Origin of the sequence: Mesorhizobium newzealandense (assembly GCF_042682145.1) — a bacterium.
GTDB classification, from domain to species: domain Bacteria; phylum Pseudomonadota; class Alphaproteobacteria; order Rhizobiales; family Rhizobiaceae; genus Mesorhizobium; species Mesorhizobium newzealandense.
Map to the genome: position 1 here is coordinate 112,432 of NZ_JBHUGZ010000030.1, position 226,703 is coordinate 339,134.

Annotated in this window: 207 protein-coding genes, 2 tRNA genes, 2 pseudogenes and 1 riboswitch (2 of these 212 only partly in view); of the genes and pseudogenes, 133 read left to right on the plus strand and 78 right to left on the minus strand. The window is 62.1% G+C overall.

Translation table 11 applies throughout. From position 1 onward, the window contains the following. The 5 genes from ACFSOZ_RS34620 to ACFSOZ_RS34640 all read left to right on the plus strand — a co-directional run. Positions 1-721, plus strand: the 3' portion of a protein-coding gene (locus ACFSOZ_RS34620; protein WP_379105662.1) for a polyprenyl synthetase family protein. Its footprint begins 296 nt before the window's first position; 721 of the gene's 1,017 nt are visible here — the last part of the coding sequence; its start codon lies beyond the left edge, outside the window; its stop codon occupies positions 719-721. A gap of 99 nt (positions 722-820) precedes the next feature. Further along, complete coding sequence (locus ACFSOZ_RS34625; RefSeq protein ID WP_379105664.1) at positions 821-1,489, plus strand: GntR family transcriptional regulator; 669 nt, start codon at positions 821-823, stop codon at positions 1,487-1,489. Positions 1,490-1,673: 184 nt separating this feature from the next. Further along, on the plus strand, positions 1,674-2,267 hold the full coding sequence (locus tag ACFSOZ_RS34630; RefSeq protein WP_379105666.1) for a biotin transporter BioY: 594 nt from the start codon (positions 1,674-1,676) through the stop codon (positions 2,265-2,267). Beyond that, on the plus strand, positions 2,264-2,707 hold the full coding sequence (locus ACFSOZ_RS34635; protein WP_379105668.1) for a DUF1284 domain-containing protein: 444 nt from the start codon (positions 2,264-2,266) through the stop codon (positions 2,705-2,707). The genes ACFSOZ_RS34630 and ACFSOZ_RS34635 overlap by 4 nt, the downstream gene beginning before the upstream one ends. Before the next feature lie 238 nt (positions 2,708-2,945). Continuing rightward, positions 2,946-4,721 (plus strand): tetratricopeptide repeat protein, encoded by a 1,776-nt coding sequence (locus ACFSOZ_RS34640; protein WP_379105670.1) that lies wholly within the window; start codon positions 2,946-2,948, stop codon positions 4,719-4,721. A 102-nt stretch (positions 4,722-4,823) separates the two neighbouring features. On the opposite strand, the gene ACFSOZ_RS34645 is transcribed toward ACFSOZ_RS34640, so the two are convergent. After that, a complete protein-coding gene (locus tag ACFSOZ_RS34645) occupies positions 4,824-5,285 on the minus strand; it encodes a GNAT family N-acetyltransferase (protein WP_379105673.1) in 462 nt (153 codons plus the stop codon). A gap of 237 nt (positions 5,286-5,522) precedes the next feature. Here ACFSOZ_RS34645 and ACFSOZ_RS34650 point away from each other — a divergent pair, with 237 nt between their 5' ends. Then, entirely contained in the window at positions 5,523-6,443 is a 921-nt protein-coding gene (locus tag ACFSOZ_RS34650; RefSeq protein ID WP_379106615.1) for a glycine--tRNA ligase subunit alpha, read from the plus strand. Between the two features lie 2 nt (positions 6,444-6,445). Here the strand turns inward: ACFSOZ_RS34650 and ACFSOZ_RS34655 are convergent, their stop codons facing one another. Continuing rightward, a complete protein-coding gene (locus tag ACFSOZ_RS34655) occupies positions 6,446-6,622 on the minus strand; it encodes a hypothetical protein (RefSeq protein ID WP_379105675.1) in 177 nt (58 codons plus the stop codon). 225 nt (positions 6,623-6,847) lie between these two features. On the opposite strand from ACFSOZ_RS34655, the gene glyS reads away from it, so the two are divergent. Both glyS and ACFSOZ_RS34665 read left to right on the plus strand, forming a co-directional pair. Beyond that, positions 6,848-9,145 carry a glycine--tRNA ligase subunit beta gene (gene glyS / locus ACFSOZ_RS34660; protein WP_379105677.1) on the plus strand — a complete coding sequence of 766 codons (2,298 nt, stop codon included), beginning with the start codon at positions 6,848-6,850 and terminating at the stop codon, positions 9,143-9,145. A gap of 197 nt (positions 9,146-9,342) precedes the next feature. Then, positions 9,343-9,672, plus strand: coding sequence for an ATPase (locus ACFSOZ_RS34665; RefSeq protein ID WP_379105679.1), 330 nt, complete (start codon positions 9,343-9,345; stop codon positions 9,670-9,672). Positions 9,673-9,745: 73 nt separating this feature from the next. On the opposite strand, the gene ACFSOZ_RS34670 is transcribed toward ACFSOZ_RS34665, so the two are convergent. Next, positions 9,746-10,135 (minus strand): hypothetical protein, encoded by a 390-nt coding sequence (locus ACFSOZ_RS34670; protein ID WP_379105681.1) that lies wholly within the window; start codon positions 10,133-10,135, stop codon positions 9,746-9,748. A gap of 152 nt (positions 10,136-10,287) precedes the next feature. Continuing rightward, complete coding sequence (locus tag ACFSOZ_RS34675) at positions 10,288-10,788, minus strand: hypothetical protein (protein ID WP_379105683.1); 501 nt, start codon at positions 10,786-10,788, stop codon at positions 10,288-10,290. Positions 10,789-10,966: 178 nt separating this feature from the next. On the opposite strand from ACFSOZ_RS34675, the gene ACFSOZ_RS34680 reads away from it, so the two are divergent. From ACFSOZ_RS34680 to ACFSOZ_RS34690, 3 genes are all read left to right on the plus strand, one after another. After that, positions 10,967-11,941: an L-threonylcarbamoyladenylate synthase gene (locus ACFSOZ_RS34680; protein ID WP_379105685.1), complete on the plus strand. Its 975-nt coding sequence runs from the start codon at positions 10,967-10,969 to the stop codon at positions 11,939-11,941. A gap of 9 nt (positions 11,942-11,950) precedes the next feature. Further along, entirely contained in the window at positions 11,951-13,381 is a 1,431-nt protein-coding gene (locus tag ACFSOZ_RS34685; RefSeq protein ID WP_379105687.1) for an FAD-binding oxidoreductase, read from the plus strand. A 185-nt stretch (positions 13,382-13,566) separates the two neighbouring features. Next, positions 13,567-14,133, plus strand: coding sequence for a DUF6101 family protein (locus ACFSOZ_RS34690; protein WP_379105689.1), 567 nt, complete (start codon positions 13,567-13,569; stop codon positions 14,131-14,133). A 37-nt stretch (positions 14,134-14,170) separates the two neighbouring features. Here the strand turns inward: ACFSOZ_RS34690 and ubiA are convergent, their stop codons facing one another. Then, entirely contained in the window at positions 14,171-15,154 is a 984-nt protein-coding gene (gene ubiA / locus ACFSOZ_RS34695; protein ID WP_379105691.1) for a 4-hydroxybenzoate octaprenyltransferase, read from the minus strand. 31 nt (positions 15,155-15,185) lie between these two features. After that, positions 15,186-16,112 carry a LysR family transcriptional regulator gene (locus ACFSOZ_RS34700; RefSeq protein ID WP_379105693.1) on the minus strand — a complete coding sequence of 309 codons (927 nt, stop codon included), beginning with the start codon at positions 16,110-16,112 and terminating at the stop codon, positions 15,186-15,188. A gap of 88 nt (positions 16,113-16,200) precedes the next feature. Here ACFSOZ_RS34700 and ACFSOZ_RS34705 point away from each other — a divergent pair, with 88 nt between their 5' ends. Continuing rightward, the gene (locus ACFSOZ_RS34705; protein ID WP_379105695.1) at positions 16,201-17,037 is read left to right on the plus strand and encodes a phytanoyl-CoA dioxygenase family protein; all 837 of its coding nucleotides are present in this window, start codon (positions 16,201-16,203) and stop codon (positions 17,035-17,037) included. 157 nt (positions 17,038-17,194) lie between these two features. Continuing rightward, positions 17,195-18,472, plus strand: a complete 1,278-nt coding sequence (gene purD, locus ACFSOZ_RS34710) for a phosphoribosylamine--glycine ligase (RefSeq protein ID WP_379105697.1) — start codon at positions 17,195-17,197, stop codon at positions 18,470-18,472. Between the two features lie 120 nt (positions 18,473-18,592). Here the strand turns inward: purD and ACFSOZ_RS34715 are convergent, their stop codons facing one another. Beyond that, on the minus strand, positions 18,593-19,759 hold the full coding sequence (locus ACFSOZ_RS34715; RefSeq protein WP_379105699.1) for a glycoside hydrolase family 25 protein: 1,167 nt from the start codon (positions 19,757-19,759) through the stop codon (positions 18,593-18,595). Positions 19,760-19,840: 81 nt separating this feature from the next. Further along, a complete protein-coding gene (locus ACFSOZ_RS34720; protein ID WP_379105701.1) occupies positions 19,841-20,077 on the minus strand; it encodes a hypothetical protein in 237 nt (78 codons plus the stop codon). A 214-nt stretch (positions 20,078-20,291) separates the two neighbouring features. On the opposite strand from ACFSOZ_RS34720, the gene ACFSOZ_RS34725 reads away from it, so the two are divergent. Beyond that, on the plus strand, positions 20,292-22,061 hold the full coding sequence (locus tag ACFSOZ_RS34725) for an acyl-CoA dehydrogenase (RefSeq protein WP_379105703.1): 1,770 nt from the start codon (positions 20,292-20,294) through the stop codon (positions 22,059-22,061). Between the two features lie 19 nt (positions 22,062-22,080). Beyond that, complete coding sequence (locus ACFSOZ_RS34730) at positions 22,081-22,833, plus strand: crotonase/enoyl-CoA hydratase family protein (RefSeq protein WP_379105705.1); 753 nt, start codon at positions 22,081-22,083, stop codon at positions 22,831-22,833. Between the two features lie 110 nt (positions 22,834-22,943). Here ACFSOZ_RS34730 and pdxH read toward each other — a convergent pair whose 3' ends face one another. After that, a complete protein-coding gene (gene pdxH, locus ACFSOZ_RS34735; protein WP_379105707.1) occupies positions 22,944-23,561 on the minus strand; it encodes a pyridoxamine 5'-phosphate oxidase in 618 nt (205 codons plus the stop codon). Positions 23,562-23,618: 57 nt separating this feature from the next. On the opposite strand from pdxH, the gene ACFSOZ_RS34740 reads away from it, so the two are divergent. The 4 genes from ACFSOZ_RS34740 to ACFSOZ_RS34755 all read left to right on the plus strand — a co-directional run bounded on the left by ACFSOZ_RS34740 (position 23,619) and on the right by ACFSOZ_RS34755 (position 26,667). Beyond that, on the plus strand, positions 23,619-24,080 hold the full coding sequence (locus tag ACFSOZ_RS34740; RefSeq protein ID WP_379105709.1) for an RT0821/Lpp0805 family surface protein: 462 nt from the start codon (positions 23,619-23,621) through the stop codon (positions 24,078-24,080). Between the two features lie 99 nt (positions 24,081-24,179). Next, on the plus strand, positions 24,180-25,109 hold the full coding sequence (locus tag ACFSOZ_RS34745; protein ID WP_379105711.1) for a DnaJ C-terminal domain-containing protein: 930 nt from the start codon (positions 24,180-24,182) through the stop codon (positions 25,107-25,109). Between the two features lie 105 nt (positions 25,110-25,214). After that, positions 25,215-26,033 carry an enoyl-ACP reductase FabI gene (gene fabI / locus ACFSOZ_RS34750; RefSeq protein WP_379105713.1) on the plus strand — a complete coding sequence of 273 codons (819 nt, stop codon included), beginning with the start codon at positions 25,215-25,217 and terminating at the stop codon, positions 26,031-26,033. Between the two features lie 46 nt (positions 26,034-26,079). After that, a complete protein-coding gene (locus tag ACFSOZ_RS34755) occupies positions 26,080-26,667 on the plus strand; it encodes a histidine phosphatase family protein (RefSeq protein ID WP_379105715.1) in 588 nt (195 codons plus the stop codon). Positions 26,668-26,794: 127 nt separating this feature from the next. On the opposite strand, the gene ACFSOZ_RS34760 is transcribed toward ACFSOZ_RS34755, so the two are convergent. Beyond that, positions 26,795-27,055: a DUF1344 domain-containing protein gene (locus ACFSOZ_RS34760; RefSeq protein ID WP_379105717.1), complete on the minus strand. Its 261-nt coding sequence runs from the start codon at positions 27,053-27,055 to the stop codon at positions 26,795-26,797. Between the two features lie 282 nt (positions 27,056-27,337). Between ACFSOZ_RS34760 and aroC the strand changes: the two genes are divergently transcribed. Both aroC and ribB read left to right on the plus strand, forming a co-directional pair. Beyond that, on the plus strand, positions 27,338-28,456 hold the full coding sequence (gene aroC, locus ACFSOZ_RS34765; protein WP_379105719.1) for a chorismate synthase: 1,119 nt from the start codon (positions 27,338-27,340) through the stop codon (positions 28,454-28,456). Positions 28,457-28,582: 126 nt separating this feature from the next. Continuing rightward, complete coding sequence (gene ribB, locus ACFSOZ_RS34770; RefSeq protein WP_379105720.1) at positions 28,583-29,683, plus strand: 3,4-dihydroxy-2-butanone-4-phosphate synthase; 1,101 nt, start codon at positions 28,583-28,585, stop codon at positions 29,681-29,683. A 53-nt stretch (positions 29,684-29,736) separates the two neighbouring features. Here ribB and ACFSOZ_RS34775 read toward each other — a convergent pair whose 3' ends face one another. Next, on the minus strand, positions 29,737-30,960 hold the full coding sequence (locus ACFSOZ_RS34775; protein WP_379105721.1) for an MFS transporter: 1,224 nt from the start codon (positions 30,958-30,960) through the stop codon (positions 29,737-29,739). A gap of 121 nt (positions 30,961-31,081) precedes the next feature. Between ACFSOZ_RS34775 and ACFSOZ_RS34780 the strand changes: the two genes are divergently transcribed. Together ACFSOZ_RS34780 and ACFSOZ_RS34785 are read left to right on the plus strand one after the other, a co-directional pair. Continuing rightward, a complete protein-coding gene (locus tag ACFSOZ_RS34780) occupies positions 31,082-31,690 on the plus strand; it encodes a TetR/AcrR family transcriptional regulator (protein ID WP_379106619.1) in 609 nt (202 codons plus the stop codon). A gap of 95 nt (positions 31,691-31,785) precedes the next feature. Continuing rightward, positions 31,786-32,769, plus strand: coding sequence for a hypothetical protein (locus tag ACFSOZ_RS34785; protein ID WP_379105722.1), 984 nt, complete (start codon positions 31,786-31,788; stop codon positions 32,767-32,769). 92 nt (positions 32,770-32,861) lie between these two features. Here ACFSOZ_RS34785 and bluB read toward each other — a convergent pair. Then, positions 32,862-33,521 (minus strand): annotated as a pseudogene (gene bluB / locus ACFSOZ_RS34790) (5,6-dimethylbenzimidazole synthase); the annotation flags it as partial. 100 nt (positions 33,522-33,621) lie between these two features. After that, a riboswitch (cobalamin riboswitch) is annotated at positions 33,622-33,801 on the minus strand. A 120-nt stretch (positions 33,802-33,921) separates the two neighbouring features. On the opposite strand from bluB, the gene ACFSOZ_RS34795 reads away from it, so the two are divergent. The 6 genes from ACFSOZ_RS34795 to ACFSOZ_RS34820 all read left to right on the plus strand — a co-directional run bounded on the left by ACFSOZ_RS34795 (position 33,922) and on the right by ACFSOZ_RS34820 (position 38,932). Beyond that, on the plus strand, positions 33,922-34,848 hold the full coding sequence (locus ACFSOZ_RS34795; RefSeq protein ID WP_379105723.1) for a histone deacetylase family protein: 927 nt from the start codon (positions 33,922-33,924) through the stop codon (positions 34,846-34,848). 3 nt (positions 34,849-34,851) lie between these two features. Beyond that, entirely contained in the window at positions 34,852-35,103 is a 252-nt protein-coding gene (locus tag ACFSOZ_RS34800) for an exodeoxyribonuclease VII small subunit (protein WP_379105724.1), read from the plus strand. Between the two features lie 111 nt (positions 35,104-35,214). Then, positions 35,215-35,481 carry a DUF2277 domain-containing protein gene (locus tag ACFSOZ_RS34805; RefSeq protein WP_379106621.1) on the plus strand — a complete coding sequence of 89 codons (267 nt, stop codon included), beginning with the start codon at positions 35,215-35,217 and terminating at the stop codon, positions 35,479-35,481. 34 nt (positions 35,482-35,515) lie between these two features. After that, a complete protein-coding gene (locus ACFSOZ_RS34810; protein ID WP_379105726.1) occupies positions 35,516-36,436 on the plus strand; it encodes a pirin family protein in 921 nt (306 codons plus the stop codon). A 142-nt stretch (positions 36,437-36,578) separates the two neighbouring features. Then, positions 36,579-38,492, plus strand: a complete 1,914-nt coding sequence (gene dxs / locus ACFSOZ_RS34815) for a 1-deoxy-D-xylulose-5-phosphate synthase (protein ID WP_379105728.1) — start codon at positions 36,579-36,581, stop codon at positions 38,490-38,492. A gap of 149 nt (positions 38,493-38,641) precedes the next feature. Then, on the plus strand, positions 38,642-38,932 hold the full coding sequence (locus ACFSOZ_RS34820; protein WP_379105730.1) for a hypothetical protein: 291 nt from the start codon (positions 38,642-38,644) through the stop codon (positions 38,930-38,932). A 28-nt stretch (positions 38,933-38,960) separates the two neighbouring features. Here the strand turns inward: ACFSOZ_RS34820 and ACFSOZ_RS34825 are convergent, their stop codons facing one another. Beyond that, positions 38,961-39,116, minus strand: a complete 156-nt coding sequence (locus ACFSOZ_RS34825) for a hypothetical protein (protein ID WP_379105732.1) — start codon at positions 39,114-39,116, stop codon at positions 38,961-38,963. A 57-nt stretch (positions 39,117-39,173) separates the two neighbouring features. Here ACFSOZ_RS34825 and ACFSOZ_RS34830 point away from each other — a divergent pair, with 57 nt between their 5' ends. After that, positions 39,174-39,938 carry a TlyA family RNA methyltransferase gene (locus tag ACFSOZ_RS34830; RefSeq protein ID WP_379105734.1) on the plus strand — a complete coding sequence of 255 codons (765 nt, stop codon included), beginning with the start codon at positions 39,174-39,176 and terminating at the stop codon, positions 39,936-39,938. Beyond that, positions 39,935-41,176, plus strand: a complete 1,242-nt coding sequence (locus tag ACFSOZ_RS34835; RefSeq protein WP_379105736.1) for a class I SAM-dependent RNA methyltransferase — start codon at positions 39,935-39,937, stop codon at positions 41,174-41,176. The genes ACFSOZ_RS34830 and ACFSOZ_RS34835 overlap by 4 nt, the downstream gene beginning before the upstream one ends. A gap of 19 nt (positions 41,177-41,195) precedes the next feature. Here ACFSOZ_RS34835 and ACFSOZ_RS34840 read toward each other — a convergent pair whose 3' ends face one another. The 5 genes from ACFSOZ_RS34840 to ACFSOZ_RS34860 all read right to left on the minus strand — a co-directional run bounded on the left by ACFSOZ_RS34840 (position 41,196) and on the right by ACFSOZ_RS34860 (position 45,066). Next, entirely contained in the window at positions 41,196-41,978 is a 783-nt protein-coding gene (locus tag ACFSOZ_RS34840; RefSeq protein WP_379105738.1) for a transglutaminase-like cysteine peptidase, read from the minus strand. 196 nt (positions 41,979-42,174) lie between these two features. Then, positions 42,175-43,587 carry a metalloprotease TldD gene (gene tldD, locus ACFSOZ_RS34845; protein ID WP_379105740.1) on the minus strand — a complete coding sequence of 471 codons (1,413 nt, stop codon included), beginning with the start codon at positions 43,585-43,587 and terminating at the stop codon, positions 42,175-42,177. 85 nt (positions 43,588-43,672) lie between these two features. Next, the gene (locus ACFSOZ_RS34850; RefSeq protein ID WP_379105743.1) at positions 43,673-44,164 is read right to left on the minus strand and encodes a GNAT family N-acetyltransferase; all 492 of its coding nucleotides are present in this window, start codon (positions 44,162-44,164) and stop codon (positions 43,673-43,675) included. A 9-nt stretch (positions 44,165-44,173) separates the two neighbouring features. Further along, entirely contained in the window at positions 44,174-44,743 is a 570-nt protein-coding gene (locus ACFSOZ_RS34855) for an invasion associated locus B family protein (RefSeq protein ID WP_379105746.1), read from the minus strand. Positions 44,744-44,760: 17 nt separating this feature from the next. Beyond that, positions 44,761-45,066 carry a hypothetical protein gene (locus ACFSOZ_RS34860; protein ID WP_379105748.1) on the minus strand — a complete coding sequence of 102 codons (306 nt, stop codon included), beginning with the start codon at positions 45,064-45,066 and terminating at the stop codon, positions 44,761-44,763. A 53-nt stretch (positions 45,067-45,119) separates the two neighbouring features. Here ACFSOZ_RS34860 and coxB point away from each other — a divergent pair, with 53 nt between their 5' ends. The 13 genes from coxB to ACFSOZ_RS34925 all read left to right on the plus strand — a co-directional run bounded on the left by coxB (position 45,120) and on the right by ACFSOZ_RS34925 (position 55,392). Further along, positions 45,120-45,986 carry a cytochrome c oxidase subunit II gene (coxB, locus tag ACFSOZ_RS34865; protein ID WP_379105751.1) on the plus strand — a complete coding sequence of 289 codons (867 nt, stop codon included), beginning with the start codon at positions 45,120-45,122 and terminating at the stop codon, positions 45,984-45,986. A gap of 37 nt (positions 45,987-46,023) precedes the next feature. Next, positions 46,024-47,676: a cytochrome c oxidase subunit I gene (ctaD, locus tag ACFSOZ_RS34870; protein ID WP_379105753.1), complete on the plus strand. Its 1,653-nt coding sequence runs from the start codon at positions 46,024-46,026 to the stop codon at positions 47,674-47,676. 77 nt (positions 47,677-47,753) lie between these two features. Further along, entirely contained in the window at positions 47,754-48,698 is a 945-nt protein-coding gene (locus ACFSOZ_RS34875) for a heme o synthase (protein WP_379105755.1), read from the plus strand. Between the two features lie 2 nt (positions 48,699-48,700). Further along, positions 48,701-48,862 carry a hypothetical protein gene (locus ACFSOZ_RS34880; RefSeq protein ID WP_379106651.1) on the plus strand — a complete coding sequence of 54 codons (162 nt, stop codon included), beginning with the start codon at positions 48,701-48,703 and terminating at the stop codon, positions 48,860-48,862. A gap of 8 nt (positions 48,863-48,870) precedes the next feature. Next, complete coding sequence (locus tag ACFSOZ_RS34885) at positions 48,871-49,503, plus strand: cytochrome c oxidase assembly protein (RefSeq protein WP_379105757.1); 633 nt, start codon at positions 48,871-48,873, stop codon at positions 49,501-49,503. A gap of 1 nt (position 49,504) precedes the next feature. Continuing rightward, positions 49,505-50,386 carry a cytochrome c oxidase subunit 3 gene (locus ACFSOZ_RS34890; protein ID WP_379105759.1) on the plus strand — a complete coding sequence of 294 codons (882 nt, stop codon included), beginning with the start codon at positions 49,505-49,507 and terminating at the stop codon, positions 50,384-50,386. An 86-nt stretch (positions 50,387-50,472) separates the two neighbouring features. After that, positions 50,473-50,964, plus strand: coding sequence for a L,D-transpeptidase family protein (locus ACFSOZ_RS34895; protein ID WP_379105760.1), 492 nt, complete (start codon positions 50,473-50,475; stop codon positions 50,962-50,964). 59 nt (positions 50,965-51,023) lie between these two features. Continuing rightward, entirely contained in the window at positions 51,024-51,410 is a 387-nt protein-coding gene (locus tag ACFSOZ_RS34900) for a DUF983 domain-containing protein (protein WP_379105762.1), read from the plus strand. Continuing rightward, positions 51,407-52,162, plus strand: a complete 756-nt coding sequence (locus ACFSOZ_RS34905; RefSeq protein WP_379105764.1) for an SURF1 family protein — start codon at positions 51,407-51,409, stop codon at positions 52,160-52,162. The genes ACFSOZ_RS34900 and ACFSOZ_RS34905 overlap by 4 nt, the downstream gene beginning before the upstream one ends. Positions 52,163-52,250: 88 nt before the next feature. Continuing rightward, positions 52,251-53,261, plus strand: a complete 1,011-nt coding sequence (gene ispH / locus ACFSOZ_RS34910) for a 4-hydroxy-3-methylbut-2-enyl diphosphate reductase (protein WP_379105766.1) — start codon at positions 52,251-52,253, stop codon at positions 53,259-53,261. 5 nt (positions 53,262-53,266) lie between these two features. Continuing rightward, a complete protein-coding gene (locus ACFSOZ_RS34915) occupies positions 53,267-54,229 on the plus strand; it encodes a homoserine kinase (protein WP_379105769.1) in 963 nt (320 codons plus the stop codon). Next, a complete protein-coding gene (gene rnhA / locus ACFSOZ_RS34920) occupies positions 54,226-54,756 on the plus strand; it encodes a ribonuclease HI (RefSeq protein ID WP_379105771.1) in 531 nt (176 codons plus the stop codon). Before ACFSOZ_RS34915 ends, rnhA begins: the two co-directional genes overlap by 4 nt. Positions 54,757-54,798: 42 nt before the next feature. After that, positions 54,799-55,392, plus strand: a complete 594-nt coding sequence (locus ACFSOZ_RS34925; RefSeq protein ID WP_379105773.1) for a histidine phosphatase family protein — start codon at positions 54,799-54,801, stop codon at positions 55,390-55,392. Between the two features lie 5 nt (positions 55,393-55,397). Here the strand turns inward: ACFSOZ_RS34925 and ACFSOZ_RS34930 are convergent, their stop codons facing one another. From ACFSOZ_RS34930 to ACFSOZ_RS34940, 3 genes are all read right to left on the minus strand, one after another. Beyond that, on the minus strand, positions 55,398-55,874 hold the full coding sequence (locus tag ACFSOZ_RS34930) for a DUF2938 domain-containing protein (protein WP_379105775.1): 477 nt from the start codon (positions 55,872-55,874) through the stop codon (positions 55,398-55,400). A 97-nt stretch (positions 55,875-55,971) separates the two neighbouring features. After that, positions 55,972-56,454: a peroxiredoxin gene (locus ACFSOZ_RS34935; protein ID WP_379105777.1), complete on the minus strand. Its 483-nt coding sequence runs from the start codon at positions 56,452-56,454 to the stop codon at positions 55,972-55,974. A 183-nt stretch (positions 56,455-56,637) separates the two neighbouring features. Then, the gene (locus ACFSOZ_RS34940) at positions 56,638-57,444 is read right to left on the minus strand and encodes a protein-disulfide reductase DsbD domain-containing protein (RefSeq protein WP_379105779.1); all 807 of its coding nucleotides are present in this window, start codon (positions 57,442-57,444) and stop codon (positions 56,638-56,640) included. 170 nt (positions 57,445-57,614) lie between these two features. Here ACFSOZ_RS34940 and ACFSOZ_RS34945 point away from each other — a divergent pair, with 170 nt between their 5' ends. Beyond that, positions 57,615-58,223: a YqgE/AlgH family protein gene (locus ACFSOZ_RS34945; RefSeq protein ID WP_091576862.1), complete on the plus strand. Its 609-nt coding sequence runs from the start codon at positions 57,615-57,617 to the stop codon at positions 58,221-58,223. Between the two features lie 18 nt (positions 58,224-58,241). Here the strand turns inward: ACFSOZ_RS34945 and ACFSOZ_RS34950 are convergent, their stop codons facing one another. The 4 genes from ACFSOZ_RS34950 to thrC are packed head-to-tail and all read right to left on the minus strand — an operon-like array spanning position 58,242 to position 64,450. Continuing rightward, positions 58,242-61,130 (minus strand): EAL domain-containing protein, encoded by a 2,889-nt coding sequence (locus tag ACFSOZ_RS34950; RefSeq protein ID WP_379105781.1) that lies wholly within the window; start codon positions 61,128-61,130, stop codon positions 58,242-58,244. Between the two features lie 3 nt (positions 61,131-61,133). Continuing rightward, a complete protein-coding gene (locus ACFSOZ_RS34955; protein ID WP_379105783.1) occupies positions 61,134-61,730 on the minus strand; it encodes a GNAT family N-acetyltransferase in 597 nt (198 codons plus the stop codon). Between the two features lie 15 nt (positions 61,731-61,745). Then, positions 61,746-63,038: a M16 family metallopeptidase gene (locus ACFSOZ_RS34960; protein ID WP_126068410.1), complete on the minus strand. Its 1,293-nt coding sequence runs from the start codon at positions 63,036-63,038 to the stop codon at positions 61,746-61,748. Between the two features lie 14 nt (positions 63,039-63,052). Continuing rightward, positions 63,053-64,450 carry a threonine synthase gene (gene thrC / locus ACFSOZ_RS34965; protein WP_379105785.1) on the minus strand — a complete coding sequence of 466 codons (1,398 nt, stop codon included), beginning with the start codon at positions 64,448-64,450 and terminating at the stop codon, positions 63,053-63,055. Positions 64,451-64,578: 128 nt separating this feature from the next. Here thrC and ACFSOZ_RS34970 point away from each other — a divergent pair, with 128 nt between their 5' ends. Further along, positions 64,579-65,286: a hypothetical protein gene (locus ACFSOZ_RS34970; protein ID WP_379105788.1), complete on the plus strand. Its 708-nt coding sequence runs from the start codon at positions 64,579-64,581 to the stop codon at positions 65,284-65,286. Positions 65,287-65,328: 42 nt separating this feature from the next. Here ACFSOZ_RS34970 and ACFSOZ_RS34975 read toward each other — a convergent pair whose 3' ends face one another. Continuing rightward, complete coding sequence (locus tag ACFSOZ_RS34975) at positions 65,329-66,018, minus strand: HAD family hydrolase (protein ID WP_379105790.1); 690 nt, start codon at positions 66,016-66,018, stop codon at positions 65,329-65,331. A gap of 177 nt (positions 66,019-66,195) precedes the next feature. Here ACFSOZ_RS34975 and ACFSOZ_RS34980 point away from each other — a divergent pair, with 177 nt between their 5' ends. Beyond that, positions 66,196-67,329, plus strand: coding sequence for a site-specific DNA-methyltransferase (locus ACFSOZ_RS34980; RefSeq protein ID WP_379105792.1), 1,134 nt, complete (start codon positions 66,196-66,198; stop codon positions 67,327-67,329). A gap of 67 nt (positions 67,330-67,396) precedes the next feature. Here the strand turns inward: ACFSOZ_RS34980 and ACFSOZ_RS34985 are convergent, their stop codons facing one another. Both ACFSOZ_RS34985 and mutY read right to left on the minus strand, forming a co-directional pair. Then, the gene (locus ACFSOZ_RS34985; RefSeq protein WP_379105794.1) at positions 67,397-68,008 is read right to left on the minus strand and encodes an HAD family hydrolase; all 612 of its coding nucleotides are present in this window, start codon (positions 68,006-68,008) and stop codon (positions 67,397-67,399) included. Further along, on the minus strand, positions 68,005-69,159 hold the full coding sequence (gene mutY / locus ACFSOZ_RS34990) for an A/G-specific adenine glycosylase (RefSeq protein ID WP_379105795.1): 1,155 nt from the start codon (positions 69,157-69,159) through the stop codon (positions 68,005-68,007). The genes ACFSOZ_RS34985 and mutY overlap by 4 nt, the downstream gene beginning before the upstream one ends. Positions 69,160-69,214: 55 nt before the next feature. On the opposite strand from mutY, the gene ACFSOZ_RS34995 reads away from it, so the two are divergent. From ACFSOZ_RS34995 to smc, 3 genes are all read left to right on the plus strand, one after another. Beyond that, positions 69,215-69,715: a DUF721 domain-containing protein gene (locus ACFSOZ_RS34995; RefSeq protein ID WP_379105797.1), complete on the plus strand. Its 501-nt coding sequence runs from the start codon at positions 69,215-69,217 to the stop codon at positions 69,713-69,715. Positions 69,716-69,877: 162 nt separating this feature from the next. Beyond that, positions 69,878-70,621 (plus strand): DsbA family protein, encoded by a 744-nt coding sequence (locus ACFSOZ_RS35000; RefSeq protein ID WP_379105799.1) that lies wholly within the window; start codon positions 69,878-69,880, stop codon positions 70,619-70,621. Between the two features lie 99 nt (positions 70,622-70,720). Next, entirely contained in the window at positions 70,721-74,179 is a 3,459-nt protein-coding gene (gene smc, locus ACFSOZ_RS35005) for a chromosome segregation protein SMC (protein WP_379105801.1), read from the plus strand. Positions 74,180-74,315: 136 nt separating this feature from the next. On the opposite strand, the gene ACFSOZ_RS35010 is transcribed toward smc, so the two are convergent. From ACFSOZ_RS35010 to ACFSOZ_RS35020, 3 genes are all read right to left on the minus strand, one after another. After that, the gene (locus ACFSOZ_RS35010) at positions 74,316-76,406 is read right to left on the minus strand and encodes an O-antigen ligase family protein (protein ID WP_379105803.1); all 2,091 of its coding nucleotides are present in this window, start codon (positions 76,404-76,406) and stop codon (positions 74,316-74,318) included. Positions 76,407-76,935: 529 nt separating this feature from the next. After that, a tRNA-Gln gene (locus ACFSOZ_RS35015) sits at positions 76,936-77,010 on the minus strand. A gap of 127 nt (positions 77,011-77,137) precedes the next feature. After that, positions 77,138-77,482 (minus strand): VOC family protein, encoded by a 345-nt coding sequence (locus tag ACFSOZ_RS35020; RefSeq protein WP_379105805.1) that lies wholly within the window; start codon positions 77,480-77,482, stop codon positions 77,138-77,140. A gap of 224 nt (positions 77,483-77,706) precedes the next feature. Between ACFSOZ_RS35020 and ppdK the strand changes: the two genes are divergently transcribed. From ppdK to ACFSOZ_RS35035, 3 genes are all read left to right on the plus strand, one after another. After that, entirely contained in the window at positions 77,707-80,391 is a 2,685-nt protein-coding gene (ppdK, locus tag ACFSOZ_RS35025; protein WP_379105807.1) for a pyruvate, phosphate dikinase, read from the plus strand. Between the two features lie 248 nt (positions 80,392-80,639). Beyond that, positions 80,640-81,740 carry a glycosyltransferase family 9 protein gene (locus tag ACFSOZ_RS35030; protein ID WP_379105808.1) on the plus strand — a complete coding sequence of 367 codons (1,101 nt, stop codon included), beginning with the start codon at positions 80,640-80,642 and terminating at the stop codon, positions 81,738-81,740. Between the two features lie 173 nt (positions 81,741-81,913). Next, positions 81,914-82,654: a polysaccharide deacetylase family protein gene (locus ACFSOZ_RS35035; protein WP_379105811.1), complete on the plus strand. Its 741-nt coding sequence runs from the start codon at positions 81,914-81,916 to the stop codon at positions 82,652-82,654. Between the two features lie 73 nt (positions 82,655-82,727). On the opposite strand, the gene ACFSOZ_RS35040 is transcribed toward ACFSOZ_RS35035, so the two are convergent. Beyond that, a complete protein-coding gene (locus ACFSOZ_RS35040) occupies positions 82,728-83,117 on the minus strand; it encodes a DUF427 domain-containing protein (protein WP_379105813.1) in 390 nt (129 codons plus the stop codon). 141 nt (positions 83,118-83,258) lie between these two features. Beyond that, the gene (locus tag ACFSOZ_RS35045) at positions 83,259-83,615 is read right to left on the minus strand and encodes a hypothetical protein (protein ID WP_379105815.1); all 357 of its coding nucleotides are present in this window, start codon (positions 83,613-83,615) and stop codon (positions 83,259-83,261) included. A gap of 192 nt (positions 83,616-83,807) precedes the next feature. On the opposite strand from ACFSOZ_RS35045, the gene ACFSOZ_RS35050 reads away from it, so the two are divergent. Both ACFSOZ_RS35050 and ACFSOZ_RS35055 read left to right on the plus strand, forming a co-directional pair. After that, positions 83,808-85,436: a fatty-acid--CoA ligase gene (locus ACFSOZ_RS35050; protein ID WP_379105817.1), complete on the plus strand. Its 1,629-nt coding sequence runs from the start codon at positions 83,808-83,810 to the stop codon at positions 85,434-85,436. 81 nt (positions 85,437-85,517) lie between these two features. Continuing rightward, entirely contained in the window at positions 85,518-86,303 is a 786-nt protein-coding gene (locus ACFSOZ_RS35055; RefSeq protein ID WP_379105819.1) for a DUF1499 domain-containing protein, read from the plus strand. A gap of 62 nt (positions 86,304-86,365) precedes the next feature. Here the strand turns inward: ACFSOZ_RS35055 and ACFSOZ_RS35060 are convergent, their stop codons facing one another. Then, a complete protein-coding gene (locus ACFSOZ_RS35060; RefSeq protein WP_379105821.1) occupies positions 86,366-87,364 on the minus strand; it encodes a LacI family DNA-binding transcriptional regulator in 999 nt (332 codons plus the stop codon). 206 nt (positions 87,365-87,570) lie between these two features. On the opposite strand from ACFSOZ_RS35060, the gene ACFSOZ_RS35065 reads away from it, so the two are divergent. Genes ACFSOZ_RS35065 through ACFSOZ_RS35085 form a run of 5 tightly spaced genes read left to right on the plus strand, consistent with a single transcriptional unit; the run spans position 87,571 to position 92,291 of the window. Continuing rightward, the gene (locus ACFSOZ_RS35065) at positions 87,571-88,614 is read left to right on the plus strand and encodes an ABC transporter substrate-binding protein (protein WP_379105823.1); all 1,044 of its coding nucleotides are present in this window, start codon (positions 87,571-87,573) and stop codon (positions 88,612-88,614) included. A gap of 36 nt (positions 88,615-88,650) precedes the next feature. Then, positions 88,651-89,688 (plus strand): ABC transporter ATP-binding protein, encoded by a 1,038-nt coding sequence (locus tag ACFSOZ_RS35070; protein ID WP_379106623.1) that lies wholly within the window; start codon positions 88,651-88,653, stop codon positions 89,686-89,688. Next, entirely contained in the window at positions 89,685-90,572 is an 888-nt protein-coding gene (locus ACFSOZ_RS35075; protein WP_379105825.1) for an ABC transporter permease, read from the plus strand. The genes ACFSOZ_RS35070 and ACFSOZ_RS35075 overlap by 4 nt, the downstream gene beginning before the upstream one ends. Continuing rightward, positions 90,565-91,356: an ABC transporter permease gene (locus ACFSOZ_RS35080; RefSeq protein WP_379105827.1), complete on the plus strand. Its 792-nt coding sequence runs from the start codon at positions 90,565-90,567 to the stop codon at positions 91,354-91,356. Before ACFSOZ_RS35075 ends, ACFSOZ_RS35080 begins: the two co-directional genes overlap by 8 nt. Before the next feature lie 14 nt (positions 91,357-91,370). Beyond that, the gene (locus ACFSOZ_RS35085; protein WP_379106625.1) at positions 91,371-92,291 is read left to right on the plus strand and encodes a phosphorylase family protein; all 921 of its coding nucleotides are present in this window, start codon (positions 91,371-91,373) and stop codon (positions 92,289-92,291) included. 35 nt (positions 92,292-92,326) lie between these two features. On the opposite strand, the gene ACFSOZ_RS35090 is transcribed toward ACFSOZ_RS35085, so the two are convergent. After that, the gene (locus ACFSOZ_RS35090) at positions 92,327-93,235 is read right to left on the minus strand and encodes an MBL fold metallo-hydrolase (protein ID WP_379105829.1); all 909 of its coding nucleotides are present in this window, start codon (positions 93,233-93,235) and stop codon (positions 92,327-92,329) included. Positions 93,236-93,358: 123 nt separating this feature from the next. Here ACFSOZ_RS35090 and ACFSOZ_RS35095 point away from each other — a divergent pair, with 123 nt between their 5' ends. From ACFSOZ_RS35095 to ACFSOZ_RS35145, 11 genes are all read left to right on the plus strand, one after another. After that, positions 93,359-93,949 carry a biotin transporter BioY gene (locus ACFSOZ_RS35095; RefSeq protein ID WP_379105830.1) on the plus strand — a complete coding sequence of 197 codons (591 nt, stop codon included), beginning with the start codon at positions 93,359-93,361 and terminating at the stop codon, positions 93,947-93,949. A 37-nt stretch (positions 93,950-93,986) separates the two neighbouring features. Then, positions 93,987-95,012 (plus strand): NAD-dependent epimerase, encoded by a 1,026-nt coding sequence (locus ACFSOZ_RS35100; RefSeq protein WP_379105832.1) that lies wholly within the window; start codon positions 93,987-93,989, stop codon positions 95,010-95,012. A gap of 131 nt (positions 95,013-95,143) precedes the next feature. Next, the gene (gene rfbA, locus ACFSOZ_RS35105) at positions 95,144-96,025 is read left to right on the plus strand and encodes a glucose-1-phosphate thymidylyltransferase RfbA (protein ID WP_379105834.1); all 882 of its coding nucleotides are present in this window, start codon (positions 95,144-95,146) and stop codon (positions 96,023-96,025) included. Then, a complete protein-coding gene (rfbC, locus tag ACFSOZ_RS35110; RefSeq protein WP_379105836.1) occupies positions 96,026-96,580 on the plus strand; it encodes a dTDP-4-dehydrorhamnose 3,5-epimerase in 555 nt (184 codons plus the stop codon). A 22-nt stretch (positions 96,581-96,602) separates the two neighbouring features. Beyond that, positions 96,603-97,673 carry a dTDP-glucose 4,6-dehydratase gene (gene rfbB, locus ACFSOZ_RS35115; RefSeq protein WP_379105838.1) on the plus strand — a complete coding sequence of 357 codons (1,071 nt, stop codon included), beginning with the start codon at positions 96,603-96,605 and terminating at the stop codon, positions 97,671-97,673. Beyond that, entirely contained in the window at positions 97,670-98,551 is an 882-nt protein-coding gene (gene rfbD, locus ACFSOZ_RS35120; RefSeq protein ID WP_379105840.1) for a dTDP-4-dehydrorhamnose reductase, read from the plus strand. Before rfbB ends, rfbD begins: the two co-directional genes overlap by 4 nt. Before the next feature lie 22 nt (positions 98,552-98,573). Next, positions 98,574-99,869, plus strand: a complete 1,296-nt coding sequence (locus tag ACFSOZ_RS35125; protein WP_379105841.1) for a class I SAM-dependent methyltransferase — start codon at positions 98,574-98,576, stop codon at positions 99,867-99,869. Positions 99,870-100,301: 432 nt separating this feature from the next. After that, on the plus strand, positions 100,302-101,321 hold the full coding sequence (locus ACFSOZ_RS35130; RefSeq protein ID WP_379105843.1) for a glycosyltransferase family 2 protein: 1,020 nt from the start codon (positions 100,302-100,304) through the stop codon (positions 101,319-101,321). After that, positions 101,322-101,945 (plus strand): class I SAM-dependent methyltransferase, encoded by a 624-nt coding sequence (locus tag ACFSOZ_RS35135; protein WP_379105845.1) that lies wholly within the window; start codon positions 101,322-101,324, stop codon positions 101,943-101,945. A 4-nt stretch (positions 101,946-101,949) separates the two neighbouring features. Further along, positions 101,950-102,882: a hypothetical protein gene (locus ACFSOZ_RS35140; protein WP_379105847.1), complete on the plus strand. Its 933-nt coding sequence runs from the start codon at positions 101,950-101,952 to the stop codon at positions 102,880-102,882. Next, the gene (locus tag ACFSOZ_RS35145; RefSeq protein WP_379105848.1) at positions 102,879-105,380 is read left to right on the plus strand and encodes a hypothetical protein; all 2,502 of its coding nucleotides are present in this window, start codon (positions 102,879-102,881) and stop codon (positions 105,378-105,380) included. The genes ACFSOZ_RS35140 and ACFSOZ_RS35145 overlap by 4 nt, the downstream gene beginning before the upstream one ends. A 51-nt stretch (positions 105,381-105,431) precedes the next feature. Here ACFSOZ_RS35145 and ACFSOZ_RS35150 read toward each other — a convergent pair whose 3' ends face one another. Then, positions 105,432-106,334, minus strand: coding sequence for a class I SAM-dependent methyltransferase (locus tag ACFSOZ_RS35150; protein WP_379105850.1), 903 nt, complete (start codon positions 106,332-106,334; stop codon positions 105,432-105,434). After that, complete coding sequence (locus tag ACFSOZ_RS35155; RefSeq protein WP_379105852.1) at positions 106,331-107,302, minus strand: fatty acid desaturase; 972 nt, start codon at positions 107,300-107,302, stop codon at positions 106,331-106,333. Before ACFSOZ_RS35155 ends, ACFSOZ_RS35150 begins: the two co-directional genes overlap by 4 nt. Before the next feature lie 332 nt (positions 107,303-107,634). Here ACFSOZ_RS35155 and ACFSOZ_RS35160 point away from each other — a divergent pair, with 332 nt between their 5' ends. The 4 genes from ACFSOZ_RS35160 to ACFSOZ_RS35175 all read left to right on the plus strand — a co-directional run bounded on the left by ACFSOZ_RS35160 (position 107,635) and on the right by ACFSOZ_RS35175 (position 113,599). Next, positions 107,635-108,678, plus strand: coding sequence for an NAD-dependent epimerase/dehydratase family protein (locus tag ACFSOZ_RS35160; protein ID WP_379105854.1), 1,044 nt, complete (start codon positions 107,635-107,637; stop codon positions 108,676-108,678). A gap of 56 nt (positions 108,679-108,734) precedes the next feature. Continuing rightward, positions 108,735-110,726 (plus strand): rhamnan synthesis F family protein, encoded by a 1,992-nt coding sequence (locus ACFSOZ_RS35165; protein WP_379105857.1) that lies wholly within the window; start codon positions 108,735-108,737, stop codon positions 110,724-110,726. Between the two features lie 41 nt (positions 110,727-110,767). Further along, positions 110,768-112,714: a rhamnan synthesis F family protein gene (locus ACFSOZ_RS35170; protein ID WP_379105859.1), complete on the plus strand. Its 1,947-nt coding sequence runs from the start codon at positions 110,768-110,770 to the stop codon at positions 112,712-112,714. A gap of 135 nt (positions 112,715-112,849) precedes the next feature. Continuing rightward, complete coding sequence (locus ACFSOZ_RS35175; protein ID WP_379105861.1) at positions 112,850-113,599, plus strand: class I SAM-dependent methyltransferase; 750 nt, start codon at positions 112,850-112,852, stop codon at positions 113,597-113,599. Positions 113,600-113,882: 283 nt separating this feature from the next. On the opposite strand, the gene ACFSOZ_RS35180 is transcribed toward ACFSOZ_RS35175, so the two are convergent. Further along, positions 113,883-114,905: an IS110 family RNA-guided transposase gene (locus tag ACFSOZ_RS35180; protein WP_379105863.1), complete on the minus strand. Its 1,023-nt coding sequence runs from the start codon at positions 114,903-114,905 to the stop codon at positions 113,883-113,885. 273 nt (positions 114,906-115,178) lie between these two features. Here ACFSOZ_RS35180 and ACFSOZ_RS35185 point away from each other — a divergent pair, with 273 nt between their 5' ends. Continuing rightward, a complete protein-coding gene (locus tag ACFSOZ_RS35185) occupies positions 115,179-116,318 on the plus strand; it encodes an acyltransferase family protein (RefSeq protein WP_379105865.1) in 1,140 nt (379 codons plus the stop codon). 408 nt (positions 116,319-116,726) lie between these two features. Next, complete coding sequence (locus ACFSOZ_RS35190; protein WP_379105867.1) at positions 116,727-118,568, plus strand: rhamnan synthesis F family protein; 1,842 nt, start codon at positions 116,727-116,729, stop codon at positions 118,566-118,568. Positions 118,569-118,790: 222 nt separating this feature from the next. Here ACFSOZ_RS35190 and ACFSOZ_RS35195 read toward each other — a convergent pair whose 3' ends face one another. Then, positions 118,791-119,363: an ABC transporter ATP-binding protein gene (locus tag ACFSOZ_RS35195; protein WP_379105869.1), complete on the minus strand. Its 573-nt coding sequence runs from the start codon at positions 119,361-119,363 to the stop codon at positions 118,791-118,793. 134 nt (positions 119,364-119,497) lie between these two features. Next, complete coding sequence (locus ACFSOZ_RS35200; RefSeq protein WP_379105871.1) at positions 119,498-120,373, minus strand: ABC transporter permease; 876 nt, start codon at positions 120,371-120,373, stop codon at positions 119,498-119,500. A gap of 259 nt (positions 120,374-120,632) precedes the next feature. On the opposite strand from ACFSOZ_RS35200, the gene ACFSOZ_RS35205 reads away from it, so the two are divergent. From ACFSOZ_RS35205 to ACFSOZ_RS35215, 3 genes are all read left to right on the plus strand, one after another. After that, entirely contained in the window at positions 120,633-122,621 is a 1,989-nt protein-coding gene (locus ACFSOZ_RS35205; protein ID WP_379105873.1) for a UDP-N-acetylglucosamine 4,6-dehydratase, read from the plus strand. 78 nt (positions 122,622-122,699) lie between these two features. Then, positions 122,700-123,632 (plus strand): glycosyltransferase family 2 protein, encoded by a 933-nt coding sequence (locus tag ACFSOZ_RS35210; protein WP_379105875.1) that lies wholly within the window; start codon positions 122,700-122,702, stop codon positions 123,630-123,632. Between the two features lie 121 nt (positions 123,633-123,753). Continuing rightward, complete coding sequence (locus ACFSOZ_RS35215) at positions 123,754-124,293, plus strand: sugar transferase (RefSeq protein WP_379105877.1); 540 nt, start codon at positions 123,754-123,756, stop codon at positions 124,291-124,293. 50 nt (positions 124,294-124,343) lie between these two features. On the opposite strand, the gene ACFSOZ_RS35220 is transcribed toward ACFSOZ_RS35215, so the two are convergent. Together ACFSOZ_RS35220 and ACFSOZ_RS35225 are read right to left on the minus strand one after the other, a co-directional pair. After that, positions 124,344-125,291: an NAD-dependent epimerase/dehydratase family protein gene (locus ACFSOZ_RS35220; protein ID WP_379105879.1), complete on the minus strand. Its 948-nt coding sequence runs from the start codon at positions 125,289-125,291 to the stop codon at positions 124,344-124,346. Further along, the gene (locus ACFSOZ_RS35225) at positions 125,288-126,640 is read right to left on the minus strand and encodes an O-antigen ligase family protein (RefSeq protein ID WP_379105881.1); all 1,353 of its coding nucleotides are present in this window, start codon (positions 126,638-126,640) and stop codon (positions 125,288-125,290) included. The genes ACFSOZ_RS35220 and ACFSOZ_RS35225 overlap by 4 nt, the downstream gene beginning before the upstream one ends. Between ACFSOZ_RS35225 and ACFSOZ_RS35230 the strand changes: the two genes are divergently transcribed. The 4 genes from ACFSOZ_RS35230 to cysQ are packed head-to-tail and all read left to right on the plus strand — an operon-like array spanning position 126,588 to position 130,783. Further along, complete coding sequence (locus ACFSOZ_RS35230; protein WP_379106653.1) at positions 126,588-127,070, plus strand: hypothetical protein; 483 nt, start codon at positions 126,588-126,590, stop codon at positions 127,068-127,070. The two genes, ACFSOZ_RS35225 and ACFSOZ_RS35230, sit on opposite strands and share 53 nt — an antisense overlap. Before the next feature lie 44 nt (positions 127,071-127,114). Continuing rightward, entirely contained in the window at positions 127,115-128,020 is a 906-nt protein-coding gene (cysD, locus tag ACFSOZ_RS35235) for a sulfate adenylyltransferase subunit CysD (RefSeq protein ID WP_379105883.1), read from the plus strand. 2 nt (positions 128,021-128,022) lie between these two features. Beyond that, positions 128,023-129,960, plus strand: a complete 1,938-nt coding sequence (gene cysN, locus ACFSOZ_RS35240; protein ID WP_379105885.1) for a sulfate adenylyltransferase subunit CysN — start codon at positions 128,023-128,025, stop codon at positions 129,958-129,960. A gap of 10 nt (positions 129,961-129,970) precedes the next feature. Beyond that, complete coding sequence (gene cysQ, locus ACFSOZ_RS35245; RefSeq protein ID WP_379106628.1) at positions 129,971-130,783, plus strand: 3'(2'),5'-bisphosphate nucleotidase CysQ; 813 nt, start codon at positions 129,971-129,973, stop codon at positions 130,781-130,783. Between the two features lie 13 nt (positions 130,784-130,796). Here the strand turns inward: cysQ and ACFSOZ_RS35250 are convergent, their stop codons facing one another. The 4 genes from ACFSOZ_RS35250 to ACFSOZ_RS35265 all read right to left on the minus strand — a co-directional run bounded on the left by ACFSOZ_RS35250 (position 130,797) and on the right by ACFSOZ_RS35265 (position 134,787). Next, a complete protein-coding gene (locus ACFSOZ_RS35250) occupies positions 130,797-131,939 on the minus strand; it encodes a DegT/DnrJ/EryC1/StrS family aminotransferase (protein ID WP_379105887.1) in 1,143 nt (380 codons plus the stop codon). 255 nt (positions 131,940-132,194) lie between these two features. Further along, entirely contained in the window at positions 132,195-133,118 is a 924-nt protein-coding gene (locus tag ACFSOZ_RS35255; protein WP_379105889.1) for a carbohydrate kinase family protein, read from the minus strand. Continuing rightward, the gene (locus ACFSOZ_RS35260; RefSeq protein WP_379105891.1) at positions 133,115-133,561 is read right to left on the minus strand and encodes an RbsD/FucU family protein; all 447 of its coding nucleotides are present in this window, start codon (positions 133,559-133,561) and stop codon (positions 133,115-133,117) included. Before ACFSOZ_RS35260 ends, ACFSOZ_RS35255 begins: the two co-directional genes overlap by 4 nt. Beyond that, positions 133,561-134,787: an ROK family transcriptional regulator gene (locus tag ACFSOZ_RS35265; RefSeq protein WP_379105892.1), complete on the minus strand. Its 1,227-nt coding sequence runs from the start codon at positions 134,785-134,787 to the stop codon at positions 133,561-133,563. The genes ACFSOZ_RS35260 and ACFSOZ_RS35265 overlap by 1 nt, the downstream gene beginning before the upstream one ends. A gap of 267 nt (positions 134,788-135,054) precedes the next feature. Between ACFSOZ_RS35265 and ACFSOZ_RS35270 the strand changes: the two genes are divergently transcribed. The 10 genes from ACFSOZ_RS35270 to bglA all read left to right on the plus strand — a co-directional run bounded on the left by ACFSOZ_RS35270 (position 135,055) and on the right by bglA (position 151,085). Further along, positions 135,055-136,032 carry a sugar ABC transporter substrate-binding protein gene (locus tag ACFSOZ_RS35270; protein ID WP_379106630.1) on the plus strand — a complete coding sequence of 326 codons (978 nt, stop codon included), beginning with the start codon at positions 135,055-135,057 and terminating at the stop codon, positions 136,030-136,032. Between the two features lie 158 nt (positions 136,033-136,190). Continuing rightward, complete coding sequence (locus tag ACFSOZ_RS35275) at positions 136,191-137,252, plus strand: ABC transporter permease (protein ID WP_379105894.1); 1,062 nt, start codon at positions 136,191-136,193, stop codon at positions 137,250-137,252. Between the two features lie 2 nt (positions 137,253-137,254). Further along, positions 137,255-138,037 (plus strand): ATP-binding cassette domain-containing protein, encoded by a 783-nt coding sequence (locus ACFSOZ_RS35280; RefSeq protein ID WP_379105896.1) that lies wholly within the window; start codon positions 137,255-137,257, stop codon positions 138,035-138,037. Positions 138,038-138,169: 132 nt separating this feature from the next. Further along, positions 138,170-140,638, plus strand: a complete 2,469-nt coding sequence (locus tag ACFSOZ_RS35285; protein WP_379105898.1) for a glycogen/starch/alpha-glucan phosphorylase — start codon at positions 138,170-138,172, stop codon at positions 140,636-140,638. Between the two features lie 121 nt (positions 140,639-140,759). Then, positions 140,760-142,973, plus strand: a complete 2,214-nt coding sequence (glgB, locus tag ACFSOZ_RS35290) for a 1,4-alpha-glucan branching protein GlgB (protein ID WP_379105900.1) — start codon at positions 140,760-140,762, stop codon at positions 142,971-142,973. Positions 142,974-142,992: 19 nt separating this feature from the next. Then, positions 142,993-144,258, plus strand: coding sequence for a glucose-1-phosphate adenylyltransferase (gene glgC / locus ACFSOZ_RS35295; protein ID WP_379105902.1), 1,266 nt, complete (start codon positions 142,993-142,995; stop codon positions 144,256-144,258). Between the two features lie 89 nt (positions 144,259-144,347). After that, complete coding sequence (glgA, locus tag ACFSOZ_RS35300; protein ID WP_379105904.1) at positions 144,348-145,793, plus strand: glycogen synthase GlgA; 1,446 nt, start codon at positions 144,348-144,350, stop codon at positions 145,791-145,793. 3 nt (positions 145,794-145,796) lie between these two features. After that, positions 145,797-147,425, plus strand: coding sequence for an alpha-D-glucose phosphate-specific phosphoglucomutase (locus tag ACFSOZ_RS35305; RefSeq protein WP_379105906.1), 1,629 nt, complete (start codon positions 145,797-145,799; stop codon positions 147,423-147,425). 11 nt (positions 147,426-147,436) lie between these two features. Further along, positions 147,437-149,473, plus strand: coding sequence for a glycogen debranching protein GlgX (gene glgX, locus ACFSOZ_RS35310; protein WP_379105908.1), 2,037 nt, complete (start codon positions 147,437-147,439; stop codon positions 149,471-149,473). After that, positions 149,460-151,085 carry a beta-galactosidase BglA gene (bglA, locus tag ACFSOZ_RS35315; RefSeq protein ID WP_379105910.1) on the plus strand — a complete coding sequence of 542 codons (1,626 nt, stop codon included), beginning with the start codon at positions 149,460-149,462 and terminating at the stop codon, positions 151,083-151,085. The genes glgX and bglA overlap by 14 nt, the downstream gene beginning before the upstream one ends. Positions 151,086-151,140: 55 nt before the next feature. Here the strand turns inward: bglA and ACFSOZ_RS35320 are convergent, their stop codons facing one another. Then, on the minus strand, positions 151,141-152,907 hold the full coding sequence (locus tag ACFSOZ_RS35320) for a hypothetical protein (protein ID WP_379105912.1): 1,767 nt from the start codon (positions 152,905-152,907) through the stop codon (positions 151,141-151,143). Further along, complete coding sequence (locus ACFSOZ_RS35325; protein ID WP_379105914.1) at positions 152,908-153,342, minus strand: TadE family protein; 435 nt, start codon at positions 153,340-153,342, stop codon at positions 152,908-152,910. Positions 153,343-153,732: 390 nt separating this feature from the next. Here ACFSOZ_RS35325 and ACFSOZ_RS35330 point away from each other — a divergent pair, with 390 nt between their 5' ends. The 4 genes from ACFSOZ_RS35330 (at position 153,733) to ACFSOZ_RS35345 (ending at position 159,162) form a co-directional block, all read left to right on the plus strand. Then, a complete protein-coding gene (locus tag ACFSOZ_RS35330) occupies positions 153,733-155,325 on the plus strand; it encodes a peptide ABC transporter substrate-binding protein (protein ID WP_379105916.1) in 1,593 nt (530 codons plus the stop codon). A 162-nt stretch (positions 155,326-155,487) separates the two neighbouring features. Further along, a complete protein-coding gene (locus tag ACFSOZ_RS35335) occupies positions 155,488-156,411 on the plus strand; it encodes an ABC transporter permease subunit (RefSeq protein WP_056580795.1) in 924 nt (307 codons plus the stop codon). After that, positions 156,404-157,525 (plus strand): ABC transporter permease, encoded by a 1,122-nt coding sequence (locus ACFSOZ_RS35340; protein ID WP_379105919.1) that lies wholly within the window; start codon positions 156,404-156,406, stop codon positions 157,523-157,525. Before ACFSOZ_RS35335 ends, ACFSOZ_RS35340 begins: the two co-directional genes overlap by 8 nt. A 17-nt stretch (positions 157,526-157,542) precedes the next feature. Further along, the gene (locus ACFSOZ_RS35345; RefSeq protein ID WP_379105921.1) at positions 157,543-159,162 is read left to right on the plus strand and encodes an ABC transporter ATP-binding protein; all 1,620 of its coding nucleotides are present in this window, start codon (positions 157,543-157,545) and stop codon (positions 159,160-159,162) included. A 26-nt stretch (positions 159,163-159,188) separates the two neighbouring features. On the opposite strand, the gene ACFSOZ_RS35350 is transcribed toward ACFSOZ_RS35345, so the two are convergent. The 4 genes from ACFSOZ_RS35350 to ACFSOZ_RS35365 form a co-directional block, all read right to left on the minus strand. Continuing rightward, on the minus strand, positions 159,189-159,533 hold the full coding sequence (locus tag ACFSOZ_RS35350) for a hypothetical protein (RefSeq protein ID WP_379105923.1): 345 nt from the start codon (positions 159,531-159,533) through the stop codon (positions 159,189-159,191). 356 nt (positions 159,534-159,889) lie between these two features. Next, a complete protein-coding gene (locus ACFSOZ_RS35355) occupies positions 159,890-160,210 on the minus strand; it encodes a hypothetical protein (RefSeq protein ID WP_379105925.1) in 321 nt (106 codons plus the stop codon). A 126-nt stretch (positions 160,211-160,336) separates the two neighbouring features. Continuing rightward, complete coding sequence (locus ACFSOZ_RS35360) at positions 160,337-160,645, minus strand: hypothetical protein (protein ID WP_379105927.1); 309 nt, start codon at positions 160,643-160,645, stop codon at positions 160,337-160,339. Between the two features lie 570 nt (positions 160,646-161,215). Further along, positions 161,216-161,292 (minus strand) — tRNA-Pro (locus tag ACFSOZ_RS35365). Positions 161,293-161,489: 197 nt separating this feature from the next. On the opposite strand from ACFSOZ_RS35365, the gene ACFSOZ_RS35370 reads away from it, so the two are divergent. Next, the gene (locus tag ACFSOZ_RS35370; RefSeq protein ID WP_379105929.1) at positions 161,490-163,010 is read left to right on the plus strand and encodes a phosphomannomutase/phosphoglucomutase; all 1,521 of its coding nucleotides are present in this window, start codon (positions 161,490-161,492) and stop codon (positions 163,008-163,010) included. 95 nt (positions 163,011-163,105) lie between these two features. Here ACFSOZ_RS35370 and ACFSOZ_RS35375 read toward each other — a convergent pair whose 3' ends face one another. After that, positions 163,106-163,999, minus strand: a complete 894-nt coding sequence (locus ACFSOZ_RS35375) for an NmrA/HSCARG family protein (RefSeq protein WP_379105931.1) — start codon at positions 163,997-163,999, stop codon at positions 163,106-163,108. A gap of 100 nt (positions 164,000-164,099) precedes the next feature. Here ACFSOZ_RS35375 and ACFSOZ_RS35380 point away from each other — a divergent pair, with 100 nt between their 5' ends. Both ACFSOZ_RS35380 and ACFSOZ_RS35385 read left to right on the plus strand, forming a co-directional pair. Next, positions 164,100-164,999, plus strand: coding sequence for a LysR family transcriptional regulator (locus ACFSOZ_RS35380; protein WP_379105933.1), 900 nt, complete (start codon positions 164,100-164,102; stop codon positions 164,997-164,999). Positions 165,000-165,047: 48 nt separating this feature from the next. Then, positions 165,048-167,303, plus strand: a complete 2,256-nt coding sequence (locus tag ACFSOZ_RS35385; protein ID WP_379105935.1) for a mannose-1-phosphate guanylyltransferase/mannose-6-phosphate isomerase — start codon at positions 165,048-165,050, stop codon at positions 167,301-167,303. Here ACFSOZ_RS35385 and betB read toward each other — a convergent pair. The 5 genes from betB to betI form a co-directional block, all read right to left on the minus strand. After that, positions 167,297-168,760, minus strand: a complete 1,464-nt coding sequence (gene betB / locus ACFSOZ_RS35390) for a betaine-aldehyde dehydrogenase (protein ID WP_379105937.1) — start codon at positions 168,758-168,760, stop codon at positions 167,297-167,299. The two genes, ACFSOZ_RS35385 and betB, sit on opposite strands and share 7 nt — an antisense overlap. Before the next feature lie 76 nt (positions 168,761-168,836). Beyond that, complete coding sequence (gene betA / locus ACFSOZ_RS35395) at positions 168,837-170,489, minus strand: choline dehydrogenase (RefSeq protein WP_379105939.1); 1,653 nt, start codon at positions 170,487-170,489, stop codon at positions 168,837-168,839. Beyond that, a complete protein-coding gene (locus ACFSOZ_RS35400; protein WP_379105941.1) occupies positions 170,482-171,483 on the minus strand; it encodes a threonine/serine dehydratase in 1,002 nt (333 codons plus the stop codon). Before ACFSOZ_RS35400 ends, betA begins: the two co-directional genes overlap by 8 nt. Next, the gene (gene betC, locus ACFSOZ_RS35405) at positions 171,480-173,009 is read right to left on the minus strand and encodes a choline-sulfatase (RefSeq protein ID WP_379105943.1); all 1,530 of its coding nucleotides are present in this window, start codon (positions 173,007-173,009) and stop codon (positions 171,480-171,482) included. The genes ACFSOZ_RS35400 and betC overlap by 4 nt, the downstream gene beginning before the upstream one ends. Next, a complete protein-coding gene (gene betI, locus ACFSOZ_RS35410) occupies positions 173,006-173,596 on the minus strand; it encodes a choline-binding transcriptional repressor BetI (RefSeq protein ID WP_379105945.1) in 591 nt (196 codons plus the stop codon). The genes betC and betI overlap by 4 nt, the downstream gene beginning before the upstream one ends. 200 nt (positions 173,597-173,796) lie before the next feature. Here betI and ACFSOZ_RS35415 point away from each other — a divergent pair, with 200 nt between their 5' ends. Together ACFSOZ_RS35415 and ACFSOZ_RS35420 are read left to right on the plus strand one after the other, a co-directional pair. Further along, positions 173,797-174,963: an acetyl-CoA acetyltransferase gene (locus tag ACFSOZ_RS35415; protein ID WP_379105947.1), complete on the plus strand. Its 1,167-nt coding sequence runs from the start codon at positions 173,797-173,799 to the stop codon at positions 174,961-174,963. 120 nt (positions 174,964-175,083) lie between these two features. Continuing rightward, on the plus strand, positions 175,084-176,088 hold the full coding sequence (locus tag ACFSOZ_RS35420) for an asparaginase (protein ID WP_379105949.1): 1,005 nt from the start codon (positions 175,084-175,086) through the stop codon (positions 176,086-176,088). A gap of 10 nt (positions 176,089-176,098) precedes the next feature. On the opposite strand, the gene ACFSOZ_RS35425 is transcribed toward ACFSOZ_RS35420, so the two are convergent. Genes ACFSOZ_RS35425 through ACFSOZ_RS35435 form a run of 3 tightly spaced genes read right to left on the minus strand, consistent with a single transcriptional unit; the run spans position 176,099 to position 178,208 of the window. Then, positions 176,099-176,722, minus strand: coding sequence for an HD domain-containing protein (locus ACFSOZ_RS35425; protein WP_379105951.1), 624 nt, complete (start codon positions 176,720-176,722; stop codon positions 176,099-176,101). A 26-nt stretch (positions 176,723-176,748) separates the two neighbouring features. Then, entirely contained in the window at positions 176,749-177,123 is a 375-nt protein-coding gene (locus tag ACFSOZ_RS35430) for a Rieske (2Fe-2S) protein (protein WP_379105953.1), read from the minus strand. Continuing rightward, positions 177,123-178,208 (minus strand): amidohydrolase family protein, encoded by a 1,086-nt coding sequence (locus tag ACFSOZ_RS35435; protein ID WP_379105954.1) that lies wholly within the window; start codon positions 178,206-178,208, stop codon positions 177,123-177,125. Before ACFSOZ_RS35435 ends, ACFSOZ_RS35430 begins: the two co-directional genes overlap by 1 nt. A gap of 173 nt (positions 178,209-178,381) precedes the next feature. Between ACFSOZ_RS35435 and ACFSOZ_RS35440 the strand changes: the two genes are divergently transcribed. Further along, positions 178,382-179,227 carry a LysR family transcriptional regulator gene (locus ACFSOZ_RS35440; RefSeq protein WP_379105956.1) on the plus strand — a complete coding sequence of 282 codons (846 nt, stop codon included), beginning with the start codon at positions 178,382-178,384 and terminating at the stop codon, positions 179,225-179,227. Between the two features lie 2 nt (positions 179,228-179,229). On the opposite strand, the gene ACFSOZ_RS35445 is transcribed toward ACFSOZ_RS35440, so the two are convergent. Together ACFSOZ_RS35445 and ACFSOZ_RS35450 are read right to left on the minus strand one after the other, a co-directional pair. Next, a complete protein-coding gene (locus tag ACFSOZ_RS35445) occupies positions 179,230-180,282 on the minus strand; it encodes a flavin reductase family protein (RefSeq protein ID WP_379105958.1) in 1,053 nt (350 codons plus the stop codon). A 99-nt stretch (positions 180,283-180,381) separates the two neighbouring features. Beyond that, on the minus strand, positions 180,382-181,758 hold the full coding sequence (locus ACFSOZ_RS35450) for a TIGR03808 family TAT-translocated repetitive protein (protein WP_379105960.1): 1,377 nt from the start codon (positions 181,756-181,758) through the stop codon (positions 180,382-180,384). 121 nt (positions 181,759-181,879) lie between these two features. Here ACFSOZ_RS35450 and greA point away from each other — a divergent pair, with 121 nt between their 5' ends. Beyond that, entirely contained in the window at positions 181,880-182,353 is a 474-nt protein-coding gene (gene greA, locus ACFSOZ_RS35455; protein WP_379105963.1) for a transcription elongation factor GreA, read from the plus strand. A 164-nt stretch (positions 182,354-182,517) separates the two neighbouring features. Here greA and scpA read toward each other — a convergent pair whose 3' ends face one another. Continuing rightward, the gene (scpA, locus tag ACFSOZ_RS35460; RefSeq protein ID WP_379105965.1) at positions 182,518-184,641 is read right to left on the minus strand and encodes a methylmalonyl-CoA mutase; all 2,124 of its coding nucleotides are present in this window, start codon (positions 184,639-184,641) and stop codon (positions 182,518-182,520) included. Continuing rightward, positions 184,638-186,080, minus strand: coding sequence for a methylmalonyl-CoA mutase subunit beta (locus tag ACFSOZ_RS35465; protein WP_379105967.1), 1,443 nt, complete (start codon positions 186,078-186,080; stop codon positions 184,638-184,640). The genes scpA and ACFSOZ_RS35465 overlap by 4 nt, the downstream gene beginning before the upstream one ends. Before the next feature lie 354 nt (positions 186,081-186,434). Between ACFSOZ_RS35465 and ACFSOZ_RS35470 the strand changes: the two genes are divergently transcribed. Beyond that, positions 186,435-187,982 carry a helicase HerA-like C-terminal domain-containing protein gene (locus tag ACFSOZ_RS35470; protein WP_379105969.1) on the plus strand — a complete coding sequence of 516 codons (1,548 nt, stop codon included), beginning with the start codon at positions 186,435-186,437 and terminating at the stop codon, positions 187,980-187,982. 35 nt (positions 187,983-188,017) lie between these two features. On the opposite strand, the gene ACFSOZ_RS35475 is transcribed toward ACFSOZ_RS35470, so the two are convergent. Both ACFSOZ_RS35475 and ACFSOZ_RS35480 read right to left on the minus strand, forming a co-directional pair. Continuing rightward, positions 188,018-188,845, minus strand: coding sequence for a L,D-transpeptidase (locus ACFSOZ_RS35475; RefSeq protein ID WP_379105971.1), 828 nt, complete (start codon positions 188,843-188,845; stop codon positions 188,018-188,020). 173 nt (positions 188,846-189,018) lie between these two features. Next, positions 189,019-189,681, minus strand: coding sequence for a haloacid dehalogenase type II (locus ACFSOZ_RS35480; RefSeq protein WP_379105973.1), 663 nt, complete (start codon positions 189,679-189,681; stop codon positions 189,019-189,021). A 155-nt stretch (positions 189,682-189,836) separates the two neighbouring features. Between ACFSOZ_RS35480 and ACFSOZ_RS35485 the strand changes: the two genes are divergently transcribed. The 4 genes from ACFSOZ_RS35485 to ACFSOZ_RS35500 all read left to right on the plus strand — a co-directional run bounded on the left by ACFSOZ_RS35485 (position 189,837) and on the right by ACFSOZ_RS35500 (position 193,174). Next, complete coding sequence (locus tag ACFSOZ_RS35485; protein ID WP_379105975.1) at positions 189,837-190,715, plus strand: branched-chain amino acid aminotransferase; 879 nt, start codon at positions 189,837-189,839, stop codon at positions 190,713-190,715. Between the two features lie 175 nt (positions 190,716-190,890). Beyond that, positions 190,891-191,487: a superoxide dismutase gene (locus tag ACFSOZ_RS35490; RefSeq protein WP_056563640.1), complete on the plus strand. Its 597-nt coding sequence runs from the start codon at positions 190,891-190,893 to the stop codon at positions 191,485-191,487. Positions 191,488-191,779: 292 nt separating this feature from the next. Next, on the plus strand, positions 191,780-192,217 hold the full coding sequence (locus ACFSOZ_RS35495) for a c-type cytochrome (RefSeq protein ID WP_379105977.1): 438 nt from the start codon (positions 191,780-191,782) through the stop codon (positions 192,215-192,217). Between the two features lie 9 nt (positions 192,218-192,226). Then, positions 192,227-193,174: a cytochrome c gene (locus ACFSOZ_RS35500; RefSeq protein WP_379105979.1), complete on the plus strand. Its 948-nt coding sequence runs from the start codon at positions 192,227-192,229 to the stop codon at positions 193,172-193,174. Positions 193,175-193,272: 98 nt separating this feature from the next. On the opposite strand, the gene ACFSOZ_RS35505 is transcribed toward ACFSOZ_RS35500, so the two are convergent. The 3 genes and pseudogenes from ACFSOZ_RS35505 to ACFSOZ_RS35515 all read right to left on the minus strand — a co-directional run bounded on the left by ACFSOZ_RS35505 (position 193,273) and on the right by ACFSOZ_RS35515 (position 196,615). Continuing rightward, positions 193,273-193,674, minus strand: coding sequence for an SET domain-containing protein (locus ACFSOZ_RS35505; protein ID WP_379105981.1), 402 nt, complete (start codon positions 193,672-193,674; stop codon positions 193,273-193,275). Between the two features lie 193 nt (positions 193,675-193,867). Further along, entirely contained in the window at positions 193,868-194,494 is a 627-nt protein-coding gene (locus tag ACFSOZ_RS35510) for a LysE family translocator (protein WP_379105983.1), read from the minus strand. After that, a pseudogene (locus ACFSOZ_RS35515) lies at positions 194,491-196,615 on the minus strand (S9 family peptidase). The gene ACFSOZ_RS35510 and the pseudogene ACFSOZ_RS35515 overlap by 4 nt, the downstream one beginning before the upstream one ends. Positions 196,616-196,747: 132 nt before the next feature. Here ACFSOZ_RS35515 and ACFSOZ_RS35520 point away from each other — a divergent pair. Beyond that, positions 196,748-197,116, plus strand: a complete 369-nt coding sequence (locus tag ACFSOZ_RS35520) for an SH3 domain-containing protein (RefSeq protein WP_379106633.1) — start codon at positions 196,748-196,750, stop codon at positions 197,114-197,116. Between the two features lie 448 nt (positions 197,117-197,564). Continuing rightward, positions 197,565-197,990, plus strand: a complete 426-nt coding sequence (locus ACFSOZ_RS35525) for a Ros/MucR family transcriptional regulator (RefSeq protein ID WP_379105985.1) — start codon at positions 197,565-197,567, stop codon at positions 197,988-197,990. A gap of 85 nt (positions 197,991-198,075) precedes the next feature. Here the strand turns inward: ACFSOZ_RS35525 and ACFSOZ_RS35530 are convergent, their stop codons facing one another. Then, positions 198,076-198,504: a SufE family protein gene (locus ACFSOZ_RS35530; protein WP_379105987.1), complete on the minus strand. Its 429-nt coding sequence runs from the start codon at positions 198,502-198,504 to the stop codon at positions 198,076-198,078. Positions 198,505-198,604: 100 nt separating this feature from the next. Further along, positions 198,605-198,958: a DUF5330 domain-containing protein gene (locus tag ACFSOZ_RS35535; RefSeq protein ID WP_379105989.1), complete on the minus strand. Its 354-nt coding sequence runs from the start codon at positions 198,956-198,958 to the stop codon at positions 198,605-198,607. A 536-nt stretch (positions 198,959-199,494) separates the two neighbouring features. Here ACFSOZ_RS35535 and ACFSOZ_RS35540 point away from each other — a divergent pair. From ACFSOZ_RS35540 to ACFSOZ_RS35550, 3 genes are all read left to right on the plus strand, one after another. Beyond that, positions 199,495-201,228, plus strand: a complete 1,734-nt coding sequence (locus ACFSOZ_RS35540) for a sensor histidine kinase (protein ID WP_379105991.1) — start codon at positions 199,495-199,497, stop codon at positions 201,226-201,228. Continuing rightward, a complete protein-coding gene (locus tag ACFSOZ_RS35545; RefSeq protein WP_379105994.1) occupies positions 201,203-202,000 on the plus strand; it encodes a peptidoglycan-binding domain-containing protein in 798 nt (265 codons plus the stop codon). The genes ACFSOZ_RS35540 and ACFSOZ_RS35545 overlap by 26 nt, the downstream gene beginning before the upstream one ends. 171 nt (positions 202,001-202,171) lie before the next feature. Continuing rightward, positions 202,172-202,519, plus strand: a complete 348-nt coding sequence (locus tag ACFSOZ_RS35550; RefSeq protein ID WP_379105996.1) for a DUF1491 family protein — start codon at positions 202,172-202,174, stop codon at positions 202,517-202,519. Here the strand turns inward: ACFSOZ_RS35550 and ACFSOZ_RS35555 are convergent. Beyond that, complete coding sequence (locus ACFSOZ_RS35555; protein WP_379105998.1) at positions 202,497-203,558, minus strand: hypothetical protein; 1,062 nt, start codon at positions 203,556-203,558, stop codon at positions 202,497-202,499. The two genes, ACFSOZ_RS35550 and ACFSOZ_RS35555, sit on opposite strands and share 23 nt — an antisense overlap. 209 nt (positions 203,559-203,767) lie before the next feature. On the opposite strand from ACFSOZ_RS35555, the gene ACFSOZ_RS35560 reads away from it, so the two are divergent. Continuing rightward, the gene (locus ACFSOZ_RS35560; RefSeq protein ID WP_379106000.1) at positions 203,768-203,956 is read left to right on the plus strand and encodes a hypothetical protein; all 189 of its coding nucleotides are present in this window, start codon (positions 203,768-203,770) and stop codon (positions 203,954-203,956) included. A 37-nt stretch (positions 203,957-203,993) separates the two neighbouring features. Here ACFSOZ_RS35560 and ACFSOZ_RS35565 read toward each other — a convergent pair whose 3' ends face one another. The 3 genes from ACFSOZ_RS35565 to ACFSOZ_RS35575 all read right to left on the minus strand — a co-directional run bounded on the left by ACFSOZ_RS35565 (position 203,994) and on the right by ACFSOZ_RS35575 (position 207,415). Beyond that, positions 203,994-204,563 (minus strand): DUF1254 domain-containing protein, encoded by a 570-nt coding sequence (locus tag ACFSOZ_RS35565; RefSeq protein WP_379106002.1) that lies wholly within the window; start codon positions 204,561-204,563, stop codon positions 203,994-203,996. Further along, the gene (locus tag ACFSOZ_RS35570; RefSeq protein ID WP_379106004.1) at positions 204,556-205,140 is read right to left on the minus strand and encodes a DUF1214 domain-containing protein; all 585 of its coding nucleotides are present in this window, start codon (positions 205,138-205,140) and stop codon (positions 204,556-204,558) included. The genes ACFSOZ_RS35565 and ACFSOZ_RS35570 overlap by 8 nt, the downstream gene beginning before the upstream one ends. Before the next feature lie 121 nt (positions 205,141-205,261). Continuing rightward, positions 205,262-207,415, minus strand: coding sequence for a transglycosylase domain-containing protein (locus ACFSOZ_RS35575; RefSeq protein WP_379106006.1), 2,154 nt, complete (start codon positions 207,413-207,415; stop codon positions 205,262-205,264). A 156-nt stretch (positions 207,416-207,571) separates the two neighbouring features. Between ACFSOZ_RS35575 and ACFSOZ_RS35580 the strand changes: the two genes are divergently transcribed. After that, positions 207,572-208,027, plus strand: a complete 456-nt coding sequence (locus ACFSOZ_RS35580) for a hypothetical protein (RefSeq protein WP_379106008.1) — start codon at positions 207,572-207,574, stop codon at positions 208,025-208,027. Positions 208,028-208,088: 61 nt separating this feature from the next. Here ACFSOZ_RS35580 and ACFSOZ_RS35585 read toward each other — a convergent pair whose 3' ends face one another. Both ACFSOZ_RS35585 and ACFSOZ_RS35590 read right to left on the minus strand, forming a co-directional pair. Then, a complete protein-coding gene (locus ACFSOZ_RS35585) occupies positions 208,089-209,021 on the minus strand; it encodes a dimethylarginine dimethylaminohydrolase family protein (RefSeq protein ID WP_379106010.1) in 933 nt (310 codons plus the stop codon). Positions 209,022-209,051: 30 nt separating this feature from the next. Further along, positions 209,052-210,650, minus strand: coding sequence for a zinc-binding metallopeptidase family protein (locus ACFSOZ_RS35590; protein ID WP_379106012.1), 1,599 nt, complete (start codon positions 210,648-210,650; stop codon positions 209,052-209,054). An 84-nt stretch (positions 210,651-210,734) separates the two neighbouring features. On the opposite strand from ACFSOZ_RS35590, the gene ACFSOZ_RS35595 reads away from it, so the two are divergent. The 16 genes from ACFSOZ_RS35595 to ACFSOZ_RS35670 all read left to right on the plus strand — a co-directional run. Next, on the plus strand, positions 210,735-211,661 hold the full coding sequence (locus tag ACFSOZ_RS35595; RefSeq protein WP_379106014.1) for a LysR substrate-binding domain-containing protein: 927 nt from the start codon (positions 210,735-210,737) through the stop codon (positions 211,659-211,661). A gap of 91 nt (positions 211,662-211,752) precedes the next feature. Further along, positions 211,753-212,847 (plus strand): ABC transporter ATP-binding protein, encoded by a 1,095-nt coding sequence (locus ACFSOZ_RS35600; protein WP_379106017.1) that lies wholly within the window; start codon positions 211,753-211,755, stop codon positions 212,845-212,847. Between the two features lie 67 nt (positions 212,848-212,914). Continuing rightward, positions 212,915-214,030: an ABC transporter substrate-binding protein gene (locus ACFSOZ_RS35605; protein WP_379106021.1), complete on the plus strand. Its 1,116-nt coding sequence runs from the start codon at positions 212,915-212,917 to the stop codon at positions 214,028-214,030. 24 nt (positions 214,031-214,054) lie between these two features. Then, positions 214,055-214,888: an ABC transporter permease gene (locus ACFSOZ_RS35610; RefSeq protein WP_379106023.1), complete on the plus strand. Its 834-nt coding sequence runs from the start codon at positions 214,055-214,057 to the stop codon at positions 214,886-214,888. Continuing rightward, positions 214,888-215,694 carry an ABC transporter permease gene (locus ACFSOZ_RS35615; RefSeq protein ID WP_379106025.1) on the plus strand — a complete coding sequence of 269 codons (807 nt, stop codon included), beginning with the start codon at positions 214,888-214,890 and terminating at the stop codon, positions 215,692-215,694. Before ACFSOZ_RS35610 ends, ACFSOZ_RS35615 begins: the two co-directional genes overlap by 1 nt. A 331-nt stretch (positions 215,695-216,025) precedes the next feature. Next, positions 216,026-216,745: an SDR family NAD(P)-dependent oxidoreductase gene (locus tag ACFSOZ_RS35620; protein WP_379106027.1), complete on the plus strand. Its 720-nt coding sequence runs from the start codon at positions 216,026-216,028 to the stop codon at positions 216,743-216,745. Positions 216,746-217,227: 482 nt separating this feature from the next. Then, positions 217,228-217,635 (plus strand): DUF3168 domain-containing protein, encoded by a 408-nt coding sequence (locus ACFSOZ_RS35625; protein WP_379106029.1) that lies wholly within the window; start codon positions 217,228-217,230, stop codon positions 217,633-217,635. A 168-nt stretch (positions 217,636-217,803) separates the two neighbouring features. Next, complete coding sequence (locus ACFSOZ_RS35630; protein ID WP_379106031.1) at positions 217,804-218,103, plus strand: hypothetical protein; 300 nt, start codon at positions 217,804-217,806, stop codon at positions 218,101-218,103. Positions 218,104-218,193: 90 nt separating this feature from the next. Next, positions 218,194-218,859 (plus strand): response regulator transcription factor, encoded by a 666-nt coding sequence (locus tag ACFSOZ_RS35635; RefSeq protein ID WP_023812809.1) that lies wholly within the window; start codon positions 218,194-218,196, stop codon positions 218,857-218,859. Then, the gene (locus tag ACFSOZ_RS35640) at positions 218,843-220,276 is read left to right on the plus strand and encodes an ATP-binding protein (RefSeq protein WP_379106033.1); all 1,434 of its coding nucleotides are present in this window, start codon (positions 218,843-218,845) and stop codon (positions 220,274-220,276) included. The genes ACFSOZ_RS35635 and ACFSOZ_RS35640 overlap by 17 nt, the downstream gene beginning before the upstream one ends. Before the next feature lie 188 nt (positions 220,277-220,464). Beyond that, positions 220,465-220,902 (plus strand): hypothetical protein, encoded by a 438-nt coding sequence (locus ACFSOZ_RS35645; RefSeq protein WP_379106035.1) that lies wholly within the window; start codon positions 220,465-220,467, stop codon positions 220,900-220,902. A gap of 127 nt (positions 220,903-221,029) precedes the next feature. Further along, a complete protein-coding gene (gene ccmI, locus ACFSOZ_RS35650) occupies positions 221,030-222,169 on the plus strand; it encodes a c-type cytochrome biogenesis protein CcmI (RefSeq protein ID WP_379106037.1) in 1,140 nt (379 codons plus the stop codon). A gap of 8 nt (positions 222,170-222,177) precedes the next feature. Beyond that, positions 222,178-222,621, plus strand: coding sequence for a cytochrome c maturation protein CcmE (ccmE, locus tag ACFSOZ_RS35655; protein ID WP_379106038.1), 444 nt, complete (start codon positions 222,178-222,180; stop codon positions 222,619-222,621). A 32-nt stretch (positions 222,622-222,653) separates the two neighbouring features. Further along, on the plus strand, positions 222,654-224,645 hold the full coding sequence (locus ACFSOZ_RS35660) for a heme lyase CcmF/NrfE family subunit (protein ID WP_379106040.1): 1,992 nt from the start codon (positions 222,654-222,656) through the stop codon (positions 224,643-224,645). Further along, positions 224,642-225,109, plus strand: coding sequence for a cytochrome c-type biogenesis protein (locus ACFSOZ_RS35665; protein WP_379106042.1), 468 nt, complete (start codon positions 224,642-224,644; stop codon positions 225,107-225,109). The genes ACFSOZ_RS35660 and ACFSOZ_RS35665 overlap by 4 nt, the downstream gene beginning before the upstream one ends. Before the next feature lie 130 nt (positions 225,110-225,239). After that, positions 225,240-226,703, plus strand: partial view of a Do family serine endopeptidase gene (locus tag ACFSOZ_RS35670; protein ID WP_379106043.1) — the 5' portion only. It continues 90 nt past the right edge of the window; the window shows 1,464 of its 1,554 coding nt (coding positions 1-1,464); the start codon lies at positions 225,240-225,242; its stop codon lies off the right edge, out of view.

Sequence of the window (226,703 nt, forward strand, 5' to 3'; positions counted from 1 at the left end):
TGTCGTCGACGAGAGCGGCATGCGGCGCGGCAAGAAAACCGCCCGCATGATCTGGGGCAACCAGGCGAGCGTGCTGGTCGGCGATTTCCTGCTCGGTCAGGCCTTCCGCATGATGGTCGATGTCGGTTCGCTGGAAGCGCTCGACATCCTGTCGAGTGCGGCCTCGATCATCGCCGAGGGCGAGGTGATGCAGCTCGCCGCCGCCAAGAACCTCGAAACCACCGAGGACGAGCATTTCGCCGTCATCAAGGCCAAGACCGCGGCGCTGTTTTCGGCCGCTGCCGAGGTCGGCCCGGTGATTGCCCAGGCGACCCGCAATGACCGTGCAGCACTGCGCTCCTACGGCATGAATCTCGGCCTTGCCTTCCAGCTGATCGACGATGCGCTGGACTATGGCGGCACCAGCAAGGATCTGGGCAAGAATGTCGGCGACGATTTCCGCGAGGGCAAGGTGACCTTGCCGGTCATTCTCGCCTACAGGCGCGGCACCAAGGCGGAGCGCACCTTCTGGAAGCGCGCCATCGAGGACAATGTCACCGATGACGCCGGCCTGGAAAAGGCGATCGGTCTGATGACCCGCCACGGCGCCATTGCCGACACGATCGGGCGCGCGCGCCATTTCGGCGAGATCGCCCGCGATGCGCTGGCGCCGCTGGAAGCGACGCCGCAGAAATCGGCGCTGATCGACGTCATCGATTTCTGCATCAGCCGGGTGAACTGAGCGGCTGGCGTTTCGCCGGCTCCCTCTGGCCGGAGGAAGGTCGCGAATCCCGGTCTTGCCGTCTCGACAAGCTGCCCCGCCGCAAATTATCTATAAAACATGGCAAAGGGCACAGACGACACCATCGCCGTCCGCATCAGCAAGGTACTGGCGGACCGCATCATCTCGGGCGCGATCGAGCCCGGGGCTCGGCTTCGGCAGGATCACATCGCCGAGGAATTCCAAACCAGCCATGTGCCGGTGCGCGAGGCCTTCCGCCGCCTCGAGGCGCAAGGGCTGGCCGTCGGTGAGCCGCGCCGTGGCGTGCGTGTCGCGTCTTTCGATCTGGGTGAGGTCAAGGAGGTCGCCGAAATGCGGGCGGCACTTGAAGTGCTGGCGCTGCGCCATGCCGCCCCGCACCTGACATCAGCCATTCTCCAACTGGCAGAGGAGGCGACCAAGGCCGGCGACAAGTCCCGCGATGTCAGGTCATGGGAAGAAGCCAACCGCGCCTTCCACCGGCTGATCCTGGCGCCATGCGGCATGCCGCGCCTGCTCGCCACCATCGACGATCTGCACGCGGCGAGTGCCCGCTTCCTGTTCGCGGCATGGCGCTCGGAGTGGGAAAAACGCACCGATCAGGACCACCGCGCGATATTGGCCGCCTTGCGGCAGGGAAATACCGAATCGGCAGCCGCGACACTGGGGCGGCATGTCCAATGGATCGGCCGCAAGCCGGTCAGGACCGCCTCCGGGACGACGCGAGAAGCCTTTGCCATCGTCGGCTGATGCATGCCACCCAAAAAGTGGCGCCGGTTTTTGGAACAACGACAAAAAACAACGTCCAAAGCACGTCGCGACGCGCTTTGGACGGTCTCTGCAGAGGGAGGACTTGCTATCTCACCGGAATTGTGGATTCGATAATAGATCGAAATCAGAAATTATCTATAATTTTTGGAGCGAAGGAATTCCAATGACAGACGTCGCATTCTCGTCCCACAACCCGTCGTTCAGCCCGCTCCGCCTTCAGGGTCGCTCTCTCGGCTGGCAGGTCGGAGCCGTTGTGCTCGGCACACTGTTCCTGGCGCTGTCGTCCTACATCGAGGTGCCGATGGTGCCGGTTCCTGTGACCATGCAGACTTTCGTCGTGACATTGATCGGCGCGCTCTATGGCTGGCGGCTTGGCGCCATCACCATCGCCGCCTGGCTGGTCGAGGGCGCGGTCGGCTTTCCGGTTCTGGCTGGAGGGGCAGCCGGCGTGCAGCATTTCGTCGGGCCGACGGGCGGCTATCTCTTTGCCTTCCCGATTGTCGGCGCGCTCGTCGGCTGGCTGGCTGAACGCGGCTGGAACGGCAACAGGGTGGTGCTCGCCTTCGCCGCCATGCTGCTCGGCAACCTTGCCTGTCTGGTGCTCGGAACAGCATGGCTCGCCATCATGATCGGCGCCGAAAAGGCCATCACCTTGGGCTTCCTGCCGTTCATCGTCGGCGGATTGCTGAAATCGGCGCTCGGTGCCGCGACGCTGATGGCTGTTCCCGGCGGCAAGGCGAAACCGGGCAATCCGTGACGATCAGGCTGCGCGCCCATCACCTCCTTTGCCTGCTCACCTATGTGGGCAAGGGATACAGCCCCGCCTTCACCGCTAATTACGACGGGATCGCGGAGCGTCTGAGCCGGGGCGAGGACATCCTCCTCGTTTCCGGCCCGGACGATGTCTGCGCCCCATTGCTCGACGAGCCGGAACCTCACTGCCTGCGCGAGAGCGCCGCCGAGCGGGACCAACTGGCGGCGCAGGATATGGCGGAGCTGCTGGCGCGGCCAATCCGGGCTGGTGACCGCCCCGATCTCGATGCGGCAATCCTGGCACGGATGCGGCAGGCATTTTCGGCCGGCCTTGTGCGAAAGGCCTGCGGCGGCTGCGAGTGGAACGGGCTGTGCAGCACGGTTGCGGCCGGCGGCTATCGTGACACGCAGGTGCAACGGCCTGCCTTGCCGGGCAAGCACTGATATCGGCGACGGAGTCTCGCGGTCGACTCTGTGATATGGTGGGCTCCGCGCAGGGCCATGGCCGGAACGCGAAACCGGAAAACTGTCCCTTGTCGCCATGGTTTGTTAATCGGGTGCCCGGATTGTGAATTCGAGGCGGATTGAAGCGCGACCCCAAAAAGGCCATGCTTTGCCCGGAAAGATCGAGTCTACGTCTATCCCGCTTACGCGGAGATGACGCCTGGCTGAAAGGGATACGATGCAGCAAGGACGTGCGCGCTGGCTGACAAGGCTGGCAATTGTGACGGGCATGGCGATCTCGGCCTTGCCGGCCTATGCCAAGCAAACCACCGAACCGGTCAAGATCACGTCGTTCTCGGGAGCCTATCTGGCCGCCCGCATCGCCGAAGGCGACAACGACCTCGACAATGCCATCGCCTATTACAAGCAGGCATTGGCCTTCGATCCGAGCGACACCGGCCTGCAGCAGAGCCTGATGCTGTCGCTGATCGCTCAAGGGCGCTTCGACGAATCCCTGGTCTATGCCGACAAGCTCAAGGAAGTTCCCGATGTCGAGCGCTTCTCGCGCCTGGCGCTGGCGGTCGATTCCTTCCACAAGAAGGATTTTACCAAGGCACAGTATTGGCTGAAGCTCTCACTGGAATCGGACCTCGACCGGCTGATCTCCGGGGTCATGTCCGGCTGGGCCGAACAAGGCGCCGGCCAGCCCAGCGATGCGATGGCTTCCGTCGACAAGCTCCAGGGCCCGGATTGGTTCGGCCTGTTCAAATCCTTTCATCGCGCGCTGATCGCCGACGCGTCTGGCATGCCTGAAAAGGCCGAGGCGATCTACGCCGCGACGATGCAGGATACGGCGGCTGGTGGTGCGGCTCCCGAAACCTGGATGCGCAACGCCCAGGCCTACGCGTCGTTCCTGGCCCGCAAGGGCGACAAGGCCAAGGCGCTGTCGGTGCTCGATCAGGCCGAGGCGTTTTCGCCCGGCAAGCTGGAAATCGTCGCCTTGCGCGACAAGATCAGCAAGGGCGACAAGATGGCGCCTTTTGCTGCCGGTCCGTCGGACGGTGCGTCGGAAATCCTGCTTGATCTCGCCACGGCGCTCAATCGCGGTGGCGGCGAGCCGTTCGTTCGCCTCTATCTGCAGTATGCCCTGGCCCTGAAGCCCGACAGCGACGCCGCCCTCGTGCAACTCGCCGCGGTGTCCGAGCAGTTGAAGGACGGCGAGGGCGCCATCGCGCTCTATCGGCGCATCCCCGACTCTTCGCCGCTGAAGGAACTTTCGGACCTGCAACTCGGCCTCAACCTTGCCGATCTCAATCGCCAGGACGAGGCGATCACCCATCTGAAGGCGTTTGTCGATGCGCATCCCGACGACATGCGCGCCTATCTGGCACTCGGTGGTGTCTATTCCTCGAAGGATGATTTCCGCTCCGCGGCCAATCTCTACGACAAGGCGGTCACGGTGCTGAAGACGCCGACGGCGGCCAACTGGAACATCTTCTACCAGCGCGGCATCGCCTATGAGCGGCTGAAGGAATGGCCGAAGGCCGAGCCGAACTTCCGCAAGGCGCTGGACCTGTTCCCCGACCAGCCGCAGGTGTTGAACTACCTCGGCTATTCCTGGGTCGACATGAACACGAACCTCAAGGAAGGCCTGGCGATGATCCAGAAGGCCGTCGATCTCAGGCCGAGCGACGGTTACATCGTCGATTCGCTGGGCTGGGCCTATTTCCGCCTCGGCAGGTTCGACGACGCGGTGCGCGAAATGGAACGCGCCGTGTCGCTGAAGCCGGAGGATCCGGTTCTCAACGACCATCTCGGCGATGCCTACTGGCGGGTCGGCCGCAAACTGGAAGCCACCTTCCAGTGGAACCAGGCGCGCGACCTGAAGCCGGATCCCGATGTGCTGGCCACCTTGCAGCAGAAGCTGATGAAGGGCTTGCCGCCGATCGAATCCAACACGGCGCAGGAAACCCCGAAGGTCAAGCCCGAGCCGGTGCCTGCCCCGAAGGGGTGAAATCGGTTTTTTTGAATGCAAACGGGGCTCTTTCGGAGCCCCGTTTTCGTTTGGACGTCCATTCGTCCAAAACTAAACACGCGCCAATGCGCTGGAACAGCCTCAGAACAGCTTCCGATAGACGACGAAGCCGGAGCGTTCGCCGACCTTGTCGTAAAGCTTCATCGCCGTGTGATTGGTCTCATGCGTCAGCCAGTACACCCGGCCCGAACCGGCAGATTGGGCACGCTGGTAGACGCCCTCTATCAGCGCCTGGCCGATGCCTTTGCCACGCGAGGCCTGCGTGGTGAAAAGATCCTGCAGATAGCAATTCGGCGCGATCGCCGTGGTGCTGCGGTGGAAGAGGTAGTGCACGAGCCCGATAAGCTGTCCCTCCCTTTCGGCAACCAGCGCATGCATCGGCTCATAGGCGTCGAAAAAACGCGACCATGTCATGGCGGTGATCTCGCCTGGCAGAGCCGTCTCGCCCGAGCGGCCATAAAATGCGTTGTAGCCGTCCCACAGTGGCAGCCACTGGTCGAAATCCTGGCGCGTGATCGGGCGGATGATGATCGGGCGGGGCATGGCTGAGCCTGTTGTTTGACACGGACGAGGCATGGAACTGATCCCAAGCTCTCTTAGGCGGCAATGGGCCAGCCACCTGCAATGCATTCAACATCTTCGGCACGGTCGCGGCGGTCCGCGTCGGCGCGCCTTGCTTGACGCTTCGCCGGCGGGTCTCTAGGACGTGCCGGCAAGCTAGCCTTTGCTGTCGAGGCCCCCGTGACGAATGAAATCCCGACGATTGAAATCCCCGCCCATATGCATCCCAGCCGCTCGTTCCAGGGGCTGATCCTGACCTTGCACAACTACTGGGCGGACTATGGTTGCGTCATCCTGCAGCCCTACGACATGGAGGTCGGCGCCGGCACCTTTCACCCGGCAACGACGTTGCGCGCACTCGGGCCAAAACGCTGGAACGCCGCCTACGTCCAGCCTTCGCGCCGCCCCAAGGATGGCCGCTACGGCGAGAACCCGAACCGGCTGCAGCATTATTACCAGTATCAGGTGATCCTGAAGCCGAACCCGCCGAACCTGCAGGAGCTCTACCTCGGCTCGCTGGCGGCGATCGGCGTCGATCCGTTGCTGCACGATATCCGCTTCGTCGAGGACGACTGGGAAAGCCCGACGCTGGGCGCCTGGGGCCTTGGCTGGGAATGCTGGTGCGACGGCATGGAAGTGTCGCAGTTCACCTACTTCCAGCAGGTCTGCGGCATCGAATGCGCGCCGGTGGCGGGCGAACTGACCTACGGGCTCGAGCGGCTGGCCATGTATGTGCAGGGCGTCGACAATGTCTACGACCTCAACTTCAACGGCCGCGAAGGCGCCGACAAGGTCACCTACGGCGATGTCTTCCTGCAGGCCGAGCAGGAATATTCGCGCCACAATTTCGAATACGCCAACACGGCGATGCTGCTGCGCCACTTCGAGGACGCCGAGGCCGAGTGCAAGGCGCTGCTCGATGCCGGTGCGCCGGCGTCGAACGACAATCTGCCGATGCACCGCATGGTTTTCCCGGCCTACGACCAGTGCATCAAGGCCAGCCATGTCTTCAATCTGCTCGACGCGCGCGGCGTGATTTCGGTCACCGAGCGGCAGAGCTACATCTTGCGGGTGCGCAATCTGGCGAAATCCTGCGGCGAGGCGTTTTTGAAGACGCAGGCCGGCGGACTGGCGGCCTGAGTTCAGGCACGCTTCGTCATGTCGAGGGAAGCGTTGATCGGCAGTGCGTTCTGACCGCTGGCACCGTCGATCGTGCGCAATGCCTGCCGAACGCCCGGCATCGAGAAGGCGCCGTGGGCCTGCGCGGTGAAGCAGGCGCTGAGCGCGAGGATCTGCAGTAGTCTTGATGCCGTTTTCATGGTCGTTCAGCCAATAGTTCCCTGCCTGAGCGTGGGTCGCTTCAGCGCAGCATTCGGTTCATGGAAATCTTTGATCCAAGGACGGGCGGGATCGCCTCGTCCCGACTGGGCCGCCAGAATTTCCAGAAATCAGTCGAAGTCGGCGATCGCCGCGCGGAAAGGGTGACAGCGGCCAGCCGAGTTGCTATGCCCCGCGCGGACCATTTTGCCGCGTGAGCCCCATCCATGCCTGACCTGCTTCTAGAACTTCGCTCGGAAGAGATTCCCGCCCGCATGCAGCGCAAGGCGGCGGGTGATCTCAGGAAGATGCTGACCGACGGTCTTGTCGAGGCGGGGCTGACCTATGAGGCGGCGCGCGAATACTGGACGCCGCGGCGGCTGGCGCTGGACATCCGTGGCCTCAACGCGCGCTCGAAGGATGTAAGCGAGGAGATCAAGGGGCCTTCGACGACCGCGCCTGAGCAGGCGGTCCTGGGTTTCCTGCGCAAAGCCGGGCTTTCGTCGATCGCCGAGGCGCATGTCCATTCCGACCCGAAGAAGGGCGATTTTTATGTCGCTCACATTTCGAAGCCGGGCAGGGCGGCGGAAGAGATCATCGCCGAACTGGTGCCGGGCATCATCCGCAGCTTTCCCTGGCCAAAATCAATGCGCTGGGGGCCGGCCTCGGCCAAGCCCGGCTCGCTGCGCTGGGTGCGGCCGCTGCAATCGATCCTGTGTACATTCGGCCCGGAGACCGAGGAGCCGGTGGTGGTCGATTTCGAGATCGACGGCATTCGCTCGGGCAACATCACCTACGGCCACCGCTTCCATGCGCCTGATGCCATCATGGTGCGCCGCTTTGACGACTATGTCTCCAAGCTGGAAGCGGCGAAGGTCGTGCTCGACGCCGACCGGCGCAAGGAAATCATCCTTGCCGATGCCCGCAATCTTGCCTTCGCCAATGGACTCGATCTGGTCGAGGACGACGGGCTGCTGGAGGAAGTGTCCGGCCTGGTCGAGTGGCCGGTGGTGCTGATGGGCGAGTTCGAGCAGGCTTTCCTGGCCATTCCGGCCGAGGTGATCCGGCTGACCATCCGCGCCAACCAGAAATGCTTTGTGACGCGGCCGCAGGGTGTTGCCGAATATCTTTCCAATCGCTTCATCCTCACCGCGAACATCGAGGCCAAGGATTGCGGCAAGGAGATCGCTCACGGCAACGGCAAGGTGGTGCGTGCCCGCCTGTCCGACGCGCTCTATTTCTGGACGACCGACCAGGGCGATTTGCCGGATCTCGGTGAGCTCGAGGCATCGGCGGAAAAATTCGGGCTCGATCTGAAGAAGCCGCTCGACCAGCGCATGGCCCGCCTCGATCATCTCGGCGTCACCTTCCACGCCAAGCTCGGCACGCAAGGTGAACGGGTGGAGCGGATTGCCAGGCTCGCCGAGGAATTGGCGCCGATCGTCGGCGCCGATCCCGCGCTGGCGCGCCGCGCCGCTGTCCTGGCGAAGGCCGATCTCACCACCGAAGTCGTCGGCGAATTTCCAGAACTGCAAGGCGCCATGGGCCGCAAATACGCGCTGCTGCAGGGTGAGCATCCATCTGTCGCCGCCGCCACTGAAGAACACTACAAGCCGCAAGGCCCTTCCGACCGCGTGGCGAGCGATCCGGTGTCGGTCGCTGTCGCTCTTGCCGACAAACTCGACATGCTGGTCGGTTTCTGGGCTATCGACGAAAAGCCGACAGGGTCAAAAGATCCCTATGCGCTGCGTCGGGCGGCGCTGGGTGTGGTTAGGATATTGGTCGAAAACGCCAAGTCCCTTTCTCTGCGACACCAGTTGGCGAATGCACTTTTCGGATTCACGTTCAGCGGGGGAAATCGTTTTTCGGCAGTGTGGAAGGCTGAGGACGGCGGTGAATTCACGACAGGCGTCGGCTCATCCAGCGATCTTCTCGACGAGCGTTTTGTCGGCCTTCATTCTGAACTGGCTGGACTGACCCATGAGCGCTCGGCTTCCGAGTTGATCCCAGATATCCTCGCCTTCTTCCACGACCGCTTGAAGGTCTACCTGCGCGACCAGGGTGCCCGGCACGATCTCATCGACGCCGTCATCACACCGCAGTCCGACGACCTCTTGCAGATCGTCCGCCGCGTCGAGGCACTTGGTTCGTTCCTCGACACGGAGGATGGCAGGAACCTGCTCGCCGGCACCAAGCGTGCGGCCAACATCCTGGCTGCCGAGGAGAAGAAGAAAACGGCGGTCGCTGACCATGTTGAGCCGGCGCTGTTTCGGGAAGGCGCCGAGAAATCACTGTTTGCGGCGGTGAATCAGGCTGAGAAGCAAGCCGGCGAAGCGATTCAAAACGATGATTTTTCCGGCGCTCTGCTGGCGCTTAGCGTGTTGCGCGAACCGGTTGATTCATTCTTTGAGCATGTTCTCGTAAATGATGAGGACCAGGCCGTGCGCGCCAACCGCCTGGCGCTGCTCGCCCGCATCCGCGCGGCCACCGGTCAGGTCGCGGATTTCTCCAAGATCGCTGGCTGAGAAGCATGATCCCGAACCGAAGGTCCGCGTCAGCGAAAAGCGGGCACCGGTTTTCGGACGAGATCATGCTCAGACAAAACAGGCCCTAGGGCCAAGAAAATTCGCTTTGCCGCCAGCCGTTCGCGCCGGCTTACAGTCATATGACGATGATCTCTCCGTGGCAAAAGGGACATGTTCCCCAACCCACGGAGGCTTCCATGAATTCTGATCACGCAATCGAAGTGACAGAAGAAACCCCGGCTCCCGCCGAGGCGCTTGAATCCGCTTCCGAAACCGCCCTCGACCATGCCGCTGCCGCCGCCACGGTCGAAGCGGCCGATCTGTCGGAAGACGACGAAGATGGCGACGATGAAGACGGCGAAGAGTCTGATAAGGACGACGCCGAAGCCGCCACGCTCTCGGATGACGACGACGATGAAGATGAGGACGAAGACGACGCCGACGACAGCGTGAAGGCTGAAGGCGACGACGAAAAATCCGAAGAAGACGAATCCGAAGAAGACGACGACAAGGAAGAAGCCGCCTGATTTTCCGCTGCTCGGTCTATCGATGGCAGGGCGGTGCTAGCGCGCCGCCCTTTTCTGTCAGATGCTAGTCTTCTCAGTTTTCCAGAATGCTGACGCGCACGCTGTTTTCGTAGACGTCGACCTGGATCAGCGGCTCGCCGTTGACGATGGCGCGCTTGGTCGAGGAACTCATCGCGCCGGAGCGCTGCAGCATGCGTTGCAAATCGGCGCGCTGGTCATTGGTCCTGAACCAGCCATCACCCTCGTCGTCGCTGTCGCGACGGTGGAATTTGTGCCAGTTGGCGCGATCCTGCCGCACCATCTGCGCCGCGCTGTCCAGCGCATAGCCGTCACTTGCTTGATGATCCCGATCGGAAATGCGCGCGACATAGGATCCCAGCATGTCATCGGCATGAGCCGCGCCGGGGCCAAGCAATGATGCCAGCAGAAGTCCAGCCGCGGTGACAGTTCTGAATGTTCTCATGATCAACCCCCTTTGAACGATGAAATCCCGTCTGCCAGAGCCGCTAGACGCATTTCAGGCGCTGGCGTTCCAGCGGCGACGACAAACTGGAGCGGAATTCGCCCGGCAATGGTGCGCCGGGCACCAGATCGCAGTCAAGCCGCGCCGTCGGGCTACTTGGCTTTGCCGGACGCGGGCATGTGTTGAACTGCTGACTGCGCGGGCGCGTTCGGTGGAGAGGCCGATTTTGTCCCGGCGTCTCCTGCAGGGGCGGCGGAGGCAGTGGCCGTTGCCGGCGCGGTGCCCGTTGCAGGCGCGGTGCCCGTCGCCGGCGCGGCGGCTTTCGCAGGTGCAGCGGTTGGCGTCGGCGCCGAGAAGGCGGGACCGACGACGCCGCCGCGAATGACCATGGGATTCTGCTCAAAGCCATGGCTGGCCTCGGGCTTGTCCGGGATCGCTGCCACCTTCTCATCGGTGACGTCGGGCGGTGTTTCGCCGAGCCCTACCACCGATTGCACGGCCTTGGCGGTGTCGGCGGTCTTCAGCGGTTTGGCGGCATCGAGCCTGATGATGGATGGTGTCGAGGACGGCGCACCGGGAAAAACCAGCGACGACGCCTGTGCCCCGCCGGTCACCACCGCAAGAACAGTCCCCAGCAGGATACGCACAGACACGATGATCGCTCCCCCTTGCCCAGAAGCCGCCCAGTAGCGGGCCGGAATTGATGCCGGCTTTCGCGGAAACATAGCATTTTAGGGATTGATAAATCGCCAATGCCCCAACTTGCCTAACAGCCGACTTGCCCAACAGCCGCCATCGTACTACGCAGCCGGCATCTGCGAGGTGACGAGAGTGGCTGAAATACTTGCCGTCGGCGAGGCGTTGGAGCGGGCGCTGGCGCTGCTCCGGGGCGGCGATGTCGTCGCCATCCCGACGGAAACCGTCTACGGGCTTGCCGGCGACGCCACCAACGGCATCGGTGTGGCACGCATTTTCGAAGCCAAGGGGCGGCCGCGCTTCAACCCCCTGATCGCCCATGTCGCCGACATGGCGATGGCCGAACGCATCGCACTGTTTGATCCGCTGTCGAAGAAACTGGCGCTGGCGTTCTGGCCTGGGCCGCTGACGCTGGTGCTGCCGCAGCGGCCCGGCAACGGCATCCATCCGCTGGTCACGGCCGGGCTTGATACGATTGCCTCGCGCATGCCAAGGGGCTTTGGCGGCGATCTCATCGCCAGGCTCGGCCGCCCGCTTGCCGCGCCCAGCGCCAATTCATCCGGCAAGATCAGCGCGACGACAGCACAGGCGGTGGCGGGGGATCTCGGCGCCAGGATCAAACTTGTGGTCGATGGGGGGGCGACACCGGTCGGACTGGAATCGACCATCGTCAAGGCCGAAGGGGAAAGATTGCGGCTGCTCCGGCCCGGCGGCATTGCCGCCGAAGACATCGAGGCGGCTATCGGCATGAAGCTCTTGCGTGGCGGTGCCACCGGCGTCGAGGCGCCGGGCATGCTTGCCTCGCACTATGCGCCGGGTGCTGCAATGCGGCTCAATGCGGGGACAGTCGGTGAGGGCGAAGCCTTGCTCGGCTTCGGCAGCCGGCGAGCCGAAGGCTGGCGTCGCGCCGCCGCTTTCCTCAACTTGTCCGAAGCCGCTGACCTGCGCGAAGCGGCGAGCAATCTTTTCGCCTATATGCAGGATCTCGATCGCAGCGGCGCGCGGACGATCGCCGTCGAGCCAGTTCCGTTCGACGGGCTTGGCGAGGCGATCAACGATCGGCTCTCGCGTGCTGCCGCACCTCGTGACAACACACAGCCCGCAACATAGTTTTCCCACATGACCGAAATCTCAGAAAAACTCGACCCCGCTCTCATCGATCGCTTTGCAGCGATCGTCGGCGACAAATATGCATTGCGCGACGAGCAGGATATCGCGCCTTACCTTACGGAGCGGCGCGGGCTCTGGCATGGCGCCACATCGCTGGTGCTGCGGCCGGGCAGCGTTGACGAGGTCAGCCAGATCATGCGGCTGGCGACCGGGACGGGAACGCCGATCGTGCCGCAGAGCGGCAACACCGGGCTGGTCGGCGCCCAGGTGCCGGACAGGTCCGGCCGCGAGATCGTGCTGTCGCTGTCGCGGCTGAACCGCATCCGCGAGATCGATGTCCTGTCCAACACGGTGACGGTCGAGGCCGGGGTCATCCTGCAGACGCTGCAGGAAGCGGCGGATGCCGCCGGCCGGCTGTTTCCGCTGTCGCTGGCCGCGCAAGGCTCCTGCCAGATCGGCGGCAATCTGTCGTCCAATGCAGGCGGCACCGGCGTGCTTGCCTATGGCAATGCGCGCGAACTCTGCCTCGGTGTCGAAGTTGTGCTGCCGACCGGCGAGGTGTTCGACGATTTGCGCAAGCTGAAGAAGGACAACACCGGCTACGACCTGAAGAACCTGTTCGTCGGCGCCGAGGGCACGCTCGGCGTCATTACCGCCGCCGTGCTCAAGCTGTTTCCGAAGCCGAAGGGTCGCGAGGTCGCGTTCGTCGGCCTGTCATCGCCTGAGGCCGCGCTTTCCCTGTTCAGCCTGGCAATGGACCGCGCCGGAGCGGCACTCACCGCCTTCGAGCTGATCGGCAGGCGGCCATACGACTTCACCCTGGCGCATGCCCAGGGAGTGGTGCGGCCGCTGATTGAGGATTGGCCGTGGTATGTGCTGATGCAGATTTCGTCCGGCCGTTCATCGGAGGATTCGAGAGCGTTGATCGAGGACGTGCTCTCGGCAGGCCTTGAACAGGAATTCGTCGGCGATGCCGTCATCGCGGCAAGCCTTGACCAAGGGGACGCCTTCTGGAATTTCCGCGAGGTGCTCCCCGAAGCGCAGAAACCGGAGGGCGCCTCGATCAAGCACGACATTTCCGTGCCGGTGGCAATGATCCCGCGCTTCATCGATGAGGCCGCCGGTGCCGTGGCGTCGGTGAGTGCCGGCGCCCGCGTGGTCTGCTTCGGCCATATGGGCGACGGCAATCTCCACTATAACATCTCGCGGCCTGTCGACGGCGACGACGAGGCGTTTCTCGCTCTCTATCACACCATGAACAAGGCGGTGCACGACGTGGTGCGCAGCCTGCACGGGTCGATCTCGGCCGAGCACGGCATCGGCCAGTTGAAGCGCGACGAACTGATCGCCACCGCGCCGCCGGTGGCGATCGACCTGATGCGCAGGGTGAAGGCTGCCTTCGACCCGGCCGGTATCATGAATCCCGGTAAGGTTATCTGATCCTTTCAACATCTTGTTGCTGGTGGCATTCCGATAACCATCCCTGAGATCAGCAAAATTTAACCGACTTTCTTAAGCGGGGCGGTAAGGAGCCCACGCTACTGTCTGCTCACAAGCGAGGCTGGAACAACCGGCCCGGAGAGAACCGGACACCGGCTCTCAGGAGACAGACAGGAAGGCACTCTATGAACACCGGACTGAAGCCAGTCTGGGCGGGACGCAACATGCGTCTCGACCCATTCCGCCTGCCGCAGGTGGTAAGCTACGCCACACGCGACAACTATGGCGACGTGACCTTCACCATCGACCAGCGTGGCGCTGTGATCCGCCGCATGCTCGAGATGAGCGGCTTGCCGGCGATCATCGCGCTGCCCGCCAATGCGTTTCGCGGCGTTGCCGCCCGTGCGATGGAGGATCCGGACGGCAACGTGACAGTGACCCTGGAACTCCTGCACAACGATCCGATGCTGTCGGTGCCGCTGCTGGTGGCCGATGATCTAGAAGACGTCGCCGCCGACTGGCGCGCCTGGGCCGACGCCTACCGTCTGCCGATGCTGCTGATCGAATCGGACGGCGTTGCCCGTACCCTGGAAGAATCGCTCGGCGCCGCCATCAAGACGCTGCCGCCGCAGGCTCGTCGCAAGGGCCGCGTTTCGAACATGCGCCGCCCGCGCTTCCTCGCTCGCCGCAGGGCCGGCGACCTTGGTCTCAGGCTGGTCATCGACGGCCAGGAGATCATTTCGCGAGACTGAGCATGATCCTTTGGGACATGCTCGAAAAGCGAAGCCGCTAAACCAGCGGCTTCAGCGCCACCCACACAGCACCGCCGATCAGGCCCAGGAAGATCAGCCAGCCGACCTGGTTGTTCGATCGGAACAGCCGCAGGCACTGGTCCGGATTGTCGATATCCAGCACGGCGATCTGCCGGGCCATATGAGCGCCGGCGGCGATCAGTCCGGCCAGCGCCGGCACCGGAGCCTGGGCTGACGCGAAGGCGATGGCGAAGCAGATCAGCGTGCCGCCATAAAGCCCTGCCAGCCATGATTTGGTGCTGTCGCCGAACAGGCGTGCCGTCGAGCGCACGCCGACAATGGCGTCATCTTCCTTGTCCTGGTGCGCATAGATCGTGTCGTAGCCGATCACCCACAGGATCGAACCGATATAGAGCATGATGGCCGGCCCATCGAGATCGCCGAACTCGACCGCCCATCCCATCAGCGCACCCCAGGAAAAAGCAAGCCCGAGTACCAGTTGCGGCCAGTTGGTTATCCGCTTCATGAACGGATAGACGGCGACGATGGCCAGCGAACAGATGCCGAGCAGAATGGCGAAGCTGTTGAACTGTATGAGCACCACCAGACCAACCAGCGCCTGCAGCACAAGAAACACCCATGCCCGCCGGCGCGTGGCCTTGCCCGATGGCAGCGGCCGCGAGCGCGTCCGCTCGACCTTGTTGTCGATGTCCTCGTCGACCAGATCGTTGTAGGTGCAGCCGGCGCCGCGCATGGCGATGGCGCCGATCAGGAACAGCACGAGATACAATGGCGCCGGCAGCAGCGATAGCAGCGGATCGCCGGGACGCGGATAGGCGCTCGCCGCAAGTGCCGCCGACCACCAGCATGGCCACAGGAGCAATTGCCAGCCGATCGGCCTGTCCCACCGCGCAAGCTGCGCATAGGGCCATATCGAGCGCGGCAGCACGCGGTAGACCCAATGGCCGTTCGGCGCATCGGCGACACGGCCCTGGGCCGCTTTCGACTGGATAGGTTCCATCGTGCTGGATTGGCAGCAGACTGGAAGGCCGTCAAGCAGTCTCGCTTGCGGACGCGAAGATGTCATGGGAGTCGAACCAACCCTTGGCCACGTCGATGAACGCCAGCGCCGCATTCGATACGCGCTGGTGCGTGTCATAGGTGAGCAGGATCCGCTGCTTGGGCAGCGGATCCGACAGCGGTTTGCAGATCAGCGGCAGGCCGTCATAGCTGCGGTCGCCATGCGGGCGGGTGTAGCTGACGGCGACGCCGAAGCCGTTTGCCACCATGCTACGCTGGAGTTCGAACGAACTCGTCGTTGTGTCGGCCACCGGAGAGAGGCCACGGCTGCGAAAAAGGTCGAGCATATGTTGCCAGCTGTGCGGCTGGTCTGTCGTAATCAGCGGATAGGCGGCTAGATCCGCAAGGCTGACCTCGGAACGATCCGCCAGGGCATGGCCGGCCGGCAACAGCGCGTGCGGCCGAAGTTCGCGCAGCAGGATGCGGGCGAAATGTGTAGGCAGGCTGAGATCATAGGTGAGGCCGAGATCGATGGCGGCATCGCTGAGCCGCCGCCCGAGCGTCTCGAACGTCTCGTCGCGAACGACGATTTTCACGGCCGGATAGCGTTCGGAGAAGGCGCGGATCAGGGCCGGTGCGAAGAACGGGGCCAGGTCCTCGAAACACCCCAGCACCAGTTCACCGCCGACAGCCGATTTGCTTGAGCCGAGGCCGACGAGTTCGTCCGTTTCGGTGAGAACCTGTCTTGCCTTCGCCACGACAGCGCGGCCGAAGGATGTCGGCGACACGCCGCTTCCCCGCTGGCGGACGAACAGTTTCTGGCCGAAATTCTTTTCGACAGCGTCGATCGCCACCGAAATCGAAGGCTGCGAGACGTTCAGCATCTTCGCGGCGCCAGTGACGCTGCCATGGCGCGCAACGGCGACCAGATAACGCAGTTGCGTGAGGGTTACATTCATAGGATAATCCTATGCACCAAATGAGAAGTTATTATTTTACTGAATGAAAGAGCGTTGCGATAGTCGGTTCTTCCAAGAGGAGAACGCCATGGCTTCCCAGATCGACACCCAGACAATCGACACCCAGACAATCGACACTCAGGTCATCGACGCAAGGACGATCGCCGACTATCAGCGCGACGGTGCCGTCTGCATCCGTGGCGCCTTCAAGGGCTGGGTCGACACGATTGCCGCCGGCATCGAGCGCAACATGCAGAACCGTAGCGCCACCGCGTCCGATATCGCCAATGGCCGCGGCAGCTTCTTCGATGACTATTGCAACTGGGAGCGCATTCCCGAATTCGTCAGCGTGGTGCGGGACTCGCCGGCCGCCGAACTGGCGGCAGCGGTGATGCAGTCGCGCACCGCGCAGTTCTTCCACGATCACGTGCTGGTCAAGGAACCCGGGACGCAGAAGCCGACGCCCTGGCATCAGGACATCCCCTACTACTTCGTCGATGGCCAGCAGACGGTAAGCTTCTGGATTCCCATCGATCCGGTGAAAGAGGCGACTCTGCGCCTGATCGCCGGCTCGCACAAATGGGACAAGATGATCCTGCCGGTACGCTGGCTCGACGACAGCAATTTCTATGCCGGCGAGGGCGACTATCTGCCGGTGCCCGATCCCGACAAGGACCCTGGGATGAAGGTTCTCGAATGGGAAATGGAGCCGGGCGACGCCATCCTGTTCGACTTCAGGACCGCGCATGGCGCGCGTGGCAACATGACCTCGGCACGGCGTCGGGCGCTGTCATTGCGCTGGGTCGGTGACGATGCGCGATATGTCGAGCGGCCGGGGCGCACGTCGCCACCCTACCATGGCCACGGCATGCAGCCGGGACAGAGGCTGCGCGAGGACTGGTTTCCGGTCGTCTTCCAGGGCTGAGCGACAGCCTGAACACCGGCGCCGATATCCGCCCCCGGTGTCCTGCAGGGGTAACGTTCCCGTGCGCAATTCCGATCAAAGCGCCCTGATGCCTTGACCCGTCGTCCAGAGAGCAATAGCGGGTGCTCTGCAGGATTATAGGCATCAAGAGGTGGCCATGAACGTTCTTCTTCTCGGCTCCGGTGGCCGCGAACATGCGCTGGCCTGGAAGATCGCCGCATCGCCGCTGCTGACCAGGCTCTATGCGGCTCCTGGTAATCCGGGTATCGGCGGCGAGGCCGAGCTGGTGAAGCTGGACATTGCCGATCACGCCGCAATTGCCGCCTTCTGCGGGGACAAGAAAATCGACATCGTCGTGGTCGGCCCGGAGGGGCCATTGGTCGCCGGCATTGCCGACGATCTGCGTGCGCAAGGCATTCGCGTCTTCGGACCCTCCAAGGCTGCCGCCCGGCTGGAAGGCTCAAAAGGGTTCACCAAGGATCTCTGCGCCAGATACGACATCCCGACCGCCGCCTATGGCCGTTTCGGTGATCTGGCGTCCGCCAAAGCCTATGTCGAAAAGACAGGCGCGCCGATCGTCATCAAGGCCGATGGCCTGGCCGCCGGCAAGGGAGTCACCGTCGCCATGACGCTCGGCGAGGCACAGGCAGCACTCGACGCCTGTTTCGACGGTTCCTTCGGCGCCGCCGGCGCGGAAGTGGTGGTCGAGGAATTCATGACCGGCGAGGAGGCAAGTTTCTTCTGCCTCTGCGACGGCACCACGGCGCTGGCCTTCGGTACTGCGCAGGACCACAAGCGCGTCGGCGATGGCGATGTCGGCCCCAACACCGGCGGCATGGGCGCCTATTCGCCGGCACCGGTGATGACGGCGGAAATGGTCGAGCGCACGATGCGCGAGATCATCGAGCCAACCATGCGTGGCATGGCCGAGTTGGGCGCGCCTTTTGCCGGCATTCTCTTCGCCGGACTGATGATCACCGACAAGGGGCCGAAGCTGATCGAGTACAACACCCGTTTCGGCGATCCGGAATGCCAGGTGCTGATGATGCGCCTGAAGGACGATCTGCTGGTCCTGCTCAATGCCGCCACCGACGGCCAGCTTGCGCACAGCTCGGTGCGCTGGCGCGACGAGGCGGCACTCACCGTGGTGATGGCGGCCAGGGGCTATCCCGGCACGCCGGAAAAGGGATCGGTCATCCGCGGCGTCGAAGACGCGGCGGGCGACGGCGTCCAGATCTTCCATGCCGGTACCGCCATCAATGGCGGCGCCCTGGTTGCCAATGGCGGCCGCGTCCTCAACGTCACGGCATCAGGTGCTACGGTCGGCGAGGCGCAGAGACGCGCCTATGACGCGCTCGACCTGATCGATTGGCCGGATGGATTCTGCCGCCGCGATATTGGCTGGCAGGCCGTGGCGCGCGAGCAGGCAAACTGAAAGTCCGGAACGCTAATGCATGTCGCCCAAAAGTGACCTCGGTTTTGGGAGAACGACATGCATGAAAACAAGGACCTAAAGCGCATCGCCTGAATCCGGTCAAACGGGATGCGCTTTGGTCTATCGCAAGCCGCGATCGATCTCGGTCGAAGCGGTGCTGAGCGGATCGGCCGCGGCAAAGGCGGCGTCGAGTTGTGCGGGCGAACGCTGGTCGGTCCGCTTCCAGGCGACATATTGGACAATACCGAAGCCCGGCCGTCGCGGCACCGTCTTCACGACAGGCATGCGGAAGCCGTCGCGGAATCTCGTCCAGCGTGTGCCCAGCGCCGCGACCATGTCCTCGAACGTCGGTGGCGCCGCCAACGAGGCGTAGGTGATGGTGAAGTTGCCGGCGAGGCCGGCTTCGCGTGAGACCGGCAGCGGTATCGAAGCGAGATAGTCAGGCGGCACGTCGATGAGCCCACCGAACGGCCATTGCGCGCGCAGCGTGGCGGCGTCCGTCGGAGCGACATTGACGTCGATGTCCTTGGGCGTGCCGGCGACCCTGTAAGGGCAGCGGAGCCGGCCGCAATTGGCTTGCGCCGAAAACTGCCACAGCGCGTAGCCCTGCCAGTTGCCCATCGGAAAATGCACGTCGATGTCGGACTTGTAGCGAGCATACCAGAGCGGCAGCCGCGACAGGAGCCGGTATCTGTAGCTGTTGTCGGCAATGTACTGGGCCGTCTTGCCATTGACGTAGAGCACCGGGAAGCGGCCGATGCGCCGATGCACCTGGCGCACGAACTCCTCGGCATCGTCGAGCGACATCCACTGTGTCGGGTCGTTGCCCTCGATATCGAGAGCCAGCAGATCGTCCGGCGCGGGTTCGGCGAAATCGAGGAAGTTGTTGGCCTGTTCGACCGGATTGCCGGGGCGGGCGAGGTGATAGGCGCCCCATTTCAGGCCGAGTGCCTTGGCGACCACCTTGCGCGTCTGGAACAGTTCGCGTGTCACCGCGTGGCGTTTCCAAAGCGCCTTGCAGAGTTTCACCTCGGTGTCGTCGCCGGAACAGAAATATGGCGGCGGCACGCCGTCGGATGCCTTGTTGATGAAGCCGACGATCCGCTTGTCGGTGGCGAGTTGGGCCCAGTCGATGGAATTGTATTCGTAGGCGTCGATGACCAGGGCGCGGTCAGCATTCTTCCAGGGCTCGGAGAAATCCGAGGACTTTGCCACCGTCGACAGCGTCATCGTCGCCGCAAAAGCGAGAAGCGCTGTGCGGCGAAGGAGGCGCGCCGTCCTTTTCAAACAGGGAATCCCCGTTGACCAAGGTAAAATCCTGGACCGTCATGGTTAAGGAATTGCTTATGCAGGCTGGCGCCGGCAAAGCTACCGCCGAATGAGCGGCCGAAACTCGAATGGGTCGGGCGCCGGCTCTTGCGGCAGCGTGCCTTCGGCTGCGCGTTTACGGTGGTGGGCGAGAGAGCATTGCGGCGAGCACAATATGCCGCGATCCGACCAATAGGCGGCGCCGTCTTCCAATCTGCCCTGATGGTAGCAGAACCCTGCCGCGCGATAGGGCAGGCCGCATTCGATGCAGCGATAGGCGTCGGGTCTGGCAAGCATGGGTGGTTCCGGTTCGCTGGTTCTGATCTGTCGTCGCTCGGCTTGATCCGGCGCTAACCCGAATCTAATACGCGCCGGCGCGATTGCAAAATCCGCGTGACAAAGTTTGACGTTTACGTAAAAAGAAGGTGGGAGACCGCTCAAAAGGCGGATGGTTTTGCGGCAGTGCGGGTCCTACGATCGATGGGCCGATGCACCAGGAGGAGCGAGCGGCATGTATCGGGCACCGGTCGAGGATATCGCTTTCACGCTCAAGCACGTGGCCGGCATGAAGTCGGCCCTTGATGCGGGCACCTTCGGCGATCTCGGCGAGGATCTGGTCGATGCCGTTCTCGGCGAGGCCGGCCGTTTCGCCACCGACGAGGTCGCGCCGCTCTACAAGATCGGCGATGAGCAGGGTGCGGTGCTGAAGGACGCTGCCGTCACCACGCCGCCCGGCTGGAAGGAACTCTATCGCCGCTGGATCGACGGCGGCTGGAACGCCCTGTCCGGGCCCGAGGCGTATGGCGGCCAAGCGTTGCCGACCATGCTCGGCGTTGCCGCGCTCGAAATGTGGAACTCCGCCGCCATGGCCTTCGGCATCGGCCCGACGCTGACCATGGGCGCGGTCGAGGCACTCGACAAACACGCCTCTGAAGAACTCAAGGCGAAATATCTCGAAAAGCTCGTCTCCGGCGAATGGATGGGCACGATGAACCTGACCGAGCCGCAGGCCGGCTCGGACCTCAATGCCTTGCGCGCCCGCGCCGAGCCAGCGGGTGACGGCACCTACCGCATCTTCGGCCAGAAGATCTTCATCACCTATGGCGAGCACGATTTCACCGACAACATCATCCATCTGGTTCTGGCGCGGCTGCCCGATGCGCCGGCCGGCACGCGCGGCATATCGCTGTTCCTGGTGCCGAAATTCCTGGTCGGCGACGATGGATCGCTGGGCGCGCGCAACGATGTCTTCTGCTCGGGCCTGGAGCACAAGCTCGGCATCCATGCCTCGCCGACCTGCACCATGATCTATGGCGACGGCTTCGGGGGCGCTGCGCCCGGCGCCATCGGCTGGCTGATCGGTGAGGAGAACAAGGGCCTCGCCTGCATGTTCACCATGATGAACAACGCCCGCCTTGCCGTCGGCATGCAGGGCGTCGCGGTCGCGGAAGCCGCGACGCAAAAGGCGATCGCCTATGCCAATGAGCGCCGCCAGGGCAAGGCGGCAAGCTACGCTGGCGCCGGCATGGCGCCGATCGTCCGTCATCCCGATGTGCAGCGCAATCTCCTGACCATGAAGGCGCTGACGCAAACGGCGCGCGCCATCAGCTATTGCTGCGCGCATGCCATCGACCTGGCGCGTGTATCTACCGGTGACGAGGCGGCCCATTGGCGCGATCGCGCCAATCTGTTGACGCCGCTGGCCAAGGCTTTTTCGACCGATGTCGGTGTCGAGGTTGCCTCGCTCGGCCTCCAGGTGCATGGCGGCATGGGCTTCATCGAGGAGACGGGCGCGGCCGCCCTCTATCGCGATGCGCGCATCGCCCCGATCTACGAGGGCACCAACGGCATCCAGGCCATCGATCTGGTGATGCGCAAGCTGCCGCTCGGCGGCGGCGAACATGTCTATGGCTACATCGTCGAACTTGCCGCGGTCGCCAATGCCGTGCGGATCTCCAATCTGCAGGGTTTCGGCCGCACCGCCGATGCCCTCGACGAGGCGCTTGCCGAGTTGACGCACGCGACCCGCTTCCTGCAAAAACTGTCGGCCGATGGCCAGTCGGACGAGGCGCTGGCCGGTGCTACGCCCTATCTCAGGCTGATCTCGCTTGCTGCCGGCGGCGCCTATCTGGCGCAGGGCGCTCTTGCCGATCCGGGCCGCATCGCGCTTTGCCGCTTCTTCGCCGAAAACCTGCTCGGTGAGGCACGTGCGCTGAAGGATCGCATCATCGGTGGCGCCGAAAGCCTGGCCGCTGCTGGCAAGGCGCTCATCTCTGCCTGACGTTCACAAGGAAGAAACCGTGACAGACCATATCCTCGTCGAGCGCCAGGGCGCCATCCAGATCATCCGCATGAACCGCCCGGACAAGAAGAACGCCTTGACGCGCGCCATGTATGCGAAGATGTCGCAGACCCTGGCCGAGGGTGACGCCGACCCCGCGATCCGCGTCCATGTCTTCCTCGGTGTGCCCGGCGCCTTCTCCTCCGGTAACGACCTTGCCGATTTCATGGTCGTCGCCACAGGCGGCGACGGGGGCACGGAGGTCTGGGACTTCCTGATGGCGCTGGCCAGGGTCGAGAAACCCATTGTCTCCGGCGTCGACGGCATCGCGGTCGGCATCGGTACGACGCTCAACCTGCATTGCGACCTGACCTTCGCCACGCCGCGGACCGTGTTCAGGACGCCTTTCGTCGACCTCGGCCTGGTGCCCGAGGCGGGATCGAGCCTGTTGGCGCCGCGGATCCTGGGGCAGCAAGCTGCTTTCGCGCTGCTCGGCCTTGGCGAGGGATTTTCGGCAGAGCGCGCGAAGGCCACTGGCCTGATCTACGAGGTTGTCGAGGAAGCGGCGCTGGAGGCCTCGGTGTTGGCGGCGGCCGGCCAGATTGCCGCCAAGCCGCCGCAGGCGCTGAAGATCGCGCGCGACCTGATGCGCGGCTCGCGTGACGACCTCGTCGCCCGCATCGGCGAGGAAAGCGAACATTTTCGCGCGCGGCTGAAATCGGATGAGGCGCGCGCCGCGCTCACCGCGTTCATGACCAGAAAGAAAGCCTGAGCCTCTCTTTAGAGCAATTCCAGGAAAAGTGTGAAACGGTTTTCCGTCCGGAATTGCGTCAAAACAAAGAGATAGAGCGGTTCGGCGTTCCCGTAAAACGATGAACCGCCCTAGGGATAAAGCCTCGTCTTGTCCCAACCGTCCCCGGCTTTGCGTGAAAAGACGACGCGGTCATGCAGCCGGAAGGGTCGATCGTGCCAGAACTCGATGGTCGTGGGCACGATGCGGAAGCCCGACCAATGCTTTGGCCGCGGAATTTCGCCGATCGCATAGCGCGCCGTGTATTCGGCCACCGCCTTTTCCAGCGCAAAGCGGCTTTCCAGCGGCCGCGATTGTTTCGAGGCCCAGGCGCCGATACGGCTGCCACGCGGCCGCGTCGCGTAGTAGGCGTCGGCTTCGGCCTCGCTGACGATCTCCACCGGGCCACGAATGCGCACTTGCCGGCGCAGCGATTTCCAATGGAAACACATCGCCGCCTTCATGCTGCCAAGAATTTCCTGGCCCTTGGCGCTCTCGAAATTCGTGTAGAACACAAACCCGCCTTCATCGAACCCCTTGAGCAGCACCATCCGCACATCCGGCATGCCGTCGGCATCGACGGTCGCCAGCGCCACGCCGTTGGGGTCGTTCATTTCGCTCTTGGTGGCGTCTTCCAGCCATGCGGCAAAGAGGCGAAACGGCTCCGCCGCCTCCGTAAAGTCACTGGTTGTTAACTCTGTGTCACTCATAGTTTTTCTCAAATTGCACGAAGCCAAGATTCTTATGGCGCGGGGGGAGGTTGCCGATTGTCGCGTATCGCGCAAGCTTTTGACAGCAGGCAAGGCAGCCTAATTGCTTCAGCCAGCGCCAAGGCCGCGATCGTGATGATCGTTCTGCCGCTTGCCGCCTGCGGCGCGGGTGGCTTCAGCCTGGAAAAAGCCGAAGTCGATCGCTCGATCCTGACCAGCAGCACCTCTGCCCCATCTGCGCCGGTCGGTTCGGATCGCGACTCCGACCAGACGACGATCGGCAATGCGGTGTCCTCGGCCGACATCGAGCAACTCGGCGGCCAGGCCGTGCCGTGGGCGAATGCCGGCACAGGGTCACGTGGTTCCATCACCGAACTGGCGGAATTGAAGGACAAGGGCCAGACATGCCGCCGTTTCAGGGCCTCACGCGAAAGCTTTGACGGCGTTGCCATGTTCGAAGGCGAACTCTGCCTGGCCAGTGCCGGCGGCTGGCACATGCAGGACTTCAAGGCGCTCTGACTTTCCGCTTTTGATATGCTGCTCGGCCACTGGAATTTCTTCCTATGCGAGCGCATATAGGAGGCAACCACAGTTTCACTCCTTTCCAGGGCAGTAAGCATGCGCGACCCCTATGAGGTGCTGGGCGTTGCCAAGAACGCATCGGCCAAGGACATAAAATCGGCATACCGGAAACTCGCCAAGAAGCATCATCCGGACCAGAATCCGAATGATCCCAAGGCGAAGGACCGTTTTGCCGCGGCCAACCAGGCCTATGAGATCGTCGGCGACGAGAAGAATCGCGCCGCGTTCGATCGCGGCGAGATCGACGCCGACGGCAAGCCGCGTTTCCAGGGTTTTGAGGGCGCCGCCGGTGGCGGTGATCCCTTCGGCGGGTTTCGCCGGCAGCAAGGGGCCGGTGGTTCGCGATTCGAATTCCGTTCGGGGCGTCCGGGCGGTGATCCGTTCGACGGCAACAGCGATATCTTCAGCCAGATTTTCGGCGACGCCTTTTCGGGCGCGCGCGGCGCCGGCACCGGCGATCGCCGGCAGCCGGCGACCGCCGCCGATCTGAACGTGACGCTCGACGTGACCATCGAGGAAGCGGCGACCGCCGAAAAGGTGACGGCGATGTTTCCCGACGGCCGCAAGGTGGCGGTCAAGCTGCCGGCCTATGTCGAGGACGGCCAGACCATCCGGCTGAAGGGGCAAGGCGAGCAAGGGCCGGGTCAGCCGGGCGATGCGCTTGTCAAGATCCATCTGCGCCGGCATCCACGCTACCGCATCGAGGGCCGCGACCTGCATGCCGATCTGCCGGTGGCGCTGGCGGATGCTGTGCTCGGTGCCAAGGTGCCCGTCGAGACCCCGACCGGCAAGCTCGCGGTCAACCTTCCCGCCTGGTCGAGTTCGGACAAGGTCCTGCGGCTCAAGGGCAGGGGCCTGCCGGAGAAGGCCGGTGGCCATGGCGATCTCTATGCCCATGTGCGGATCATGCTGCCGGAAGGCGGCGATAGCGCGCTCGAAGCGCTGTTGCGCAGCCAAAAAGGCTGATTGCGGCTTTTGTCCCCCGAACTGTCCGGTTTGAACGCTTGAAGGGGCCCTGTGCCTGTGCGATAGGGCACTCCACATTGCAGGAATCTTGCGGAGAGCGCTCACATGGCGGGTGGACAGGGCCTTATGGCCGGCAAGCGCGGCCTTATTCTTGGCGTCGCCAACAACAGATCGATCGCCTATGGCATCGCCAAGTCGTGCGTCGACCATGGCGCCGAGATCGCGCTCACCTATCAGGGCGAGGCGTTCAAGAAGCGTGTCGAGCCGCTGGCGGCGGAACTCGGCGCCTTTATCGCCGGCCATTGCGACGTCACCGATCCGGCGAGCCTGGACGAGGTTTTCGCCAATGTTGCCAAGCATTGGGGCAAGCTTGATTTTCTCGTCCACGCCATCGCTTTTTCCGACAAGGACGAGCTGACCGGCCGTTACGTCGAGACGACGCGCGATAATTTCCTGCGCACCATGGACATTTCGGTCTATTCCTTCACCACCATTGCCAAGCGCGCCGAAGCGCTGATGACCAATGGTGGCTCTCTGCTGACGCTGACCTATTATGGCGCCGAAAAGGTGATGCCGCACTACAACGTCATGGGTGTCGCCAAGGCGGCGCTCGAGGCCAGCGTGCGTTACCTGGCCGTCGATCTCGGCGCCAAGAAGATCCGCGTCAACGCCATCTCGGCCGGCCCGATCAAGACGCTCGCCGCATCCGGCATCGGCGATTTCCGCTATATCCTGAAGTGGAACGAATACAATTCGCCGCTGAAGCAGACGGTGACGCAGGAGGAAGTCGGTGATTCCGGCGTCTATTTCCTGTCCGATCTGTCGCGCGGCGTCACCGGTGAAGTGCATCACGTCGATTCGGGCTACCACGTCGTCGGCATGAAGGCGGTGGACGCGCCGGATATTTCGACGGTCAAGGAATAACACCCCACCAACCGTCGTCCATCCCGACCCTGCACCGGAAGACCTGATGTACCCGCTGGCTTACATCGTGCGCCACGGCCAGACCGCGTGGAACGCCGAGTTCCGGCTTCAGGGCCAGGCCGACACGGACATCAATGCGCTTGGCCGCGAACAGGCGACCGGCAACGGCGAACGGCTGGCCAAACTCGTCCACAACCCCCAGGATTTCGATTTCGTCGCAAGCCCGATGCGACGGACGCGCGAAACGATGCAGCGCATCCGTGCCGCGATGAAGCTCGATCCGGACGCCTATCGAACCGATCCTCGCCTGGTCGAAGTCAATTTCGGCGATTGGCAGGGGTTTACCTTTGCCGAGCTCAAGGCGCGGTATCCGGACGCGCGCCGGACGCGCGCGCTGGACAAATGGAACTTTCAGCCGCCCGGCGAGGGCGCGGAGAGTTACCAGATGCTGCTCGAACGGGTAAAGCCCTGGTTCGACGCGATGGAACGCCAGACGATTTGCGTGACCCATGGCGGGGTCATGCGGACCTTGTTTCGCTTCGTGCTTGGGATGGCAGAGGACGAGGCAGCGAACCTGGAAACCCCGCAGGACCGCGTGCTCAAACTCGAAGGCAAGAGCCTGGAGTGGCTATAGGCCACCCGGAGTAATCCAGGAAAAGTGCGTAGCGTTTTCCGTTCGGAATTACCCAAAACAAAAGGTTAGCGCGGCTCAGCGAAAAAAGCTGAACCGGCGCCACCGCATCCAATTCAGGTTGGAAGCTCTAATTCGCGGAACTGTCCGGCAGTTCCATGTCGGTGATGACGTTTTCGCCATTGGTCTCATCATAGGCGATGACGATGTCCATGCCCGGCTTCAGCGCGTCGAGATCTGTCTCGGCATTCAGCTTGTAGGATTTGCCGTCGTCGAGCGTCAGCGTCAGCGCATCCTTGTCGATCTTCTTGATCAGGCCTTCGGTCTGGCCGGCGAAAGCGGCGGTGGAAAGCAGCAGCGTGGCGGCGACGGCGCCAATCAGGGTACGCATTATCGTTCCTCGTTATCATTGCACCGGCATGGCGGCGGCAGGCGGTGGCTGGCGGATGGAAGAGAGCAGAAACCAACCGAATGTGTCAAAACTAAATCCGCCAGATCACAGTTTGACCCCTGTGAAAAACGCCAATAGAAGGCAGGCTGCAGCGCCGCTCGTCTTCCTGGACGCTCAAGGGACGCTGTAGCGCTTTTTGATTTGCGCGTGATCCTTTCCGAAATCGCGCCGATTTTCGGGATCATGCGCCAAGCCGGCTCCGACGCCGGGCAGGGTCGTTTTATGTCTCACAACACGTTCGGCCACCTTTTCCGCGTCACCACCTGGGGTGAAAGCCACGGCGCCGCACTCGGCTGCGTGGTCGACGGCTGTCCGCCCGGCATCCGCTTTACTCAGCGAGACATCCAGGCCGAACTCGACAAGCGCCGGCCGGGCCAGTCACGCTTCGTCACCCAGCGCCGCGAACCCGACGAGGTAAGGGTGCTGTCGGGCTTCATCCTCGACGAGGACGGCGAGACGATGATCACCACCGGCACGCCAGTCTCGATGCTGATCGAGAATGTCGACCAGCGCTCGAAGGACTATGGCGAGATCGCCCGCCAATACCGGCCCGGCCATGCCGACTACACCTATGACGTCAAATACGGCGTGCGCGATTATCGCGGTGGCGGCCGCTCTTCGGCTCGCGAGACGGCGGCGCGCGTGGCGGCCGGAGCCTTGGCCCGCAAGGTGGTGCCGGGCATGGTGGTGCGCGGCGCGCTGGTGTCGATGGGCGAAAAGTCGATCGATCGCGCCAACTGGAACTGGAATTTCATCGGCGACGCGGAAAATCCGTTCTTCACCCCCGATCCGGCTTCCGTTCCCGTCTTCACGCAGTATCTCGACGGCATCCGCAAGGCGGGTTCATCGGTCGGCGCGGTCATCGAGATCGTTGCCGATGGCGTTCCGGCAGGCCTCGGCGCACCGATCTACGCCAAGCTCGACCAGGACATTGCGTCCGGCCTGATGTCGATCAACGCCGTCAAGGGCGTCGAGATCGGCAACGGTTTTGAAGCCGCCCATATCACAGGCGAACAGAATGCCGACGAGATGCGCATGGGCAATGACGGCAAGCCGGTGTTCCTGTCGAACAATGCCGGCGGCATCCTCGGCGGCATCTCGACCGGCCAGGAAATCGTCGCCCGTTTCGCCGTCAAGCCGACCTCATCGATCCTGACGCCGCGAAAGTCGATCGACAAGGATGGTCACGACGTCGAGATCATGACCAAGGGCCGTCACGATCCATGCGTCGGCATCCGCGCCGTGCCGATCGGCGAGGCGATGGTTGCCTGCGCCATCGCCGATCACTATCTGCGTCATCGGGGACAGACAGGTAAGGGCAGTAGGGCAGTAGGGCAGTAGGGCAGTAGGGCAGTAGGGCAGTATGTTCACGCCGCCCGCCGAGACAGCCAAATTTTTCCTTTTCCCTACTGCCTTACTGCCGTACTCCCTTACTGCCCTATTCCCCTGCGAGTGAAACGAGCGCCTATGCCTTACGATCAGAAGAAAATCGTCGAAGCCCTGCGCGCTTTTGAACGCGGTGAGATCGTCGTCGTCATGGACGATGATGGGCGCGAGAACGAGGGCGACCTGATCGTCGCCGCCGTCCATTGCACGCCGGAGAAGATGGCGTTCATCATCCGTCACACCTCCGGCATCGTCTGCACGCCGATGCCGCGCGAGGAGGCCAAGCGGCTCAACCTGTCGCCGATGGTCGCCGACAATGATTCCGCCCACACCACCGCCTTCACCGTCAGCGTCGATTTCAAGCATGGCACGACGACCGGCATCTCGGCCGAGGACCGTACGCTGACCGTGCGCAATCTCGCCAACGGCAATGTCGGCGGCTCGGATTTCGTCCGTCCCGGCCACATCTTCCCGCTGATCGCGCGCGAGGGCGGAGTGCTGATGCGCTCGGGCCATACCGAAGCCGCGGTTGACTTGTGCAAGCTCGCCGGCCTGGCGCCGGTCGGCGTCATTTCGGAACTGGTCAATGACGACGGCACCGTCAAGCGCGGCCCGCAGGTTTCGGCCTTTGCCGAGGAGCATGGCCTCAAACAGGTTTCGGTCGCCGACCTCATCGCCTACCGCCAACGCAAGGAAACACTGGTCGAACGCGTGGCTTGCTCCGAAATCGACACGCTCGGCGGCAAGGCGCAGGTCTTCACCTACACGCTGCCCTGGGACTCCATGCATCACGTCGCCATTGTCTTCGGCGACATCCGCGACGGCGAGGAGGTGCCGGTGCGCCTGCACTCCGAGGATGTGGTGACCGATGTCTTCGGCACCACCCATCGGCTCGACGGCATCATGAAGGCGATGGGCGAGCGCAGGCGCGGCGTCATCGTCTATTTGCGGGAGGGCTCGGTTGGCGTCGCCCATCAGGAACGCAAGCGGCCGGCTTCGACCGATCGCGAGGATCACGAAGAGGCGCGCCGCCGTGAGAACGAGTGGCGCGAGATTGGTCTCGGCGCACAGATCCTCAAGGATCTCGGCATTTCGTCGATCAACCTGATCGCTTCGCGCGAACGCCACTATGTCGGTCTTGAGGGTTTTGGCATCCATATCGCCAAGACCGAGATTCTCTGAAGGGCAACCGCTGGGATAGCGCCCGGTCTGTTCGAAACCGGGCGCTTCAGGGATCATTCCGCCGGAACAGCAGCTGCTTCGCACCCGTCCAGGTCGCACTCTGGCGTGGCAAGGCTGCGCTGGCCAAGCAGTACGGTGGCCAGCGCGATCGTGCCTGAAGCCACCGACACCCAGAACCCGTTCTGCGCACCGAACGCGTCGACCACCGAGCCGGCCGCGAACGAGCCCAGCGCCATGCCGATGCCGATCCCTGTGGTCACCCAGGTGATGCCCTCGGTCAGCATCGCTTCCGGCACGTGCCGTTCGATCAGGCCGAAGGCCGTGATGAAGGTCGGCGAGATCGCCACGCCGCTGACGAAGACGGCCAGCGCCAGAAGCGGCACCGTGTCGGCGGCGAGCAACGGCAGCGCTGTGAGCGCGATGACGGCGACGGCGATAGCAAGTTGACGCTGCAGGGCCATTTTCAGGTTGAGCGCCCCGACGATGATGCCGAGCACGAACGACCCCAGCGCGTAGACACCGATGACCAGGCTTGCGGCGGCCGGCTGGCCAAGCTCCTTGGTGATCGCCACGGTGCTCACTTCCGTCGTCGCGAAGGTTGCGCCGATGAAGATCAGGGCGAAGGTGATGATCTGCACCGGCCGCAGGCGGATTGCCGAGCCGCGCGAACCCGGTTCCGCCGGCCGCACTTGCGGCTCGGTCGAACGCTGCAGGATGAAGGCCGCCGAACCGAGGGCAAGGAACAGCGTGCTCGCGAGCATTCCGGCTTCCGGGAACAGGGCGGCACTCAGGCCCACCGACAGCGATGCCCCGGCGATGTAGACCAGCTCGTCCGCCGCCGACTCGAAGGCAAACGCGGTGTTCATCTGGGGCCGCCCCCGGAAAATCTCGGTCCAGCGCGCGCGCACCATTGCCGGTATGCTGGGCATGGCCGCGGCCAGCAGTGCCGAGACGAACAGCGTCCATACCGGCCAGTCCTGATTGGCTGCCGCGATCAGGACCGCGAAAGCGAGCACGGAGATGATGGTGGTTGGCACGACGATCCGTGTTTGGCCAAGGCGATCCACGAGCCTTGATATTTGCGGCGCCACGAAAGCGTTGGCCAGCGCGAATGTCGCGGAAACGGCGCCGGCCAGCCAGTACTCGCCGCGCGTCTGCGACAGCATCGCCACGATGCCGATTGGCGCCATGGCGATCGGCAGGCGCGCCATGAAGCCCGCGCTTGCAAAGCCCTTGGCGCCGGGAGCGCGAAAGATTTCCGAATAGGGATTTTGCATGGTCCGGTTCCTCGACAAAGGCAGATTCGACAATTACATACGAAGCGTATGATTGTTAGATAGATCATACGCCGCGTATGTCAATTGGCATACGGTGCGTATGTTAATAGGTCCAGAAGCCATGCACAAACCTCGCAAGGAAATGATCGCCGAGACCCGCGCCAAGCTGATCGCGGCGGCCCGCCATGCCTTCGGTACGATCGGCTATGCCCAGGCCTCGATGGATGATTTCACTGCCTCGGCCGGGCTGACGCGCGGCGCACTCTATCATCACTTCGGCGACAAGAAGGGATTGCTGCAGGCGGTCATCGCCGAAATCGACGGCGAGATGGCGGCGCACGTGAACGAAGTGGCGTCGAGAGCGCCGACCCGCTGGCAGCATTTCGTCGACGAATGCACGACCTATATCGAGATGGCGTTGGAGCCGGAAATCCAGCGCATCATGTTCCGGGACGGCCCGGCCGTGCTGGGGGATCCGGCACAATGGCCGAATGCCAATGCGTGCATCGCTTCAATGACCGGCCATCTGACGACGTTGCAGGAGGAGGGGGTTGTCGTCCCCAGCCTCGACCCCGAAACCGCCTCGCGGCTGATCAACGGGGCGAGCAGTCAGGCGGCGCAACGGATCGCCAATTCGAGCGACCCCGAAGCGACGTCGAAGAAGGTGGTGACGGCGTTCAAGCAACTGCTCGAAGGCCTGCTCAAAAAGCCCGATCCGCAGCCGAACTGAAATCCACATAGGCGGTTCGGCGCCATTGCCCGCAATTGACAATAGCCGGTTTGAGCGCATCCTCTCGCGCCATCTCTGAAGCGGAGATTCGGGGCATGTGGGATTTCGATATCGGCAGGTCAGTGTCCATCATGACGCGGACCTGGCCCTTCATTCTCTTTCGCATGATCGTCTATTTCGGCATCACGCTGGCCTACATCATTGCGACCGGTACGGGCGCCTCCGTTGGCTATGGCGTCGGCCATATCTCCACCGATCCTGACGGCCCGCTGTCCTTTGCCTTTTGGGGCGGCGTGGTCGGTTTCGGCGTCGTCTCGATCGCCGTCTACTGGATCCGCGAATACATCCTCTACGTCGTCAAGGCCGGCCATATCGCCGTCATGGTCCATCTGATCGACGGCCGCGACATTCCCGACGGCCAGGACCAAATTGCCTACGCCAAGGACATCGTCACCCGGCGTTTTGCCGAGGCCAACATCCTTTTCGTCGTCGACCAGCTGGTCAAGGGTGCCATCCGCGCCATCACCGGCCTGATCGGCGGCATCGCCGCCTTCCTGCCAATTCCGGGCTTGGGCGGCCTGGTCTCCTTCATCAACACGGTGATCCGCCTGTCTCTGACCTATGTCGACGAGATCATCCTGGGCTACAACATCCGCATCAATTCAGCCTCGCCGTTCGAGACGGCGCGGCAAGGCGTCGTGCTCTACGCCCAGAACGGCCAGACCATGGTCAAGAACGCCGTCTGGCTGGCGGTCATCATGTGGGGGGTGTCCTTCGTCATCTTCCTGCTGATGCTGGCGCCTGCCGGCGCCATTCTTTTCCTCATGCCCGGGCAACTCGCCGGCTGGGCCTTCGTGCTCGCCATCGTCTTCGCCTGGGCCTTCAAGGCCGCCTTCATCGAACCCTTCGCCATCGCCTGCCTGATGCAGGTCTATTTCAGGACCATCGAGGGCCAGGTGCCCGATCCCGAGTGGGACGCCCGGCTGGCCGAGGCGTCGTCGAAGTTCAGCGAGCTCAAGGACAAGGCGCTGGCCTCCTTCGACGGCTCGCGCTGGGGTACGGCCGGCGCGACACACTGATCAGCGGCGGCCGCCGTCGCCGGTGCGGCGCCGACGGCGTTGAGGCGCGTTACGGTCGATTTGAGCGGCACTTCGCCTTGCCCGGAAAAAATCTCGCTCATGATCAGCTCCGGCAGCGGCAAGCGGCGTCCCCAGCCATGCGTTTCAAGGTCCGGTTTTGGCGCGAACTCCGAGACGCGGCCGACGCAGAGATAGGCGACCGGCGTCACATGCTCGGGAATTGACAGCAGGTCTTTCAACGCTTGCGCCTCGATGATGCTGACCCAGCCGACACCAACACCTTCGGCGCGCGCCGCCAGCCAGAAGTTCTGCACCGCGCAGACCGTGCTGTAGAGGTCCATCTCGGGATTGTGCCAGCGCCCCAGCGGCGAACCCTTCGAGCGCTGCCGGTCGCAGGTGATGCAGATGTTGAGCGCGCTTTCGCAGATGCCTTCCAGCTTGAGCTTGCGGTAGAGCGCCTGTCGCTCTTCCGCGATGGCTGGCAACTCCTGTTCGCGCGCCGCCAGGAACAGGTCGCGCACTTTCTGCCGTCGCTCGGCGTCGCGAATGACGATGAAGTTCCACGGCTGCATGAAGCCGACCGAGGGCGCGTGATGGGCCGCAAGCAGCAGCCGCGCCAGAACGTCATCGTCGAGCGCGGTCGGCAGGAAATGACTGCGGACGTCGCGCCGCGTGAACATGGCGTGGTAAACCGCATCGCGCGCACTCTGGTCAAATCCGTCGCCAACTGGAGCGGTCATGTGTTCCGGCATCGCGTGTCCCCTTGCGATTGCAGCAGTTCCAACTGTCAAAGCGTACTTTGTGCGTGCAAGTGGAGGCACATCGCTCTGATGCCGTCCGCCTGACCATGCGGATGACGATGTCTGCCAGGCCGGTCTTCTGGCTCGGGATCAACCCGCGTCCGGTGCCTTCCCGTCATCGACAGTGGCATTTACCGGCGCGGTCCCCCTCACAGCGTTGGGCACGCCACGGAATTTAACCGTGTTCCCGATTCTCCCGCTTGCGGCGGGCACCAGGCAGCGACACGACCTTACGCCGAAGCGCTGACGACGCCAATGCCTGCAGCGAAACCAAAGGACGCAGGCGTGATTTTCCCCAGTCATCAACCGCCTGCGCATGGCCTTTGTCGATCCGGGTCACTAGATTAGGGTGATGACCACCCGTCTCTACAGCCATCCGATCTTCCTCGAGCACATCACGCCGCCCGGCCATCCCGAGCGGCCCGACCGCTTGCGCGCCATCGAGCGGGTGCTCGACGACGAGGCTTTTGCCACGCTCGATCGTGTCCAGGCGCCGGAGGGCGACGAGGCCACCATCCTCTACGCGCATCCCGCCGATTTCGTCGCCCGCGTCCGCGCATCCATTCCCGACACTGGCATTGCCCGCATCGATGCCGACACCACCGCCAGCCCGAAGAGCTGGCAGGCGGCGATCACGGCGATTGGTGCTGCCAACGCTGCCGTGGACGACGTTTTCACAGGCCGCGCCGACAATGTCTTCGTCGCCGCCCGGCCGCCCGGCCACCATGCCGAAAAGACCACGGCCATGGGCTTCTGCCTCTTCAACACGGCGGCGATCGCGGCGCGCCATGCACAGAGGAAACATGGCGTCGAGCGCGTCGCCGTCGTCGACTGGGACGTGCATCACGGCAACGGCACGCAGGATATTTTCTGGGACGATCCGACGGTGCTCTATTGCTCGACGCACCAGATGCCGCTCTATCCCGGCACCGGGGCAAAGAGCGAGACCGGCGCCGGCAACATCGTCAACGCACCGTTGGCGCCGCAGACCGGCAGCGAGGTTTTCCGCGACGCCTTCCTGTCGCGGGTCCTGCCGGCGCTCGACAATTTCGCGCCGGACCTGATCATCATTTCGGCCGGGTTCGACGCGCATCACCGCGATCCATTGGCCGAAATCAACCTGACTGAGGATGATTTCGACTGGGCGACCGGCCAGCTGATGCAGCGCGCCACGCGCCACAGCGGCAACCGGCTCGTCAGCCTGCTCGAGGGTGGCTACGATCTGCAGGGACTGGCATTTTCGGTCGCCGCCCATGTCGGGCGACTGATGAAAGGATGAATGATGGCTGGTGAGACCAACGAAGACATCATGGCGATGAGCTTCGAACAGGCACTCGACGCGCTGGAGAAGATCGTCGATGATCTGGAGCGTGGCGACGTGCCGCTCGACCAATCGATCCGCATCTACGAGCGCGGCGAGGCGCTGAAGGCACATTGCGACCGGTTGCTGAAGGCCGCCGAGGACAAGGTCGAGAAGATCAGGCTGTCGCGCGACGGCAAGCCTGTTGGAACGGAGCCGCTCGACGCCGACTGAGGCATGCTCCCGAACGATGGTCTTTGCCTCACCGGTTTTTGGACATGATCATGATCGAGGATGGAATTCGTCTCGATTGAAACGGCTTCAGGAAGAGGAGGTTCGGAAACGATGTGCAGAAACATCAAGACCCTGTTCAATTTTGATCCGCCTGCAACCCATGACGAGGTGCGCGACGCCGCGCTTCAGTTTGTCCGCAAATTGAGCGGAACGACACGGCCCTCGAAACAGAACCAGCACGCGTTCGACCACGCCGTCGAGGCCATCGCGGCATCGGCGCGTGAGCTTCTCGATTCCCTCGAAACCCATCAGCATCCCCGCAATCGCGAAGAGGTGGCGGCCAAGGCGCGGGCAAAAGCCGCGGTCCGTTTTGCCTGACGCAAGTAGGCACGGCCGCTGACAAGGAGAGTGCATGAGCTTCTTCCCTGGGAAAGACCCTGAAGTCGGCGATGCCTTTGCCAGCGACCAGATCGAGCTGATGGTCATCCCGAACGCCAAGGACATTGGCGGTTTCCAGGTGCGCCGCGCGCTGCCGACCGCCAAAAGGCGGCTGGTCGGGCCCTTCATCTTCTTCGACCGCATGGGCCCGGCGATCCTGCGCGCCGGCCAGGCGCTCGATGTCCGTCCGCATCCGCATATCGGTCTGTCGACGGTGACCTACCTGTTCGACGGCAAGATCAGGCATCGCGATTCACTCGGCACCGAAATGGTCATCCAGCCCGGCGACGTGAATTTGATGACCGCCGGCCGCGGCATCGTTCATTCGGAACGCACGCCCGAAGAGTTGCGTGGCGCGCCGATGTCGGTCTCGGGCCTGCAGACATGGCTGGCATTGCCGGACGGCAAGGAAGAAGTGGCCCCGGTGTTCGAAAACACCGCGGCACTTCGACTTCCCGAGATCGATGCCGAAGGCGTCAGCGGGCGCATCGTCATCGGCGATTTCCAGGGGCTGCGGTCCCCGGTGAGGGCCGACTCCGAGACGCTTTATGCCGATCTGCGCCTGGCGCCCGGTGCCAGCGTAAAGATTCCCGCCGACGCGGAAGAGCGCGCCATCTACACGCTCGAAGGCGAGGTCTCGATTTCAGGCGACGTTTTCCCGGCCGAGCGCTTGCTGGTGTTCCGGCCGGGTGACGAGATCGTTGTGTCGTCGCAGACTGGCGCGCATTTCATGCTGTTCGGTGGCGCCTCGCTCGGCTCGAAGCGTTACATCTGGTGGAATTTCGTCTCGTCGTCGAAGGAGCGCATCGAGCAGGCCAAGCAGGAATGGAAGACGGGCCGCTTCGATATCGTTCCCGGCGATGAGGAAGAATTCATCCCGCTGCCGGAAAGCTAGGGCATGATCCCGAACCGGTTTTCGGAAGAGATCATGCCCAACAGCTAGAACCACAGCCTGATCCGCGTCACTGACACGCATTTACTTTCGCCGGCCGGCGGCCTATCCCGCCCATGAACAGAAAGCCCGAGCAGGCCTACCCGTGAACGCAACGCCACATACGCCGCTCCTCGACAAGGTCCGCATCCCGGCCGACCTGCGCACGCTTGCCGAGAGCGAACTGCCGCAACTGGCATCCGAGCTTCGCGCCGAGCTGATCGACGCGGTATCCCGCACCGGCGGCCATCTTGGCGCCGGTCTTGGCGTGGTCGAGCTGACGGTGGCGCTGCACTATGTCTTCAACACCCCGGATGACCGGCTGATCTGGGATGTCGGCCATCAGGCCTATCCGCACAAGATCCTGACCGGCCGCCGCGACCGTATCCGCACCTTGCGCCAGGAGGGCGGCCTGTCCGGCTTCACCCGCCGCGCCGAGAGCGAGTACGATCCCTTCGGCGCCGCTCATTCCTCGACATCGATATCGGCCGGCCTCGGCATGGCCGCCGCTCGCGACCTCTCCGGCGGCCGCAACAACGTCATCGCCGTCATCGGCGACGGCGCCATGTCGGCCGGCATGGCCTACGAGGCGATGAACAATGCCGGCGCGTTCGATGCCCGGCTCATCGTCATTCTCAACGACAACGACATGTCGATCGCGCCGCCGACCGGCGCGATGAGCGCCTATCTGGCGCGTCTGGCCTCGGGCAAGACCTATGTCGGCCTGCGCGACTTCGGCAAGAAACTGTCGTCTTATCTCGGCAAGCGCGCCGACCGCGCGATCACGCGGGCGGTCGAACACGCACGCGGCTACGTCACCGGCGGCACGCTGTTCGAGGAGCTCGGCTTCTATCACATCGGCCCGATCGACGGTCACAATCTGGAACATTTGATCCCGGTCCTGAAGAATGTCCGCGACAATGGCGAAGGCCCGGTGCTGATCCATGTCGTCACCCAGAAGGGCAAGGGCTATGCGCCGGCCGAGGCCGCCGCCGACAAGTATCACGGCGTCAACAAGTTCGACGTCATCACCGGCGCGCAGGCCAAGGCGCCGGCCAACGCACCGGCCTACACCAAGGTGTTCGCTGAAAGCCTGGTCCAGGAAGGGCGTGAGGATGACCGCATCGTCGCCGTCACCGCCGCCATGCCGAGCGGCACCGGCCTTGACCTGTTCGGCGAAGCGTTTCCGTCGCGGACCTTCGATGTCGGCATCGCCGAACAGCACGCGGTGACCTTCGCCGCCGGTCTCGCCACCGAAGGCTACAAGCCGTTCGCCGCGATCTATTCGACCTTCCTGCAGCGCGCCTACGACCAGGTCGTCCACGACGTTGCGATCCAGAAATTGCCGGTGCGTTTTCCCATCGACCGCGCCGGCTTCGTCGGCGCCGATGGCGCCACCCATTGCGGCGCCTTCGACACCACCTTCCTGGCAACCTTGCCGGGTTTCGTGGTGATGGCGGCGGCGGACGAGGCGGAGCTGCGCCACATGGTGCGCACCGCGGCGAGCTATGATGACGGCCCGATCGCCTTCCGCTATCCGCGCGGCAACGGTGTCGGCGTCGACATGCCGGAGCGTGGCTCGGTTCTCGAAATCGGCAAGGGCCGTATCGTTAGGGAAGGCAGCAAGGTCGCCCTCCTGTCCTTCGGCACCCGGCTGCAGGATTGCCTGATCGCCGCCGAGGAGCTTGGCGCGGCCGGGCTTTCCACCACGGTCGCCGATGCTCGTTTCGCCAAGCCGCTCGACGAGGATCTGATCCGCCGGCTGGCTCGCTCGCACGAGGTTCTGGTGACGGTGGAGGAGGGCGCCGTCGGCGGCTTCGCCAGCCACGTGCTGCAGTTTCTAGCCCATGAGGGCTTGCTGGAAAGTGGTTTGAAAGTGCGCCCCCTGGTGCTGCCCGATGCGTTCAGCGACCACGCCAAGCCGGAGAAGATGTACGCCGATGCGGGTCTAGATGCCGCCGGCATCGTGCGCACGGTGTTCGTCGCCCTCGGCCATACAGCCAGCGCCCAGCGCGCCTGAATCAAAATCTCAAGGGCTTGAATCAGTTTGCCGGCTTGACGTCTTAACGCCTTGTTAAGGCTGCCGTTTGGCGCTTTGCTTACCCTGTCTCTTGGCCGTTTTTCAACGGCGCCCTGCTAGACCGTGATCAGGCAGGGAGACAACCAACAATGAGAACGCTTCTGTGCGGCGTGGCGCTTTCAGCGGCCATCGTCGCGCCGGCCACCGCCGAAACGCGCTATGATCGCAGCCTTGAAAAGGCGGCCATGGGCATCATCGCCGGCAAGATGGGCGATATCCGCGGCGGCTTTTCCTATAAGCAGGTGCCGCAGCTGGTCGTGCCGGACCCTGGTCCGGCGCCTGCGGTTGCGCCCGAGCCTCCACGCGAGCAGGCTTCGGGGGATCGTGACGATGGCTTGTCTCCAGCCGTCGATCGCCAGGTTTCGCGAACCATTTTCTAGGGCATGTCGCCCGTTCAAGCGGCGCGCTTCAGAACCACATGGCGCGCACGCAGCGGCCATCGCGCGGCAGGTCGTCGTAAGTGTCGAGAGACCATCGAAATGGTCGATCGGCAAGCATTGTGCCGGGCTCGATGCGATGCTCGAGAAGCGGCGCAACGGCATGATGGGTTCGCACGGCTTCCAACGATGTTCCTTGCGCCAATGTCCTTGCCTTCGCGACCAGCTTTCGCCATGAAGGCCGATGAACTTGCCTTTGCCAGCCAGCGCCCGCCAGCGGCTCGACGACCTGCTCGTCCAGCGCGGGCTGTTTGCCAGCCGCTCGCGCGCTCGCGACGCGGTCGAACGCGGTACGGTGACCGTCGACGGCGTCATCGCGCGCAAGCCCGGCCAGAACGTTTTACCGCAATGCCTGATCGCCATCGATGATCCGGCGCAAGGCTATGTGTCGCGCGCGGCGCTCAAGCTAATCGGCGGGCTCGACCATTTCGGCCTCAATCCCGCCGGCCGCGAAGCACTCGACATCGGCGCTTCGACCGGTGGCTTCACCCAGGTCCTGCTCGAGCGCGGTGCGGCCCATGTCACCGCCATCGATGTCGGGCATGGCCAGATGCATCCCGATATCGGCAACGATCCGCGTGTGACTGTCATCGAGGGCCTGAACGCGCGCGATCTCACAGTCACCGATCTGGCCGGCCGGGTCCCGGATTTCATCGTTTCCGATGTCAGCTTCATTTCGCTGAAACTGGCGCTGCCGCCGGCGCTCGCCATCGCGAAGGCTGGTGCCGGCGCCATGTTTCTGGTCAAGCCGCAATTCGAGGCGGGCCGCGAAGCGATTGGCAAGGGCGGCCTGTTGAAAGATCCCTACGATGCCGCCCGTGTCGCCGGCCTGCTGCAGGATTGGCTGGACGCCGTTCCCGGCTGGCGCTCGCTGGGGATGCATTTGTCGCCGATCGAAGGCGGCGACGGCAACCGCGAATTCCTGCTCGGTGGGATCAAGGATCGATGAGCGCGCGCTTCAGCATCAGGAAACTCGGCGCCCAGGGCGACGGCATCGCCGAGACCGAGAGCGGTGATCTGTTCATTCCCTTCACACTGCCCGGCGAGGTCGTCAACGCCGCGCGCGAAAGAGATCGCGCCACGCTGATGGCGGTGCTGGAAGCCTCGCCGCTGCGCATCGATCCCGCCTGCCGCCATTTCACCGAATGCGGCGGTTGCGCCCTCCAGCATTTCGAAGCCGAAGCCTATCGCCAGTGGAAACGCGAAAAGGTGGTGCACGCCCTGAAGGGCAAGGGCATCGATTGCGACATCGGCGAACTGGTCGCCTGCGCGCCGCACACGCGCCGCCGTGTCGTGCTCGCCGCGCGGCGCACCGATACAGGCATGCTGCTCGGCTTCAATCGCCATCTGTCGCCGGAAATCATCTCGATATCGGAATGCCCGATCTCGCTGCCCGAGATCGTCAGCGCGCTCGATCGGCTGAAGGCGCTCGCCGAACTGGTCTGCGCCACCACCAAATCGTTCCGGCTGGCGGTCACCGTGACCGGTTCGGGCCTCGATGTCGCGCTTCACGAATCCGGCAAGCTCGGCGAAAACCAGCGTCGTGTCGCCTCCAACTTCGTCCTGGCTCAGGGATTTGCCAGGTTGTCGATCGATGACGAGATCATCATCGAGCCAAGGAAGCCTGTCGTCATGTTCGGCAGCGTCGCTGTCGCCGTGCCACCGGGCGCCTTTCTGCAGGCAACCGAGGCCGCCGAACAGACCATGGCCGATATCGTCGGCGGACATCTCAAACGTGCCAAGAAGGTCACCGATCTCTTCGCCGGCTGCGGCAGCTTTGCCTTGCGGCTGGCGGCGAAGTCGGAAGTCCATGCGGTGGAGGGCGATGCGGCAGCCCTTTCGGCGCTCGACCGGGGATCACGCTTCGCGACCGGGCTGAAGCGGGTGACGGGCGAACGCCGCGACCTGTTCCGCCGGCCGCTGACGTTCAAGGAATTGAATGCCTTCGATGGTCTAGTGTTCGATCCGCCACGCGCCGGCGCCGAGGATCAGTCGAAACAGATCGCACGCTCGGATGTTCCCTTTGTCGCGGCCGTATCCTGCAATCCAGTGACGCTGGCTCGCGACCTGCGCATCCTGCTCGACGGCGGCTACATCCTGAAAAGCGTGACGCCGATCGACCAGTTCCTGTGGTCGCCGCATGTCGAGGCGGTAGCGCTGCTGGAGAAGCCGAAAAAGAGGCGATAGCCGTAGGCTTCGGCTCCTATTAGCTTGGCGACAGTCGTTTCGACGTGCCGCCCCGTTGGTTGATCGACACCCATGTGTTTGGATTCTGCTGGGACTGGCGTTTGAGGAAGTAATAGCCCGTCGCATTCCAAGGTCTGATCTCATTGACCAGATTGTCCAGGACAAGATCGCCCTTGTCGGTTTTCACCGTCAGGATGGTGTGGCCTTCATTGTCGAGGTCGCGCACCACGGTCATCAGCAGCGCCTGCCGCGGGAATCCCGCCTCCTGAAGAAGCTTGCGCTTGTAGAGGGCGTAGATCTTGCAGTCGCCCTTGCCGTCCACGGGGTAATCCCAGTGGTCCGCCATCGTGCCCCAGTGATCGAAATTGCTGACGGGTTTGATGGAGCTGTTCGCCTTCTGATTTATCCGCTTGAGGATGCGTAGGTTCTGCGCCGTCAGCTTGACATTCGCGGCCGGCAGAGCGCGTACCTTGCACTCTTTTGGTCGACGATGGCAGAAATCGACCCAACCGTAGGGGACGCTGGTGCTTGCACCAACGGTGGCAGAGCGCAGCCCTTCCGTTGAAGATTGCGTCGATCGCGACTTGAACAATGTCGACTGTGCTGCCGCCGGGCTGGCTTGCAGCGATGTCGCACCAATCAACGAAACGAAGCCAAGGAGGAAGGACGAAGTCAGGACGCCGGGGAAATGCCGCATTGCCAAAACCACCACCGCAACGAGGAAGCTGGTGCTGCGTCCGTGCGCAAAAGGCAGCCCAGGCAGTTGAAGACTTAACAATTTCCTAATGTGGATTGTGTTCACTTCAAGGTGCCGACAGGGATTCAGCTGGAAAACGCCGTCTTTGGCCCAGACCTCGTCAGGATCGAGGAACGTTGCGACGCCGATGCCGCCGAAATGCCGGCGCCTGTCAGGATGACGACCTTGGATCTGGGCATGGTCGGCTGCATCCGGAAAACATTGTTTGGAAGGCGATTTTTACCGGAACATCCCGGCACGCTCAAACCCTGGTGCCACCCACCGTCATTTGGTTCATGCGCAAATGCGGCTGGCCGACGCCGACCGGGACGCCCTGTCCGGCCTTGCCGCACATGCCGATACCGGTGTCGAGCTTCATGTCATTGCCGATCATGGAAACGCGGTGCATGGCGTCCGGCCCGTTGCCGATCAGCATGGCGCCCTTGATCGGCTGCGTCACCTTGCCATTCTCGATCATGTAGGCCTCGGTGCAGCCGAACACGAATTTGCCCGAGGTGATGTCGACCTGGCCGCCGCCGAAGGACACGGCATAGATGCCGTTCTTGACCGAGGCGATGATTTCGTCCGGTTCCATGTCGCCCGCCGTCATAAAGGTGTTGGTCATGCGCGGCATCGGCTGGTGCGCATAGCCTTCGCGCCGACCGTTGCCGGTGGCCTTCATGCCCATCAGCCGGGCATTCTGGCGATCCTGCATGTAGCCGACCAGTTTGCCGTCCTCGATCAGCACGTTGCGGGCTGAAGGTGTCCCTTCGTCATCGACGGTGAGCGAGCCGCGCCGCTCCGGCATGGTGCCGTCATCGACGACCGTCACGCCCTTGGCGGCGACCTGCTGGCCCAGCAGGCCGGCGAAGGCTGAGGTCTTCTTGCGGTTGAAATCGCCTTCCAGCCCATGGCCGACGGCCTCGTGCAGCATGACGCCCGGCCAGCCGCTGGACAGGACGATGTCGAAGGTGCCAGCCGGCGCGGGTATGGCCTCCAGATTGACCAGTGCTTGCCTCAGCGCCTCCTTGGCGGCGTGCTTCCAGCTGTCCTCGACAAGGAAATCGCCAAAGGCCTTGCGTCCGCCCATGCCGTAGGAGCCGCTCTCCTGGCGGTCGCCGTCGCCGACGACGACCGAAACACTGACCCTGACCAGCGGGCGGATGTCGCGCACCACCTGGCCGTCGGCGCGCACGATCTCGACATGCTGCCAGGACGAGGTCAGCGACGCTGATACCTGGCGCACGCGCGGGTCCTCGGCGCGCAGCCAGGCATCGATTTCCTGCAGCAGCTTTGCCTTGGCCTCGAAGGAGGGCGAGGGGATCGGATTCTCGTCGCCATAGAGTTGGCGGTTGGTGCGGGTGGGCGCCGCGGCCAGCGTGCCGGAATAGCCGCCCTTGACGGTTGAAACGGCGTCGGCGGCGCGCAGAAGCGAGGCTTCGGAAAGGTCGCTGGAATGGGCATAGCCACTGGCTTCGCCGGCGACCGCACGCAGGCCAAACCCCTGGTCGGTGTTGAAGTTGGCGGTCTTCAGCCGGCCGTTGTCGAACATCAGCGCTTCGCTCTCGCTGTATTCGAGGAACAGCTCGCCGTCATCGGCGCCGTTTATGGTGTCGGCAACGATCTGCTTGATGCGATCGTCTGAAATGTCGAATTGGCCGATCAGGCTGTTCATGGCGCGGGCCCTTCAATAAGCGGTTTTACCGGATGTAGGCGCCAGGGCGCCGTTCGGCAATCCTCACGATGGTACACGGCAGATCCTATGTCAGGCGGCGCGCCATCACGATTTCGTCGATCTCCCGGCCCCCATGAAGAAAGCCCGCAGGTATGCAGCCAATTTCGTGAAAACCTTCGCGTTGATAAAATCGTATGGCGGCGGGATTTTCCGCGCTTACAGCCAGCTCGACCTGCCTTATGCCGGATGCGCGGGCATGATCGAGCAGCAGATTGAGCATCGCGGCGGCGTGTCCGCCGCCACGCTCGCTGTCGCGCAAATAGACCATGATGATGGTGGCGCGGTGCGCCATCTTGCTGCCCTGCTGCCGCGTCAGGCCCATTATGCCGACAGGCTCTTCGCCCCGGAAGCTGACGACGACCGGGTTGGTCGTCAGGCGCCGACGCCACTCCTCGTCAGGGAGACTTTCCCAATCCGATGCGCTGCTGGCGAAGGCTTCGGGAGAAGCACGCAAGGCCTCCAGGCGAATTCGCTTGAAGACCTCGAAATCGTCCGGATCGAGCAGTTTCAGGGCCAACAGTCAGGCTCAGGGCAGGGCGGCGAAACCGTCGGCGAAACCCTTGAGGTCGACCGGGATGCCGATGCCTTCTTCCGGGGTCTGGAAGACGATGAAGGTGGCCGACGTGCCGGTCTTCAGCGTGTCGAGCAGCGGCTTTTCGAGAATGACCTCGGCATAGCAGCCGTCCTGGAAGCAGCGCACGAAATAGGCGCGGCCGATGTCCTTGCCGTCGACATTGAGGCCGAGTCCGTTGGGCAAAAGCACGCCGAGCGGTGCCAGCACGCGCAGGATCTCGGCCTTGTTGTCGGCGGTGCGCAGCACGACGACCGATAGCCCCATCTCGGGCCGGTCCTCGGCGACGACGTTCTGCATCATCACGCATTGCTCGGAGGTGGCGCCGGCCGGCGTGTCGCAGATGATCGACCATGCACCATGCGTCGAGCGGACAGTCCCGCTCGGCTGCGCGGCATTGGCCTGGCTGGACAAGCCCATAAAAGACAGGCCGATAACGGACGGGCCGATTGCGGACAAGGCGGCGAGAAAGATGACCTTCGCCAGGATTCTCGAAAGCGCAAGTCTCGAAAGCCAGGGGTTCATGACGGCTCCATTGCGAATCACGGCACTTTAAGCCGCGCCAAAGCCAAGTAAAGGATGAGACCGCAACCGGTCTGCCCCGAAAAAGCCAATACGGCGCTTTTCCCTGCCAATTTCGCCCGAATTGCGACGGTCGGCACGCCCGGCCCGCAGGAATGGTGCGGTGGGCCGAACATACGCGATTCGGGGCCGTTGCCGTTGCCTTCAAAGGCACATCTGCGCTTGCGCGCAAAAATGCCGCACGGTTTCGCCCGCTCCTTTCTTGCGGAGGGAAAAAGAGTATGGTTTGAACCACCTTGAGACTGTCGGGATTCCCGTCCCGGCATTGTTCGTTATTCTCGTGGGGCACGCCGCGAGGAACTGGGAGACGATGAGGGCGATGAGAAGATTCCTAGCAGGCGCAATTGCCGCTGCCACGTTTTTCGCCGGCGCATCCGCCCATGCCGATCAGCCCAAGGACTGGGAGACCGGCTTCCAGGCGCCGGCGACCGACATGATGCGGCAGATCGAGTGGTTCGGGAACTACACGATGTGGTTCATCGTCCCGATCACCATACTGGTGCTGTGTCTGCTTGCTTATTGCATCTTCAAATTCCGTGCGAGCGTGAACCCGGTTCCCTCCAAGACCAGCCACAACACGCTGATCGAGGTGATCTGGACCGTTGGCCCGGTCGTCATTCTGCTCTGCATCGCCATTCCTTCGTTCCAGCTGCTGACCGCGCAATACACGCCGCCGGAAGACGCCAAGCTGACGATCAAGGCGACTGCCAACCAGTGGAACTGGGACTACGAATACCAGGTCGACAAGACGCTCTCCTTCAATTCCGCGATCCTGCAGGAAGCAGACCGGGCCAAGGCCGGCAAGGAAGACCGCGCGGCCTATCCGCGCCTGCTCGCCGTCGACAACGAGATGGTCGTGCCGGTCAACACCATGACCCGCGTGCTGGTGACCGCGGCGGACGTCATCCACTCCTTCGCCATGCCTGCCTTTGGCATCAAGATGGACGCGGTTCCCGGGCGGACCAACGAGACCTGGTTCAAGGCCGACAAGGAAGGCCTCTACTACGGCCAGTGCTCGCAGCTCTGCGGCAAGGACCATGCCTTCATGCCGATCGCCATCCGCGTCGTCTCCGACGCCCAGTACAACAGCTGGCTGGCAGCAGCCAAGACCGACCTGCCCGGCGCCAACAAGGCGCTGATGGCCGAGGTCGATGGCGTGAACAAGGTAGCGGCCGCCGGCAACTGATGCCGCGGCCAGAAAAGATCAGGGAACGGAGCGGAACATGGCAGGCGCTGCAGCTCACGACGACCACGACCACAAGCCGTATCACGGCTGGGTCCGGTGGGTGTATTCCACCAACCACAAGGACATCGGCACGCTCTATCTGATCTTCGCGATCTTCGCCGGCATCGTCGGCGGTGCCCTGTCGGTCGCCATTCGCATGGAGCTGCAGGAGCCGGGGATCCAGATTTTCAGCGGCCTCGCGCAGATGGTCTACGGCATGAACGGTGATGCCGCGATCGACGGCGGCAAGAGCATGTACAACGCCTTCGCCACCGCGCACGCGCTGATCATGATCTTCTTCATGGTCATGCCGGCCCTGATCGGCGGTTTCGCCAACTGGATGGTGCCGATCATGATCGGTGCGCCTGACATGGCCTTCCCGCGCATGAACAACATCTCCTTCTGGCTGCTGCCGCCGGCCTTCATCCTGCTGCTCGGCTCGATGTTCATGCCGAGCGCGCCTGGCGCCTATGGCGTCGGTGGCGGCTGGACACTCTATCCGCCGCTGTCGACCTCGGGCCAGCCCGGACCGGCGATGGATCTGGCGATCCTGTCGATCCACATTGCCGGCGCCTCGTCGATCCTTGGCGCCATCAACTTCATCACCACCATCTTCAACATGCGTGCGCCGGGCATGACGCTGCACAAGATGCCGCTGTTTGCCTGGTCGGTGCTGGTCACCGCCTTCCTGCTGCTGCTGTCGCTTCCGGTGCTGGCCGGCGCCATTACGATGCTGCTCACCGATCGCAATTTCGGCACGACGTTCTTTGCACCCGACGGCGGTGGCGATCCGATCCTGTTCCAGCACCTGTTCTGGTTCTTCGGTCACCCGGAAGTCTACATTCTGATCCTGCCGGGCTTCGGCATCATCAGCCACATCGTCTCGACCTTCTCGAAGAAGCCGGTGTTCGGCTATCTCGGCATGGCCTACGCGATGGTGGCGATCGGCGCGGTCGGCTTCATCGTCTGGGCGCACCACATGTATACGACCGGCCTGTCGCTCGACACGCAGCGCTATTTCGTCTTCGCCACGATGGTCATCGCGGTGCCGACGGGCGTGAAGATCTTCTCCTGGATCGCCACCATGTGGGGCGGGTCGATTTCGCTCAAGCCACCGATGCTGTGGGCCCTGGGCTTCATCTTCCTGTTCACCATCGGCGGCGTCACAGGCGTCCAACTGGCCAATGCCGGTCTCGACCGCTCGCTGCACGACACCTATTTCGTCATCGCGCACTTCCACTACGTGCTGTCGCTGGGCGCGGTCTTCGCCATCTTCGCAGGCTGGTACTACTGGTTCCCGAAGATGACCGGCTACATGTATTCCTTTGCCATCGCCAACACCCACTTCTGGGTCACCTTCATCGGCGTCAACCTGATCTTCTTCCCGCAGCATTTCCTCGGCCTTGCCGGCATGCCGCGTCGCACCATCGACTATCCGGACGCGTTTGCCGGCTGGAACATGGTGTCGTCCTACGGCTCGTATATCTCGGCCGTCGGCGTGGCGATCTTCCTCTATGGCGTGTTCGAGGCTTTCCAGAAGAAGCGCGTCGCCGGTGCCAATCCGTGGGGCGAAGGTGCCACGACACTGGAATGGCAGCTGCCTTCGCCGCCGCCTTTCCACCAGTGGGAGCAACTGCCGAAGATCAAATAAGGCGGCAGCCTCCATGGAATCGAAACCGCCGGCCTGCCGGCGGTTTTGGCCAAACGGAATGATGGACTTGAGTACGCATGGCCCTAGTCGACGAAACCAGCATTGACGAAGCGGGCTCCCGCATGTCGGAAGCGACGGCGGGCGATTTCTTCGCCCTGCTGAAGCCGCGCGTCATGTCGCTGGTGGTGTTCACGGCTTTCGTCGGGATGGTCGCCGCGCCGGTGACGATCAATCCGCTGCTGGCGGTGATCGCGATCCTGTCGATCGCCATCGGTGCCGGCGCCTCCGGTGCGCTCAACATGTGGTATGACGCCGACATCGATGCGGTGATGACGCGCACCGCCGGTCGTCCCGTACCGGCCGGCCGCATCCTTCCCGGTGAGGCGCTGGGCTTCGGGCTTGTGTTGTCTGTGCTGTCGGTGATGACGCTCGGCGTGCTCGCCAACTGGCTGGCGGCGACGCTTTTGGCCTTCACCATCTTCTTCTACGCTGTCGTCTATACGATGTGGCTGAAGCGCTGGACGCCGCAGAACATCGTCATAGGCGGCGCCGCCGGGGCCATTCCGCCGGTGATCGGCTGGGCTGCGATAACCGGGAGCGTCAGCCTGGAAAGCTTTGTCCTGTTCCTGATCATCTTCCTGTGGACGCCGCCGCATTTCTGGGCGTTGGCGCTGTTCAAGTCCGAGGATTATGCCCGCGCCGGCATTCCGATGATGCCGAACGTTGCCGGCCATGCCTCGACCCGCCGTCAGATTTTCGCCTACGCACTGGTGCTGGCGCCGGTCGGCGTGCTGCCGTGGCTGCTGGGCTACACCACACCGGTCTATGGCGTCGCCGCCGTGCTGCTCGGTTTGGGTTTTGTCTGGTACGCGTGGAAGGTGCTTGATATGGCCGACGACGATCGCGTGATGAAGCCGGCCAAGGCCTTGTTCGCCTATTCGCTGCTCTATCTCTTCGCCATCTTCGCCGCCTATCTCGCCGACAGCGTCGTCGAACGCGCGCTTGCCATGGGTGGAGCATGACCATGATCGAAGAAAAGCTCGAGCTGGTCACGCTGACCGAGCGGCAGAGGAAGGCCAGACGCAACCGTTCTGTCGCCATCGGCCTGGCACTGGCGGTGCTGGTCATCATTTTCTACATCGCGACGATCGTGAAGTTTGGCCATCACGTCTCCGGATCGATGTGAGGACGACGATGAGCCGCGCGACAGTCACCGACCCAACGAAGAGAAACACAAACCGCATCGTCGCGTTCGTCTGTGTGGCCTTCTTCGGCGGCATGATCGGCATGGCCTATGCCGCGGTGCCGCTCTACAAGATGTTTTGCCAGGCGACGGGCTATGGCGGCACGACGCAACGTGCCGAGAAGCAGTACGCCGGCCGCGTGCTCGACCGTGAGATCACCGTCCGTTTCGATGCCAACATCGCCGGCGTGCCGTGGGATTTCCAACCGGTCGATCGTTCGATGACGATGAAGATCGGCGAGACGGTGCAGGCGCACTATCAGGCCACCAACAAGTTCAATCGCCCTGTGACCGGCCGCGCCACCTTCAACGTGCAGCCGGAACTGGCGGGTCCCTACTTCAACAAGGTCGAGTGCTTCTGCTTCACCGATACGACGCTGAAGCCCGGCGAGACGCTGGACATGCCGGTCGTGTTCTACGTGGATCCCGATATCGTGAACGTACCGGAGCTGAAGGACGTGAAGACAATCACTCTGTCCTATACGATGTTCCCGGTCGAGAAGAGCAAGCCGGTCGCGTCGTCGGAGCCGGTCCAGGGCAATAGCAAGACAATTTCGAATACCGAAGCAAATCTCGGGGGTTGATATGGCAGACGCGCACGCAAAACCACACCATGACTACCATCTCGTCGACCCGAGCCCATGGCCTTTCCTGGGGTCCATCGGCGCGTTGGTGACCGCGATCGGCGGCGTCTGCCTGATGCAGTATCTCAAGGCCGGCGACTTCCCGATCTTTGGCTTCAACATTGCCAATCCGTGGCTGTTCTTCATCGGCCTGGCGATCGTCCTCTACACCATGTTCGCCTGGTGGTCGGACACGATCAAGGAAGCGCATGAAGGCCATCACACGCGTGTCGTGTCGCTGCACCTGCGCTACGGCATGATCATGTTCATCGCCTCCGAGGTGATGTTCTTCGTGGCCTGGTTCTGGGCATACTTCGACGCCAGCCTGTTTCCCAGCGAGGTTCAGCAATACGCCCGCACCGCGTTTACCGGTGGTGTCTGGCCGCCGAAGGGCATGGAAGTTCTCGACCCCTTCCACCTGCCGCTCTACAACACCGTCATCCTGCTCTTGTCGGGCACCACGGTCACCTGGGCGCACCATTCGCTCATCCATGGCGATCGCAAGGGGCTGATCAACGGCCTGGTGCTGACAGTCGGCCTCGGCATGCTGTTCACCATGGTGCAGGCCTACGAGTACATGCATGCTCCGTTCGCCTTCAAGGATTCCATCTATGGCGCCACCTTCTTCATGGCGACCGGCTTCCATGGCTTCCATGTCATCATCGGCACCATCTTCCTGCTGGTCTGCCTGATCCGGGCGATGAAGGGTGATTTCACCCCCAAACAGCATTTCGGCTTCGAGGCGGCCGCCTGGTATTGGCACTTCGTCGACGTGGTTTGGCTGTTCCTGTTCGCATCGATCTATGTCTGGGGATCGGTCGGCGCAGTGATCGAAGGTCACTGATACCGGTCTGAGGAGTTTTGATGAGGCGGCCGCGGCGACGTGGCCGCCTTCTTCTTTTCGGCGCAATAATCGCCGATCGATGGCCAATGCGGCCAACAATCCCTTCCGCCATTTTAGCATTCATGATCGCGATAGGTCCGGCCTTTGCCGGCGAGAGGGTCGATCTGGTGCGCGTGCACAAGGCGGAACGGCTGCTGGAACTGATCAGTGACGGCAAGGTGCTGCGAAGCTACAGCATTGCGCTCGGCGGCGATCCCATCGGCCACAAGCACCAGGAAGGCGATCAACGCACACCGAAGGGGCGCTATGTCCTCGATTGGCGCAACCCGAACAGCATCGCCCATAAGTCGATCCATATCTCCTATCCCAATGCCGACGATCTGGCGGCCGCCAAGGCACGCAATGTCGACGCGGGCGGCATGATCATGATCCACGGCCAGCCAAATGGTTTCGGCTGGTGGGGCTGGCTGCTTCAATTGGTCGACTGGACCGATGGCTGCATTGCGGTTACGGACTCCGACATGGACGAAATCTGGGCGATGGTGGCCGACGGGACACCGATCGAGATCGAACGGTAAGCAATGAGCGATGACACGGCGATCCGGCCGCCGATCGATCCGAGATCGAGCGGTAAGCAATGAGCGACGACAAGGCGATCTGGCCGCCGATCGATCCGATCTCGGCCGGCCTGCACGGACGCTGCCCGCGCTGCGGCGAGGGGCGGCTGTTCTCCGGCTTCCTCACCGTCGGCAAGCGCTGCACCAATTGCGGCCTCGACTATTCCTACGCCGATGCCGGCGATGGGCCGGCGGTCTTCGTCATCCTGATCATCGGCTTCATCATCGTCGGCCTGGCGCTCTGGGTTGAAGTCACGCTGAGCCCGCCGCTCTGGCTGCATCTGCTGGTCTGGATCCCGCTGGCTGTCGTGCTGTGCCTGACGGCGCTGCGGCTGATCAAGGGCGTGCTGCTGACGCTGCAATATCGCAACAAGGCGGCCGAGGGCCGGCTGGATCACGGCGAATGACCGAGGCATCCATTGGAACTGGCGGCCGTTCGCGGCCAAGGACGGCATTGCTGCTCGGCCTTGGCCTGGTTCTGATGCTGATCCTGCTGGCGCTCGGTACCTGGCAGGTCCAGCGCCTGCAGTGGAAGCAAGGCCTTCTGCAGACCATCGATCAGCGGACGCACTCGGTGCCGCGGCCGCTCGCCGAGGTCGAAAAAGAATTCGCCTCGACCGGCGACGTCGACTATACGCCGATCACCGTCAGCGGCACTTTCCTGCATTCCGGCGAACGGCATTTCTACGCCACTTGGGACGGCGACGCCGGCTTCAACGTCTACACGCCGCTGGCCCTCGACGATGGCCGCTTCGTCCTGGTCAATCGCGGCTTCGTGCCCTACGACCTGAAAGATGCCGCCAAGCGCGCGAAGGGGCAGGTGACGGGCAAGGTGACGATCACCGGCCTCGCCCGCAACCCGCTGCCGGCAAAGCCGTCGATGATGCTTCCCGACAACGACGTGGCCAAGAACATCTTCTACTGGAAGGACCGCGACGCCATGGCGGCGAGCGCCGGGCTGCCGGCGGGCGCCACGCTGGTGCCGATCTTCATCGATGCGGACAAGACGCCAAATCCGGGCGGGTTGCCTGTCGGCGGCGTCACCATCATCGACCTGCCGAACAGCCATCTGCAATATGCGATGACCTGGTATGGCCTTGCCGCCGCACTCGCCGCCGTGCTCATCCTGCGGCTTCGCCGTCCCGTGAAAGAGGAATGAAGGCTATCGCCGCCCCCCTTTCTCCCGATGCACTTGACAGGGCGGGGGTAGGCACCTCATTTCGGCTTTGATCAACCGGCCCGGATTCATGCTTCAGACAACCACCAAGCCCCCCCTGACGATCCGGCTCTGCCAGCCGCGCGGTTTTTGCGCCGGCGTCGACCGCGCCATCCAGATCGTCGTGCTGGCGCTGAAGAAATATGGCGCTCCGGTCTATGTCCGCCACGAGATCGTGCACAACCGCTACGTCGTCGAGGGACTGCAAAGCCTTGGCGCCGTGTTCATCGAAGAGCTCTCCGAGATTCCCCCTGAGCATCGGCAGTCGCCGGTCGTGTTCTCGGCGCATGGCGTGCCGAAATCGGTGCCGGCGGATGCCCAGGCGCGCAACCTCTTCTATCTGGACGCTACCTGTCCGCTGGTGTCGAAGGTCCACAAGCAGGCGATGCGCCATCAGCGGCTGGGCCGCCATGTGCTGCTGATCGGCCATGCCGGACACCCCGAGGTGATCGGCACCATGGGCCAGTTGCCGGACGGCGCGGTGACGCTGATCGAGACCGAGGCCGACGCGGCGAAGCTTGCGCCTGCCGATCCGCAGGCGCTCGGCTTCGTCACCCAGACCACGCTGTCGGTCGAGGACACCGCCGGCATCATCCGTGCCTTGCAGGATCGCTTTCCAGACCTGCATGCCCCGGCTGCGGAATCGATCTGCTACGCCACCACCAACCGCCAGGAGGCGGTCAAGGAAACCGCGGCCGGCGCCGATCTCTACCTGATCGTTGGCGCGCCCAATTCATCCAATTCGCGGCGTCTTGTCGAAGTGGCGGAGCGTGCCGGCGCCTCGATGTCGCTTCTCGTGCAGCGCGCCGCCGAGATTCCGTGGAATGACATCGCCGGCATCTCGACGCTCGGCCTGTCGGCAGGGGCATCGGCACCGGAGATCATCGTCGACGAGATCATCGATGCGTTCCGCCAGCGCTTCGATGTCACGATCGACCTGGCCATCACGGCCACGGAAACGGAGGATTTTCCGGTCATGCGGGTACTGCGCGATGTCGAACTGACGCGAGCCGACATGGCTTTCGTCAATGGAGCCGCGTAAGGCACATGGCGGTCTACACCGACGTTGCCGAAGGCGAACTCGGCGCATTCCTCAAACACTATCCGGTCGGCGATCTCCTGTCCTACAAGGGTATCGCCGAAGGCACGGAAAACTCGAACTTCCTGCTGCACACCTCCAGCGGCTCCTACATCCTGACGCTCTATGAAAAGCGCGTCGAGAAGGCGGATCTGCCGTTTTTCCTCGGACTTATGGGCCACCTCGCCAAGAAAGGCGTCTCTTGCCCACTGCCGGTGACCGCGCATGACGGCAGCGTCATCGGCACGCTCGCCGGCCGGCCGGCGGTCATCATCACCTTCCTCGAAGGGCTTTCGCTGCGGCGGCCGGCAGCAACGCATTGCGCCGAGGTTGGCAAGGCCCTGGCGGCCTTGCATCTGGCCGGAGCCGACTTTTCGATGACCCGTCCGAACGCGCTCGCCATCGACGGCTGGCGCAAGCTTTGGAACGCCTCCCGCGACCGCGCCGACGAGGTTGAGCCGGGCCTGGCCGCCGAGGTTGATGCCGACTTCGCCGACTTCGAGCGGAACTGGCCGAAGGATCTTCCCGAAGGCATCATCCATGCCGATCTTTTCCCGGACAATGTCTTCTTCCTCGGCGAGAAGCTTTCCGGTCTGATCGACTTCTATTTCGCCTGCGACGACCTCTACGCCTACGATGTCGCCACCTGCCTCAATGCCTGGTGCTTCGAGAAGGATTTCTCCTTCAACCTGACCAAGGGCAAGGCATTGCTGGCTGGCTATCAGAGCGTGCGTCCGCTGAGCGACCAGGAAAGTGCGGCGCTGCCGATGCTGGCGCGCGGATCGGCGCTGCGCTTCATGCTGACCCGGCTCTACGACTGGTTGACTGTTCCCAATGGCGGGCTGGTGATGAAACGCGATCCGACCGAGTATATCCGCAGGATGCGATTCCATCGGGCGATCAGATCTCCTTCGGAATATGGATTGGCATGAGCAAACAGGTTGAGATATTCACCGACGGCGCCTGTTCGGGCAATCCCGGCCCTGGCGGCTGGGGCGCGATCCTGCGCTTCAACGGCACCACCAGGGAGCTTTCCGGCGGCGAGGCCGAGACCACCAACAACCGCATGGAACTGCTCGCCGCCATCTCGGCGCTGAATGCGTTGAAGGAACCCTGCACGGTCGGCCTTCACACCGACAGCAAATACGTCATGGACGGCATTTCCAAGTGGATCCACGGTTGGAAGAAGAACGGCTGGAAGACCGCCGACAAAAAGCCGGTCAAGAATGGCGAACTCTGGCAGGCGCTGGATGAGGCCAACAGGCGCCACAAGGTGACCTGGAACTGGGTCAAGGGCCATGCGGGCCACGCCGAGAACGAACGCGCCGACGAACTCGCGCGCGAAGGCATGGCACCGTTCAAGAAAGGCCCGGTCAAGCCTGCTGCGGCGCCAAAGCCTGAGGCGCAGGCAACCCAGCCGGCAGTGGCGAAGGCGCGGCGCTCGACCCAGAGTTATTGAACTCCGGGAGCGGGGCAGCTCTCACGCAGGAAGACGTCTATCGTGCCGATCCTGTACTATGTCACCCATCCCCAGGTTCAGGTCGATGCCAACATTCCCGTCCCGGAATGGGGGCTATCCGACATTGGACGCGCGAGGGCGATTGCGATGCTCGATCAGCCCTGGGTCGGGTCGATCCGGCGTATCGTGTCGTCGGCCGAGCGCAAGGCGATGGAAACCGCCAAAATCCTCGCAACGCATCTCGGCCTTGCCATCGAAGTGAGGGCCCGGACGCATGAGAATGACCGATCGGCAACGGGCTTCCTGCCGCCGCCGGAGTTCGAAGCGGTCGCGGACCAGTTCTTCGCCAATCCGCACAAAAGCATTCGCGGATGGGAACGGGCCATCGATGCCCAGCATCGGATCGTGAGCGAGGTCGACGCCGTGCTCGGTACTGCCGACGCCGACGACATTGCTTTCGTGGGCCATGGCGGCGTCGGAACGCTCCTACTGCTGTCTCTCGGTGGCCGAAAGATCAGTCGCGAGGCCGATCAGCCGCCGGGCGGCGGCAACCACTTCGCGTACGACATTGCCGCACGCCGCGTTGTCCACGGCTGGCGGCCGATCGACGCGCCGGTGCAGCGCCACGGCGATTGACCGGGCTACCGGATCAGCAGCGCCGTGCCGTAGAGCCCGAGCGCGAACACCGTGTGCGACACCAGGTTAAGCGCCCGGATCTGCATCGGGTTGGGCCGCTTCGAGGCCGCCCAGCCGGCGCCCATGCCGGGCGCCAGCAGGAACCAGCCGGCACCGACGGTGACCATGCCGAGGATGAAGGCCGGCAGGAAGGTCGGCACCGCCAGCCAGGCCGCTCCCGCCACCGCCACCAGGATGACGCCATAGACGATGCCGACAAGATAGTGAAAGGCCCAGCCCAGCACCACTTCATGCGTGTAGGCCGCCGCGTCGCCAATATCGTCGTGAAAGACCTTGTCGCGGAGATGCCAGACCCATCGACCGACCGGACCCCAATTCGGCCGCGGTTGACCGAATGCCTTGTGGAGGAAGAAGGCCCAGATATCCATCAGCGCGGTGGCGCCGATGCCGATCGCGATGGTACGCCAGAAGATGTCAAACATCGTTGGACCTCCCCAAAATCCGACAGTTCAGAAATAAGCTCGGTCGTCGGGCGCAAGCGACCGTTGCGACGTCACGCCCGAAATTGTCGCCGGGGCGTCAGAGCTGTCCGAGAATATGGGCCGCGCCGGACTCGTCGACACCGGGCTTGGTCTCGACATTGAGTGCGGTGACCTTGCCGTCCTCGACGATCATCGAAAACCGCTTCGAGCGCAGTCCCATGCCTCCCGCGGAAAGGTCGTTATCAAGGCCGACTGCCTTGGCGAAATCCCCACTGCCGTCGGCGAGATAGAGGATCTTGCCTTCGCCGCCGGTGAAGCGCGCCCAGGCGCCCATGACGTGAGCGTCGTTGACCGAAACGACGGCGATGGTATCGACGCCGCGTGCCAGGATGGCGTCACGGTTCTCGAGATAGCCGGGCAAATGATTGTTGCTGCAGGTCGGCGTGAAGGCGCCGGGAACCCCAAACAGCACGACCTTCTTTCCCGAGAAAATCTCGGCCGACGTGATTGGCTTCGCGCCATCGGCGGTCATCGTCTTGAAGGTCGTTTCAGGCAGCTTGTCGCCAACGGAAATGGTCATGAATTTCTCGCTTGGAAAATGGGGAAGGGTGTGTGCTTGCGTAGCGAAATCGGCGGCCTTCTGCAACCATCGAGGCGGCTTGAGTACATGTCGCCCAAAGGTGCGCAGCGGTTATGGAGCAACGACATGGACAAAGAGTGGACCTTGAAGCGTGTCGTATGAATCCGTTTGATGCGGTGCGCTCTAAGGAAACGGCAAAAGCCCTTCGACCGCGCCGGTCGAACTCGTCAGTGTATAGTGAAGCCCACCATCCGTCGGCGTCGTCGAAGGGCGGTCGAGGATCGGCACGGTGAAGATCAGCTTGCCGTCCTTTTCGCTGCGGGCAGGGGTGCCGAACATGTAATCCCGCTCACCGGCGACAAAGAAATCAGCCGCCTCCGGATCGCCGGGAAAGCTTGCCTCGACAACCAGCGTCTCGTGGTCGCCCGGCAGCACATTGATGCCGAAGTCGGACCTTGCAGGTGTCGGCAATGCCGCGAAGCTCGCCTTCACCAGCGCCATGTCTTCGGCATTGTCCGGGTCGGAGCCGGGGTCGACGGTCAGCCGCGTCTGCACCGGAATGCAGATCGTTTCGCAAATGCCGAGAAAGATGTCGGCGTCGATCAAAGCGGGATCCTTCGCCGCCGACAGGGTGAACACCACCGGCAGCGAAACCGGATAGTCGTAGCCTGCCCATTTGCCATAGCCTTCGTCATGACGCTGCGGCGCCGGGAAGGAAAGCTGGGCGTCGGCGATGTTTGTGCTGCCTGAAATGTCGAGCTGCGGTGGCACGCCCGCGTCGCCCGGATCGCGCCAGTAGGTCTTCCAGCCGGGCTTGAGCGCAATGTCGAGAACGCCCTGGATGCGGCCGGCGGCATCGGCTTTGCCGCTCGTCACCAGCCGGACCTTGCCGCCTTCGCTGTTGTACCAAGCTGATGAGGAGGCGGCGGCGGGAAGAGCGGTCGCCGATCCGATGGCGGCGCCGAGCAGCAGGATTTTCAAGCTTTGCATGGCGGTGATTTGATCGTCCGTTCGTGGCCGCGCAATGATTTCGTAGCCTTGCCGGTATCATATTTGCGTGACCTTGAGGGAAGGAATGCTCGAGCCGGCGGTATGGGCTTTGGTCGAATCACGCACAGCGCATCTTTTCGGCGCTTTGGAAACGCGTTACGCTCGCCACCATGGACTTGTTGCGCCACAAGAAGACAGCCGCCAGCCGCGGCTTTCTCGACGATCAGTTCCTGATTGCCATGCCCGGCATGAAGGACGACCGTTTCACGCGCTCGGTCATCTACGTCTGCGCGCACAGCGATGAAGGCGCGATGGGGCTGATCATCAACCAGACACAGCAGATGCTGTTTCCGGACCTGCTCGTGCAACTGGGCATCATGAACGAACAGGAGGCGATCCGCTTGCCGGCGCAGGCGCGCGATTTCGTCGTGCGCAATGGCGGACCCGTCGACCGCAGCCGGGGCTTCGTCCTGCATTCGGGCGACTACCGGGTGGAATCGTCGCTGACCGTTTCGGACGACATCTGCCTGACCGCGACCGTCGACATATTGCGCGCCATTTCGTCTGGCCGTGGGCCCCGCCACGCGCTGATGGCGCTCGGCTATTCCGGCTGGGGCGCCGGCCAGCTGGAGACCGAGATCGCCGAGAATGGCTGGCTGACCTGTCCGGCAAACGCCGAGCTTCTATTCGACACCGACATCGAGCGCAAATACGACCGGATCCTCGCCTCGATCGGCATCGATCTCGCCCATCTCAGCCTCGCCGCCGGACACGCCTGAGCCTCATCACAGAGGCTCTCAGGCTTGTGTCAGCGGATACTGTTCCTTCAGCGTCTTCAGCACCTGGTCGCCCGGCATCGGTGCGCCGAACATGAAGCTCTGCACATACTCGCAGCCCATCTGGCGCAGCTCCAGCGCATCGCTTTCGTCCGAAATGCCCTCGGCAACGACGGACAGGCCGAGCTCATGCGCCATGTTGACCATGGATTTGAGCAGCACCGCGCGTTTGGGCGTGTTGTCGTCGACGAAGCTCTTGTCGATCTTGATGGTGTCGAACGGGAAACGCGTCAGATAGGCCAGCGAGGAATAGCCGGTGCCGAAATCGTCCAGCGACAGGCCGATACCGAGCTGCTTCAGCTTGGTCAGCACATGGGCGGTCTGCTCGGGATTGTCCATCACCAGCGATTCGGTGAGCTCGAGCCGGAAGCAGCGCGGCTTCAGATTGGCGCGTGCGATGACCGAGCGGACGTCGCTGACCAGATCGCGGCGGATGAGCTGGCGGCTGGACAGGTTGACCGAGACCGACAGCGGCGCGTCACCGATCTGCTTTTGCCATCCGGCGAGGTCTTCCGCCGCCTGCTGCATGGCGAACAGGCCGAGCTGCACGATCAGCCCGCAGCTTTCGGCGACCGGGATGAAGTCCGCCGGCGGGATCATGCCGCGGCGCGGATGATCCCAGCGCAGAAGGGCTTCGAAGCCGGCGACGCTGCCATCCTCCAGCCGTACGATCGGTTGGTAGGCGAGCGTGAATTCGCGCCGTTCGATGGCGCGCCGCAGGTCGGATTCGAACTGCAGCCTGTCGGTGCCGACGGTGCGGAAGGCCGGGCGGAACGGCTCGATCCTGTCGCCGCCGAAGCGCTTGGCCTGATGCATCGCAAGCTCGGCATCCTTGACCATGTCCTCGGCCGACATCTGCGGCGAATTCCAGGTGATCAGTCCGATCGACGCCGTCAGCACGATTTCGCGCTTGGCGAAGGTGATCGGGTTGTTGATGGCATGCTTGATGGCATCCGCCACCGCCGCGATGCGGGCCGGGTCCTGCTCGGACAACAGCATCAGCGCGAACTGGTCGCCGGCAAAGCGAGACAGCGAATCCTTCGGCTTGAGCAGCCGGTGCAGCCGGCGCGCAATGGTCAGAAGGATGGTGTCACCGGCCGAGATGCCGAGCCCGTCATTGACCTGCTTGAAGCGGTCGATGTCGATGACGAAGACGGTCGGACGCACTTTCTCTTCGGTGCGGGCGATCGAGATGATCGCTTCCAGCCGGTTCATCAAAAGTTCGCGGTTCGGCAGCCCGGTCAAATTGTCGTGTACGGCGTCGTGCAGCAGCCGTTCTTCGGACTTCTTCTGCTCGGTGACGTCGACCATGGTGCCGACGCAGCGGATGACTTCGCCGTCCGACCCGATCACCGGGCGAGCCCGCAATGAGAACCAGTGATAGTGGCCGTCGGCGCCGCGCAGGCGGAAGTTCTGCGACACCCGGCCACGCCGGTGTTCCAGCACCACGTCGAGCGTCGTGCGGAAGGTGTCGCGGTCGTCGGCATGCAGCACCGGTAGCCAGTTGCGCGCGGCACCGCCGAGACTGTTGGGCGCCAAGCCGAGCTGGATGCTGACATCGGGCTTGGTGACGACGCGGTCGCGCAGCACGTCCCAGTCCCACACCGTATCGCCAGATCCGGCGACGGCCAGCGCCTGCCGCTCGAGGTCGGAGAACAGGCCCTGGTGCAGCGCCCCGCCGGCAAAGGCGTGCTGCATGACGGTGAAGCCGATCAAAAGGATGATCAGGATCAGCCCGCCACCCAATGCTGGCTGGGCGATGTCGTTGTCGAGCATGCCGGTGATCGCCATCCACGACCCGCATAGCCACAACAGCACCATGACCCAACTGGGCACCAGCATGATGGCGCGGTCGTAGCCGCGTATGCCGAGGAAGATGATCAGGCCGAGCCCGGTCAGCGCGGTGGCGGCGAAGGACAGCCTGGCGATGCCGGCGGCGACCGCCGGATCGACGATGGCGACACCGGCGATCAGCACCAGTCCGAGGATCCAGACCAGCGCGCCATAGCTGAAATGGCCGTGCCATCGGTTGAGATTGAGATAGGCGAACAGGAAGACCACGAAGGTCGCCGCCAGCGCCACCTCCGTTCCTGCTCGCCACATCTGCTCGTTGCCGGGCGATATCTCGATGATCTTGTTCAGGAAACCGAAATCGACGCAGATATAGGCAAGCACCGCCCAGGCGAGTGCCGCGGTCGCCGGAAACATCGAGGTTCCCTTGACCACGAAAAGAATGGTCAGGAACAGCGCCAGCAGGCCGGCGATGCCGATGACGATGCCGCGAAACAGCGTGTAGGAATTGACCGAGTCCTTGTAGGATTCCGGATCCCACAGATAGACCTGCGGCAGCTTTGGCGAGGCCAGCTCGGCGATGAAGGTGATCACCGTGCCCGGGTTCAGCGTCACCCGGAACACGTCGGCGTCGGGGCTGGTCTGGCGGTCGAGCGCGAAGCCCTCGCTGGGCGTGATGGCGGCGATACGGGTCGAGCCGAGATCGGGCCAGAAGATGCCGGAATTCACCAGCCGGAAATGCGGCGCGACAATCAGCCGGTCGAGCTGCTGGTCGGTGGTGTTGGCCAGCGCGAACACCGCCCAGTCGCCGGTCGACCGCGCATCGTTGGCCTCGACCTCGATGCGCCGCACGATGCCGTCCGGTCCGGGAGCGGTCGACACCTGGAAATTCTCGCCCTGGTTCCGGTAGATCTCGACGGCGCCCGACAGGTCGAGCGCGACGTCGTCGCGGGCAATCTTGATCGGCTCGACGGCGAAGGCCGACGATGCCGCGCACAGCGTCAGGATTGTCGCGAGGACAAAGGCGATCAGCGGCCCGTATCGCAGGAAATTCGTCAAAAATCAGTCCTTCGTTTCTGCGCCCGGCGGATCGTCCGCGATCCGGGCGTAGAGGTAGTGGTCCTGCCAGATGCCGTTGATCCTGAGATAGGATCGCAGAAGTCCTTCGCGCCGGAATCCGGCTTTTTCAAGCACGCGGATCGACCGGGCGTTGTCGGGAATACAGGCCGCCTCGATCCGGTGCAACCTCAGCGTATCGAAGGCGAAGCGCGCCACCACCTTGACCGCGTCGGTCATCAGGCCACGGCCGCCAAAGCGCTCGCCGATCCAGTAGCCGACATGGCCACTTTGCGAGACCCCGTGGCGTATGTTGCCGAGCGTGATGCCGCCGGCCAGTCTGCCGCTGCTTTTCTCGAAGATGAAGAAGGCGATCGCGGTTCCCTGGGCATAGTCCTCGCGGTAGCGGCTGATGCGCAGCCGCCACGCGGTGCGGTCCAGTTCATCGGGAGTCCAGCGTGGCTCCCATGGTTCGAGGAAGGCACGGCTTTCGCCGCGCACCGTCGCCCATTCGCGGTAGTCATTCGTGAAGGGCACGCGCAGCGTGACGCGGTCGCCCTTCAGCGCCGGTAGATCGCGGCGAAAGAAAGGGAGCGCGAACACGACGCTTTGAGGGGCTTAGACGGCGAGCTTGCGGGCCGTGGTCTGCGTGCCCGCAAGCGACTCGAGGATCGCCTCGTATGGCGCCAGCGTACCCACAGGCCCGACAGCGGTCAGCGTCGGCTTGGTCGAGAACAGCCGTGACGACAGGTCGGTCAGTCGCTCGATCGTCAGCGCCGACAGCCGCTCCATCAATTCCTCCTTGGCGATCGGCCGGCCGAACAGAAGCAGCTGCCGTGCGATCTGCGAGGCGCGGCTGGCCGGGCTTTCGGCGGACATGATCAGCCCGGCGCGATACTGGGCGCGGGCCCGGTCGAGTTCTTCCTGCAGGATTTTCTCGCCGGCCTTCTGCAGCTCGTCGATGATGACGGGCACCAGTTCGGCGATGTCGCTCTGGCCGGTCGCGGCATGCACGCCGAAGACGCCGGTGTCGGAAAAGCCCCAATGGAAGGCATAGACCGAGTAGCACAGGCCGCGCTTTTCACGGACTTCCTGGAACAGACGCGACGACATGCCGCCGCCAAGGATCATCGACAGCACCTGCGAGGCATAGAAGTCGCGCACATGATAGGCGCGGCCCTCGAAGCCCAGCACGATCTGCGCGTCCATCAGGTCGCGGTCCTCGCGGAAGTCGCCGCCGACATATTGCGCATATTGCGGGATGGTGCTGTCGGCCTTGCTGCGGAAGCCGCCGAGTTGCTTTTCGACCTCGCGCACGAAATTGTCGTGCTTGATGTCGCCGGCAGCGACGATCACCATGCGCTCGGCGCCATATTGCCGTTCGATGAAATCGTGCAACTGCTTCGAAGTGAAGGATTTGACGGTTTCCGGCGTGCCCAGGATCGAGCGGCCGATGGTCTGGTGGCGAAAGGCCGTCTCGGTGAAACGGTCGAAGACGATGTCGTCGGGCGTGTCGTGCGCGGCGCCGATCTCCTGCAGGATCACATGCTGCTCGCGTTCGAGCTCCTGCGGGTCGAACTCGGACTCCTGCAGGATGTCGGCAAGAATGTCGACGGCCAGCGGCACATCGTCGGAGAGCACCCTGGCATAGTAGGAGGTGGTCTCGACGCTGGTGGCGGCGTTGATCTCGCCGCCGACGTCCTCGATCTCCGAGGCGATTTCGAAGGCGCTTCGCCTTTTTGTACCCTTGAACGCCATGTGTTCGAGCAGATGGGCCATGCCATGCTCGTCATCACGTTCATTGCGGGCACCTGACTTGACCCAGGCACCAAGGGCAACCGATTCGATGCTTTGAAGGGTTTCGGTGGCGACTGTCAGGCCGTTCGACAGACGGCTTACCTCAACACCCATATGGCTACTACTCCCTAACGCGCCGCCCGCGCGCGGCGGCCGACGTAATCTTCCACCATTTTCAGGTCGGATGGAAGTACCGTGTATTTTTCCTCTGATGTCATCAACCCACCTAGCCATGCGGGCAGTGCCGGCGACACGCCGCTGGCGGCTTCGACGGCGGCCGGAAACTTTGCCGGATGGGCGGTGCCCAGCACCACCATCGGCACGGCGCCTGTCGCCTTGCCCGCTGCGACATGCACGGCTGCAGCGGTGTGCGGATCGAGCAGATAGTTGCTGGCGGTCAGCGTCGAGCGGATGGTGGCGGCGACCTCGTCCATCGTCGCGCGGCCGGCATCGAATTCGGACCGCATGCTGGCGATTTCCCGGGCTTCGATGGTGAAAGCGCCGGACTGCTTCAGGCCGTCCATGTAGCGGCGCACGGTCGCCGCGTCACGGCCGGAGGCCTCGAACAGCAAGCGTTCGAAATTGGACGACACCTGGATATCCATCGACGGCGACGTGGTCGCAAAGACGCCTTTGGTGCGGTATTCGCCGGTCGCGAAGGTCCGCGCCAGGATGTCGTTGTCGTTGGTGGCGATGACCAGCCGCTCGATCGGCAGGCCCATCTTCTTGGCGGCGTAGCCGGCGAAGATATCGCCGAAATTACCGGTCGGTACCGTGAAGGAGACCGGCCTGTCCGGCGCGCCGAGCGACAGCGCCGAGGAGAAATAATAGACGATCTGGGCCATGATACGGGCCCAGTTGATCGAATTGACGCCCGAAAGCGCAACCCGGTCGCGAAAGCCGTGATCGTTGAACATGTCCTTGAGCAGGCCCTGGCAATCGTCGAAATTGCCTTCGATCGCCAGCGCATGGACGTTTGGCGCGGTCGACGTCGTCATCTGCCGCTGCTGCACCGGCGAGACGCGGCCATGCGGGAAAAGGATGAAGATGTCGGTGCGGTTGCGCCCGGCAAAGGCATCGATGGCGGCCCCGCCGGTATCGCCCGAGGTGGCGCCGACGATGGTGGCGTGCTGATCGCGCTCAGTAAGCACATGGTCCATCAGCCGGGCCAGAAGCTGCATCGCCACGTCCTTGAAGGCGAGCGTCGGCCCGTGGAAGAGTTCCAGGACGAAGGTGTTGGGGCCGGTCTGCACCAGCGGGCAGACGGCCTCGTGGCGGAAGGTGGCATAGGCTTCGCGGACCAGCCGTTCGAAGACGGGCGCCGGGATTTCGTCGCCAAGGAACGGCGACAGCACGCGGATGGCAAGGTCGGGATAGGCGAGGCCGCGCATGGCGCGGATCTCGGCTGCGGAAAACCCCGGCCACTCGCGCGGCACATAGAGCCCGCCATCGCGCGCCAGGCCAGCCAGCACGGCATCGGAAAATCCAAGCACGGGCGCTTCGCCGCGGGTACTCACATATTGCATGTCACAAATCCGTTACTGCTTGACATTTCCGTTCACCACAAGGTGGTTAATTTCTGCGCTGGCTCAGTCGCATTTTTGCCGCGCGGTTGATATACGTCACCAGCTTTGCGAGAGGGAAGTGCAGTTTCATGGCGTTTCATACATTCAGCGGTCGCTTTTTGGCGGGTCTTGCGCTCACCGGCTTTATGCTTGCCGCCGCGGGCTGCCAATCGGGCGACAATGGCGTCCTGAACCTCGGTTTCGGCAAGAAGGATCCGACGGCGCCGCCGCCACCACAGGATCCAAAGGTCCTGGCCAGCCAGTTGCAGGCCTATTGTCCGAGAGTGATGGTGCGAGACGGTACGGCCTTCTTCAACACCTATTCCAAGGACGTCCAGAAGCCCAAGTCGAGAAAAAAGGCCGACGCCGCAGAGGATGCCCAGGCTGCAGCCGACGCGGCTGCGACACCGCCTGACGATTCCGACAAGATCATCTACCAGGCATCGATCAGCGACGTGACCCGCGACTGCGTCCGCGCCAATGGTCAGTTGACGATGAAGATCGCGGTCGCCGGCAAGATCGTGCCGGGACCGAAGTTTTCTCCCGGCACCATCACCATGCCGATCCGGGTCGCCGTGATGCATGGCACGGATGTTCTCTATTCGCAGATCCACCCGTATCAGGTCCATGTCACCGATCCCTCGGTCGCCACGCAATTCGTCTTCACCGATTCCAACGTAGTCGTGCCTGAGCCGACGGCGCAGGACTATCAGGCCTATGCAGGCTATGATGAAAACGCGCCGAAGACGACGGCGGACAAGCCGAAGAAGAGGAAGAGAACCGCCGCGACGAACTAAGTCTCGGCAATTGTACGAGGCGTGCGTCGCAGCGCACGCTTTTCAGGCGTCCGCCGACCACTCCGACAACGCCGCGATCACGCTTTTCAACTCCGCCCAGCGGCGGATGACCGTCTCGGCTCCGGCCTCGGTCAGTGCGTCGGCATGGCCGGGATAGCTGTGGCTGGCACCGGTGAAGCCGATCACGCGCATGCCGGCCGTCCGGGCGCCGTGGACGCCGTGCACGGAATCCTCGATGACGAACGTGCTTGCCGGGTTGGCGTTGAGCTTTTCCGCCGCAAACAGGAACACGTCGGGCGCCGGCTTGGTCTTCTTGCTTGGTATCTCCAGGGCCGAGAAGATCCGGCCGGCGAAAAACGGCAGCAGGTGCACCTTCTCCAGCATGAATTCGATCCGCTCGGAGCGCGAATTCGAGCAGATGCAGTGCGGCAGCGTGACCGCCGCGACCGCCTCGCGCACGCCGTCGATGGCGCGTACGTCGCTGCGCAATTTGCGGTCGACCAGGTCTTCGGCGCGGTCGATCAGTGAGGCCTGGAAGGGAATCTTCGACTTTTCCTCGACCCGCATCAGGATGTCCTTGAAGGTCAGTCCGGCGTAGGTCTCGGCAATCTCCTCCGCCGAGATTTCGTATCCGGCCAAGGTTATCAATTCAGCCTCGACCCGCGCGGCGATGATTTCGGAATCGACGAGCACGCCGTCGCAATCGAAGATGACAAGGTCTGGCTGGGGCATGGTGATCCGGACAATGGGAGGATGAAAGGGCCTCGGAAGGCTCAGGCGGCGCGGCATACACCAACGGGGCGACCTTCGCAAATTCGCAAGTCCGCAATTTTGACCTTCACCGAATATTTACGCTGATCGGTAACCATAACAGAGAGTAAAACTGTAACGCGTGCCTTGGGTGTCAGAATGTCAGCCGTGCGTCTTCTCGACGAGCTATCCCACGCTCCCCAGCAATCCGAATGGCTGGACACGATCCTCAAGGGCGACTGCGTCGCAGCACTCGATCGGCTGCCGGAAAAGTCGATCGACGTCATTTTCGCCGATCCGCCCTACAATCTGCAGCTCGACGGCGACCTGCACCGGCCCGACCAGTCGAAGGTCGACGCCGTCGACGACGATTGGGACCAGTTCGAGAGCTTTGAGGCCTACGACGCCTTCACCCGCGCCTGGCTGCTGGCGGCGCGCCGGGTTCTGAAACCCAATGGCACCATCTGGGTCATCGGTTCCTATCACAACATCTTCCGGGTCGGCGCCAAGATGCAGGATCTCGGCTTCTGGATCCTCAACGATGTCGTCTGGCGCAAGACCAACCCGATGCCGAACTTCCGTGGCCGCCGTTTCCAGAATGCACATGAGACGATGATCTGGGCGTCGCGCGACCAGAAGGGCAAGGGCTATACCTTCAACTACGAAGCCATGAAGGCTTCGAATGATGACATCCAGATGCGCTCCGACTGGCTGTTTCCGATCTGCACCGGCGGCGAGCGGCTGAAGAATGACAATGGCGACAAGTTGCACCCGACGCAGAAGCCGGAAGCACTGCTTGCCCGCATCATGATGGCCTCGACCAAACCGGGCGATATCGTGCTCGATCCCTTCTTTGGCTCCGGCACCACTGGCGCCGTGGCCAAGCGCCTCGGCCGCCATTTCGTCGGCATCGAGCGCGAGCAGGCCTATATCGACGCCGCCAATGAGCGCATCGATGCGGTGCGGCCGCTGGAAAGCGCCGACCTGACCGTGCTGACTGGCAAGCGCGCCGAGCCGCGCGTCGCCTTCGTCAGCCTCATCGACACCGGGCTGGTGATGCCTGGTGCGACGCTCTACGACGCCAAGAAACGTTGGGCGGCCAAGGTGCGCGCCGATGGCACGGTGGCGATCGGCGACAGCGCCGGCTCGATCCACAAGATCGGCGCCGAAGTGCAGGGCCTGGACGCCTGCAACGGCTGGACCTTCTGGCACTATGAGCGCAGTGGCGGCCTGACCCCGATCGACGAGCTTCGCCGCATTGCACGGCTCGGCATGGAGCGGGCAGGGGCCTGAACCCCTGCCAATTGCCGCTCATTCTCGTTGATTCAAAGTCTCAACGGATCACTGGAAGCGATTCAAATCACGCCTTTATGCCGAGGCGTTCAAGGTCTGCTTGAAGCGTCTTCGCATCGGTGAACAGCACCGATTGCCAGCCGGCCGCCTTGGCGCCGTCGACATTCTTCTGGCTGTCGTCGATGAACAGCGTGGCCGACGGCTCGAGGTCGAACGCGGCGACGTGATGATCGTAGATGCCCCGATCCGGCTTGATCATGCCGACTTCGCCGGAGATGGTGACGCCGCGCGGCCGTTCGAGAAAATCAAAGCGCTTGCGCGCCTCGGCCAGCGTGTCGCTGGCAAAATTGGTCAGCATGGTGACGTCGTGGCCGCTCTCGATCAGGCCGAGCATGATGGCGACGCTGTCGTCATAGGCGTGCGGCACCATATCGTGCCAGTGGCGGCGGAAATTGCGGATGTTTTCCGCGTGATCGGGATGCTCCGCGATCAGCAGCGCCTCGGCCTCTTGCCATGTCCGGCCACGGTCCTGCTCGATGTTCCAGTCGTGTGTGCAGACATTGTCGAAAAACCACTTTCTCTCTTCGGCATCCGGAATGAGGCGGCTGAACGGGATATTCGGATCGTAGTGGATCAGCACCCTGCCGATGTCGAAAACGATGTGGCGGATTTCAGTCATGCAGGCCTCTTTGCACTGTGTGGCGACGGCTTTTTCGTCGCGCCGGGTATCGCAGCCTCTATTGCCTTTTTCATGACAGTGGGCAGGGCCTCGCCTGAAATGTCTGAAGGCAGCGACCAGAAATGACCGGCCGGCGTCTCGCCGTTCGTGGCGGCAAGGAACACATCGAGCTCAAGCGCGAAATGGGTGAAGACATGCGCGATCCGCCCCGTGAGCTTCCAGTTGCCGGGAAAGGGTGCAGCCGATGGCGTGGTGGCGCCATCGATCCGCGCGGTCCAGGCGGTCGTCGGCACTTCGGTCATGCCGCCGAGCAGGCCTTTTTCCGCGCGTTTGCGCAGAAGAATGGCGCCGTCGCCCCGCACTGCGACGAAGGCGGCGCCGCGGCGTAGCGGCTTTTCGGCCTTTGGCAGCCGCACCGGGAAGTGCTCGGGATCGCCTGAAACGACGGCGCTGCAGCCTTCACGTAGCGGGCACAGCATGCAGCGCGGCCGGCGCGGCGTGCAGATCGTGGCGCCGAGATCCATCATCGCCTGGGCGAAGTCGCCCGGCCTTGTCCCTGGCACCATGCGCTCGACATGGGCGCGTATCTCGGCCTTGGCTTCGCTCAGCGGCGCTGTGATCGAAAACAGCCGGGAGATGACGCGTTCGACATTGCCGTCGACGACGGCGGCGGGGCGGTCGAAGGCGATCGCCGTGATGGCGGCCGACGTGTATGCGCCGATGCCAGGCAATTCCCTCAAGGCCGTCTCGGTGTCGGGAAAGCGGCCGCCGCGCCGGGCCACCAGGTCGGCGCAGGCCTTGAGATTGCGGGCGCGGGAATAGTAGCCGAGCCCGGCCCAGGCCTTCATCACGTCTTCAGTCGGCGCCGCGGCAAGCGCTTCGACATCAGGCCATTTCTCGACGAAGACGCGAAAATAGGCCTTCACCGCTTCGACCGTGGTCTGCTGCAGCATGACTTCGGACAGCCAGATGCGGTAGGGGTCAGGCCGTGCCCCGCGCGCATGCTCGCGCGGCGTGATGCGCCACGGCAATTCGCGATGATGCAAATCGTACCAGCCGAGCAAGCGGGACGCGATGTCGTCACCAACTGCAGATGCAGCTATGCGGCTATCTCCGGATGCGGTCTTGCGGGTCTGGTCTGCTGGTGCCATTGATCGAGAATTGGCCTTGGCCGATAATGATGAAGGTCGTGGCTGGAGAACGTACATGGCAGGGAGAACGCCCTACGGCAATCCCGTCCCGGTCAGCGATCTGGCGACCAAGATCCTCGATCCGGTGCTGCGCAAGCGGGCCGGCATTTCGATCGGCCTCGTCCAGTCATGGGAAGAGATTGCCGGGCCACGGCTGGCCAGCCGTTCGCGTCCAGAAAAAATCCAGTGGCCGCGCCGCATGCATGAAGACGATCCGTTCGAGCCGGCGGTGCTGGTCATCGCCTGCGAAGGCATGGCGGCGCTGCACCTGCAGCACGAGACCAGCGAGATCATCAACCGGGTCAACGCCTTTCTCGGCTTCACCGCCATCAACCGGATCAGAATCCTGCAGAAGCCGGTGACAGCGGACAATGGGAAGCACAAGCCGACCTTCAGGCCGCTGACCGCGGCCGAGAAGACGAAATTGTCCTCGACCGTCGGCCTGGTCGACGATGATGGGCTGCGCGCCTCGCTGGAAAGGCTCGGCGCCACCATTCTGGGGGAAAAGAAGTCATAGATTTGTCGTCAATATCTCGGATTTGTCTTCAATATCTCGCATTCGTGATCGTCCCTGTCAGGTTTCGCGATTGGATTGGGGACGGAGATGCCTTAATTCGCGCCAACTCTCGCCTTTTCGTGCCTTTGCATTGCAAAATCCAACCCTTGTCAGGTGATTCGTATGAACCGTCCCCCGTTTGGCCAAAGTCTGTCTCGCAGAAACGTCCTGTCTTCGCTGGCCGCCATTCCGGCGGTCGCCCTGCTCGCCGCCTGCAGCGACTCCAGCGAGGAAGCCAAGGCGGCGGATGTGAAGCCCGCGGCGCCGGCCGCGCCTGCGAAGCCGGCCACGCCGGCCGCTGCTACCGCGCCGGAAGCCCAGGGCACCGTGGACATGGCGGAACTGCTGAAGCCGGGCGCGCTGCCCGACAAGCAGCTTGGCAAGGACGACGCCAAGGTCACCATCGTCGAATACGCCTCGATGACCTGCCCGCATTGCGCGCATTTCGCCGAGACCACCTTTCCGGACCTGAAGACCAAGTACATCGACACCGGCAAGGCCCGCTACATCCTGCGCGAATTCCCGTTCGATCCGAGCGCCGAGGCCGGTTTCATGCTGGCGCGCTGCGCCAAGGATAACTATTTCCCGATGGTGGATGTCCTGTTCAGGCAGCAGGCGAACTGGGTTGGAGTGCCCAATACCAAGGATGCGCTGCTGCAAATCTCGAAGCTCGCCGGTTTTACACAGGAGTCCTTCGAAGCCTGCTTGACGGACCAGAAACTTCTGGACGATGTGAGATCGGTCCAGAAGCGCGGCGCCAATGAATTCAAGGTCGACTCGACACCGACCTTCTTCATCAACGGTAAGACCTACAAAGGGGCGATGTCGATTGAGGAAATGTCGGCCATCATCGACCCTCTGCTCTGACGTCCAGGCAGCGCCGAAGCGGCGGCGCTTCGGCGTGCGCGCCCTTTTGTCGTGCCGCGGATTTTCTTCGCAAAATTGCGGCTCTAGTGGGCGGCGCGAATGAAGTTTTCGCGCCTCCGCCTCCTCGGTTTCAAGTCCTTCGTCGAGCCCGGCGAGTTCGTCATCGAACGCGGCCTGACGGGAATTGTCGGGCCGAATGGCTGTGGCAAGTCGAACCTAGTCGAGGCGCTGCGCTGGGTGATGGGCGAAAGCTCGTACAAGAACATGCGCGCGTCCGGCATGGACGACGTCATCTTTTCCGGCTCGGGCACGCGTCCGGCGCGCAACACCGCCGAAGTCACGCTCTTCCTCGACAACAGCGACCGATCGGCGCCTGCGGCCTTCAACGATGCGGATGAATTGCAGGTGTCGCGCCGCATCGAGCGCGAAGCGGGCTCGCTCTACCGCATCAACGGCAAGGAGGCGCGCGCCAAGGATGTGCAGCTTCTGTTCGCCGACCAGTCGACCGGCGCTCGCTCGCCGTCGATGGTCGGGCAGGGCCGTATCGGCGAACTGATCCAGGCCAAGCCGCAGGCGCGCCGTGCCTTGCTGGAAGAGGCGGCGGGCATTTCCGGCCTGCACACGCGCCGTCACGAGGCCGAACTGCGGCTGAAGGCGGCCGAGCAGAACCTCGAACGCCTGGACGATGTCGTCGGCGAACTGGAAAGCCAGATTGAAAGCCTCAAGCGCCAGGCGCGCCAGGCGTCACGCTTCAAGAACCTTTCGGCCGATATCCGCAAGGCCGAAGCGACGCTGCTGCATCTGCGCTGGACGCTGGCCAAGACCCAGGAAGGCGAGGCGCGTTCGGCGCTGGCCGTTGCCACGGCATTGGTCGGCGACCGCGCCGCCGCCCAGATGGCCGCCGCCAGGGAGCAAGGCATCGGCGCCCACCGCTTGCCGGACCTGCGCGACGCGGAAGCCGCCGCTGCCGCTGCCTTCCAGCGCCTGTCGATCGCCAAGTCGCAGATCGAGGAGGAAGCCGGCCGCATCCGCGCCCGTCAGAGCGAGCTTGAGCGCCGGCTGCAGCAACTCGACGGCGATATCGCGCGCGAGGAGCGGATGGTCCGCGACAATGCGGACATCCTCGAACGCCTTCGCACCGAAGAAGCCGCGCTCAATTCCGAAAACGCCGGTGCCGCCGAGCGCGAGGCCAGCACCCGCGCGGCCTTTGAGCAGGCGGCATCGACGCTTGCGGCAAGCGAAGCCAAACTCGCCGCATTGACCGCCGAGCGGGCCGAGGCTGCCGCCTCGCGCAACCAGATCGAACGGACGCTGCGCGACACCGCCGAGCGTCGCGACCGTTTCGGCCGTCAGCTCGCCGATGTCGACCGGGAACTGTCGGAGATCCTCTCCAAGGTCGCCGGCCTGCCGGATCCGGCCGAGAAGCGCGTGCTGGTCGAACAGGCCATGGCGTTGCTGGAGGAGGCCGAGGCAGCCGTGGCGGAGGCCGAGCAGTCGGTCATCGATGCCCGCGCCACCGAAAGTGCGGCACGGCCGCCGCTACAGGATGCCAGGGCCGAGCTGGCGCGCATCGAGACCGAAGCGCGCACGCTGGCCAAGATCCTAAACGCCGCCAGCGGCGATCTCTTCCCGGCAGTGCTGGAGCAGATCAGCGTCGATCGCGGCTTCGAGACGGCGCTGGGTGCGGCGCTCGGCGAAGACCTCGACGTGCCGCTCGACCGCAGCGCACCGGTGCATTGGGGCGAAAGCGGGATCCAGCCCGGCGACGCCGCTCTGCCTGAAGGCATCAGGAGCCTTGCCAGCGTCGTCCACGCGCCGGCACAGCTCGCCCGCCGCCTGGCGCAGATCGGTATCGTCGAGTCCGGCGACGGACGCCGGCTGCAGGCGCTTCTTGCTCCCGGCCAGCGGCTGGTCAGCCGCGAGGGCGCGCTCTGGCGCTGGGACGGCTTCACCGCCAGCGCCGACGCGCCGACCGCCGCCGCGCAACGGCTGGCGCAGAAGAATCGGCTGGCCGAGCTCGATGCCGAAGCGGTGCAGGCGACACTCGTCCTGCGCCAGGCCGAAGAGGCGCTTGCCCAGGCCGAACAGGCGCTTCGCCTGGCGAGCGAGACGGAGCGCAATGCGCGCCAGGCCGGACGTGACGCCCAGCATCGGCTGGACGCCGCCCGCAATGCGCTGGCCGAGGCCGAAAAGGCCGGCGGCGAATTGTCGAGCCGGCGCGCCGCCCTCGATGAGGCGCGCGCCCGCATCGTCGACAGCCATGAGGAGACCTCGGCGGCCTTCGCCGAGGCCGAAATGCTGCTCCAGGACGCGCCTGATCTCGGCGATTTGCAACTGCAGCTCGAACAATCCTCGGCCAATGTCGCCCGCGACCGCGCCACGCTTGCCGATGCGCGTGCGGTGCATGAGGGGCTGCGGCGCGAAGCCGAGGCGCGCATGCGCCGGCTCGATGCCATCGGCGCCGAGCGCAGCAACTGGCTGGAACGGGCCGAAAACGCCTCGACGCAGATCGCATCGCTTGGCGAACGCAAGGCCGAGGCGGAGGCCGAGCGCGAGCGATTGGCGGATGCGCCCGATGAAATCGACGCCAAGCGGCGCGCCTTGCTGTCGCAGCTCACCGAGGCCGAGACCTTGCGCAAGGCGGCCGCCGACCGTTTGCAGGAGGCCGAAAACAGGCAATCCGAAATGGACAAGGCGGCCACCGGCGCCATCCAGTCGCTGGCCGAGGCGCGCGAAACCCGCGTCCGTGCCGAAGAGCGGCTGACGGCGGCCGACGAACGCCGGCTGGAGGTCGAGGCGCGCATCCAGGAAACGCTGAACACGCCGCCGCATCTGGTCATCCGTCATACCGGTCTGGAGGCTGACAGCCCGATGCCGGAAATGGCCGAGATCGAGCGTCAGCTTGACCGGCTGAAGATCGAGCGCGAGCGGCTTGGCGCCGTCAATCTGCGCGCCGAGGAGGAGCAGAAGGAGCTTTCCGACCGGCTGGAGACGATCGTCTCCGAGCGCGAGGACATCATCGAGGCGATCCGCAAGCTCAGGCAGGCGATCCAGAGCCTGAACCGCGAAGGCCGCGAGCGGCTGCTTGCCGCCTTCGACGTGGTCAATGGCCATTTCCAGCGGCTGTTCTCGCATCTGTTCGGCGGCGGTACGGCGGAGTTGCAGCTGATCGAGTCCGATGATCCGCTCGAGGCCGGGCTCGAAATCCTGGCACGCCCGCCCGGCAAGAAGCCGCAGACCATGACGCTGCTGTCCGGCGGCGAGCAGGCGCTGACGGCGATGTCGCTGATCTTCGCGGTGTTCCTGACCAATCCGGCGCCGATCTGCGTGCTCGACGAAGTCGACGCGCCGCTCGACGATCACAATGTCGAGCGCTTCTGCAATCTAATGGACGAGATGGCCGCCACCACCGAGACGCGCTTCGTCATCATCACTCACAACCCGATCACCATGGCACGCATGAACCGGCTGTTCGGGGTGACCATGGCCGAGCAGGGTGTCAGCCAGCTCGTCTCGGTCGACCTGCAGGCTGCCGAGGCGATGCGCGAGGCGAGCTGAGCCGCCGGCCAAGGGCCGCCGCAATTCCGGGTTTCGACTACCCCTGTCGTGAACGGGTTCAGTCGAGGCGCTTTAAGCCTTTGCTTTTATGCATGCCGCAGCCAACCCCCGTGCATTTTGCGACATGCCGGCCGATCTAAAAATAGGTTCTCGGCGCGACAAGGTTCTTCTGCTGGCGAAGATAGAAACAATAGAAGCCGAATGCGGCAGCGAACCACATGAAGGCCTCGCCCATCGCCAGCCGGTTGTTCGAATTGCTGAGGATGGTGAGGGCGAAGAAGACCAGCGTTGAGATGTAGCAGGGCCATGCGGCCGGAGCGATAAGCCTGGCCCGCACCGCCAGCAGGACCTGCCTGGACGACCAGGTGTAGAGAAAGGCAAAGAACGCCAGCCCGACCACACCATAGCGCACGGCTATCTCCAGATAGCCGTTGTGGAAGACGTTGACGATCATGGGATGATAGGTCCTGTTCTGCCATTCGGTAAGCCAGCTGGAGCTGGCTCCGAAGATCGGGTGGCGTTTCCAGACCTCGATCGCATCGGCCCACAGCATCAGCCGTTCCTTGGCCGCAAGCGGAACCGTGCTGCTAGCGATGGCGCGGTCGAAGGCCGGGAGGACGCCGCGGCTCAAAACATCCGCAACCAGGCTCCTAGCGAAGATCATGGTGTCGCCTGCGGTGGACCAGAAGATGTTGTGGGCGGCGACGACGCCGGCTGCCACGATCGCCAGCACGCCGCCCCCGACCATCAGCTCGCGGCGATGGCCTCTCGCCAGGGTCATGACCGCCAACAGCAGCAGGGCGAGTGCGAGCGCGAGCCAGACGCCCTTTGACCGCAGCGCGATGATGTTGACGAGGGCAAACAGGAGGACGGCTGCCGACAGCGCCCAGTGCAAGCTCCTGGTTGTCTTGCTCAGGTCTGTTCTTTGGGCCGTGTAGGCCATGAACTGCAGTGTGCAAAGGAAGATGAAACCCGCCGCCACCGACGCGTGAATGGGATTGTTGAAAAGCCACGGCTCCGGTCTGATGCCATGAAGTATGGCCGAATAGCCGGTGTCCGCCGCCAGGAAGACAAGACTGAGGATCATGAACCAGAGGACGAGCCGCGCAGGCCGCCTGGCAAACAGCAGGAGGGCGAAGCCGGTCGTCGCATAAAACAGCGGAAACAGGTAGATGCCTTCGGCGCCACCCAACTGGTGGGTGCCGAAATAGACGATCGCCAGTCGGATGAAGACATAGAGCGACCAGCCCACGCACAGACCGCCGACCCATCCGATCAGCGGTTTGCTGTAGGTCCACAAATCCACCCTGAACCAGCGGATGGCGGCGACCAAGGCCAGCGCCAGGCCCGCATAGCGGTAGGTGTCGGCCTCGCGCCAGGCCGAGGAGACCAGAGCGAGAATGGCGAATGACGCGAGCACCAGAAGCAGGGTGTTGCGCGGCGCGTCATCCCTGGCGTAGTCCGGGGTTTCCCGCGGCAACGGCGGTCGCAGCAGGACGTGATGCAGGCGGCGCAGCTCGTCCCTGGCCCTTGACGCCCCGGCGACCCACCGGCCCGGCCACGGCAACCGCGCGAATTTGTAGCTGCCCGAGGGGCCGGCTATGCCGGAAACCTTGCTGCTGACGGCGAAGCCAAGCACGTTCTGGCGAACCGAATAGACTTTCAGGCCAGTGTCCCAAAATCGTTCGAGTGCGACGTCCCACGGCATTTTCATCACCGCGAGCGCCGACAACAGCCCCTGCGCCCCCTCCCGCGTCACCAGATAGGCGGCGGCCGAGCCTTGCGGGCCATGCAGCGCGCGGCCGATCTCGTCGCCTTGCGTCGTCCCGACGGCGCGCATGAAGAAGCTCATGCGATGGTTGGTCAGCTTGATGACGTCGAAATCCGGCACCGCGGCGATGATGGCCTCGATGCGCCGTATGGTGTCCTCGCCGAAGAGGACGTCGTCCTCGACGATCAGGCCATGGGCGCTGCCATTGGCCAGGAATGTTTCCAGCGCCTGGATATGGCTGCGGTAACAGGCATATTCGCCGGGCAGAATGTCGCGCCCGCTCAGCCTGCGCGCGGTTGGGAGATCGATCTCCGCCCAGTCCGCTTTGGCAAGCGCGCGGCCGTCGATGGCGGCAATGCGCTGCAGGGTCAGGCCGGCCGCTTCGGCGCTGGCGAGCAATCCGCTCCAGCGATCGGTCTCGCGATCGAGGTTGATGGCGAAGATAGGAAGGTTCATTGAAGTTCCATTTTCGGCCGCCACCCGTCTTGGTCGAATCTTCGACGACCTTGTATGGAAAAGGGGGAGATGTTCAAGGCTATACTGTTCAGACCATGTGCATGCTTTCGGAGCTTGAAGAGGTCGAAGGAGTTCGCGTGAGCCATCACATGGCCGCCTGGCCGCCCACGACACGCATCAGGCAGCGGTATATCAAATGACATAGCAAACGAGCGGCAGTTAATCGTGGGCACCTCGGGCGGAAGCAGGCGCGAAAAAGCCCGCGTTCCAGGGGGGAGGGGGAAGGCGGGCTCTTTGACAACCTAAGGCTTGGGCTTCTCAGGTCGGCCATCAACTCGCGAAGGGCCGCTTCGGTTCCGTTGGGCAACGCAATTCAAGCCAAAATGCTATGTCAAAAGACATACCTCCCGGAAATAGGAAGGCTAAGTCACGTCGAAGTCGAGCGGCACTTAAACAGGGTGACCCGGAATGCCATGCGTTTGGAAATCGAATTCTACGTAAGTCATTGATTTTGCTTAAGAAAATATGATGGCTGGGGCGCCAGGATTCGAACCTGGGAATGTCGGTACCAAAAACCGATGCCTTACCACTTGGCGACGCCCCAATTGCCGTCAGAGTCGCTTGTGCGGCGCGTTATTAGCAGAGCAGCCAAAAAGCACAATCCTTATGAGCGACGCAGAGAACGCTCAAATTGGTCGGGCAACGCAGTGCCGCCAGACGACATGCGGCGGCTATTCAGCCCACACCGCCATCTCGTTTCCGGCCGGATCGACAAAGTGGAAGCGCCGGCCGCCGGGGAATGAAAAGATCGGCTTGACGATCGTGCCGCCGGCGCTTTCGACGGCGTCGAGGCTTGCTTCCAGGTCCCTGCTGTAGAGCACCGGCAGCGGCTTGGCGGGTGCTTCCTCGGCGTCGGCCTGGAAGCCTCCGTCCAGCCCTTCGGCAAAAGCCGAGTAGGTCGGCCCATAGTCGGTGAACGACCAGGCGAAGGCGGCGCTGTAGAAAGCCTTCAGCCGGTCCAGCGTTCCGCCGGTCGCCGGCATTTCCAGATAGTCGAGTTTTCCGGACAGTTTCATGCGGCACCTATTTGTTCTCGTTATGTTCTATACCAAAAGCCTCAGGAAGGCAAGTCTTTTTGCCGCATCTGCGGACAGGGCTTTTGCTTAATCGATTGTAGCGGCCGGATGGCTTACCGATGCCTTGCCTTTCGCACTGCAGCATCATATCGCTCCAAAGTCGGACGCGGCGGAACTTTCCGTTTCGCCAATCTTTCCAATCTCCTGCAACCGGAGAGCAAAGCATGACCAAGTGGGTTTTCACCTTTGGCGATGGTGCGGCGGAAGGCCGTGCCGGCGACAAGAATCTGCTGGGCGGCAAGGGCGCCAACCTAGCCGAGATGTGCAGCCTGGGCCTGCCGGTGCCGCCGGGCTTCACCATCACCACCGAGGTCTGCAACGCCTACTATGCCAATGGCCGCACCTATCCGGCAGGGTTGGAAGCGGATGTCGCGGTCGCGCTCGATCAAATCGGCCGGCTGACCGGCCGCCGGTTCGGCGATCCGTCGAAACTGCTGCTGGTGTCGGTGCGATCCGGGGCTCGCGCCTCGATGCCCGGCATGATGGATACCGTGCTCAATCTCGGGCTGAACGACGAGACGGTCGAGGCGCTGGCCGCCGATTCCGGCGATGCGCGCTTTGCCTATGACAGCTACCGCCGCTTCATCCAGATGTATTCCGATGTCGTGATGGGCCTCGACCATGAGGTGTTCGAGGAAATCCTCGAAGACCAGAAGGGCGGGCTCGGCCATGAGCTCGACACCGAACTGACGGCGCTCGAATGGCAAGGCGTCATTGCGCTCTACAAGGCCAAGGTCGAGGAAGAACTCGGCAAGCCGTTTCCGCAGGATCCGCATGAGCAGCTCTGGGGCGCCATCGGCGCCGTGTTTTCGAGCTGGATGAACAACCGCGCCATCACCTACCGGCGGCTGCACGACATTCCTGAAAGCTGGGGCACGGCGGTCAACGTCCAGGCCATGGTGTTCGGCAATATGGGCGAAACCTCGGCCACCGGCGTTGCCTTTACCCGCAATCCGTCGACCGGCGAAAAGATGCTCTATGGCGAGTTCCTGGTGAACGCGCAGGGCGAGGACGTCGTTGCCGGCATCCGCACGCCGCAAAACATCACCGAGGCCGCGCGCATTGCCGCCGGATCGGACAAGCCGTCCTTGCAGAAGCTGATGCCGGACGCGTTCCAGTCCTTCGTCACCATCTCCGACCGTCTGGAGAAGCACTACCGCGACATGCAGGATCTCGAATTCACCATCGAGCGCGGCAAATTGTGGATGCTGCAGACCAGATCCGGAAAGCGCACCGCCAAGGCGGCGTTGAAGATCGCGGTCGAAATGGCTCGCGACAAGCTGATAACCAAGGAGGAAGCGGTCGCCCGCATCGATCCGGCCTCGCTCGACCAGCTGCTGCACCCGACCATCGATCCAAAGGCCGCGCGCGACGTCATCGGCATCGGGCTGCCCGCTTCTCCCGGTGCCGCCACCGGCGAGATCGTGTTTTCCTCCGCTGACGCCGAGGAGCTGAAGACGCAAGGCCGCAAGGCGATCCTGGTGCGCATCGAAACCAGTCCCGAAGACATTCACGGGATGCACGCGGCGGAAGGCATCCTGACCACGCGCGGCGGCATGACCAGTCACGCCGCCGTCGTCGCGCGCGGCATGGGCAAGCCTTGCGTGTCGGGCGCCGGCTCGCTGCGCGTCGACTACAAGGCCGGCACGCTGATGGCGATGGGCTCGACCTTCCGCAAGGGCGACATCATCACCATAGACGGCAGCAATGGCCAGGTGCTGAAGGGCGCCGTGTCGATGCTGCAGCCGGAACTGTCCGGCGATTTCGCCGCCATCATGGAGTGGGCGGACGCCGTGCGCCGCATGAAGGTGCGCACCAATGCCGAAACGCCGCTCGACGCGCGCATGGCGCGCTCCTTCGGCGCCGAAGGCATCGGGCTTTGCCGCACCGAGCACATGTTCTTCGATGGCGACCGCATCGTCGCCATGCGCGAGATGATCCTGGCAGACACCGAAAAGGACCGGCGCACGGCGCTCGCCAAGCTGCTGCCGATGCAGCGCTCGGATTTCCTCGAACTGTTCGAAATCATGGCCGGCCTGCCGGTGACGATCCGCCTGCTCGATCCGCCGCTGCACGAATTCTTGCCCAAGACCGAGGCGGAAGTCGCCGAGGTCGCCGCCGCCATGAAGGTGTCGCCGGACAAGCTCAGGCAGCGCACCGAGGCGCTGCACGAATTCAACCCGATGCTCGGTCATCGCGGCTGCCGCCTGGCCGTCTCCTATCCCGAGATCGCCGAGATGCAGGCGCGCGCCATTTTCGAGGCGGCCGTCGAGGCCGGCAAGAAGGCCGGCGCGCTTGTGGTTCCGGAGATCATGGTGCCGCTGGTCGGCCTGGTGAAGGAACTCGATTACGTCAAGGCGCGCATCGATGCCGTCGCCAAGAGCGTCATGGAGGAAACCGGCGTCAAGATCGACTACCTCACCGGCACGATGATCGAACTGCCGCGCGCCGCGATCCGCGCCCATGTCATCGCGGCTACGGCCGAGTTCTTCTCCTTCGGCACCAACGACCTGACCCAGACCACATTCGGCATTTCTCGCGACGATGCGGCCTCTTTCCTGGAGACCTACCGTCAGAAGGGTATTATCGACCAGGATCCGTTCGTCTCGCTCGACATCGACGGCGTTGGCGAACTGGTGCGCATGGCTGCCGAAAAGGGCAGGGCGACACGGCCCGACATCAAGCTCGGCATCTGCGGCGAACATGGCGGCGATCCGGCCTCGATCCGTTTTTGCGAAGAGGTTGGCCTCGACTACGTCTCCTGCTCGCCCTATCGCGTGCCAATCGCGAGGCTGGCGGCCGCGCAGGCGGCGGTGCTGGTTGCTAGAGCAATTCCAGGAAAAGTGTGAAGCGCTTTTCCCGGGAAAAGCGCTTAGCGCTTCCCTCAGGGGAATTGCGTCAAAGACAGAGTTGGAGCGGTTCGCCGTCTCCGTGAAACGGTGAACCGCTCCAAGGCAGGCCGCGGATAGGATCCAGCCAGGCCAAGCTTACCGTTTTGTAAGGCAAGTCACACGAACGTGCTGACGGCATCGCGCAATCTCGACAATGTTGCCGCCCAATTTGCGGACGTCCCGCCAATTGTCCCCGGAAGCAGATCTTGCAGAGTTCACCCGCGCCGTTCCGCTCTATCCTGGTCATTCAAACGAAGTACATAGGAGATCTCGTCCTCGCCTCGGCGCTCGCGGAAAACCTGCGGCTTCAATCCCCCGACGCCAGGATAGTGTTTCTGTGCGAGGCTCATTTCGCGAGCTTCGTGGTTGCCCATGGCATCGCCTCCGAGGTGGTCACGTTCAGGCGCGACCGGCTGCGCGGTACCACCCTGGAGCGCGGCAAAGAACTTTACGCCATGCTGCGGGCGGTGCGCCGCTTCCGTTTCGACCTGACGATCGACCTGACCGATTCAAAGACCTCGCGCATCATCACCGGGCTCGTCAACGCAAAAACCCGCGTCGGCTACAATCCGACTGAGAGGCCCTTGCGTCTGCTGGAGCGGCAGCCGGCCAACGTCTTTGCCGAGCCATTTGGTTTTGGCGGCCAGCATTTTGTGTACCGCTATCTCTCGCCGCTCCAGGCGCTTGGCATCCATCTCCAGGTGACGGTTCCAAACATTCAACCGTTGCCGTTCGAGACGGCGAAAGCGTTGGCGCTGCTGGGCAAGCATCATCTTCACCCAAACGCTTTCATCGCCGTGCATGCGGGTGCAAGCTTCGAGGGGCGACGCTGGCCACCGGAGCGGTTTGCCGCGGCGATTACCGAGATTGCGGGCGAAACCGGCCTGGACGTCGTCCTGGTTGGCGGCCCGGACGAGCGACAGATTGCCGAACGGATCGTCGCCGGGACAGCGTCGCCTATCGTCAATCTCGTTGGAACGCTGTCGCTTGAAACGTTGCTGGCGGTGCTGAAACAGGCCCGGCTGTTTCTCGGCAACGAGAGCGGCCCGATGCACATGGCTGCAGCAGCCGGAATCCCGGTTGTCGGGCTGTTCGGCTTGACGCCGCCGTCGCAGTGGGGTCCCGTTGGCGTGCCCAGTATAGCCCTTCAGCCGCCGATGCCTTGCAACTGCGTGGCCAGCGACCTGTGCGGCCGGCCGGAATTCAGCAAGGCCTACTGCGTCTGGCGTCTGGAGGTCAAACCTGTTGTCGACGCGGTGCGCGAACTCCTTTCACGCACCGGCGTGAAGCTGGAGCGCGCCATCTGAGTTCATGTGTGGCGCGGACAACAACCGCCATCGCGGTCGCGGAATGGGCCGTTCTCCGCACGGACGGTCAAATTGTCGCTCCGGGCGCTTTTCTGCTATGCACCATCCCGATTTCCGCCTTCATGCGGGTCTTGGGATACCCGCTTGAAACGACCGGTCAGGAATTCGGTTTGATGCACCTGCTGCAAAAAAATCTCTGCGCGATCGCCATGTCGCTGGCCGTCATGTCCAGCGGCCATGCCGCACCGCTCGTCGAGCCCACGCTGCACATCAGGCCGGACGCAGGCAGAGCCGGCCGGGTTGCGCTCACGCTCGATGCCTGCGGTGGGCAGACCGACAACCGGATCCTTTCGGCACTGGTCGAAAACAAGATCCCGGCCACTATTTTCGTGACCGGCATCTGGCTGAAGCGAAACGCCGCCGCCATCAAGATCATGCGGGCGCATCCCGACCTGTTCGAGCTGGAAAATCATGGCGGCCATCATATCCCGGCGGTCGACACGCCGCAGAAGATCTACGGCATACGCAGCGCCGGCAGCCCTGACGCCGTTCTGGCCGAGGTCGAGTCGGGTGCCGCGGCTCTTGCCAAGACCGGTGAGCCGGCGCCGAAATGGTTTCGTGGTGCCACCGCCGAATATAGCCCGTCGGCCATCGCCATGATCCGCAAGCTCGGCTTCAAGATCGCCGGATTCTCGATAAATGGCGACGGTGGCTCTTTGCTCGGCGCCAAGGAAACCGCGCGCCGCATCGCAGCGGCCAAGGACGGTGACGTCATTATCTCGCACATCAACCAGCCGACCCATGCGGCCGGTGAAGGCGTGGTGCAGGGGCTTCTGGCGCTCAAGGAAAAAGGGCTGACCTTCGTGCGGCTCGACGATGCCGACGGCATTGGCAACAACGGCACCACGGACTGAGAGTGCGTTGATATTCAGCCGGCCTGCAAACGGCTGATACCTGCGCTTCCGGTGCTCACGTAAATTGGCAAGCTCAGCCCGGTTTGGCTTCGATGCTGACCTTGCTGGCGTAGAACGCGCCGTGGTTGCGGATTTCAGCCATTTCGTCGAAAGGCTGCTCGTAAGCCCACATTGCATTCTGGCCGGCCTCGCCGGCAGGCAGCACGCTCCAATAGCTGGCATCGCCCTTGTAGGGACAATGGGTCGAGTGTTCCGTGCTGCCGAGCTTGCCGAAATCGATATCGGCGAACGGAATGTAGAAGACCGCGGGATAGGGGGCCTCGGTCAGCAGCCTGGCTTTCGTGGAGGAGGCGACAACTATGTCTCCGGCGCGCACGGTGACGGTGCCGATGTAAGGCTCGATGGCAATGACCTTGTCCGGATTGCGTTGAAAGCCGGGTGCCGGGTTGGCGATCTGATCCATGCGGGGGTCTCCTTGCCTCGGCCTTAAGGTGTGTCGCGCAAGCGCATTGCGCAAGGGCCGGCTGTCAGCAGTGACACGCAAGTCGCTTGCCCGGGCCTGAGGCCGGCTGATAACGCCTTGAAGGCTCGTCCGCTTTGATGATCAGGCCGCGGCCTTGAACGCGTCCATGAGCCCGGCATAGGCGGCTGCGATGCCGGCCACCGGGTTGCTGCTTCTCGATACGGTCTCGACCTTCAAGGGGCCACCACCGGTTGGCAAGGTGAGCAGCAGGAACTGGCGATTGCCGCCGTCGCCGATGGATGCGGCCGCGACGTGCTGGCCTGAGCCTTCGTTCTGGACGCACATCTTGAACAGCAGCGTGCCGCCGACCGCTTCGAGCGCGCCGCCGACAACTTGAACAAATTCGTCTTCGGAAACAGTCTTCGTATCCGGCCCCAGATCGGCCAGACTTTCGGCGAGCGTATTTTCAAGCGCCTTGTCGTCGAGCTGCGCGTCCATGCGAACCTCTTTCAGTCGCCAATCGCCCCTTGCCCGTTAACGAAGCTTAACGCCGACGATGGCCGGATTGTGGCGGCGGTTTTCTCGGTCCTGCGGATCAATGCAGCGCTTGCCTGTGCTGGTGGCTGGACAATCCGCCGGTTCGCTCCACAATGGCACGAAAAGCATAGCGCAGGCGTAGGGGAGGAACCAATGCTGGGACTGATGCAGGAATGGCCGCTGCTTTGCCATAAACTCATCGACAATGCCGAGCGGCAGCATGGCGTGCGCGAGATCGTGTCGCGCTCCATCGAGGGGCCGATCGTGCGCACCAGCTATGCCGACATCCATCGCCGCGCCCTGAAGGTCGCCCAGCGGCTGGAACGTGACGGCTATCGTCTGGGCGACCGTATCGCCACGCTTGCTTGGAACACGGCGCGCCACATCGAGGCCTGGTACGGCATCATGGGCATCGGCGCCATCTACCATACGCTCAATCCGCGCCTGTTTCCCGAGCAGATCGTCTGGATCATGAACAATGCCGAGGACAAGGCTGTCTTCGTCGACCTGACCTTCATGCCGCTGCTCGAGAAAATCGCCGGCGCCGTCAAATCGTTGAAACAGGTCATCGTGCTGACCGACAGGGCGCACATGCCGCAGACGACACTGCCGAACGTGGTTGCCTATGAGGAATGGCTTGATGAGGCGGATGGTGACTTCGCCTGGAAGACCTTCGACGAAGGCACGGCCGCCGGCATGTGCTACACGTCGGGGACCACCGGTGATCCGAAGGGCGTCGTCTACAGCCACCGGTCGAACGTGCTGCATGCCATGATCGCCGCCATGCCCGACGCCATGGGCCTGTCGTCGCGCGATACCATCTTGCCGGTCGTGCCGATGTTCCACGCCAACGCCTGGGGTCTTGGCCAGAGCGGGCCGATGATCGGCGCCAAGCTGGTCATGCCCGGCTGCAAGATGGACGGCGCCTCGATCTATGAATTGCTCGACACCGAGAAGGTGACCTTCAGCGCCGCCGTGCCGACCGTATGGATGATGCTGCTGCAGCATCTGGAGGACACCGGCAAGAAGCTTCCCTATTTGAACAAGGTGGTCATCGGCGGGTCGTCCTGCCCGCGTGCGATCATGACCAGGTTTCAGGAGAACTACGATGTCCAGGTCATCCATGCCTGGGGCATGACCGAAATGTCGCCGCTCGGCACGCTGTGCACCTTGAAGCCGGACTATGCCGGTCTCCAGGGTGAAGCCCGGCTTGATGTGCAGCAGAAACAGGGCTACCCGCCCTTCGGCGTCGAAATGAAGGTGACGGACGACGACGACAACGCACAGCCCTGGGACGGCAAGACATTTGGCCGCTTGAAAGTGCGCGGACCGGCCGTTGCCCGCGCCTACTATGGCGGTGTTGGCGCGGAGCAGTTCGACGGGGACGGCTGGTTCGATACCGGCGACGTCGCTCACATCGACGCCGGCGGCTACATGCAGATCACCGATCGCGCCAAGGACGTCATCAAGTCCGGCGGCGAATGGATTTCAACCATCGACCTCGAGAATCTGGCTGTCGGTCACCCCGATGTCGCCGAGGCAGCAGCCATTGGCGTCCATCATTCGAAATGGGGCGAGCGGCCGTTGCTGGTCGTTGTTCGCAAGCCGGGCAAAGAGCCGACCAAGGCGGACATTCTCGACTTCATGGATGGCAAGGTCGCCAAATGGTGGATGCCGGACGATGTCGCCTTCGTCGGCGAAATACCGCACACCGCCACCGGCAAGATCCAGAAGATCACCTTGCGTCAGCAATTCAGGGACTATCGCTTGCCGACGGATTGACGTGAATGTTGCGTGTTTCGGCTTCAAGCCGCCACCAAAAGGTTCTAAGTCTCCGTTCGGGTTGGGGCAGCGCAGAAAACAATGGTTAGCATTCCCGAACGGCAAACGTCGAGGGCGGCCGGCTGGTCGCGGCGCACCGGGGCCTTTTCAGCGGTGCTGCTGCTGACCGCTTTCGTCGGCCATCGCTTCGACCTCGTCGAGACGCCTGTTTTCCTGTGGGTGCTTGGCATTGTCGCGCTGCTGGCGGCCCTGGCGCTGTTGTTTGCCGGGTTTGCCTTTTCGCGGCTGTGGAACTTCGGCGACCTTGGCGGTCGCGACCTGACAGTCGGCGCCTTGCTGGCGCTGCTGGTGCTCGTACCCTATGGCGTTGCCGCCTACTGGGCGACGATCTATCCGCCGCTCAGGGATATCTCGACGGATTTCGACGAGCCGCCCGCGCTCGACGTGAGCGACCGGACGAAGGACATGAATGTGCTCTCGCCGTCGACGCCAGGCGAACAGCGGTTGCAGACCGAGAGCTATCCGCTGGTCAGCGGACGCAGCTACGACCTGCCGTTCGACACAGTCGTGGATGCCGTCGAAACCGTGCTCGACCGGCGCGATTGGGATCTTACCGAACCCTATCCGGACCTCAGGGGACAAAGCGAGGTGACGATTGCCGCGGTGGCCAAGGGTTTCGTCCTCGGTCTTCCCGCCGACGTCGCGATCCGCGTGACCGATGACGGGGACACGATCATCGTCGACATGCGGTCGGCCTCTCGCTACGGCCGCTACGACCTCGGCGACAATGCCGCGCGTATCGTCGATTTCCTCGCCGAACTCGACCAGGAAGTCGCCGGTCAGGTTGGCGCGGCCCCGGCCGAATGAACCCAAGGCATCCTGCGGCCAATCGCTGACGCCGTGGAATTGGTAGTTAAGTTTGCGGCGGACTATTCGGCCGAGTCGAATCTGCCTTCCAGCAGGACCGTCGCCACCGGTCCAAGCGGATCGGCGATACGGCTCTCCAGGAGCTCGATGAGTTTGTGCCCGACATCCGCCATATCCACGGATTGAACGTCGATCTTCGCCGGCAGGAAGCGCGCCAGCCGCGTGTTGTCACGGGCGACGATGTGGACGTCTCGGCCCGGCACCAGACCTCGCCTGCCGAGAGCGTGCAACGCTCCCAAGAGACCCAGTTCGTTGGCACATGCCAAGCCGGTCGGCGGATCTGACGATGCCAGCAATCGATCAAACCAGTCTGCGCTGGATTCCATCGTGAACGTGCCGTGGCCGATCAGCGATTGGTCGACTGAAATGCCGGCTTCGGCCATAGCCTTTTCATAGCCTGAGAGGCGCATGGCGCTCGCCTGATCCTTCGGCACGAGGAGTTGCAGGGCAACGCGTCGGCATCCTTTGTCCAGAAGCCGCCGGGCGGCATTGTAGGCGATCTGCTCATTGTCGATGTCGACATAGGGATAGGCGATATCCAGATCGGTTCTTCCAAACGCGACGAACGGTATGCGTCGATCGAGCAGCAGCTTGACGCGGGGATCGCCCGAGACCATGCGCGTGATGATCAGGCCGTCTGCACTGCGCGCCTGGAGCAGTTGCTGTACACTTGCGACGGGATCGTCGTCGGGCGTCGTGGAATAGATCGACAGACTATAGCCCGCTTGCCGCGCCGCCAGCGTCATGCCTTCGATCAGAGGAAGCTTTGCCAGATCGGACAGGTGTTCGCTTGTCTCCATCGGGAGCACTGCCGTCAGCGTCAGGGTTCGTCCGGTTCTGAGCGCGCGACCGTGATGATCCGGTACATAGCCTACCCTCAGCGCCACCTCCTTGACACGCGCGATGGTCAAGGGATGCACTTCCGGTCCATCTTTCAGTGCGCGCGACACGGTGGTCACCGAAAGGGAAAGTTCCGCCGCGATCTGTTTTAGATTGGCCATGTCGCCCGACTTTGTTGCGAAACCGCCGGCTGATTTGCTTGGCTTCGTAACGTTACCGGATTCGACCCAACGGTCAAATCCGGGCTCGCAGCAAACCAAACCCGCTCGAATACTACTTGACTTTTAACTCTCTCGCGTCAATCGTAACGTTACGATTGCAAAAAAATCGACATAAACGACATCACTCGATCCTGGGAGGAGAACACATGTCCTGGCTACCACGCATTTTTTTGACGGCAATCGCAGTCTCGGCTGCCTTGCCCGTCTATGCCCAATCAGTCACCATCACGACCGCGGGTGGTGATTACGGCAACGCCATGAAGGAGGCCATGTGGGCTCCCGCTGCAAAAGAGCTCGGCTTTGATGTCCGCGAGGAGACGCAAAGCGACGGCCTGGCCGCCGTGAAGATGCAGGTCACCTCGGGTGCGGTTACGACCGACATCATCCACCTGGGCTCACCGGAAGGCGCGCAGGCGGCCGCACAGTCGCTGCTGGAGCCGCTCGACTACAAGATCATCGATCCCAACTCCGTGCCGGCCGGCGCAAAGTCCGACTACTGCTATCCGTTCGATTCCTATGGCACCGTCATGTCGTGGAGCACCAAGACCTATGGCGAGAATCCGCCGAAGACCTGGGCCGAGTTCTGGGACGTTGCCAAATTTCCGGGCCGTCGCGCGCTGCGCGCCAATGCGCAGGACTTGATCGAGATCGCGCTTCTCTCCGATGGCGTGGCGCCGGCCGACGTCTATTCCGTGCTCAGCACGCCGGAAGGTCTGGAGCGCGCCATCAAGCGGCTCGAAGCGATCAAACCAAATGTCGCCGTGTGGTGGACCTCGGGAGCGCAGTCCGCGCAGTTGCTGAAAGACCGCGAGGCGGATCTGGTCGTTACCTGGAACGGACGAGCGCAGACCGTGAAAGCCGATGGCGGCGCGGTTGACTACACGTTCAAGGGTTCCGTCATCGGCACGGACTGCCTTGCGGTGCCGAAGGGGGCGCCGAACAAGGAAGCAGCCATGAAGCTCATCGCGGCGATGACACAGCCCGCGCGCGTGGCGAAGCTGACCGACTTCATTGCATACGGCCCGGTCAACCCCGCCGGCTATGAGGGTGGCCTTATCCCGAAAGACCGTCTCAAGACCCTGGCGACCGCGCCTGAAAATGCCGGCACTTCGGTGTTCTCGAATGCCGACTGGTGGGTCAAGAATGGCGAGGCCGCCCAAAAGGCCTTCGATGAAATGATGAACCGCTGAGTCTCGAATTCATCAACTCCAAGGCTGCAGCACATGATGAAGTCGCTCCCGATCACCATCGACAGCGTGGGCAAGGCCTATGGGTCCTACGTCGCGCTGGACGATGTCTCGCTCGACATTCAGGCTGGCGAATTCCTCACCCTGCTGGGGCCATCTGGATCTGGCAAGACCACGCTGCTCATGGCTCTGGCCGGTTTTGTCCGGCCCGATTCCGGTAAACTCCTGTTGGGGGATCGGGACATTACCCGCCTGGCCCCCAACAAGCGCGACATCGGCATAGTATTCCAGAACTACGCCCTGTTCCCCCACATGACCGTCCTGGCAAATGTCGAGTACCCGTTGATGTTGCGCAAGACGCCGAAAGCGGAGGCCCGTCAGCGGGCGCTTGACACCTTGGCCCGCGTGAAGCTGGACGGTCTGGCGGAGCGCAACATTGCTGCATTGTCCGGCGGCCAGCGCCAGCGGGTAGCGTTGGCACGGGCGATCGTCTTCGAGCCACGCGTGATGCTGATGGACGAGCCGTTGTCGGCGCTCGACAAGAATCTGCGCGAAACCATGCAGTACGAGATCCGGCGTCTGCACGATGATCTGGGGATCACCACGATCTATGTGACGCATGACCAGCGCGAGGCGCTGATCATGTCAGACCGGGTTGCGGTGATGAATTCCGGCCGCATTCAGCAGATCGACACGCCACAGCGGATCTACGATCGTCCATCGACCCGCTTCGTCGCGGAGTTCATGGGCGAGGCCAACATTGTGGCCCCAGGCGCGGTGCGCAGAATAGACGGCGCCGATCCGTCAGGCGAAGCTCTGATGATCCGCGCGGAAAACTTCCATCTTGATGCGAAGCTCGTCGGGCGAGACGGGGTGGCGCTTGAGGGAACGCTGCGCGCCAAGGCGTTTCGCGGCGAGAACTGGCTTTTGACGCTGACGCTTGACGGCGGGCAAGAGATCCTTGTCTGCATTCCGGCGGCGCTGGCCAGTGGCTGCGCCGAACTTGCCACCGGTCAGCGGGTGACCGCCTATGCACCGGCAGCGAAAGTTCACGCGATACCGGGAGCGAGAGCGTGACCGTCCTCGCCGATCCCGCGCTTGCGGCAGACGCTCGACGCGAGCGGCGGTTCTTCCTCTCGCTTTCACTGCCTGCGCTTGTCATCGTTGGACTGGCGGCGATCCTGCCCATCGTCTGGATCATCCGGCAATCCTTCCTGACCACAGGGGGTGAATACACCGTCGGCAATTACGAGAAGGTGCTGTCGAGCGGACTGACATGGTCGGCGCTCGTCACGACGCTTGAGCTATCCTTGGGCACGCTGGCGATCTGCATTCTTCTCGGCACCCCCCTGGCGCTCGCCTTGGCCAGCGCCAGACCAAGGGTGGCCAATTTGCTGATGGCCTTCGTCATGCTGCCGTTGTGGACCTCCATTCTGGTGCGCACCTATGGCTGGCTCGTGCTCTTGCGGCGCGATGGGCTGATCAACGCGGCTTTGACAGGTTCAGGCCTGACAGCCGAGCCATTGCCGCTGGTCTACAACTTCACCGGAACGCTCATCGGCATGGTTCACTACATGCTGCCGCTCTTTCTGCTGCCCGTTTATGCCGCGATGCGCGATATCGACGCAAACCTCGTCCGTGCGTCGGCGAGCATGGGCGCCACGCTCGGGCAAACGATCCGCACCGTCATTCTGCCGCTTTCGGCCGGCGGCATCTTCTCGGGTTCGATCATCGTCTTCATCTACACCATAGGTTTCTTCATCACGCCGGCGGTGCTGGGCGGCGGCAAGGTAAATCCTCTCTCCATCCGGATCGAGCGCACGCTGTCGACCTTTCAGGATTGGGGATCGGCGAGCGTCCTGGGTATTCTGCTCCTCGTTCTCATGGCGTTGGTGGGTGTGATGTTCCTGGCTGCAAGGCAGCTGATTGCCGGGCGCAACGTCGGTACATCCCATGCTTGAAGCCTATCCAGACAACAGGCTGGCCCGCATCCTTCTGTGGAGCTTTTGCGCGCTCGTAATGGCGTTCCTGATCCTGCCGACGCTGGTCGTCGTCCCGCTCTCCTTTTCGTCGTCGAACCTCCTCGAGTTCCCACCGCGCGCGTACTCGTTGCGCTGGTACGAGACTTTCTTCGGCTCGGCAACATGGATGGCTGGGCTCAGAACGAGCCTGATCCTCGGGACATTGACGGCGATGATCGCTGTGCCCCTGGGGCTGCTGGCCTGCATCTCGATGAACAGGCTCGGCGGAAAGGCCGCCTTAGCCATTCAGGGCATTCTGCTCACCCCGTCCATTGTGCCGGGCATCCTGCTTGCGATCGGTCTCTTCTTTGTTCTGGCGGCGCAACGTCTGGTCGGAACGCTGTTCGGTGTACTGGTCGGACATGTGGTGCTGGCCATCCCGGTCGCGTGCATTGTGTTGTTGCCCGCTCTGGCCCGCTTTGACTGGAACCAGGTTCAGGCGGCCAGAAGCCTCGGCGCAAACTGGGCGAGAGCCATTGGCGGGATAATTGTCCCGCAACTTCAGATCAGTCTGTTGTCGGCCACTCTGATGGCCTTCCTGACGTCGCTCGACGAGTCTGTCATTTCGATCTTTGTCGCTAGCGGTCAAAACAGCACGCTGCCGAAGCTCATGTTCCTGTCGCTGCGCGATCAGATCGATCCGACCATCGCGGCGATCTCAACATTGTGGACCGTCATCGTCTTGGTCGCCGTCCTGATCGTGACCCTTCGCCAAAAATCCTGACCGAGACTGGAAACATGCCCACAAATCATCGCGCAGCCGGTGCTCCGGCGGACCAATCAACCGACATTCCCCAGGTCGGGTTGGCGATCATCACCGGCTCGGCAAACTGGGGGCTTGCCTTCCCGGAAGATGTCGAATTCGAGGGCGTGCGCACCTTGCGGCGCGACATGAGTTTTGAAACGCCTTTCGGTCGTTCCGACAACTGGAAGCTGCTTGAGTTCGATGCGTCGATTACAGCCGAAGGCAAAGCGAAACGTGCCTTGTGCATGTATTCGCACGGCAATCCGCGCGACCATATCGACCATTCCTGCCATCGCCGCGCGTTCTGGGTCTTGATGCAGGCGGGTGTAAGGCAAGTCCTCTCCTGCTCGACCATTGGCGCCGTTAACAAGGCGATCAAGCCCGGCGACATGGTGGTGAACGCCGATATCATCGAACTGACGCAGACCCCGTTTTCACTCCTTCCCGGCCGTCAGAGCTTCGACTGCTCCGGCAAGCAGATCGTATGTCCAAGATGTGCGGCAGTTCTGGCCGAAACGGCCCGCCGTCATTGGCCAGCCGAATTCCGCGTTCATGGCATCGAACAGCAGTTGGTCGCGGCCCACTGTTACGGGCCGCGCCTGACCACTCCGGCCGAAGCCTTGGCGTTTCGAGGCATGGGAGCGGATGTGCTCAATCATTCGATCGCCCCTGAGGCGACCTTGTCGCGAGAGATCGGCGCGTGTTTCGTGCCCTGTGCGTTCGTGACGGCAGGTTTCAACGACTACATGGACCGTAATCGGCAGCAGCTTCTGCAGGAGGACGTGTTGCCGAACCTCTCAATGACAGCCTCGCGGGTAGCGCTGGAGACCGCGGCACGGCTTCCTGCCAATCCTGAATGCTCTTGCCAGGGCTTGAAGTCGCCTCAACCAGCAGGGCGTTCCAGCCGTTTCTAATGTATGAGGGTGTAGATTGAACTCGTGCCGAAATCTTAGCCAGCCGGCCTGAAAATGCCGTCGATGGCCGGTGCGGCGTCTGTCACGACCAGACCGCGCGCCACCAGGTCCTCGAGATGGGCAAGCACCGACAAGCCGGCAGCGCCATGCAGCCGCGGGTCGGTATCGCGATAGATCGCCTTGACCATGTCTGTGATCGTCCGGTCGCCGGCTCGGACCCGCTCCAGGATGGCGCGCTCACGCATCCTGCGATGCGTCTTCAACCCCCGCATGAAACCGCGTGGTGCCGTCACCGGTCCGCCATGTCCGGGCAGCAGCAAGCGGTCTCCACGTTCGATCAGCCGGTCCAGCGAAGCCATATAGTCGGCCATCGCCCCATCCGGCGGCGCGACGATGGACGTCGCCCACGCCATGACATGATCGGCCGAAAACAGGATCCCGGTTCCTTCCAGCGCGAATGCCGCGTGATTGGCCGAGTGGCCCGGAGTCAGGACCGTCCTGATCGACCAGCCGTCGCCGTCGATCACCTTGTCGTCGGGCAATGCGACATCGGGAACGAAAGCCGTGTCGGCACTGGCGTCAAGCGCATTGGTCTCGCCGATATGCAGGGGTCTTGCGGGGCGGTGCGGTCCCTCTGCCAGTACGGCGGCGCCGGTGCGCTCTTTCAGCCGGGCCGCCAGCGGGGAATGATCGCGATGCGTGTGGCTGACGAAGATATGGCTGACCGGCCGGCCTGCGATCACGTCGAGCAGCACCTGCAGATGCGCCTCGTCATCCGGCCCCGGATCGATCACCGCCAGCGTGTCGCGGCCAATGATGTAGCTGTTGGTGCCGTGAAAGGTGAAGGGGCTTGGATTGCGGGCCGTGATGCGCTGGATATCCGGCGCGACGCTCACCCCCTGGCCATAGACGGGGTCGAAGCCGGTGTCGAATTTGAGAGCCATGGCAGGTGCATCGGTGCTTTGTTCGAGGAGACGGCAAAACCGATTGCCGCATAACACGCAAGCCAATATAGGAGAACGCGAGGCCGCGAACATAAGATGCGGCGATCGGATTGGGGAAATATCATGGCAATTGCAACGACGATGGGTCCGCTTGTGTCTCTGGCTTTGCCGCAGAAGGGCGCGGCGCGGCTGGCAACGCAGCTTTTCCTGGCGATCGCCGGAACGCTGCTGCTGACCCTGTCGGCCAAGACCAAGGTGATGCTCGGGCCGGTCGACATTTCGATGCAGACGCTGGCCGTATTGCTGATCGCCGCCGCCTTCGGCATGCGTCTCGGCGTCGCCACCTTGCTGCTCTACATGGCGGAGGGCGCGATGGGCTTTCCGGTCTTCCAGAGCACCCCGGAAAAGGGCATCGGCATTGCTTACATGCTCGGCTCGACCGGCGGCTATCTCTGCGGTTTCGTGGTCATGGCGGCGATTGTCGGCTGGGCCGCCGATCGCGGCTGGGACCGCCATCCGATCAAGCTTTTCAACGCGATGCTGGTTGCCGAAGTCGTCATGATGGCCATGGGCTTTGCCTGGCTGGCGCTGCTGATCGGCCCCGAAAAGTCGTGGCAGTTCGGCGTCGTGCCGTTCATCGTCGGCGATCTGATCAAGGTTGCCCTGGCGGCAAGCCTGGTGCCGGCCGTGTGGTCGCTGCTGAAGCGCGGCTGAACCCCGGGAGCGATCGAGGACCGGACGGGCGCTTCGGATGAAGGTTCTGGTCACCGGCGCGGCCGGCTTCATCGGCTATCACGTAGCGAAGCGCCTGCTGGAGCGCGGCGACGAGGTTGTCGGCATCGATAACGTCAACAGCTACTACGATCCGCAGATCAAGGAAGCGAGGCTGCGGCTGTTGGAGGAGGCGAGCCGCAAGACCAATGCGGGCTATCATTTCATCCGCGGCAATCTCGCCGACAAAAGCGTGGTCGATGGCTGTTTTGCCAACCACGCCTTCGACCGGGTGATCCATCTCGCCGCCCAGGCCGGGGTTCGCTACAGCCTGGAAAACCCGCATGCCTATGTCGAAAGCAACATCATCGCCTACACCAACATGCTGGAAGCCTGCCGCAGCAGCGCCGTTGCGCACCTGACCTATGCCAGCACCTCGAGTGTCTACGGCGCCAACACCGACATGCCGTTTTCCGAGCACCGGCCGGCCGATCATCCGCTGCAGTTCTACGCCGCGACCAAGCGCGCCAACGAGCTGATGGCGCATAGCTATAGCCATTTGTTCGGGCTGCCGACGACCGGGCTTCGCTTCTTTACCGTGTATGGTCCCTGGGGGCGCCCGGATATGGCGCTTTTCCTGTTCACCAGAAGCATTCTCGCCGGCGAGCCGATCAAGCTGTTCAACAACGGCAACCACACGCGCGACTTCACCTATGTCGATGATATCGCCGAAGGCGTCGTGCGGGCCAGCGACATCCCAGCTGCCCGCAATGCCGCCTGGGACTCCAGCCGTCCGGATCCGGCCACGAGTAGCGCCCCCTGGCGCATCTTCAACATCGGCAACAACAAACCGGTGAAGCTGACCGCCTATGTCGAGGCGCTGGAAAACGCACTTGGCAGGAAAGCCATCATCGAACTGCTGCCGCTGCAGGCCGGCGATGTGCCCGATACCTTTGCCGACACATCGGCGCTGGAACAGGCGGTCGGCTACCGCCCGGTGACGACGGTGACCGAAGGGGTAGGGCGGTTTGTGGACTGGTACCAGGCGTATTTTGGACAGACCTAGCTGAGGTCGCATCTTGGCGCCAAATAGTCCGGCCGTTTGTCAGGCGCCGAGATTGACAAGCCATTGCATGGAACCTAAGCACGAGCGGCCTATGTCAGGGCTGGGGGTTTCGGCATGTCAAGGAGAGCCGCTTGAAAGGAATTATCCTTGCTGGAGGCAGTGGAACGCGTCTTTATCCGCTAACATTGGCAGTCTCCAAGCAAATCCTTCCGATATACGACAAGCCGATGATCTATTATCCGCTGAGCGTTTTGATGCTCGCGGGTATCCGCGAAATTCTGATTATTTCAACGCCGCGGGATCTGCCGGTTTTCCGCGAGTTGCTTGGCGACGGATCGAACTTCGGGCTTGATCTGTCCTATGCCGAGCAACCGCAGCCCAACGGACTTGCGGAAGCCTTCATCATCGGCCGTGATTTCATCGGCAAGGACAGCGTGTCGATGATCCTGGGCGACAACATCTATTTCGGCGAAGGCCTGTCGCAGCTCTGCCGTGCGGCGGCGGCGCGCGAAACGGGGGCTTCGGTGTTCGCCTATCATGTCGAGGATCCCCAGCGTTATGGTGTCGTTTCCTTCGACAAGGTCACCGGAACCGCCCTGACGATCGAGGAAAAGCCAGCCCAGCCGAAATCCAACTGGGCTGTCACCGGTCTCTATTTCTATGACAACGATGTCGTTGACATCGCCCCCGCGATCCGCCCGTCGGCGCGTGGCGAACTCGAGATCACGGCGGTCAATAACGTCTATCTCGATCGTGGCCAGTTGCATGTGCACCGGTTGGGGCGCGGTTACGCCTGGCTCGACACCGGCACCCATGACAGCTTGCACGAAGCGTCCTCCTTCGTGCGCACGATCGAACATCGCCAGGGCATCAAGGTTGCCTGCCCGGAGGAAATCGCCTTCGAACAGGGCTGGCTGACGGCGGACGACGTCATCCGGCGCGCCACCCTCCTGGGAAAAAACGAGTATGCCGCCTACCTGCGCCGGCGTGTCGTCGAGCGGTTGGAGGAGTAAATGCTGGAGGTCAGGTCCCTTGGCATCGAAGGCGTGCTGGAAATCATTCCGAAACGACATGGCGACGCCCGCGGTTTCTTTGTCGAAACCTATCAGGCCGAGCGCTTTTCGCAGGCCGGCATAGACTTGCGTTTCGTACAGGACAACCAGTCCTACTCCGCCGCGGGAGGGGTGCTGCGCGGGCTGCACTACCAGCTTGCGCCGCGAGCTCAGGACAAGCTGCTGCGTGTCCTCCGGGGTGCACTGCTGGACGTCGCGGTCGACATTCGCCGTAGTTCGCCAACCTTCGGAAAATGGGTTGCGCTCGAAATTACCGCTGAAAAGGGCAACCAGATTCTGGTGCCAAAGGGCTTTGCGCACGGCTTCGTGACGCTCGTGCCCGACACCGAAGTCCTGTACAAGGTGACTGATACATATTCGCCCGAACACGACCGTTCGATCCGTTTCGACGATCCTGCCATCGGCATCGACTGGCCGACATTGGCTGGCGGGTTCCAGCTTTCGGACAAGGACCTCAAGGCGCCGGTTCTGGCCGCCGCTGAGGTGTTTGCTTGAGGGGTTGTATGAGGACAGCAGCATGAATTTTCTAGTGACAGGCGGTGCCGGCTTCATTGGTTCGGCGGTGTGCCGGCATCTGTGCGCCAACCCGGCCTATCGCGTGACCAATCTCGACAAACTCACCTATGCGGGCAACCTGGCCTCGCTGAGGCCGATCGAGAATGCGCACAACTACCGCTTTGCTCATGCCGATATATGCGACGAGAGGGCGGTGCTCGACATTCTCCGCCGAGACGATATCGACATCGTCATGAACCTCGCCGCCGAGAGCCATGTCGATCGCTCGATCGACGGACCAGGCACGTTTATCGAAACCAATATTGTCGGCACCTACCGGATCCTCAATTCCGCCCTGGAATACTGGCGCGGCCTGCCCGAAGAGAGGAAGAGCCGCTTCCGCTTCCACCACGTCTCGACCGATGAGGTGTTCGGCGATCTTCCTTTCGATGGCGGTATGTTCGTCGAGGAGACGCCTTATGCGCCGTCTTCGCCGTATTCCGCCTCGAAGGCGGCGTCGGACCACCTGGTGCGGGCCTGGCACGAAACCTATGGTCTGCCGGTCGTGCTTTCCAATTGCTCGAACAATTACGGGCCCTATCACTTTCCCGAAAAGCTCATCCCGCTGGTCATCCTCAACGCGCTCGACGAAAAGCCGCTGCCGGTCTATGGCGCCGGCGCCAATGTGCGTGACTGGCTGTTCGTCGAGGACCATGCGCGCGCGCTGGAACTGGTTGCCACCAAAGGCACGCCAGGCGAGAGCTACAATGTCGGCGGCAATTCGGAGCGGACAAACCTGAGCGTCGTCGAGACGATTTGCGATCTGCTTGACATCAGGCGTCCCCGTGCCGGCGGCAAGAGCTATCGCGACCTGATCTCTTTCGTCACCGACCGTCCCGGCCATGATCGCCGCTATGCCATCGATGCATCGAAAATAGGCCGGGATCTCGGCTGGGCGCCCAACGAGAACTTCGACAGCGGTCTGGCGAGAACCGTTGACTGGTTCCTGGACAACAAATGGTGGTGGGGGCCGATCCGCGAACAGCACTATGCTGGTGAAAGATTGGGCGAAGCGCGCAAGGGGGTCGCGTGAGGCTCGTTGTCACCGGACGTGAAGGCCAGGTTGTGGCAAGCCTTCTGGAGGCCGGCCAGGGGCGCGCCGGCGTGGAAGTCGTCGCCATTGGCCGTCCGGAGCTCGACCTGGCAAAACCCGACACCGTCATCGACGCCATTGCGGCGGCGAAGCCCGATATCGTCGTGTCGGCTGCCGCTTACACGGCCGTGGATCAGGCCGAGGATGAGCCCGATCTGGCATTTGCGGTGAACGCTGTCGGCGCCGGCAAGGTGGCCGAAGCCGCGGCGCGGCTTGGCATTCCCGTCATCCATCTTTCAACCGACTATGTCTTCGACGGCAGCGCTTCCGGTGCCTATGTCGAAACCGACGCAACCGCCCCGCAAAGCGTCTATGGCGCCTCCAAGCTTGCCGGCGAACAGGCGGTGGCAGCCGCCAATCCGCGCCATCTGATCCTGCGCACGGCATGGGTCTACAGCCCGTTCGGCAAGAATTTCGTCAAGACCATGCTGCGGCTTGCCGCCGACCGGGATGAAATCGCCGTGGTCGCCGATCAGTGGGGAAACCCCACCTCCGCGCTTGATATCGCTGACGCAGTCCTGCATGCGGCGGCGATGCTGCATGGCGACAAGCGCTTCGCTGCGTTCGGCGTCTATCATCTGGCCGGCACAGGCGAGGCCAACTGGAGCGGCTTTGCCCGCCATATCCTGGACACAAGCCGAGTGTCTGGTGGCCCTTGGGCGCGGGTACGGGACATTGCTACGATGGACTATCCGACCAAGGCACGACGCCCCGCCAATTCCCGGCTATCGAGCGCGAAATTTGCCTCTGTCTTCGGATGGAATGCGCCAGACTGGCGGCTATCGACGGAAACAGTGGCGCGTCGTGTCCTGGTCTGAGAGACGGGATGGGCATTGAAGCATGAAGAAGTTCCCATCGCCGGAAAATGCAGAGGCCGGCCCACTGGCGGTCGACCCTAAGGCGGTCGGCGAGATGCCACCGAGCGTCCGGGCCAAGGCGAATGCCGCACCGCTTGGAGCGCGCGCCCCTTCACTTCGCGACCTGTACGATGCCCATAGCGGCAAGGTGTCGGACAAGTGGTCTTCCTATCTGGACGCATATGACCGGATTCTTTTGAACTATCGCAACAGGCCGGTTCGGCTGCTGGAAATTGGCGTTCAAAATGGCGGTTCGCTCGAAATCTGGCCGCGATATTTCCCGAATTCGGAGCTCATTCTTGGCTGCGATATCGATATGGCCTGCAGCGGTCTGGTCTTCGACGATCAGAAGATCGCTGTGGTTATCGGCGATGCCAACACTGATGAGATAGAAAGAAAAATTGTTGCAAAATCCGCGACATTCGACATAATAATTGATGACGGATCGCATACATCATCAGACATAGTGCGCTCTTTCGCCCGCTATTTTCCTCATCTTTCTGATGGAGGGGTTTACATAGCGGAAGATTTACATTGCAGCTACTGGCAGGAATTCGAGGGCGGTCTCTATGATCCTCTTTCGTCGATTTCGTTCTTCAAGCGCCTGCTCGATGTGGTCAACCATGAGCATTGGGGACTGTCTCGCTTTCGAGCGGATGCTTTAGCCACTTTCTCCGATAGGTATAAAATCGTATTCGGGGAAGCTTCGCTGGCATCCATTCATTCCGTGGAGTTTTTGAACTCGCTCTGTATTGTGACCAAGCGACCAAGCCAGGAAAATGCTCTCGGGGTTCGCAATGTGCAAGGCCGGGTTGCGATCGCCGACAAGGGAATGATCCCTCTTGGCGGCACGACAAACAAAGCGCTCGATCAAACCGGAAATCCATGGTCCTTGACGTCGACGACCATGGAAGAGGAAATTGAGACCAACAGGGCGTTGGTGACGAGCCGCGCGGCGCGCATAGAGGAACTCTCCCACGAGATAGCCGAAACACGCGAGCAGGTCCGGAGCGGCAACGACGAGATCGCTCAAATGAGGGCACATCTCGCCGAGAGAGTTCAAGAGATCCAGGTCTTGCAGGCAGACATATCGGTTGCGCGTACGACGGCAAGCGCGCTGCAGGCCGAGCGCGACACCGAGATCGCACGAGTCCAAGCGGTGACGGCTGCGCTCGAGGAGTTCAAGCACTCGACGAGTTGGCGGATAACTGGACCCCTGCGAGCGCTATCCGGGAATGTCAGGTGGTTGCTGAAGATGGTCGCCACGGTTTTTCGTTGAGACCAAAATCGAAGTGGAGATAGGCAGTGCTGGCCTCTCCATCATCAATCCGTTTCTTCAGAATCGGCGCAACGTCAAATCGCCGGATGTTTTTCATTCGCGCGACGACTGATCGTTCCAGCTTGTGGCGTTTGGGATGCACCCCGGACCGATCAAGCACTCCGCCTGCCAAGCCCTCGAATTTCCGGGTGCGCAGTCTGAAGGTGTGTGCGAGCCCCCTGGGGGAGTCGTGACCGAAACCATGCATTCATGGCCTCCCAGGGTGAATTCGCTGTGAAGGCCATCAATTCAGCGCCGCCCTGAGCCCTCCCGCACCGTTGTTGACAGCTGCAAAAACAGGTTATTTTGCCAAAGCAGGTAGCGCGCGGGAGTAAAGTTCTCTAGGTCCATAGCGAAGACGGCAGCTGATCGATCTCGAGAAAAGAGGGTGGATTGTCAAAGCTTATTATTCAAATCCCATGCTTGAATGAGGAGGGGACACTCGCTGTCACGCTTGCTGATCTCCCGCGTCAGGTCGCGGGCTTCGATACAGTGGAATGGCTCGTAATCGACGATGGCTCCACCGACCGCACGGTCGAGGTTGCCCGGGAAAACGGCGTGGATCACGTGGTCTCACTGCCCCACAACCAGGGGCTTGCCAAAGCCTTCATGACCGGTATTGAAACCGCGCTAAAACTAGGCGCCGATGTAATTGTCAACACCGACGCGGACAACCAGTACGATGCCTCCTGCATTCCCGATCTCGTCCGGCCCATATTGGAAAAAAAAGCTCAGATCGTCATCGGCGCAAGGCCGATCAGTGAGATAGAGCATTTTTCGCCCATCAAGAAATTTCTGCAGAAGCTTGGAAGCTTCGTTGTTAAGATTGCCAGCGGCACGACGGTTCCCGACGCGCCGAGCGGTTTCCGGGCCATTCACCGCGACGCGGCGATACAGCTCAATGTCTTCAACCGCTATACTTATACGCTGGAAACGATCATCCAGGCGGGACGCCGGAACATTCCCATTACCTCGATACCGATCCGCGTGAACGGCGATCTCCGGCCCTCGCGGCTGGTCAAGAGCATACCAAGCTATGTGCGGCGCTCCCTGATAACGGTTGTGAGGATTTTTGTCGTCTATAGCCCGCTGCGCTTCTTCTCGGTATGTGCGGCTGTCGTCGCCACACCGGGGTTGATCGGGATCATCCGGTTCCTTTTCCACTACTGGATGGGCGAAGGTAGTGGCAACATCCAGTCGCTCGTTTTGTCCAGCGCCTTGCTTGCGCTTGCCGGCATCCTCGCCATGAGTGGCGTCATTTCCGAACTGATTGCAGTCAATCGGCAATTGCTTGAGGAAATCAGGATCAGGCAATTGCAGCAAGAGTATGGTGGCAGGGCCCGTATCCGGTCATTTGCATTGGAGCACAAAGAGCCAAAGTTTAAGAAAGACAATATAGGCGGAGCAATATAGATGACTGAAACGCCGCTGGCTTACGACAACGTTCCGGGTAACTTTTACGACAAGTACAATACTCAGAATCCAATCGCTCGATACCTCATGCAGGGCTTTCTAAGCAACTTCGATATGATGACGGCCGAGACAGGCGTTCGCGATGCCTACGAGGTTGGCTGCGGCGAAGGAAATTTGTCTATTCGTCTTCATGATCAGGGGTGGAATGTCCGTGGGAGTGACCTGGAAGCTGTCAGTGTTTCGGAGGCCAATCAGCAGTGCGCCAAGCGCGGTATGGCTCCGATATTTGAAACCCGCTCGCTTTTCGACCTGAGGCCGGAAGGGGATTCCGCCGAATTGGTGATATGCTGTGAAGTCCTCGAGCATGTTCCAAATACAGAGCAAGCGCTATCTGTGCTCAAATCGCTGGCAAAACCATATCTTCTTGTCAGCGTGCCGCGAGAGCCGATCTGGCGAGTGCTTAATATTGCCAGGGGAAAATATATAACAGACCTTGGAAATACGCCAGGCCATATCAATCACTGGTCATCCTCATCTTTTGTCAATTTGCTAAGCAAGTCTCTCAAGATCGTCCAGGTCAGCAAGCCGTTTCCTTGGACCATGGTCCTTTGCCGCTGTGACTGAGACAATGCAGACGGCACCGCCGGCCAAAAGCAGCAAGCTAAAGTCCATAGTTCGCCTTGGGGGTCTGGCCGTCAGTCTTGCAGCGCTTGTCTTCGTGGGGCTGGCGATCCATCGCTCCTTCGGTGATCTGCAACGACACCTCATCTCGCCACTCTTTTTGATCGCCATATTGGGCTGCGCAATCGCTTATGCCGTCATTCTGCAGCTGGTCGGCATCGCCTGGTACCGCTTCCTGGTTCTCGTCGATGGACCGTCGTTTGGATTGGGCCGTGCGCTCGGCATTTTTGGAAGGACGCAGATTTACAAATACCTGCCGAGCAATGTGATGCATATGGTTGGCCGTTTTGCCCTTGCCCGCAGTGCCGGGGCATCGAACAGGGCGCTTGCCGTTGCTCAGATAGGGGAATTGTCCATCACTGTTCTTGCCGCCGGGGCATTGGGCGTATTGCTGGCGTGGCCGATTTTCCAAGGTGCATATGCTCGGTATGGTCCCGACAATCCTGCTTTGACAATGGGATTGATCACCGCCGGTCTTTTGGCGCTTGCGATCGGGATGGGACTTTTATTCCGCTTCAGGATGGCGGACATCGGGGGCAGGGCGCTTGTCGTATCTGCCGAAGCCTTTGTCCTCTATGTACTGTTTTTCATTGGCAATGGGTTGCTGATCGTTGCGCTTTTCAGGACGCTGAACGATGGGGGGCAAATGGCGGAGTTGATCGGCATAGGAGCCGCGGCCTGGCTCATTGGCTTTGTCGTTCCGGGAGCGCCGGGCGGGCTTGGCGTGCGCGAGGCCGTCCTGATCATGGGGCTTACCGCCGCGGGTCTGCCGCCGCCATCGGCTACCGCGGTTGCTCTCGGCAACCGGCTCGTCACCGTTCTTGGAGACTGCCTGATCGCCTTTGTGGCGTTGATATTGCGAAAGCGGAAAAGCGCATGAATGTGCTAATGACGGAAACATCCACGCAAAACAAACCCTTGCTGAGACAGCCCTCATTTTTGCGGCATGCCGTCTCGATGGCGCTTCTTTTCGCTCTCGTGCTGGGGATCGTGGGCGTGAACCCTGTTCGGCAAACGCTGGCACCGATGGATCTGCTGTTGTCCTATCCGGGATGGGACAATGCCGGGATCGACTCTCCGCTTGTCAACCTAGAGCGTTCCGACGCATTGGATCATCGGCTCCCAAACTGGCGGGAGTTCAGGCGAGAGTTGCGGGAAGGTCACATCCCGCTATGGAACCCTCTCCATCAACTGGGGGCCGCTGGCATCCAGGCGTCGATTTACGAAGGCCTTTCAATACCCTTTCTCGTTTACGCCCTCACGCCGAATGAGGCCATGGGATACACGTTCGCGATTCTGGCCAATTATCTCCTGGCTGCTTTCGGCGCGTATTTTCTGATGTTTTTCATGTTCAGAAATCGTGTGGCCGCGATTTTCGGCGCCATGGTGTTTGCATTTTGCGGTTTCAACATCGCCTGGGCGCATTGGCCGCATCTAACAACCAGCGCTCTTATTCCGTGGGTTCTCGCCTCCCAGCTTCGGTACTGGCAAACAGGCCGCTTGAGTTGGGCCCTGGGGTTCACTCTCAGCGTAGCCTTGATGGCCCTGGCCGGCTTCCCATTTGTGGCCCTCCTAGGAGGCATCTCGTCCTTGATGCTGGGGATCGTAGTCCTTGCTGTCGAACTCAGAAGCACCGGCGTCAATCAGACTATGGTCAGGCGGGCAATCGGGCTGGGATGCGCAGGCATTGCAGGCGCGTTCCTTGCCCTTCCCGGCCTTTTGGAAGTTAAAGGCATTCTCGATACAACCGATTTGTCGATCCGAACGGGCGGAACGATATTCACGCCCTACGACATCGTTAACATGTTTGGATTCGATTTTAGCAATCATCTTGGCGTCGAGCGGACGTTTTCGGCGGGGATACCCGCCGCAGTTCTCACCCTTCTTGCTCTATATTTTATTTTCAGGAAACCCAATCTGTTTGCCGTTTTTGGATTGCTCTTGGCCATATTCACTATGGCGACTGCATTCGGCGCGGCGCCGGCCAGCCTAGTGAGGCTAATTCCAACATTTGACTACAATGGTTGGAATAGAGTGACGCTATTGTTCGGGCTGTCGGCAGCCATATTGTCGTCGTACTCCATAGATTGTATATTGCCGACGAAATTTGAACAGACTTACAGGTTACATATTGTAATACTGATATGCCTTCTGCAATCGATCAATCTTGGATATTCCTTCAGGCAATTTAATGCGAGGCCTGATATTGAGACGTTTTTTCCAGATACGCCGTCGATATCCTATGTCTTATCCAAGATACTTCCGGGTCAAAGCGTTGTTGCGGACGAAAGTTTCCTTTTCTCAGGATCTTTGTCAAATTATCGATTGCCGGAATTGTTTGCTCACGGTTTTCGTACCGACGCTCAAAAGCAGATTGCTACTGACATAGTGCCTTCTCATGAGGTGTCATATACGGCCTCCATGTTTCAGTGCTCCGACATTAATTTCTCCAGCCGTGATATTGTCTATGCCGCTGTTCGCTTCATCCTTGGTAAAGAAGGCTGTACTTCGGCGGTTTATGAAACCGTTGGAACTGACCAGCGACCCACTGCCGCCCTCAACAGTGGTGCCCTTCAAGGCGACTTGTTGATTGACAAACCATTTAGCGCCACGAACGCGCAGGTGTTATTCGGAACCTATGATCAGGATTATGCCCCTTCGGCCTTGACATTGGATCTCTACAAAGATGGAAGCCTGGTGGCTCATGCCGAAATACCGCCGGAGGCGGTGCGTAACAACCAGTTTGCCACCTTTGGTTTCAGTCAAGACGTGCCGCTTGTAGCCGGAACGTATCGATACGTCATTTCAATGACCAAACCCGATAGCCAGAAGCCACTCAGCGCCTGGGCCTTCGAAACCGTTGCAGGGGCAACTTATCAGATTGGGTCGAAGGTATTTCCCGGCATGCCAATAATTAAGATTGTCGAGAAAATTGGTCTTCCCCAAAATTTCTCGATCGCGTCGGTCGAGCCGGGCATTAGCGTTATTGAAAATCACTCGGTTTCAGGTTCCGGCTATTATGTGAATGGGTTGAGCGGACAACCGGAAGCAGATTTTGGTCCTGTGCGCCTCGCGACGTATCGACCGGATGACCTGACAGTGGACTATTCGGGTGCAGTCCATGGATGGGTCGTTTTCCCCATTCGCACCAATAAATATTGGCGAGCCACGCTGGATGGGAGACCGGTAGAACTGGATAAATTCTTGGACTTTTTCCCTGCCGTCGAGGTAAACGGACCAGGCAAGATTCGTTTCTATTACGACAGCAGTCATTTGCTGAAAACGCTGGAGCTTTGCCTCGCCGGCTTTGCAGCCTCAGTCATTCTCCTGATCGCGTTGACGGGTAGAACTTCCAGGCCACGAACAGGCACTGGGTAATTGGTCGCCCGGAGATGACTCGCCGAACTCAGGCATTGGTCGACGCAAGATTCAGTTAATCGGGCGTCGCGCCTTGATGGTCATTGACCCATGCGGCCGAAACAGGTTGATGGCCAGATCCAGTGGCAGGAACATCACCGACAGAGCCGTATGCATGACCCCGCGGCCGCGCCGAGCCGATTCCTTGAACAGCGAGTTGGCGAGAGAAATTGCCCACCACGCATAGGCGCCGGATACGCGCTCGGTCTCCAGCCCACCAATCCTCATCGCCGTGACGACGTTTCGATGGTTGAACAACGTCAGGTGGCGGGGATAGTGATATCCTCCCCAACGCCGCCCGAAAACGTATCGATCGAGCGACAGATGGTTCGGCGTGATGACGAGCGCGCCGCCGCCAGGCCGCAATAGCCGCCGCATATGCTCGATGAACCCAACGGGATCGACGACATGCTCAATCAGGTTTGAGCAATAGATCGCATCGAACGAGCCGTCCGGCAGGTCCACTTCCTCGATCTGGCCAAGGTGGAAGTCGATGCGTGGGTTGGCGCTCAGGCCGAGATCCTTGATGTCGATACCGCACACGGACGCTTTCGGATTTATTTCCAGGATGCTTTCCAGGAGGGAGCCGTTACCGCAGCCGACCTCAAGGATGCGAGGAGCGGGCGCTTTCGCAACAGCCAGCACCTTCCTGGCGTCGCGAGCTACGACCGCGCGTTTCAAGGCGCCGAACACCGAACTCTTTGGCTTCGAATAGGCCAGGTAGTCGTCGGGATATAGAGACGGAATCTCGGCCGCAGGCACCTTCGGGATCTGCATCACAAACCCGCAATCCGTGCATTCGAAATAGTTGGATTGCCGCGGAACCGCGTATTCATAGTCTGCGATCGAGGTGTAGATCGGCGACATTTGCCCGGGTTTGTGTTCGGCGGCGCACAGCAGGCAGATGTCGCTCAAATCTTGATCCCTTTCGGCTCGTTGCGATCGTGGGACAATTCCAAGAGCTTCCCGATATAGCTGGGCGACAGGAGCTCACCGCGATCATCGTAAAAGCGCACCTCCTCGCGCAGGAATCGGTGCATTTTCGACAGCCGATAGGGAGGAACCATCGGCCAGCCGTGGTGCTCCAGATGGTAGTTGAAGCTCTGCGGAGCGAAGTAGGTGTTCTCAAGAACGGTCGCCAGCGTGGTCACAGTCATATCGTCCTCGCCTGGGTGCTCGGCCATAAAACGGAGGCGGCTGAGCAGTGGGTTCCATGTCACAGCAAGGTATAGCCAGGCGGCATATTCCCACCATAGCCCTGAAACAACCATCACAGTGGCCAGGACAAGCTGGCAGGCGAAGATATGCTTCATCGACCAGAGCTTGCCGGATGAACCGCCTTGCTTCTTTGCAGGGGTATCCGACTTCTTTGCAGGAGCGTCCGACTTCGCGAAATATTTAAGAAAGAGACGCACAGATTCCAGGCCGAGGATGTAGCGGGCGATCATCCAGGCGAGGCCGCCGTCGGCGCTCACCGTCGCGAAGCTGACATGCTCGGGATCATCCTTGCTCCCATTGTGTGCGTGATGTTTCATGTGGATCTTGCGATATCTCGCGACTTCCATGCCGATCCACCCGGCCGCAAGCCAGTTGGTCAAGGTGTCATTCCTTGATGGGTTCCGGCTGTAAAAATAGTGCGCGGCGTCATGAATCAGCGTCTGAAAATGACGTTGTGCGGCCAGAAGAAGCAGTGCCGCGACAGGCACGGCGACCCAGAGGGGGCCAATCATCAGACCGGCCAGCATGGCAAGCATGATCAATATGAAGGGCTTTGCCGCGTAGGCGACTATCCAGAACGTGCTGCGCTGGAGCAATTCTTCGGGGACCCTTATCTCCTTCAAATTCGACGAATAGAGATGAGCCTTCGGATGAGCGACGTTCATGCCTGTGCTCCCTAAACGGCGTTATTTGGCACCTCTTTAGCCTGAACAAACTTCGCCTGTCCAATCTTCAAAACTTCAAAATCGAATTTTCGGCCTGCCCGCGAAGGCGGCCTGATCAATAGAGGCCCGCCGCAACTTGGTGTCGGCGTTTGCCGCGGCGTTGAGCGGAAGCTTGGTGCACCTTTCCGTAAGCTGGCACGGATGCCGAACTTGCCGCGCAAGCCCGATTCGACCGGAATTGACATGTTGCGGCTATTCAAATGAGATCGACGCTGATAACGCACAGCCGGGCCAATGAAACTTGGAATACTGTTTGAATGTCCAGAATATGTATGGTGACCGGTGGAGCCGGATTCATTGGATGTGCGCTGTCCACCAAATTGGCCAACCGTTTCGACCGTGTAATTGTCATCGACAGTTTGCATCCGCAGATTCACGCTGAACGGAAACGTCCCGCCGAACTTGACCCTCGCGTTGAACTCATGGTTGCCGATGTGACCGAGGCGTCTACCTGGGCGCAATCATTGGAAACCGCCCGACCGGAAATTGTGGTGCATCTGGCGGCTGAAACGGGCACCGGGCAGTCGCTCACGGAGGCTTCTCGCCACGCGATTGTGAATGTCCTTGGCACAACCCGCATGCTGGATGCTTTCGCTGCGGTATCGCACGTCCCGGAGCGCTTTGTTCTGGCTTCGAGCCGCGCCGTCTATGGAGAAGGGGCGTGGCGGTCCAAGACGGCAGGCGCGGTAACGTATCCGGGTCAGAGATCGAAGCAGCAGCTTGAGCGCGCGGAATGGGATTTTCCCGGGCTTGAACCTCTCCCCATGGACGCGGAAAAAACCATACCAAATCCAACCAGTATCTATGGAGCAACGAAACTAACCCAGGAACAGATATTGCGAGCCTGGGCCCTGTCGTTCGGAACGATCGTCAACGTGCTTCGCCTTCAGAACGTATATGGTCCTGGCCAGTCTTTGACGAACAGCTACACGGGAATTGTGTCGTTGTTCATCAGGATGGCCAAGGAAGGCAAGAGCATCCCGATCTATGAGGACGGTGATATCGGACGGGACTTTGTTTTCATCGATGATGTGGCGTCGGCCCTCGACAAAGCCACAGCCACGGATCTGTCACAGTCGCTCGCCTATGATGTCGGTACCGGTTCCAAGACCACGGTTCTCGATCTGGCGAGGATCATCGCAAAGCGGTATGGAGCGCCGGAGCCGCGCGTCAACGGCATGTTCCGCAACGGCGACGTGCGCTGCGCTGTCGCCAACATTGACAGGACGGTCCGCGAACTGGAATGGCGACCTTTGAAAAGTGTGGACGAGGGGATCGGCCAGCTTTCCGAATGGATAGATTCACAACTCGGCTAAAAAGGCCTTGCATCTAGAATTGGTTTGGCAATCTGGATTTCTTGAGGGAACGAGAAATGAGCTCTGTATTGCGCCGGGTTGCTGTGTTTTCTCTGTATAATGAACGTGGCGTCGCAGACGACTATGTCATATATCTGCTTACAAAGCTGCGAGAACTGGTCGAGAGGGTTGTTGTTGTTTCCAATGGGAATCTTTCAAAACATTCTGTAGTTGCGGTGGATAAGGTATGTGACCAGCTTCTGATCCGTGAGAACGAGGGATTTGATATCGGGGGATACAAAGCCGGAATGGAAGCCATCGGCTTCGATGAACTTTCCAAGTATGACGAACTCATCCTGCTGAACGATACTTGCTACGGACCTCTTTTCCCGTTTTCGGAAATGTTTTCGGAAATGGAAAGCCGGGATTGTGATTTCTGGGGCAGTTCTGCCCACAAGGAAATGACGCCAAATCCATTTACCGGAACTGGTCATTTGCCGTGGCATCTTCAGACGTTCTTCATCGCTATCCGGAAAGAGATGCTGAAATCGGAGGCTTTCAAGAGATACTGGAAGAACTTACCGGAGATAAAAACTTACGTGGATGCCGTTCTGCTTCATGAATCGCAATTCACGAGGCATTTTACAGATCTTGGCTATTCGGCGGAAGCGTATGTTGATCCGGAGAAATATGGCTCGCACTATCCCGCGTTCATCAACGTTGATGAAGCAATCATCAATAGATTTCCATTGCTAAAGCGACGTGCGTTTTTTAATGATCCAACTTTCCTGGAGCATAATGCGATCGATCTGCCACGCACTTTGCGAGTGCTTAAAGAAACATCCGAATATGACCTTAATCTGATTTGGCGAAACGTTCTACGCGTTTCGGAACTGAGAAATCTCAACAGCAACGCCGCACTGATGAGTGTCTTGCCGGACAAGCGGATCAAAAACGCCGATGCCCCTGCCGACTACGGCAAGGTGGCTGTTTGCGCGCATATCTACTACACCGACATGATCGACGAGATGCTGGATCTGACCGGGAACATTCCAGTTCCCTATGATTTCATTGCCACCACGGATACGCCGGAAAAGAAGGCTGAGATTGAAGCCGCCCTGGCGAAGCGCCCTGGCATAGAGAAAGCCATCGTCCGCGTCGTCGAACAGAACCGCGGGCGCGACATGTCGGCGTTTTTCATCGCCACGCGCGATCTGCTGGTCGACGATCGTTATGACCTTGTCTGTCGCGTGCATAGCAAAAAAACCCCTCAGGTGCAGGCATCCAAGGGCAATCTGTTCAAGCGTCACATGTTTGAGAATTTGCTGAACAGCCGTGGCTACGTTCAAAATGTGCTGGACATGTTCCACGACAACCCTTCGATCGGGTTCGCCATTCCGCCGATGATTCATATCTCGTTTCCAACCATGGGGCACTCATGGTTTCGCAACAAGCCCAGGGTTGAAGAAACCGCGCGCCTGTTGAAGATCGACGTCAAGTTCGATGACACCACTCCGGTGGCTGCCTATGGCGGCATGTTCTGGTTCCGGCCGCGCGCCTTGCGCAAAATTTTCAAACACAAGTGGAAATGGGAAGACTTCGATCCCGAGCCGTACTTTGACGACGGCGATCTGGCTCATGCGCTTGAGCGGCTGATGGCCTATGCGGCTCAGGATGCCGGGTACACCACACAGCACATTGTGTGCGCGCATCAGCTCGCGCACACCTACGCCATGTTGGAATTCAAGCTGCAAAAGCTTGCAAGCGCGATGCCGGGCGACTTCCCGTGGCAGTCCCATATATTGTCTGAGTGGAAAAAAGCCGGCTACCCCATGGGCAACCATCCCGCGGCGGCTGGGGCTGGGGCTGTGACGCCGACGCCAATCACGGAGACAGTGGCCCTGACGTCGGTGAAGCACTCTTTGGCCGAACTCAATCTGGCCATCAAGAGCTCTCTGAAATTCAGAGTGCCCGTCATCTTCAAAATACTCAGGCCATTCTATCGCGGCACGAGGGCGGTTTTGAAGCCTGGTTCGCGGCGTGATGAACGGCGCACGACGCGACAATAGAATTAGTGATATTTATGGTATAAATTGGCAGGAGTATCAATTTGCGCCGTATTGCAGTGTTTTCTCTCTACAACGAACGCGGGATTGCAGATGACTATGTCATCTTTCTGCTCGAGAAACTGCGAGAGGTTGTCGACAAGGTCATTGTCGTTTCCAACGGAGACCTGTCCAAACATTCCGAAATAGCGGTGAAAGCCAGCTGCGATCAGCTTCTGGTGCGCGAGAATGAGGGATTCGACGTTTGGGGATACAAGGCTGGAATTGACGCCATCGGCTACGATGCTCTTTCCAAATACGACGAACTAATTTTGCTGAACGATACGTGTTACGGGCCCCTTTTTCCATTCTCGGAAATGTTTTTGGAAATGGAAAGCCGGGATTGTGACTTCTGGGGCAGCGCCGCGCATAAGGAAATGACGCCAAATCCATTTACCGGAACAGGTCATCTGCCCTGGCATCTCCAAACCTACTTTATCGCCATCCGAAAAGGCATGCTGAAATCGGATGCCTTCAAAAAATACTGGACAAACTTGCCGGAAATAAAAACGTACGTGGATGCCGTTCTGCTTCATGAATCACAGTTCACGAGGCATTTTACAGATCTTGGCTATTCGGCGGAAGCGTATGTTGATCCGGAGAAATATGGCTCGCACTACCCAGCGTTCATCAACGTGGATGAAGCAATCATCAACCGCTTTCCACTGCTAAAGCGACGTTTATTCTTTCATGATCCGGCGTTCCTCGAGCATAATCCCGTCGATTTGCCACGCGCTTTGCGGGTGCTCAAGGAGACATCCGACTACGACATGAATCTGATTTGGCGCAACGTTCTACGCATTTCGGAATTAAGGAACCTCAACACCAACGCGGCGCTGATGAGCGTCCTGCCAGACCAACGGATCAAAGACGACGATGCTCCCGCCGACTGCGGCAAGGTGGCCGTTTGCGCGCATATTTACTACACCGAAATGCTCGACGAGATACTGGATCGGACCGGGAACATTCCGGTCCCCTACGATTTCATCGCCACCACGGATACGCCGAAAAAAAAGGCCGAGATCGAAGCCGCCGTGGCAAGACGCCCTGGCATAAACAAGGCCATCGTCCGCGTCGTCGAACAGAACCGCGGCCGCGACATGTCCTCGCTTTTCATCTCCCTGCGCGACCTGCTGGTCGGCGATCGCTATGATTATGTCTGCCGCTTGCATACGAAAAAGTCGCCCCAGGTGCAGGCGTCGAACAGCAACCTGTTCAAACGGCATTTGCTCGACAATTTGCTGAATAGCCGTGGCTACGCTCAAAACGTCTTGGACATGTTCCACGACAACCCTTCGATCGGTCTCGTCGTTCCGCCGATAATTCATATCTCTTACCCGACCATGGGGCATGTCTGGTTCGCCAACAGGCCCAAGGTCGAGGAAACCGCGCGCCTGTTGAAGATCGACGTCAAGTTCGATCCAGACACTCCGGTCGCCGCCTATGGCACCATGTTCTGGTTCCGGCCACGCGCCTTGCGCAAATTGTTCGAACACAAGTGGAAATGGGAAGACTTCAATGCCGAACCGCATCATGTCGACGGCGGTCTGGCTCACGCGCTGGAGCGGTTGATCGCCTATACGGCCCAGGATGCGGGTTACACAACGCAGCACATTGTGTGTGCGCATCAGGCGGCGCACAACTACGCCATGCTCGAGTTCAAGATGCAAAAGCTTGTCGGCGCGTTGCCGCTAAACGACTTTCCGTTGCACTATCAAATGTTGTCTGAGTGGAAGAACGCCGGTTATCCCTTGGGAGCGTCAGCGATGCAGCTGTCGGCGATGCAGATGCCACTGACGCTGAAGTCAGTGAAACACGCTCTGGCTGAACTCAATTTTGCCATCAAGAGCTCTCTGAAGTTCAGGGTGCCTATGCTGTTCAAAATTCTAAGGCCGATCTATCGCGGCATGAGGGCGGTCTTGAAACCAAATTCTCGGCGCAATGGCAGATAGCGGAAAAGAGTTTCGCTTTTCGCCGTCTCAGGCGCCAATCCACTCATCCATCAGTGGAATTTTCAGCCTCAAGCGCGGATGCTACGTCACATCCCAAGCGTGCCACATGAAGCCGAACCAACCGAGGAATTCAACATGGACGCCGCTCCGCCAGAGTTCAACCGAAACGATCTCGCTTCCCTTGTTGGTCGCGGATCAACCCTCGAACTGGGGCCTTTCACGAATCCAACCCTGCGTGGCCCAAATGTAAAATATTTCGACGTCATGGACAAACAGGGACTGATCAAGAGGGCGGACGCGATCGGCTATGCTTACTCTAGCCCTGTCGATATTCACTACGTCTCCAGCAATGGTGACTTGAGTATCGTGGGCGAGACATTTGATTTTTGCCTGAGCAGTCACTGCGTCGAGCATCAACCGGATCTGATCTACCATCTGAACCAGGTGGCGAGGATTCTCGTGCCGACCGGCAGATACCTCCTGATTATCCCGGACAAGCGCTATTGCTTCGATCATTTCATTCCAGAGAGCTCAATTGCCGATTTCATCAATGCTCGGGGCAACAGGGTTCACAGCGCAAAGAGCGTCATCGAACACATAGCTCTAACCACGCACAATGACGCGGCGCGCCATTGGATCGGAGATCACGGGGTACCAAAATTTCGGCATGACCTGACGACTGTTTCTTCGGCCATGAGCGGGTACGACAATTCCGGCGGGGCCTACATCGATGTGCACGCTTGGCAATTTACACCCCAAAGTTTCCGCACGGGGATAGAGGCACTTTCCAATCTCGGCCTCATTGGGTTGGACGTGGAGCAAATCTATGCCACGCCGCACAACACTTTTGAATTCTGCGCAATTTTGAAGCGACGGCTGGTTTGAAGCGACGGCTGGGGGCCGTGTATGGACGGCTCTCCGTTGGCAAGGGATTTGTGAGCTTTTGCAGTTGCTGGTTGGTGCGGCCATGTATCCGACCTGTAGGTGCGGCCTTTCATGTGCCGCTGGCCATAATGCCATTCGCGCGTTTCAGGTCCCGATCGAAAGCTCGCACTTATAGTGCACGGCCCCAGTGGGTTTTCCTGATCCGGCGGTTTCAACCGGCTTTGTGCATTAGCTCCTGTCCGCCCTTTCCAACCTCGTTGGCGATCCCGCGCCTTGTTTCGTTCTATGCGATGACCGGCTCCCTGTAGCGCTCGCCGCCGGTCATCAATGCCCAGACCATGCGGGCTGTCTTGTTAGCCAGCGCAACCGCCGCGACCTTGGTTGTTCGCCGCGCCATCAGTTGCACCAGCCATGGCCGCCTGGTCCCGTTCCGTTCGGCATAGCGGATGACCGCCATGGCGCCGACCACGAGCAACTGTCGCAGGTAGCGATTGCCGGCCTTGGAGATGCTGCCGAGCTTCTCCTTGCCCCCGCTAGAGTTCTGCTTCGGCACGAGCCCGATCCAAGCCGAGAGGCATCGCCCCGACTTGAATGCGTGCGGATCGGCGACGGTCGCAACGAACGCACTCGCCAGCAGCGGGCCAACGCCCGGAATCTCCATCAACCTGCGACCCAATTCGGTCTCTCGCGCACTCGCACGGACCCGGCGATCGTTTTCGAGGATCTGTTCCTTCACGACACGAAGCTGTGCTTCCAGCATCCTCAGGCAAAGCCGTGCGTCGGCCGGTATCCTGGCATCGTTCTCGTCGTTGATGACCACCAGAAGTTGCTCAATTCCATTACGCCCGATCGGCGCCACGACCCCGAACTCAGATAGGTGCGCCCGCAACGCGTTCGATATCTGTGTCCGCTGGCGGTTGAGCATCAATCGAACCCGGTGCAGCATCATCACACTCTGCTGCTCGGGCGACTTCACCGGCACGAAGCGCATCGTCGGTCTTGTCACGGCCTCGCAGATCGCCTCTGCATCTGCAGCATCATTCTTCTGCCGCTTCAGATACGGCTTCACATACTGTGCCGGCAGCAGCCGCACATCATGGCCACGTGCAGTCAGTTCTCTCGCCCAATAATGCGACGAACTGCAGGCTTCGATTCCGACCAGGCAACGCGGCAGGCTCTCAAAGAACGGCAGCACACGCCCACGTGTCAACTTCCTGCGAACTGCAACCTCACCAGCCGCATCCACGCCGTGGACTTGAAACACGGACTTCGCAATATCCAGACCGATTGTCGTAACGTTGCTCATCATAGCGCTCCTCCAGCTCTAATCCCGCGATCATACCGCAGGAAGGGAGGAGAGCCGTCCACCGCATCAAAAGCTGACTGGATGTACCTCCGGAACAGATTAAATTGCTGCCAATGGTATGCTGTCTGCTGGCAATCATAGTCCCCGCAGTGTCGATGGTGGCGCCGGACTTAACGTAGCCGTTGCCGAAATGATGCCCTCCCAAAGCCGACAGGTTGCGCAGTCGTGGTGTTCCAAGTAGGGGTGCTGCCAGAGTTCCGATGAGGTTATCAATTGGCAGGCAGCTACAACGCAGCCCCGAACCGGGTGCCTTTCTTGGACGCCTTGCGTGGGCTGGCGGCCATTTGGGTCGTCGTTGTGCACGTAGCGATGCTTCCATCTCCGCGTCTTCAAGTTGCACCGTTTCTCGATCTGTTCGTCGTAAACGGCACCATGGGAGTGGATCTGTTTTTCGTGGTGAGTGCGTTTTCACTCTGCCTCAGTATGCCGGTTCATGATCGCGAAGTTCGCCCGATGCTGGGGTTTGCGCTGCGGCGGTTTTTTAGGATTGCTCCTCTATTTTACTTGATCATCGTGGTCATGTGCATTCACAACTTCAGCGGCGTAAAGATCGATGGCAAATCGATCCTATTGAATATGACATTTCTGTTTAACCTGGTTCCAGGTTACCAGACTTCCATCGTCCCGGCGGGTTGGACGGTTGGAGTGGAAATGGTATTTTACATGATATTCCCCTTGTTGTATCGATTTGCCAAAGGTGTAATTCTATCGGTTTCTGTGTTTTTTGTTTCTATAAGTATAGCTACTATTTTCTTTATGAATGTAAATCTGTTTGTTGCCGATCCATTTAACTACTATATATATTCAATTCTTTATCGCGCCCCAATTTTTACGTTCGGCCTTATCGCATTTTACTTGTTGCCGATATTGGAAAAGCGTCCGGAAAGGAAGCAGATAGGATTGGCTCTTCTGGCGTTTGTGCCTGTGATGTTTTTTGCAATCACCGCAAATAAGGTCGCGATATTCGACAAATATTATTGGGAAGGGGTGATGTTTGGCGCGTTGGTCGTCGGGCTTGGCCTTTTCCCCGTTGCTGCGATCGTCAATCCTGTTTCGGCATGGCTGGGGAGAATCAGTTACTCGGTCTATCTTCTTCACAGCCTCTTTATCGTCGTGCTCATTCCGACGATGAGGTCGATCCAGGGGTTGGTCGCGGATCAGACGATTGCCTTCATGCTCAGTCTGGCGATGACCTTGGCCTTGGTGATCCCGGCCGCCTTCCTGCTGAATTACTTTGTTGAGGATCCAATCAACAAGTGGGGCAAGCGTTTTTCGTCTCGGGTTGCCGGCCGCAAGAAGGTCGACCCGATTCCAAGGGGGGAGGCGGTCCTCGCGGAGTCTTCAGGGGGGTAGCGGATTGTTCCTTCCTAAGGCTTCTTGGGGGTGTTCGCTCTGGACATCTGGGCCATGGCCAAGGCAAGGGTTCATTCAACAAGCCACACGTGAGCGCCGAATAGGAGATTGCATTTCTGCGGCCTTTTTTATCGGCACCGAATGGTTTAATGCGTGCGCCTGACACCTGCGGGATGGCGCCCATTCTAACCAGCGGCCTTGGAATGCCTGTTTTTTCGACGCTGTTACCGACTTCTATGAAGCGACCCGGAAACATCATCCCTCGATGACGTTTGCTTGGCAGCATGTGGTCAGCGCCACCATCGATCCCATATCGGAGCGTCCTCCAGCATTCCGGATGTTGATGTATCGAGGACCGCTTTCCAGTTTGATTTTTAGGTGCCGTTTGCACCCGAGAGAGATAGGTCGATGAGACGTCTGGCAATTGCATTTTACTACGACCAGTACGGCAAGATGGATGATTATTATTTTCACCTGATTGCGTCGATCAGGCCTTTTGTCGAGAAACTGCTGGTGGTCTGCAACGGTCCGGTGGACGAAGAGGCCCAGTCTCGCCTTTCCGAAGCTGCCGACAGCTTCCTGATCAGGGAAAACAAAGGGTTCGATGTATGGGCCTATCGGACTGCGCTCGAACATATCGGCTGGGACGAACTTTCACACTTCGACGAGATTTTGCTTTTTAACCACACTTTCTACGCGCCGATTTTCCCCTTCTCGGAAATGTTCTCCGAGATGGACCAACGCCAATGTGACTTTTGGGGGATCTCCGCTCACGGCGCGATACGGCCCAATCCGATCGACGTCAGAAAAGCGGAACTGCCCTTCCATCTCAACTCCCATTTCATCGCCGTGCGGCGGTCCTTGCATCAGTCGAAGGCGTTTCGTGACTATTGGACCCAGATGGTGCCCATCAACTCCTATATGGATTCAATCGCGAAGCACGAGACGGTGTTCACAGGGCATTTCCAAGCCTTGGGCTACACATGTTCGGTTTTGCTCGATCCCGAACGATATAAGACGGCATATCCAGTTCTGATGGAGCCGGACAAAACGCTGGAGGATCGGAGCCCGATCCTGAAGAAGCGGCTGTTTTTTCAAGACACGCTGTTTCTCGAGCGCGAGGCCATCAACCTGCCGCGTGCTTTGGAGATAGTAGAGAAGCAATCAGATTATGATTTGTCGCTGGTATGGAAGAGCGTTGGCCGTCTGGGCCCGCCTCGTACGCTAAATGGCAATGCCGCGTTGCTCTCCGTCCTGCCGGATACACGTATTGGCGCGCCAAGGAATTGGGACGATTATCGGATAGCGGTTCTCGCGCATGTATATCACGTCGACATGATCGATGAGATTCTAGGCTACGCCGAAAACGTGCCGAAGGGCTACGACCTGATCGTCACGACCGACAATGCAGACAAGCAGGCGTTGATCCAGCAAGCAATCGCGAAGGCGCCGAACGTCGGAAATGGCGTCGTTCTGGTTGTCGAGAACGACGGCAGGGATACCTCCGCTCTCCTCATCGGGTGTCGGGACTACGTACTCGAGGACCGCTACGACCTGATCTGCCGGATCCATTCCAAGCGATCTGCCCAAGACGGTACAAAGGGGGAGTTGTTCAAGCTTCACACATTTGAGAACCTTCTTCACACCCCTGGATATGTTGAAAATCTGCTTGAGCTTTTTGCTAAAAATCCAGCGCTTGGCCTCGTCATACCGCCGATGATCCATATTGGCTATGCGACCATGGGAAACTCATGGTTTGGCAACAAAGGCAACGTTGCAAAGCTGGCCAACCAGCTCGGCCTGATCGTGCATCTGGACGACAATACGCCCGTTGCGCCTTATGGTGGAATGTACTGGTTTCGTCCTGCAGCTCTAAGGAAGCTTTTCGAACATGGATGGAGCTGGGACGATTTTGCCAACATGGATTATCGGGATGGGAGCCTGGTTCACGCCATAGAGCGGCTCATCGCCTATGTCGCAATCGACGCCGGATATACCTTCCGACACGTAGTGACCGCGGGTCACGCAGCTCACAACTACGTGATGTTGGAGGCCAAATTGCAAGCATTGTTAGCGAATGGATCGCCGGCGGAATTCGGAAACCTGGGAGTGGCAAGATCCTTTCGTGGTCTCGTCTTCTCGATCAAGAGAGCAATCTTGTTTAGATCGCCAACAGCGTTCAGGGCCCTCAGGCCGCTCTTTCGCGGTCTGCGATGGCTAACCACACTTGGTCGCGGCGCAACAAACTGAGCACAAGTCTGGGCAATTCGCTCGGACAAGGCGCCACGCGGCCCTGAATGGATGGCGTTCAAAGTGAATTCACTCGGGGAGCCATGAGTGTAAGGTTTCGGCACCCGTGCAGACGGCAGCCAGATCTTCGGCGCACCCTGCCAGGCACTCGGTGACATATGCCACCTGTTCGCAGGAACTCCTTCAAAGCCGCGGATACGAGGCAAACAATCGCCAGGCGACTTAAGTCAGCGACTCCACCCGGCCGGCTTGAAGTGTCAGTCTCTTCGTGCAAACGCGCTCGATCAGCGTGTGATCATGACTGGCCAGCACGATGATGCCGGCCTTTTCCGCCAGTTCGTCCATCCGCCGTTTGGCCTTTTCCTGGAATGATGCGTCGCCGGCGCCAATCCATTCATCCATCAGCAGAATTTCAGGCTCAAGCGTGGTCGCCGCAGCAAATGCCAGACGTGCCGCCATGCCCTGGCTGTACGCTTTGAACGGCAGGTCGATGAAGTCGCCCAATTCGCTGAAATCGATTATTTCTTCCATCTTCTCTTCGATCTCGGCCGCGGTCCAACCGCTGATCAACCCCCTCAGCACGATGTTTCTGCGCCCGGTGGCCTCGGGGCGAAACCCTATGCTGATGTTGAACAGGGCATCGACCTTGCCCGCGATCGATATGGTGCCGCCCGATGGCTGATAGATTCCATAGAGAACCTTGAGCAGGGTGGTTTTGCCGGCGCCATTCGGGCCGACAAGCCCCAACCGGTCGCCCGCCTTGAGTTCGAAGCTGACATCATCGAGCGCCTGCACGACCTGCCTGGTGCCCGACTTTGCTATGTTGCCGCCGAGAGCGCTCCGACGCCGGCCAGGTGCCGAAAGCGTCAACTTTTCAAACAGCCGATACACGAGGCTGACATTGTTCAGTTTGATGGAGGTCATGGAACTCAGATCAGGAAAACGATGCTCTTGCGATAACGGCCCAGCAGCAGCAACGCAAGGGCCCAGACGCCGAGGCAGACGTAACCCGTCACGACCAAGGCGTGCGTCGGAAATATGCCCGCCGTGATCGGCTCGCGCACGCCCTCCAGGAAATAGGTGAACGGGTTCCAATGGTAGGCATATTTTTGAACGCCTTCTTGCCCGCCATAGACCCAGAAGACCGGCGTGAAGAACATGCCCACCCGCATCATGTTCCCGACGATGAACTCACTATCGGGAAAGAAAGCGCCCAGGAACGCAAAGAGCGTGACGAGTGCAGGAGTTGCCAAGATGATGAGCAACAGGCCCAGCAACGACAGCAGCCAGTTTGTGTTGATCCCGTAACCGGCCAGCAGCAGGATAAGAACGCAACCCGCCATCGAATAACCAGCCCGGATGATGCATTGCATCGTCAATCGCATCACATATACGAACAACGGCAGCGTCGTGCCTTGAATGAAGCTCGCTTCGCGCTGGAAGAGGGACACGCTCATGGTGATGGTTTCGCTAAGATAGAACCACACCAGCATGCCGATGGCTACATAGGCGATGTAACTCGGGTCGCCAGCGTCTTTGGTCACGAAAACAAAGACAAATGTGCCGACGAAGGCGAAATAATTGACCAGCATCCAAAGTGGTCCCAGGGTCGTGCGTCTGTGCTGGTCGCCGATGTCCTCATGGGCGAGCGCAATCCAGACCCGGTGCAACCTCATGGCCTTCGAGATGTCGTCAAGCGCGCCGGTTAATGCCGAAATCATTGTTGGGAGTGTCGCAATCTGTTGTTCCGGCGCTTCATCTCTTCCAGCCCCGTTCGAATCTTCAGGCCCATGATGAACCGCCACTGACCTCTTCATACCCATTGCGACGTGCTTATGGCAACGCACTGCGTTTTAATGTCGCGAATAGGGCGTCAGGTCAGATCCGAAGACCTCTCGCACTTTTGAAAAAACATCTGGCTATGACTTCGGGCCCGCAGTATGCGATACAGCACGGCGGGGGCCGGGGATGGCACTTTGAGAAAGGTGATCGGCCACGAATGGTCTTCGTGTTCGCACTTTGGTGATATCCATGTCGGGTGAGCCTGGAGTCTAGTGCCGTCCAATGAATTCTTACCTCGAAGCTGTACTTGGACTCAGGCCGGGGATGCGGCGCGCCTTCATCATGGTCCAGGACGTGGTCATGGTCCTGGTCGCTGTGGCGCTCAGCCTTGTGCTTTCGCGGTCGAATCTTTCGTTCGATCCGCTCTCCAACCAGGGGTTGGCAACCTGGGCGGGCATTGTTGTCATCAGCCATTTTCTGTTCAGGTATTGTGGTCTCTATACGACCGTCTGGCGCTTCGCCTCGACGCCCGACTTTTTCAATATCCTGAAGAGCTGCGCAATTTTGACGCTCGCTCTGTATGCCGCTTCGATGCTGGTTCGTTCTTTCCAGCCCGTGCAAGGGCTCAATGAGCGTCAGTTCATCGTCTTCTTCCTGGTCTCCTTCACGGTCATATCGGCGCCGCGGCTGTTCTACCGCTTCCTGCGTGACGGTGCGAGCTGGGGCATCCTGAGCGGCAAGACCAACAAGGCGCGGGTCAAGCAAGCGTTGTTCGTTGGCCGGCTCGGGGAAGCCGACCTGATCATTCGCTTCACGCGCACGGCGGAGCCTGCGGACTATTCCATCGCCGGGATCATGGCGACCGAGCGCGGCGTGCCATCGGGCACACGGATTCAAGGCGTTGCCGTGGTTGCGACCCAGCCGCGTCTGATCGACGTCCTGGAAGACTATGCGAGCGGCACCAAGAGCCTGGACTTGCTGATTTTCGGCAGCGGCGCCGAGCGGGAGATCGAGGAATATTCGGAGCTCGTCCGCGTCGCCCGGCACGGCGACATAGCCGTCGTGCAGTTCTCCGGTCTTTCGGAGCTGGAACAGCACGGGAAGCTGGTTCTCGACGCCGTCGAGATGGAAACGATCCTGCGCCGTCCGACAGTGCCGTCCGATGTCGAGCGTATCGGTGCTTTTGTTGGCGGCAAGCGTGTTCTGGTGACGGGCGGTGCCGGGTCGATCGGCCGAATCTTGGTCAAACGATCGTTGGAGTTGGGGGCGGAGGCGGTGCTCGTCGCCGACAACTCCGAGTTCGGCATCTTCCAGTTGAGCCAGTACATTGACGAGAAGCACCACGACCGTCTCAAGGTCCGCATCGTCGATGTCGCGGACCGGCGCCAGATAACGCGTGTCGTCACGGAATTCAGACCGGACATCGTCTTTCACGCCGCCGCGCTCAAGCATGTCCCGCTGCTCGAGGAAAACTGGGATTCGGCCATCCAGACCAATGTCTTCGGCACGCTTGTCTGTGCCGAGGTCGCCGCCAAATGCGGAGTTGCGCAGTTTGTCCTGATATCGAGCGACAAGGCGGTGGATCCCTCATCGGTGCTCGGCGTGACAAAACGGGCTGCCGAACAGATCGTCAGCGCCTTGCATGGGACGCCCTCGAGCGAGCCGGGTGCGCGTCGATCGGTCACCAAGTTCGTCGCCGTCCGGTTCGGCAATGTCTTTGGCAGCAACGGTTCGGTGGCGACCATATTCCAGGCGCAGATCGAGGCCGGTGGACCTGTCACCATCACGGACAAGCGCATGACACGCTATTTCATGACCGTGGCCGAAGCCGTCGATCTCGTCATCATGTCGGCTGCCGATGCCGCATCGCGGCAGAGCGGCGAAGATTATGCCGTCTACATGCTCGACATGGGCAAGCCGGTGCCGATCCTTGAAGTGGCCGAAACGATGATCCGTCTGTCCGGAAAGAGCCCATACACGGACATTCCAATCCGGTTCACCGGTATAAGGCCGGGCGAGAAGCTCCACGAAATGCTGCACGGCGAGGATGAGGAACTCGTCGAACTTGGCATTTCGAAGATCTTTGGCCTGAGCACGGATGTCGTGGAATGGTCGGATGTCCAGGCCGCGCTCACGACCCTGCAGCAGTCGGTGAAGAACCAGGACAAGGCTGCTGCACTCGCCGTGCTGGCAGGCCTTGACCGCGCCAAGAAGGCCAGGGGGAGCATTCATCAGGACGTGATCCCGAAAACGGCCGGGCAGGCGAGCTAACTCAATTCAGAAAGCGATCTTGATCGTGGATCGGACAAGCCCAGCCATTCCTGGGCACTTGCAGGATGTTGGAAGCTCGTGAGCAAAGAAGATCTGCGAATCGCAGTCCTGATGGGCACGAAAGACGGCGCCGCCTTCATCGAGGAGCAGCTGCAATCCTTGCTTGCGCAGTCGCACCCCCTGGTCGACCTGTGGATCTCCGACGACGGCTCCACCGATGGCACGATCGCCATCATCGAGACATGGAAATCCCGCTGGCCCAAGGGTCGAGTGACCCTGATGGAGGGGCCACGGCAAGGGTTCGCCGCCAATTTCCGATCGATGATCCTCGACCGACGCATCGATGCGGACTGCTATGCCTTTTGCGATCAGGACGATGTCTGGGAGCCCGACAGGCTGGAGAGCGCCATCAGCTGGATGCAGGCCTATGACGCAAAAACCCCGCTGATGTTTTGCTCGCGGACCGCGACCATGACAGAAACGGGAAGCCTTGTCGGCCATTCGCCGCTGTTTCGTCGGCCGCCATCCTTTCGCAACGCGCTTGTGCAAAGCATCGCCGGCGGCAACACCATCCTGCTCAACGCCGCGGCACGCGACCTGCTGGCCAGGGCCTCCGCGCGGACCGGGTTCGTCAGCCACGACTGGTGGGCCTATCTCATGGTGACCGCCGCCGGCGGCATCGTCCGCTACGATCCGCGGCCGCTGGTGCGCTACCGGCAGCATGCGGGAAACCTAGTTGGCGCCAACGTGTCGTGGAGGGCAAGGTTTTCCCGGCTTGGTCGTCTGTTCAAGGGCGAGTTCGCCGGCTGGACGGATCGCAATCTTGACGGACTTGCCGTCAATCGCGACCTGCTGACCGGGGATGCTGCGGCGTGCGTCGACCTGTTCAAAAACGGGCGGCAGGGCAGTCTTTTCCAGCGTTTGCACGGCTTGCGCAAAACTGGTGTCTATCGACAGACGTTTACCGGCACGCTGGGGCTCTATCTTGCGTTCATCCTCGGTCGCATCTGAGCATCGAACGGGCTCACGGTGTACTTGGCCAACAGATGACCTCATGCTACGTCGACCGGATTGACGGGCTTCGTCTGCGGCGTCGCCTCGGGGCTTTGGCAGGGAGCACGATCGGCCGTTTATGAAGGCAACCAAGCAAATCGTCGATCTTGCCGGAGCGGCTCTGCTGCTGGTGGTCACATCGCCTGTTCTGGTGCTCGCTGCCCTTGCCGTTCGGGCATCGTCGCCCGGTCCGGTTATTTTTTCGCAGACGCGGGTCGGCCGCGACGGCTTGCCCTTTCGCTGTCACAAGTTGCGGACGATGTACGTCGGAACGCCGTCATTGCCCACGCACGAGGCGCCCGCGAATTCTGTGACGTCGGTTGGCAAGGTCTTGCGGAAGTTCAAGCTCGACGAGCTGCCGCAGTTCTGGAATGTTTTGAAGCGCGAGATGAGCCTGGTCGGCCCGCGTCCCTGTTTGCCCACTCAAACGGAACTGATCGAGTGTCGCAGGCGGCTGGGGGTTTTGGCGGCACTTCCGGGCATAACCGGCCTGGCCCAGATCAGGGGCATCGACATGTCGAACCCCGAGCTTCTGGCCGAAACGGACGCCGCCTATCTCAGGACGGCATCGTTCTGGCTCGACCTTCGGATTCTGTTTGGAACGCTCTATCGAAGCTGAGCAGCCGGTGATCCCAAAAGTGGAAGCCGGTTTTTGCCAAAAGATCTTGGTCAAGCAAGAGGTCGAGGTTTGCTGACCCGGGCCAGCTCGGCGAGCCGCTCCAGCGTGCCGGATTCAGGCGCCCACCCCTGCGACATCAGCAGGGCAGGGTCGCATATCTGCGTCGCGGTCATGCTGTCCCAAAACGCCCGCCTGCCGAGAACGGCCGCGGCCGGCCGCATCAGGCCGGCGGGTACCGGGATCAGGCGCTTCGGCCGTCCGAAACCGCTGCGATAGGCGGCGATGATGGCGGCGACCGCGACCGGCGGCACATCGGCGCCAATATAGACCGGGCGAAGTGACCCCGAATGGATCAGCAGGTGCGACACCGCTCGTGCCGCAGCCTCGGAGGACATCAGCGAGCGGATTCCCGTCAAGGCGCCTTTCGGCAGCGGTAGCGCCGTATCAGCCAGGCGCATCAGTGTCGCCAGGTTTCCCTTCATGCCGCTTCCATAGACCGGAGGCAGGCGCAACACGGCGGCATCGGAACGGCCGTGCGACGCATAGGCATCCAGAACCTTGATCTCGCCTTCGCGCTTCGAGCGCCCATAGACGCATTGCGGCGCAGGAAGCGTGTTCTCGTCGATCGTTGCGCTGACGCGAGCGCCGATCACGGCCCGGATCGAGGACAGGTGGATGAAACGTCCGCTCGCCTGTGCGGCCGCGGCATCCGCCAGCCGCGCGCTCAATTCCACATTGGCCGCCCGATAATCGGCTTCGGTGGCATTGCCCTGGTCATTGTTCAGGCCGGCACAATGGACGACGTGGTTCACGTCTCTGGTCAGTTCCAGGAAGGCTGCGGCCGGCGCATCGAAACCGGGCATCGGCACAGCCTCGTTTCCCGGACCAAGCCTCTCCGGGTGACGGGAGGCGAGGCGAAGCTCGGCACCGGCCTGGCGAAGGTGGTGCACGACAAGACGTCCGATGAAACCCGTCGCGCCTGTCACCAGGACTTTCATTGCCTTGCTCGCAACGGCTCTTGGGTGGCTGGTGGAAGCGCCTGCTCCTCCCCCACTGGTGGAAGTGCTTGCTCTTCCATCACTTGCGGAAGTGCTTGCTCTTCCGTCAGCGGAGCCTGACGTCCGGAGGCAAGATATGTTCCGCACACCAGGAAGACCATCAGCACCGAGTCCAGAATGTCATGGCCGACGAGAATGCCCGTCATCCCCGCTGTGAGATAGGTGATCACGACGATCACAATCATGGTGGCGCCGAACCGTTCGACCGGATCGCTGCTGTTCCGCAACACCCGGGCGGCATTTCCAGCGGCAACGACAAAGATCGCCGCCAGCGTTGCAGCACCCAGAATTCCGGCTTGCACCAAGGCCGTCAGGAAGCCGTTGTGGAAATGGTTGAAGCCTGTGTCCATTGCGAACTGATCATGAAAGCCCTGCTTGATCAAAAGCTGGCTCGCACCCACACCGTGTCCGAACACTGGCATGGCATGGAATGCCTTGAGGCCGATGTCCCAAAGCGCAACGCGTATTCCCAACGAGGTGTCGTAGTTGCCGTGGGTCCCCATCTCATCCCAGTCGGAATGCAGAAAGTCGACCCGCCCGGAGATCGCCTGGAAGCCGAAAGCGGCGATCACGATGCCGACTGCCACCAGCAGATGCAGCAGGCGAACGGCATTCCTGCCTCTGAGCCTGTGTCGGTTGATCAGCAGAACAGCGACGCCGGCAATCAGCAGGGCCAGCCACACAATACGCGAACCGGAATAGATGATGGCGATCGTCCCGGCCAGCGCGGCGTAGAACAGGGGGCTTCGGGCTCGCTCTATGCCTGACAAGGCACCGGCCACACAGACCGCCACGGCAAGGCAGAGGACGGTTGCGAAGACGATCGGATTTCCGGCCCCGCCCTCGGCCCTGACCCCGACCCAATACTGCTGGATGACGGCCATGAGCAGCGCGACAAAACAGGCGACCATGCTGCTGAGCACGACAATGCGGGCAAGCGTGGTTTTCTGCGTGATGCTCCAGGTCGAATAGGAGACCGGGAAAAACAGGAAGGTGACGAGCGGGATAAGGTGTGGCGCATCTCTGACGAACGAGTTGTTGACGAGGGAAGCCACGAGATTGGCCGCGCAGTAGGCGTAAATCGCGGCCGTCAGCCAGATCATGGGCCGGTCGGCGTTGAAGCGCCTTTTCCCGGTGGCAATCAGCACGACGGACGCGAGGGCTCCGCCGTTGAAAACAAAACTGACCACCGATCCCAGAACCGGTGGAAAAAAGAAGCACAGGATGGAGAAGTAGATGTTCACGCGCGAGGGCGTGAGCTGCTGTCTTATGGATGATAGCCGGTTCAATGCTCTAGGTCGCAATTCTCTGGGAGCGATAGGTGTCATTAGCGGAAACGGATATGACCGCTTCGAATTTGCACGTGTTCCATCATGCGTCGTGCCCGTCTTCAACGGCCGGTATAGCGGCTGGGCCCTTTTTTCGATAGTGCGGCAAGGCTGGGTTGCCATCAGAAATCGACGGGCGCCTGGCGAAGGCATGCGGGTGGCTGCTCGTGTGTTCAGCCCGGCAATATTTTTCCCGGCTTTCCTTGTCGGCTGGCCCTGTGAGCAGGAATTTCCGGGTTTTGCGGTGCCTGTGGAAAATTCATTCCCGAACCGTGCGTCGCCGAGCCAGTCTTGCATTGTTCTCGACAATGGCGATCTGCTAGAACGCCGGCACGAAAGAGATTGTCCAGAAGCAAGGCTTGAACCGGGCGCAAAAAGCTCGATGATTTGAGGCAAGGTCTTCTGTCGGAAGGCACGAAAGAACGCTCACAGTCCATGACCATAGCGCTTACGCATCTTCAGCGGCTTGAAGCCGAGTCCATCCACATCTTCCGCGAGGTTGCGGCCTCCTTCGCCAAACCGGTCATGCTCTACTCCGTTGGCAAGGATTCGTCCGTGCTGATGCATCTGGCGATGAAGGCGTTTTATCCCGCCAAGCCGCCGTTCCCCTTCCTTCACGTCGACACGACGTGGAAATTCCGCGAGATGATCGCCTTTCGCGATCAGATGGCACAGAAACTGGGCTTCGATCTGCTGGTTCATGTCAACGAAGATGGCGTGCGCGACAACATCAATCCGTTCGATCACGGTTCAAACACGCACACCCATGTGATGAAGACTGTGGCGCTGCGCCAGGCGCTCGACAAATACGGTTTCGACGCCGCCTTTGGCGGCGCCCGCCGCGACGAGGAGAAATCCCGCGCCAAGGAGCGCATATTCTCCTTCCGCAATGCTCAGCATGTTTGGGACCCGAAGAACCAGCGACCCGAGATGTGGAAGATATTCAACACCCGCATCGCATCGGGCGAATCGATCCGCGTCTTTCCGCTGTCGAATTGGACCGAGCTCGACATCTGGCAGTATATTCTGCAGGAAAACATCCCGATCGTGCCGCTCTATTTCGCCAAGCAGCGGCCGGTGGTCGAGCGCGACGGCATGCTGATCCTGCGCGATGACGAGCGCATGAAACTGCGCCCCGGCGAGATGGTGGAAAACCGGCTTGTGCGGTTCCGCACGCTCGGCTGCTATCCGCTGACCGGCGCCATCGAATCGGATGCCGACACGCTGGAAGCCATCGTTGGCGAAATGCTGACCGCACGCACCTCCGAACGGCAAGGTCGCCTGATCGACCGCGATGAAGCCGGCTCGATGGAAAAGAAGAAGCGCGAGGGGTATTTCTGACCATGCGCCACATCATGGCAAAGAGCCTCGCACCCACTGACGGCGTCCGCGACTATCTGGCGGCGCAGGAGAAGAAATCGCTGCTGCGCTTTCTGACCTGCGGTTCGGTCGACGATGGCAAGTCGACGCTGATCGGGCGCCTGCTTTCGGACACCAAGCAGATTTTCGAGGACCAGCTCGCCGCGCTCGAACGCGATTCGCGCAAGCATGGCACGACCGGCGACGACATCGATTTCGCGCTTCTGGTCGATGGCCTCGAGGCCGAGCGCGAGCAAGGCATCACCATCGACGTCGCCTATCGCTTCTTCGCCACGCCGAAGCGCAAGTTCATCGTTGCCGACACGCCCGGCCATGAACAATACACCCGCAACATGGCGACCGGCGCCTCGACCGCCGATTTGGCGATCGTGCTGATCGACGCCCGGCAAGGGGTGCTGCGCCAGACAAGGCGCCATTCAATCATCGCCTCGCTGCTCGGCATCCGGCACATCGTGCTGGCCGTCAACAAGATCGATCTCGTCGGGTTCGACCAGGCGATCTTCGAACAAATCACCGAGGCCTACCGGCAATTCTCGCGCGATCTCGGTTTCCAGACCATCGTGCCGATCCCGATGTCCGCCCGCTACGGCGACAACGTCTCCCGCCGCTCGGAAAGCATGGAATGGTATTCCGGCCCGACGCTGATCGAGCATCTCGAGACCGTGTCGGTCGACGAGGCGGTGGTCGAACTGCCGTTCCGGTTTCCGGTCCAGTATGTCAATCGTCCCAATCTCGACTTTCGCGGCTTTGCCGGCACGATCGCGTCCGGCTCGGTCGCGCCCGGGGACGAGGTCGTTGTCGCCAAGTCCGGCAAATCCTCGCGCGTCAAGCGGATCGTCTCCTATGGCGGCGACCTCAGCCAGGCCGCGGCCGGTCAGGCCGTCACCCTCGTCCTTGACGACGAGGTCGAGATTTCACGCGGCAACATGCTGGTTTCGCCTGCCGCACGGCCGCAGGTAGCCGACCAGTTCGCCGCCAACCTCGTCTGGTTCGACGAACATGCGCTGCTGCCCGGCCGTTCCTACATCCTGCGCACCGAGACCGACCAGACCAGCGCCACCATCACCGACCTGAAATACCGAATCAACGTCAACGACTTTGCCCATGAGGCGGCCAAGTCGCTTGAAATGAACGAAGTCGGCATCTGCAACATCTCGACGCGGACACCGATCGCCTTCGATCCCTTCGCCGAGAACCGCACCACCGGCGCCTTCATCCTGATCGACCGCATCAGCAACGCCACGGTCGGCGCCGGCATGATCCTGCACTCGCTGCGCCGGGCCGAAAACATCCACTGGCAATCGCTCGATGTCGGCAAGCGCGTCCGTGCCGACATGAAGAACCAGCGGCCCGCCGTGTTCTGGTTCACAGGATTGTCGGGCTCCGGCAAGTCGACCATCGCCAACCTGTTCGAAAAGAAGCTGTTCGCCACCGGCCGCCATACCTATATCCTGGACGGTGACAACGTTCGTCACGGTCTCAACCGCGATCTTGGTTTCACCGACGCCGATCGCGTCGAAAACATCCGCCGCGTCGCCGAAGTGGCGCGTTTGATGGCCGATGCCGGGCTGATCGTCATCGTTTCGTTCATCTCGCCTTTCAGCGCCGAGCGGCGCATGGCACGTGAATTGATGGCCGACGGCGAATTCATCGAGGTGTTTGTCGACACGCCTTTCGAGGAATGCGCAAGGCGCGATCCAAAGGGCCTCTATGCCCGCGCGCTGAATGGCGAGATCAAGAATTTCACTGGCGTGGATTCGCCTTACGAAGCGCCGGAAGAACCCGAAATCCATCTGAAGACGCTCGGCAAATCGGCCGAAGAGATGGTAGACGCCCTGGAACACTGGCTGAACGAGCGCGATATTGCCGAAGACCAATACGACAACGGCGGCGGCATCTGACGACAGGCTGATGCTCGAAATCTTCGAACGGCTGGCGCTGGCGGCCGGACGCGAGGTGATGCGTGTCTTCCACGCCGGCTGTGCGGTCGACCGCAAGTCCGACGCCTCGCCGGTGACCGAGGCGGACCGCGAGAGCGAGAAGATCATTCTCGCCGGATTGCGCGCCGCATTTCCCGACATTCCCTGCGTGGCCGAGGAGGAAGCATCCGCCGGCATCGTGCCACCCGACCTGGATGGGGCTTTCTTTCTCATCGATCCGCTCGACGGCACCAAGGAATTCGTCAACCGCCGTACCGATTTCACCGTCAACATCGCGCTTGTCCGTCATGGCGTGCCGGAAGTCGGTGTCGTCTTCGCCCCATGCAGCGGCCAGTTTTTTTCGGGGCGGCCGGGCAGGGCGGAAGCCATCGAGGTCGACGGCGACTACCAGATCACAAGCCGCCGGCCGATCTCGGTGAGAACGGCTGTGCAACCATTGGCCGTCGTCGCCAGCCGCTCCCACAACACGCCGGAAACCGAAGCCTATATTCGCGATCTCGGTGCGGCCGAAATCGTCTCGGTCGGTTCGTCCTTGAAATTCTGTCTGCTCGCCAGCGCCGAAGCGGATGTCTATCCGCGCTTCGGCCGCACCATGGAATGGGACACGGCGGCGGGCGATGCCGTGCTGCGCGCGGCCGGCGGCATGACGCGCACGCTGGACGGCCAGCCCCTCGTCTATGGCAAGCGCAAGCAAAGTGATGACGAGGATTTCGCCAATCCGCATTTCATTGCCAGCGGCAAGAACGGGGCCAGCGGCAAGACTGGCGAGGCCAGCCCCGCCTGAGGCGGCCGACAGCTTACTCGGCTGCGGCCTGCGCCGAATTTGAGCCGATATAGTTGCGGATCGTCTCGATGATCCGGTCCTGGTCGGCTTCGCTGAGATAGGGGTGCATCGGCAGGCACAGGATCCGCTTCGGCAGGTCCTCCGACACGGCAAGACCGGTCGGCGTGCGCGGATAGTCGCGGTAAGCGACCTGGGCATGCAGCGGCTTGACATAGTAGATGACCGACGGAATGCCCTTTTCGCCGAGATGCGCCCTCAGCCCATCACGCTTGGGTGTCTCGATCGCATACTGCGCCCAGGCAGACCGGCTGCCGTCCAGATTGCGGGCGGCGGTGACGATGTCGCCAAGCCCCTCGGCGTAGCGGTTTGCCACCACCTGACGGGCAACCATTTCGTCTTCGAGGATGGCCAGCTTCTCGATCAGGATCGCCGCCTGTATCGTGTCGAGCCTTGAATTGATGCCGACGCGGACATTGTCGTACTGCGTCTCGCCCTTGCCGTGGAAGGCGAAGGAACGCAGTTGCTCGGCCAGCGCATCGTCATTGGTGAACATCGCGCCACCGTCGCCGTAGCAGCCGAGCGGCTTTGCCGGGTAGAAGCTGGTCGAACCGACCGCGCCGAACGAGCCGCACATCTTGCCGTCGCTTGAGCCGCCCATCGACTGGGCGGCATCCTCGATCACCATCAGCCCTTCGCGGTTGGCGATCGCCATGACGGCATCGTAATCCGCGGCGAGGCCGAACAGATCGACCGGAATGATTGCCTTCGGCTTCAGCCGGCCTTCCTTCTTGATCATGGCGATGGCCGCCTCGAGGCTGGCAATGTCGATGTTGTAGGTGTGCGGGTCGACATCGACGAACACCGGCTCTGCCTTGGCCAGCGCCACCACTTCGGCAGTGGCGGCAAAAGTGAAGCTTGGCACGAACACCGCGTCACCCGGGCCGACACCGGCGGCAAACAACGGCAACAGCAGCGCATCGGTACCGTTGGCGCAGGCCACGACATGCTTGGTCCCGACATAGGCGGCGAGCTTATTCTCGAATTCGGTGACTTGCGGGCCGAGGATATAGCGGCCTTCTTCGACGACACGGTCGATCGCGGCCTTCAGCCGGTCGCGGATTCGTTCGCGCTGCGCGCCAAGATCGATGAACTGCATGTCGGCCTCAAAACGGGTTAGCCAGATAACCGGCCGCTGGTATCAGAGTTGCGCCAGCCGAGAAAGCCGCAGCAGCAAAACCGCGAATTGCCTAGGTGTCGCAGTCTGTTACCTCGGATTTCCGGCTTGATCGTGCGAGATGCCTGAAATCCGGGCTTCGGCAGCTGCCGCCATCAGTTTATATCGGATCGGCGCGGTCACGCGAAACATAAAGTGATCGACAATCCCAACGCTTCCAGTCGGTTTGCCGTCTTGTCAGGCGATTTCATGCCGCCAGGGCGGATTGGCGCCGGCCCGCGACACGGTCACGGCCGCCGCCTTGTTGCCAAGCGCCAGTGCCTTGCTGATTGCGTCCTGCGAAAGGCTGGCGATTGCCGTCTTTGTCAGCAGGCCTTGCTCCTGCAGCGAGGCGAGGATGCCGGCATTGAATGTGTCGCCGGCGCCGACCGTGTCGATCACCTTGACCTTCTCCGTCATCACCGTCACGGCGTGTTCCCTGGTGTAGCCGATGGCGCCTTCGCTGCCACGCGTGACGACGATGAGCTTCGGGCCGCGGTCGAGCCAGTTGCGGATGACATCCTCGTGCGAGCCGGCTTCGCCGAACCAGTTCAGGTCTTCGTCCGACAGTTTCACGATGTCGGCCATCGCCATCATGGCGCGGATGCGCCTGAGGTGCTTGGCCTTGTCCGGAATGAAGTTCGGCCGGATGTTGGGATCGAGCATCATGACCCGGCTTTCATGCTCGCGCTTCATGAACTCCTCATAGGCACTGCCGGCCGGCTCCGAGATCAGGCTGATGGCGCCGAACAGCATGGCTTCGATCTCGCTGCCGAGCTGCGGCAGGTCGTCGATGGTCAGCATGCGGCCGGCAGTGTTCTCGTCGTAGAATGTGTAGGTGGCCTGGCCGTTGTCCAGTTTGACGAAGGCCAGCGTGGTTGGACGTGGCGAGGTGTGCGCATAGGTGGAGCTGACCTTGCTCGCCCCAAGCGCGTCCCGGAACTGGCCACCGAACAGATCCGACGACAGGCCTGAAAAGAAGCCGGCCGGCGCGCCGAGCCGGCCAAGCGCGATGGCCGTGTTGAACACGGCGCCGCCGACATAGGGGGCAAAGGCCGGCTCGCCCGCCGTCGTGGTGCGCGGCAGCATGTCGATCAGGGCTTCGCCGCAGCAGAGGATCATGGTTTGCTGGTCTCCGGCGGATAGATCACGCCCTTGCGGATGATGATGTTGGCGTAGAGCCGCGGCTCGCTGGTCGCGACGATGGCATGCGCCGATTTGACCCGTGCATAGAAGTCGGCACCTGCCAGTGCAACCACTTTGCGGCCGGGAGCGTGTTTTGCGCATAGCGCCTCGATCTCGTGGTGCACAGGATCGGCAAGCGAGGGGTCGCCCTTGACCGAGGCACGAAACAGCGCCTCTGGTACGGCATCGTCGACCGGCAGCACGCTCAAGATCGCATCGAGCACCGGCAGCAGATGATGGCCATCGGCTCGGACGAGCCGGTTGGCCTGTTGCTCTGCCGGATAATTTCCGTCGACAAGGGCGATCTCGTCGCCATGGCCCATGGCGCGCAATATCGCCAGAAGTTCCGGACCGAGCAGTGCCGGGATTCCGATCAGCATCAGGCGCTCCTGGAAATCGTCGTCGAACCAATCAGGAAGCGTTCGGAAAGCGGCAGGCTGGCGCCGCCGAGCGCGCGGGCATGAATGCCGACGGTTCCCTCGCGAACGGCGGGAAGTTTCAGGCCTTCGCCGTCGATCGTGGCGATGGCCGCGATGACGGCGTCGACCAGCCGGCGGCGCACTGCCTTCGGCATCCATCCGTCGATCACCGCCGCTTCGAAATCGATGACCGAGGATGCGGCGACGATGGCATAGGCGAGCGCTTGCGAGGCGCTGGCGATCCAGTCATCGAGTTCGGGGCCGATCTCGCCCCAGTCCTCCGGCGATGTCCACAGATGCGACGCCTCGACGCCGCGCGCATTGAGCGCCTTTTCGAGCATGGCGATGGACGCCACGTCGATCAGCTGGGTCGGCTTGCCATCCGGCCCCGGCACGGGCATCGAGCCGAGTGCTCCGGCATTGCCGGTTGGCCCGCCAAAAAGCCGGCCATTCAGCACGATGCCGCCGCCGGCAAAGGCGCCGATGTAGAAATAGACGAAGTCACGCGCGGCACCGGTCTGGCCGAAGACGAGTTCGGCGCCGCATGCCGAAGTCGCATCGTTCTGCAGGTAGACCGGAAAATCGCACTGCGCCTGGATGTCGGCCCTGATGTCGCGGTGACGCCATTCGTCCATGGCGTCGCGCGGAGCGCCGGCTGTATCGGCCCAGTTCCACAATTCGAACGGCATGGCGATGCCGAGGCCGGCAATGCGCTTGTCCTGCGCGGGCGTCAACTCGCCGCGCATCTGCCGCATGCCGTTGCTGACGAAGTCCACCGTCTCGCGCGGCGCAGGATAACGATAGGAATGCTGCAGCATCGAGCGGACATGGCCAAGGAAGTCAATCAGCACGAGTTCGGCGCTGCGGCGGCCGATCTTCAACCCGATGAAATAGGCGCCGTCGGGATTGAGCGCCATCGGGATGGAGGGTTGGCCGATCTTGCCGCGCAACGGCGCCTGACGCAGCAGAAGGCCTTCTTCCTCCAGTTCGCGCATGATGACCGAAACCGTCTGCGCCGAAAGCCCGGTCATGCGGGCGATGTCGGACTTCGCCAGGCTGCCGTGCTGGCGCACCAGCGAGAGCACCAACCGCTCGTTGTGGTCCCGCATGCCGCTCTGGTTGGTGCCGCGGTGAATGAGACTGTCATTCACCTCGGGCGAACCGTGCCTCGCAATGGCGGTCTCCACCCTGTTCCTCCCGTCGTTTCCCCGCAATGCTTTTGGGCTAGAATGGGTGAACGAAGCAAGGCTGTCAATAATAAATAAGAGTGATTTAATTATTGACAGAGGCTTCGCTCTGGTGTCTGTTGAGGCAGCGTCCACGCTGGGAGAAATTCGTTGGATGCGCTGCAGATGCCGGTTGGCCGGCATCCGGATGGTTCCATTGGGAGGAAAATCGTGACCAATACAAAACTGTTGAAATCGACCGTATTTGCCGCTGCTGCTCTGGGTCTCATGGCGTTTGCGTCGTCCGCATCCGCGGCCGGCGTCGGCGCCTGCCTGATCACCAAGACCGACACCAACCCCTTCTTCGTCAAGATGAAGGAAGGCGCCACGGCGAAGGCCAAGGAACTCGGCGTCGACCTCAAGACCTACGCCGGCAAGATCGACGGCGATAGCGAGAGCCAGGTGGCGGCGATCGAAAGCTGCATCGCCGACGGCGCCAAGGGCATCCTGATCACTGCATCCGACACCAAGGGCATCGTGCCGACGGTGAAGAAGGCGCGTGATGCCGGGCTGCTGGTGATCGCGCTCGACACGCCGCTCGATCCGATTGACGCCGCCGATGCGACCTTCGCCACGGACAACCTCGAAGCCGGCAAGCTGATCGGCGCCTGGGCCGCCGCCACGCTCGGCGACAAGGCCAAGGACGCCAAGATCGGCTTCCTCGACCTGACGCCGTCGCAGCCGACCGTGGACGTGCTGCGCGACCAGGGCTTCATGATGGGCTACGGCATCGACGTGAAGGATCCCAACAAGATCGGTGACGAGACCGATCCGCGCATCGTCGGCCACGACGTCACCAACGGCAACGAGGAGGGCGGCCGCAAGGCGATGGAAAACCTTCTGCAGAAGGACAACACCATCAACGTCATCCACACCATCAACGAGCCCGCCGCTGTCGGCGCCTACCAGGCGCTCAAGGCTGTCGGCCTCGAAAAACAGGTGCTGATCGTCTCCGTCGATGGTGGTTGCCCAGGCGTGAAGTCGGTGACCGAAGGTGTCATCGGTGCAACATCGCAGCAATATCCGCTGCAGATGGCTGCGCTCGGCATCGAGGCGATCGCTGCTTTCGCCAAGGACGGAACCAAGCCGAAGCCGACCGAAGGCAAGAATTTCTTCGATACCGGCGTCAACCTCGTGACCGACAAACCGGCCACCGGCGTGAAGTCCATCGACACCAAGGAAGGCCTCGCCAAGTGCTGGGGCTGATGCCGGTCTGACAGGCATCTACGGAACCTGAGCGGTTGGGGCTTGATCCCCGACCGCTTCGGGTGGACGATGGGTCGCGTGACCGCGAACAATCCCGGCAGCAGACCGGAAAGGCGTGGACGGCGTCAGCGTTTGGCTGAAGTCTACGGGGAGGAAACATGGCTCAAGCTCAGGAATTCGAAAAGGTTCTCTCGGCCAGCGATACAAGCGTTGCCGCGTTCGACGAGCACAAATCGGCCGTCAAGCGCATCCAGCATTTCCTGCATTCAACGCCGGCCGCGGTGCCGCTGATCGTGCTGGTTCTGGCGATCATCGTCTTCGGCATCACCATCGGCGGGCGATTCTTTTCGTCCTACACGCTGACACTGATCCTGCAGCAGATCGCCATCGTCGGCATTCTGGGCGCTGCCCAGACGCTGGTCATCCTGACTGCCGGCATCGACCTGTCGATTGGCGTGATCATGGTGATTTCAGCCGTGATCATGGGCAATTGCGCGGTCAACTACGGTATGCCGGCCATTCTCGCCGTGGCGATCGGGCTTGCCGCCGGCGCGGCCTGCGGGCTGCTTAACGGCGTGCTGGTCGCCTACATGAAACTGCCGCCCTTCATCGTGACGCTTGGCACCTGGAACATCGTCATGGCCACGAACTTCATCTATTCGGCCAATGAGACGATCCGCGACACCGACGTCGACACCCAGGCGCCGCTGCTGCATCTCTTTGCAATGAGCTTCAAGGTCGGCACGGCGGTGCTGACGCTCGGCGTCATTGCCACGGTCGTGCTCGTCTTGATCCTGTGGTACGTGCTCAATCACACGGCATGGGGCCGCCATGTCTACGCCGTTGGCGACGATCAGGAGGCGGCGAAGCTGTCGGGCATCCAGACCAAGAAGGTGCTGATGACGGTCTACACCCTTGCCGGGCTGATCGCCGCCTTCGCTGCCTGGGTCTCCGTCGGCCGCAACGGCTCGATCTCACCGTCAGCCGCCGTCACCGACTACAATCTCCAGGCGATCACCGCGACGGTGATCGGCGGTATTTCTCTGTTCGGCGGACGCGGCTCGATCTTGGGCACGCTGTTTGGGGCGATGATCGTCGGCGTCGTCTCCATGGGTCTCAACATGCTGGGCGCCGACCCGCAATGGAAGGTGCTGCTCACCGGTGTGCTGATCATCGGCGCCGTGGCGATCGACCAATGGATCAGAAAGGTTTCGGCATAGTCATGACCCAGGAACCCATCCTTACCGCGCGCGGTCTGATCAAGCGCTATGGCCGCGTCACCGCTCTCGACAATGCCGACTTCGATCTTTATCCGGGCGAAATCCTTGCCGTCATCGGCGACAACGGCGCCGGCAAGTCGTCGCTCATAAAGGCGATTTCGGGTGCAGCCGCGCCCGACGAAGGCGAGATCCGCCTTGAAGGCAAACCTGTCTCCTTCAAATCGCCGATGGAGGCCCGCGAAGCCGGCATCGAAACCGTCTACCAGAACCTGGCGCTGTCGCCGGCACTGTCGATTGCCGACAACATGTTCCTCGGCCGCGAGATCCGCAAACCCGGCTTCCTCGGCCAATGGCTGCGCATGCTCGACCGTCCGGCGATGGAAAAGCGTGCCCGCGACAAGCTCACCGAACTTGGCCTGATGACCATCCAGAACATCAGCCAGGCGGTGGAAACGCTCTCGGGCGGCCAGCGCCAGGGCGTGGCCGTGGCGCGCGCCGCCGCCTTCGGCAGTCGCGTGGTGATCATGGACGAACCGACTGCCGCCCTTGGCGTCAAGGAGAGCCGCCGCGTGCTCGAACTGATCCTCGACGTCAAGAAGCGCGGCCTGCCGATCGTGCTCATCTCGCACAACATGCCGCATGTTTTCGAGGTCGCCGACCGCATTCACATCCATCGGCTGGGCCGTCGCCTCTGCGTCATCGATCCCAAGCAATATACGATGTCGGATGCCGTGGCCTTCATGACGGGAGCCAAGGTTCCGCCGGAGGCGGCACTGGCGGCCTGAACTGTCAAATTGCCGCAGGGTAACTCCGCGCGGGTTCATCTAAATCGATTGAACATGTGGGAGTATCGGCTAGCATGGGCTGGGAGGAACGATGAAAGCCGGTATGATCATGGCAACCGCACGAGAGGCAGCATGACGCGCGCTATGACATCCGAACCCCTCCCGCCACTGCTCAAAAATCCTGACCCGGAGACGCTCGCAAGGGAAGTCTTGATGGCCCTCAAATACAGGGTCGGCAAGGATACCACCGTCGCGACCCAGTACGACTGGCTCACCGCCTCGATCAAGGTCGTGCGCGACCGCATTGTCGATCACTGGATGCAGGCGACGAAAGAGGCCTACGACCAGAAGGAAAAGCGCGTCTACTATCTGTCGCTGGAGTTCCTCATCGGCCGTCTGATGCGCGACGCATTCTCCAATCTCGGCCTGATGGACAATATGCGCGAAGCCTTGTCCTCGCTGGGCGTCGATCTCGACCTCATCGCCGCACTTGAGCCGGATGCCGCACTTGGCAATGGCGGCCTCGGCCGTCTCGCGGCCTGCTTCATGGAAAGCATGGCGACCGTCGATATTCCCGCGCATGGCTACGGCATCCGCTACGCCAATGGCATGTTCCGCCAGGAGATTCACGACGGCTGGCAGGTCGAACTGCCCGAGACCTGGCTCGATCACGGCAACCCCTGGGAGTTCGAACGGCGCGAACGCTCCTTCGAGGTCGGGTTCGGCGGTTCGGTGGAATCGGTCACCTCGAAGGACGGCCGGCTCGAGCGCCATGTCTGGAAGCCGACCGAGCATGTTCTGGCCGTCGCCTATGACACGCCCGTCGTCGGCTGGCGGGCCAACCGCGTCAACACGCTGCGGCTGTGGTCGGGCATGCCGGTCGATCCGATCCTGCTCGACAAGTTCAATGCCGGCGACCATATCGGCGCTCTTGCCGAAAGCAATAAGGCCGATGCCCTGTCACGCGTGCTCTATCCCGCGGATTCGCACAAGGCTGGGCAGGAGCTGCGGCTCAGGCAAGAGTACTTCTTCTCGACCGCCTCGCTGCAGGACATCGTCCAGCGCCATCTCAGCCAGTATGGCGATCTGAAGTCGCTGCCCGACAAGGCTGCGATCCATCTCAATGACACCCATCCGGCCATCGCTGTGCCCGAGTTGATGCGCCTGTTGATGGATGTCCACGGTATGGATTTCGACCTTGCCTGGAGCATCACCAAGCGCACCTTCGGCTACACCAACCACACGCTGCTTCCCGAAGCGCTGGAAAGCTGGCCGGTGCCGCTGTTCGAGCGGCTGCTGCCGCGCCACATGCAGATCGTCTACGCCATCAATGCCGAAGTTCTTCTGGAGGCGCGCGCCTCCGACCAGTTCTCGGACGAGCAGATCAGCCGCATCTCGCTGATCCAGGAAAATGGCGACCGCCGGGTGCGCATGGGCAATCTGGCCTTTGTCGGCTCGCATTCCATCAATGGCGTTTCGGCTCTTCACACCGACCTGATGAAGGAGACGGTGTTCGCCGACCTGCACAAGCTCTATCCCGATCGCATCAACAACAAGACCAACGGCATCACGCCGCGGCGCTGGCTGATCCAGTGCAATCCCGGGCTGACGTCGCTCGCCCGCGAGGCGATCGGCGACCGCTTTCTCGATGACATCGACGCCATCAAGGATCTTGATGCCTTCGCCGACGATGCAGCCTTTCGCGACAAGTTCGCCGCCGTCAAACGCGCCAACAAGACGCGGCTGGCCAATCTCGTCGCCGACCGGCTCGGCATCAAGGTCGATCCCTCGGCGCTGTTTGATATCCAGATCAAGCGCATCCACGAATACAAGCGCCAGCTCCTGAACATCCTCGAAGCGATCGCGCTCTACGACCAGATTCGCTCGCACCCGGAACGCGAGTGGATGCCACGCGTGAAATTCTTCGGCGGCAAGGCGGCGCCCAGCTACCACAACGCCAAGCTGATCATCAAACTCGCCAACGACGTCGCCAAGGTCATCAACCGCGACCCGGCCGTGCGCGGTTTGCTGAAGGTGGTGTTCGTGCCGAACTACAATGTCAGCCTGGCCGAGATCATGATGCCGGCTGCCGACCTGTCCGAGCAGATCTCGACCGCCGGCATGGAGGCGTCGGGCACCGGCAACATGAAGTTCGCGCTGAATGGCGCGCTGACCATCGGCACGCTCGACGGCGCCAATGTCGAGATCAAGGAGTGTGTCGGCGATGACAACATCTTCATCTTCGGCCTCACCACCGCCGAGGTCGCCGAGCGGCGCAACAATGGCTACAACCCGCGCGCCGTCATCGAGGCTTCACCGGAACTGTCGCAGGCGGTGGCTGCCGTTTCGTCTGGCGTCTTCTCGCCGGACGATCCGGAGCGTTACCGCGAGTTGATCAACGGTCTCTACACCAGCGACTGGTTCATGGTCGCCGCCGATTTCGATGCCTACGCCGCCGCGCAGCGCGAAGTCGACGCTGTCTGGCGCAACAGTCCCGACTGGTACGCCAGGGCAATCCGCAACGTTGCGCGTGTCGGCTGGTTCTCCTCCGATCGCACGATCCGCCAATATGCGAAAGAAATCTGGAACGTGCCCGTCTGATGTGATTGCATGAGGCCGCGAACAATGTGGTCCAGGTTCATGTCGCCCAAAAGTGTGTAGCGGTTTTGGGACAACGACATGAACAAAACAAAGAGTCGTGCCCGGGGAGGGACACTGCCTGATGAAGAAGCCGCGCGCGACCGCTGCAACAAGCGGGCCGGACGGACTGGCGACAGCCGGCGATGTCGCGGCGATTGTTGCAGGCACGCATGGCGATCCGTTCGCGGTCCTTGGCGTCCATGAGGTCGGCAAGAGCCTGTTTGCCCGCTGCTTTGTCCCGCATGCGGAGTTCGTCACCGCCTACACGCTGACCGGCATCATCGCCGGAGAACTGTCCAGGCGCGACGACCGTGGCTTTTTCGAAGGCAAGCTCTCGATCAGGAAGCGGCAGCCGCTGCGCTATCATGCGCGCAATGCCGGCGGCGACTGGTGGCTGACCGATCCCTATTCGTTCGGTCCGGTGCTTGGCCCGATGGACGACTATTACATCGCCCAAGGCTCGCACCTCAGGCTGTTCGATAAGCTCGGCGCCCATGTTATCGAGCACGAGGGCGCTACGGGCGTGCATTTTGCTGTCTGGGCCCCCAATGCACGGCGCGTCTCGGTGGTCGGCGACTTCAATGAATGGGACGGTCGCAGGCACACGATGCGCGATCGCCGCGACACCGGCATCTGGGAACTGTTCGTGCCCGACATCGGCGCCGGACGGCCCTACAAATACGAGATCATCGGCCCCGACGGTGTCAGGCTGCCGCTGAAGGCCGACCCGTTCGCCTTCAAATCTGAATTGCGCCCGGCCACCGCTTCGGTCGTTGCCGTGCCGCCGGCGCATGAGTGGGGCGATGAGGCGCACCGCAATTTCTGGCGCAATGCCGATCACCGGCGCGAAGCCATCTCGGTCTACGAGGTCCATGCCGGTTCCTGGCAGCTTCGCGATGACGGGACCTTCCTGTCATGGGACGAGCTGGCCGACCGGCTAATCCCCTATGTCGTCGAGACGGGCTTCACTCATATCGAATTCATGCCGATCTCCGAACACCCCTATGACCCGTCCTGGGGCTATCAGACGACTGGACTCTACGCGCCGTCGGCCCGCTTCGGCGATCCGGACGGCTTTGCTCGTTTCGTCGATGGCGCCCACCGCGCCGGCGTCGGTGTCATTCTCGACTGGGTACCGGCGCATTTTCCGGTCGACGCGCATGGTCTGGCCAATTTCGACGGTACCGCACTTTATGAGCATGCCGATCCGCGCAAGGGTTTTCATCCCGACTGGAACACCGCGATCTACAATTTCGGCCGCCGCGAGGTGGTGTCGTTCCTCGTCAACAATGCGTTGTTCTGGGCCGAGAAATATCATGTCGACGGTTTGCGCGTCGATGCGGTCGCCTCGATGCTCTACCTCGACTATTCGCGCAAGCAGGGCGAATGGATCCCCAACGAAAAGGGTGGTCGCGAAAACCTCGAGGCGGTCAGCTTCCTGCAGAAGATGAACAAGGAGGTCTACGGCCACCATCCGGGCGTGATGACCATCGCCGAGGAATCGACCTCATGGCCGAAGGTCTCGGCACCGGTGCATGAAGGCGGGCTGGGCTTCGGCTTCAAGTGGAACATGGGCTTCATGCACGACACGCTGGAGTATTTCTCCAAGGAGCCGATCTTTCGCAAGCACCACCACAACGATCTCACCTTCGGCCTGACCTACGCCTTCTCAGAGAATTTCGTGCTGCCGCTCTCGCATGACGAGGTCGTGCACGGCAAAGGCACGCTGCTTGGCAAGATGGCCGGCGACGACTGGCAGAAATTCGCGACCTTGCGGGCCTATTACGCCTTCATGTGGGGGTATCCTGGCAAGAAGCTGCTGTTCATGGGGCAGGAGTTCGCGCAGCGTCGCGAATGGAGCGAAGCACGCGCTCTCGACTGGAACCTGCTTGAGTTCCGCCCGCATCGCGGCGTCTGGCAGACGGTGCGCGATCTCAACTATCTCTACCGTTCGCGCCCGGCGCTGCATGGCCGCGATTGCGAACCGGAAGGGTTTTCCTGGCTGATCGTCGATGACAGCCAGAATTCGGTTTTTGCCTGGCTGCGCAGCGCGCCGGGCGGCAGCCCGGTGGCCGTCATCTCAAATTTCACGCCGGTGCCACGCGACAATTATCGCGTGCCGTTGCCGAAGGCCGGAAACTGGCGCGAAATCATCAACACCGACGCTTCGGAATATGGCGGTTCCGGCAAGGGCAATGGCGGCCTGGTCGAGGCGCGGGCGGAGGGAGGAAGCATCTTCGCGACAATGCTTTTGCCGCCGCTGTCGACGATCATGCTCGAGCTTGTCGCAGACTGAGTAACTTGGGAGGGTAGAAATGGCAGACTTGAAACGGACCCAGCCGCTGGCGCGCGATGCCATGGCCTATGTATTGGCCGGCGGCCGTGGCAGCCGCCTCAAGGAACTGACCGACCGGCGCGCCAAGCCGGCCGTCTATTTCGGCGGCAAGACGCGCATCATCGACTTCGCGCTCTCCAACGCGCTCAATTCGGGCATTCGCCGCCTCGGCGTCGCCACCCAGTACAAGGCGCATTCGCTGATCCGCCATCTGCAGCGCGGCTGGAACTTCCTGCGGCCCGAGCGAAACGAGAGTTTCGACATCCTGCCGGCCAGCCAGCGCGTCTCGGAAACGCAGTGGTATGAAGGCACGGCCGACGCGGTCTACCAGAACATCGACATCATCGAGGCCTATGGGCCCGAATACATGGTCATCCTCGCTGGCGACCACATCTACAAGATGGACTACGAGCTGATGCTTCGCCAGCACGTCGACGCCAATGCCGACGTCACCGTCGGCTGCCTCGAAGTGCCGCGCATGGAGGCCACCGGCTTCGGTGTCATGCATGTCGATGCCAAGGACAACATCATCGCCTTCGTCGAAAAGCCCGCCGATCCGCCTGGCATTCCCGACAAGCCGGAGTTCGCCCTGGCCTCGATGGGCATCTATGTGTTCAAGACCAAGTTCCTGATGGAGCAACTGCGCCGCGACGCCGCCGAGCCGGGCTCGAGCCGCGACTTCGGCAAGGACATCATTCCCTATATCGTCCAGCACGGTAAGGCGATCGCCCACCGCTTCGCCAAGTCCTGCGTGCGCTCGACCGCCGAGAACGAAGCCTACTGGCGCGATGTCGGTACGGTCGACGCCTATTGGGAAGCCAATATCGATCTCACCGATATCACGCCGGAACTCGACCTCTACGACCGCGACTGGCCGATCTGGACCTATGCCGAATTGAAGCCGCCGGCAAAGTTCGTCCATGACGAGGATGGCCGCCGTGGCTCCGCCGTCTCCTCGCTTGTCTCGGGCGACTGCATCGTCTCGGGCGCCTCGCTGAAAAGAAGCCTGATCTTCACCGGCGCGCGCATCAATTCCTATTCGACGCTGGAAGAAGTCGTCATGCTGCCCGACGTTCATGTCGGCCGGAACGCAAAGTTGAAGCGCGTCGTCATCGACCACGGTGTTAGGATACCGGAAGGGCTGGTGGTTGGCGAAGACCCCGTCCTCGACGCCAAGCGTTTCCGCGTTTCCGAAAAGGGCATCTGCCTGGTCACACAGGACATGATCGACAAGCTGAAGCTTTAGAGCAATTCCAGGAAAAGCGTGAAACGGTTTTCCGTCCGGAATTGTGTCAACAAAGAACTCTAGAACGGACAGGATCGGATTGTAGGCGCATGCAGGTTCTGTCGGTCACGCCCGAGATCTTTCCGCTGATCAAGACCGGCGGGCTTGCCGACGTGACCGGCGCGCTGCCCATTGCGCTGGCGGCCAAGGGCGTGACCATGCGCACGCTCATCCCCGGCTTTCCGACCGTGATGGCCGCCTTCAAGAAAAAGAGGGCGGTTCTGCAATACCCTTTGCTGCAGGGCGGCAAGGCTTCCGTCCATTCTGTCAAACTCGCCGGGCTCGAACTCTTCGTCCTCGACGCGCCGCATCTGTTCGACCGTCCCGGCGGCCCCTATGGCAACGCGACCGGCGTCGACTGGCCGGACAATTGGCGGCGCTTCGCCGCGCTGAGCCAGGTCGGCGGCGACATCGCCGGCGGTGCCATCTCGGGTTATCAGCCCGACATCGTCCATGCCCATGACTGGCAGTCGGCGATGACCCTGGCCTATATGCGCTACGGCAAGGCGGTCGGCGTGCCGTCGATGATGACAGTCCACAACCTCGCCTTCCAGGGCCAGTTCGGCGCCGGCATCTTCGGCGAGCTTGGCTTGCCGGCGGTGGCGATGGCGCTCGACGGCGTCGAATATTATGGCGGTGTCGGCTTCCTCAAGGCCGGCCTGCAGGCGGCCTGGGCTATCACCACCGTCAGCCCGACCTACGCGCAGGAGATCCGATCGGCGGAATTCGGCATGGGCCTCGACGGCCTCATCAACATGCGCTCCAGCGATCTCTATGGCATCGTCAACGGCATCGACACCGGCATCTGGGATCCGGAAACCGACAAGCATCTGGTCTCCGCCTACACGGCCGGGACCCTGAAGGCGCGCGCGCCCAACCGGGCCGCCGTCGAGGACCGCTTCAGCCTCGATCGCGACGACAGCCCGATCGTCTGCGTCGTCAGCCGCCTGACCTGGCAGAAGGGCATGGACATACTGGCGCTGGTGATCGACGGCATCGTCGCCACGGGCGCGCGCCTGGCCATCCTGGGCTCGGGCGATGCCGGCCTCGAAGGCGCGCTGCTTGCCGCCGCGGCCAGGCATCGCGGCCGCATCGGCGTCGTCGTCGGTTACGACGAGGGGCTCTCGCACATCATGCAAGGCGGTTGCGACGCCATCGTGGTTCCCTCGCGCTTCGAGCCCTGCGGACTGACGCAGCTTTACGGCCTCCGCTATGGCTGCGTGCCAGTGGTCGCCCGCACCGGCGGCCTGGCCGATACCGTCATCGACGCCAACGAGGCTGCCGTCTCGGCCGGCGTCGCGACCGGCTTCCAGTTCGCGCCCAACAATGGCGGCGCCTTGCTGCACGCCATGCGCCGCCTCGTCGACGCCCATGCCAGTCCGGCGGTCTGGGAATCGTTGCAGCGCCAGGGCATGAAAGCCGATGTGTCGTGGGACAAGAGTGCCGAAAAATACGTTGAACTCTATCGCTCGCTGCTTTCGAAAAGGGTTGCCTGAAGCATGATACGGACCGTCCCCACAAAGCCCTATTCCGATCAGAAACCCGGCACGTCGGGCCTGCGCAAGAAGGTACCGGTGTTCCAGCAGGAGCACTACGCCGAGAACTTCATCCAGTCGATCTTCAACGCGCTGGACGGGTTCGAGGGCAAGACCCTGGTGATCGGCGGCGACGGCCGCTTCTACAACCGCGAGGTCATCCAGAAGGCGATCGCCATGGCCGCGGCTAACGGCTTCGGCAAGGTGATGGTCGGGCAGGGCGGCATCCTGTCGACGCCGGCCGCCTCGCATGTCATCCGCAAATACAAGACCTTTGGCGGCATCATCCTGTCGGCAAGCCACAATCCGGGCGGCCCGCACGAGGATTTCGGCATCAAGTACAATGCCGGCAATGGCGGTCCTGCGCCGGAAAAGCTGACCGACGCGATCTTCGAAAAGACCAAGACGATTGCGAACTTCAAGACCACTGACATCGCAGCGATAGACATCGACACGATCGGCACGGTCGAGGCCGGCGGCATGACGGTCGAGATCATCGATCCGGTCGCCGATTATGCCGAACTGATGGAAAGCCTGTTCGATTTCGACGCCATCCGCGCCAATTTCAAATACGGCTTTCGCATGCGCTTCGACGCCATGCATGCGGTGACCGGCCCCTACGCCAAGGAGATCCTCGAAAACCGGCTTGGCGCGCCCAACGGCACCTGCCGCAATTTCAAGCCGCTGCCGGATTTCGGCGGCCACCATCCGGACCCGAACCTCGTCCATGCCAAGCATCTCTATGACGAGATGATGGGCCCGGATGCACCGGACTTCGGCGCCGCCTCCGACGGCGACGGCGACCGCAACCTGATCATCGGCAAGGGTATCTTTGTCACCCCGTCGGATTCGGTCGCCATGCTTGCCGCCAACGCCCGCCTGGCGCCCGGCTACAAGGAAGGCCTGAAGGGCATCGCCCGCTCGATGCCGACCAGTGGCGCGGCGGACCGTGTCGCTGAAAAGCTCGGCATCGGCATCTATGAAACGCCAACCGGCTGGAAGTTCTTCGGCAACCTGCTCGACGCCGACATGGCGACGATCTGCGGCGAGGAAAGTGCGGGAACCGGCTCCAACCACGTCCGCGAAAAGGACGGCCTGTGGGCAGTGCTGCTGTGGCTCAACATCCTCGCCGCGCGCGGTGAAAGCTGCAAGCAGATCGTCACCGAGCATTGGTCGACCTATGGCCGCAATTACTATTCGCGGCACGACTATGAGGAGGTCGAGAGTGACCGCGCCAATGCGCTGGTCGACGAACTCCGCGCCAAGCTTGGCGCGCTGCCAGGCACCAGCGTGCGCGGCATGACCATCGCCAGTGCCGATGACTTCGCCTATCACGATCCGGTCGATGGTTCGACCAGCGAACGCCAGGGCATCAGGGTGTTGTTCGAAGGCGGCTCGCGCGTCGTCTTCAGGCTTTCGGGCACCGGCACGTCGGGGGCGACGCTGCGCGTCTACATCGAACGCTACGAGCCGGACAAGTCGAGGCACGATCTCGACACCCAGGTCGCCCTTGCCGATCTGATATCGGCGGCCGATGATATTGCCGGGATTCGCAGCCATACCGGCCGCGCCAAGCCGAGTGTCATCACTTAATGAAATCTGCGATGCCGGCCGATCAGCGGCCGCGATTTGGCGGACTTGTTTCGGAGGGCGGCATTCGCTTTGCCGCATGGTCGCAGGCCGCCCGCCGGTTGTGGGTCTCGATTTTTGACGAGCAGGGCAACCGGGAAATCGAACGGCTTGAGCTGCAGCCGGAAGGCGAGGGCGTGCATGCGCGGTTCGTCGCTGGCCTTGGCCCCGGCACTCGATACGGGTTTCGCGCCGATGGCGACTACGCACCGGAGCGCGGGCTGTGGTTCGATCCCGACAAGCTCCTGATCGATCCCTATGCCGTCGGGATCGACAGGCCCTACGCCTATGACTGGCGGCTGGCCCAGCGCCGGGGCGAGGGGGCCAATACCGCGCCGCTGATGCCGAAGGCGATTGCCGCTGCCTTGCCGAACCCTGTGCAGGCTGCGCCGCCACTCTATCGAACCGGTGGCCTGATCTACGAAATTCCGGTGCGCGCCTTCACCATGCTGCATCCGGACGTTCCCGAAAAGCTGCGCGGCACGGTCGCTGCCATCGCTCATCCGGTGGTTATCGAGCACTTGAAAAAACTCGGTGTCGGCGCGGTCGAACTGATGCCGGTGACGGCGTCGATCGATGAGCGGCATCTGCCGCCGCTCGGACTGCGCAACGCCTGGGGCTACAATCCCGTCACCTTCATGGCGCTTGATCCTCGCCTTGCACCGGGCGGCATCATGGACCTGCGCAACACGGTCGCCGCGCTGCGTGAGGCCGGCATCGGCGTCATCCTCGATCTCGTCTTCAACCACACCAGCGAGAGCGACCGGCTCGGGCCGACGCTGTCGTTGCGTGGCTTCGACAGCCAGGCCTATTACCGGCAGACACCTGACGGCAGGCTGGCCAACGACACCGGCACCGGCAACACGGTGGCTTGCGACCACCCCGTCGTCCAGGAAATGGTTCTCGACACGCTTCGCCATTTTGTCCGTGATGCCGGCGTCGATGGCTTCCGCTTCGACCTGGCGCCCATTCTCGGGCGGGTCGAAGGGACATTCGACGCCGAGGCGCCGTTGCTGAATGCGATGCGCGAGGACGCGCTGCTGGCTGATCGCGTGTTGATCGCCGAGCCTTGGGACATCGGTCCGGATGGCTATCAGCTCGGCAAATTTCGGACGCCCTTCCTCGAATGGAACGACAAGTACCGCGACGATGTCAGACGCTTCTGGCGCGGTGACGCCGGCATGGTCGGCGCACTGGCGACCCGGCTTGCCGGTTCGTCCGATGTGTTTGCCACGAAGCGACAAAGCGCCAGCCGCACGGTCAATTTCATCGCCGCCCATGACGGCATGACGCTGGCCGACATCGTGCGCTATGAGCGCAAGCACAACGAGGCCAATGGCGAGCAGAACCGCGACGGCCACAACGAGAACCTGTCCTGGAACAATGGTGTCGAGGGCGATGCGGGTGACCCGGCCGTGGTGGCGGCTCGCCGGATTGATCAGCACGCGCTGCTCGCCACGCTGTTCGCCTCGCGCGGCACCATCATGCTGACGGCCGGCGACGAATTCGGCCGCACCCAGAAGGGCAACAACAACGCCTACGCGCAGGACAACGAGATCACCTGGCTCGACTGGGCAGCGCGCGACCAGGCGCTGGAGCAGTATACCGTGCTGCTCTCGACGCTGCGCAAAGCGGCGCCGGCACTCTCCGGCGCGCACTTCCTCACTGGCCTGCCGCTGGCCGGTTCCGACATGCCTGATGTCGCATGGCTGACCGAGACAGGCGCGCCGCTCGACGAACAGAGCTGGCAGGATCCGCAGCGGCACCGCCTCGTCATGATTCTGGGCGGCGCCAGCGATGATCAGTCCCGTCTTGCGGTCCTCATCAACGGCGATCGACGGGCGTGTATGTTCTCCTTGCCCGAGCGCGATGGGTCTTTCTGGGCGCCAGCCCTCGAAACAGGCGAGACGATGGACATTTCGCGGCCGGTATCGGGGCGGACGGTGATCTTCATGATCGAACGGATCGCCGCGCAGGCCGGCACAAGGGAGAAGCGCAATGGCGGCAGCTGACGAGACCGGATGGTGGCGCGGCTGCGTCATCTATCAGATCTATCCGCGCTCCTTCCAGGATACGACCGGTGACGGCAGCGGCGATCTGCGCGGCATCACGTCGAGGCTGGCTCATGTCGCCTCGCTCGGTGTCGACGCCATCTGGTTGTCGCCCTTCTTCAAGTCGCCGATGGCCGACATGGGCTATGACGTGTCGGACTATCAGGATGTCGATCCGATGTTCGGCACCATTGCGGACTTTGATGCGCTGGTGACCGAGGCGCACCGGCTCGGCCTGAAGGTCATCATCGACCAGGTGCTGTCGCACTCGTCCGACAGGCACGACTGGTTCGTAGAGAGCCGCGCCAGCCGCGACAACCCCAAGGCCGACTGGTATGTTTGGGCCGACACGAAGCCCGATGGCGGCGCGCCCAACAACTGGCTGTCCGTCTTCGGCGGCCCGGCCTGGGAGTGGGATTCGACCCGCCGGCAATATTACATGCACAATTTCCTTGCCTCGCAGCCGGATTTGAATTTCCACAATGCGGAGGTCCAGGAAGCGCTTCTGGAAACGGTGCGGTTCTGGCTCGAGCGCGGCGTCGACGGCTTCCGGCTCGATACGGTCAACTACTATGTCCACGACCGCTGGCTGCGCAGCAATCCACCCCTGGCGTCAAGCGTCGCCGGCACCAACAGCGAGACCAACACCTACCTCTACCAGGAACATCTGTTCGACAAGACGCAGCCGGAAAACCTGGCGTTCCTCAAGCGCTTCAGGGCACTGCTCGACGAATATGAGGACCGCGCCGCCGTCGGCGAGATCGGCGATGAAGGCCGCTCGCTGCAGACGCTCGCCGCCTACACCACCGGCGGTGACAAGCTCCATATGTGTTACACCTTCGATCTGCTTGGCCCACAATTCTCGGCGGCGCATGTGCGTGGCTGCGTCGAAGCCTTCGAGGCAGCCGTGTCCGATGGCTGGGTCTGCTGGGCGTTTTCCAACCATGACGTGGTGCGCCATGTCAGCCGCTGGACAAGGCCGGGCAGCGATCCCGACACGGTCGCGAGATTCTCGATCGTGCTACTCTCCTGCCTGCGCGGATCGATCTGCCTTTACGAGGGTGAGGAACTCGGGCTGGAGGAGGCGGAACTCGCCTTCGAGGATCTGCGCGATCCCTTTGGCATCCGCTTCTGGCCGGGCGTCAAGGGCAGGGATGGTTGCCGCACGCCAATGGTCTGGGAGGCCGGCGCCGACAATGCAGGCTTCTCCACCGCCAAGCCGTGGCTGCCGATACCGGCCAGCCATCGCGCCCGCGCGGTCGACGTCCAGAACATCGACGCCGCCTCGGTGCTCGCGTCCTATCGGGCCACGCTCGCATTGCGCAGGGAGCATCCGGCGCTGGTCAGGGGTTCGATCCGGTTTCTCGATGCGGAGGACGAAATTCTCGCCTTCATCCGCGAAGGCGGCGGTGAGAGGCTGCTCTGTGTCTTCAACTTCGCCGGGGAGCTGGGGAATTGGCCATTGCCGCCGGATATCGGAACTGTTGCTTCCATTGTCGGCGGCGAGGCGGTTGTTGAAGAGAGCAAGCTCTCGCTACCCGAGCTCGGTTTTTTCCTTGGTCAGCTCGGTTGATTCAGTGCTTCGACCGCGGCTTGCAGGCAAGTGATCCCACGTGGCTGCAAATGGCTTATTGAACGAGAACCGAGCGCCCGCAGGTCGCGCCGGTGACACGCACATCGGCCTGGCCGACGCCGACACCCAGCGCCGAAAGCACATTATAGAGCAGGTCGTCGACCGGCGCCGTTACGCCGTTCAGCACGGCCACAACTGCCGGCTTGACCGTTCCGAGCAGGGAAGTCAGATCGATCCCGAGACCAAGCGCATTGACCGACAGCGACAGGTTGTTGACCAGCGACGTGGTGAGCGACTGCGAGATGTTGCGCGTCGAAACGGTCTTGATCGTCTTGTTGGCGATGTCGGTCGCATCGAAGGTCAGCGTCGTCGGGCTGTTGTTGGTGATCGCGGTCGCGGCGGAACCCATCACCTGTATCAGCGGAATGTTGATCAGCAGCAGTCTGAGGCTGACATCCGCGATCTCCGCGTCGGTGAAGGTCTGCGGCTGGCTGAAGTCGGCGAAGCCTGAACTGTTGCTGTTGGCCAGATGCAGCGAGGCAATGCCTGGGTGCGCGGCGATGGAAACCTTGATGCTGGAGGGCCCGGTCGGACAGGTGATGTCGGTCAGCTTGGCTTCAGCATAGGCGACTTCGACATTGAGCGGCAGATTGACGGCCAAAAGGCTGATACCGCCGCCGAGACCGGGCGAGCCGACACCGACGGTGGCCACCAGTTTGATGCGCGTCTGGGCGGTGCGCACCACGGTTCCGATGCCATCGACCGCGAGCCACGGCGAAGATTGCATAGGCTCGCCAATGGCAATGGTAAGCGCGGTGGACAGAAGCCCGGGTACGGTGGCTCCGAGATTGACCTGAGCCTGGCTGGTACCGTTCGCCAGCACGGCGGCGGCGGTCAGCATGCCCATGGCGCTGGCGTCCACTCCAAGGCCGGCTGGTCTTTGCCCAAGGGCCAGGCTGCCGACGGAGCCGAGATCGACGAGCTTGTTGAGCGGGATCTTGAAAGTGCTGGTCGACTTGGACGCGATCGACTGTAGTGCCACCTTGGCCGTATTGCCAAGCCCGGGCACGTTGGCCATGGCCGTGGCGATCTGGCCGACGGTCGCCTTCGATGCCAGCACATCCGAATAGGTGACACCGGTCAGGCTCAATTGTGTGGCAAGGCCGTCTATGAACGAGAACACGCTGACATCGGCCGAGATCAACCCGTTGTAATCCATGACACTGAGCGAGATGTTGCCGCCGAGAAGTCCACTGAGGAGCGCGTTGAGAATGCCGCCATTGACGCTGGCGAGCCTCGACCCGACCGAGAACGTCGCCTGCGGTGTCATGCTGGCGGTGGCATCGGTGCCGATGACGGGAGAGGGGATCAGCGAACTCGCAAAATAGCGGACGGGGATCTTCTTCAAGGTGACATGCACGGCATTGTAGGGTGTCACGCCGGCCTGGAAGCGCTGGCTGACATTGGCGGCGGATGCTGCGTAGCGCCCGGGCGTGACCGACACGACAGTTTTGCCGACGGCCGGCGCGATCGTCTGTCCCGAGCCCTGCACGACAACCCCTGGCATGCCGTTGTCGGTCAGCGTGGTCACGACAGCGGTCTCGACGTTGGTGATGTTCGAGGCAGCGGTGATCGCCGCCAGGTCCACCATGGCCTGTGCTTCGCGACGCTCGGTGTAGATCGAGGCTTCGTCGATGGCCACTGCAGCCAGCGCCAGCGCGACCGGCGCGCTCAATGCCGTCATGACGGTGAAATTCGCTCGTCGGTCGCCCAGCATCAACCGGGCGAGCCGACCGATCTCATCGCGCGCCCGCAGCAGCATTCAGATGCCCCCGACCCTGATCGTTGACTGGCGCTTGATCGTGCTGCCCGGCATGGCTATGCCCGGGAAGAGGTTCCAGATCGGCAGGTTGCGGGCATCGTACTGGATGGACACCACGAACTGGCTTCCGTCGGCCGTGCTGTCATTGGCCTGGTAGGTCAACTTGCTGGCATCCACGAAGGGATATCCGCCGGCATTGTTGGTGACGAAGCTGGCTACGAGCGTCTGGCGCTCGGTCTGGTTCAGTCCGGCAATTGCAGTGCGGGCCGCATCGGCCGCGATCTGCTGGACCGAGTTGGCGGCGCCGAAATATATACCGTATGCAACCATTCCGAGCAGAAGGACGATGAAAACGGGAGAGAGTAAGGCGAATTCGACCGCCGAAGTTCCTGATTCTTCTTGAAATTTCCGCGTTGCTTGGCAAATTTTGGACAATTTACTTGCCTTGTTACTCGTGACCGCCATGCGTCTGAGATAGAGGCGTATAGAAGGTAGTCGTAATGTAACCTATGGTTGCTTAAGAACGCATTAACACATTCTGGCAAACTGGCGCGGCCACGGATTCTCGCCGCAAAATGGCGTCGAGGTGAGGAAACCAAGTCAAGCTTCTGGTTTCGGCTGGTATTTCGGCCGCCACGGCACAGCTTTCGTCCCGCCTTACTTTGGGTGACCCAGAGAGTCTGTTGAAATAAAAATTCTCCGCGTTAGTGTTTGGCCACCAGCCGCAGGAAGGGAACCGGCGGCGCGCTCAAAGGGGTCAGACATCGGCTCCGGGGCGTTAACACGTAAAGGCGCGCCGACGGCTGCGCCAACAGGGAGAACTTCATGCTGAAAAACATGCTGAAGGCGACGGTGTTCGCCACCACCATGACGCTGGCCGCCGGCACGTTCTACACGCAGGCTTTCGCCGAGACCGTCTACAACCGTGGCACCGCCGCCGAATCGGAGTCCGTCGATCCGCACAAGACCTCGACGGTCTACGAAGCCAATGTCTTGCGCGACCTGTTCCAGGGCCTGGTCATGCAGGATGAGAAGGCCAACCTCATTCCAGGTGCCGCCGAGAGCTGGACAGTATCGGATGATGGCACCGTCTATACGTTCAAGCTGCGCAAGGACGGCGTGTGGTCGGATGGCAGCCCGGTGACTGCAGATGACTTCGTCTACGCATTCCACCGTCTGGAAGATCCGGCGACCGGTGCCGAATACGCCTCCATGCTCTATCCCGTAAAGAACGCCGAGGAAGTCAACACCAAGAAGGGCAAACCGGAGGACATGGGCGTCAAGGCGATTGACGCAAATACTCTCGAAGTCACGCTGAAGGCACCGACGCCTTACTTCCTGGAGATGCTGACCCACCAGGCGACCTATCCGGTCAACAAGGCCTCCATCGAAAAGCTCGGCGCCGACTGGATCAAGCCGGGCAAACTGGTCTCCAACGGCGCCTATACGCTCGCCGAGTGGGTCCCCAACGACCACATGAAACTGGTCAAGAATCCGAAATTCTGGGACGCCGCGAGCGTCAAGTTCGACGTGGTCAACTATATTCCGACCGAAGATCGCTCATCGGCGATGAAGCGCTTCGAGGCCGGCGAACTCGACAGCTATGACGATCTCCCAACGGAACAGCTCGCCGACCTCAAGACCAAATTTGGCGATCAGATCCACGTCGGACCGTATCTCGGCACCTATTACTACGCGATCAAGACCGACAAGGCGCCTTGGGACAATGTCGAGCTGCGCAATGCCATCTCGATGGCGATCGACCGTGATTTCATCGCCGAAAAGGTCTGGCAGAACTCGATGCTGCCCGGCTATTCGATGGTGCCTCCCGGCATCGAAGGCTACACGCCGGCAATGGCCAAATATGCCGACATGCCGCAGATCGACCGCGAGGACGCAGCCAAGAAGGTCCTCGAGAAACTCGGTTATACGCCCGAGCATCCATTGAAGATGGAGATCCGCTACAACACCTCGGAAAACCACAAGAACACCGCCGTGGCCATCCAGGAACAGTTGAAGCCGCTCGGCGTCGACGTCACGCTGCTCAACACCGACACCAAGACCCACTACTCCTTCCTTGAGCAGAAGGGCGACTATGACGTGGCGCGTGCCGCCTGGATCGCCGACTACAAAGATCCCGAGACCTTCCTCGGCATCTCCCGCAAGGCCAGCGGCAACAACTATTCGGACTACAACAGCCCGAAATACGAAGCGGCCATGGACAAGGCTGCCGCCGCCGGCGGCAAGCCCGAAGAACGCATGAAGGAACTCTCCGAGGCCGAGCGCATCCTCGTCGACGATGTCGGCCAGATCCCGCTTCTCTACTACAGCTACCACGATATCGTTTCCTCGAAGCTGCATGGCTTCGTCGACAACGTGATGGACGTTCATCCGTCGCGCTTCGTCAGCAAGGACTGATCCCTGGCCAAGCCGCCGCGCACTGAGTGCGCGGCGGCGCTGGTTTGCCATCGCATCGGCCCGGGAAGCGGAATCGATTTTCGGAAAGTTCGGTGCGAAGATTTGAAGGCTAGAGCGCAATCGTCCAGCTGGACGAGCTGCTCTAGATCAAGCGGGGCACCGATGCTGCGATATGTACTAAGGCGGCTTCTGACCGCCATTCCGACGCTGTTCGTCATCGTGACCATGGCGTTTTTCCTGATGCGCGTCGCGCCAGGCGGCCCATTCAACCAGGAGCGGGGGCTGAGTCCCGAGATCAGGGCCAATCTCGAAGCCCAGTTCGGCCTCAACGACCCACTCTGGCTGCAATTTGTCCACTATCTCGGCAATCTGCTGCGCGGCAATTTCGGCCCGAGCTACAACATGCCGGATTTCACCGTCACCGAACTGTTCGCCAAGGGCCTGCCCATTTCGGTCCAGCTCGGCGCCTCGGCACTCGTCCTTGCACTTCTGCTCGGTTCCGTGCTCGGCACCATAGCCGCGCTCAACCAGAACAAGCTGGGCGACTATACGGTGATTGCGCTGGCGACAGCAGGCAGCACTATCCCCACCTTCGTCATCGCACCGGTGATCCAGCTCCTGTTCGGGCTGACCTGGAAACTGTTGCCGATCGGTGGCTGGGGCGATGGCGCCTTCATCAACAAGGTCGGTCCGGTGCTGACGCTTGCCTTGCCGCAGATCGCCATCGTCGCCCGGCTGATGCGTGGCTCGATGATCGAATCCTTGCGATCCCACCATATCCGCACGGCACGCGCACTCGGCCTTTCCGACTGGTCGGTGGTGGTCAAGCACGCGCTGCGCGGCGCCATCCTGCCGATCGTCTCCTTCACCGGCCCGGCGGCAGCGGCACTGCTGACCGGCTCGGTCATCGTCGAGACGATCTTCTCCATCCCGGGCGTCGGCCGCTATTTCGTCGATGCCGCGCTCAACCGCGATTACACGCTGGTGATGGGAACGGTGGTGGTGATCGCCATCTTCACCATCGTCTTCAACCTGATCGTCGACGTCATGTATGCGGTCGTCGACCCGAGGGTGCGCTATGACTGACATCGCAGCCACAACTCCCGCCGTCGTCGGCCGCTCGCTCTGGGGTGATGCCTGGGCGCGCCTGAAGGCCAATCGCGCCGCCATGTTCAGCCTCTATTACCTCGCCCTGATCGGTATCGTCAGCGTGTTCGGGCCCTGGTTCGTGCCGCACCAATACACGACCATCTATGCCGACTATGTGCGCATGCCGCCAAGCTTTTCGGCCTACCCAAAACCCGAAATGATCGAGACGGCGCTCACCGAAGCGATCAAGCGCATGCGGGTCGACATCAAGGAATGGCGGCAGGAAGGCAACCAAATCTTCGTTACCGTCAAGTCGACCAAACCGATCGACGACCGCAACATCCGCTATCTCGACCGTTCCGACGCCTTTGACGACACCAAGATCGAGAGCAAGTCGCCCGACGGCCTGGAAGTGACGATGAGCGCGTCGGTCAAGCAGCAGTATTTCCTGTTCGGCACCGACAACACCGGCCGCGATCTGCTCTCGCGCACGCTGATGGCCGGGCGCATCTCACTGGCCATCGGCCTGCTTGCCGGCGTCGTGGCGGTGGTCATCGGCGTGGTCTATGGCGCCGCGGCCGGCTTTTCTGGAGGCAAGATCGACGAGGTGATGATGCGCATCGTCGACGTGCTCTATTCCTTGCCCTTCATCTTCTTCGTCATCATGCTGGTGGTGTTCTTCGGCCGCAACTTCGTGCTGATGTTCCTGGCCGTCGGCGCCGTGCTGTGGCTCGACATGGCGCGCATCGTGCGCGGCCAGGCGCTGTCGATCCGCCGTCAGGAATATGTCCAGGCGGCGGAGGCCATGGGTGTCGGCCAGCGCGGCATCCTGCTGCGCCACGTCATTCCCAACCTGCTCGGCCCGGTGGTGATCTACATGACGCTGCTCGTGCCGCAGGTCATCATCCTCGAGAGTTTCCTGTCGTTCCTCGGGCTCGGCGTGCAGGAGCCGATGACCAGCTGGGGTGTGCTGATCTCGGTCGGCGCCAAGAACATCGGCACCGCCAACTGGCTGCTGCTGTTCCCCGCCTTCTTCCTCGTCTCGACGCTGTTCGCCCTGAATTTCGTTGGCGACGGCCTGCGCGACGCGCTCGACCCGAGAGATCGATAAAGATGGGGATCGCTAAGATGGCTGCTTCCGAAACGATCCTCAGCGTCAAGGACCTGCGCGTCCGCTTCCGCACGCTCGACGGCGCCGTCGAAGCGGTGAAGGGCATCAACATCCACGTCAATGCGGGCGAGACAGTTGCCGTCGTCGGCGAATCCGGGTCCGGCAAGAGCCAGACCATGATGGCGGCGATGAGCCTGCTGGCTTCGAACGGCGAAGCCACCGGCAGTGTCGACTATCGCGGCCGCAACCTCCTGACATTGAGCAAGTCCGACTTGAACAAGGTCCGTGGCGCAAAGATCAGCATGATCTTCCAGGAGCCGATGACCTCGCTCGATCCGCTCTATTCGATCGGCAACCAGCTGATCGAACCGATCCGCCGGCATCGGGGCTTGAATGCCGCCGCGGCGCACGAAGAGGCGCTCAAGCTGCTGCGCCTCGTGCATATCCCTGATCCCGAGCGGCGGATGAGATCCTATCCGCACGAAATGTCCGGCGGCCAGCGGCAGCGCGTGATGATCGCCATGGCGCTCGCCAACGATCCCGACATTCTGATCGCCGACGAGCCGACGACTGCGCTCGACGTCACCATCCAGGCGCAGATCCTGATGCTTTTGGCCGAATTGCAACGCAAGCTCGGCATGGCGATCGTCTTCATCACCCACGATCTCGGCATTGTCCGGCGCTTCGCCGACCGCGTCTATGTCATGCGCCAGGGCGAGGTCGTCGAAGAGGGCGAGGCGGAAGCCATCTTCGTCAACCCGCAGCACGCCTATACGAAAATGCTGCTGGCGGCCGAGCCGACCGGCAGCAAGGCGCCACCGCCTGCCAATGCTCCCGTTCTGCTCGAAGGCAAGAATGTTGAGGTGACATTCAGGATCGGCGGCGGGTTTCTCGCTGGCGAGCCGCTGATGCTGCGCGCCGTCGACCACATTTCGATCCGGCTGCAACGCAACCAGACCATCGGCATAGTCGGTGAATCCGGCTCGGGCAAATCGACGCTCGGCCGCGCTTTGTTGCGGCTGTTGCCGAGTGACGGGCTCATTCGTTTTGGTGATCGCGACATTTCCCAGGCCGACCGACAGGCAATGCGGCCGCTGCGGCGCCAGATGCAGCTCGTCTTCCAGGACCCGTTCGGCTCGCTGTCGCCGCGTATGACCGTCGGCCAGGTCATCACCGAAGGGCTGCTGGTGCATGAGCCGAACCTGTCGGGCAAGCAGCGCGATCAACGCGCGGTCGAGGCCTTGAACGAAGTCGGCCTCGATCCCAACGCACGCAACCGCTACCCGCACGAATTCTCCGGCGGGCAACGGCAGCGCATCGCCATTGCACGGGCCATGATCCTGAAGCCCAAGCTGGTGGTGCTGGATGAGCCGACCTCCGCGCTCGACCGCTCGGTGCAGAAACAGATCGTCGAACTGCTGCGCAAGCTGCAGGCCGACCACGAACTGTCCTACCTCTTCATCAGCCACGATCTGTCGGTCGTGCGCGCCATGGCCGACTACATCATCGTCATGAAGCAAGGCAAGATCGTCGAGGAGGGGCCGACCGAGGCGATCTTCAGCAACCCGCAGCACGCCTACACACAGACGCTGATGGCCGCCGCGATCGACGTCACGCGCTTTCGCCTGAGCGCCTGACCGCCTCTACCGGGCTGAGATGACGCTCATTGTGACAGCGACGTGCATTTGCGCGCTCTTGTGCTGGCAATGGCCTCTTCCTGCTGTTTCAGCCGCTCGATCCTGGCCGTTTCACGTTCGGTGACCGCGCCCTTCACCCGAGAGCCGCCCAGCAGCCAGCGCGGTACGTTAGTGCTCGCGACCTTGCCGCGGGTGATCGCGGTTTGCGAAATGTTACGGGCGATGTCTCCCAGCGCGCTGTTGAGCTCGGTGCAGCTCATACTGTCGTATTTGGCCGGATCGACGGTTCTGCCGATCGATGAACAGCCGGCGACGAGAAACAGCGCGATCACAAGAGCCGGTAGCGAGGCTGCCGTTGAATTCAAATTCATGTCCGCACTCCGGCATCGCCGTTTCACTGGCTCTATCATATGCATCGACCTACCTAGAGCCGACGGCCATCTTCGTCAAAGTTTCCGATCGCTACGGAACCCATGAGCCGAGCCCATGGCCGCATCAACTGACGCGGGTTTCCTGCCAAGCGGGAACGCTCTCGATCATTCGAAGTTAGTGTCCGTCGAGTGCTTCAAATCAACCACTGGCAAACGGAGAGAGCCCGTCTCGGCTGACGCCCGGGGCGGGCTTTTCCTTGGTGGCCTGCGACTTGGGAGAAGGTCGTTCAGAGGTTCGCGATGGTCCGCTGGTCAACGCTGGCCCGACTCCCACGAGTCGGGCCGGCGGTCGGCGATCAGTAACCGTCGTTTTCGATCACCACGGGGTGGCGGTGGTAACGGTGAGTGGAAACGGAGCCTGTCACGACGACGGTGTCTCGGCGATGATGGTGCCGGCTTACGACGACGGTGGCTGGACGATGATGCCGGCGCCCATGGTCATAGAACGCAACGGCGCCGTGGCGGCGGTGGTGCAAGCGCTGGCCGTCTTCATTGATGATCTTGACGTTGTTGTGGTGTCGATGGTGGGTTCTGATAACCACATCGGCTTCGGCTGCCGAAGCTATGGCCGGCAATCCCATGGAAAGCGCCAACGCGCACATGGTCATTGTTTTCATTGCAGTTTCTCCATTTTCTCAATTTGCCCTTCGTCTGGATAACTGCCTCTGGTCACTTTGGTTCCGGTCTTCCCGAGGGGCGGCCCGGACACTTTTCGCAAGTCGAAGAACGGGCGATCGCGCCGCCTAGGGCTGGGCAGGGGCTGCCTCTCGCTTGTGGTATTTGCAAAGAACGATGCGTCCCGACGCATCGGTCTCGCTCACATCAGGCAGCACAACGATCTGCCCCCAAAAATCGCAATATCTGGCTACTGCATCCGGCAGTTCTTTGCTGCTCATGCCAGAGATGGCAGCGACATCGCCTTCGCTACAGTTGGTCTTTCCAGAGAGCTGCGTTGCCGCCGCCACTATCTTGCATGACCGCTCGTCGTCCGCCTGGGAGGGTGCGCAGGTGCAGGCAAGCGCAGCTGCTGTTGTGAGAACCAATTTGCGCATGATGGCTCCGGGCGTGGCCGGCATTCCTGTTGCCGGCGTCGGCATAAGCATGCGCCGCAGCTAATTTAAAGGCAAATCACCAGGACAGCTCTCGATCTCGCCAACCCGTGGAACATTAGGCCTGCCTAACGGTTCTATTCCTCATAGGCGACATCATGGCTTGGTGTCCGCTGAAGGTCAGCCCGCAAAGGCTGGTCGGGCCCGCATTCTCCGCCAGAGGCGTGGGCTTTCCCAGGCAACAGGAGAAAGATCATGAACAATATCATTTGGCTCGTTGGCGCGGTGGTGATCGTGATAGCGATATTGAGCTTTTTCGGCCTCCGATAGGCGCGACGCGAACTATGCCCGAAGCGGACGCCACGAAAAGCGCCGCGGGCTGTCGGCCGAAGATCGACACGATGGCAGGAAGATCACTGCTGCTGTGCTATTCGAGGCACTTGCATAGCGCTCTCAAGCTCATCGGCGATGGATATGCGAGTCACGGGACAACGGCTTAGCCTGTGTCACCAGGAGGCCGTTGGTTCAGGTGAGGGGCGCCAAAGTCGGGATGCGCTAACACGTTGTTTTTTCTGGTCGGAGTGGCAGGATTTGAACCTGCGACCCCCTCGTCCCGAACGAGGTGCGCTACCAGGCTGCGCTACACTCCGTGACCAGACCGCGGGCTTATAGCCGCCGTACTTCGTTCCTGCAAGCGGCAATGGCAGCACTTCTGTCGCATTTCATCAGCTTTTGCCGCGCGCCTTGCCGGCGGCCGGATTTTCCTTAGGGATAAACACGACTTAAAGGCTTGTGTGGTAACCACCGTCCCGACAAACCGTGTTTCAGCCGCTTGGAGTTTTCAGTCTTGACCCCCAGGATCGTTGGCGAGGCCCGACCCAACAGCTTCGAGTTTGAAACCTCGGCGCTGATCAAACAGTCCGGGTTCCGCGAATATGATGCGCGCTGGTGGTTCGGCCATCCGGGCTCGGAGGTGCCGCCGGAGCTCAACCTGATCGGCGTCCAGGCGCTCGGCATGGGGCTCGGCACGCTGATCCGCCGCCTTGGCGTTGGGCCCGATATCGTCACCGGACATGACTTCCGTTCCTATTCTTTGTCGATCAAACTGGCGCTGGTGTCCGGGCTGATGGCGGCCGGCGCGCGGGTCAGGGATATCGGCCTGGCGCTGTCACCGATGGCCTACTTCGCCCAGTTCGCGCTGGATACGCCGTCCGTCGCCATGGTCACCGCCTCGCACAACGAGAATGGCTGGACCGGCGTCAAGATGGGCGCGGCGCGGCCGCTGACCTTCGGCCCGGAAGAGATGAGCGCCTTGAAGGCGATCGTGCTGGCCGGCGACTTCGATCTTGCCGGCGGCGGCTCCTATGATTTCGTCCGTGATTTTCGCGCGACCTATCTCAACGACCTGACCCGCGACAAGCGCATCACGCGAAAGCTGAAAGTGGTCGCCGCTTGTGGCAACGGCACCGCCGGCGCCTTTGCCCCGGAGGCGCTGCAGCGCATCGGCTGCGAGGTGATCCCGCTCGATGTCGAGCTCGACCATACGTTCCCGCGCTACAATCCCAATCCGGAGGACATGCGGATGCTGCATGCCATCAGGGACAAGGTGCTGGAAACCGGCGCCGATGTCGGGCTCGGTTTCGACGGCGATGGCGACCGTTGCGGGGTCGTCGACAATGAAGGCAACGAAATCTTCGCCGACAAGGTCGGTGTCATGCTCGCGCGCGATATTTCGCTGCTGCATCCCGGCTCGACTTTCGTCGTCGACGTCAAGTCGACCGGCCTGTTCAACACCGACGCAGTGCTGCGCGCCAACGGCGCCGTCACTGACTACTGGAAGACCGGCCACTCCTACATCAAGCGCCGCGTTGCCGAACTCGGCGCCGTCGCCGGTTTCGAAAAGTCAGGCCATTTCTTCTTCAACCCGCCGATCGGACGCGGCTATGACGACGGTCTGGTCACCGCCATCGCCATCTGCCAGATGCTGGATCGCAGCCCCGGCAGGTCGATGGCCGATCTCTACCGGGCGCTGCCGCTGACTTTCGGCACGCCGACCATGTCGCCGCATTGCGCGGACGATGTGAAGTATGGCGTGGTCGAGCGGGTGGTCGCCGATTTTCAGGCGATGAAGCGGGAGGGCGCAAGCTTCGCCGGCCAGAAGATCATTGACCTGATCACCGTCAATGGCGTGCGCGTTGTTGCCGAGGACGGCACCTGGGGGCTGGTGCGCGCCTCGTCGAACAAGCCGGAGCTTGTCGTCGTCGTCGAAAGCCCGGTGTCGTCGCAGCGCCGCCGGCAAATGTTCGACGCCGTCGATGCGGTGCTGCGCCGCAGCCCCGAAGTCGGCGCCTACAACCAGACGTTCTAAAGCATGATCCCGAAAAGCGGTTTCGGAAAAGATGACGCTCGAACAATAAGATAAAGCGCCGTCCCGATTCCATCGAGATGGAACGGGCCCTCGCTTCAGCTGTCGTCCGCCGAAGCTGTTTGCTTCAGGGCGCTCCAGTCGAACGCTCGCGCCCAGTCGGCAAAACCGTGCCAGCGGACCTCAGGAAAATCCCTGCGCAAGGCGGCGATATCGACGTCGTAGCCGACGCGGTCGAACCATTCGAACATCAGCGCCGCATCCTCGCTTTGCTGGCGAGCCACGGCGATCGGGATTTCCTGATAGCCAATCGGGCGGCCGATGGCCTCGGACAGGATTTTCGCCTGCTGTTCGCCGGACACTTCGTCGCCTGCGAAATCGAAGCGTTTGCCGAACACGTGTTCTCGCCGTTCGGCCAAGGCGGCGACGAAGCCGCCGATGTCGGCCAGGGAGACCAGCTGGAGGACGCGCTTGGGAGGCATCGCGAAGGCATGGGTGCCCTGGCGGAGCGCGCCGATCGACCACGGCGCGACGACATTCTCCATGAACGCGGCCGGGGCGCTGATCGTGTAGGGGATGCCGAGCCCGACGACATGTTTCTCGACGAGATATTTGCTTTCAAAATGCGGGATGCCTGTCTTCTTGTCGGCATTGGCAACGGACGAGTAGATCAGATGTCCCACGCCCGCGGCCTTCGCCGCGTCGGCGGCGATGATCCCCTGGCGGGTTTCTTCCTGCAGGCCGGCTTCATAGCTGTTTCCCATCAGGAACATGGTGTCGACGCCTTTTGCCGCCGTCACGATGGAGGCTGCGTCAGCGAGATCGCCGGCCACGACATCGGCGCCCGCCGACGCCAGTTGCCGTGCCGCCTCGCTGTCCGGCTTGCGCGTCAACGCCTTGACGCGATGTCCTCTCGACAACAGCACGCGCGCAACCGCGCCGCCCTGCTGGCCCGTAGCGCCGGTCACCAGAATGCTTCGTTTGCCGGTCATGGTGTCTGCTCCTTCTTGTTTCTCTGGAGCAAAGTTAGGATCTTTTGTATTGATGCATAATTGGCTATAATTGGGAAACGTCGTCCCGATTTTGGATACAATGCTCGACCTCAACGATATCGTCGTGTTTGCTCGCGTCGTCGAGGCCGGCAGCTTCACCGCTGCCGCGCGCCTGCTCGCCATGCCCAAGACGACGGTCAGCCGCCGCATTGCCGCGCTCGAGCGCGAGGTCGGCGTCCGCCTGCTGCAGCGCACGACACGTAGCCTCAACCTGACGGCTGCCGGGCGCCTCTACTATGAGCAGAGCAGCCAGGGGCTGCGGGCCATCGAGGAGGCTAATCTGCGCCTCGCGGAGGCGAGGGCGGAGCCGTCGGGCACGATACGCATTTCGGCCCCGGTTGGCTTTGGCGGCCATTTCCTAATCCGCACCGTGGTCGACTTTCTCGCACTGTATCCAAAAACCAATGTCGAGCTGCGTCTCACAGACGACAGGCTCAACCTGGTCGAGGACGGCATAGACCTCGCTTTTCGCACCGGCATCCTTCAGGATTCGACGCTGATCGCCCGCAAGCTCGGCTCCACGCACAGGCTGCTCTGCGCCAGTCCGGATTATCTCGCTCGGCACGGCATGCCGGAAAGCCCGGCGGACCTGACAAACCACCAATGCGTCATCGCAGGTCCTTCGGCCTCGGGCGCTCATTGGGTGCTGGACGGGCCACACGGCCAGGAAACGGTCATGGTGGCCGGGCGCTTTGCCGCCAATGAAATGCAGGCAGTCGTTGCGGCCGCGCTCGCCGGCTTCGGCATCGCCCAAGTGCCCCAGGCGATCGCAGAAGGGCTGATCAATGACGGGCGGCTGCGGCGCGTTCTTGGGGACTACACGACACCGGCCGGCGGCCTGCATGTGCTCTATCCGAGCAGCCGCCACCTTTCGCCCCTCGTCAGGGCATTCATCGAGCTTGCATCCGAGCGCATTTCCAATGGGATTAACACCGCTTAAGGCTTGTGTGATAGCAACCGGCCATTGCCTACTGAGCGCGAGACCTGAATGACCGAGCGGATCGTTAGTTTTGTCATGAGCGGCGGCATCGGCTCGCGGCTGTGGCCGCTGTCGCGCGAGGACAATCCCAAGCAGTTCCACGATCTGTCGGGTGACGGCTCGATGCTGGCCAAGACCTTGCGCCGGCTGACGGCGAGGCCGGAAGGCGAAACGCCGATCTTCCTGATCGCCTCGGAGCGCCATGCCGAACGTGTCCGTGCCGATCTCGCCGGCCTCGATCTCGCCGGCGGCGGGCCGCTGTTCGAGCCGGCCGGCCGCAACACCGCCGCGGCGGTAGCGCTGGCGACGCTGCGCACGCTGTCCGAGTTCGGCGACAGCCTGGTGCTGGTGGTGCCGTCCGACCATGAGATATCAACCCCGCGCCAATTCTGGCAGAGTGTCGAAGCCGGCACCGAGGCGTCGCGCGCCGGCCGGCTGGTGGTGTTCGGCGTCAAGCCGACGCAGCCCGAGACTGGCTACGGCTATATCGAAGTTGCAGCCGAAAGCGGCGGTACTTTCGACGTGTCGCGCTTCGTCGAAAAGCCGGACCTTGCGACTGCGCAGAACTATCTCCAGGCCGGAAATTTCTATTGGAACACCGGCATCTTCCTGTTTCGCGCCGGCGCCATGCGCGACGCCTTCGCGGCGTTCCAGCCTGATATCTGGCAGGCCACCGAGGCGGCCTACAGAGCGGCAACATCGGATCTGTCCGGCCTCTACATGCCGCTGGAACTCTACGCCGCCATCCCGTCGAATTCGATCGACTACGCCATCATGGAGCGGGCAAAAGACATCGCCATGGTGCCGGCTGGCTTCCGCTGGAACGATCTCGGCTCCTGGCAGTCGCTGCTCGATGTCGGCCCTGCCGACGACCAGGGCAATGTTGTCATCGGCGATGTCGTCGCCATCGACTGCGAGAACTCCTACATCCGCGGCGAGGGCCGCCTGCTGTCGGCGATCGGCATGAAGGATGTCGCCATCGTCTCGACATCGGACGCCACCTTCGTCGCCCCGGTCAGCCACAGCCAGCACGTCAAGAAGATCGTCGAGCAGCTCGAAAAATCGGGCAGGCTGGAAACCCGGTTCACGCCGGCGCATGACCGCGTTATCGAAAGCGGCGCCTGGCGGCGGCGCGTGCATCACTGGCTGTTTCAGGAGACCTTGCCGCTGTGGTCGACAACAGGCGTCGACGAGCGCCATGGCGGGTTTCACGAAGCGCTCGGGCTCGATGCCTCGCCGCTGATGAAGCCCAAGCGCATGCGCACCATGGCAAGGCAGGTCTATGCCTTCGCCGTCGCCAAGGCGCGCGGCTGGGACGGTCCGGCCGACCGGCTGATCGGCCACGGCATCGACTTCATGGCCGGGAAGGGCCGCACCGACAAAGGCGGCTGGGTGCGCACGCTGAATGTCGATGGCAGCGTCGCCGATGCCACCGAGGATGCCTACGATCATTCCTGCGTGCTGCTGGCGCTGGCACATGCGCATATGTCGGGCAATCCGGACGCCTTGCGGCTCGGCGAGGAAACCTTCGCCTTTCTCGATGCGTATCTCGAGGACAGCCGTATGACCGGCTTCCTCGAGACGTCGGACGGGGAGGGCGAGCGGCGCTCCAACCCGCATATGCATCTGCTCGAAGCTTTTATGGCCTGGCACCAGGCGACCGGCGAGCGTACCCACCTGCGCCGCGCAGCGCGCATCATCGACCTGTTCCGCAGCCATTTCTTCGACCCGGAAAGCTGGACGCTGGGCGAGTATTTCGATGCCGAGTGGAAACCGTCCGCCGGCGAGAAAGGCTCCTGGACCGAGCCCGGCCATCACTTCGAATGGGCCTCGCTGCTGGTCGATTTCGCCGGGCGCAGCGGCCAGGCCGAGCTGAGCGGCTTTGCCAGGAAACTCTATGCCTCGGCCATCGCCAATGGCCTCAACCGCGCCACCGGCCTTGCCTATGGTGCCGTCTCACGGCAAGGCCTGCCGCTCGACCGTGTCTCACGCAGCTGGCCGCAGGCCGAAGCGGTCAAGGCGGCGATTGCGCTGGATGGTTCAGGCGGGCCCGACCTCAAGCCGGAGATCGAGGCACGTGTCGGCAGGCTGTTCCGCTGGCACATCGACCCGGCGCCGCTCGGCCTGTGGATCGACCGCATCGACGAACGCGGCCGCTCGCTGGCGACGGATGTTCCGGCCAGCATCTTCTATCATCTGGTCTGCGCGCTGACGCAGTATCTGGACAGCACGGCGGAGAAGGGCGGCTGGGGCCGGTCTCAGTAGGGACTGGCCACATCCCCGGTCTCGACATAAATCGACTTCAGCTGCGAATAGAGCGCCAGCGCCGCCAGCGAATTCTCGCGTCCGATGCCTGACTGCTTGAAGCCGCCGAACGGAATCTCGACCGGCGTCAGATTGTAGGCATTGATCCAGCAGGTGCCGGCCTGCAGCTCGGCGATGACGCGATGGGCACGCGGCAGGTCGCGCGTGAAGACTCCCGCCGCAAGGCCGAACTCTGTGTCGTTGGCGCGGTCGATCACCTCGTCCTCGCCGTCGAATTTCAGCACACTCATCACCGGCCCGAAAATTTCTTCGCGGGCGATGCGCATCGTGTCGGTGACGCCGGTGAACACCGTCGGCTCGACGAAGAAGCCGCCGTCGAAGCCCTGCAGCGAAGGCACGTTACCGCCGCAGGCGAGAACAGCTCCATCCTGCTTGCCGATCTCGATATAGCCGACCACCTTCTCGTGCTGCGCCTTGGAGACCAGCGGCCCCATCTGGGTTTCGGGGTCGAGCGGATCGCCGATGCGGATTTTTTTCGTCCGCTCGACAAGGCGTTCGACAAAGCGGTCGTGGATGCCGCTCTGCACGAAGACCCGCGTGCCGTTGGAGCAGATCTGGCCGGTCGAATAGAAATTGCCGAGCATGGCGCCGCCAATGGCATTTTCGATATCGGCATCGTCGAAGACGATCAGCGGCGACTTGCCGCCAAGCTCCATCGTCGCGTGCTTCATCTTCGAACCGGCAAGCGACAGCACCTTGCGCCCGGTCGGCACCGAGCCTGTCACCGAAACCTTGGCGACGACATCGTGGCCGACGAGCCCGGCGCCGACATCGCCATAGCCCTGCACGACGTTGAACAGCCCATCGGGCAGGCCGGCTTCGCTGTAGATTTCGGCCAGCGCCAGCGCCGAAAGCGGCGTGTTTTCCGACGGCTTGAACACCATGGCGTTGCCCATGGCGAGGGCAGGCGCCGATTTCCAGCCGGCGATCTGGATCGGATAGTTCCAGGCACCGATGCCGACGCAGACGCCGAGCGCCTCGCGTCGCGTGTAGGCGAAAGGCCCGCCGAGGTCGACGGACTCGCCATTATAGGCGGCGACCGCGCCACCGAAATATTCCAGGCAGTCCGCGGCCGACGGCGCGTCCGCCACCAGCGTTTCCTGGATCGCCTTGCCTGTGTCGAGCGTCTCGATGCGGGCGAGATCGGCATTGCGGGCGCGCAAGATGTCGGCGGCACGGCGCAGGATGCGTCCGCGCTCGACCGGCTTCAGCCGTGCCCAGGCAGGCTGCGCGGCACGTGCGGCCTCGATGGCGAGCTCCAGCACGTTCGGCGTCGCCGAACGCAGCATCGCGATGGTCTCGCCGGTTGCCGGATAGATGACCGGCAGCGGCGCGCCTTGCTCATCGTCGATGTAGCGTCCGTTGACATAGTGCGATGCCGTGGGCTGGGCGCGCATGGGAGGTCTCCAAATCGTCTTCGCCCAGGCGGGCGGCTCAATCTATCGGACGGCTCAATCTGTTGCGGATCATGCTCTATCTGTCCGACGCCTGCCAGCGCGGATTGATCCATGGTTCCTGGTTGGACGGCGCCAGCGGCGTGCGCCCGAGAATGTGGTCGGAAGCCTTCTCGCCGGTCATGATCGACGGCGCATTGAGATTGCCGTTGGTGACGCGCGGGAAGATCGAGGAATCGGCGACCCGCAAGCCGTCGACGCCGATGACCCGGCATTCCGGATCGACGACGCTCATCATGTCGTCGGCGCGGCCCATCTTGCAGGTGCCGCAAGGATGGTAGGCGCTCTCGGCGTGATCCCTGATGAAGACATCGAGATCGTCGTCCGACTGGACGTGCGAACCCGGCGAAATTTCCTTGCCGCGATAGGGGTCGAACGCCGACTGGCCGAAGATCTCGCGGGTCAGCCGGATGCAGTGGCGGAACTCCGTCCAGTCGTCAGGATGCGACATGTAGTTGAAGCGGATAACCGGCTGCGATTTCGGGTCCGGCGAGCGCAGCGTCACCGAGCCGCGCGACTTCGACCGCATCGGCCCGACATGCGCCTGGAAGCCATGCGACTTTGCGGCCGCCTTGCCGTCATAGCGGACTGCCGCCGGAATGAAGTGGTACTGGATATCGGGGTAGTCGACACCGGCGCGCGAGCGCACGAAGGCGGCTGCCTCGAAATGGTTGGTGGCGCCAAGCCCGGTCTTGAAGAACAGCCACTGCGCCCCGATCAGCGCCTTCGAGAACGGGTTGAGCACCGAGTTGAGCGTGATCGGCAGCAATGATTCCTGCTGGATGTAGAGCTCCATATGGTCCTGCAAATTACGGCCGACGCCGGGCCTGTCGGCCACCACTTCTATGCCGTTTTCCCGCAGGTGCTCGGCAGGGCCGATGCCCGACAGCATCAGGATCTTCGGCGAATTGATCGACGAGGCGGCGACGATCACCTCGCGTCGTGCCTTAACGACCTGAATCTGTTTGTGAGCTTCGATCTCGACGCCGATGGCGCGTTGATTCTCGATGATCACCCGCCGCGCAAAGCCCTTGACCAGACTCACATTTTTCCGCCCGAGCGCCGGCTTCAGATAGGCGCTCGCCGCCGACCAGCGACGGCCGCCACGGATGGTCTGCTCCATCGGCCCGAAGCCTTCCTGCTTGGAGCCATTGTAATCGTCGGTCAGTTCGAACCCGGCCTGGCGGCCGGCATCGACGAAGGCGCCGTAAAGCGGATTGCGCCGCGAGCCGCGCTGCACATGCAGCGGGCCACCGTGGCCGCGCCAGCCATCCTCGCCGCCGTCATTGTCCTCCATGCGCTTGAAGTAGGGCAGCACGTCGGCAAAGCCCCAGCCGGTAGCCCCTTCTTCAGCCCAATGGTCGAAGTCGCGGGCGTGGCCGCGCACATAGACCATGCCGTTGATCGAGGACGAACCGCCGATGACCTTGCCGCGCGGCGTCGCCAGCACACGGCCACCCAGATGCGGTTCCGGCTCGCTGGCAAAACCCCAGTCGTAGAGGCTCATGTTGAGCGGGATCGACAGCGCCGACGGCATCTGGATCAGCGGCCCGATATCGGTGCCGCCGAATTCGATGACGATGACCGAATTCTTGCCGTCCTCGGACAGCCGATAGGCCATGGCCGAGCCGGCCGAGCCGGAGCCGATGATGACGAAATCCGCTTCAAGCATGGTTCATATGCGCCATGAAATCGGCGAGCGAAACGTTGCCGCCAGTTGCCATTACGAGCACGGTCTTGCCCTGCACATCCACCTTGCCGCCGAGCAGTGCTGCCAGCGAGGCGGCGCCCGACGGTTCGAGCACCAGCTTCATGCGCTCGAAGGCGATCCGCATGGCGCTGCGCACCGATTGATCGTCGACAGTGATGCCGCGAACGCCGGCGGTCTTGACCGCCGCGAACGGCGCGTCGCCCGGCCGTCGTGACATCAGCCCGTCACAGATCGACTTCGGGCCGATCGGCATCGTCTCGATGCTGCCATGCGCCAGCGACGAGCCCATGCCATTGAAACCTTCAGGCTCGACGCCGATGATCTCGGTGGCGGGAGACAGATAGTGGAAGGCGAGGGAAACGCCGCCGATCAGTCCACCGCCGCCGACCGAGCAGAACAAGAGATCGGCGCTGGCGTCCTTGGCGGCAAGCTGGTCGAGCGCTTCGAGTCCGGCGCCCGCCTGGCCGGCGACGATCTCCGGATCGTCGAACGGATGCAGCAGGGCCAGCCCCTCGGTCTCGGCGATCTCGCGCGCCTTGGCGGCGGCGACTTCCTCACGCGCACGCTCGCCATGATCGGTCAGCACGACGCGGGCGCCATAGCCTGCCGTGGCGTCGCGCTTGGCGGCCGGTGCGTCGATCGGCATGACGATGGTGACCGGAATGCCGAGCGCCTGGCCGGCCGCCGCCAGCCCTTGCGCGAAATTACCTGAGGAATAGGCGACAACGCCCTTCTTCGCCTCGTCGGCCGAAAGCTGCTTCAGCCGCCAATAGGCGCCGCGTATCTTGAAGGATCCGGCCCATTGCAGCGATTCCGGCTTGATGAAAACGCGGGCCGCCCCGGTCTCCCTGGCCAGGGCTGCCGATTCCAGCAGCGGCGTGATCTGCGTTGCCTTGGCGGTGACGGCATAAGCCTGCTTGAGATGGTCGAGGGTGGGGACGAGGGTCATCATCATTCGCCGCGCGGATACCTTTTGCTCTCTTCGAGATTGTCGAGGTTCATGTGGTTGCGCATGTAGCGCTCGGACGCCTTCTGCAGGGGCTGGAAATCCCAGGGGTAATAGGCGCCGTTGCGCAGCGCCGGATAGACGACCCAGCGGCGCGCCTGGCTTTCGCGCACGGCGGCGTCGAAGCCGGCCATGTCCCAGCGCGCCCGGACCTTGCCCATGAATGCCGCCACCAGGCCCGCATTGGCGGGGTCGTCGGCCAAATTGTGTCGCTCGAGCGGATCGGCTTCGAGATCGAACAGTTGCGGCGGGTCGAGCTCGCAATGGACGAATTTGTATCTGCCGTCGCGGATTGCAACGAGTGGCGCGCAGGAGCCTTCAGCTGCATATTCCATCAACACAGGCGCAGTGCGCTCACTGCCCTCGGTGAGGGGCAGCAGCGACTGGCCGTCGGTCCACGGTGCGATCGCCCCGATGTCGATGCCGGCAAGGTCGCAAAGTGTCGGCGTCACGTCGAGATTGGAGACCGGTGCCTCGATCAGCCCGGCGGGAACACCCTTGCCGGCGATCATCAGCGGCACCCGCGCCGAACCCTCGAAGAAGCTCATCTTGAACCACAGGCCGCGCTCGCCGAGCATGTCGCCGTGGTCCGAGCAGAACAGGATCACGGTGTCGTCGAGCATGCGCGTTCGCCGCAAGACGTCCAGAAGCTCGCCGAGCTTGTCGTCGACATAGGAGATGTTGGCGAAATAGCCGCGCCGGGAACGACGCACCTGCTCAGCGGTGATCTCGAAAGAGGTATAGTCGCTGGCGTGGTACAGCCGCTGGGAATGCGTATCCTGCTCGGCATGCGCGATGAACCCGGTTTCCGGGTCGAGCGCCTGGCAATGCTCATAGAGATCCCAGTACTGCTTGCGCGCGACATAGGGATCGTGCGGGTGCGACAGGGAGACGGTGAGGCACCAGGGCCGATGGCTCGTATCGTCCTGCTCGCGCGAAAGCTGATAGAGCTTCTGCGTGGCCAGGAAGACGACCTCGTCGTCATACTCCATCTGGTTGGTGGTCTCTGCGACACCGGCGCCGGTCACCGAGCCCAGATTGTGGTACCACCATTCTATGCGCTCGCCGGCCTTGCGATAGTCTGGCGTCCAGCCGAAATCGGCCGGATAGATGTCGGTGGTCAACCGCTCCTCGAAACCGTGCAATTGGTCCGGTCCGACGAAATGCATCTTGCCCGACAGGCAGGTGTAGTAGCCGGCAGCGCGCAGATGATGGGCGAAGGTCGGGATCGACGAGACGAATTCGGCGGCATTGTCGTAGACCCCGGTGCGCGACGGCAACTGCCCGCTCATGAACGAGGCGCGGCCCGGCGCGCAAAGCGGCGAGGCGGTGTAGTTGTTGGCAAACCGTGCCGAACGTGCGGCCAACGCTTTCAGATGCGGTGCATGGAGAAACGCGGCCGGCCCGTCCGGAAACAGGGTCCCGTTGAGCTGATCGACCATGACGATCAGGAAATTGGGTCGCTTCGTTGTCACTGTTTGCGCCGCTCGCCGAGTTTGGTTTCGAGATAGTCCTCGACCAGCGCGATCGCGGTCGCGGCGTTGGGGACGCCGTCCTTCAGCGCCCGCCTGATGTAGAGCCCGTCGATCATTGCCGCTGTCGCTTCGGCGACGCGGTCGGCTTCGGCTTTGGGCAGGATGCCGGTCAGCCCGCTCATCAGGTTCGAATGCAGCCGCCGCGCATAGACCCTGAGCAGCCGGCGCAAGGGCGATGATTTCTGCGCCTCGACGTAGAAGGCGAGCCATGCGGCGATGGTTTCCGGCTGGAACTGGATGTCGGAAAAGTTGACGGCAACCACCGCCGAGACGCGTTCGCGCGCGGTGCCGGCGCATTGAAGGGCGCGCCGCATGTCGATGGTCAGTTCGGCCAGGATGTGCCGCATCGTTGCCAGCAGCAGTTCGTCCTTGGCGCCGAAGTAATGATGGGCAAGGGCTGATGAAACGCCGGCGCGCCCGGCGATCTCGGACATGGTCACGTCGAGCGAACCGCGCTCGCCGATCGCCGAGATCGTCGCGTCGATGAGCGCCTTGCGGCGCAGGGGTTCCATTCCGACTTTCGGCATCTCGCTACGGTCCTTTGAAGCAGGATTATTTTTTATTGACGGGTCAATCAACAAAAAAATCGACACCGGCTCGGCCTGTACCAAGCGATTGTCTGGTTCCGGCTCTTCCCGGAGCGGGCATGATTGTTTATATTTGAACAATAAAGGCGAAGTGCGCCATGAGCCCACATGATAGGCTGGCGCCAAGGATGGAGACCGCCATGACCGCATGCATCGTTGGCTGGGCGCATTCGCGTTTCGGCAAGCTCGAGGGCGAGACGCTCGAAAACCTGATCGTCAAGGTTGCGACGGACGCGCTCGACCATGCCGGCATCGGTCCGGACGAGGTCGACGAGATCGTGCTCGGCCACTTCAACGCCGGATTTTCGGCGCAGGATTTCACCGCCAGCCTGGTGCTTCAGGCCGACGACCGGCTGCGCTTCAAGCCGGCGACGCGGGTCGAGAACGCTTGCGCCACGGGGTCGGCGGCGGTCAGGCAAGGCATCCGCGCCATCGATGCCAATGCCGCCCGCATCGTGCTGGTGGTCGGCGCCGAGCAGATGACGACGACGCCCGGCCCAGAGATCGGCAAGAACCTGCTCAAGGCCTCCTATCTGCCCGAGGATGGCGACACCCCGGCGGGCTTCGCCGGCGTCTTCGGCAAGATCGCCCAGGCCTATTTCCAGCGCTATGGCGACCAGTCCGACGCGCTGGCGATGATCGCCGCCAAGAACCATAAGAACGGCGTCGACAATCCCTATGCGCAGATGCGCAAGGATTTCGGCTATGAGTTCTGCCGCCAGGAAAGCGAAAAGAACCCCTTCGTTGCCGGTCCGCTGAAGCGCACCGACTGCTCGCTGGTCTCTGACGGCGCCGCGGCCCTTATCCTTGCCGACACCGCGACGGCACTGAAGATGCGCCGCGCCGTTGCCTTCCGCGCCAACGAGCATGTGCAGGATTTCCTGCCGATGTCGAAGCGCGACATCCTGACCTTCGAAGGCTGCGAACAGGCCTGGACCCGGGCGCTGAAATCGGCCGGCGTGACGCTGGACGATCTGTCCTTCGTCGAGACGCATGACTGCTTCACCATCGCTGAACTGATCGAATACGAGGCGATGGGTCTGGCCAGGCCGGGCGAGGGGGCGAAGCTCGCCATGAGCGGCGAGACCGCCAGGGATGGCCGGCTGCCGGTCAATCCGTCAGGCGGGCTGAAGTCCAAGGGCCACCCGATCGGCGCCACCGGCGTATCGATGCATGTTTTGACCGCCATGCAGCTTGTCGGCGAAGCCGGCGGCATCCAGGTGCCGGGTGCGAAACTCGGCGGCATCTTCAACATGGGTGGCGCGGCCGTCGCCAACTACGTTTCCATTCTCGACCGGATCAGATAAACCGCCCGCATTACAGCGCCGCGCGCCTTTTGAGGCGCGCAAGGACGCTGTAACACTTTGATTTTGCGCATGATCCTTTTCGAAGACCGATTCTTCGAGGTCATGCGCTAGGGAGGTGACATGACAAATCCGGTTCTGATCGAAGTCTTGCGCGGCGCGATCGTCGAGAGCGCCCACCGTGGTGCTGTCGCGGTCTTCGACGCCGATGGCAAGCCGGTCTGGGAAATCGGCGACACGTCGAGGCCGGTGTTTCCGCGTTCGGCGGTCAAGGCCATCCAGGCATTGCCGCTGGTCGAAAGCGGCACGGCGGATGCCTATGGCTTTGGCAACCGCGAACTGGCGCTTGCCTGTGCCTCCCATTCAAGCGAGCCCGCGCATGTCGAACTGGCGCGATCCATGCTGGCCAAGGCCGGACTGGACGGCTCCGCACTCGAATGCGGTGGGCATTGGCCCTCCAATCACGACGCGGAGATTTCGCTTGCCCGCGCCGGCGGTTCGCCGAACGCGTTGCACAACAATTGCTCCGGCAAGCATTCCGGCTTCCTCTGCACCTGCGTCCACGCGGGCATTGCCCACCGTGGATATGTTCGGCCGGAGCACGCCTTGCAGGAGATGGTGCGCGACGCCATGCAAGCGGTCACGGGCGCTGTCCATGGTGCCGATGAACGGGCGACCGATGGCTGCTCGATCCCGACCTACGCGGTGCCGCTCAGGAGCTTCGCCCTCGGCTTTGCCCGCATGGCCACGACAAATGGTTTTGGTCCCGAGCGGGCCAAGGCTGCGAGGCGGTTGCTGATCGCCTGCATGGCAGAACCGTTCTTCGTCGCCGGTACCGGCCGCGCCGATGTCGCCTTGATGGAGGCTGCACCCGGGCGGATTTTTGCGAAGGGCGGCGCCGAAGGCGTCTATTGCGCGGCGCTCCCCGAGCTTGGCCTCGGCATTGCGCTGAAATGCGATGATGGTGCCCCCCGCGCTGGCGAAGCCATGATTGCCGCCGTCATTGCCAGGCTGCTGCACGCCGACGAGGCCGTGGCGGCGAAGCTGCTTGAACTGGCCAACGCACCGATCGAAAGCCGGATTGGCGCCAAGGTCGGGGCGCTGAGGCCCACCGCCGCCCTCGGCTGAAGAGCAGGGTCTAGATCGCCGAGCGTGCTGCAGCGAGCGCGGAGTTCGACATGGCTTCCCGTTGGTTGGCTCTGACTACAGCTGGATCATAGCTCTTGCGGGCGAAGACTTCCGTCACCATCGGCGAGAAGAATTCCAGCGGCCGGGTCGAATAGTTCGGGTTAAAGCTCGACTGGTCCCATTTTTCGCAGAACTCCGCGCAGTCATCGAAATAGGCGCTTTCCCGGAACGCGTCCCGCTTGTGCGGATTGGCCCCGACATGCTCGCCATAATAGATGAGCTGGAAATCGCCATGCTTCTCGACCACCCAGGCGCATTGTTCGCGCACGAACGGTCGTATGATGGCGGCAGCGTATTCGTCGTGATTATAGGGAGCGTAGATATCGCCGATGTCGTGCAGCAGCGCCGACACCACCCAGTCTATGTCGGCGCCGGCATTCCAGGCGCGCGTGGCGGCCTGCAGCGAATGACCGAGCCGCGTAACCTTGTAGCCTGACAGCGATTTGTCGAGTTCGACCATGGCCGCCAGCAGCCGGTCGGCGGTGCCGGAGGCATATTCGGTTTCGTGTTCGGTCAGGAAGGCATAATCCTCGCGGTCGCCATCCTTCATCTGGGTGAACTTCACGGTTTCCATTGTCAAACCTCCAATGTCTGAGGCGGTCAGCGACCCATTTCGAGATAGATGTCATCCCCGTCGATATGGACGGGAAAGGTCCGCGCTTTGAGCTTTTCGTCGACCAGACATTTGCCCGATCGGATGTCGAACTCCCATCCGTGCCAGGCACAGCGAATGAGCTCTCCGGCGCGCTCGTAGACGAATTCCGCCCGGTCGGTCTGCCGGGTCGTACCGGATACCGGGCCCAAGCAAAGCTGACCTGCCCTATGCGGACAGATGTTGAGCAGGGCGGCATAGCCGTCGTCGAGGAGGAATATGCCCACGCTCATCCGGCCGATTGTAACGATTTTTGGCTGTCCGGCTGCAACGTCCCCGACCTTGCAGGCGAAGGCTCGGCTTTGAGCTGCCGCAATGTTCATCACGCAACCTTCGCGGAAGCGGTGGGAGCCTCGATGCGCTTGTAGACCTCAAGCGCGTTCAATCCCATCACCTTGTCGCGCCAAGCCGATGGGATGTGGAGATTGGTCGGCGCGTCGAAATCCCAATGCGGATAGTCGGACGCGAAAAGCAGTGTGTTCTGGCCATCCATGTGCTCCAACGTCTCCCACAGATGCCTGACATTCTGCGGCTGTTCGAGCGGCTGGGTGCTGAAGCGGATGTTGCGGCGGCAATATTCCGACGGCAGCATCTTCAGCCACGGTGTCTCCTTGCGCAACGCCTTGAAGTTGGCATCGAGCCGCCACATCAGCGAAGGCACCCACGACACGCCGCATTCGATGACGACGAAATAGAGGTCGGGGTATTTCTCGAACACGCCGTTGGAAATCATGCTGACGACATGGGTCATCGCAGGCTGGCTGAGCAAAGCGTGCGTTTCCCAGTAATAGGTCGTCGGCCCGCTCGCAACGGCATTGTGGTTCACGCCGCCCTGGCCGCCGAAATGGATGGCGAAGGGCAGCCCGACTTCGGCGCAGGCCTTGAAGATCGGGTGATAGAACGGATCGCCATAGGGGCGTTGCGAGCCGTGGCTCGCCAGAACCTGGACAATGTCCTTGTGGCCGCCAAGGCGCCGGATTTCGGCCGCGGCACCGTGCGGATCGGTCGGCGAAATAATGATCGATCCCTTGAAGCGCCTGTCCTTGGGCAGCCACCAGTCAATCATGTAGTCGTTGTAGGCCTTCACCAGCGCGTTGGCGTAGTGGTAGTTGGCCAGCGTCGAGGCTTCCAATGGCTCGTCCGCGGTGAGGATAGCCACGTCGATATCGTAGAGATCGAGGTGCTTCTCCTTCATGATCAGGTAGTTGTCCTCTTCGGTTTGCGGCTTGATGTCATGCCGCGAGAAACCTTCAGGATGCAGCCATGGACGATGGCCATGCGGGAAACTTCCCGTTGGGCCCGGCTTTTCGCCGCGAACCAGGAAGTCACGCCAATAGGGCTCGAGATAGGGAAGCAGAACCTCGGCGCTGGACCAGTAGTTGTGGACGTCGGTGTCGACGATGAACATGGATGTCACCTGCCAGGAGGGGTGGCGTGGAAGATGAAACAACCGTGCGCTTCGACGGCAGGTCCGGCAACGCAGCCGGGGGCGAGATGTTAATCGAAGAATCCGATTACCTGTTGCCGGGCCGGCCTGAAAAGCGTTAGCCGTTGCGGGAATTTCTTGCGCTGGATGCCGAGATGCAGATCGAACTGCTGGACACGTTCCTTGACCTGATCGAAACCCGCAACTTCAACAGGACAGCGGAACGCCTTGGCATCACCCAGTCGACCGTTTCGAGCCGCATCCGCACGCTTGAGGCGCTGCTGGAAAAGCAGCTCTTCATCCGCAGCAAGAGCGGCACGGAGCCGACCGTCGCCGGCCTGAGGTTCGAGCAACATGCGCGCGCGGTCAGACTGCGCTGGCTCGACGCCCGCCGCGAAATCCAGTCGGTCGGCAAGTTCGACCGCCTGATCCGCATCGGTATCCAGTTCGAGCTCTACGAACGCGTGCTGGAAGGGTGGCTGGAATGGGTGCGGGCGACGATGCCCAAGCTCGCGATCTATGTCGAGATCGACTACTCCAACCAGATGATCCTCGATCTGACCACCGGTAGCCTCGATCTGGCGGTGCTCTATTCGCCGCAGCATCTTCCGGACATGCACTACGAGCAGATCGCCGAGGAGAATTTCGTCATGGTTTCGACGCACCGCGTTGCCTTCGGCGAGGTCGTGCCGACGGACTACATCCGCGCCAATTATTCGGCCTTCTTCAATCGCGCCCACAAGCAGATGCTGCCGGAACTGGAAAACAGCCCCGTATCGACGGGCAATGGCGGCGCGGTTGCCTATCTGCTGCGAAGCCGGGGCGGCACCGCCTTCGTCACCGAAACGGTGGCGACGAAATTGCGGCAGGAGGGTGTGGCACAACTCGTTGCCGATGCGCCGAAGATCTCACATCCCATCTATTCGGCCGTGCATGTCAGGCACCATCATTCCCACACGCATGTCCGCCTGCTCAAGGCGCTCAAACTGATGACCGCGTAGAATTAGAGGTCGACCGCGATGTTTCCTTTTGGCGTGCTGCAGCAGGCCAGGATGAAGCCGTGCTGGCGCTCCATCTCCGACAGCCCGCCCATGTCGTCCATGTCGACTTCGCCCTCAAGCAGCCTGGCCTTGCAGGTGCCGCACACGCCCATCCGGCACGACGTGTCGAGACAGACACCGGCGGCCTCGGCCAGGTCCAGGATCGTTGCATTGTCGTTGGCCTCACAGTGGACGCCGGAGCGCACGAAGGTGACAGCGGCCTTCGCGCCTGGAGAGACCTTGCTTGTGGTCGGTGGCACGGCGCCAAAGGCTTCCTCGAAAATCCGCCCGGCTGGAATGCCGAGATCAAGCAGGTGACGACGCATCGCCTGCATGAAGCCTGCCGGCCCGCACAGGAAGGCGGTGCGGGCTCCCGCGTCCGGAACAAGCCGGGCCAGCCGCGTCATGTCCAACCGTCCGGCACTGCGGTGTTCGTCGAAGTCGGACGTTTGGCTGCACACCGTTTCGACCCGCAACTTCGTCATGTTTTCGGACAGCATGCGCAGTTCGTGACCGAAAAGGATGTCGCCCGGTGTGCGCGCGCATTGGATAAACGTGATGTCCGGGTCCCTGCCGGCATCATGTAGTGCTCGGACCATCGACATCAACGGCGTGATGCCGCTGCCGGCGCAAAGAAACAGCGCCTTGTCGATGGCGCGGTCCCCCAGCGTGAAGTCGCCGCCGGGCTCGCCGATCTCGACCGGGCAGCCTTCGCCGACATGGTCGTGCAGGATGCGCGTCGCCTTGCCGTCCGCTGCCACCTTGATTGTCAAGGCTATGCGTTCGGGCCGGGTCGGCGGCGATGCAATGGTGAACACCCGGGAGTAGGCCTGTCCGCACCAGAAGAAGCGGATCGCAACGAACTGGCCGGCAAGGAAACTGAATTTGCGACCATCTGCCCGCCGGAAAACCAGGGTGACGACATCGCCGGTTTCCTGAATCCGGTCGGTGCAGACGCAAGGGTGCAAAGTGCCCTGTGGCGATCTTGTGTCGGTGGGAACAGCCTCGACGCTCATTTGGCCATGACCTTGAAGGAACGGAAATCGAGCCGTCTTAACAGATCAGGCGGTCTCGTCCTCGCGCCTCATTGATCGCCAAAAGCGTTCAGGCCATCTCTAGCTGGCGTGATTGCGCTCCACGGTCAGGTGCGTATAGCCGGTGCTGTCCAATGACGTCAGGTCGCCTGTCGCTGGCTCGGCCCAGCGCTGGCCGACAACGGCGCCATTCGGCGCGCCGTCGATGACGTTGTCCGATATGACGGCCGTGCCGGCGCCTTCGACCACGCTGACGACGATGCCGGTTCCAGCCTTGCGGATGATGTTGCTGGTGGCCACGACATTGCGCAGGTACGGCCCCCAGCCGATCTGTATGCCATAGAGCGGTGCGTTCTCGATGACATTGTTGGAAACGGTGGTGTCGGCCTCGACGCCGATGCCGACGCCAAAGCCGGGCGGGTCGGCGGGGTAGGGGCCGCTGGTCGACAGATTGCGCACGATGTTGCCCGAGCAGACACCCATGCGGCCACCTTCGTTGAAGTTGACGATCGAGATGCCATTGGCGGCGCCGTCGACGATGTTGTTGCTGATGATGGCGCCTTCGAATGAGAATTCGGAATAGACCGCGGTCTCGCCCGAGCGCGAGCAGGTGTTGCCTGATATCTGCAGATTGCTGGCGCTGTTGGCGCGGATCGCCGAAAAGGCGCAATCGGACACGATGTTGCCCGAGATGACGACATTGCCGGCGCGGAAGGCGTTGATGCCGTTGCCGTTCTGCCCGGTTCCGCCACTGCGCGCCTGGATGCGCTCGACGCGGTTGCCGGTGACCATGGTGCCGTCTTCCGCCGCCTGCCAGCGGTGCACCAGGATGCCGCCATTGGCGCAGTCGGAAATGGTGTTGCCCGTGATCGCCAGCCCGCCGGCCTCGACCGAATAGATGCCGGCATCGGCAGCCCCCGATATCTCCGAGCGCTCGACCCGGCCCGCCGCGTGTTCCAGCGCCAATCCGTTCTTGCCGCTGCCGGTTATCTGGCAATTGTCGACGACGAGGTGCGCGACCCGACGCAGATCGAGCAGCCCTTGCGCGTAGTCGCCCATCGAGCGGTTGCTGCCATCGAAGACCAGCCCGCTGAGTTCGATATGGTCGGCCTGCTCGGCCATGAACAGGTGGCCATCGCCGCCATAGACGATCCGCGTTGCGCCCGGCACGCCGGAAAGACGCACGCGGCCAGGCAGCGAGAGGTTGGACACCACATAGGTGCCGGGCGGCAGGAACACCGGCATGTCGCGATCGTTCGCATCACGCAGCAGCTTGGCGAAGGCCTTGCTCTGATCGTCGAAGGTGCCAGGTGAGACGCCAAGTTCGGTCGCGTTGATCGAACCGCGCATCGAGGCTTTCTCGATGCCGGTCAGGCTGGCGGCCGCCGCCCTGCCAAGCGAGAGGCCCATGACGGCAAAGCCGGCGGTTCCGGTTAGCAGCGTTCGTCTGTTCAACATCGGCACAGGGTCCTGGCGTTCAACCTCGACACCGCAGGAATCGTGCCAGACGTTTGTCTCTCCTTTCCAGGGCAAGCGACAATGGCTTGTCGAGCAGCCTCTCCGCGCCTAAGTTCAAGGAATGAGCAGAGCTTTCACCCGCGAGGAAGACAGCGAAAACGCCATTGCCGGCGTCGGCGAGCGGCCGATCAGCCAACACCGCAACCTGGTGACGGAGCGCGGCCTGGCGATGATCGAGGAGAATCTGGCCGATCTGCGCGACATACTGGCCAAAGCCGAAAGGAAGGCAGACCGCGAGCGCATCGCGGTCGTGTCGCGCGACCTGCGCTATTGGACCGCCCGGCGCGAAAGCGCCGAGTTGTCGGTGCCGGAACCGGGCAGCGATCTTGTGCGCTTCGGCATGGGCGCCACGCTCGAGGCCGATGACGGCAGGAAGGTGCACTGGAAAATCGTCGGCGAGGATGAGGCCGATCCGGCCAAGGGCACGATTTCCCACGTGTCGCCGATGGCCGTTGCCCTGTTCGGCAAGAAGGTCGGCGACGTGGCAAGCGTCAACGGCAAGGAATGGGAAATCGTCAAGCTGTCGGACAGCTAGAGCGTCTCACATCTGGTACGCGCACGTCTCACATCTGGTACGCGCGATTGGCATTTGGCGAGCGTCCATGACCTCACGGGCAGCCTTCATCTGCCGATCGAACGGTGCCGCATCCCGGTTGCAACGCTGATCATAGCGCAACCTCTTCGGTTATGCAGCAGTGTTTAACCGGCGGCCAGCAGCCGGTCCAGCAAGCGATCCGCCGCGTCCGGAATGACCGTGCCCGGTGGGAAAATTTCCGCCGCACCCGCCTGCAGCACCGCGTCGTAGTCCTGTGGCGGGATGACGCCGCCGGCGACGATCAGCATATCGCCGTGGCCGAGCTTTTTCAGCGCGTCGCGCAGTTCGGGAATGAGCGTCAGGTGTCCCGCCGCCAGTGACGAGGCGCCGATGACATGGACGTCCTGCGCGACCGCCAGCCTGGCGATCTCATCCGGTGTCTGGAACATCGCCCCGACGGTGACGTCGAAGCCGAGATCGGCGAAGGCCGTGGCGATGACTTTCTGCCCACGGTCGTGGCCGTCCTGTCCCATCTTGGCAACGAGAATGCGCGGTTTGCCGCCGGTTTTCTTCTCAAAGGCTTCGAGCTTGTCCTGCAGCCCGTCGACCACGGAATTGTCGCCGAGTGCCTTGCGATAAACGCCGGAAATGGTCTGCACCGTCGCAACATGGCGGCCAAAGGTTCTTTCCAAGGCGAACGAGATTTCGCCGACCGTGGCATTGGCGCGCGCGGCGCGGATGGCGAACTCCAGCAGGTTTTCATTGCCCTGCGCGGCACGGGTCAGCGCATCGAGCGCGCTCTCGACCGCGCCGACATCGCGCGTGCCTTTCAGGCGTTGCAGTTTCGACAATTGCCGCGCCCTGACTTCGGCATTGTCGATCTTCAGCACGTCGACCTCAATGTCGGTCCCGGGGCGATGCGCATTGACGCCGACCAGCATCTGCTCGCCGGAATCGATGCGCGCCTGCGTGCGGGCAGCGGCTTCCTCGATGCGCAGCTTGGGAATGCCTTGTTCGGTCGCGGCGGCCATGCCGCCGAGCGCCTCGATCTCCTCGATATGGGCAAGCGCGCGCGCCGCCAGATCATGCGTCAGCCGCTCGAGATAGGCCGAACCGCCCCACGGGTCGATGATGCGCGTGGTGCCGGATTCCTTCTGCAGGATGAGCTGCGTGTTGCGGGCGATCCGCGCCGAATGGTCGGTCGGCAGCGCCATCGCTTCGTCGAAGGAATTGGTGTGCAGCGACTGGGTGTGGCCCTGTGTCGCCGCCATCGCCTCGATCATGGTGCGGATGATGTTGTTGTAGGGGTCCTGTGCCGTCAGCGACCAGCCCGAGGTCTGGCAATGGGTGCGCAGCGACAGTGAGCGTTCGTCCTTGGGCGAAAAATTCTTCTTCATCAGGGTCGCCCACAACAGGCGCGCGGCTCTCAGTTTGGCGACTTCCATGAAGAAGTTCATGCCGATCGCCCAGAAGAAGGACAGGCGCGGCGCAAAGCGGTCGATATCGAGGCCGGCCGCAACGCCGGCGCGGGCATATTCGATGCCGTCGGCGATCGTATAGGCGAGCTCCAGGTCGGCCGTCGCGCCGGCCTCCTGCATGTGGTAGCCGGAGATCGATATCGAATTGAACTTCGGCATGTTCTTCGACGTGTACGAGAATATGTCCGAGACGATCCGCATCGAGGGCTTCGGCGGATAGATGTAGGTGTTGCGGACCATGAACTCCTTCAGAATGTCGTTCTGAATGGTCCCGGCGAGATCCTTCTGCGCAACGCCCTGTTCTTCCGCCGCGACGATGTAGAGCGCCATGATCGGCAGCACCGCGCCATTCATCGTCATCGACACCGTCATGTCGCCGAGCGGAATGCCGTCGAACAGCTGGCGCATGTCGAGGATGGAATCGATGGCGACGCCCGCCATGCCGACGTCGCCGGCGACGCGCGGATGGTCGCTGTCATAACCACGATGCGTGGCGAGATCGAAGGCGACCGACAGCCCCTTCTGGCCCGCGGCAAGATTGCGCCGGTAGAAAGCGTTGGACTCCTCCGCCGTCGAGAAGCCGGCATATTGCCGGATCGTCCAGGGTTGCTGGACATACATGGTCGGGTAGGGGCCGCGCACGAAGGGCGGCAGGCCCGGATAGGTGTCGAGATGCGGCAACCCCTTGAGGTCGCTTTGATTGTACAGATGCTTGGCGACAAGGCCTTCCGGCGTCGTCCGCTGGCCTTTGACCTCGACGGAGATGCGGCGTGGCGGCACCCAGCCGATCTGGCTGAAATCAGGGATCAAGAGGCGGCTCCGATCGATTGGTCGATACGGGCCGGAAACAGGGGTTCGCAGACGGCAACGCCTTCGGTGAAAGCAGGCCGCCGTTCCGCTGCCAGCGTCTCGACCGGGCGTTCGCTCTTCGACGGGTAGAGCGTGGTGCCGATGATGGTCCGCTCACCTGCCTGGTAGGCTGAGTTGCGCCGCGCCGCCGCGGCGTGAACGCGCTGCTGGATATGTCCGTCCCGAAGGCTCGACAAGACGCCGCCCTCGGCCTCGATTGTCTGCAATTCCACCCAGGCCATCTCGCACAGTTCCGCGGTCAGCGCTTCGACCGCGCCGGACCCATAGGCAGGATCGGCAACATGATCGATATGGCTTTCATTGGCCATGATCAGCTGCGTGTTGCGGGCAACACGACGCGCAAAACCCGCCGGCAAGCCATGTGCGATCGTATGCGGCAGGATGGAGATCGAATCGGCACCGCCAGATGCCGCCGCAAAGCAGGCAATTGTGGTGCGCAGGATGTTGGTCTCCGGGTCCATGGCCGTCATCATGCGAAACGACGTCTCGGCATGGATATTGGCCGTGGTATTGGGGATCGAACAGGCCTCCTGCAGCCGTGCCCAGAGCCTGCGCAGCGCCCGCACCTTGGCTACCGACAGAAACTGATCCTGGTCGACGCTGAGCGCGAAGCCGATATGGGGTGCGGCATAGACAAGCGGCTGCCGCGCCGTCTCGAACATTCTGAGATAGGAGACAGCCGAGGCCAGCATGATGCCGAGCTCCTGCGCTTCCGTGGCGCCGGCGTTGTGGAACACACGCCCGTCCGCCTCCAGCAGCACGCCCGGAACGCCCATCGAGAAGAAATGCGCCAGCGATTGCGGCATCGACGCCTGCAGAGCCTCGATCGACATGCGCAGCCGGCCGGTTCCGGCGAAGATCGCCGCCGGATCGATGCCGAAGGAGAGGTTGAGCTTCGCCGGGTCCGAACGGCGCTTGCCCAAGAACGCCACCAGCCAGTCAGCCACGGCGCGGCTCCAGGGATGGGCATCGATGCGGACCTGGATGCGGTTGAGCGGCACACCGTCCAGCACTGTCTCCAGCGCCTGCGCCGTCCTCGGCAGGCCGTAGCCGAACGCGTTCGGCGCTCCTTCGAAGACAAGCGACAATCCCGTCGCGCCTTGCGCCACGTCCTCCAGGGCCTGCGCCCTGGCGCGGTCGATATCTGGATCATCAATGCGCTGGCTGACGATCCAGGGCGATTTCGGGTTTGCGCGCACGGTCGGTTCGGCTGCGATGCTGCGCTCGTAGAGCGGTTCGATGCGGATGTTGTCGTCGGTATGGGAGACCAGCTTTTCCTCGAAGGATGCGCCGGCCAACGCCTTTTCCGCCAGGGCCAGCCATCGCTGGCGCTCGGCATTCTCTGGTTCAACGTCCTGGGTCAAGGCTCCGGCGCCCATCCGTATTCCTCGTTTCATGCGACCGCACCAGCCTGGAGCAATTCAGTCTACGGTTCCCGGTCCGATATCGCAATGCAATGCGCTTTCAGGGTCGGAATTCAATCCATCAGATATAGGTAGCCTGCATGGACGAACCATGAACGATTGCCAAACGCCGACAAAATCCGCAAGTTCCAAAAAGCCGATTTCGACCATTGGCCCGATCTGGACGATTGGCCCCGTTTTGGACGATTGGTCCCGTTTTGGACGATTGGCCCCGTTTTGGACAATCGGCATTGTCGCTGTGCAACGGCCTCACTATACCTGCGGCAAGGCCACTGGCTTTAAACACATCAGTTTGCGGAGACCGGACATATGGCTGACGACACCAGTATTTTCATCGGCGCCAGCCGCAAGCCGGACGACAGCTATCAGCGTGCCGAGCACCTGTTGCTGCAATATGGCAACCGTCACGGCCTGGTGACCGGCGCCACCGGCACCGGCAAGACCGTCAGCTTGCAGATTCTGGCCGAAGGATTTTCCAACGCCGGCGTGCCGGTGTTTTGCGCCGACATCAAGGGCGATCTGTCCGGCATCGCCATGATGGGCACGGCGCAGGATTTCCTGGTCAATCGGGCTGAACAGGTCAAGCTCGACCCCTACGACTTCCAGGAATTCCCGGTCATTTTCTGGGACCTGTTCGGCGAGCAGGGCCATCCGATCCGCGCCACCGTTTCCGAAATGGGGCCGTTGCTTTTGTCGCGTCTGATGAACCTGACCGAGGCGCAGGAAGGCGTCATGAACATCGCCTTCCGCCTGGCGGACGAGGAGGGCCTGCTGCTGCTCGACATGAAGGACCTGCAGGCGCTGCTGTCCAACATCGCCGAGCGCGCCGACGAGCTCGGCTCGCGCTACGGCAATGTGACGAAACCGTCCGTGGGAGCCATCCAGCGCACCCTGCTGGTTCTGGAGCAGCAGGGTGCGGCGCATTTCTTCGGCGAGCCGGCGCTGCGCATCGCCGACATCATGCGCACCACCCGTGACGGGCGAGGCGCCATCAGCGTGCTTGCCGCCGACAAGCTGATGATGAATCCGCGGCTCTACGCGACCTTCCTGTTGTGGCTGATGTCGGAGCTGTTCGAGGTGCTGCCGGAAGTCGGCGATCCCGACAAGCCGAAGCTGGTGTTCTTCTTCGATGAGGCGCATCTGCTGTTCGAGGACGCGCCGAAGGTGCTGATCGACCGCGTCGAGCAGGTTGTCCGCCTGATCCGCTCGAAGGGCGTCGGCGTCTATTTCGTCACGCAAAACCCGCTGGATGTTCCCGAAACCGTTCTCGCCCAGCTCGGCAACCGGGTGCAGCACGCCTTGCGCGCCTATACGCCGCGCGAGCAGAAGGCGGTGAAGACCGCGGCCGAAACCTTCAGGCCGAATCCCGACTTCGATTGCGCCACCGCGATCACCCAGCTGGGCACCGGCGAGGCGCTGGTTTCCACGCTTGAAACCAAGGGTGTTCCGTCCATGGTGCAGCGGACGCTGATCCGCCCGCCATCCTCGCGCCTCGGCCCGATCACGCCTGACGAGCGCCGCAAGCTGATCCAGGCAAGCCCGGTCGCCGGCCAGTACGATCAGGTCGTCGATCGCGAATCGGCTTTCGAGATGCTGGAGAAAAAGGCCAGGGAGGCGCAGGACGCCGAAGAACGGGCGCAACAGGCCGGCAGCGGCGGCTCGCGCTGGACCATTCCCGGCTTCGGCAATGACGATCCGGCACCGCAACCAGGTGGCAGGCGTGCGCCGGCACCGCGCCCGTCCAATCGCCAGACGGTGGCCGAGGCGGCGATCAAGTCGGTGGTTCGATCGGTCGGCTCGTCGGTCGGCCGCGCCATCGTACGCGGCATTCTCGGCAGTCTGTCGAGAGGGCGGTAAGGCTCGATGCAGCGGCGCTGCCGTTGCCTCGCAGATCAGAAGATCGAGTTGGTGATCTCTTTCAACGGCCCGAGCAGGATCGATCCGTCCGGCACGCCGGCGTCGATCGGGATAGCCCGGCGATTGCCCGTCGCCGCCACCATCGGCTGATTGATATCGGCGGTAACGATAACCGGGCTCTTCGAGGGCACGCGATCATAGAGATCGATAATGTCCTGGTTCATGAAGCGAACGCAGCCCGACGAGACCGACTTGCCGATCGACTGCCATTCTGGCGAACCGTGCAGGCGGTAGAGTGTGTCCACATTGCCCTGGAACAGATAGAGCGCGCGCGCCCCGAGGGGGTTCTTCAGTCCGCCGGGCATGCCGCCATTGTCGGCGCTGTACGGTTTCAGTTCCGGCTGCCGGGCGATCATTTCATCCGGCGGCGTCCACTTCGGCCACTTCTGCTTCCACTGGACGACGGCGTCGCCGGACCATTCGAAGCCGGCGCGGCCGAGGCCGACGCCGTAGCGGATCGCCTGGCCGCCCGGGCGCACCAGATAGAGGTGGTGCCCGGTCGTATCGACGACGAGGGTGCCGGGCTTCTGACCCGTCGGATCGGGAACGATCTGGCGCAGGAACTGCGGATCGATCTTCTCGAACGGTATGGCCGGAAGGTCGAAGCCGCCATCGCTGACGGCTGCGTACATGGTCGCATAGTCGGGCAGGGGCGGCTCGGCATAGGTTGGCGGCGGCGGCTCGACCGGTCCCGGTCCGGTGGTGGCACATGCGGAAACCGCAATCGAAGCGGCGCCCAATGCAGCGGCGTTGAGAAAGCCGCGACGGCTCAGGCGATAGGATTCGATTTCGGTTATGGACATGGTTGCCTTCTTTAGGTCTCAAATCGCAACAAAGCGTGAAACGCCGACCGCTGCGTGGGTGTCTGACAACACCCGGCGCGATAGGCGGTTCCGATTCTGGCTCGAACGTGGACAAACAAAGGCGAAGCTGTGACTGCGCTGCCACTGTGGCGCCAGAGACACAGGTTTGCAACCTAGCTGCCAGGCACCAGTGCTTCGAGCGACGGCAGGATCAGGGCCGGTGGAAAGTCCCGGTACTCTTCCGGCTGGTTGGCACGGTTGATCCAGACCGTGCGGAAGCCGAATTTGGTCGCACCGGCAATGTCCCAGCGATTGGAGGACTGGAAGGAAACCGCACTGGGGTAGAGGCGCCAGCCGGTTGTGGCCATGTCGTAGACCGCCGGATCGGTCTTAAAGCGCCGCACCGTGTCGACGGAATAGATGTCGTCCAGAACCTGGTCGAGCGCGGCGGATTTGACCGCCGCCTGCAGCATTTCGGGCGAACCGTTGGACAGGATCGCCAGTTTCGCTCCCGAAGCCTTGAGCGCCTTGAGCACGGCTGGCACTTCCGGATAGCAATCGAGCCGCCAGTATGCGTCCAGCAATTTCGCCTTGAGGCCGGGATCGGCCGAGGGGACCTTGCGCAAGGCGAAGTCGAGCGCCTGTTCGGTCAGCTGCCAGAAATCGGCATAGGCGCCCATCAGCGTGCGCACCCAGGAATATTCGAGCTGCTTGGCGCGCCAGATTTCGGACAGCAATTGGCCGTCCGGCCCGATCTGATCGGCATGACGGCGCACGGCGGCATGCACGTCGAACAGTGTGCCATAGGCGTCGAAAACATAGGCGGCGTATTGCATGGCAACAGTTTTGAGGCGAGGCGCGACAAGGTGCAAGCTTTGATTGCACCGCACTCGCCGCTGGCCTCAACAAAACTCCTCGATGCCGGTTGACGGCGCCCGCCAAAGCATCTTCCAATGCTGTGACACGAGATCGACTGGAACGGAACAAAGCGATGACACTGGCGGCTGCGGCACTATCCGCGACATGGACTTTTGTCGATGGTGACTGGCATGAGGGCAATGTCGCCATTCTGGGGCCGCGCAGCCACGCCATGTGGCTTGGCACCAGCGTGTTCGACGGCGGCCGCTGGTTCGAAGGCGTGGCACCCGACCTCGCGCGTCATGCCGCCAGGGTGAATTCTTCGGCGATTGCGCTCGGCCTTAAGCCGTCCATGACCGCCGACAAGATCGTTGGGCTGACCTGGGACGGGTTGAAGAAGTTCGACGGCAAGACCGCCGTCTACATCAGGCCGATGTATTGGGCCGAGCATGGCGGCTATATGGGCGTGCCGGCCGATCCCGCATCGACCCGTTTTTGCCTTTGCCTCTATGAATCGCCGATGATCCCGCCGACCGGTTTTTCGGTGAGCGTGTCACCGTTCCGGCGCCCGACCATCGAAACCATGCCGACCAACGCCAAGGCCGGCTGCCTTTACCCCAACAACGGCCGCGCCATTCTCGAAGCCAAGATGCGCGGGTTCGACAACGCGCTGGTGCTCGATATGCTGGGCAACGTCGCCGAGACCGGAACCTCGAACATCTTCCTGGTCAAGGATGGCCATGTGATGACGCCCGCGCCGAACGGCACTTTCCTGTCCGGCATCACCCGCTCGCGCACGATGACGCTGCTGGGTGAGTATGGCTTCAAGACCACCGAAAAGACGCTGTCGATACGGGATTTCCTCGAAGCGGACGAGATCTTTTCGACAGGAAACCATTCCAAGGTGGTGCCGATCACGCGCATCGAGGATCGCAATCTGCAACCCGGGCCGGTGGCCAAGAAGGCACGCGAGCTCTATTGGGATTGGGCGCATTCGACGTCGGCCGGCTGACGCGCCCGGCATGGCCTTTTGTCGCTGCAAGGGTCGTTGTCGGAAAACCGTGTGACAGTTTTCCGCAACCCGCTTAGAAAGGGAACTGGCGCTTCATTCCGGAGTTGTTCCAGCTCAATCCAGACCTATCTTAATCCGGTATCGACACCGGATTTTCCACGAGGGAGTACTACCCATGGCTTTTGAATTGCCCGCTCTGCCTTACGACTATGAGGCCTTGCAGCCTTACATGTCGAAAGAGACGCTGGAATATCACCACGACAAGCACCACAAGGCCTATGTCGACAACGGCAACAAGCTGGCCGCCGAGGCTGGCCTGGGCGATCTGTCGGTCGAAGAGGTGGTCAAGCAGTCGTTCGGCAAGAATGCCGGCCTCTTCAACAACGCTGCCCAGCACTACAACCACATCCATTTCTGGAAGTGGATGAAGAAGGGCGGCGGCGGCAACAAGCTGCCGGGCGCCCTGCAGAAGGCATTCGACAGCGATCTCGGCGGCTACGACAAGTTCAAGGCCGATTTCATCGCCGCCGGCACGACGCAGTTCGGCTCCGGCTGGGCCTGGGTCTCGGTCAAGGACGGCAAGCTGGCGATCTCGAAGACGCCGAATGGCGAGAACCCGCTCGTCCATGGCGCGTCGCCGATCCTTGGCGTCGACGTCTGGGAGCACTCCTATTACATCGACTATCGCAACGCCCGGCCGAAATATCTCGAGGCTTTCGTCGACAGCCTGATCAACTGGGATCACGTGCTCGAATTGTACGAAAAGGCCTGATGCATGTCGCCCAAAAGTGCGCAGCGGTTTTGGGACGACGACAGGGACGAAAACAAAGGTTCAAACCGCGTCTTTGGAGTCCGTCTGGACAGGACGCGTTTGATGTCCTGATCGATCTGCAGAAAAGCCCCGGCATCCCGGGGCTTTTTCTTTATTCCGCGTCGGGGCCTCGTACCGTTGAAGTCCGGAAAAATCTTCCGGGGAGAAGGGAATATTCCACCCGCCGCATCCGTTAACGTCCAGTCCCGAAATGCCTTCATCCCCCAAATGCCTTCATCATGGAGCCAAATGAATGAGAAAGCTTGTCATCGCCATCTCAATGCTCGCACTCGCGGGTTCGGCGGCTTTTGCCGACCCGATCCTCGATCGGCAGGCTCTGATGAAGGAGCGTGGAAAGATCGTCGGCGGCCTGTCGAAAGTGGTCAAGGGCGAGGACCCCTTTGATGCCGCCGCTGTGCTGACCGCACTGCAGGCCTTGCAGGCGAATGCCGAGAAAATCGACGTCGACGCGTTGTTTCCGGCGGGCAGCGACACGGGCGATACCACGGCGTCGCCGAAGATCTGGGAAGACATGGCCGGCTTCAAGGCGACCAACGACAAATATATCGCCGACGTCAAGGCAGCGACCGCTGCCGCTCCCGCGGACGTCGATACGCTGAAGACGCAATTTGGCGCCATCGCGTCCAATTGCGGCACCTGCCACCAGACCTACCGGGTGAAGAAAGGCTGATAGCGGGCAATGCCCTGGCTGAAAAAACTCGTCGGCGCCCTCGTCGTTCTGGGCGGCGTCGGCGCGGTTGCCGGGTGGGTCCTGTCAGCGCCGGCAAGGCTCGACAGTGAGACCCTGGCCAAGCTCGGCCCTGGCGACGCGGCCAGGGGCAAGCGTATTTTCTATGCCGGCGGCTGCACCTCCTGCCATGCAAAGCTGGGTTCGCAGGGCGAGGCGCGGCTCGCGCTCGTCGGCGGCCTCGAACTCAAGACGCCGTTCGGTATCTTCGTGCCGCCCAACATTTCGCAGGACCCCAAGGACGGCATTGGCGCGTGGTCGGTGGAGGACCTCGCCAATGCCATGCTGAAGGGGGTGTCGCCCTCGGGCGAGCATTTTTATCCGGCATTTCCCTATGCGTCCTACGCACGCATGAAACCGGCCGACATTGCCGATCTCTATGCCTTCCTGAAGACGCTGCCGGCCGTCGCCGGCAAGGCGCCTGGCAATTCGCTGACGTTCCCGTTCAACATCCGCCGCGGCATCGGCCTTTGGAAACTGCTTTATCTCAGCGATCAGCCGGTCATTTCGCTCGCCGAAGGCACGCCTGCCCCGGTGATCGCCGGCCGCTATCTGGTCGAAGGCCCGGGTCACTGTGGCGAATGCCACACGCCGCGCGACTTTGCGGGCGGCACGAAGAAGACCGAGTGGCTGGCGGGTGCCGTGGCCGCCGAAGGCAGCGGCGTCGTACCGAACGTCACTTCGGGCGAGGGCGGCATCGGCAACTGGTCTGAAGCCGACATCGCCAATTACCTCGAAACCGGCTTCACGCCCGGTTTCGATTCCGTCGGCGGCGCGATGGTCGACGTGCAGAGGAACATGGCCGAACTGACCGCGGGGGATCGCGCGGCGATCGCCGCCTACCTCAAGGCGGTACCGCCGCATCCAAACGGCTATCCGGCGCGCAAGAAGGCGAAGTGATCCACCTCGTCCAAACCGCGCAGCGGTCTGGGATAACGGCATGCATTAAAACAATAATTTGAAGCGCGGTGTGTGACTCTCGTCAGGCGCGCCGCGCTTCAGCTATTGGAGTACGGGTGGCGGTCGCCCAGAAAGTCGAAGCCCGTCTCGAAGAAATGGTTGTAGTTGCAGGTCAGCTCCTCGCCGGGTGCGATGTCGCGCAACGCGAAGCTCGCCTCGGGCGAGGAGACGTCGCAATTCGGCTCGTCGGCGTGGTTCATGTAGCGCGCATCGTCGGCTTCGAAGACGATGTAGTTCGGGTCGCGGCGGTCGGGATAGGAGTAACGGTCGAGATAGCTCTTCACCGGTCCGGTCTCGCCCTCATAGGTCTCGACATTGATGATCCGGTCGAACCTTGGATCCAGCTTCCAGATCAGCGTGCCGCGGGGAATGTGGTTCTTGGCAAAGACGCCGATGCCCTGGATGGGCGATTTGTCGAGATAGACGTCGACGAGCAGCATAATGGACCTTTACGCGATTGGGACTGTAGGAGCCTCAGAGAAGCCGCGCACTGGGTAGCGCGCAGCCATTGCAATTGCGAGCGGAAAATCCACTTCACATAGCTGGAACAGAAGCGTCGGACGGGATCATGCGCAAATCAAAAAGTGATGACCGTGGGCGGCCGGCAGCGCAGTGCCGATAGCTCGCTGCGCGTCAGCGTTGCTGCATTGCCAGACGGACGCCCAAAGCACAGTAGATGCCGCCGACAATCTTGCCTTGCCACTTGAGTACCCTCGGATTTCGGCGCAGGAAAGTGCCAAGCCGACCGGCGCTCACTGCAAAGACGACCGTGCTGAGAAGACCCAGCATGACGAAGATGACCCCTAATATGGTCAACTGCAGCATCACCGACCCGTTTTCAGGCCGCACGAACTGAGGCAGGAATGCAAGGAAGAAAAGAGCGGTCTTGGGGTTGAGCACTTCGGTCAGGACAGCCTGTCGAAACGCCTTGCCGGCGGAGATGGCAAGCGCGCCGGCAGCCGGGTTGGCTGGTGTTTTCTCGATGATCGCGCGAATGCCGAGATAAACGAGGTAGGCGGCGCCGATGTACTTTACGATGCTGAACAACGCCGCCGAAGTGGCGATGATCGCCGATATGCCGACCATGGCCATGACGGTGTGAACCACGTCGCCGGCCGCGATCCCGGCACCCGTCGCGATGCCCACCTTCGTTCCGGAACTCGTTGCCCGCGCGACGGTAAGGAGTGTGGCTGGGCCTGGAATAAAGACAAAGCCGAGCACAACCGCGATGTAGGCTGTCAATGTGGACAGATCGATCATTGGCGGGTCTCTCCTGTAAGCTGCGCCCTGCCCATCACCTTCAGTGCGAAGGAATAAGTATAGGCGATCTCCTCCAGGCGCGAAAAACCGGCCGGAGGCGCCGGCGTGGCCTGAATCCATGTTGATCTTGAACAGCACCGGATTGTCGCCGCTCTTGCGGTCGCGCAGCCGCGCCACCCATTTGGCCGGTTCCCAATAGGTGACGCGCGGATCGGTGAGCCCGGCCAGCGCCAGGATCGGCGGATAGTCGAGCGCGGCGACATTGTCGTAGGGCGAGTAGGCCGCGATGGTGCGGTAATCGTCTGCGGACGCGATCGGGTTGCCCCATTCCGGCCATTCCGGCGGCGTCAGCGGCAGGCTGGCATCGAGCATGGTGGTGAGCACGTCGACGAAGGGCACCTCGGCGACGATGCCGCCGAAACAGTCCGGCGCCATGTTGGCGATGGCACCCATCAGCATGCCGCCGGCCGAGCCGCCTTGCGCGACTGTGCGATCGTGGGCCGTGTAGCGCTCGGCAACAAGGTGGCGGGCACAGGCGATGAAATCCGTGAACGTATTCATCTTGTGCGCCCGCTTGCCGTCATCGTACCAGCCATAGCCCTTGTCCTTGCCGCCGCGGACGTGAGCGATGGCAAAGACAAAGCCGCGGTCGACCAATGAGAACCAGTTGGTGTTGAATGCGGCCGGCACCGTAATGCCGTAGGAGCCATAGCCGTAAAGCAGGCAAGGCGCGGACCCATCCAGCGGCGTGTCGCGGTGGTGCAACAGCGAGATCGGCACCAGTTCGCCATCGGCAGCAGGCGCCATCAACCGCCTCGTGACATAATGGTCGGCGACATGGCCGGACGGCACTTCCTGGGTCTTGAGCAACACCCGCTCGCGGGTGCGCATGTTGTAGTCGAACACCTGGGCCGGCGTCGTCATCGACGAATAGGAAAAGCGCATGATGTCGGTGTCGTACTCGTAGGAGCCCGACAGGCCGAGCGAGAAGGCTTCCTCGTCGAGGGACAAGAGATGCTCCTCGCCGCTGTCGCGGTCGCGCACGACGATGCGCGGCAGGCCTTCCTTGCGTTCGAGCCGGACCATGTGGTCCCTGAAGCCGATCACCGACAGGATCAGCCGGCCAGGTTCGTGCGGCACCAGTTCCTGCCAGTTGGCGCGCACCGGATCGCTCGCCGGCGCTGTCATGATCTTGAAATCCTTGGCGCCGTCGGCATTGGTCAGGATGAAGAAGATGTCGCCGCCTTCCTCCAGGTCATACTGAAGGCCAATCTCGCGCGGCGAGACCAGTTTCGGTTCGGCAAATGGATCGCTGGCGCGCATCAGGCGATATTCCGAAGTCTCGTGATCGTTGATGCCGATCATGATCCATTCGTTGTTGCGGGTGCCGCCGACATCCATGAAGAAGCCGGGATCGGTTTCCTCATAGATCAGCTGATCACTTTCCGGGCTTTGCCCAAGCGCATGGAACAGCACCTTGGACGGGCGGTGGTTGGGATCGAGACGGGTGTAGAAGAAGCCGTCATCGCCGGCGTTCCAGACGCCCGACCCGCCGGTGTCGGGGATCTGGTCGGCGAGTTCCTTGCCATCGTCGAGGTCGCGCACGCGAAGCGTGTAGAATTCGGAGCCCTTGTCGTCGAATGCCCACAGGAGCTTGCGATGGTCCGCCGAATGATCGACGCCGCCAAGACGGAAATAGGCCTTGCCCGCGGCCTCCGCGTCGCCGTCGAGCAGGATATGCTCGGCGCCGCCGTCGCGCGGCATGCGGAAATAACGCGGCTGCTCGCCGCCAAGCTTGAAGGACGAGCCATAGGCATAGGATCCATCCTTCATCGGCACGGAGGAATCGTCTTCCTTGATGCGGCCCTTCATTTCCTTGAAAAGCTGCTTTCGCAACTCGGCGGTGTCGGCCATCAGCTTCGACTGATAGGCATTCTCGGCCTCGAGCTCGGCGCGAATCCCCGCATCGAGCAATGATGGGTCCCGGAACATCTCCTGCCAGTTGTCGGCCCGCAGCCACGCATAGTCGTCGGTTCGCGTGATGCCGTGATGCGTGTCGGAAACCGGCCGTTTCTCGGGCGTTGGCGGGCTGACGTGCGGAAAGGCGGAAGTCTTGGTCATTGCGTCTCGCTTTGCCGGTATCTTGAATGGAGAATATCTTGAATGGCGAATGAACATGCCGATCAGGGCGGGTTCAAGAGCCGCAGCTCAAGGGTTGTGGCGGCTCCAGGAGATGAGCCGGGAGGAGAGATGATGAATATTTATTCTCGGACTGCTGCGGCTTTCGCCGTTGCTTCGCTAACTCTGGCTATTGCCGGCCAGTCTCATGCGACCGTATTCGCGGCTTGGCAAGTGGCCAATGTACCGTTCGGCGACACGCTCAATGTGCGCAAATACCCTTCGGGCACATCCCAGAAGCAGGCGGCATACCCGAACGGGACCGTTCTGCAGATGACCGGACGATGCACCGGTGGGATAAACCTGCTCGACATCGCCAATCAGCCAGCGTGGAAGCAGGAACAGACGGTTCGCTATCGCTGGTGCGAAGTCTGGCATGACCCGGCCCAAAACGGCAACTTCGTCACCGGCTGGGCCTATGGCAAATACATCGCGCCGCATTGATTGACCTGGCAGCGATTGATTCCGAACCGGCCGGATGACGAGCATGCCGCCTGATTGCTTGCGCGGGAGAAGGGCAACCTGTGGTTTTGTGGATAGATGCAAGCAACCAAGCTTGCCCGTGCGACGGCCAAGCAAAATTAAGCATTGAAACCTGCTTTGTGAGTTATCGCGAATGTAACGGTTAACTGACGTTGCGTCAGCCTTTGCTGGTTGGCGGGCGAAATATCGAAAAATTACACAACGCACGAAAGATTGAAGCTGATCCGGGAATAATTGATCAACATCGTTCAATATAGCGCAAAGGGCGAATTGACTTACTTGGGTTGCAGGCTCATTGATGTGCCCGCGACACGAATCGCAGAAGCTCTACCTGCACAAAATTTCGTGCTATGCCCTGCCTGTAAAAAAGGGCGCACACCGACGTAACTCTTGTTGGGGCCTGATGACCATGGATATTGTCGAAACACCTTCCAGAAACAGCGATGCGCTGATCGAGTTGACCGCTGATGTGGTGGCCGCCTATGTCAGCAACAATCCCGTGCCGGTCGGCGAATTGCCGAACCTGATAGCCGATGTCCATGCCGCGCTCGGGCGCGTGGGCGGCACCGCCGAACTACCGCCTGCCGACAAGCAGAAGCCGGCGGTCAACCCGAAGCGCTCGGTTCATGACGACTACATCGTTTGCCTTGAAGACGGCAAGAAGTTCAAGTCGCTGAAGCGCCACCTGATGACCCACTATGACCTGACGCCCGACCAGTATCGTGAAAAGTGGAACCTCGACCCGACCTATCCGATGGTTGCTCCCAACTATGCCGCTGCGCGGTCCCAGCTCGCCAAGAAGATGGGTCTCGGCCGCAAGCGCAAGGCGCGTTGATCGCGGCTCGCCAGATCGTTCGACATCAACGGCGCCTTCGGGCGCCGTTTGATTTTGCGGTTCAGGATCGTTGCAGACGTAGTCGTCAGGCGGTCTGCTTCAGCGCCGCCTCGGCATCGCGCTTGATGCGCTTGACCATCGAGCGAAGGCCGTTGGCGCGCTGCGGCGAAAGATGTTCGTCGAGGCCGAGCTCTTTCAGTGTCGCTTCCGCATCGGTCTTCTGGATCTCGCTGGCTGTCCTGCCGGAAAACAGCGCCAGCATGATCGCGACCAGCCCGCGCACGATATGGGCGTCCGAATCGCCGGTGAAGCTGATGATCGGATCGGCTCCCGGCCCCTGTTCGGTGGTCAGCCAGACCTGGCTGACGCAGCCCGGCACTTTGTTGGCCGCGTTGCGTTCGTCGTCCGGAAAGGGCGGCAGCGCCTCGCCGAGCTCGATGACGTAGCGATAGCGGTCTTCCCATTCCTCAAGGAATGAAAAATCGTCGCGGATCGTCTGGATCGTGGTCGTCATGACCCGGATATAATCACGCGGCGGCGCCGCGTCACGGAAAAAACAAGGACACCGCGGGCGTCGAGAGGGCAGACGACCCGCGGTGCGCCGTCGAGACGGCTTAATTCTGCGCCGGCAGTGTGACTGTCTCGGGCAAGACGATTTCCTCCGGCACGCTGCCGGTCATAGTCGATGTGTCGGGTCCCGCGGAGGACTTATCGTCGAGCATCGCTGCCGCGATCTTGGCGGTCTCCTTGGCACGGGCGGTGATGGTGTGCATCGCTGATTTGCCGGTTTCGCAGACATCGGGCTTGCGTTCGCAAATGCCGGCGATGTCGCCTACCGCCTCGCGCGCCGCAAACAGGGCTTGGATCGGCCCGACGCTTTCGCGGCCCGATTCATCGGGGCCGACGCCCAGCGGCAGCGCCAGCAGCACCAGCGAGAACCAGAAAGCCATTCTTATCAGGAAGACCATTTCCCTAACCCTCTCGTCGTGACCGGATCATGCATCCATATGGCATGACCTCTTTTATGGGCTGGATGGTGGCACACAGGCGCAAAGGACGGCTTGCGGGTTCGCCGAAAATTTTCCTCAAATTTTAGGCAAATTCGAAACGAACCGTTGTGAAATCAGTTTGTTGCAAATCCGATCGATTTTCCTTAATGCCGGATAACCATCTATCTGGTTGCTTTTACTGCATTTTTCCTGAAGCCCGGGAGTCCAGGCGCCGCGTGCATCCAGCCGAGAGGCGCCGGCGCCGGATAACCCTCCGTTTACTATGGCTGCATTTGCCCGGGCTTTCGGCTGCCGCCATCCCGATATTTGCCGCAGGCCGGGTCTTGGTCGGCCCTGCCTTATCCATTCCTTAAACGCTGGATGCGACTTTCGGAGCCAACCAAAACAATCTGCAAAGCAGAGCTGTCCACGACGAGTACGGGTGCGTTGAGTTGAGTTCGATCAAGGCCAGATCCGTTGAATTGCCTGGCGCGATGGCCGCTGGTTGCGAACGTATGGTGCATCCGTCCATCCTTGGGCGGAGCAACCGCGAGCGCCAGCGCCGCTTCATCGGCGTCATGCTGGCGGCTCCCTTCTTTGCCGCCGGCGCCGCGGTCACGCTGGTCACTTCGGGCATGGGCGCCGCCGTCACCGTGGCCGCCATCTTCGCGGCCTTTGGTCTGTGCTGGTTTGTCGCCTTGCTGGTGGCGGCGACAGGCAAGATGGCTATCGCCGCTCAGTTCGCTCTGGCGATGGCGGGCATTGCTCTCGGCAGTCTTATCGCCGCTGCCGGCGGGCTGAGCTCGCCAGTCGCCATGCTTGTCGTGGCGCTGCCGTTCGAAGCCTGGTGGATCGGCGCCTCGCGGCGTGCGGCAATCTGGGGAGCCGTGTCGGCTGCTGTCGCCATCCTGGTTCAGCCTCTGGCTGGAATTCTATTCCCATTCTCCGGCGCGCAGATTGCCGCGTGGCACTGGCTGGTGCCATTGGCCTGGGCGCTCACGCTGATCCCGCGCGCGTCGGCGTTTCAAAACTCGACCGGTGCGGCCGATCTCGTCGACACGGCCGACCGGCTCGAAGACATCATCGATGCGGTGGTCCTGCGCATTGCTCGCCATGGCGAAGTTCTGGACGCTTCCGCCAAGGCACGCACGCTTTTGAAATTGCCGCCCGAGCTGCTTTCCGGAAACGGCCTCTTTGATCGCATCCATCTGTCGGATCGCGTCACCTATCTCAGCGCATTGGCCGACATGCGCGATGGCGCGCTGTCGCGCCGGCTCGAATTGCGCATCAGGCTGCCTCAGAACGGCAACGGCCTGACAGCCGACAATTATCGGCCGTTCTCGCTCGACCTGGTGCGGAGTGAGGAGCAGGGCGACGTCTTCACGCTTGTCCTGCGCGAGAATGACGAGATTGCCCGGCTGCGCGAAGATCTCGCGGCGGCCAATGAGGCGGCCGCGTCCGCCGAGGTGGCCAAGGGACGCTTCCTGGCGGTGGTCAGCCATGAACTGCGCACCCCGCTTAATGCCATCATCGGCTTCTCGGACATGCTGCTGCACGAGATGTTCGGCGCTTTTAAGGATCCGCGCCAGAAGGAATATGTCGGCCTGGTGAGGGATTCGGGCCAGCATCTGCTTGCCGTCGTGACTTCGATACTCGACGTGTCCAGGATCGAGTCGGGCGTCTATGCGACCGAACCGGAGCCGTTCCGGTTCATGGAAGCGGTCGACATGTGCCAGTCCATGCTGCGGCTGCAGGCGCAAGCGAAGAACATCGATCTGCAGGCGCAGATCGCACCCGACGCCGGCGACATCAATGCCGATCGGCGTGCCGTGCAGCAGATGCTCATCAACCTGGTCTCCAATGCGATCAAGTTCACCCCCGATGGCGGCGATGTCGTCGTCGGCGCCAAGCGGATCGGTTCGCGCCTGCATTTCTGGGTCAGGGATACCGGCATCGGCATCGCCGAGGAGGATTTTGCCAATCTCGGCAAGCCCTTCATGCAGATCCAGAACGATTATACCCGCCGTTTCGAGGGGACGGGCCTCGGCCTTTCGCTGGTCAAGGGCCTGGTGGCGCTGCACGAAGGCACGATGTCCATCGAAAGCATGCCGGGCGAGGGCACCACGGTGACCATCAGCTTGCCGGTGAACGGACCGAAGGGACATCAGGCGGAGAAGGCCGGCGTGCTGACGATGCCGATGGCCATGGGGAAAGAGGACAGAAATGGCTCGCTCCGCAAAACAGGCTAAGGCGGTCAAGCGCCGCACCAGTGCCTTTCAGGACGGTGCCGTCGCCGTTGGCGGTATGATCTCGCGCAATCCCGTCCTGGTCGGCGGGTCGACGGCATTCCTGGTGACGCTGTTCTACATTTCCGCCAATGCACTGTGGTACCAGCCTTTCCCGCATGCCGGCGCGTTCTTCGCAACCCGTAGCATCCAGGGCTTTCCACGCACGGCGTCCGACGAACCGGAGACGACGTTCAACATTGTGCGGCCATCCGGCACGCCGGCGCCGATCAAGGGTGATCCGGTGGTCGAACAGGTGCAAGGCATATTGAAGGATCTCGATTTCTACTCCGGAACGGTGGATGGCATTTCCGGCCCCAACACGCGCAAGGCCATCCAGGCCTATCAGCAGAAGGTCGGGCTCAACGCGTCCGGCGAGATCGACGCGCTTCTGCTGGATCAACTGGGCGCAACGCCGAAAACAGCGGCCGTCATACCGAAACCGCAGCCGCGCCCGGATATGCCGGCCGCCGTTCCTGTGTCTTTGCAGACGAATTCCGGGCAGACGAATGCCGACCAGACGAATGCCGCAACGCAGGAACCCGATGCCCGCATCGTCAAGATCCAGGCCGGACTCAAGGCGTTCGGCAATGACGACATGCAACTGGACGGCGTCGTCGGCACGCGCACCAAGGCGGCGATCAAGGAATTCCAGTCGCTGTTCGGGCTGCCGCAGACTGGCGAGCCCGATGAGATCGTCTACGTCAAGATGCGCGAGATCGGCCTGACCAACTGACGGCTGAAACGGCTCGCCGAGCGGCGGAAATATCGATAGATAGCCCGCACGCTTAAAGCGCGTCGCGCCCGCAACGGCTTCATGCGCCGCGCTTGAAGCCTTTGTTTTCATGCATGTCGTTGTCCCACAACCGGGCCACCTTCGGGCGACATGCATCAGCGGAGTTTTCTCATGCGCGTCACATCGGATCTGTGGGTCTCGGCCCTGTTGCGCCGGGTTTTCGGCGCTGGCGGATTTGCCGCCGTGGTCAAGCGCGGTGCCACCGAAGCCGGCGCTGTCTTCGTCCTGGCGCGCGGCAGGGCGGGGGACATTGCCCTGTTCGGACCGGCACCGCAGACAAGCTACGATTCGGCGAAGCCCGACGATCGCTTCTTCAGCCTTCTCGGCAACGGCGATGATGCCGCCGTGCTCGAGGCGCGGCTGGAACGGGAAAAGAAGTTCGATCCCGACATCTGGGTGGTCGAGATCGAGGCCGGTGCCATCCCAGTCGAGGAGCTTATTTCCGTGAAGACGCCCTGAGGCCGGACGAAACCACCGCATCGTCGCTGTTCGATGCCGTGCGCGTATCGCTGTTTGCGGGGGCGGCGTCGCGAACCACCCTTGAAAGGGTCTCGGCTTTCCACAGCCGCACCTTGTCCACGGCCGCATCGCGATGCAGCAGGCGGTAGCGGTCGAGGAAGATGCGGATCGCCTGCGGATGCGGGAACTGGCTGGGATAGACCGCGACCGTGATCAGGAATGCCCTGTCCTCGCTGAGGTCGAGCGAGCGCAGCGCTGCAAGCAACGAGGCATAGTTCTGGTTGGCGGTGAGCGATCGCGCGATCGAGAAATCGATATCAAGCGCATCGGCGAGCGCGGTCTGGAAGAACGCCGCGTTTCCTGTCAGCGCCGTCTCGCGCAATTTGACATAGGTGTCCGCTCCCGCGAAAGGATCGGCGTTCGTCGCCGCTGCCTCGTCGCCGGTGCGCATCATCGAGCGCAGCCTGCGCCTTGCATTTTCGGCGGCAATGCCGGGCGCCAGTTCTCTTGTGGGCCCTTCGGCTACGGCTTCCGTGTTCACCGGTGCAGTCTTGTCCGCTGCGGCCGTCGCGGCTCTGTCCCCTGACGTGGCGTTCGCGTCGGGCTCCCGCACCCGGACCAGGGTTGGCCTTTCGAGCGCCCTGATCAGATCGGCAATGGTCGGGTTCAAGCCCTTGCGGCGCGCGATGGCGCGCGCATGCGGCAGGCCATGCCGCCCGATCAGCGCGATGAGGTCGATGTCGCTGACCGCGCGGGAGCGGATGAGCAGCGGCGCGGCAATGTCGACCGGTTCCTCGCAAAGGCGGCGCACCAATGCGGCGGGGGCATATTCGCATTCGGAAAGGGCGGCTGCCACGTAACGGCGGGATTCGACGGACACATTGTCGAAAAGCGGCAGCGTCAGGTCTTCGAGCTGGCCGATCTCGCGGCGAGACGGGCGGGTGAGCGAGCAGAACGCCGACACCGCGGCGCGGAACAGCCTTTCAGCCCTTCCCGAGTCGGTTCGCACCGCGATTTGCCTGAAGTCCGAAGATGACACGAAGGATACGCCCGTACTCGACACAATCTCGACCACGCTCGACCGGGACTGTGTCGGTTTCGCGTTTGCCTCGGGTCAGAACGTCCTGACCTCTGACAAAGATCAAGTTAGCGGCGATCCGTTAGCGCTCCGTTAACCCTCTGCCGTCCTTAATGATATTTGGAGGCGTTGCGTTGTGCTCCGGGGAAACCGAGAGGAATGCGCGAATCATGGGCATGGTACTGTCTTTCGTGCCGCGTACGGCACCAAGCAATCGGACGAAGCAAACCGCCGAAATGCCGGCGGCGGTGATCATCTTTCCCGGCATCCGCTACGAGCGGTCGCAAGCCGGCGAAGTGCGGCCGGTCGATCCCGACAAGCCGGGATCGCCACGGACGAAGCCGGTTCCGCACCACTGAGTTTCGGCAGCCGCCGAGCATTGGTCCGGGATCATGTCTAGAAGTCCTGCAACTCGCAGGAACTTTGCTCGAAAAAGCGCGATACGATCGGCTTCCAGCTGACGTCGGGCACGAAGGCGCGGATGACGAAGATGCCTTCCTCGATCGGCGCTTCGACAAAGATCGCTCCCTGAAGGTCCTCAGGAAGGTCCTTGCGCACGTCGATCATCTGCGCCGGTGTTAGCACGACGGCATCAAGCACGCCGCCGGTCGCGGTGTGGTCGTTGAAGGAATAGATGTTGTGGCCGCTGCGGTCGTAGACCGACACCGACCAGAACGGGACATGTCCCGGCGCCTTGATGCGGACCATCCCTTCGCCCAGGTCGAACCGGCATGCCGATGCGTAAAACAGCGGGTCGACGGATTTCACCACTGGCGCGCCACCGGCTTCGGCATCGAGCCGGGTCATCCTGTAGAGGTCCGAGGCCATGGACAGCCGCGACCAGGCGTCGCGTTCGGAAAATTCAGGCACCAGAAGCAGCACGACGATGTGCACGATGCCGGCGCCGAGCAGGCCGAGCAGGACGACATGCAAAAGCTTGCGCATCGTCGCGTAAGAGTTACGCATCGCAGCCGACCCTCACGATCCGCGGCAGCGAAACGTCCGACAGGCCGGTGCTGCTGGCGATCGGCGTGTCGTAGAATGTCAGCACGAAATACATCCTGCCGAAGCCGTCGGTCAGCAGCCAGTTGCCTGGCATCGGGTGATGGCTGGCGGAAATGACGACCGAATTGTCCGGTTGTCGTACCACCCCGTAGGATTGCAGCGCCGCAAGCCGTGGTTTGCCGGTTTCGACCACGCCAAGCGATTGATCGGCGGCATAGAGCGTCCAGAACCGTGCCGTCGGAAATCCACCCTCGATCGTGTAGGTGCATTCGCGCTTGAGTTCGTTGCCACCGGCGTCGTGTTCGGCGACGAAGGAAAGCCCTTCGGCACGGCCGAGCGCAAGCACGCCCTCGCGCGCCACGCGGGCCTTCGAATAGGGGTCGGCGGCTGGTGTGCCGATATCGGGAAAGGCCGTCCATTGGCCAATCCGGATGGCACCGACACCATCCTGGACCTTCAGCGCATACCAGACGCTGCCGCCACCGCCACCGATGGCTATGACAAGCGAAAGCAGCGTCAGGAATGCATTCTTGAGCATGAAGGGCCGGGGACACGAAGAGTTGCCGCTCGGGGATATCGCGGCGTGGGGTCTTGTGGCAAGCGGGCCGATGGATTTGCCCGCCCAAGCCAGTCGGAAAGACTCACCCAGCCGGAAAAACTCACAGTGCCGACAGTGTTTCCGGCGGTTGAGGCGCGGCGAGGGCCGGCGCTGACTGGAACAATTTGGTCATGTCCCGCAACGTCTGCGTGGTCCGGCTGGATAGAACGGGCGGCCGTTCGGCCGCGGCATCCGCCGCCGCCTGCTCGTCGCCCTTCTTCTGCGCGTCCTCGGCCTTGGCCGCGACCTCCTCGTCGACGAAAGGCTTGTCGATGCCGGGGATCGGCTTGAGGTCGATATTCTGATGGGCATAGACCATGAGACGCTGCCAAACCATCGCCGGCAGCGAGCCGCCCGTCATGTTCTTGGTCGGCGTGAAATCGTCGTTGCCCAACCACACGGCCGCCGTGTAATTGCCGGTGAAGCCGACGAACCAGGCGTCGCGGTAGGATTGCGTCGTGCCGGTCTTGCCGGCGACGACGATGTTGGGAATCTGGGCTCGCCGCGCCGTGCCCATCACCGGCACCGCCGCCAGCATGGTGTTCATCGATTTCAGCGCCTGCTCGGACAGCACGCGGTGCGGCGGTGGCGCATCCTTGGCGAAGTCGTAGACCACCTCGCCGGTGCGGGTGACGAGCTGGGAGATGCCGTGCCGGGAGCCGACGAAGCCGTTCTGGGCGAACACGCTATAGCCCGTCGCCTGATCCATCACGGTCATGCCCGAGGTGCCCAGCACCATCGTCTTGTGCGCTTCGAGCGGCGACTCCACGCCCATCGCCTCGGCCATCGCCTTGATCGGTGGGATGCCGAGATAGTCCTTGGCCAGCCGCACCGGCACGGTGTTGATCGACTTGGCCATCGCCACGATCAGCGTGACGTTGCCCGCCGATCCACCGCTGTAATTGTGCGGCGACCAGGTGCCCCAGCTGATCGGGCCGCCGGAAACGATGGAGTTGGGCGTGAAGCCGTGCTCCATCGCCGTTGCATAGACATAGGGCTTGAACGACGAGCCGGTCTGGCGCAGCGCCTTGGTGGCGCGGTTGAACTGGCTGGCGCCATAGTCGCGGCCGCCGACGATGGCCCTGACGGCGCCGTTGGTCTCGATGACGACGACAGCGCCTTCGGTGACGTTATACTCCTTGCCGAACTGGCGCAGATGGAACTCCACCGATTCTTCCGCCGCCTTCTGGATGTTGGCGTCGAAGGTGGTGTGGGCGACCAGCGAGTGCTGGCCAGGCTTGGCGATCTTCTTGACCTCGTCGAACGCCCAGTCGAGGTAATAATCCGGGCTTTTCTGTTCGCCGCGATCGACGACATCGGCAGGGTGCAGCCTTGCCTGCAGGACCTGACCCTCGGTCATGAAACCGGCGTCCACAAGGTTGGACAGCACCACATTGGCGCGCGCGCGCGCCGCCGGCAGGTTGATGTGCGGCGCATATTTGGTCGGCGCCTTGAACAGGCCGGCCAGCATCGCCGCCTCGGCGAGGTTCAGGTCCTTGACGCTCTTGCCGAAATAGAAGTCGGCGGCCGCCTCGATGCCGAACGTGCCGCCGCCCATATAGGCGCGGTCGAGATAGAGCTGCAGGATTTCCTTCTTCGACAGATTGGCCTCGAGCCACAGCGACAGGAAGGCTTCCTTGATCTTGCGCTCCAGCGTGCGCTCATTGGTGAGGAACAGGTTCTTGGCCAGCTGCTGGGTGATGCTCGAGCCGCCCTGGACGACGGAATTGGCCCGCACATTCTCGAAGATCGCACGTGAAAGGCCCAGCACATCGATGCCGTAGTGATCGAAGAAGCGGCGATCCTCGGTGGCGAGCACCGCTTTGATGACGTGATCGGGCATTTCGTCGACCGGCACCGAATCGCGCTGGATGATGCCGCGCTGGCCGATCTCGTTGCCGTAGCGGTCGAGGAAGGTGACGGCGAAGTCGCCCTGCGCGCGCCAGTCGCCAGCCGTATCCTGGAAAGCCGGAATGGCCAGCGCCAGCATCACCACAATGCCGCCGGCGCCCAGTGTAAAACCTTCGCTCAACAGTTCGATGATGCCACGGCGCCAGCCGTTGACGCGGAAGCGCCGCGAGAAGATCGTCGCGGCTTCCCAGAACTGGCGCGCCTTGAAACCGATCTCGTAGAGCGAGGAATCGAGCCAAGCATCGAGCGACAGCAGCCAGGCTGCGATCGGACCTCTTCTCTTGCGCGGTTCAGGACTGGCCATTCGGAAATCCGGCTCGGCTGTGGCGTGACCTGAAAACCGCAAGCCGGCAATTTCAGGGCGGCGCCCTGTCCCGACTATTCATCCATTTTGTGGACGCTCACAAGGGCGGCGAGGACACAGCTGCAAGGTTTGTTGGCGCAAGGGCAGGGGGCAAGCGTGAAAGGCAACTCTGCCGCGCGCCCGGAGAAAGGTAAATTGTTGAAGGCAAGCAGACATAACGTTTCTTCAATCAAGGCAAATTATATGTTTGGTGAGCTAAAAATTGCAGCGAAAGAAAGTAGTATGAAACGCCTGATTTTTATCTGCTCTATATCCTCCTTGCTGTTCCTGTCCGTGAGCCGAGCGTTCGCGTTCAATTTCGGATTCATCAGAGTGCCGGACTGGATGGATTCTTACATTGGCGTGCTCGTTGTCATCACCTGCATTTTCTGGCTTGGCCTGGCGGCGACGAAACCGAGTGGCGTTCCGATCAAGCAGCTTGCAAACGTCAAGATCTCGCCGCTAGCGAAGTTCTTCCGCATCGGCCTGCTCATCGCCTTCACCATCCTGATGGTCATCTTTTTCGCCGGGATGGGGCTCAGACGATACGCTGAGATGACGGGCGCAGCGTAAAGCCGCGCGCCGATTTTGTCAGCCAAGGTGGGATAGTTGGTGCCCCGCCAACCGCTGCCTCTCAGGCCGGCTCGCGCTTCAATGCCTGCACCATGCAGTGGATGCCGCCGCCGGTCTTCGAGATCTCGCTCATGTCGACCGCCGCGACCTCGAAACCACGGGCCTTGAGCTGGCCGATCAGCGTCTGGCTGGAGGTCGGCGCGATCACCCGGTCCTTGCCCAGCGACATGAAGTTGCAGCCGAGCGCCATCGTATCCTGGAACGGCACGTCGATGATCTCGTGGCCCTTGCCCTTCAGCCAGTCGACGATGCCCGGCTCGGTGCAGGCGAGGCAGACAGCGGTCAGTTTTTCGGCGATCGGCACCACCATCAGGTCGATATGGACATAGTACTCGTCGATGAAGGCGATGCGGGTTTCCCAGCCTTCCTTGTCGAACCACGCCTGCACCTGGCGTGCGCCTTCTTCCTGGGTGCGGGCGCCGCCGCAGCCGATCAACACGACGCCGTCCTCGATGACATTGAAGTCGCCGCCCTCGAATGTGCCTGCGGTGACCATGTCGTAGATCGGGATGCCGAGTTTTTCGTAGGTGCGGATGGCGGCATAATTCTCGCCGCGCCGCCACCAGTTGGCCATCGCTGTGATGACCGCGCCGTAAGGCGTCATGACACTGGAATCGCGGGAATAAACCTGCATCGGCAGTTCCGGTGTCGGCTCGTGCCAGTGGATGTTGACGCCGAAATGCTCGTAGGCGGCGACAAGGTCCTTGTGCTGCGCCTGCGCGATCTGGACGTTGCAAGGCGCCTCGCGCAGATGCTTGCGCGACAGCGAGCTGGTCGATAGGTGGCGCAGGAAATTGGGCGAGCCGAGCAGGACGTCGGTCAGGACATCGGTCTCGTTGGCAAAGCCCCAGGCGGTCAGCGGCTTGGTGCCGCCGGCCGGGTTGCGGCGCTGCAACGAAAACGGCTCGGCGACGATGCGGTCATGAACGGTCATGGGGTTCTCCTCGTGAGGCAACTTGGTTGATCATGTGGCTTTGGGATTGTTCGGTATCCACCAGTCCGGTCCGCGCGGGGTGGTGACGTATTCCGGCCAGCGAAATCCAATCGGCGGTTCGTAGTCGCAGAGCGGCGCAATCCAGTTCGAGCCGCCGATTCCACCGCCGGTGCGGGTGACGAATTCACTCATCGCCGCATCGCGGGCGGTCTGGTCTTCCAGCAGGCGAAGGGCGGCGAGCGCTATGGTCTTCGCCGCGCAGATGACCATCGGGTCGATGGTGGCGGGAATGCCGCCCAGCGCATTCATCACCCATGACGGATAGGGGTAGCCGGTTTCCGAGCGCAGCGCCGGGCGGGCGACATAGAAGCGCGCAGTCGGCGTATGCCAGCTCATATCGGTGTAATCGTCGGAGGTCGAATTCACCTGCGAGGGCGGCAGATCGCGGCGCAGGATCGCTTCCGCCGCCTGCGGCTCGATCAGGCGCTCCAGTTCTTCGATGAACGGCTCGTCACTAGCCATGCGACCGGCATTGACCTGCATGTCGCGCGCGACTGCCTTGGCGTCCTCGTCCCAGCGCGGCGGCCCGACGGTCGACAGCGCTTCATAGGCGATTTCGGCCATGGCGTGATTGGCCAGCCCCGGCCGCGACTTCGACACCCAATGCCGCTCGTGGCGGCAGCCGCTCATGCTGGCAGCGGCCTCGGCGTTGCGGTCGAGCACGGCGGTGATCTGCTCGGCCATCGCCAGCGTCGGCACGCGGATCATGTACTGGATCTCGGCCAGCCCCGCCGGCAGGTTGTCGGCGGTCGCCTGGCCGGCTGTGAGGATCGCCTCGCTGACCGACCAGCCGCCCTGGTGCGGCAGCATGGAATCGCGCAGCGCCTTGGACGCCATGTACATCATCATGAGCGCGTCGTTGGCGCCCGGCGCCCGCACCGCCGAATGCGCCTGCGGAATGGGCGCTGCGCCGCCCGCCGCCCGCGCCCCGCGCTCCGGCTGGTCGCAGATGAAGCGGTAGATCATTGCGTAGGCTGCCCCGCAATGCGTGTCCCAGCGCGCGGTGTTGCAGAGCGGCAGCATGTAGAACGGGTGGAAGGAGATCATGCCGGCGAGACCGTCATAATAGCCCTTGGCGGCATGGATCGGCTTTGATCCGCGCACCTTCTCGGCTGGCTCGCCGGTGAAGCGCAGCGTCCCTGAAATGCCGTGGCGCTGCATCGCCGCCTTGGTCGCCAGCAGCCCGCCGAGGCTTGAAATGCCCAGCCCGGAATGCGGGTCGGTATGACCACCAGCATGTTCTGAGAGGCCTGGGCGCGGACGCTTGACCGTCGCGGCATCCTGGCAATTGCCCGGTACCGCGTCATATTCGGCGTACATGCCGATGGTCGGGCCGGGGCCATTGGTCCAGTGGGCGCAGAAGGCCGTCGGCATGCCGCCGGACCCTTCCTCGACGGAGAAGCCTTCGCGCTTCAGCCGCTCCACATACCAGGCAGCCGACTGATATTCCCGCCATGCGGTTTCACCGAAGTCGAAGATGGTGCGCGTCCACGCCGACAGCAACGGCTGGATGTCGTCGAGACAGGCAAGGGCGGTTGCTTGCGCCGAGGTGGCCACCGGTTTCTCCATGGGATGAGAAGAAAGCAGTGAAGCGGTTCGCCAAAAAGTGATATGTTTTCCCGGCTCATGCAAATTCGGTTCACCTGAGGCCTCTTGCGCATACCATCCACCCAAGCGCTGCGCGCGCTCGACAGCTTTGCCCGCCACGGCAGCGTCTGGCGCGCCGCCGACGAGTTGCATCTGACCCGCAGCGCCGTGAGCCATCAGCTTCGCCTGCTTGAACGCGACCTTGGCTTCGATCTGCTCGAGCGCATCGGCAAGGGCGTGGCCCTGACGCCGCGCGGCCAGCGTTACGCCAGCGACGTGCGCAAGGCGCTGACCGTGCTGGGCGATGCGGTGACCCGCCATGCCGGCACCGGCGTTGGCGGCTCGTTCAGCATCAGTTGCACGCCGGGCTTCGCCTCGCTGTTCTTGTGCACCCATATCGGCGAGTTCAGGCAGATGTACCCCGATGTCGCGCTGCGCATCCTGACGCCGCGACGGCTGGATGATGTCAGCAATGCCGACGCCGACGCTTTCATCGCCTTTGGCGTTGGCAATTGGCCGAACCGGGCCGCCGAACTGTTGTGCGAGATTTCCTTTACGCCGCTCTGCAGCCCGACGCTCCTCAACAAGGTCGGTGGGTTCTCCAAACCCGCCGATGTGCTGCGGGCCAATCTCCTTCATCTCGGCGACACCGAGGATTGGGCGCGCTGGCTGGCGCTGTCCAGGGTCGAGAACCCCGACCCGGAAGGCGGTATCTTCTTTTCCGACATGAATCTTGTCTTCTCGGCCGCGATCGCTGGCCAGGGCATGGCCATGGGCGACGAACTGACCAGCGGCAAGGCCCTGGCCGAGGGCAGGCTGGTGCGCCCCTTCGACATCGCGATCAAATCGCCGCGCTCCTACTTCCTCGTTTCCGAACACGCCAAGGCGACGCATCCGGTGCTTGATGCGTTTGCCGGATGGCTGCGATCGAAGCTCGCGGAGAGCAATGCCAAGGGCATGGCCGACCACGGGCGCCACAGATTGGACAGATGAATGGAATTTGCCGATCCGGCGAAAACTATTCGGTTGCGGTGAGGCCGCGCGCTGCCCTACGATTTCTCTTGGAGTTGAGGAAACAGGCAGGATGCAGCAACCCGGCCGGGCCGCAGAGATCAAGGCAATCGGGATCGGCAAGAGCTTCGGCTCGTTCCGTGCGCTGGACAATCTGACGCTCGATATCGGCCGCGGCGAGTTCCTGACCCTGCTTGGGCCGTCCGGTTCGGGCAAGACCACCTTCCTGATGATCCTTGCCGGCTTCGTGCAGCCGACCGAGGGCCGGTTGTTCAGCGATGGCGTCGACATCACCGAACGGCCGGCCGAACAGCGTGCCGCCGGCATGGTGTTCCAGGGCTACGCGCTGTTCCCGCATATGACGGTTGAAGCCAACATCGCCTTCCCACTCAAGGTGCGCAAGAAATCGGCGGCCGACATCAAGCGCCGTGTCGGCGAGATGATCGAACGCGTCGGCCTCAAGGGCCACGAGAAAAAACTGCCGGCGCAGCTTTCAGGCGGTCAGCAGCAGCGCGTCGCGCTCGCCCGCGCCCTGGTGTTCGAGCCGGGCGTGCTGTTGCTCGATGAGCCTTTCTCGGCACTCGACAAGGGCCTGCGCGGCCAGATGCAGGCCGAGATGAAGCGGCTGCATCAGGAGACCGGCACCACCTTCGTCTTCGTTACCCACGACCAGAGCGAGGCACTGGCGCTGTCGTCGCGCGTCGCCATCTTCAATCATGGCAAACTGCTGCAGGTCGGCGCGCCCGACGAGGTCTACGACCGGCCGGACAACCGCTTCGTCGCCGAGTTCCTCGGCGAGATCAACATGCTGCCGCTGAAGGGGGTGCGCCCGGCCGACAATGGCTCGACCGGCCTCTGCGAAGACCGCGCGGTCTCCATGCGCTGCAAGGCTGAGGCGGTGCGCGGCGATGCAATCCTGGCGATCCGGCCTGAATACATGTCGATATCAGGCGAGGCGGTAGCCGGCGAGAACGGCATCGCCGCGACCGCGATCAATTCCACCTATCTCGGCGCGGCAACGCGGCTTGACCTGACGACGCGGCAAGGCGCGAAGGTCACGGTATCGGTGCCGAACGAGATAGCTGCCGCCGCGCTGAGCAAGGGCAACTCCGTCTGGCTCACCTGGCCGGCGGAAAAGGGTTTCCTCCTTCCGGATGGAGGACAATGACGAACGGTGTGGCGAGACTTCGCGCCACCGCTTTCCGGTACTCTCAACGACAAAAAGGGGAACTGACATGACAAATGACACCAAGAAACAAGCCATCGAGAGCATGTCCGCCAGGGCAGGTCGCGGCGAGATCTCGCGCCGGCAATTTACGCAGCTGGCAGCAATCGTGCTGGCCGGCACGCCGATGCTGCTGCGCTCGACCGGAGCCTTTGCCGCGGCGAAGGAACTGGTGCTGGTGAACTGGGGCGGCGACGCCATCACCGCCTATGATGCCGCCTACGGCCAGGCCTTCGCCAAGGAAACCGGCATTACAGTCAAGATGGACGGCTCGGGCCCGACCGAAGGCGCCATCGCCGCGCAGTTCAAGAGCGGCGCGCCGACCTGGGACCTCGTCGACGTCGACCCGTTCTCGGCCATCACGCTCGGCGCGCAGGGCGCACTCGAGCCGATCGACTATGCGATCGTCGACAAGAAGAAGATGCGCGAAGGCTTTGGCTGGGAATATGCCGCTTCGACCTATTTCTTCTCCTATGTCATCGCCTACGATTCCGAGAAGTATGGCAAGGATGCGCCGACCGGCATGGCCGATTTCTTCGACGTGAAGAAATTCCCCGGCAAGCGCTCGCTCTACAAATGGGGCGTGTCGAGCTGGGAGGCCGCATTGCTGGCCGACGGCATCGCGCCCGCCTCGCTCTACCCGCTCGATCTGAAGCGCGCGCACGACAAGATCGCCGCCTTCAAGGAGAACGTCGTCGCCTATTGGGGCGGCGGCGCCGAGAGCCAGAGCGTGCTGCTCAATGGCGAGGCCTCGATGGCCATCGTCTGGTCGACCCGCGCTTCGCTGATCGAGCAGGATTCCGGCGGCAAGATCAAGTTCATCTGGGACCAGGGACTGATTTCGCCCGGCGCGCTCGCCGTGCTCAAGGGCAATCCCGGCGGCAAGGAAGCGGCGATGAAGTTCATCGCCAGCGCCCAGGATCCGCAAAAGCAGCTGGTCATGTTCGACAAGCTCGGCCAGGGCCCTGCAAACCCGGCCGCCGACGCGCTGATCCCCGCCGACAAGAAGCGCATCAATCCGGTCGACCCCGAGAACATGAAAAAGCAGATCGCGCTCGATATGGACTGGTACGCCAAGAACTACGGGGCAGCGCTCGACGAATACACCAAGATCATCTCCGCCTGATCAAGGCCGGATGACCGGGTCGACATGAGAGCATATCTCTCCGACAGGATGGGCGCGGCGCTGTTGATGGCGCCGCTGCTCCTGTTTCTTGCCCTGGCCTATGCCTGGCCGTTCCTCGGCGTCGTCAAGTGGAGTTTTACGCTGCCGACGCCGGGGCTCGGCCAGTATGACGCGCTGCTCACCGACGATCTGGTGCAGTCGGTGTTCATCCGCACCCTGCGCATCGCGGCGGTCGTCACCGTGGTTTCGGTGGCCGCTGCCTATGCCATCACCGTCGTCTGGGTGCGCGGAACCCCGGCACAGCGCCTGGTTGCCGAGTTCTGCATTCTCGTTCCCTTCTGGATCTCGGTGCTGACCCGTGCCTTCGGCTGGGTGGCGCTGCTGTCCAATCGCGGCTTGATCAACACCTGGCTGCAGGCAATCGGCTTCATTTCCGAACCGCTGGCGCTGGTGCGCAACGAATTCGGCGTCATCGTCGGCATGACGCATTTCCTCATTCCTTTCGCCGTCTTTCCGCTGGCGTCCGCCATGCGCAGCCTCGACGACCGCGTGCTGCTGGCCGCGCGCGGGCTCGGCTCCAGCCGCATGCGCACCTTCTGGTCGGTCTTCGTGCCCATGACCCGCTCCGGCATCATCGGCGCGGCGCTCATCGTCTTTGTGTTCTCGCTGGGCTTCTTCGTGACGCCGGCGATCCTCGGCGGCGGCCGCAGCGTCATGGTCGCCGAGCTGATCTATCTCAGGATCTTCCAGAGCCCGGACTGGGGGCTGGGCGCGGCGATCAGCGTCGTGCTGGTGCTGTTCGTCGGCGCGCTGATGGCGCTCTTGTTCCGTTATGTCAGACCGAAGCAATTGATCTGATGCCGACCTACCGCCCTGGTCCCGTCTCGCTGATCATCGCCGCCTTCGTGGCGCTGTTCCTGCTGATGCCGCTGCTCGCCGTCATCCCGGTGTCGCTGACGCCGAGCCGCATGCTGGCGATGCCGTCCGGCGAACTGTCGCTGCGCCACTACCGGGCGCTGATCGAGGATCCGCGCTGGATCGGCTCGATCCTGCTCTCGATCCGCATCGGCATCGTCAGCAGCGCCTTTTCCACCGTGCTGGCGCTGTGCTTCAGCCTCGGCGTGTGGATGTTCCAGCCGCGCTTCACCGCGGCACTCGTCGGCTTCGTTCTGCTGCCGATGGTGGTGCCGCCGGTGGTTTCGGCCATCACGCTCTACTTCCTTTTGACCTCGATCTCGGGTTTCAGCTCGTTCTTCGGCTACGACACCTGGCTTGGCGTTGCCATGGCGCATTCGGTGATGACGGTGCCGTTCGCCACCGTGCTGATGCTGGTCTCGCTCAGCCAGCTCGACCGGCGCATCGACCTTGCCGCGCGCGGTCTGGGCGCAACTGTCTGGGAGCGCGCCACCCGGATCATCATGCCCAACATCAAGTTCGGCATCATCACCGCGGCACTTCTCTCCTTTGTGCTGTCCTGGGAAGAAATCGGCGTCACGCTGTTCATTACAAGCGTCAACGCCATCACGCTGCCCAGGCTGATGTGGATGGGGCTGCGCGACAACATCGACCCCGCGATCGCAGCGCTCTCGGTGATCCTGATCATCATCACGGTGCTGGTGCTGGCGGTGCGCAGCCTAGTGGTTAGGCAGCGCGGGGCGCAATAAACAAAAAACGCGCCGAGACGCGGCCGAACCTGTCAAGATCGCCAGGCCGCTGGTTCAAGCCAATCAAGGACCCGGCCTGCCCTTCGGTCAGTCACCATGGTGGCTACAGGCATAGCGGCCAGGGCTGGGAGTTTCCTTGGGTAGATAATGGACAGTTTCACCCAGACGAAATTGGCAACTGCGAATTTGGCTCATTAGCCTTTCTCGACCGCCTGACGATCGCGCGACGCAGATTGCCGTCTTCTGAGGCTAGTCTCCATCTGTTCTCCTCGACTTCACTCACGATGCGGCGCTAAATATACAAAAGCACTGGCGTTTCATGGAGGTGAAGATGTCGGTGACGTACGACTTTGCGGGCCGAACAGCCATCGTCACAGGTGGCGCCCGTGGTATCGGTCGCGCGATAGCTGGTAAGCTCGCGTTGAGCGGAGTGGACGTTTGGATCTGGGATATTGAGCCTGTCGAGCTTGAAGGCACACGTTCGCTTTCAGTGGACGTGACGAAACGCGATAGCATCATGCAAGCGCTAACCATCATGGGCGAAGGCGGGATCGACATTCTCGTGAACAACGCGGGGTGGCTGGGTAGCTATAAGCCGTTCGAGGAATTCGAACCGACAGAATGGCAGCGAAACTTGCAGGTCAACCTCCTTGGCACGTTCGAAGTAACTCATCGGGTGCTCCCACTTATGCGACGAGCGGGCAAGGGTCGTATTGTCAACATGGGATCCCTTGCCGGTAAAGAGGGACTGCCGAGCCTTGCGGCCTATTCCGCAGCCAGCGCCGGTGTCATCGCGTTTACCAAAGCGCTGTCGCGTGAAGTCAGCGATACCGATATTCGCGTCAACTGCATCGCTCCGGGCCCGATCGATACTCGCCTTATTCGGGATCTCGGCAATGAGACCGTCGACGCGATGATATCGGCAAGTCCGCTGAAGCGGCTCGGCGATCCGAACGAGGTAGCGGCGCTCGTTGTGTGGCTTTGCTCAGATGCCAGTGCGTTCAACACAGGCGCTGTTTTCGATATGTCGGGCGGCCGAGCCCGATACTAGTAGCAGCGATGCGATAGTTTCTAGTGGGCTGGTTGAGCCGGACAGCTGCCGTTGCGGATCCTGCTTCGCCTGTGTTTCCGGATCCATTTCAGGATGGCCGGGGTCGTGCGAAATGCTCGTTTGCGGCAGCCACAAGATGGCGAGCTGGCTGCTGACGGCCTTGGCCTTTTCTGGATCGAGCATCTTTACTCCGGAATCAAGGAAAAATGCACCGTTGCTTGCCGCCTAGTGGGTCAAAAGCCGGCAAGGAACATTCCGTCATGTGACCCCATTCATACGGGGCAAGGTTAGGTGAGCGGGAATCGAAAGTCCACGTTCACACTCGGCTTGCCAGGCATCTAGCCGACCCGTCCGCTTTCAGGTCGCAGTGCGTCATCACCATGGCCCCGGCGCTTGCGTTGCGCAGCTTCGTGCGGATACGCTGCGAGCGAATTGTAGTGCGCAAGATGCTGTTCGAGGCGTGGCAGGCGAGGGGACGATACATGACCGCATCCGGCGACTTGCTGCAGGCATTGTTCCAGCGACTGAGAAGCGATGCATCGCTGTCGGCGCTGCTGGGCGGCGCCGGGCTGCTCGAACACGCAGACGACAATGCCGCCTTTCCCCACGTAACCTGCGGCCAGACCAGCGCCTTCGACTGGGACACAGGGGTTCAGAACGATGCCGATCAGCTGGTCACGCTGCATGTCTGGTCGAAGACCCATGACGAGGCCGAAACGCATGCCATCATGGACAGCATCAAGGCACGCCTCGCAGGCGCGGTGCTGAACATCGGCCCGCGTGGACAGACACGCCTCGTGCTGGAGTTCGCCGAGGCTCGCTATGACGAGGACCTGCTCGTGCATCACGGCTTGCTGCGTTTTCGCGCCATAACGCAGGAAAATGACTGATGCGCTTTCAATATGGTCCAAACGGGGTCTAGACTGATGCTTCCGGGATTTCGCTGTGTGGGCGGCGAATTCCGATCGGTTGTCTCGCGTTACAGGGGTAGCGGACATGGTCTTGGCGGCGTTCACTGTTCATTTCACGTTCAGCACCGATGCGTTACAACGCCGACCATGAAAACGCTTCGCTCCCACTTCCGAACCGCGACACTGGCGCTCTGTGCTGGCGGGCTGTTTGCGTCGCAGGCGATGGCGACACCGGTCATCACGCCGGACCGGGCCGACCCGATCGTATTGGCGGCGTCCGATTGCTACGCCATCGGGCAACAGGTGGCCGAGCAGAATGGCGGAACGCTGGCCAAGGCCTCGCAATCGACTCGCGGCGGCCAGCCGGTTTGCGTCATCGTCGTGCTCGTGCCGGGCAAGGATGGGCAGCGTCCGCGCCGTTCCGAAATCGTCGTGCCGCAGAACTGACCCAATCTTTCATCTTACAGGCCTTCGTTTCCCAGGCCGCCGGAATCGGCCTATATCTGCCCTAGCTCTTCAACAGGTATCGATCTCCGCATGCGCGTACTCGTCGTCGAGGATGACAAGGATCTCAACCGGCAGATATCGGACGCGCTGGTCGACGCCGGCTATGTCGTCGACCGCGCCTTCGATGGCGAGGAGGGCCATTTCCTCGGCGACACCGAACCCTACGATGCCGTCGTGCTCGACATCGGCCTGCCGCAGATGGACGGCATCAGCGTCGTCGAGCGCTGGCGTCGCGGCGGCCGCAAGATGCCGGTGCTGATCCTGACGGCGCGCGACCGCTGGAGCGACAAGGTCTCCGGCATCGACGCCGGTGCCGATGACTATGTCACCAAGCCGTTCCACATCGAGGAGGTGCTGGCGAGGCTCAGGGCCCTGATCCGGCGTGCCGCCGGCCATGCCTCGTCCGAACTGACCTGCGGGCCGCTGCGGCTCGACACCAAGGCCTCGAAGGCCGATGTCGACGGCGTGCCGCTGAAGCTGACCTCGCACGAATTCCGCCTGCTTGCCTATCTGATGCACCATATGGGCGAGGTCGTCTCGCGGACCGAACTGGTCGAACATCTCTACGATCAGGATTTCGACCGCGATTCCAACACCATCGAGGTCTTTGTCGGGCGGCTGCGCAAGAAGATGGGCATCGACATGATCGAAACCGTGCGCGGCATGGGCTACCGCATGCGTGAGCCGGAGGCGTAACTCGGAACCGCTCAAACAAACCGCAAGGACGCCGCTGTCGCTGCGTTTGTGGCCGCGTTCGCTGACGTTCCGCGTGATCGCCTTTTCCACGGTGTGGGCGATCGTGACCCTTGTCATCATCTTCACCCTGATCACCACGCTCTACCGCCAGGCCAGCGAGCGCGGCTTCGACAGCCTGCTTTCGGCGCATCTGTTCAACCTGATCGGCTCCATCGGCATTTCCGACAGCGGTGCGCTCACGGGTGCTCCCGATCTCGGCGACCTCCGGTTCTCGGAGCCGAATTCGGGCTGGTATTGGTCGGTTGAGCCAGCCTCGGAAGGCGTGCACGGAGATCTTCATTCGTCGTCGATGACCAAGACGATCCCGTCGCCGAGCGTTGCCGATGTGCCTTTCAACTCCAGCTTCCAGCGCAGCTATCCGACCGAAGGCATTGGCGGCGAGCAGCTCGAAGTGTTCGAGAGCGAATTCGTTCTCGACTCCAAGAACCGCGCCGCGCGCTTCCGCGTCATGGGCAACCAGAGCGAACTCGAACAGGAAATCTCGACCTTCCAGCGCCGCCTGCTGACTTATCTCAGCCTGTTCGGCGTCGGCATGATCGCCATCAACGCGATCGCCATCCTGCTCGGCCTGCAGCCGCTGCGCCGGGTCAGGAACGCACTTGCCATGGTGCGCGAGGGCACCGCGCACAGGCTCGATGGTCGGTTCCCGGCCGAGATCGAACCGCTTGCCAACGAGACCAATGCGCTGATCGAAAACAACCGGCGCATCGTCGAGCGGTCGCGAACCCAGGTCGGCAATCTCGCCCATTCGCTGAAGACGCCGCTGGCGGTGCTGCTCAATGAGGGCCGGGCGCTTGGCGGCGCCAAGGGGCAGCTGATTGCCGAACAGGCCGCTTCGATGCAGAAGCAGGTCGAGCACTATCTGCAGCGCGCCCGTGTCGCGGCGCAACGCGACAGCGTCGTCTACCGCACGCAGGTGACGCCGCTGGTGCAACGCATGGTGCGGGTTTTGCAGAAGCTCAATCCACAGACCAACCTGTCGCTGACCCTGCCGGCTACCGAGGTCGTCTTCGCCGGCGAGCGCGAAGATCTCGAGGAGTTGCTGGGCAATCTGCTCGAAAACGCGATGAAATGGGCCAGGAGCGCGGTGCAGGTGTCGGTCGTGCCTTTGACCGGCAAGGACGACACGGCCAGCCTGTTTGAGATCAGCATCGAGGATGACGGCCCGGGCATTCCCGAGGACAAGGCGCGCGAGGCGATGAAGCGCGGACGGCGGCTGGACGAGACGAAGCCTGGAACAGGTCTGGGACTGGCCATTGTCGCCGACCTCGTCAACGAGTATGGAGGCGTCCTGGCACTCGAACGGTCCGGCATGGGCGGATTGAAGGCGGTGGTGCGATTGCGGAGCCTTCAATGATGCTTTCCGAGGGCCAATCGACATCGATGGACGGGGCATGTTATGGCGGCATGTCGATTGGTCATGGATCGGCCGGCCGCGGCCAAATTTCCGACAAATATCAATACTATGGCCACACCCACTTCTCCGATGACGCGGCCCCCGGCTCATCCATGGCAGGCTCCAACTCAAGAAAACCGGTTGTTGGCATGAAGATTCGCGTCGCACTTGTTTCCGCATTGCTGGCCGTCTCCGGCTGCACCACCTTGAGCGGCAAGGGTCCCACCGTCGCCCCGACGCCGGCCTCGACGCCTCCTTCCAGCGGCAAGGTCACGACGACGATCATTTCGGCGATGGACGGCGGCCTGGTCGGCGGCTCGATCGGCAACGGCCTGAGCGAGACCGAGAAGCGCAGTGCGCTCGAGGCGGAATACAAGGCGCTCGAATACACGACCAGTGGCCAGAAAGTGGCATGGAAGGGCGACCAGGCTTCGCATTATGGCGAGGTGGTTCCGGGCCAGCCCTACCGCGTCGGCTCGCAGGACTGCCGCCAGTATACGCAGACGGTGTTTACCGGCGGAGCCGGCGTGACGGCGCGCGGAACCGCCTGCCGCAACGGCGACGGCAGCTGGACGCCGCTGACCTGACAATCGACCGGGTTCGGCCGGTATCCGGCCGGTTGATGTCGATCAAGGACATGCGGCGCGCCTGCCGTCAAAGCGTCGCAGGACACTTGTGTTGGCACGGCAGGGCTCTGCCGTTATTGGAAGAACCATGCTGTTCTGGGTCATAGCCGCAATTCTCACGCTCGGTGCAAGCCTGGCGGTGCTGCTGCCGCTGGCCGCCAGCTCGAAGAGTGCGTCGTCGGCCGGCGATCACGATCTGGAAGTCTATCGCGATCAGTTGTCCGAACTCGACCGCGACGCCGCGCGTGGCTTGATCCAGCCGGCGGAAGCGACCGAGGCCCGCGCCGAGATCGCTCGCCGCATCCTTCGCCTCGACAATGCGGCAGCGGCCGGCAAGGCCTCCGTCAGACAGACGTCGGTCGCGGCAAGGCTGGTGGCAACCGCGGCCGTGCTCGCGGTACCGCTAGTCAGCTGGGGTCTCTACAGCCAGCTCGGCTCTCCTGAGCTGCCGTCGCAGCCGCTCAGTGAGCGGCTGGCCAGGAATCCGGCCGACAGTTCGGTCGACGAATTGGTGGCGCGGGCCGAAGCCCATCTTGCCGCCAATCCTTCCGACGGCAGGGGATGGGATGTGCTCGCACCCGTCTATCTGCGCATGCAGCGCTTTTCCGATGCGGCAGCGGCCTATCGCAATGCCATTCGCCTCGATGGCGACAGCGCGATCCGCCGGGCCGGCCTTGGCGAGGCGATCGCCAATGCTGCAGGCGGCATTGTCTCGGCCGATGCCCAGGATGCTTTTGAGGCGTCCTTGAAGCTCGATCCGGCCAATGCCAAAGCCAGCTTCTACCTGGCCATGGCGCTGGCACAGGAAGGCCGCGGCAAAGAAGCGGTTGCGGCCTGGCAGGCGATGCTGGGCAAGCTGCCGCCGGATTCGCCATGGCGCGGTGCGGTCGAGCAGGCGCTGGCCAAATCCGGCAGCCCCGAAGTCGCTTCCGGCAGCGCCACCAACGGTCCCGATGCCGGCGATGTCGACGCCGCATCCTCGATGTCTCCCACGGACAGGGAGGCCATGATCAACACCATGGTCGCCGGCCTCGACGACAAATTGCGGCAAAATCCGCGCGACCCGGAAGGATGGATGCGGCTCGTTCGTTCCTATGTCGTGCTGGGCAAGGCCGACCAGGCGCGTGACGCGCTGGGTCGCGCTATAGCCGTCTTTGGAGCCGACAGTGACGAAGCCAAGAAATTCACCGCCTTTGCCGCCTCGCTTGGCCTGACGGCGACGGAGTAGACCTTGATATGACGCGCAAGCAGAAACGACTCTCGGTGATCGCGGGCGGTCTGGCCTTCCTGGGCGCCGCCACCGGGCTGACCTTTTACGCGCTTGGCCAGAAGGCGTCCTATTTCTACATGCCGGCCGACCTCACCACCGCCAGCGTCCAGCCCGGCCAGCGCATCAGGCTGGGCGGGCTGGTCGAAAAAGGCACCATCCAGCGCGGGCAGGGGACGACAGTCGCCTTTTCGGTCACCGACACGCACAAATCGGTCAAGGTCACCTATACCGGCATCTTGCCGGACCTTTTCCGCGAAGAGCAGGGCGTCATCACCGAAGGCACCTTCGGCCCGGACGGCGTCTTCGTTGCCGACAGTGTGTTGGCCAAGCATGATGAGCGCTACATGCCCAAGGAGGTGGCCGACGGATTGAAGGCCAAGGGCGTCTGGCAGGAGAGCAAGAGTGAATAACTCCGGCAGGAGATCAAAAGTGGATTGCGGCCATGGTTGAAACCGGACATTTCGCCCTGGTTCTGGCGTTTGCGCTTTCGCTGGTGCAGACCATCGTGCCGCTGTTTGGCGCGCGCCTGAACAACCAGCGCCTGATGGCGGTCGGCGGCCCGGTCGCGGTGACCGGCTTTGCCTTGACGGCGCTGTCCTTCGCAGCACTTGCGAGCGCCTATGCAAGCTCCGACTTCTCGGTGGCGAGTGTGTGGGAAAACTCGCATTCGCTGCAACCGTTGATCTACAAGATCACCGGAACCTGGGGCAATCACGAAGGCTCGATGCTGCTCTGGGTGCTGATCCTGACCTTCTTCGGTGCGCTTGTCGCCGCTTTCGGGTCGAACCTGCCGGCAACGCTGCGCGCCAATGTGCTTGCCGTGCAGGGCGCGATCGGCGCCGCCTTCTTCCTGTTCATCCTGGCGACGTCCAATCCGTTCATCCGGCTCAATCCGGCGCCGATCGAAGGCCGTGATCTCAACCCGATCCTGCAGGACCTCGGCCTCGCCATTCACCCGCCGTTTCTCTATCTCGGTTATGTCGGCTTCTCGATCTGCTTTTCCTTCTCGGTCGCGGCCCTCATCGAAGGGCGCATCGATGCGTCCTGGGCGCGCTGGGTGCGGCCGTGGACGCTGGTCGCCTGGATGTTCCTGACCGGAGGCATCGCCATGGGATCGTACTGGGCCTATTACGAGCTCGGCTGGGGCGGTTTCTGGTTCTGGGACCCGGTCGAGAACGCCTCCTTCATGCCGTGGCTGGCGGGCACCGCACTGCTGCATTCGGCCATCGTCATGGAAAAGCGCTCGGCGCTGAAGATCTGGACGCTGCTGCTCGCCATCCTGACCTTTTCGCTGTCGCTGCTCGGCACCTTCCTGGTGCGCTCCGGCGTGTTGACCTCCGTCCACGCCTTCGCCACCGACCCGACGCGCGGCGTCTTCATCCTGTGCATCCTGACGCTGTTCATCGGCGGCTCGCTGGCGCTGTTTGCGCTGCGCGCTTCCCGGCTGACGGCCGGTGGCCTGTTCCATCCGATTTCGCGCGAGGGCGCGCTCGTTCTCAACAATCTGTTCCTGACCACCGCGACCGCGACCGTCCTCGTCGGCACCCTCTATCCGCTTGCTGTCGAAGCCTTTTCTGCCGACAAGATTTCGGTAGGCGCGCCATTCTTCAACCTGACGTTCGGACCGCTGATGGTGCCGCTGCTGGTGATGGTTCCGTTCGGGCCACTGCTGGCCTGGAAGCGCGGCGATGTCTTTGCCGTTGCGCAGCGCCTCATGGTGGCGTTCGCCGCAGCCCTTCTGGCGACGCTGGTCACCGCTTTGTTCATCGACGGCGCCTCGGTGTTCGCAGCTCTTGGCGTTGGCCTCGCCGTCTGGCTGATCCTTGGCGCGCTCACCGATCTCGCGGTCAAGTCAGGCTTCGGCAATGTTGCGGCGGGGACCATGGTCAGGCGCTTGCTCGGCTTGCCGCGCTCGGTTTTCGGCACTGCTTTCGCTCACCTTGGCCTCGGTCTGACCACGCTAGGCATCGTCGGCACGCTTTGCTTCGGCACCGAAAAGATCCTGTCGATGCATGCCGGCGAGACCGTCGAACTGTCCGGCCACACGCTGCGTTTCGTCGGGCTTTATCCTGCCCAGGGTCCGAACTACAGCGAGGACCGTGGCCGTTTCGAGCTGATCGGCGTCAGCGGCAGTGCAATTGGCGAAATCGACTCCGCCAAGCGTTTCTATCCGGTGCGGCAGATGACGACGACGGAGTCCGGCATCAGGACGATAGGTCTCTCCCAGCTCTACATCTCGCTCGGCGACGAGGGCAATGATGGCTCGGTCGTGGTGCGCCTGTGGTGGAAGCCGCTGGTGACGTTGATCTGGGGCGGCGGCCTGATGATGATGGCGGGCGCGGCCATGTCGCTGATGGACAGGCGACTGCGTGTCGGCGCGCCCTCTCGCCGGCGCAAGCAGGTGAGCGCCGTGCCGTCCGCGGGCCTGCCATGAGCGCCCGGCTTTCGCTGACCTCGATCGTCCTGCTGCTGGCGCTGCTCTTCGCCGGCGCTGCACAGGCGGTGAAGCCCGACGAGATGCTGGCCGATCCGGCGCTCGAGGCGAGGGCCCGGGCGCTGTCGGAAGGCCTGCGCTGCATGGTCTGCCAGAATCAGTCGATTGACGAATCCGACGCCGATCTCGCCCGCGACCTGCGCATCCTCGTGCGCCAGCGCCTCGTTGCCGGCGATACCGATCAGCAGGTGATGGATTATGTCGTGTCGCGTTACGGCGAGTTCGTGCTGTTGAAGCCGCGCTTCGAGCTGCGCAATGCCTTGCTGTGGGGCACACCTGTCGTGCTGCTGTTCGTTGGCGGCATTTTCATTGTGATGACCGCGCGATCGCGTCGCACCCTGGCAACAAAAGCCCTGTCCGCCGAAGAACAGGCATCGTTGGACGCCATTTTGCGCCGCGACTGAGGGCGACGGTCACCCCAAACATTACCAAAGTTTCATGTGTCGGAAATGGCGCCGTAATGTGCGCCTCTCTAATTCTCTTTTCCCGAGGATGCCGATTAAACGCGTCCATTTGAAAGAGGATAAGAAACCGATGAATATTGCCCCCAATTCATATTCCGTCACCCGCAAGCGTCTCATGGCTGCCGTCGCGTCCATCGCTGTTGCCGGTGCGATCGGCGTTGGCGCGCTGACGACTGGAACAGGGCCTGTTCTGGCCGATGCCGTGCGTGTCGAGGCACCGCAGGTGCCGGGCTTCGCCGATGTCGTCGAGCGCGTCTCTCCCGCCGTTGTCAGCGTCAAGGTCAAGGCCAAGATCAGCCCGGCGGCAGACGACGGCTCCGACCAGTCCGACGATCCGGACGGCATGAACAACCTGCCCGACAATCCGCAGCTGCGCCGCTTCTTCAAGGAATTCCGTGGCTTTGGTGACCAGAACGGCCAGGGTGGCGGTAATCGCCGGTTCAGCCATCGCGACCACAACAACGACCAGCCGCGGCCGGTGGCGCAGGGTTCCGGCTTCTTCATCTCCGATGACGGCTATCTCGTCACCAACAACCACGTCGTCGAGGAAGGCTCGGCGTTCACGGTGGTGATGAATGACGGCAAGGAACTCGACGCCAAGCTGATTGGCACCGACCCGCGCACCGATCTCGCCGTGCTCAAGGTCGACGGCGTCGGCAAGTTCACCTATGTCGACTTCGCGGATGACTCCAAGGTCCGCGTGGGCGACTGGGTGGTGGCCGTCGGCAATCCGTTCGGTCTCGGCGGCACGGTCACGGCAGGCATCGTCTCGGCCCGGGGCCGCGACATTGGCGCTGGCCCCTATGACGACTTCATCCAGATCGACGCCTCGGTCAATCGCGGCAATTCGGGCGGCCCGACCTTCAATCTCAACGGTCAGGTCGTCGGCATCAACACCGCGATCTTCTCGCCTTCCGGCGGCAGCGTCGGCATCGCCTTCGACATTCCCGCTTCGACCGCCAAGCAGGTGGTGCAGGATCTGATGAAGAGCGGTTCCGTACAGCGTGGCTGGCTCGGTGTCGAAATCCAGCCGGTTACCTCCGACATCGCCGAATCACTGGGCCTGAAGTCGCAGAATGGGGCTCTGGTTTCGAGCGCCCAGGACGATGGTCCGGGAAAGAAGGCCGGCATCACCGCTGGTGACGTGATCACCCAGGTCGACGGCAAGGACGTTGCTTCGCCGAAGGAACTGGCCCGGCTGATCGGCGCCTACTCGCCCGGCAAGTCGGTCGACGTCACGGTGTGGCGCGACGGCAAGAGCCAGACGGTCAAGGTCGACCTCGGCAAACTGCCCTCGAGCGACAAGCAGGCATCAGTCGACCAGCAGCAGCCCGCCGCTCCGGCCAAGCCCGACTCGCTGGCCGATCTCGGTCTGACCGTCACCAAGTCCGAAAACGGCAAGGGGCTGGTGGTGACCGATGTCGATCCCGACAGCGATGCCGCCGACCGCGGCATCCAGCCGGGTGACGTCATCACCGCTGTCAATTCGGCCGAAGTGAACGGCACCGACGACGTCACCAAGGCGATGACCGAA

What these genes read in the sequence shown, in the direction of transcription:
- ACFSOZ_RS34625 (WP_379105664.1), top strand. Translation starts at nt 821, where the DNA reads ATGGCAAAGGGCACAGACGACACCATCGCCGTCCGCATCAGCAAGGTA.
- ACFSOZ_RS34630 (WP_379105666.1), top strand. Translation starts at nt 1,674, where the DNA reads ATGACAGACGTCGCATTCTCGTCCCACAACCCGTCGTTCAGCCCGCTC.
- ACFSOZ_RS34640 (WP_379105670.1), top strand. Translation starts at nt 2,946, where the DNA reads ATGCAGCAAGGACGTGCGCGCTGGCTGACAAGGCTGGCAATTGTGACG.
- ACFSOZ_RS34645 (WP_379105673.1), bottom strand. Translation starts at nt 5,285, where the DNA reads ATGCCCCGCCCGATCATCATCCGCCCGATCACGCGCCAGGATTTCGAC.
- ACFSOZ_RS34650 (WP_379106615.1), top strand. Translation starts at nt 5,523, where the DNA reads ATGCATCCCAGCCGCTCGTTCCAGGGGCTGATCCTGACCTTGCACAAC.
- ACFSOZ_RS34655 (WP_379105675.1), bottom strand. Translation starts at nt 6,622, where the DNA reads ATGAAAACGGCATCAAGACTACTGCAGATCCTCGCGCTCAGCGCCTGC.
- glyS (WP_379105677.1), top strand. Translation starts at nt 6,848, where the DNA reads ATGCCTGACCTGCTTCTAGAACTTCGCTCGGAAGAGATTCCCGCCCGC.
- ACFSOZ_RS34665 (WP_379105679.1), top strand. Translation starts at nt 9,343, where the DNA reads ATGAATTCTGATCACGCAATCGAAGTGACAGAAGAAACCCCGGCTCCC.
- ACFSOZ_RS34670 (WP_379105681.1), bottom strand. Translation starts at nt 10,135, where the DNA reads ATGAGAACATTCAGAACTGTCACCGCGGCTGGACTTCTGCTGGCATCA.
- ACFSOZ_RS34685 (WP_379105687.1), top strand. Translation starts at nt 11,951, where the DNA reads ATGACCGAAATCTCAGAAAAACTCGACCCCGCTCTCATCGATCGCTTT.
- ACFSOZ_RS34690 (WP_379105689.1), top strand. Translation starts at nt 13,567, where the DNA reads ATGAACACCGGACTGAAGCCAGTCTGGGCGGGACGCAACATGCGTCTC.
- ubiA (WP_379105691.1), bottom strand. Translation starts at nt 15,154, where the DNA reads ATGGAACCTATCCAGTCGAAAGCGGCCCAGGGCCGTGTCGCCGATGCG.
- ACFSOZ_RS34700 (WP_379105693.1), bottom strand. Translation starts at nt 16,112, where the DNA reads ATGAATGTAACCCTCACGCAACTGCGTTATCTGGTCGCCGTTGCGCGC.
- ACFSOZ_RS34705 (WP_379105695.1), top strand. Translation starts at nt 16,201, where the DNA reads ATGGCTTCCCAGATCGACACCCAGACAATCGACACCCAGACAATCGAC.
- purD (WP_379105697.1), top strand. Translation starts at nt 17,195, where the DNA reads ATGAACGTTCTTCTTCTCGGCTCCGGTGGCCGCGAACATGCGCTGGCC.
- ACFSOZ_RS34720 (WP_379105701.1), bottom strand. Translation starts at nt 20,077, where the DNA reads ATGCTTGCCAGACCCGACGCCTATCGCTGCATCGAATGCGGCCTGCCC.
- ACFSOZ_RS34725 (WP_379105703.1), top strand. Translation starts at nt 20,292, where the DNA reads ATGTATCGGGCACCGGTCGAGGATATCGCTTTCACGCTCAAGCACGTG.
- pdxH (WP_379105707.1), bottom strand. Translation starts at nt 23,561, where the DNA reads ATGAGTGACACAGAGTTAACAACCAGTGACTTTACGGAGGCGGCGGAG.
- ACFSOZ_RS34745 (WP_379105711.1), top strand. Translation starts at nt 24,180, where the DNA reads ATGCGCGACCCCTATGAGGTGCTGGGCGTTGCCAAGAACGCATCGGCC.
- fabI (WP_379105713.1), top strand. Translation starts at nt 25,215, where the DNA reads ATGGCGGGTGGACAGGGCCTTATGGCCGGCAAGCGCGGCCTTATTCTT.
- ACFSOZ_RS34755 (WP_379105715.1), top strand. Translation starts at nt 26,080, where the DNA reads ATGTACCCGCTGGCTTACATCGTGCGCCACGGCCAGACCGCGTGGAAC.
- ACFSOZ_RS34760 (WP_379105717.1), bottom strand. Translation starts at nt 27,055, where the DNA reads ATGCGTACCCTGATTGGCGCCGTCGCCGCCACGCTGCTGCTTTCCACC.
- aroC (WP_379105719.1), top strand. Translation starts at nt 27,338, where the DNA reads ATGTCTCACAACACGTTCGGCCACCTTTTCCGCGTCACCACCTGGGGT.
- ribB (WP_379105720.1), top strand. Translation starts at nt 28,583, where the DNA reads ATGCCTTACGATCAGAAGAAAATCGTCGAAGCCCTGCGCGCTTTTGAA.
- ACFSOZ_RS34775 (WP_379105721.1), bottom strand. Translation starts at nt 30,960, where the DNA reads ATGCAAAATCCCTATTCGGAAATCTTTCGCGCTCCCGGCGCCAAGGGC.
- ACFSOZ_RS34780 (WP_379106619.1), top strand. Translation starts at nt 31,082, where the DNA reads ATGCACAAACCTCGCAAGGAAATGATCGCCGAGACCCGCGCCAAGCTG.
- ACFSOZ_RS34785 (WP_379105722.1), top strand. Translation starts at nt 31,786, where the DNA reads ATGTGGGATTTCGATATCGGCAGGTCAGTGTCCATCATGACGCGGACC.
- ACFSOZ_RS34795 (WP_379105723.1), top strand. Translation starts at nt 33,922, where the DNA reads ATGACCACCCGTCTCTACAGCCATCCGATCTTCCTCGAGCACATCACG.
- ACFSOZ_RS34800 (WP_379105724.1), top strand. Translation starts at nt 34,852, where the DNA reads ATGGCTGGTGAGACCAACGAAGACATCATGGCGATGAGCTTCGAACAG.
- ACFSOZ_RS34805 (WP_379106621.1), top strand. Translation starts at nt 35,215, where the DNA reads ATGTGCAGAAACATCAAGACCCTGTTCAATTTTGATCCGCCTGCAACC.
- ACFSOZ_RS34810 (WP_379105726.1), top strand. Translation starts at nt 35,516, where the DNA reads ATGAGCTTCTTCCCTGGGAAAGACCCTGAAGTCGGCGATGCCTTTGCC.
- ACFSOZ_RS34820 (WP_379105730.1), top strand. Translation starts at nt 38,642, where the DNA reads ATGAGAACGCTTCTGTGCGGCGTGGCGCTTTCAGCGGCCATCGTCGCG.
- ACFSOZ_RS34830 (WP_379105734.1), top strand. Translation starts at nt 39,174, where the DNA reads ATGAACTTGCCTTTGCCAGCCAGCGCCCGCCAGCGGCTCGACGACCTG.
- ACFSOZ_RS34835 (WP_379105736.1), top strand. Translation starts at nt 39,935, where the DNA reads ATGAGCGCGCGCTTCAGCATCAGGAAACTCGGCGCCCAGGGCGACGGC.
- tldD (WP_379105740.1), bottom strand. Translation starts at nt 43,587, where the DNA reads ATGAACAGCCTGATCGGCCAATTCGACATTTCAGACGATCGCATCAAG.
- ACFSOZ_RS34855 (WP_379105746.1), bottom strand. Translation starts at nt 44,743, where the DNA reads ATGAACCCCTGGCTTTCGAGACTTGCGCTTTCGAGAATCCTGGCGAAG.
- ACFSOZ_RS34860 (WP_379105748.1), bottom strand. Translation starts at nt 45,066, where the DNA reads ATGCCGGGACGGGAATCCCGACAGTCTCAAGGTGGTTCAAACCATACT.
- coxB (WP_379105751.1), top strand. Translation starts at nt 45,120, where the DNA reads ATGAGAAGATTCCTAGCAGGCGCAATTGCCGCTGCCACGTTTTTCGCC.
- ctaD (WP_379105753.1), top strand. Translation starts at nt 46,024, where the DNA reads ATGGCAGGCGCTGCAGCTCACGACGACCACGACCACAAGCCGTATCAC.
- ACFSOZ_RS34875 (WP_379105755.1), top strand. Translation starts at nt 47,754, where the DNA reads ATGGCCCTAGTCGACGAAACCAGCATTGACGAAGCGGGCTCCCGCATG.
- ACFSOZ_RS34880 (WP_379106651.1), top strand. Translation starts at nt 48,701, where the DNA reads ATGATCGAAGAAAAGCTCGAGCTGGTCACGCTGACCGAGCGGCAGAGG.
- ACFSOZ_RS34885 (WP_379105757.1), top strand. Translation starts at nt 48,871, where the DNA reads ATGAGCCGCGCGACAGTCACCGACCCAACGAAGAGAAACACAAACCGC.
- ACFSOZ_RS34890 (WP_379105759.1), top strand. Translation starts at nt 49,505, where the DNA reads ATGGCAGACGCGCACGCAAAACCACACCATGACTACCATCTCGTCGAC.
- ACFSOZ_RS34895 (WP_379105760.1), top strand. Translation starts at nt 50,473, where the DNA reads ATGCGGCCAACAATCCCTTCCGCCATTTTAGCATTCATGATCGCGATA.
- ACFSOZ_RS34900 (WP_379105762.1), top strand. Translation starts at nt 51,024, where the DNA reads ATGAGCGACGACAAGGCGATCTGGCCGCCGATCGATCCGATCTCGGCC.
- ACFSOZ_RS34905 (WP_379105764.1), top strand. Translation starts at nt 51,407, where the DNA reads ATGACCGAGGCATCCATTGGAACTGGCGGCCGTTCGCGGCCAAGGACG.
- ispH (WP_379105766.1), top strand. Translation starts at nt 52,251, where the DNA reads ATGCTTCAGACAACCACCAAGCCCCCCCTGACGATCCGGCTCTGCCAG.
- ACFSOZ_RS34915 (WP_379105769.1), top strand. Translation starts at nt 53,267, where the DNA reads ATGGCGGTCTACACCGACGTTGCCGAAGGCGAACTCGGCGCATTCCTC.
- rnhA (WP_379105771.1), top strand. Translation starts at nt 54,226, where the DNA reads ATGAGCAAACAGGTTGAGATATTCACCGACGGCGCCTGTTCGGGCAAT.
- ACFSOZ_RS34930 (WP_379105775.1), bottom strand. Translation starts at nt 55,874, where the DNA reads ATGTTTGACATCTTCTGGCGTACCATCGCGATCGGCATCGGCGCCACC.
- ACFSOZ_RS34935 (WP_379105777.1), bottom strand. Translation starts at nt 56,454, where the DNA reads ATGACCATTTCCGTTGGCGACAAGCTGCCTGAAACGACCTTCAAGACG.
- ACFSOZ_RS34940 (WP_379105779.1), bottom strand. Translation starts at nt 57,444, where the DNA reads ATGCAAAGCTTGAAAATCCTGCTGCTCGGCGCCGCCATCGGATCGGCG.
- ACFSOZ_RS34945 (WP_091576862.1), top strand. Translation starts at nt 57,615, where the DNA reads ATGGACTTGTTGCGCCACAAGAAGACAGCCGCCAGCCGCGGCTTTCTC.
- ACFSOZ_RS34960 (WP_126068410.1), bottom strand. Translation starts at nt 63,038, where the DNA reads ATGGGTGTTGAGGTAAGCCGTCTGTCGAACGGCCTGACAGTCGCCACC.
- thrC (WP_379105785.1), bottom strand. Translation starts at nt 64,450, where the DNA reads ATGCAATATGTGAGTACCCGCGGCGAAGCGCCCGTGCTTGGATTTTCC.
- ACFSOZ_RS34970 (WP_379105788.1), top strand. Translation starts at nt 64,579, where the DNA reads ATGGCGTTTCATACATTCAGCGGTCGCTTTTTGGCGGGTCTTGCGCTC.
- ACFSOZ_RS34975 (WP_379105790.1), bottom strand. Translation starts at nt 66,018, where the DNA reads ATGCCCCAGCCAGACCTTGTCATCTTCGATTGCGACGGCGTGCTCGTC.
- ACFSOZ_RS34980 (WP_379105792.1), top strand. Translation starts at nt 66,196, where the DNA reads ATGTCAGCCGTGCGTCTTCTCGACGAGCTATCCCACGCTCCCCAGCAA.
- ACFSOZ_RS34985 (WP_379105794.1), bottom strand. Translation starts at nt 68,008, where the DNA reads ATGACTGAAATCCGCCACATCGTTTTCGACATCGGCAGGGTGCTGATC.
- mutY (WP_379105795.1), bottom strand. Translation starts at nt 69,159, where the DNA reads ATGGCACCAGCAGACCAGACCCGCAAGACCGCATCCGGAGATAGCCGC.
- ACFSOZ_RS34995 (WP_379105797.1), top strand. Translation starts at nt 69,215, where the DNA reads ATGGCAGGGAGAACGCCCTACGGCAATCCCGTCCCGGTCAGCGATCTG.
- ACFSOZ_RS35000 (WP_379105799.1), top strand. Translation starts at nt 69,878, where the DNA reads ATGAACCGTCCCCCGTTTGGCCAAAGTCTGTCTCGCAGAAACGTCCTG.
- smc (WP_379105801.1), top strand. Translation starts at nt 70,721, where the DNA reads ATGAAGTTTTCGCGCCTCCGCCTCCTCGGTTTCAAGTCCTTCGTCGAG.
- ACFSOZ_RS35010 (WP_379105803.1), bottom strand. Translation starts at nt 76,406, where the DNA reads ATGAACCTTCCTATCTTCGCCATCAACCTCGATCGCGAGACCGATCGC.
- ACFSOZ_RS35020 (WP_379105805.1), bottom strand. Translation starts at nt 77,482, where the DNA reads ATGAAACTGTCCGGAAAACTCGACTATCTGGAAATGCCGGCGACCGGC.
- ppdK (WP_379105807.1), top strand. Translation starts at nt 77,707, where the DNA reads ATGACCAAGTGGGTTTTCACCTTTGGCGATGGTGCGGCGGAAGGCCGT.
- ACFSOZ_RS35035 (WP_379105811.1), top strand. Translation starts at nt 81,914, where the DNA reads ATGCACCTGCTGCAAAAAAATCTCTGCGCGATCGCCATGTCGCTGGCC.
- ACFSOZ_RS35040 (WP_379105813.1), bottom strand. Translation starts at nt 83,117, where the DNA reads ATGGATCAGATCGCCAACCCGGCACCCGGCTTTCAACGCAATCCGGAC.
- ACFSOZ_RS35045 (WP_379105815.1), bottom strand. Translation starts at nt 83,615, where the DNA reads ATGGACGCGCAGCTCGACGACAAGGCGCTTGAAAATACGCTCGCCGAA.
- ACFSOZ_RS35050 (WP_379105817.1), top strand. Translation starts at nt 83,808, where the DNA reads ATGCTGGGACTGATGCAGGAATGGCCGCTGCTTTGCCATAAACTCATC.
- ACFSOZ_RS35055 (WP_379105819.1), top strand. Translation starts at nt 85,518, where the DNA reads ATGGTTAGCATTCCCGAACGGCAAACGTCGAGGGCGGCCGGCTGGTCG.
- ACFSOZ_RS35060 (WP_379105821.1), bottom strand. Translation starts at nt 87,364, where the DNA reads ATGGCCAATCTAAAACAGATCGCGGCGGAACTTTCCCTTTCGGTGACC.
- ACFSOZ_RS35065 (WP_379105823.1), top strand. Translation starts at nt 87,571, where the DNA reads ATGTCCTGGCTACCACGCATTTTTTTGACGGCAATCGCAGTCTCGGCT.
- ACFSOZ_RS35070 (WP_379106623.1), top strand. Translation starts at nt 88,651, where the DNA reads ATGAAGTCGCTCCCGATCACCATCGACAGCGTGGGCAAGGCCTATGGG.
- ACFSOZ_RS35080 (WP_379105827.1), top strand. Translation starts at nt 90,565, where the DNA reads ATGCTTGAAGCCTATCCAGACAACAGGCTGGCCCGCATCCTTCTGTGG.
- ACFSOZ_RS35085 (WP_379106625.1), top strand. Translation starts at nt 91,371, where the DNA reads ATGCCCACAAATCATCGCGCAGCCGGTGCTCCGGCGGACCAATCAACC.
- ACFSOZ_RS35090 (WP_379105829.1), bottom strand. Translation starts at nt 93,235, where the DNA reads ATGGCTCTCAAATTCGACACCGGCTTCGACCCCGTCTATGGCCAGGGG.
- ACFSOZ_RS35095 (WP_379105830.1), top strand. Translation starts at nt 93,359, where the DNA reads ATGGCAATTGCAACGACGATGGGTCCGCTTGTGTCTCTGGCTTTGCCG.
- ACFSOZ_RS35100 (WP_379105832.1), top strand. Translation starts at nt 93,987, where the DNA reads ATGAAGGTTCTGGTCACCGGCGCGGCCGGCTTCATCGGCTATCACGTA.
- rfbC (WP_379105836.1), top strand. Translation starts at nt 96,026, where the DNA reads ATGCTGGAGGTCAGGTCCCTTGGCATCGAAGGCGTGCTGGAAATCATT.
- rfbB (WP_379105838.1), top strand. Translation starts at nt 96,603, where the DNA reads ATGAATTTTCTAGTGACAGGCGGTGCCGGCTTCATTGGTTCGGCGGTG.
- ACFSOZ_RS35125 (WP_379105841.1), top strand. Translation starts at nt 98,574, where the DNA reads ATGAAGAAGTTCCCATCGCCGGAAAATGCAGAGGCCGGCCCACTGGCG.
- ACFSOZ_RS35135 (WP_379105845.1), top strand. Translation starts at nt 101,322, where the DNA reads ATGACTGAAACGCCGCTGGCTTACGACAACGTTCCGGGTAACTTTTAC.
- ACFSOZ_RS35140 (WP_379105847.1), top strand. Translation starts at nt 101,950, where the DNA reads ATGCAGACGGCACCGCCGGCCAAAAGCAGCAAGCTAAAGTCCATAGTT.
- ACFSOZ_RS35145 (WP_379105848.1), top strand. Translation starts at nt 102,879, where the DNA reads ATGAATGTGCTAATGACGGAAACATCCACGCAAAACAAACCCTTGCTG.
- ACFSOZ_RS35155 (WP_379105852.1), bottom strand. Translation starts at nt 107,302, where the DNA reads ATGAACGTCGCTCATCCGAAGGCTCATCTCTATTCGTCGAATTTGAAG.
- ACFSOZ_RS35160 (WP_379105854.1), top strand. Translation starts at nt 107,635, where the DNA reads ATGGTGACCGGTGGAGCCGGATTCATTGGATGTGCGCTGTCCACCAAA.
- ACFSOZ_RS35165 (WP_379105857.1), top strand. Translation starts at nt 108,735, where the DNA reads ATGAGCTCTGTATTGCGCCGGGTTGCTGTGTTTTCTCTGTATAATGAA.
- ACFSOZ_RS35175 (WP_379105861.1), top strand. Translation starts at nt 112,850, where the DNA reads ATGGACGCCGCTCCGCCAGAGTTCAACCGAAACGATCTCGCTTCCCTT.
- ACFSOZ_RS35180 (WP_379105863.1), bottom strand. Translation starts at nt 114,905, where the DNA reads ATGAGCAACGTTACGACAATCGGTCTGGATATTGCGAAGTCCGTGTTT.
- ACFSOZ_RS35190 (WP_379105867.1), top strand. Translation starts at nt 116,727, where the DNA reads ATGAGACGTCTGGCAATTGCATTTTACTACGACCAGTACGGCAAGATG.
- ACFSOZ_RS35205 (WP_379105873.1), top strand. Translation starts at nt 120,633, where the DNA reads ATGAATTCTTACCTCGAAGCTGTACTTGGACTCAGGCCGGGGATGCGG.
- ACFSOZ_RS35215 (WP_379105877.1), top strand. Translation starts at nt 123,754, where the DNA reads ATGAAGGCAACCAAGCAAATCGTCGATCTTGCCGGAGCGGCTCTGCTG.
- ACFSOZ_RS35220 (WP_379105879.1), bottom strand. Translation starts at nt 125,291, where the DNA reads ATGAAAGTCCTGGTGACAGGCGCGACGGGTTTCATCGGACGTCTTGTC.
- ACFSOZ_RS35230 (WP_379106653.1), top strand. Translation starts at nt 126,588, where the DNA reads ATGTTCACGCGCGAGGGCGTGAGCTGCTGTCTTATGGATGATAGCCGG.
- cysD (WP_379105883.1), top strand. Translation starts at nt 127,115, where the DNA reads ATGACCATAGCGCTTACGCATCTTCAGCGGCTTGAAGCCGAGTCCATC.
- cysN (WP_379105885.1), top strand. Translation starts at nt 128,023, where the DNA reads ATGCGCCACATCATGGCAAAGAGCCTCGCACCCACTGACGGCGTCCGC.
- cysQ (WP_379106628.1), top strand. Translation starts at nt 129,971, where the DNA reads ATGCTCGAAATCTTCGAACGGCTGGCGCTGGCGGCCGGACGCGAGGTG.
- ACFSOZ_RS35250 (WP_379105887.1), bottom strand. Translation starts at nt 131,939, where the DNA reads ATGCAGTTCATCGATCTTGGCGCGCAGCGCGAACGAATCCGCGACCGG.
- ACFSOZ_RS35255 (WP_379105889.1), bottom strand. Translation starts at nt 133,118, where the DNA reads ATGATCCTCTGCTGCGGCGAAGCCCTGATCGACATGCTGCCGCGCACC.
- ACFSOZ_RS35260 (WP_379105891.1), bottom strand. Translation starts at nt 133,561, where the DNA reads ATGCTGATCGGAATCCCGGCACTGCTCGGTCCGGAACTTCTGGCGATA.
- ACFSOZ_RS35270 (WP_379106630.1), top strand. Translation starts at nt 135,055, where the DNA reads ATGGCGTTTGCGTCGTCCGCATCCGCGGCCGGCGTCGGCGCCTGCCTG.
- ACFSOZ_RS35275 (WP_379105894.1), top strand. Translation starts at nt 136,191, where the DNA reads ATGGCTCAAGCTCAGGAATTCGAAAAGGTTCTCTCGGCCAGCGATACA.
- ACFSOZ_RS35280 (WP_379105896.1), top strand. Translation starts at nt 137,255, where the DNA reads ATGACCCAGGAACCCATCCTTACCGCGCGCGGTCTGATCAAGCGCTAT.
- ACFSOZ_RS35285 (WP_379105898.1), top strand. Translation starts at nt 138,170, where the DNA reads ATGACGCGCGCTATGACATCCGAACCCCTCCCGCCACTGCTCAAAAAT.
- glgB (WP_379105900.1), top strand. Translation starts at nt 140,760, where the DNA reads ATGAAGAAGCCGCGCGCGACCGCTGCAACAAGCGGGCCGGACGGACTG.
- glgC (WP_379105902.1), top strand. Translation starts at nt 142,993, where the DNA reads ATGGCAGACTTGAAACGGACCCAGCCGCTGGCGCGCGATGCCATGGCC.
- glgA (WP_379105904.1), top strand. Translation starts at nt 144,348, where the DNA reads ATGCAGGTTCTGTCGGTCACGCCCGAGATCTTTCCGCTGATCAAGACC.
- ACFSOZ_RS35305 (WP_379105906.1), top strand. Translation starts at nt 145,797, where the DNA reads ATGATACGGACCGTCCCCACAAAGCCCTATTCCGATCAGAAACCCGGC.
- glgX (WP_379105908.1), top strand. Translation starts at nt 147,437, where the DNA reads ATGCCGGCCGATCAGCGGCCGCGATTTGGCGGACTTGTTTCGGAGGGC.
- bglA (WP_379105910.1), top strand. Translation starts at nt 149,460, where the DNA reads ATGGCGGCAGCTGACGAGACCGGATGGTGGCGCGGCTGCGTCATCTAT.
- ACFSOZ_RS35320 (WP_379105912.1), bottom strand. Translation starts at nt 152,907, where the DNA reads ATGCTGCTGCGGGCGCGCGATGAGATCGGTCGGCTCGCCCGGTTGATG.
- ACFSOZ_RS35330 (WP_379105916.1), top strand. Translation starts at nt 153,733, where the DNA reads ATGCTGAAAAACATGCTGAAGGCGACGGTGTTCGCCACCACCATGACG.
- ACFSOZ_RS35335 (WP_056580795.1), top strand. Translation starts at nt 155,488, where the DNA reads ATGCTGCGATATGTACTAAGGCGGCTTCTGACCGCCATTCCGACGCTG.
- ACFSOZ_RS35340 (WP_379105919.1), top strand. Translation starts at nt 156,404, where the DNA reads ATGACTGACATCGCAGCCACAACTCCCGCCGTCGTCGGCCGCTCGCTC.
- ACFSOZ_RS35345 (WP_379105921.1), top strand. Translation starts at nt 157,543, where the DNA reads ATGGCTGCTTCCGAAACGATCCTCAGCGTCAAGGACCTGCGCGTCCGC.
- ACFSOZ_RS35350 (WP_379105923.1), bottom strand. Translation starts at nt 159,533, where the DNA reads ATGAATTTGAATTCAACGGCAGCCTCGCTACCGGCTCTTGTGATCGCG.
- ACFSOZ_RS35355 (WP_379105925.1), bottom strand. Translation starts at nt 160,210, where the DNA reads ATGAAAACAATGACCATGTGCGCGTTGGCGCTTTCCATGGGATTGCCG.
- ACFSOZ_RS35360 (WP_379105927.1), bottom strand. Translation starts at nt 160,645, where the DNA reads ATGCGCAAATTGGTTCTCACAACAGCAGCTGCGCTTGCCTGCACCTGC.
- ACFSOZ_RS35375 (WP_379105931.1), bottom strand. Translation starts at nt 163,999, where the DNA reads ATGACCGGCAAACGAAGCATTCTGGTGACCGGCGCTACGGGCCAGCAG.
- ACFSOZ_RS35380 (WP_379105933.1), top strand. Translation starts at nt 164,100, where the DNA reads ATGCTCGACCTCAACGATATCGTCGTGTTTGCTCGCGTCGTCGAGGCC.
- ACFSOZ_RS35385 (WP_379105935.1), top strand. Translation starts at nt 165,048, where the DNA reads ATGACCGAGCGGATCGTTAGTTTTGTCATGAGCGGCGGCATCGGCTCG.
- betB (WP_379105937.1), bottom strand. Translation starts at nt 168,760, where the DNA reads ATGCGCGCCCAGCCCACGGCATCGCACTATGTCAACGGACGCTACATC.
- betA (WP_379105939.1), bottom strand. Translation starts at nt 170,489, where the DNA reads ATGCTTGAAGCGGATTTCGTCATCATCGGCTCCGGCTCGGCCGGCTCG.
- ACFSOZ_RS35400 (WP_379105941.1), bottom strand. Translation starts at nt 171,483, where the DNA reads ATGATGATGACCCTCGTCCCCACCCTCGACCATCTCAAGCAGGCTTAT.
- betI (WP_379105945.1), bottom strand. Translation starts at nt 173,596, where the DNA reads ATGCCGAAAGTCGGAATGGAACCCCTGCGCCGCAAGGCGCTCATCGAC.
- ACFSOZ_RS35415 (WP_379105947.1), top strand. Translation starts at nt 173,797, where the DNA reads ATGACCGCATGCATCGTTGGCTGGGCGCATTCGCGTTTCGGCAAGCTC.
- ACFSOZ_RS35420 (WP_379105949.1), top strand. Translation starts at nt 175,084, where the DNA reads ATGACAAATCCGGTTCTGATCGAAGTCTTGCGCGGCGCGATCGTCGAG.
- ACFSOZ_RS35425 (WP_379105951.1), bottom strand. Translation starts at nt 176,722, where the DNA reads ATGGAAACCGTGAAGTTCACCCAGATGAAGGATGGCGACCGCGAGGAT.
- ACFSOZ_RS35430 (WP_379105953.1), bottom strand. Translation starts at nt 177,123, where the DNA reads ATGAACATTGCGGCAGCTCAAAGCCGAGCCTTCGCCTGCAAGGTCGGG.
- ACFSOZ_RS35435 (WP_379105954.1), bottom strand. Translation starts at nt 178,208, where the DNA reads ATGTTCATCGTCGACACCGACGTCCACAACTACTGGTCCAGCGCCGAG.
- ACFSOZ_RS35440 (WP_379105956.1), top strand. Translation starts at nt 178,382, where the DNA reads ATGCAGATCGAACTGCTGGACACGTTCCTTGACCTGATCGAAACCCGC.
- ACFSOZ_RS35445 (WP_379105958.1), bottom strand. Translation starts at nt 180,282, where the DNA reads ATGAGCGTCGAGGCTGTTCCCACCGACACAAGATCGCCACAGGGCACT.
- ACFSOZ_RS35450 (WP_379105960.1), bottom strand. Translation starts at nt 181,758, where the DNA reads ATGTTGAACAGACGAACGCTGCTAACCGGAACCGCCGGCTTTGCCGTC.
- greA (WP_379105963.1), top strand. Translation starts at nt 181,880, where the DNA reads ATGAGCAGAGCTTTCACCCGCGAGGAAGACAGCGAAAACGCCATTGCC.
- ACFSOZ_RS35465 (WP_379105967.1), bottom strand. Translation starts at nt 186,080, where the DNA reads ATGGGCGCCGGAGCCTTGACCCAGGACGTTGAACCAGAGAATGCCGAG.
- ACFSOZ_RS35470 (WP_379105969.1), top strand. Translation starts at nt 186,435, where the DNA reads ATGGCTGACGACACCAGTATTTTCATCGGCGCCAGCCGCAAGCCGGAC.
- ACFSOZ_RS35475 (WP_379105971.1), bottom strand. Translation starts at nt 188,845, where the DNA reads ATGTCCATAACCGAAATCGAATCCTATCGCCTGAGCCGTCGCGGCTTT.
- ACFSOZ_RS35480 (WP_379105973.1), bottom strand. Translation starts at nt 189,681, where the DNA reads ATGCAATACGCCGCCTATGTTTTCGACGCCTATGGCACACTGTTCGAC.
- ACFSOZ_RS35485 (WP_379105975.1), top strand. Translation starts at nt 189,837, where the DNA reads ATGACACTGGCGGCTGCGGCACTATCCGCGACATGGACTTTTGTCGAT.
- ACFSOZ_RS35490 (WP_056563640.1), top strand. Translation starts at nt 190,891, where the DNA reads ATGGCTTTTGAATTGCCCGCTCTGCCTTACGACTATGAGGCCTTGCAG.
- ACFSOZ_RS35495 (WP_379105977.1), top strand. Translation starts at nt 191,780, where the DNA reads ATGAGAAAGCTTGTCATCGCCATCTCAATGCTCGCACTCGCGGGTTCG.
- ACFSOZ_RS35500 (WP_379105979.1), top strand. Translation starts at nt 192,227, where the DNA reads ATGCCCTGGCTGAAAAAACTCGTCGGCGCCCTCGTCGTTCTGGGCGGC.
- ACFSOZ_RS35505 (WP_379105981.1), bottom strand. Translation starts at nt 193,674, where the DNA reads ATGCTGCTCGTCGACGTCTATCTCGACAAATCGCCCATCCAGGGCATC.
- ACFSOZ_RS35510 (WP_379105983.1), bottom strand. Translation starts at nt 194,494, where the DNA reads ATGATCGATCTGTCCACATTGACAGCCTACATCGCGGTTGTGCTCGGC.
- ACFSOZ_RS35520 (WP_379106633.1), top strand. Translation starts at nt 196,748, where the DNA reads ATGAATATTTATTCTCGGACTGCTGCGGCTTTCGCCGTTGCTTCGCTA.
- ACFSOZ_RS35525 (WP_379105985.1), top strand. Translation starts at nt 197,565, where the DNA reads ATGGATATTGTCGAAACACCTTCCAGAAACAGCGATGCGCTGATCGAG.
- ACFSOZ_RS35530 (WP_379105987.1), bottom strand. Translation starts at nt 198,504, where the DNA reads ATGACGACCACGATCCAGACGATCCGCGACGATTTTTCATTCCTTGAG.
- ACFSOZ_RS35535 (WP_379105989.1), bottom strand. Translation starts at nt 198,958, where the DNA reads ATGGTCTTCCTGATAAGAATGGCTTTCTGGTTCTCGCTGGTGCTGCTG.
- ACFSOZ_RS35540 (WP_379105991.1), top strand. Translation starts at nt 199,495, where the DNA reads ATGGTGCATCCGTCCATCCTTGGGCGGAGCAACCGCGAGCGCCAGCGC.
- ACFSOZ_RS35545 (WP_379105994.1), top strand. Translation starts at nt 201,203, where the DNA reads ATGGCTCGCTCCGCAAAACAGGCTAAGGCGGTCAAGCGCCGCACCAGT.
- ACFSOZ_RS35550 (WP_379105996.1), top strand. Translation starts at nt 202,172, where the DNA reads ATGCGCGTCACATCGGATCTGTGGGTCTCGGCCCTGTTGCGCCGGGTT.
- ACFSOZ_RS35560 (WP_379106000.1), top strand. Translation starts at nt 203,768, where the DNA reads ATGGGCATGGTACTGTCTTTCGTGCCGCGTACGGCACCAAGCAATCGG.
- ACFSOZ_RS35565 (WP_379106002.1), bottom strand. Translation starts at nt 204,563, where the DNA reads ATGCGTAACTCTTACGCGACGATGCGCAAGCTTTTGCATGTCGTCCTG.
- ACFSOZ_RS35570 (WP_379106004.1), bottom strand. Translation starts at nt 205,140, where the DNA reads ATGCTCAAGAATGCATTCCTGACGCTGCTTTCGCTTGTCATAGCCATC.
- ACFSOZ_RS35575 (WP_379106006.1), bottom strand. Translation starts at nt 207,415, where the DNA reads ATGGCCAGTCCTGAACCGCGCAAGAGAAGAGGTCCGATCGCAGCCTGG.
- ACFSOZ_RS35585 (WP_379106010.1), bottom strand. Translation starts at nt 209,021, where the DNA reads ATGACCGTTCATGACCGCATCGTCGCCGAGCCGTTTTCGTTGCAGCGC.
- ACFSOZ_RS35590 (WP_379106012.1), bottom strand. Translation starts at nt 210,650, where the DNA reads ATGGAGAAACCGGTGGCCACCTCGGCGCAAGCAACCGCCCTTGCCTGT.
- ACFSOZ_RS35600 (WP_379106017.1), top strand. Translation starts at nt 211,753, where the DNA reads ATGCAGCAACCCGGCCGGGCCGCAGAGATCAAGGCAATCGGGATCGGC.
- ACFSOZ_RS35605 (WP_379106021.1), top strand. Translation starts at nt 212,915, where the DNA reads ATGACAAATGACACCAAGAAACAAGCCATCGAGAGCATGTCCGCCAGG.
- ACFSOZ_RS35610 (WP_379106023.1), top strand. Translation starts at nt 214,055, where the DNA reads ATGAGAGCATATCTCTCCGACAGGATGGGCGCGGCGCTGTTGATGGCG.
- ACFSOZ_RS35615 (WP_379106025.1), top strand. Translation starts at nt 214,888, where the DNA reads ATGCCGACCTACCGCCCTGGTCCCGTCTCGCTGATCATCGCCGCCTTC.
- ACFSOZ_RS35620 (WP_379106027.1), top strand. Translation starts at nt 216,026, where the DNA reads ATGTCGGTGACGTACGACTTTGCGGGCCGAACAGCCATCGTCACAGGT.
- ACFSOZ_RS35625 (WP_379106029.1), top strand. Translation starts at nt 217,228, where the DNA reads ATGACCGCATCCGGCGACTTGCTGCAGGCATTGTTCCAGCGACTGAGA.
- ACFSOZ_RS35630 (WP_379106031.1), top strand. Translation starts at nt 217,804, where the DNA reads ATGAAAACGCTTCGCTCCCACTTCCGAACCGCGACACTGGCGCTCTGT.
- ACFSOZ_RS35635 (WP_023812809.1), top strand. Translation starts at nt 218,194, where the DNA reads ATGCGCGTACTCGTCGTCGAGGATGACAAGGATCTCAACCGGCAGATA.
- ACFSOZ_RS35645 (WP_379106035.1), top strand. Translation starts at nt 220,465, where the DNA reads ATGAAGATTCGCGTCGCACTTGTTTCCGCATTGCTGGCCGTCTCCGGC.
- ccmI (WP_379106037.1), top strand. Translation starts at nt 221,030, where the DNA reads ATGCTGTTCTGGGTCATAGCCGCAATTCTCACGCTCGGTGCAAGCCTG.
- ccmE (WP_379106038.1), top strand. Translation starts at nt 222,178, where the DNA reads ATGACGCGCAAGCAGAAACGACTCTCGGTGATCGCGGGCGGTCTGGCC.
- ACFSOZ_RS35660 (WP_379106040.1), top strand. Translation starts at nt 222,654, where the DNA reads ATGGTTGAAACCGGACATTTCGCCCTGGTTCTGGCGTTTGCGCTTTCG.
- ACFSOZ_RS35665 (WP_379106042.1), top strand. Translation starts at nt 224,642, where the DNA reads ATGAGCGCCCGGCTTTCGCTGACCTCGATCGTCCTGCTGCTGGCGCTG.